Origin of the sequence: Streptomyces sp. NPDC001843, from assembly GCF_042891955.1 — a bacterium.
In the GTDB taxonomy this organism is placed as follows: domain Bacteria; phylum Actinomycetota; class Actinomycetes; order Streptomycetales; family Streptomycetaceae; genus Streptomyces.
The window spans coordinates 671,404-898,210 of record NZ_JBIATQ010000001.1; the positions used below are offsets into that span (position 1 = coordinate 671,404).

196 protein-coding genes, 3 tRNA genes and 7 pseudogenes (2 of these 206 running past the window's edge) are annotated in these 226,807 nt (G+C 71.1%); 105 read left to right on the forward strand and 101 right to left on the reverse strand.

What is annotated here, in order from left to right; all coding sequences use genetic code 11:
- The 6 genes from ACFYZQ_RS03200 to ACFYZQ_RS03225 all read left to right on the forward strand — a co-directional run.
- Positions 1-10, forward strand: the 3' end of a protein-coding gene (locus ACFYZQ_RS03200) for a hypothetical protein (protein ID WP_389141025.1). It extends 959 nt beyond the left edge of the window; the window shows 10 of its 969 coding nt (coding positions 960-969); the start codon falls outside the window, past its left edge; it ends in the stop codon at positions 8-10.
- Positions 11-99: 89 nt separating this feature from the next.
- Entirely contained in the window at positions 100-1,209 is a 1,110-nt protein-coding gene (chvE, locus tag ACFYZQ_RS03205) for a multiple monosaccharide ABC transporter substrate-binding protein (protein WP_389141027.1), read from the forward strand.
- Positions 1,210-1,251: 42 nt separating this feature from the next.
- Positions 1,252-2,802 (forward strand): multiple monosaccharide ABC transporter ATP-binding protein, encoded by a 1,551-nt coding sequence (mmsA, locus tag ACFYZQ_RS03210; RefSeq protein ID WP_388787685.1) that lies wholly within the window; start codon positions 1,252-1,254, stop codon positions 2,800-2,802.
- Positions 2,799-4,043: a multiple monosaccharide ABC transporter permease gene (gene mmsB, locus ACFYZQ_RS03215; RefSeq protein WP_389141029.1), complete on the forward strand. Its 1,245-nt coding sequence runs from the start codon at positions 2,799-2,801 to the stop codon at positions 4,041-4,043. The genes mmsA and mmsB overlap by 4 nt, the downstream gene beginning before the upstream one ends.
- Before the next feature lie 57 nt (positions 4,044-4,100).
- On the forward strand, positions 4,101-5,255 hold the full coding sequence (locus ACFYZQ_RS03220) for an aldose epimerase family protein (RefSeq protein WP_389141031.1): 1,155 nt from the start codon (positions 4,101-4,103) through the stop codon (positions 5,253-5,255).
- Between the two features lie 132 nt (positions 5,256-5,387).
- Positions 5,388-7,136 (forward strand): pyridoxal phosphate-dependent aminotransferase, encoded by a 1,749-nt coding sequence (locus ACFYZQ_RS03225; protein ID WP_389141033.1) that lies wholly within the window; start codon positions 5,388-5,390, stop codon positions 7,134-7,136.
- A gap of 9 nt (positions 7,137-7,145) precedes the next feature.
- Here the strand turns inward: ACFYZQ_RS03225 and ACFYZQ_RS03230 are convergent.
- Positions 7,146-7,324: pseudogene (locus tag ACFYZQ_RS03230) on the reverse strand (IS200/IS605 family accessory protein TnpB-related protein); the annotation flags it as partial.
- Positions 7,325-7,813: 489 nt separating this feature from the next.
- Here ACFYZQ_RS03230 and ACFYZQ_RS03235 point away from each other — a divergent pair.
- Positions 7,814-10,312 carry a chitobiase/beta-hexosaminidase C-terminal domain-containing protein gene (locus ACFYZQ_RS03235; RefSeq protein ID WP_389141035.1) on the forward strand — a complete coding sequence of 833 codons (2,499 nt, stop codon included), beginning with the start codon at positions 7,814-7,816 and terminating at the stop codon, positions 10,310-10,312.
- 79 nt (positions 10,313-10,391) lie between these two features.
- A complete protein-coding gene (locus tag ACFYZQ_RS03240) occupies positions 10,392-11,180 on the forward strand; it encodes an intradiol ring-cleavage dioxygenase (protein WP_389141037.1) in 789 nt (262 codons plus the stop codon).
- Positions 11,181-11,246: 66 nt separating this feature from the next.
- On the opposite strand, the gene ACFYZQ_RS03245 is transcribed toward ACFYZQ_RS03240, so the two are convergent.
- Together ACFYZQ_RS03245 and ACFYZQ_RS03250 are read right to left on the reverse strand one after the other, a co-directional pair.
- Positions 11,247-11,894: a DUF4360 domain-containing protein gene (locus ACFYZQ_RS03245; RefSeq protein WP_389141039.1), complete on the reverse strand. Its 648-nt coding sequence runs from the start codon at positions 11,892-11,894 to the stop codon at positions 11,247-11,249.
- 161 nt (positions 11,895-12,055) lie between these two features.
- The gene (locus ACFYZQ_RS03250) at positions 12,056-12,514 is read right to left on the reverse strand and encodes an RrF2 family transcriptional regulator (protein ID WP_389141041.1); all 459 of its coding nucleotides are present in this window, start codon (positions 12,512-12,514) and stop codon (positions 12,056-12,058) included.
- A 73-nt stretch (positions 12,515-12,587) separates the two neighbouring features.
- Here ACFYZQ_RS03250 and ACFYZQ_RS03255 point away from each other — a divergent pair, with 73 nt between their 5' ends.
- A complete protein-coding gene (locus tag ACFYZQ_RS03255) occupies positions 12,588-15,554 on the forward strand; it encodes a beta-galactosidase (protein WP_389141043.1) in 2,967 nt (988 codons plus the stop codon).
- 21 nt (positions 15,555-15,575) lie between these two features.
- On the opposite strand, the gene ACFYZQ_RS03260 is transcribed toward ACFYZQ_RS03255, so the two are convergent.
- Positions 15,576-17,096: an alpha-N-arabinofuranosidase gene (locus ACFYZQ_RS03260; protein ID WP_389141045.1), complete on the reverse strand. Its 1,521-nt coding sequence runs from the start codon at positions 17,094-17,096 to the stop codon at positions 15,576-15,578.
- 280 nt (positions 17,097-17,376) lie between these two features.
- Between ACFYZQ_RS03260 and ACFYZQ_RS03265 the strand changes: the two genes are divergently transcribed.
- From ACFYZQ_RS03265 to ACFYZQ_RS03275, 3 genes are read left to right on the forward strand one after another with little or no spacing between them, the layout of a single operon-like run.
- On the forward strand, positions 17,377-17,952 hold the full coding sequence (locus tag ACFYZQ_RS03265) for a toxin-antitoxin system, toxin component family protein (RefSeq protein WP_389141047.1): 576 nt from the start codon (positions 17,377-17,379) through the stop codon (positions 17,950-17,952).
- Positions 17,949-19,178: an MAB_1171c family putative transporter gene (locus tag ACFYZQ_RS03270; protein ID WP_389141049.1), complete on the forward strand. Its 1,230-nt coding sequence runs from the start codon at positions 17,949-17,951 to the stop codon at positions 19,176-19,178. The genes ACFYZQ_RS03265 and ACFYZQ_RS03270 overlap by 4 nt, the downstream gene beginning before the upstream one ends.
- Positions 19,171-20,568 carry an FAD-dependent oxidoreductase gene (locus ACFYZQ_RS03275; protein WP_389141051.1) on the forward strand — a complete coding sequence of 466 codons (1,398 nt, stop codon included), beginning with the start codon at positions 19,171-19,173 and terminating at the stop codon, positions 20,566-20,568. Before ACFYZQ_RS03270 ends, ACFYZQ_RS03275 begins: the two co-directional genes overlap by 8 nt.
- A 58-nt stretch (positions 20,569-20,626) precedes the next feature.
- Here ACFYZQ_RS03275 and ACFYZQ_RS03280 read toward each other — a convergent pair whose 3' ends face one another.
- Both ACFYZQ_RS03280 and ACFYZQ_RS03285 read right to left on the reverse strand, forming a co-directional pair.
- Positions 20,627-21,472 carry an SMP-30/gluconolactonase/LRE family protein gene (locus ACFYZQ_RS03280; protein ID WP_389141053.1) on the reverse strand — a complete coding sequence of 282 codons (846 nt, stop codon included), beginning with the start codon at positions 21,470-21,472 and terminating at the stop codon, positions 20,627-20,629.
- Complete coding sequence (locus ACFYZQ_RS03285; protein ID WP_389141055.1) at positions 21,469-22,242, reverse strand: IclR family transcriptional regulator; 774 nt, start codon at positions 22,240-22,242, stop codon at positions 21,469-21,471. Before ACFYZQ_RS03285 ends, ACFYZQ_RS03280 begins: the two co-directional genes overlap by 4 nt.
- Positions 22,243-22,373: 131 nt before the next feature.
- Here ACFYZQ_RS03285 and ACFYZQ_RS03290 point away from each other — a divergent pair, with 131 nt between their 5' ends.
- Positions 22,374-22,940, forward strand: a complete 567-nt coding sequence (locus tag ACFYZQ_RS03290; protein WP_389141057.1) for a hypothetical protein — start codon at positions 22,374-22,376, stop codon at positions 22,938-22,940.
- A 4-nt stretch (positions 22,941-22,944) separates the two neighbouring features.
- Here the strand turns inward: ACFYZQ_RS03290 and ACFYZQ_RS03295 are convergent, their stop codons facing one another.
- Positions 22,945-23,775, reverse strand: coding sequence for an oxidoreductase (locus ACFYZQ_RS03295; RefSeq protein WP_389141059.1), 831 nt, complete (start codon positions 23,773-23,775; stop codon positions 22,945-22,947).
- 105 nt (positions 23,776-23,880) lie between these two features.
- On the opposite strand from ACFYZQ_RS03295, the gene ACFYZQ_RS03300 reads away from it, so the two are divergent.
- Positions 23,881-24,783 (forward strand): LysR family transcriptional regulator, encoded by a 903-nt coding sequence (locus ACFYZQ_RS03300; protein WP_389141061.1) that lies wholly within the window; start codon positions 23,881-23,883, stop codon positions 24,781-24,783.
- A 139-nt stretch (positions 24,784-24,922) separates the two neighbouring features.
- Here the strand turns inward: ACFYZQ_RS03300 and ACFYZQ_RS03305 are convergent, their stop codons facing one another.
- On the reverse strand, positions 24,923-25,819 hold the full coding sequence (locus ACFYZQ_RS03305; RefSeq protein ID WP_389141063.1) for a RimK family alpha-L-glutamate ligase: 897 nt from the start codon (positions 25,817-25,819) through the stop codon (positions 24,923-24,925).
- A gap of 133 nt (positions 25,820-25,952) precedes the next feature.
- Here ACFYZQ_RS03305 and ACFYZQ_RS03310 point away from each other — a divergent pair, with 133 nt between their 5' ends.
- From ACFYZQ_RS03310 to ACFYZQ_RS03330, 5 genes are all read left to right on the forward strand, one after another.
- On the forward strand, positions 25,953-27,026 hold the full coding sequence (locus ACFYZQ_RS03310) for a MerR family transcriptional regulator (protein ID WP_389141877.1): 1,074 nt from the start codon (positions 25,953-25,955) through the stop codon (positions 27,024-27,026).
- Positions 27,027-27,075: 49 nt separating this feature from the next.
- The gene (locus ACFYZQ_RS03315; RefSeq protein WP_389141065.1) at positions 27,076-28,524 is read left to right on the forward strand and encodes an acyl-CoA synthetase; all 1,449 of its coding nucleotides are present in this window, start codon (positions 27,076-27,078) and stop codon (positions 28,522-28,524) included.
- Positions 28,517-29,974: a carboxyl transferase domain-containing protein gene (locus ACFYZQ_RS03320; RefSeq protein WP_389141067.1), complete on the forward strand. Its 1,458-nt coding sequence runs from the start codon at positions 28,517-28,519 to the stop codon at positions 29,972-29,974. The genes ACFYZQ_RS03315 and ACFYZQ_RS03320 overlap by 8 nt, the downstream gene beginning before the upstream one ends.
- A 76-nt stretch (positions 29,975-30,050) precedes the next feature.
- Positions 30,051-30,419 (forward strand): CU044_2847 family protein, encoded by a 369-nt coding sequence (locus ACFYZQ_RS03325; RefSeq protein ID WP_389141069.1) that lies wholly within the window; start codon positions 30,051-30,053, stop codon positions 30,417-30,419.
- A gap of 298 nt (positions 30,420-30,717) precedes the next feature.
- Positions 30,718-31,755, forward strand: coding sequence for a rod shape-determining protein (locus ACFYZQ_RS03330; protein ID WP_389141071.1), 1,038 nt, complete (start codon positions 30,718-30,720; stop codon positions 31,753-31,755).
- A gap of 10 nt (positions 31,756-31,765) precedes the next feature.
- Here the strand turns inward: ACFYZQ_RS03330 and ACFYZQ_RS03335 are convergent, their stop codons facing one another.
- Both ACFYZQ_RS03335 and ACFYZQ_RS03340 read right to left on the reverse strand, forming a co-directional pair.
- Positions 31,766-32,698 carry an anti-sigma factor RsbA family regulatory protein gene (locus tag ACFYZQ_RS03335; RefSeq protein WP_389141073.1) on the reverse strand — a complete coding sequence of 311 codons (933 nt, stop codon included), beginning with the start codon at positions 32,696-32,698 and terminating at the stop codon, positions 31,766-31,768.
- Complete coding sequence (locus tag ACFYZQ_RS03340) at positions 32,695-33,057, reverse strand: STAS domain-containing protein (RefSeq protein ID WP_389141879.1); 363 nt, start codon at positions 33,055-33,057, stop codon at positions 32,695-32,697. The genes ACFYZQ_RS03335 and ACFYZQ_RS03340 overlap by 4 nt, the downstream gene beginning before the upstream one ends.
- A 286-nt stretch (positions 33,058-33,343) precedes the next feature.
- Between ACFYZQ_RS03340 and ACFYZQ_RS03345 the strand changes: the two genes are divergently transcribed.
- Positions 33,344-34,039 carry an ANTAR domain-containing response regulator gene (locus ACFYZQ_RS03345; RefSeq protein ID WP_389141075.1) on the forward strand — a complete coding sequence of 232 codons (696 nt, stop codon included), beginning with the start codon at positions 33,344-33,346 and terminating at the stop codon, positions 34,037-34,039.
- A gap of 6 nt (positions 34,040-34,045) precedes the next feature.
- Here ACFYZQ_RS03345 and ACFYZQ_RS03350 read toward each other — a convergent pair whose 3' ends face one another.
- Both ACFYZQ_RS03350 and ACFYZQ_RS03355 read right to left on the reverse strand, forming a co-directional pair.
- Entirely contained in the window at positions 34,046-34,537 is a 492-nt protein-coding gene (locus ACFYZQ_RS03350; RefSeq protein ID WP_389141077.1) for a hypothetical protein, read from the reverse strand.
- Positions 34,534-37,008, reverse strand: coding sequence for a molybdopterin oxidoreductase family protein (locus ACFYZQ_RS03355; protein WP_389141079.1), 2,475 nt, complete (start codon positions 37,006-37,008; stop codon positions 34,534-34,536). The genes ACFYZQ_RS03350 and ACFYZQ_RS03355 overlap by 4 nt, the downstream gene beginning before the upstream one ends.
- Before the next feature lie 228 nt (positions 37,009-37,236).
- On the opposite strand from ACFYZQ_RS03355, the gene ACFYZQ_RS03360 reads away from it, so the two are divergent.
- From ACFYZQ_RS03360 to ACFYZQ_RS03400, 9 genes are all read left to right on the forward strand, one after another.
- The gene (locus tag ACFYZQ_RS03360) at positions 37,237-37,665 is read left to right on the forward strand and encodes a hypothetical protein (RefSeq protein ID WP_389141081.1); all 429 of its coding nucleotides are present in this window, start codon (positions 37,237-37,239) and stop codon (positions 37,663-37,665) included.
- A 273-nt stretch (positions 37,666-37,938) separates the two neighbouring features.
- Entirely contained in the window at positions 37,939-38,217 is a 279-nt protein-coding gene (locus tag ACFYZQ_RS03365; RefSeq protein WP_389141083.1) for an FmdB family zinc ribbon protein, read from the forward strand.
- A 44-nt stretch (positions 38,218-38,261) separates the two neighbouring features.
- A complete protein-coding gene (locus ACFYZQ_RS03370) occupies positions 38,262-38,912 on the forward strand; it encodes an AmiS/UreI family transporter (RefSeq protein WP_389141085.1) in 651 nt (216 codons plus the stop codon).
- A gap of 126 nt (positions 38,913-39,038) precedes the next feature.
- Positions 39,039-40,286 carry a formamidase gene (gene fmdA, locus ACFYZQ_RS03375; protein ID WP_389141087.1) on the forward strand — a complete coding sequence of 416 codons (1,248 nt, stop codon included), beginning with the start codon at positions 39,039-39,041 and terminating at the stop codon, positions 40,284-40,286.
- 93 nt (positions 40,287-40,379) lie between these two features.
- The gene (locus tag ACFYZQ_RS03380; RefSeq protein ID WP_389141089.1) at positions 40,380-44,993 is read left to right on the forward strand and encodes a cation-translocating P-type ATPase; all 4,614 of its coding nucleotides are present in this window, start codon (positions 40,380-40,382) and stop codon (positions 44,991-44,993) included.
- A 108-nt stretch (positions 44,994-45,101) separates the two neighbouring features.
- Entirely contained in the window at positions 45,102-45,233 is a 132-nt protein-coding gene (locus ACFYZQ_RS03385) for a hypothetical protein (protein ID WP_389141091.1), read from the forward strand.
- 287 nt (positions 45,234-45,520) lie between these two features.
- Positions 45,521-46,462, forward strand: coding sequence for an ABC transporter ATP-binding protein (locus ACFYZQ_RS03390; RefSeq protein ID WP_389141093.1), 942 nt, complete (start codon positions 45,521-45,523; stop codon positions 46,460-46,462).
- The gene (locus ACFYZQ_RS03395; RefSeq protein WP_389141095.1) at positions 46,459-47,808 is read left to right on the forward strand and encodes an ABC transporter permease; all 1,350 of its coding nucleotides are present in this window, start codon (positions 46,459-46,461) and stop codon (positions 47,806-47,808) included. Before ACFYZQ_RS03390 ends, ACFYZQ_RS03395 begins: the two co-directional genes overlap by 4 nt.
- A 44-nt stretch (positions 47,809-47,852) precedes the next feature.
- Entirely contained in the window at positions 47,853-50,609 is a 2,757-nt protein-coding gene (locus ACFYZQ_RS03400) for a bifunctional YncE family protein/alkaline phosphatase family protein (protein WP_389141097.1), read from the forward strand.
- A 53-nt stretch (positions 50,610-50,662) separates the two neighbouring features.
- On the opposite strand, the gene ACFYZQ_RS03405 is transcribed toward ACFYZQ_RS03400, so the two are convergent.
- The 3 genes from ACFYZQ_RS03405 to ACFYZQ_RS03415 form a co-directional block, all read right to left on the reverse strand.
- Complete coding sequence (locus ACFYZQ_RS03405; RefSeq protein ID WP_389141099.1) at positions 50,663-51,340, reverse strand: DUF5701 family protein; 678 nt, start codon at positions 51,338-51,340, stop codon at positions 50,663-50,665.
- Between the two features lie 93 nt (positions 51,341-51,433).
- Complete coding sequence (locus tag ACFYZQ_RS03410; RefSeq protein WP_389141101.1) at positions 51,434-53,311, reverse strand: protein kinase; 1,878 nt, start codon at positions 53,309-53,311, stop codon at positions 51,434-51,436.
- 141 nt (positions 53,312-53,452) lie between these two features.
- Positions 53,453-53,629: a hypothetical protein gene (locus ACFYZQ_RS03415; RefSeq protein ID WP_389141103.1), complete on the reverse strand. Its 177-nt coding sequence runs from the start codon at positions 53,627-53,629 to the stop codon at positions 53,453-53,455.
- 459 nt (positions 53,630-54,088) lie between these two features.
- On the opposite strand from ACFYZQ_RS03415, the gene ACFYZQ_RS03420 reads away from it, so the two are divergent.
- Positions 54,089-54,319, forward strand: a complete 231-nt coding sequence (locus tag ACFYZQ_RS03420; RefSeq protein ID WP_389141105.1) for a response regulator transcription factor — start codon at positions 54,089-54,091, stop codon at positions 54,317-54,319.
- Positions 54,320-54,379: 60 nt separating this feature from the next.
- Here the strand turns inward: ACFYZQ_RS03420 and ACFYZQ_RS03425 are convergent, their stop codons facing one another.
- From ACFYZQ_RS03425 to ACFYZQ_RS03440, 4 genes are all read right to left on the reverse strand, one after another.
- Complete coding sequence (locus tag ACFYZQ_RS03425) at positions 54,380-55,273, reverse strand: alpha/beta hydrolase (RefSeq protein WP_389141107.1); 894 nt, start codon at positions 55,271-55,273, stop codon at positions 54,380-54,382.
- 139 nt (positions 55,274-55,412) lie between these two features.
- Positions 55,413-58,052: a glycosyl hydrolase gene (locus tag ACFYZQ_RS03430; RefSeq protein WP_389141109.1), complete on the reverse strand. Its 2,640-nt coding sequence runs from the start codon at positions 58,050-58,052 to the stop codon at positions 55,413-55,415.
- 220 nt (positions 58,053-58,272) lie between these two features.
- Entirely contained in the window at positions 58,273-59,826 is a 1,554-nt protein-coding gene (locus ACFYZQ_RS03435; protein ID WP_389141111.1) for an alpha-L-arabinofuranosidase B, read from the reverse strand.
- Positions 59,827-59,867: 41 nt separating this feature from the next.
- The gene (locus ACFYZQ_RS03440; RefSeq protein WP_389141113.1) at positions 59,868-61,421 is read right to left on the reverse strand and encodes an alpha-L-arabinofuranosidase B; all 1,554 of its coding nucleotides are present in this window, start codon (positions 61,419-61,421) and stop codon (positions 59,868-59,870) included.
- Between the two features lie 511 nt (positions 61,422-61,932).
- Between ACFYZQ_RS03440 and ACFYZQ_RS03445 the strand changes: the two genes are divergently transcribed.
- Positions 61,933-63,039 (forward strand): sugar ABC transporter substrate-binding protein, encoded by a 1,107-nt coding sequence (locus tag ACFYZQ_RS03445; RefSeq protein WP_389141115.1) that lies wholly within the window; start codon positions 61,933-61,935, stop codon positions 63,037-63,039.
- A 269-nt stretch (positions 63,040-63,308) separates the two neighbouring features.
- Here the strand turns inward: ACFYZQ_RS03445 and ACFYZQ_RS03450 are convergent, their stop codons facing one another.
- On the reverse strand, positions 63,309-63,911 hold the full coding sequence (locus tag ACFYZQ_RS03450) for an NADPH-dependent FMN reductase (protein ID WP_389141117.1): 603 nt from the start codon (positions 63,909-63,911) through the stop codon (positions 63,309-63,311).
- Positions 63,912-64,024: 113 nt separating this feature from the next.
- Here ACFYZQ_RS03450 and ACFYZQ_RS03455 point away from each other — a divergent pair, with 113 nt between their 5' ends.
- A complete protein-coding gene (locus ACFYZQ_RS03455; RefSeq protein WP_389141119.1) occupies positions 64,025-64,864 on the forward strand; it encodes a helix-turn-helix domain-containing protein in 840 nt (279 codons plus the stop codon).
- A gap of 126 nt (positions 64,865-64,990) precedes the next feature.
- Here the strand turns inward: ACFYZQ_RS03455 and ACFYZQ_RS03460 are convergent, their stop codons facing one another.
- Positions 64,991-66,451, reverse strand: a complete 1,461-nt coding sequence (locus ACFYZQ_RS03460) for an arabinofuranosidase catalytic domain-containing protein (RefSeq protein WP_389141121.1) — start codon at positions 66,449-66,451, stop codon at positions 64,991-64,993.
- 613 nt (positions 66,452-67,064) lie between these two features.
- Between ACFYZQ_RS03460 and ACFYZQ_RS03465 the strand changes: the two genes are divergently transcribed.
- The 7 genes from ACFYZQ_RS03465 to araD all read left to right on the forward strand — a co-directional run bounded on the left by ACFYZQ_RS03465 (position 67,065) and on the right by araD (position 76,580).
- Positions 67,065-68,072, forward strand: coding sequence for a substrate-binding domain-containing protein (locus tag ACFYZQ_RS03465; RefSeq protein ID WP_389141881.1), 1,008 nt, complete (start codon positions 67,065-67,067; stop codon positions 68,070-68,072).
- A gap of 655 nt (positions 68,073-68,727) precedes the next feature.
- Positions 68,728-69,852, forward strand: a complete 1,125-nt coding sequence (locus ACFYZQ_RS03470; protein WP_389141123.1) for a substrate-binding domain-containing protein — start codon at positions 68,728-68,730, stop codon at positions 69,850-69,852.
- Positions 69,853-69,854: 2 nt separating this feature from the next.
- Positions 69,855-71,450: a sugar ABC transporter ATP-binding protein gene (locus ACFYZQ_RS03475; protein WP_389141125.1), complete on the forward strand. Its 1,596-nt coding sequence runs from the start codon at positions 69,855-69,857 to the stop codon at positions 71,448-71,450.
- A complete protein-coding gene (locus ACFYZQ_RS03480) occupies positions 71,447-72,466 on the forward strand; it encodes an ABC transporter permease (RefSeq protein ID WP_389141127.1) in 1,020 nt (339 codons plus the stop codon). The genes ACFYZQ_RS03475 and ACFYZQ_RS03480 overlap by 4 nt, the downstream gene beginning before the upstream one ends.
- Positions 72,467-72,587: 121 nt before the next feature.
- Positions 72,588-74,279 carry a ribulokinase gene (gene araB / locus ACFYZQ_RS03485; protein WP_389141129.1) on the forward strand — a complete coding sequence of 564 codons (1,692 nt, stop codon included), beginning with the start codon at positions 72,588-72,590 and terminating at the stop codon, positions 74,277-74,279.
- Between the two features lie 23 nt (positions 74,280-74,302).
- A complete protein-coding gene (gene araA / locus ACFYZQ_RS03490; RefSeq protein WP_389141131.1) occupies positions 74,303-75,820 on the forward strand; it encodes an L-arabinose isomerase in 1,518 nt (505 codons plus the stop codon).
- A 28-nt stretch (positions 75,821-75,848) separates the two neighbouring features.
- A complete protein-coding gene (gene araD, locus ACFYZQ_RS03495) occupies positions 75,849-76,580 on the forward strand; it encodes an L-ribulose-5-phosphate 4-epimerase AraD (RefSeq protein ID WP_389141133.1) in 732 nt (243 codons plus the stop codon).
- Between the two features lie 36 nt (positions 76,581-76,616).
- Here the strand turns inward: araD and ACFYZQ_RS03500 are convergent, their stop codons facing one another.
- The 7 genes and pseudogenes from ACFYZQ_RS03500 to ACFYZQ_RS03530 form a co-directional block, all read right to left on the reverse strand.
- Positions 76,617-78,458: an endo alpha-1,4 polygalactosaminidase gene (locus ACFYZQ_RS03500; protein ID WP_389141135.1), complete on the reverse strand. Its 1,842-nt coding sequence runs from the start codon at positions 78,456-78,458 to the stop codon at positions 76,617-76,619.
- A 72-nt stretch (positions 78,459-78,530) separates the two neighbouring features.
- Positions 78,531-79,412: a hypothetical protein gene (locus tag ACFYZQ_RS03505; protein ID WP_389141137.1), complete on the reverse strand. Its 882-nt coding sequence runs from the start codon at positions 79,410-79,412 to the stop codon at positions 78,531-78,533.
- 248 nt (positions 79,413-79,660) lie between these two features.
- Entirely contained in the window at positions 79,661-80,656 is a 996-nt protein-coding gene (locus ACFYZQ_RS03510) for a hypothetical protein (RefSeq protein WP_389141139.1), read from the reverse strand.
- 72 nt (positions 80,657-80,728) lie between these two features.
- Positions 80,729-81,274, reverse strand: a complete 546-nt coding sequence (locus tag ACFYZQ_RS03515) for a DNA/RNA non-specific endonuclease (protein ID WP_389141141.1) — start codon at positions 81,272-81,274, stop codon at positions 80,729-80,731.
- Positions 81,275-81,307: 33 nt separating this feature from the next.
- A pseudogene (locus ACFYZQ_RS03520) lies at positions 81,308-81,844 on the reverse strand (RHS repeat domain-containing protein); the annotation flags it as partial.
- Positions 81,805-84,006: pseudogene (locus tag ACFYZQ_RS03525) on the reverse strand (type IV secretion protein Rhs); the annotation flags it as partial. The pseudogenes ACFYZQ_RS03520 and ACFYZQ_RS03525, both read right to left, overlap by 40 nt.
- A gap of 30 nt (positions 84,007-84,036) precedes the next feature.
- Positions 84,037-85,464: a DUF6531 domain-containing protein gene (locus ACFYZQ_RS03530; protein ID WP_389141142.1), complete on the reverse strand. Its 1,428-nt coding sequence runs from the start codon at positions 85,462-85,464 to the stop codon at positions 84,037-84,039.
- Between the two features lie 87 nt (positions 85,465-85,551).
- Here ACFYZQ_RS03530 and ACFYZQ_RS03535 point away from each other — a divergent pair, with 87 nt between their 5' ends.
- Positions 85,552-86,058, forward strand: a complete 507-nt coding sequence (locus ACFYZQ_RS03535) for a DUF6518 family protein (RefSeq protein ID WP_389141883.1) — start codon at positions 85,552-85,554, stop codon at positions 86,056-86,058.
- A gap of 127 nt (positions 86,059-86,185) precedes the next feature.
- Here ACFYZQ_RS03535 and ACFYZQ_RS03540 read toward each other — a convergent pair whose 3' ends face one another.
- The 4 genes from ACFYZQ_RS03540 to ACFYZQ_RS03555 all read right to left on the reverse strand — a co-directional run bounded on the left by ACFYZQ_RS03540 (position 86,186) and on the right by ACFYZQ_RS03555 (position 91,370).
- Positions 86,186-87,772: a sigma-70 family RNA polymerase sigma factor gene (locus ACFYZQ_RS03540; protein ID WP_389141143.1), complete on the reverse strand. Its 1,587-nt coding sequence runs from the start codon at positions 87,770-87,772 to the stop codon at positions 86,186-86,188.
- A gap of 132 nt (positions 87,773-87,904) precedes the next feature.
- Positions 87,905-89,155, reverse strand: coding sequence for an erythromycin esterase family protein (locus ACFYZQ_RS03545; RefSeq protein WP_389141144.1), 1,251 nt, complete (start codon positions 89,153-89,155; stop codon positions 87,905-87,907).
- 598 nt (positions 89,156-89,753) lie between these two features.
- Positions 89,754-90,227 (reverse strand): hypothetical protein, encoded by a 474-nt coding sequence (locus ACFYZQ_RS03550; protein WP_389141145.1) that lies wholly within the window; start codon positions 90,225-90,227, stop codon positions 89,754-89,756.
- A gap of 123 nt (positions 90,228-90,350) precedes the next feature.
- Positions 90,351-91,370, reverse strand: coding sequence for a LacI family DNA-binding transcriptional regulator (locus tag ACFYZQ_RS03555; RefSeq protein ID WP_389141146.1), 1,020 nt, complete (start codon positions 91,368-91,370; stop codon positions 90,351-90,353).
- A gap of 291 nt (positions 91,371-91,661) precedes the next feature.
- On the opposite strand from ACFYZQ_RS03555, the gene ACFYZQ_RS03560 reads away from it, so the two are divergent.
- The 4 genes from ACFYZQ_RS03560 to ACFYZQ_RS03575 are packed head-to-tail and all read left to right on the forward strand — an operon-like array spanning position 91,662 to position 96,527.
- On the forward strand, positions 91,662-93,050 hold the full coding sequence (locus tag ACFYZQ_RS03560) for an ABC transporter substrate-binding protein (RefSeq protein WP_389141147.1): 1,389 nt from the start codon (positions 91,662-91,664) through the stop codon (positions 93,048-93,050).
- Between the two features lie 5 nt (positions 93,051-93,055).
- The gene (locus ACFYZQ_RS03565) at positions 93,056-93,976 is read left to right on the forward strand and encodes a carbohydrate ABC transporter permease (RefSeq protein WP_389141148.1); all 921 of its coding nucleotides are present in this window, start codon (positions 93,056-93,058) and stop codon (positions 93,974-93,976) included.
- A gap of 2 nt (positions 93,977-93,978) precedes the next feature.
- The gene (locus tag ACFYZQ_RS03570) at positions 93,979-94,821 is read left to right on the forward strand and encodes a carbohydrate ABC transporter permease (protein ID WP_389141149.1); all 843 of its coding nucleotides are present in this window, start codon (positions 93,979-93,981) and stop codon (positions 94,819-94,821) included.
- Positions 94,822-94,865: 44 nt separating this feature from the next.
- Positions 94,866-96,527: a glycoside hydrolase family 13 protein gene (locus ACFYZQ_RS03575; protein ID WP_389141151.1), complete on the forward strand. Its 1,662-nt coding sequence runs from the start codon at positions 94,866-94,868 to the stop codon at positions 96,525-96,527.
- Positions 96,528-96,944: 417 nt separating this feature from the next.
- Here the strand turns inward: ACFYZQ_RS03575 and ACFYZQ_RS03580 are convergent, their stop codons facing one another.
- Positions 96,945-97,847: a TIGR04222 domain-containing membrane protein gene (locus ACFYZQ_RS03580; protein ID WP_389141885.1), complete on the reverse strand. Its 903-nt coding sequence runs from the start codon at positions 97,845-97,847 to the stop codon at positions 96,945-96,947.
- A gap of 178 nt (positions 97,848-98,025) precedes the next feature.
- On the reverse strand, positions 98,026-98,175 hold the full coding sequence (locus tag ACFYZQ_RS03585; protein ID WP_389141153.1) for a nuclear transport factor 2 family protein: 150 nt from the start codon (positions 98,173-98,175) through the stop codon (positions 98,026-98,028).
- A 74-nt stretch (positions 98,176-98,249) separates the two neighbouring features.
- Here ACFYZQ_RS03585 and ACFYZQ_RS03590 point away from each other — a divergent pair, with 74 nt between their 5' ends.
- Positions 98,250-98,519, forward strand: coding sequence for a type II toxin-antitoxin system Phd/YefM family antitoxin (locus ACFYZQ_RS03590; protein WP_389141155.1), 270 nt, complete (start codon positions 98,250-98,252; stop codon positions 98,517-98,519).
- Entirely contained in the window at positions 98,509-98,982 is a 474-nt protein-coding gene (locus tag ACFYZQ_RS03595) for a type II toxin-antitoxin system VapC family toxin (RefSeq protein WP_389141157.1), read from the forward strand. The genes ACFYZQ_RS03590 and ACFYZQ_RS03595 overlap by 11 nt, the downstream gene beginning before the upstream one ends.
- A gap of 876 nt (positions 98,983-99,858) precedes the next feature.
- On the opposite strand, the gene ACFYZQ_RS03600 is transcribed toward ACFYZQ_RS03595, so the two are convergent.
- Positions 99,859-100,437, reverse strand: a complete 579-nt coding sequence (locus ACFYZQ_RS03600) for a TetR/AcrR family transcriptional regulator (protein ID WP_389141159.1) — start codon at positions 100,435-100,437, stop codon at positions 99,859-99,861.
- Positions 100,438-100,641: 204 nt separating this feature from the next.
- On the opposite strand from ACFYZQ_RS03600, the gene ACFYZQ_RS03605 reads away from it, so the two are divergent.
- The 8 genes and pseudogenes from ACFYZQ_RS03605 to ACFYZQ_RS03640 all read left to right on the forward strand — a co-directional run bounded on the left by ACFYZQ_RS03605 (position 100,642) and on the right by ACFYZQ_RS03640 (position 108,401).
- Positions 100,642-101,460: an oxidoreductase gene (locus ACFYZQ_RS03605; RefSeq protein ID WP_389141161.1), complete on the forward strand. Its 819-nt coding sequence runs from the start codon at positions 100,642-100,644 to the stop codon at positions 101,458-101,460.
- 48 nt (positions 101,461-101,508) lie between these two features.
- Positions 101,509-102,360, forward strand: coding sequence for an alpha/beta fold hydrolase (locus tag ACFYZQ_RS03610; protein ID WP_389141163.1), 852 nt, complete (start codon positions 101,509-101,511; stop codon positions 102,358-102,360).
- Positions 102,361-102,437: 77 nt separating this feature from the next.
- The gene (locus ACFYZQ_RS03615; protein WP_389141165.1) at positions 102,438-103,604 is read left to right on the forward strand and encodes a low temperature requirement protein A; all 1,167 of its coding nucleotides are present in this window, start codon (positions 102,438-102,440) and stop codon (positions 103,602-103,604) included.
- Between the two features lie 301 nt (positions 103,605-103,905).
- Positions 103,906-104,565, forward strand: a complete 660-nt coding sequence (locus ACFYZQ_RS03620; protein WP_389141167.1) for a response regulator — start codon at positions 103,906-103,908, stop codon at positions 104,563-104,565.
- A 319-nt stretch (positions 104,566-104,884) separates the two neighbouring features.
- Positions 104,885-105,718, forward strand: a complete 834-nt coding sequence (locus ACFYZQ_RS03625; RefSeq protein ID WP_389141169.1) for an enoyl-CoA hydratase/isomerase family protein — start codon at positions 104,885-104,887, stop codon at positions 105,716-105,718.
- Positions 105,719-106,033: 315 nt separating this feature from the next.
- Entirely contained in the window at positions 106,034-106,732 is a 699-nt protein-coding gene (locus tag ACFYZQ_RS03630) for an SDR family oxidoreductase (protein WP_389141171.1), read from the forward strand.
- A 69-nt stretch (positions 106,733-106,801) separates the two neighbouring features.
- Positions 106,802-107,028 (forward strand): annotated as a pseudogene (locus ACFYZQ_RS03635) (response regulator transcription factor); the annotation flags it as partial.
- A 365-nt stretch (positions 107,029-107,393) separates the two neighbouring features.
- Complete coding sequence (locus tag ACFYZQ_RS03640; RefSeq protein WP_389141173.1) at positions 107,394-108,401, forward strand: alpha/beta fold hydrolase; 1,008 nt, start codon at positions 107,394-107,396, stop codon at positions 108,399-108,401.
- A gap of 154 nt (positions 108,402-108,555) precedes the next feature.
- On the opposite strand, the gene ACFYZQ_RS03645 is transcribed toward ACFYZQ_RS03640, so the two are convergent.
- Positions 108,556-109,503 carry a GlxA family transcriptional regulator gene (locus ACFYZQ_RS03645; RefSeq protein ID WP_389141175.1) on the reverse strand — a complete coding sequence of 316 codons (948 nt, stop codon included), beginning with the start codon at positions 109,501-109,503 and terminating at the stop codon, positions 108,556-108,558.
- Positions 109,504-109,656: 153 nt separating this feature from the next.
- On the opposite strand from ACFYZQ_RS03645, the gene ACFYZQ_RS03650 reads away from it, so the two are divergent.
- Entirely contained in the window at positions 109,657-110,589 is a 933-nt protein-coding gene (locus ACFYZQ_RS03650) for an NADP-dependent oxidoreductase (RefSeq protein ID WP_389141887.1), read from the forward strand.
- A gap of 278 nt (positions 110,590-110,867) precedes the next feature.
- Here ACFYZQ_RS03650 and ACFYZQ_RS03655 read toward each other — a convergent pair whose 3' ends face one another.
- On the reverse strand, positions 110,868-111,650 hold the full coding sequence (locus ACFYZQ_RS03655; RefSeq protein ID WP_389141177.1) for an MBL fold metallo-hydrolase: 783 nt from the start codon (positions 111,648-111,650) through the stop codon (positions 110,868-110,870).
- 185 nt (positions 111,651-111,835) lie between these two features.
- Between ACFYZQ_RS03655 and ACFYZQ_RS03660 the strand changes: the two genes are divergently transcribed.
- Together ACFYZQ_RS03660 and ACFYZQ_RS03665 are read left to right on the forward strand one after the other, a co-directional pair.
- Positions 111,836-112,795: a helix-turn-helix domain-containing protein gene (locus ACFYZQ_RS03660; protein WP_389141889.1), complete on the forward strand. Its 960-nt coding sequence runs from the start codon at positions 111,836-111,838 to the stop codon at positions 112,793-112,795.
- A gap of 156 nt (positions 112,796-112,951) precedes the next feature.
- Complete coding sequence (locus ACFYZQ_RS03665; RefSeq protein ID WP_389141179.1) at positions 112,952-113,788, forward strand: hypothetical protein; 837 nt, start codon at positions 112,952-112,954, stop codon at positions 113,786-113,788.
- 540 nt (positions 113,789-114,328) lie between these two features.
- Here ACFYZQ_RS03665 and ACFYZQ_RS03670 read toward each other — a convergent pair.
- The 3 genes from ACFYZQ_RS03670 to ACFYZQ_RS03680 all read right to left on the reverse strand — a co-directional run bounded on the left by ACFYZQ_RS03670 (position 114,329) and on the right by ACFYZQ_RS03680 (position 114,731).
- Positions 114,329-114,402: transfer RNA gene (locus ACFYZQ_RS03670), tRNA-Ile, on the reverse strand.
- Between the two features lie 178 nt (positions 114,403-114,580).
- Positions 114,581-114,653 (reverse strand) — tRNA-Asn (locus tag ACFYZQ_RS03675).
- Between the two features lie 5 nt (positions 114,654-114,658).
- Positions 114,659-114,731 (reverse strand) — tRNA-Asn (locus ACFYZQ_RS03680).
- Positions 114,732-114,887: 156 nt separating this feature from the next.
- On the opposite strand from ACFYZQ_RS03680, the gene ACFYZQ_RS03685 reads away from it, so the two are divergent.
- The 4 genes from ACFYZQ_RS03685 (at position 114,888) to ACFYZQ_RS03700 (ending at position 120,615) form a co-directional block, all read left to right on the forward strand.
- Positions 114,888-115,196: a YtxH domain-containing protein gene (locus tag ACFYZQ_RS03685; RefSeq protein ID WP_389141181.1), complete on the forward strand. Its 309-nt coding sequence runs from the start codon at positions 114,888-114,890 to the stop codon at positions 115,194-115,196.
- A 161-nt stretch (positions 115,197-115,357) separates the two neighbouring features.
- A complete protein-coding gene (locus ACFYZQ_RS03690) occupies positions 115,358-116,812 on the forward strand; it encodes an FGGY-family carbohydrate kinase (protein ID WP_389141183.1) in 1,455 nt (484 codons plus the stop codon).
- A 141-nt stretch (positions 116,813-116,953) separates the two neighbouring features.
- Positions 116,954-118,687 (forward strand): ABC transporter ATP-binding protein, encoded by a 1,734-nt coding sequence (locus tag ACFYZQ_RS03695; protein WP_389141185.1) that lies wholly within the window; start codon positions 116,954-116,956, stop codon positions 118,685-118,687.
- Entirely contained in the window at positions 118,687-120,615 is a 1,929-nt protein-coding gene (locus ACFYZQ_RS03700; protein ID WP_389141187.1) for an ABC transporter ATP-binding protein, read from the forward strand. Before ACFYZQ_RS03695 ends, ACFYZQ_RS03700 begins: the two co-directional genes overlap by 1 nt.
- A 36-nt stretch (positions 120,616-120,651) precedes the next feature.
- Here the strand turns inward: ACFYZQ_RS03700 and ACFYZQ_RS03705 are convergent, their stop codons facing one another.
- Positions 120,652-121,890 (reverse strand): RNA polymerase sigma factor, encoded by a 1,239-nt coding sequence (locus tag ACFYZQ_RS03705; protein ID WP_389141891.1) that lies wholly within the window; start codon positions 121,888-121,890, stop codon positions 120,652-120,654.
- Between the two features lie 163 nt (positions 121,891-122,053).
- Here ACFYZQ_RS03705 and ACFYZQ_RS03710 point away from each other — a divergent pair, with 163 nt between their 5' ends.
- Positions 122,054-122,320, forward strand: coding sequence for a hypothetical protein (locus ACFYZQ_RS03710; RefSeq protein WP_389141190.1), 267 nt, complete (start codon positions 122,054-122,056; stop codon positions 122,318-122,320).
- Positions 122,321-122,333: 13 nt separating this feature from the next.
- Here ACFYZQ_RS03710 and dnaG read toward each other — a convergent pair whose 3' ends face one another.
- The 4 genes from dnaG to ACFYZQ_RS03730 form a co-directional block, all read right to left on the reverse strand.
- Complete coding sequence (dnaG, locus tag ACFYZQ_RS03715; protein ID WP_389141192.1) at positions 122,334-124,238, reverse strand: DNA primase; 1,905 nt, start codon at positions 124,236-124,238, stop codon at positions 122,334-122,336.
- 47 nt (positions 124,239-124,285) lie between these two features.
- The gene (locus tag ACFYZQ_RS03720) at positions 124,286-125,551 is read right to left on the reverse strand and encodes an NAD(P)/FAD-dependent oxidoreductase (protein WP_389141194.1); all 1,266 of its coding nucleotides are present in this window, start codon (positions 125,549-125,551) and stop codon (positions 124,286-124,288) included.
- Between the two features lie 104 nt (positions 125,552-125,655).
- On the reverse strand, positions 125,656-126,972 hold the full coding sequence (locus ACFYZQ_RS03725) for a deoxyguanosinetriphosphate triphosphohydrolase (protein ID WP_389141196.1): 1,317 nt from the start codon (positions 126,970-126,972) through the stop codon (positions 125,656-125,658).
- 264 nt (positions 126,973-127,236) lie between these two features.
- Complete coding sequence (locus ACFYZQ_RS03730) at positions 127,237-127,824, reverse strand: NADPH-dependent FMN reductase (protein ID WP_389141198.1); 588 nt, start codon at positions 127,822-127,824, stop codon at positions 127,237-127,239.
- An 88-nt stretch (positions 127,825-127,912) separates the two neighbouring features.
- On the opposite strand from ACFYZQ_RS03730, the gene ACFYZQ_RS03735 reads away from it, so the two are divergent.
- Positions 127,913-128,401, forward strand: coding sequence for a MarR family winged helix-turn-helix transcriptional regulator (locus ACFYZQ_RS03735; RefSeq protein WP_389141200.1), 489 nt, complete (start codon positions 127,913-127,915; stop codon positions 128,399-128,401).
- A 31-nt stretch (positions 128,402-128,432) separates the two neighbouring features.
- Here ACFYZQ_RS03735 and ACFYZQ_RS03740 read toward each other — a convergent pair whose 3' ends face one another.
- Positions 128,433-129,281, reverse strand: coding sequence for a sirohydrochlorin chelatase (locus tag ACFYZQ_RS03740; RefSeq protein WP_389141202.1), 849 nt, complete (start codon positions 129,279-129,281; stop codon positions 128,433-128,435).
- Positions 129,282-129,431: 150 nt separating this feature from the next.
- On the opposite strand from ACFYZQ_RS03740, the gene ACFYZQ_RS03745 reads away from it, so the two are divergent.
- Positions 129,432-130,109: a vancomycin high temperature exclusion protein gene (locus ACFYZQ_RS03745; protein ID WP_389141204.1), complete on the forward strand. Its 678-nt coding sequence runs from the start codon at positions 129,432-129,434 to the stop codon at positions 130,107-130,109.
- A gap of 100 nt (positions 130,110-130,209) precedes the next feature.
- Entirely contained in the window at positions 130,210-132,345 is a 2,136-nt protein-coding gene (locus ACFYZQ_RS03750; protein WP_389141206.1) for a molybdopterin oxidoreductase family protein, read from the forward strand.
- On the opposite strand, the gene ACFYZQ_RS03755 is transcribed toward ACFYZQ_RS03750, so the two are convergent.
- Together ACFYZQ_RS03755 and ACFYZQ_RS03760 are read right to left on the reverse strand one after the other, a co-directional pair.
- On the reverse strand, positions 132,305-132,670 hold the full coding sequence (locus ACFYZQ_RS03755) for a DUF6191 domain-containing protein (protein WP_389141208.1): 366 nt from the start codon (positions 132,668-132,670) through the stop codon (positions 132,305-132,307). The two genes, ACFYZQ_RS03750 and ACFYZQ_RS03755, sit on opposite strands and share 41 nt — an antisense overlap.
- 54 nt (positions 132,671-132,724) lie before the next feature.
- Positions 132,725-133,165, reverse strand: a complete 441-nt coding sequence (locus ACFYZQ_RS03760; RefSeq protein WP_389141210.1) for a gamma-glutamylcyclotransferase family protein — start codon at positions 133,163-133,165, stop codon at positions 132,725-132,727.
- A gap of 139 nt (positions 133,166-133,304) precedes the next feature.
- Between ACFYZQ_RS03760 and ACFYZQ_RS03765 the strand changes: the two genes are divergently transcribed.
- Positions 133,305-134,948, forward strand: a complete 1,644-nt coding sequence (locus tag ACFYZQ_RS03765; protein ID WP_389141212.1) for a M4 family metallopeptidase — start codon at positions 133,305-133,307, stop codon at positions 134,946-134,948.
- Positions 134,949-134,964: 16 nt separating this feature from the next.
- On the opposite strand, the pseudogene ACFYZQ_RS03770 reads toward ACFYZQ_RS03765, so the two are convergent.
- Positions 134,965-135,590, reverse strand: a pseudogene (locus ACFYZQ_RS03770) (transposase family protein); the annotation flags it as partial.
- 614 nt (positions 135,591-136,204) lie between these two features.
- Between ACFYZQ_RS03770 and ACFYZQ_RS03775 the strand changes: the two are divergent.
- Complete coding sequence (locus tag ACFYZQ_RS03775) at positions 136,205-136,606, forward strand: LamG-like jellyroll fold domain-containing protein (RefSeq protein WP_389141214.1); 402 nt, start codon at positions 136,205-136,207, stop codon at positions 136,604-136,606.
- Between the two features lie 118 nt (positions 136,607-136,724).
- Here ACFYZQ_RS03775 and ACFYZQ_RS03780 read toward each other — a convergent pair whose 3' ends face one another.
- Together ACFYZQ_RS03780 and ACFYZQ_RS03785 are read right to left on the reverse strand one after the other, a co-directional pair.
- On the reverse strand, positions 136,725-137,129 hold the full coding sequence (locus ACFYZQ_RS03780) for a PIN domain nuclease (RefSeq protein WP_389141216.1): 405 nt from the start codon (positions 137,127-137,129) through the stop codon (positions 136,725-136,727).
- Entirely contained in the window at positions 137,126-137,383 is a 258-nt protein-coding gene (locus tag ACFYZQ_RS03785) for a type II toxin-antitoxin system VapB family antitoxin (RefSeq protein ID WP_389141218.1), read from the reverse strand. Before ACFYZQ_RS03785 ends, ACFYZQ_RS03780 begins: the two co-directional genes overlap by 4 nt.
- A gap of 401 nt (positions 137,384-137,784) precedes the next feature.
- On the opposite strand from ACFYZQ_RS03785, the gene ACFYZQ_RS03790 reads away from it, so the two are divergent.
- Positions 137,785-138,762 carry a phosphotransferase gene (locus tag ACFYZQ_RS03790; RefSeq protein ID WP_389141220.1) on the forward strand — a complete coding sequence of 326 codons (978 nt, stop codon included), beginning with the start codon at positions 137,785-137,787 and terminating at the stop codon, positions 138,760-138,762.
- A gap of 63 nt (positions 138,763-138,825) precedes the next feature.
- Here the strand turns inward: ACFYZQ_RS03790 and ACFYZQ_RS03795 are convergent, their stop codons facing one another.
- A complete protein-coding gene (locus ACFYZQ_RS03795; RefSeq protein WP_389141222.1) occupies positions 138,826-139,062 on the reverse strand; it encodes a hypothetical protein in 237 nt (78 codons plus the stop codon).
- A 43-nt stretch (positions 139,063-139,105) separates the two neighbouring features.
- Here ACFYZQ_RS03795 and ACFYZQ_RS03800 point away from each other — a divergent pair, with 43 nt between their 5' ends.
- Positions 139,106-139,333 (forward strand): hypothetical protein, encoded by a 228-nt coding sequence (locus tag ACFYZQ_RS03800; protein WP_389141224.1) that lies wholly within the window; start codon positions 139,106-139,108, stop codon positions 139,331-139,333.
- 69 nt (positions 139,334-139,402) lie between these two features.
- Here ACFYZQ_RS03800 and ACFYZQ_RS03805 read toward each other — a convergent pair whose 3' ends face one another.
- A complete protein-coding gene (locus ACFYZQ_RS03805) occupies positions 139,403-141,088 on the reverse strand; it encodes a hypothetical protein (RefSeq protein WP_389141226.1) in 1,686 nt (561 codons plus the stop codon).
- Positions 141,089-142,043: 955 nt separating this feature from the next.
- On the opposite strand from ACFYZQ_RS03805, the gene ACFYZQ_RS03810 reads away from it, so the two are divergent.
- Positions 142,044-142,583 carry a hypothetical protein gene (locus ACFYZQ_RS03810; protein WP_389141228.1) on the forward strand — a complete coding sequence of 180 codons (540 nt, stop codon included), beginning with the start codon at positions 142,044-142,046 and terminating at the stop codon, positions 142,581-142,583.
- A gap of 144 nt (positions 142,584-142,727) precedes the next feature.
- Positions 142,728-143,354 (forward strand): class F sortase, encoded by a 627-nt coding sequence (locus tag ACFYZQ_RS03815; RefSeq protein WP_389141230.1) that lies wholly within the window; start codon positions 142,728-142,730, stop codon positions 143,352-143,354.
- Between the two features lie 74 nt (positions 143,355-143,428).
- On the opposite strand, the gene ACFYZQ_RS03820 is transcribed toward ACFYZQ_RS03815, so the two are convergent.
- Genes ACFYZQ_RS03820 through ACFYZQ_RS03830 form a run of 3 tightly spaced genes read right to left on the reverse strand, consistent with a single transcriptional unit; the run spans position 143,429 to position 145,963 of the window.
- Positions 143,429-144,100, reverse strand: coding sequence for a response regulator transcription factor (locus ACFYZQ_RS03820; protein ID WP_389141232.1), 672 nt, complete (start codon positions 144,098-144,100; stop codon positions 143,429-143,431).
- A 40-nt stretch (positions 144,101-144,140) separates the two neighbouring features.
- Positions 144,141-145,433 carry a sensor histidine kinase gene (locus ACFYZQ_RS03825; protein ID WP_389141234.1) on the reverse strand — a complete coding sequence of 431 codons (1,293 nt, stop codon included), beginning with the start codon at positions 145,431-145,433 and terminating at the stop codon, positions 144,141-144,143.
- A gap of 29 nt (positions 145,434-145,462) precedes the next feature.
- Positions 145,463-145,963, reverse strand: a complete 501-nt coding sequence (locus ACFYZQ_RS03830; RefSeq protein WP_389141236.1) for a hypothetical protein — start codon at positions 145,961-145,963, stop codon at positions 145,463-145,465.
- Positions 145,964-146,213: 250 nt separating this feature from the next.
- Between ACFYZQ_RS03830 and ACFYZQ_RS03835 the strand changes: the two genes are divergently transcribed.
- The 3 genes from ACFYZQ_RS03835 to nirD are packed head-to-tail and all read left to right on the forward strand — an operon-like array spanning position 146,214 to position 150,396.
- Positions 146,214-147,431, forward strand: coding sequence for an NAD(P)/FAD-dependent oxidoreductase (locus tag ACFYZQ_RS03835; RefSeq protein WP_389141238.1), 1,218 nt, complete (start codon positions 146,214-146,216; stop codon positions 147,429-147,431).
- Positions 147,431-150,040, forward strand: a complete 2,610-nt coding sequence (gene nirB, locus ACFYZQ_RS03840; protein ID WP_389141240.1) for a nitrite reductase large subunit NirB — start codon at positions 147,431-147,433, stop codon at positions 150,038-150,040. The genes ACFYZQ_RS03835 and nirB overlap by 1 nt, the downstream gene beginning before the upstream one ends.
- Entirely contained in the window at positions 150,037-150,396 is a 360-nt protein-coding gene (gene nirD, locus ACFYZQ_RS03845) for a nitrite reductase small subunit NirD (RefSeq protein ID WP_389141242.1), read from the forward strand. Before nirB ends, nirD begins: the two co-directional genes overlap by 4 nt.
- 9 nt (positions 150,397-150,405) lie before the next feature.
- Here the strand turns inward: nirD and ACFYZQ_RS03850 are convergent, their stop codons facing one another.
- Positions 150,406-151,401 carry a DMT family transporter gene (locus ACFYZQ_RS03850; RefSeq protein ID WP_389141244.1) on the reverse strand — a complete coding sequence of 332 codons (996 nt, stop codon included), beginning with the start codon at positions 151,399-151,401 and terminating at the stop codon, positions 150,406-150,408.
- A gap of 80 nt (positions 151,402-151,481) precedes the next feature.
- On the opposite strand from ACFYZQ_RS03850, the gene ACFYZQ_RS03855 reads away from it, so the two are divergent.
- Together ACFYZQ_RS03855 and ACFYZQ_RS03860 are read left to right on the forward strand one after the other, a co-directional pair.
- On the forward strand, positions 151,482-152,342 hold the full coding sequence (locus ACFYZQ_RS03855; protein WP_389141246.1) for an AraC family transcriptional regulator: 861 nt from the start codon (positions 151,482-151,484) through the stop codon (positions 152,340-152,342).
- 32 nt (positions 152,343-152,374) lie between these two features.
- Complete coding sequence (locus ACFYZQ_RS03860) at positions 152,375-152,959, forward strand: TetR/AcrR family transcriptional regulator (RefSeq protein WP_389141248.1); 585 nt, start codon at positions 152,375-152,377, stop codon at positions 152,957-152,959.
- 41 nt (positions 152,960-153,000) lie between these two features.
- On the opposite strand, the gene ACFYZQ_RS03865 is transcribed toward ACFYZQ_RS03860, so the two are convergent.
- Entirely contained in the window at positions 153,001-153,924 is a 924-nt protein-coding gene (locus ACFYZQ_RS03865; protein WP_389141249.1) for an oxidoreductase, read from the reverse strand.
- A gap of 97 nt (positions 153,925-154,021) precedes the next feature.
- On the opposite strand from ACFYZQ_RS03865, the gene ACFYZQ_RS03870 reads away from it, so the two are divergent.
- Entirely contained in the window at positions 154,022-154,489 is a 468-nt protein-coding gene (locus ACFYZQ_RS03870) for a hypothetical protein (RefSeq protein WP_389141251.1), read from the forward strand.
- A gap of 119 nt (positions 154,490-154,608) precedes the next feature.
- Positions 154,609-155,139: a DUF4232 domain-containing protein gene (locus ACFYZQ_RS03875; RefSeq protein ID WP_389141253.1), complete on the forward strand. Its 531-nt coding sequence runs from the start codon at positions 154,609-154,611 to the stop codon at positions 155,137-155,139.
- A 131-nt stretch (positions 155,140-155,270) separates the two neighbouring features.
- Here the strand turns inward: ACFYZQ_RS03875 and ppdK are convergent, their stop codons facing one another.
- Complete coding sequence (ppdK, locus tag ACFYZQ_RS03880; protein WP_389141255.1) at positions 155,271-157,991, reverse strand: pyruvate, phosphate dikinase; 2,721 nt, start codon at positions 157,989-157,991, stop codon at positions 155,271-155,273.
- A gap of 510 nt (positions 157,992-158,501) precedes the next feature.
- Positions 158,502-159,704 carry an ROK family protein gene (locus ACFYZQ_RS03885; RefSeq protein ID WP_389141257.1) on the reverse strand — a complete coding sequence of 401 codons (1,203 nt, stop codon included), beginning with the start codon at positions 159,702-159,704 and terminating at the stop codon, positions 158,502-158,504.
- Between the two features lie 120 nt (positions 159,705-159,824).
- On the opposite strand from ACFYZQ_RS03885, the gene ACFYZQ_RS03890 reads away from it, so the two are divergent.
- The 3 genes from ACFYZQ_RS03890 to ACFYZQ_RS03900 all read left to right on the forward strand — a co-directional run bounded on the left by ACFYZQ_RS03890 (position 159,825) and on the right by ACFYZQ_RS03900 (position 165,865).
- On the forward strand, positions 159,825-161,444 hold the full coding sequence (locus ACFYZQ_RS03890) for a hypothetical protein (RefSeq protein ID WP_389141259.1): 1,620 nt from the start codon (positions 159,825-159,827) through the stop codon (positions 161,442-161,444).
- 18 nt (positions 161,445-161,462) lie between these two features.
- Positions 161,463-163,400 (forward strand): glycogen debranching N-terminal domain-containing protein, encoded by a 1,938-nt coding sequence (locus ACFYZQ_RS03895; protein WP_389141260.1) that lies wholly within the window; start codon positions 161,463-161,465, stop codon positions 163,398-163,400.
- 848 nt (positions 163,401-164,248) lie between these two features.
- Complete coding sequence (locus tag ACFYZQ_RS03900) at positions 164,249-165,865, forward strand: sulfatase-like hydrolase/transferase (protein ID WP_389141893.1); 1,617 nt, start codon at positions 164,249-164,251, stop codon at positions 165,863-165,865.
- Positions 165,866-165,877: 12 nt separating this feature from the next.
- Here ACFYZQ_RS03900 and ACFYZQ_RS03905 read toward each other — a convergent pair whose 3' ends face one another.
- Together ACFYZQ_RS03905 and dusB are read right to left on the reverse strand one after the other, a co-directional pair.
- Positions 165,878-166,273 carry a hypothetical protein gene (locus ACFYZQ_RS03905; protein ID WP_389141262.1) on the reverse strand — a complete coding sequence of 132 codons (396 nt, stop codon included), beginning with the start codon at positions 166,271-166,273 and terminating at the stop codon, positions 165,878-165,880.
- A 175-nt stretch (positions 166,274-166,448) separates the two neighbouring features.
- Positions 166,449-167,591 carry a tRNA dihydrouridine synthase DusB gene (gene dusB, locus ACFYZQ_RS03910; RefSeq protein WP_389141264.1) on the reverse strand — a complete coding sequence of 381 codons (1,143 nt, stop codon included), beginning with the start codon at positions 167,589-167,591 and terminating at the stop codon, positions 166,449-166,451.
- Between the two features lie 82 nt (positions 167,592-167,673).
- Between dusB and ACFYZQ_RS03915 the strand changes: the two genes are divergently transcribed.
- Positions 167,674-169,116 carry an MFS transporter gene (locus ACFYZQ_RS03915; RefSeq protein ID WP_389141266.1) on the forward strand — a complete coding sequence of 481 codons (1,443 nt, stop codon included), beginning with the start codon at positions 167,674-167,676 and terminating at the stop codon, positions 169,114-169,116.
- On the opposite strand, the gene ACFYZQ_RS03920 is transcribed toward ACFYZQ_RS03915, so the two are convergent.
- A complete protein-coding gene (locus ACFYZQ_RS03920; protein WP_389141268.1) occupies positions 169,077-170,030 on the reverse strand; it encodes a helix-turn-helix transcriptional regulator in 954 nt (317 codons plus the stop codon). The genes ACFYZQ_RS03915 and ACFYZQ_RS03920 overlap by 40 nt on opposite strands.
- Positions 170,031-170,130: 100 nt before the next feature.
- Between ACFYZQ_RS03920 and ACFYZQ_RS03925 the strand changes: the two genes are divergently transcribed.
- Both ACFYZQ_RS03925 and ACFYZQ_RS03930 read left to right on the forward strand, forming a co-directional pair.
- Positions 170,131-171,558: an MFS transporter gene (locus tag ACFYZQ_RS03925; protein WP_389141270.1), complete on the forward strand. Its 1,428-nt coding sequence runs from the start codon at positions 170,131-170,133 to the stop codon at positions 171,556-171,558.
- Positions 171,559-171,639: 81 nt separating this feature from the next.
- Positions 171,640-171,852: a hypothetical protein gene (locus ACFYZQ_RS03930; RefSeq protein WP_389141272.1), complete on the forward strand. Its 213-nt coding sequence runs from the start codon at positions 171,640-171,642 to the stop codon at positions 171,850-171,852.
- Positions 171,853-172,438: 586 nt separating this feature from the next.
- On the opposite strand, the gene ACFYZQ_RS03935 is transcribed toward ACFYZQ_RS03930, so the two are convergent.
- Complete coding sequence (locus ACFYZQ_RS03935; protein ID WP_389141274.1) at positions 172,439-173,821, reverse strand: glycine--tRNA ligase; 1,383 nt, start codon at positions 173,819-173,821, stop codon at positions 172,439-172,441.
- Positions 173,822-173,970: 149 nt separating this feature from the next.
- Between ACFYZQ_RS03935 and ACFYZQ_RS03940 the strand changes: the two genes are divergently transcribed.
- From ACFYZQ_RS03940 to ACFYZQ_RS03955, 4 genes are read left to right on the forward strand one after another with little or no spacing between them, the layout of a single operon-like run.
- Positions 173,971-174,936 (forward strand): metal ABC transporter substrate-binding protein, encoded by a 966-nt coding sequence (locus ACFYZQ_RS03940; protein WP_389141276.1) that lies wholly within the window; start codon positions 173,971-173,973, stop codon positions 174,934-174,936.
- Between the two features lie 20 nt (positions 174,937-174,956).
- The gene (locus ACFYZQ_RS03945) at positions 174,957-175,724 is read left to right on the forward strand and encodes a metal ABC transporter ATP-binding protein (RefSeq protein ID WP_389141278.1); all 768 of its coding nucleotides are present in this window, start codon (positions 174,957-174,959) and stop codon (positions 175,722-175,724) included.
- The gene (locus tag ACFYZQ_RS03950) at positions 175,724-176,626 is read left to right on the forward strand and encodes a metal ABC transporter permease (RefSeq protein ID WP_389141280.1); all 903 of its coding nucleotides are present in this window, start codon (positions 175,724-175,726) and stop codon (positions 176,624-176,626) included. Before ACFYZQ_RS03945 ends, ACFYZQ_RS03950 begins: the two co-directional genes overlap by 1 nt.
- 59 nt (positions 176,627-176,685) lie before the next feature.
- Positions 176,686-177,096, forward strand: coding sequence for a Fur family transcriptional regulator (locus tag ACFYZQ_RS03955; protein WP_389141282.1), 411 nt, complete (start codon positions 176,686-176,688; stop codon positions 177,094-177,096).
- Positions 177,097-177,165: 69 nt separating this feature from the next.
- On the opposite strand, the gene ACFYZQ_RS03960 is transcribed toward ACFYZQ_RS03955, so the two are convergent.
- The 5 genes from ACFYZQ_RS03960 to ACFYZQ_RS03980 form a co-directional block, all read right to left on the reverse strand.
- The gene (locus ACFYZQ_RS03960) at positions 177,166-177,957 is read right to left on the reverse strand and encodes a glycosyltransferase family 2 protein (protein WP_389141284.1); all 792 of its coding nucleotides are present in this window, start codon (positions 177,955-177,957) and stop codon (positions 177,166-177,168) included.
- A gap of 127 nt (positions 177,958-178,084) precedes the next feature.
- The gene (locus ACFYZQ_RS03965; RefSeq protein ID WP_389141286.1) at positions 178,085-178,936 is read right to left on the reverse strand and encodes an isoprenyl transferase; all 852 of its coding nucleotides are present in this window, start codon (positions 178,934-178,936) and stop codon (positions 178,085-178,087) included.
- A 45-nt stretch (positions 178,937-178,981) separates the two neighbouring features.
- Complete coding sequence (gene recO / locus ACFYZQ_RS03970; RefSeq protein WP_389141288.1) at positions 178,982-179,728, reverse strand: DNA repair protein RecO; 747 nt, start codon at positions 179,726-179,728, stop codon at positions 178,982-178,984.
- Positions 179,676-179,993, reverse strand: a complete 318-nt coding sequence (locus ACFYZQ_RS03975) for a helix-turn-helix transcriptional regulator (RefSeq protein WP_389141290.1) — start codon at positions 179,991-179,993, stop codon at positions 179,676-179,678. Before ACFYZQ_RS03975 ends, recO begins: the two co-directional genes overlap by 53 nt.
- Positions 179,994-180,040: 47 nt before the next feature.
- The gene (locus ACFYZQ_RS03980) at positions 180,041-180,535 is read right to left on the reverse strand and encodes an AraC family ligand binding domain-containing protein (RefSeq protein ID WP_389141292.1); all 495 of its coding nucleotides are present in this window, start codon (positions 180,533-180,535) and stop codon (positions 180,041-180,043) included.
- A 56-nt stretch (positions 180,536-180,591) separates the two neighbouring features.
- Between ACFYZQ_RS03980 and ACFYZQ_RS03985 the strand changes: the two genes are divergently transcribed.
- On the forward strand, positions 180,592-180,732 hold the full coding sequence (locus tag ACFYZQ_RS03985; RefSeq protein ID WP_389141294.1) for a hypothetical protein: 141 nt from the start codon (positions 180,592-180,594) through the stop codon (positions 180,730-180,732).
- A 103-nt stretch (positions 180,733-180,835) separates the two neighbouring features.
- Positions 180,836-181,771: a dihydrodipicolinate synthase family protein gene (locus ACFYZQ_RS03990; RefSeq protein ID WP_389141296.1), complete on the forward strand. Its 936-nt coding sequence runs from the start codon at positions 180,836-180,838 to the stop codon at positions 181,769-181,771.
- Here the strand turns inward: ACFYZQ_RS03990 and ACFYZQ_RS03995 are convergent.
- From ACFYZQ_RS03995 to leuA, 3 genes are all read right to left on the reverse strand, one after another.
- Positions 181,768-182,961, reverse strand: a complete 1,194-nt coding sequence (locus ACFYZQ_RS03995) for an exo-alpha-sialidase (RefSeq protein ID WP_389141298.1) — start codon at positions 182,959-182,961, stop codon at positions 181,768-181,770. The two genes, ACFYZQ_RS03990 and ACFYZQ_RS03995, sit on opposite strands and share 4 nt — an antisense overlap.
- Positions 182,962-183,055: 94 nt before the next feature.
- A complete protein-coding gene (locus tag ACFYZQ_RS04000) occupies positions 183,056-183,751 on the reverse strand; it encodes a TerB family tellurite resistance protein (RefSeq protein WP_389141300.1) in 696 nt (231 codons plus the stop codon).
- Positions 183,752-183,936: 185 nt separating this feature from the next.
- Entirely contained in the window at positions 183,937-185,658 is a 1,722-nt protein-coding gene (leuA, locus tag ACFYZQ_RS04005; protein ID WP_389141302.1) for a 2-isopropylmalate synthase, read from the reverse strand.
- Positions 185,659-185,995: 337 nt separating this feature from the next.
- On the opposite strand from leuA, the gene ACFYZQ_RS04010 reads away from it, so the two are divergent.
- Entirely contained in the window at positions 185,996-187,066 is a 1,071-nt protein-coding gene (locus ACFYZQ_RS04010; protein WP_389141304.1) for a M4 family metallopeptidase, read from the forward strand.
- Positions 187,067-187,097: 31 nt separating this feature from the next.
- Positions 187,098-187,364 carry a protealysin inhibitor emfourin gene (locus ACFYZQ_RS04015; protein WP_389141306.1) on the forward strand — a complete coding sequence of 89 codons (267 nt, stop codon included), beginning with the start codon at positions 187,098-187,100 and terminating at the stop codon, positions 187,362-187,364.
- 43 nt (positions 187,365-187,407) lie between these two features.
- Here ACFYZQ_RS04015 and ACFYZQ_RS04020 read toward each other — a convergent pair whose 3' ends face one another.
- Positions 187,408-187,962, reverse strand: coding sequence for a GNAT family N-acetyltransferase (locus tag ACFYZQ_RS04020; RefSeq protein WP_389141308.1), 555 nt, complete (start codon positions 187,960-187,962; stop codon positions 187,408-187,410).
- Between the two features lie 69 nt (positions 187,963-188,031).
- Between ACFYZQ_RS04020 and ACFYZQ_RS04025 the strand changes: the two genes are divergently transcribed.
- Together ACFYZQ_RS04025 and ACFYZQ_RS04030 are read left to right on the forward strand one after the other, a co-directional pair.
- Positions 188,032-189,345, forward strand: coding sequence for a GH1 family beta-glucosidase (locus ACFYZQ_RS04025; protein WP_389141310.1), 1,314 nt, complete (start codon positions 188,032-188,034; stop codon positions 189,343-189,345).
- On the forward strand, positions 189,342-190,595 hold the full coding sequence (locus ACFYZQ_RS04030) for an MFS transporter (RefSeq protein ID WP_389141312.1): 1,254 nt from the start codon (positions 189,342-189,344) through the stop codon (positions 190,593-190,595). Before ACFYZQ_RS04025 ends, ACFYZQ_RS04030 begins: the two co-directional genes overlap by 4 nt.
- Positions 190,596-190,598: 3 nt before the next feature.
- Here the strand turns inward: ACFYZQ_RS04030 and ACFYZQ_RS04035 are convergent.
- The 3 genes and pseudogenes from ACFYZQ_RS04035 to era form a co-directional block, all read right to left on the reverse strand.
- Positions 190,599-191,101 (reverse strand): annotated as a pseudogene (locus ACFYZQ_RS04035) (NAD(P)-dependent oxidoreductase); the annotation flags it as partial.
- A 1-nt stretch (position 191,102) separates the two neighbouring features.
- A complete protein-coding gene (locus ACFYZQ_RS04040) occupies positions 191,103-191,582 on the reverse strand; it encodes a hypothetical protein (RefSeq protein ID WP_389141314.1) in 480 nt (159 codons plus the stop codon).
- Between the two features lie 226 nt (positions 191,583-191,808).
- Entirely contained in the window at positions 191,809-192,762 is a 954-nt protein-coding gene (era, locus tag ACFYZQ_RS04045; protein ID WP_389141316.1) for a GTPase Era, read from the reverse strand.
- A 174-nt stretch (positions 192,763-192,936) separates the two neighbouring features.
- On the opposite strand from era, the gene ACFYZQ_RS04050 reads away from it, so the two are divergent.
- Positions 192,937-194,253, forward strand: coding sequence for an ammonium transporter (locus tag ACFYZQ_RS04050; RefSeq protein WP_389141318.1), 1,317 nt, complete (start codon positions 192,937-192,939; stop codon positions 194,251-194,253).
- Positions 194,250-194,588 carry a P-II family nitrogen regulator gene (locus ACFYZQ_RS04055; protein ID WP_389141320.1) on the forward strand — a complete coding sequence of 113 codons (339 nt, stop codon included), beginning with the start codon at positions 194,250-194,252 and terminating at the stop codon, positions 194,586-194,588. Before ACFYZQ_RS04050 ends, ACFYZQ_RS04055 begins: the two co-directional genes overlap by 4 nt.
- Here ACFYZQ_RS04055 and ACFYZQ_RS04060 read toward each other — a convergent pair.
- The 4 genes from ACFYZQ_RS04060 to ACFYZQ_RS04075 form a co-directional block, all read right to left on the reverse strand.
- On the reverse strand, positions 194,482-195,537 hold the full coding sequence (locus ACFYZQ_RS04060) for a WxL protein peptidoglycan domain-containing protein (RefSeq protein WP_389141322.1): 1,056 nt from the start codon (positions 195,535-195,537) through the stop codon (positions 194,482-194,484). The genes ACFYZQ_RS04055 and ACFYZQ_RS04060 overlap by 107 nt on opposite strands.
- Positions 195,538-195,635: 98 nt before the next feature.
- The gene (locus ACFYZQ_RS04065; protein ID WP_389141324.1) at positions 195,636-196,967 is read right to left on the reverse strand and encodes a beta-xylosidase; all 1,332 of its coding nucleotides are present in this window, start codon (positions 196,965-196,967) and stop codon (positions 195,636-195,638) included.
- 155 nt (positions 196,968-197,122) lie between these two features.
- Positions 197,123-197,599: a hypothetical protein gene (locus ACFYZQ_RS04070; RefSeq protein WP_389141326.1), complete on the reverse strand. Its 477-nt coding sequence runs from the start codon at positions 197,597-197,599 to the stop codon at positions 197,123-197,125.
- A 265-nt stretch (positions 197,600-197,864) separates the two neighbouring features.
- Complete coding sequence (locus tag ACFYZQ_RS04075; RefSeq protein WP_389141328.1) at positions 197,865-198,035, reverse strand: hypothetical protein; 171 nt, start codon at positions 198,033-198,035, stop codon at positions 197,865-197,867.
- A 74-nt stretch (positions 198,036-198,109) separates the two neighbouring features.
- Here ACFYZQ_RS04075 and ACFYZQ_RS04080 point away from each other — a divergent pair.
- Positions 198,110-198,265 (forward strand): annotated as a pseudogene (locus tag ACFYZQ_RS04080) (carboxymuconolactone decarboxylase family protein); the annotation flags it as partial.
- Positions 198,266-198,338: 73 nt separating this feature from the next.
- Entirely contained in the window at positions 198,339-198,701 is a 363-nt protein-coding gene (locus ACFYZQ_RS04085) for a DoxX family protein (protein WP_389141330.1), read from the forward strand.
- A gap of 18 nt (positions 198,702-198,719) precedes the next feature.
- Here ACFYZQ_RS04085 and ACFYZQ_RS04090 read toward each other — a convergent pair whose 3' ends face one another.
- The 8 genes from ACFYZQ_RS04090 to ACFYZQ_RS04125 form a co-directional block, all read right to left on the reverse strand.
- Positions 198,720-199,073, reverse strand: a complete 354-nt coding sequence (locus ACFYZQ_RS04090; protein ID WP_389141332.1) for a cytidine deaminase — start codon at positions 199,071-199,073, stop codon at positions 198,720-198,722.
- A 31-nt stretch (positions 199,074-199,104) separates the two neighbouring features.
- Entirely contained in the window at positions 199,105-199,464 is a 360-nt protein-coding gene (locus ACFYZQ_RS04095) for an MmcQ/YjbR family DNA-binding protein (RefSeq protein WP_389141334.1), read from the reverse strand.
- Positions 199,461-200,771 carry a hemolysin family protein gene (locus tag ACFYZQ_RS04100; protein WP_389141336.1) on the reverse strand — a complete coding sequence of 437 codons (1,311 nt, stop codon included), beginning with the start codon at positions 200,769-200,771 and terminating at the stop codon, positions 199,461-199,463. The genes ACFYZQ_RS04095 and ACFYZQ_RS04100 overlap by 4 nt, the downstream gene beginning before the upstream one ends.
- 9 nt (positions 200,772-200,780) lie before the next feature.
- The gene (ybeY, locus tag ACFYZQ_RS04105) at positions 200,781-201,278 is read right to left on the reverse strand and encodes an rRNA maturation RNase YbeY (protein WP_388787287.1); all 498 of its coding nucleotides are present in this window, start codon (positions 201,276-201,278) and stop codon (positions 200,781-200,783) included.
- 13 nt (positions 201,279-201,291) lie between these two features.
- The gene (locus ACFYZQ_RS04110) at positions 201,292-202,350 is read right to left on the reverse strand and encodes a PhoH family protein (protein WP_389141338.1); all 1,059 of its coding nucleotides are present in this window, start codon (positions 202,348-202,350) and stop codon (positions 201,292-201,294) included.
- Between the two features lie 143 nt (positions 202,351-202,493).
- Entirely contained in the window at positions 202,494-203,636 is a 1,143-nt protein-coding gene (locus ACFYZQ_RS04115; protein WP_389141340.1) for a carbohydrate kinase family protein, read from the reverse strand.
- A gap of 224 nt (positions 203,637-203,860) precedes the next feature.
- Positions 203,861-205,156, reverse strand: a complete 1,296-nt coding sequence (locus ACFYZQ_RS04120) for a glucarate dehydratase family protein (protein WP_389141342.1) — start codon at positions 205,154-205,156, stop codon at positions 203,861-203,863.
- Positions 205,153-206,049 carry a 5-dehydro-4-deoxyglucarate dehydratase gene (locus ACFYZQ_RS04125; RefSeq protein WP_389141895.1) on the reverse strand — a complete coding sequence of 299 codons (897 nt, stop codon included), beginning with the start codon at positions 206,047-206,049 and terminating at the stop codon, positions 205,153-205,155. The genes ACFYZQ_RS04120 and ACFYZQ_RS04125 overlap by 4 nt, the downstream gene beginning before the upstream one ends.
- Positions 206,050-206,205: 156 nt before the next feature.
- Here ACFYZQ_RS04125 and ACFYZQ_RS04130 point away from each other — a divergent pair, with 156 nt between their 5' ends.
- Together ACFYZQ_RS04130 and ACFYZQ_RS04135 are read left to right on the forward strand one after the other, a co-directional pair.
- Positions 206,206-207,000 carry an IclR family transcriptional regulator gene (locus ACFYZQ_RS04130; RefSeq protein ID WP_389141344.1) on the forward strand — a complete coding sequence of 265 codons (795 nt, stop codon included), beginning with the start codon at positions 206,206-206,208 and terminating at the stop codon, positions 206,998-207,000.
- Between the two features lie 308 nt (positions 207,001-207,308).
- Positions 207,309-208,553, forward strand: a complete 1,245-nt coding sequence (locus ACFYZQ_RS04135) for an MFS transporter (protein WP_389141346.1) — start codon at positions 207,309-207,311, stop codon at positions 208,551-208,553.
- 15 nt (positions 208,554-208,568) lie between these two features.
- On the opposite strand, the gene ACFYZQ_RS04140 is transcribed toward ACFYZQ_RS04135, so the two are convergent.
- The gene (locus ACFYZQ_RS04140; RefSeq protein WP_389141348.1) at positions 208,569-209,483 is read right to left on the reverse strand and encodes a LysR family transcriptional regulator; all 915 of its coding nucleotides are present in this window, start codon (positions 209,481-209,483) and stop codon (positions 208,569-208,571) included.
- 102 nt (positions 209,484-209,585) lie between these two features.
- Here ACFYZQ_RS04140 and ACFYZQ_RS04145 point away from each other — a divergent pair, with 102 nt between their 5' ends.
- Positions 209,586-209,951: a YybH family protein gene (locus ACFYZQ_RS04145; protein WP_389141350.1), complete on the forward strand. Its 366-nt coding sequence runs from the start codon at positions 209,586-209,588 to the stop codon at positions 209,949-209,951.
- Between the two features lie 49 nt (positions 209,952-210,000).
- On the opposite strand, the gene ACFYZQ_RS04150 is transcribed toward ACFYZQ_RS04145, so the two are convergent.
- From ACFYZQ_RS04150 to ACFYZQ_RS04170, 5 genes are read right to left on the reverse strand one after another with little or no spacing between them, the layout of a single operon-like run.
- A complete protein-coding gene (locus ACFYZQ_RS04150; RefSeq protein WP_389141352.1) occupies positions 210,001-210,993 on the reverse strand; it encodes an adenosine deaminase in 993 nt (330 codons plus the stop codon).
- Positions 210,994-211,013: 20 nt separating this feature from the next.
- Entirely contained in the window at positions 211,014-211,919 is a 906-nt protein-coding gene (locus ACFYZQ_RS04155) for a ribonuclease Z (RefSeq protein ID WP_389141354.1), read from the reverse strand.
- A gap of 6 nt (positions 211,920-211,925) precedes the next feature.
- Positions 211,926-212,291: a histidine triad nucleotide-binding protein gene (locus ACFYZQ_RS04160; protein ID WP_389141356.1), complete on the reverse strand. Its 366-nt coding sequence runs from the start codon at positions 212,289-212,291 to the stop codon at positions 211,926-211,928.
- A 56-nt stretch (positions 212,292-212,347) separates the two neighbouring features.
- Positions 212,348-215,587, reverse strand: coding sequence for a S41 family peptidase (locus ACFYZQ_RS04165; RefSeq protein WP_389141358.1), 3,240 nt, complete (start codon positions 215,585-215,587; stop codon positions 212,348-212,350).
- Between the two features lie 49 nt (positions 215,588-215,636).
- Positions 215,637-216,206, reverse strand: a complete 570-nt coding sequence (locus tag ACFYZQ_RS04170) for a hypothetical protein (protein WP_389141360.1) — start codon at positions 216,204-216,206, stop codon at positions 215,637-215,639.
- A gap of 106 nt (positions 216,207-216,312) precedes the next feature.
- Between ACFYZQ_RS04170 and ACFYZQ_RS04175 the strand changes: the two genes are divergently transcribed.
- Positions 216,313-216,705, forward strand: a complete 393-nt coding sequence (locus ACFYZQ_RS04175; RefSeq protein ID WP_389141362.1) for a hypothetical protein — start codon at positions 216,313-216,315, stop codon at positions 216,703-216,705.
- Here ACFYZQ_RS04175 and ACFYZQ_RS04180 read toward each other — a convergent pair.
- The 4 genes from ACFYZQ_RS04180 to hrcA all read right to left on the reverse strand — a co-directional run bounded on the left by ACFYZQ_RS04180 (position 216,677) and on the right by hrcA (position 220,753).
- On the reverse strand, positions 216,677-217,426 hold the full coding sequence (locus tag ACFYZQ_RS04180; protein WP_389141364.1) for a 16S rRNA (uracil(1498)-N(3))-methyltransferase: 750 nt from the start codon (positions 217,424-217,426) through the stop codon (positions 216,677-216,679). The two genes, ACFYZQ_RS04175 and ACFYZQ_RS04180, sit on opposite strands and share 29 nt — an antisense overlap.
- Positions 217,423-218,499: a nitronate monooxygenase gene (locus ACFYZQ_RS04185; RefSeq protein WP_389141366.1), complete on the reverse strand. Its 1,077-nt coding sequence runs from the start codon at positions 218,497-218,499 to the stop codon at positions 217,423-217,425. Before ACFYZQ_RS04185 ends, ACFYZQ_RS04180 begins: the two co-directional genes overlap by 4 nt.
- A 100-nt stretch (positions 218,500-218,599) precedes the next feature.
- Positions 218,600-219,736 (reverse strand): molecular chaperone DnaJ, encoded by a 1,137-nt coding sequence (gene dnaJ / locus ACFYZQ_RS04190; RefSeq protein ID WP_389141368.1) that lies wholly within the window; start codon positions 219,734-219,736, stop codon positions 218,600-218,602.
- Positions 219,737-220,753, reverse strand: coding sequence for a heat-inducible transcriptional repressor HrcA (gene hrcA, locus ACFYZQ_RS04195; RefSeq protein ID WP_388787246.1), 1,017 nt, complete (start codon positions 220,751-220,753; stop codon positions 219,737-219,739). It abuts the gene before it with no gap.
- A 170-nt stretch (positions 220,754-220,923) separates the two neighbouring features.
- Here hrcA and ACFYZQ_RS04200 point away from each other — a divergent pair, with 170 nt between their 5' ends.
- Together ACFYZQ_RS04200 and ACFYZQ_RS04205 are read left to right on the forward strand one after the other, a co-directional pair.
- Positions 220,924-221,649: an MBL fold metallo-hydrolase gene (locus tag ACFYZQ_RS04200; protein WP_389141370.1), complete on the forward strand. Its 726-nt coding sequence runs from the start codon at positions 220,924-220,926 to the stop codon at positions 221,647-221,649.
- 31 nt (positions 221,650-221,680) lie between these two features.
- The gene (locus ACFYZQ_RS04205; protein ID WP_389141372.1) at positions 221,681-222,553 is read left to right on the forward strand and encodes a DUF3097 domain-containing protein; all 873 of its coding nucleotides are present in this window, start codon (positions 221,681-221,683) and stop codon (positions 222,551-222,553) included.
- Here ACFYZQ_RS04205 and ACFYZQ_RS04210 read toward each other — a convergent pair.
- The 3 genes from ACFYZQ_RS04210 to ACFYZQ_RS04220 all read right to left on the reverse strand — a co-directional run bounded on the left by ACFYZQ_RS04210 (position 222,531) and on the right by ACFYZQ_RS04220 (position 226,394).
- Positions 222,531-223,121, reverse strand: coding sequence for a Uma2 family endonuclease (locus ACFYZQ_RS04210; RefSeq protein ID WP_389141374.1), 591 nt, complete (start codon positions 223,119-223,121; stop codon positions 222,531-222,533). The two genes, ACFYZQ_RS04205 and ACFYZQ_RS04210, sit on opposite strands and share 23 nt — an antisense overlap.
- Before the next feature lie 104 nt (positions 223,122-223,225).
- Positions 223,226-224,458 carry a radical SAM family heme chaperone HemW gene (hemW, locus tag ACFYZQ_RS04215; RefSeq protein ID WP_389141376.1) on the reverse strand — a complete coding sequence of 411 codons (1,233 nt, stop codon included), beginning with the start codon at positions 224,456-224,458 and terminating at the stop codon, positions 223,226-223,228.
- A 46-nt stretch (positions 224,459-224,504) separates the two neighbouring features.
- Positions 224,505-226,394, reverse strand: coding sequence for a SpoIIE family protein phosphatase (locus ACFYZQ_RS04220; protein ID WP_389141378.1), 1,890 nt, complete (start codon positions 226,392-226,394; stop codon positions 224,505-224,507).
- A 113-nt stretch (positions 226,395-226,507) separates the two neighbouring features.
- On the opposite strand from ACFYZQ_RS04220, the gene ACFYZQ_RS04225 reads away from it, so the two are divergent.
- A protein-coding gene (locus ACFYZQ_RS04225; protein ID WP_389141380.1) for a HAMP domain-containing protein crosses the window boundary here: on the forward strand, positions 226,508-226,807 show its beginning. 3,831 nt of this gene lie beyond the right edge of the window; the window shows 300 of its 4,131 coding nt (coding positions 1-300); it begins with the start codon at positions 226,508-226,510; the stop codon falls past the right edge of the window.

Below are 226,807 nucleotides of genomic sequence, written 5' to 3' on the forward strand. Positions count from 1 at the left end.
TTCCGCATAACGTTCCGGACAACTGACTTCACAAAACAAGACACGACCGCACAGACTCCAACGCACCGAGCCGCACCCCACACATCAAGGATGATGACCATGCGCACTCGCAGAGCCGCCATAGCCGCCGTGGCCTCCGCCGCCTCCCTCGCCCTCACCCTGTCCGCCTGCGGCCAGAGCGGCGAGGGCGGCAGCAAGGAGAAGAAGGGCAGCGCCAAGGGCGGCACCATCGGCATCGCGATGCCGACCAAGTCCTCCGAGCGCTGGATCTACGACGGCAAGAACGTCGTCAAGGAGCTCCAGGCCAAGGGCTACAAGACCAAGCTCGTCTACGGCGAGGACAACCCGGACACTCAGGTCTCCCAGATCGAGAACCTGATCACGCAGGGCGTCAAGGGCCTGATCATCGCGGCCATCGACAACAAGTCCCTGAACAACGTGCTCCAGGAGGCCAAGGACGCCAACATCCCGGTCATCTCCTACGACCGGCTGATCCTCGGCACCAAGAACGTCGACTACTACGCCTCGTTCGACAACGAGAAGGTCGGCAAGCTCCAGGGCACGTACATCGTGCACAAGCTCGGCCTGGACAGCGGCAAGAAGGGCCCGTTCAACATCGAGCTGTTCGCCGGCTCCAACGACGACAACAACACCCGCTACTTCTTCAACGGCGCGATGGAAGTACTCAAGCCGTACATGGACAAGAAGCAGCTCGTCGTCAAGTCCGGGCAGACCGCGCTGAACAAGGTCACCACCCTGCGCTGGGACGGCGCCACCGCGCAGAGCCGCATGGAGGACATCCTCACCTCCACGTACACGAGCGGCAAGGTCGACGCCGTGCTCTCGCCCTACGACGGCATCTCCATCGGCATCCTCGCCGCGCTGAAGTCGGACGGCTACGGCTCCAAGAGCAAGCCGCTGCCGGTCATCACCGGCCAGGACGCCGAGGTCGCCTCGGTGAAGTCGATCATCGCGGGTCAGCAGACGCAGACGATCTACAAGGACCTCCGCAAGCTCGCCAAGGTCGCCGCGAACATGATCGACGACGACCTCAAGGGCAAGAAGCCGGAGGTCAACGACACCAAGTCGTACGACAACGGCACCAAGGTCGTCCCCGCCTACCTGCTGCAGCCGGTGAGCGTCGACAAGAGCAACTACGAGGACGTCCTCGTCAAGGGCGGCTACTACACCGACGCCCAGCTCAAGTAATCCCGCCAACCGACCGACCCACACTGATTGGAAGGCACAACCATGGCGGGACCCGTCCTGGAAATGCGCTCGATCGTCAAGACCTTTCCCGGTGTCAAGGCGCTGTCGGACGTCACACTGACGGTCCGGCAGGGCGAGGTCCACGCCATCTGCGGGGAGAACGGCGCCGGCAAGTCCACCCTGATGAAGGTGCTCTCCGGCGTCCATCCGCACGGCACCTACGAGGGCGACATCCTCTTCGAGGGTGAGGTCTGCGAGTTCAAGGACATCCGGGCCAGCGAGCAGCACGGCATCGTGATCATCCACCAGGAACTCGCGCTGGTGCCGTACCTCTCCATCGCGGAGAACATCTTCCTCGGCAACGAGCACGCCAAGGGCGGGCTCATCGACTGGAACGAGACGCTCAAGCACGCCACCGAACTGCTGCGCCGGGTCGGTCTGACCGACCACCCGGAGACCCGCGTCGCCGACATCGGCGTGGGCAAGCAGCAGCTCGTGGAGATCGCCAAGGCGCTGTCGAAGAAGGTGAAGCTGCTCATCCTGGATGAGCCGACGGCCGCGCTGAACGACGAGGACAGCGGCAAACTCCTGGACCTGATCCTGGAGTTGAAGCAGCAGGGCATCACCTCGATCATCATCTCCCACAAGCTGAACGAGATCCGCCACGTCGCCGACTCGGTGACGATCATCCGCGACGGGCGCTCCATCGAAACGCTCGACGTGAAGGCGGAGGAGACCACCGAGGACCGGATCATCAGCGGCATGGTCGGCCGCGACCTCGACCACCGGTTCCCCGAGCGCACCCCGCACGAGCCGGAGGAGGGCGCGGCGCCGGCCCTGGAGATCCGCGGCTGGACCGTGCACCACCCGATCGACCAGCAGCGCAAGGTGGTCGACGACGTGTCGATCCAGGTGCGGCGCGGGGAGATCGTCGGCATCGCGGGCCTCATGGGCGCCGGCCGTACCGAGCTCGCCATGAACGTCTTCGGGCGTTCCTACGGCCGGTACGCGGGCGGCACGGTCCTGAAGGACGGCAAGGAGATCCGTACCAAGACCGTCGCCGAGGCGGTCGGGCACGGCATCGCCTACGTCACCGAGGACCGCAAGCACTACGGGCTCAACCTCATCGACACCATCAACCGCAACATCTCGCTGACCGCGCTGAAGAAGGTCGCCAAGCGGGGCGTGGTGGACGAGCACGAGGAGCGGCAGGTCGCCGAGCGCTTCCGCAAGTCCATGAACATCAAGGCGCCGACCGTGTTCGAGCCGGTGGGCAAGCTGTCCGGCGGCAACCAGCAGAAGGTCGTCCTCAGCAAGTGGATCTTCGCCGGTCCCGATGTGCTGATCCTGGACGAGCCGACGCGCGGCATCGACGTCGGCGCCAAGTTCGAGATCTACACGGTCATCGACCAGCTGGCGGCCGAGGGCAAGGCGGTCGTCTTCATCTCCTCCGAGCTGCCGGAGCTGCTCGGTATGTGCGACCGCATCTACACCATGGCCGCGGGGCGGCTGACCGGCGAGTTCTCACGGGCCGAGGCCTCGCAGGAGTCGCTGATGCGCCAGATGACGAAGGACAAAGAGGTAACCCGATGAGCACGGATGTGACCGCCAAGACCCCGGCCCCCGCGCCGCCGGGCAAGAGCGGATCGGCCAGCGACGAGGGCCTGCTCCAGTTGATACTGGGCGGTCTGCGCCGCAACATGCGGCAGTACGGCATGCTGCTCGCGCTCGGTCTGATCGTCGTCCTCTTCCAGATCTGGACGGGCGGGGACCTGCTGCTGCCGCGCAACGTCTCCAACCTGGTCCTGCAGAACAGCTACATCCTGATCCTCGCGATCGGCATGATGCTCGTCATCATCGCGGGCCACATCGACCTGTCGGTCGGCTCGCTCACGGCGTTCGTCGGCGCGACGGCGGCCGTACTGACGGTGAACCACGGCATGGCCTGGCCCCTGGCCACGGCGGTCTGCCTGCTGACGGGCGCGGTCGCGGGCGCGGTGCAGGGCTATCTCATCGCCTACTTCGGCATACCGTCGTTCATCGTCACCCTCGCCGGGATGCTGCTCTTCCGCGGCCTCACGGAGATCGTGCTCAAGGGCCAGACCGTCGGTCCGTTCCCGGACGGTCTGCAGAAGCTCGGCAACGGCTTCCTGCCGGAGGTCGGCCCGAACACCAACTACCACAACCTCACGCTGCTCCTGGGTCTGGTCCTCCTCGCCTCCGTGGTGTGGCAGGAGGTGCGTGACCGGCGCCGGCAGCAGGAGTTCGCGCTCGACGTGCTGCCCATGAACGCGTTCGTGCTGAAGCTCGTCGCGCTGGCCGCCGCCGTCCTCTCCGTCACGCTGCTGCTGGCGAGCTACAAGGGCGCGCCGATCATCCTCATCGTGCTCGGCGTCCTGGTGGTCGGCTACGGCTACGTCATGCGCAACGCGGTCTTCGGCCGCCACATCTACGCGATCGGCGGCAACCTGCCGGCCGCGAAGCTGTCCGGCGTCAAGGACAAGCGCGTCACCTTCCAGGTGTTCCTGAACATGGGCGTGCTCGCGGCCCTGGCGGGTCTGGTGGTCGCCGCCCGTCTGAACGCGGCCTCGCCCAAGGCGGGCGTCAACTTCGAGCTCGAGGCGATCGCCTCGTCGTTCATCGGCGGTGCGTCGATGAGCGGCGGTGTCGGCACCGTCCTCGGCGCGATCGTCGGCGGTCTCGTCCTCGGCGTGCTGAACAACGGCATGAACCTCCTCAGTGTCGGCACCGACTGGCAGCAGGTCATCAAGGGCCTCGCCCTGTTGGCCGCGGTCGGCTTCGACGTGTGGAACAAGCGCAAGTCCGGTTCGTAAGTCAGCTCGGGCCCCGCCGGAAACGGCGGGGCCCTTCCTCTTGAAGGAGCCGCACATATGGAACTGAACAGACGCACGGTCATCGCAGGAGCCGCGGCCGCGGGCATCGCGGCGACCACGCTCGGCACGGGCACGGCACAGGCCGCTTCGGAAGGCAGGAAGCCGGTGAAGGAGCTCTTCGGCAAGCTCGCCGACGGCACGAAGGTCTACCGCTGGACGCTGGAGAACGGCGGCACGCGGCTGAAGGTCCTCTCCTGGGGCGGTATCGTCCAGTGCCTGGAGATACCGGACCGCCACGGTCGCCACGCCAACGTCGTCGCGGGCTTCGACAACATCGAGGACTACGTCGCCAAGTCCCCGTACTTCGGCGCCCTCATCGGCCGCTACGGCAACCGCATCGGCAAGGGCCAGTTCACCCTGGACGGCAAGAGCTACCAGCTCTCCGTCAACGACGGCGTGAACCACCTCCACGGCGGCGCGAAGGGCTTCGACAAGCACGTCTGGGACGTCGAGCCGTTCACCAAGGGCTCCGACGTCGGCCTGCACCTGTACTACGTCAGCGTCGACGGCGAGATGGGCTACCCGGGCACGCTCGGGACGAAGGTGACCTACACCCTCACCAAGCACGGCGACTGGCGCATCGACTACGAGGCCACCACCGACAAGGCCACCATCGTCAACCTCACCAGCCACGTCTACTGGAACCTGGCCGGCGAGGGCAGCGGCACCATCGAGAACCACGAGCTCACCATCGCCGCCTCCCGCTACACGCCCACCGACTCGGGCCTGATTCCCACCGGCGAGCTGGCCAAGGTGTCCGGCACCCCCTTCGACTTCCGCAAGACCAAGCCGATCGGCCGGGACATCCGGGCCGGCCACGTCCAGCAGGTGCAGGCCAAGGGCTTCGACCACAACTGGGTGCTGGACAAGGGCATCACGGCGAAGCCGGAGCACGTGGCGACGCTCCACGACCCGCACTCCGGCCGCACCCTGAAGATCTCCACCGACCAGCCCGGTCTGCAGTTCTACTCGGGCAACTTCCTCGACGGCACCCTGACCGGCACCGGCGGCCGCACCTACCGCCAGGGAGACGCGCTGTGCCTGGAGACGCAGCACTTCCCGGACTCGCCGAACCACCCGTCGTTCCCGTCGACCGTGCTGCGGCCGGGGCACACGTACCGGACGACGACGGTCCACAAGTTCAGCGCGTAAGCGTGTGAGCGTGTGAGGCTCGTGACATGAGGGCACACTTCTTCCTCACGCGTTGAACGGCGCCCCGCCGGCCTCCGTACCCATGGGTGGCCCGTGCTCCCCCGCACGGGCCACCCATAAACGGAGGTTTCCTTGGCTGACAAAGTCACCTCGTTGTTCCGCAACACGTCGGCGCACAGCCCCTCGATGGCAGCGCTGACCCGCGAGGGCGACGGGTCCGGCCCGGTGGACTTCTGTATTCCGTGCAACCCCTACTTCCCCACCCCCGCCATGTTCGAGGCGATGGCGGCCCGGTTGCGCGACATCATCACGTACTACCCCAGCAGCGCCGAGACCATCACGGCCGAACTGTGCGACCTCCTCCAACTGCCGCCGCAGTGCGTCGCCATGGGCAACGGGTCGACCGAGCTGATCACCTGGATCGACCACCTCCTCGTCCGCGAGTCCCTCGCCGTCCCGGTCCCCACCTTCGGCCGCTGGACCGACCAGCCGATGGAGACCGGCAAGCGGGTGGACATGTACCCGCTCCAGGAATCCAACGGCTTCGCCCTCGACCTCACCCAGTACGGGGACTTCATCCGGTCCCGCGGCACCCGGGTCGCGGTCATCTGCAACCCCAACAACCCCGACGGCGGCTATCTGCGCAAGCAGTCGGTGGTGCAGTTCATGGACGCGATGGCCGACCTGGACCTGGTGGTGATCGACGAGTCGTTCCTGGAGTTCGCCGACGCCGAGGCCGATCCGAGCGTGGTCCAGGAAGCCATGCTCCGCCCGAACGTCGTCGTCCTGCGCAGCCTGGGCAAGAACTTCGGCCTGCACGGCATACGCTTCGGCTACCTGGTCGCCAACCCGGCGCTCGCGACCAAGATCCGCACGATGCTGCCGAAGTGGAACCTCAACTCCTTCGCCGAGCATGTGGTGTTCATGCTCAAGGAGCACGGCGCCGAGTACGCGCAGAGCCTGCAGCAGGTCCGCCGCGACCGCCTCGACATGGCCAGCCAGCTCTCCGCGCTGCCCGGGCTGACCGTGTATCCCTCCCAGGGCAACTTCCTCTTCGTGCGCCTTCCCGTCGGCGCCGAAGGCACCGTGGTCCGGGACCGGATGCTCAGCGAGCACCGGATCCTGGTCCGCGAGTGCGGCAACAAGATCGGTTCGTCCAGCCGCTTCCTGCGGCTCGTGGTGCGCCCCCAGGTCGACGTGCGTCGCCTGGTATCCGGCCTGGAGTCGGTGCTCTACGGGACCAGGAGGGGAGCCGCCGTGCCCGAGCTGGGTGCAGGGACCAGCTACAGCTCGGGTACGGCGGCCGTGGACCGGCTGGTCAGCGAGACCAACGGGGCCGGAATGCTGGGGCTTGCCGCGCAGGCCGTCGGCGCCGGTCCCGTCCCGGGGCTGCCGGCCGCCCCCGCCGCCGCCGGCACCGGCATGCCGCTCCCCGCCGCCGCACCGTCGGTCGGCGGCGGGATGCCGATGCCGGCGGCAGCCCAGGCCGTCCCGCAGCAGATGCCCCAGCAGATGCCGCAGGTGCCCCAGCAGATGCCGCAGGTGCCTCAGCAGGTGCCCCAAGTGCCGCAGCAGGCCCCGCAACCGGCTGCGGCGGCGGCCGCTCCGGTGCCCGCGCCGGCACCGTTCCCCACACCGGCCCCTGCCCCGACCCCGGTCCCCATGCCGGTCCCCGCCCCTGTCCCGGCCCCGGTGCCCGCCCCCGCGGCCACCGGTCCCACCCCGCCGGGCGTCCCCGCCCGCGGCGGCCTCACCGCGGCCCAGGTACGGGGCATGACCGCCCCGGCCCCCGGCCCCCAGGGCCTGACCCCGGCCCCGGCGACCGGCTGGCCCAACGCACAGAGCTGGCCGAACGCGGCGGGCATGGGACAGGCGGGGTAACCGTTCCTGGAGACTGAGCGGGAGTGAGTCCTGGTGCCAGGACTCCTGCTCAGCCGCGTGTCCCGAACGGTTGTGGGCACGCTGGTCGCCCGCTTTCGCTCCGCGTCCGGCACGCACGGATCGTATCCGTGGTCCGGGGTCCGGGGTCCGGGGATGCGGGGGCGGGTTCCCTCACGCCCCGGAACCGCTGATGCGCCGGTGCAGACGGTCCCGCTGGGGCCCAACGACCACCACCCGCAAAGGTCACGCGTTCAAGGTCACGCATTCGACGCAAGAACTCCCGTTCCCCGCTCAGGCGCACCTGCATGATGCGTCCCGGACACTCGCTCATGCACACCAGGACGCGCCCAAACGCTGTCATGGGGCAGCAGTTCGCAACCCCTCGCCGGTCCGACTGCACTCTTGACGCAGCCCGCTTCCAGCACGGGTCAGAAGCGAGCGAACGGCCCGACGATCCTGCGCTCGGAGGGTTGTCAGCGCGTGAGCACAGTGCGAAACTCTGTGCGATCCAACACGGCCGCACATATTACAAACCTGCGCGCCGTTGCCAACTGATGAGAAGTGTGCGACCTCGTACTGCAAGAGCAACCGCAGGAGTAATCGCCGTTCGCTCGGCGCTACACGCTCACGGCGTGCACGCGACCTCACAGCTCGCCGCCGGAGCAGTGAGGATGACCATGTTACGAGCAGTCAGGACGCTTCCGCTTGTTGCGGTCGCCGCGTTGCTGGCGACCGTCGCCCCGCATGCGGCGACGGCCGAGAACAACGCAGTCGGCGGCTACCAGGCCATTCCCAACGGCCAGATGTACTACGACACCGCCGGGGACTCGATCCAGGCGCACGGTGGTGGGATCACCAAGGTCGGCGACACGTTCTACTGGTGGGGCGGCGACGCCAACGTCCACAACGACGAGTTCATCGGGCTGAGCATGTACAGCTCGAAGGACTTGAAGAACTGGAAGAAGCTCCCGGAGCTCCTGTCGCCCACCAGCAAGGACACCACCGGCAACGACCAGATCCTCAGCCACTCCAAGATCGAGCGGCCCAAGATCCTCTACAACGCCAGGACCAAGAAGTGGGTCCTCTGGGGCCACTGGGAGATGCACGCCGACTACTCGGCGTCCGAGGTCATCGTCGCCACCGCCGACACGATCACCGGCCCGTACACCATCGCCTCCAAGGGCCACTTCCGGCCCGGCGCAGGCAACGACGGCCCGGACGACATGGGCGAGCGGGTCGGTGCGCTGATCAAGGATCCGTACACCTCGGCCAAGGACCCGAACAATACCGTCCGGCCGGAAAAACCGGTGCGGGCCGACTACCCGCCGGTGATCGACCAGTACAAGGCCCCGAGCACGAAGGACCCCGAGAGCCTCGCCTACACCGCCGACTCCGACTACGGCACCAGCCAGGCCGGCAACTACTGGACGTACCAACTCAACGACATCCGTCACGACACCACCCTCAAGGCCGTGGCGGTGCGGATGACACCGTTCGACCGGACCCAGTACGACCGGTACGCCAAGGACTACAACGTCTCGGCGGCGGACTACATCGTCCGCTACCCGACCACCACCAAGTCCACGGTGGCCACTGCCCATTACCACATCGCCGACCCGGGCACCGCGCACGACGCCCTGGCCGCTCCGGTGATCCGCCCTGGCCTGGACGAGTCCTCCTCGAAGTCCGTGGTGTACGTCAAGGGCAAGGACGTCGCCTTCCTCACCAGTGCCACGGACGGAGCAGAGGTCTACTTCACCACCGACGGCTCCGACCCCTCGGACGCTTCCAACCCCCGCCGCCAGCGCTTCTCCGACGGCATGCAGATCGCCGTAGGCGGGGCCGCCGGCAAGCAGACCACCGTCAAGGCGGTCGCGGTCAAGAACGGCAGGACCAGTCCCGTCGCATCGGTCGTCTACCAGGTCGCCGACGACGAGTCGACCGTGCCGGTCTTCCAACCGGTCATCAACCGGGCCTCGGGCACGTACAACACCTTCGGCTACAAGGAACTGCGGGTCTTCGAGCCGTCCTACGGCGCCGAGGTGTACTACACGATGGACGGCAAGGACCCACAGCCGCCCGCCAGGGGCGACAACACCGGCTACGGCTCGCGCGACATGACCGTCTACCAGGACCCCAAGACCGGAACCGCCTACCTCATCACCGCCTCGGACGACCAGTACATGCGGGTGTGGCAGCTCACCGACGACTACACCGACGTGGCCCCCACCAAGGAGTACGACATCTACGTGGGCCGGCACCGCGAGGCACCCGCACTGATCCGCAACGGCGGCGCAGCCGGCAGATACGTCTACATGATCACCTCCTACCAGTCCGGGTGGCAGCCCAACCAGGGGCAGTACGCCCGCACCACGGAAATCGGCGCCGGCTTCTCCCTGCCGCGCGACAAGTACGGCTTCCGCGACGGTGACTCGGTCTGGAGCCCGCTGCAGCCGTTCGCCGACAACACCGACTACAACAGCCAGCCCACCTGCATCATGGACGTCGGCACCGCCGCCAAGCCGGCTTACGTCTATGTCGGAGACCGCCAGAACGCGGACATCTTCAACCGGGCGACGTACGTGTTCCTGCCCCTGACCATCGAGGACGACGGCAACAACGGCGACGGCAGTCTGCAGACCGCCTTCCAGCCGAGCCTTCGCGTCGACCTCGGAAAACACAGGGTCGTGCCGCCCGACGACCGGTTGCTGTCGCTGCACAAGCCGGTCACGGCCGACCCGTCGGTGTCCCTGACGGACGCGCAGAAGGCCTCCGGCACGGTCGACTACAGCCCCGAGGTCGCCGTCGACGGCAAGGCGTACGACATCGACGTGTACGACGGCGTCGAGCAGTACTACCAGCCACGGGCGATGCCCTTCCGGTGGATGGTCGACCTCGGCGCGGCGCACCGCCTGACCCGCGTCGGGCTTTCCTTCAAGACCGTCGGCGGTTCGGACGCCGTCAACCGGTACACCGTCGAGACCAGCAACGACAAGGTCCACTGGACCGAGCAGATCGACAACACCCAGAACAACATCGTCGGCTACCAGTCCCACGACCTCAGCGGCAAGTACCGCTACGTCAGGGTGACCGACTTCAGCACCTACGACATCGCCCACCACAAGGAGGCCGACTGGGAGACCGGCCTGTACGAGGTCTCCGTCTACGGCTTCTGACCGGCAACCCCCTTGACGCCCCGTCACTTTGCCGAACCCACAGCTCACCGATAGCCGGCGCGCCTAATCTGCCGTGCTCATGACAGACAACCCAATCATCCCAGAGGCCCGCTCCGACGACCGCTCGGTCGGGCGCCGCACCGTGCTGATCGCGACCGGGACCACGGCCGCCGCGCTGGCCGTGGGAGCCGCCGCCGCTCCCGGGACCGTCTCCGCCCCCACCGCCCAGGCACCGGACACCGCCCCGGCCGCCGCAGCGGTCTGCACCCTCACGAAGGAGATGACCCAAGGCCCCTACTACCTCGACGGAGCGCTCGTCCGCTCGGACGTCACCGAGGGCAAGCCGGGCGTGCCGCTCAAGCTCGCCCTGACCGTCGTCAACTCCGCCTGCACCCCGATCAGCAACGCCCTGGTGGAGATCTGGCACACCGACGCGCTCGGTGAGTACTCCGGTTACGTCGGCGCCAACGGCCACAACGAGTCGGACGACCGCACCTTCCTGCGCGGCGGCGTGCTCACGAACAGCAGCGGCGTCGCCAACCTCACGACGATCTACCCGGGCTGGTACCGCGGCCGGTGCATCCACGTCCACGTGAAGGTGCACACCGGTGTCACGGTCACCGCCGACGGGCACTTCACCGGCGGCAGGACCGTGCACACCGGTCAGCTGTTCTTCAACGAGACGATCACCGCCGCCGTGGCCAAGGTCTCGCCCTACTCGACCAACACGGTCACCCGCACCACCCTGTCCCAGGACTCCATCTACGACGGCGGGGGCGCCTCGTCCGGCCTCCTCACGCTCACCACCCTGGGCGGCTCGGCGTCCTCCGGCTACAGCGGGACCCTCACCCTCGGCGTCTCCGGCTGACCCGCTCGCGCGCAGCGATCCGGCCCGTCCGGTCCCACCGGGCGGGCCGGATCCTCGCCGTCAGGACTACGGGCAGGCCTTCCACGCCATGTGGTAGGTCGTGCTGATGTCCCCGTCGGTCGAGTCCATGGTCATGAAGCTGACCTTGCCGGGCGACGCCGTCCCCGCGTTGACGCGGAGCTCGGTGTTGATGTTGAAGTTGCGCAGCACGCCGCAGGGGGCGTACACCAGCTGGGCCACGTCGTTGCTGTCCGTGGCCTGCCAGTCGTCGTTCAACGGGCCGCTGAACGGGTGGGTCTTGGTCGTGACGTCCGGCTGGCCCTGGAAGTAGTACGTGGCCTTCTGCGTGGCGGTCGCACCGCGCTGGAGCGAGGCGAAGCCGCGGTAGTCGGCGCTGGCGATGGCGTAGGTGAAGCCCTGCGGGACGTGCACGATCAGGTTGAGCTGGCAGTTCCTGCGGAACGCCGTCGGGTCGGAGTTGCCGCCGGCCTGGGCGAGGTAGGAGCTGTAGGTGACCGTGAAGGCCGTGTTGTCCGGGGAGACGGCGACGGCCGCCGTGCCCTGGGGACAGCCGGAGCCGTTCACCGTGGCGACGTCGATGACGATCTTGTCCGGGGGCGGGTTGGTGACGACCGGGGACTCGGCGTGCGCGGCAGGTATCGCGCTGGTCAGGAGCGCGGCTACCGCGCCGCTCAGGAGCAGGCCTCGAGCCATGGTTTCTCCCAGTTCTCAGGGTGGGGGGTGGGTCGCCCCGGGCCTTGGAGAAACTGTGCGAGACCTGTGAAGGCCGGAGGCGTTGGCATCGTAGGAAGCCGCGCCCGGACCCGGCAGGGTCAACTCCGGCCATTCACAACCCGCAATTCACACGTGCGCTCTCACGGGTTCTCCCATGCCGCCGGCTCCGCCGCCAGCTGCCGCACGGGTTCCGGCAGGGCGTCCGCCGCGAGGTCGGCGATCGTGACGCCCTCCAGGATGCGGCGCACGTTGGCGCGCAGCGCGATCCACAGGGGCAGCAGCGGCTGGGCGGTGCCGGTGTAGGCGAGGCCGGTGGGCCGCTCGCCCCGGACCGACACGATCGGGCCGTCCACCGCGCGGATGACGTCCGCCACGGTGAGCTCCGAGGCCTCCCGGGCCAGCCGGTATCCGCCGCCCCCGCCGCGCCGGCTGCCGACGATCCCGGCGCGCCGGAGATCCCCGAGGATGCCCTCCAGGAACTTGTGCGGGATGTCCTGCACGGCGGCGATCTCCTCCGCCTTCACCGGTCCGTCGTCCTGTCGTACGGCGAGCTCCAGTACCGCTCGTACCGCGTAATCCGCCCGCGCCGAGATCCTCATGTGTCCATTGTGGGGCGTGGGGCCATGGAGAATGGCCGGACCCGGTCCCCGTACCATCGCCCGGGAGGATCCCTTGGCGCTCAGCAGACGTACCTTCAGTGCCCTCGCCGGCTCCGCGGCGCTCGGCTTCGCCCTGGGCGGCAGCGGCGGCCCCGGGGCGCCCTCGGCGTACGCGGCGCGCAGCGTGCCGACCGGCCCGGCGCCCGCGCCCCCGGGTGCGGACGGGAAACGGCACACCGTCGGCCACGACCACTACTCGCTCGTCGTGGACGGCAGGCGGCTGGTGCTGTGGTCCGGCGAGATGCATCCCTTCCGGCTGCCCAGCCCGTCCCTGTGGCGGGACGTGCTGCAGAAGATGCGGGCGCACGGCTACAACGCGGTCAGTGTCTACGTGGCCTGGAACTACCACTCCCCCGCGCCGGGGCAGTACGACTTCACGGGCGTGCGGGACCTGGACCTGTTCCTGCGCACGGCCACCGAGACCGGGCTGTACGTGATCCTGCGCCCTGGGCCGTACATCAACGCCGAGGTCGACGGCGGCGGCTTCCCCGGCTGGCTGACGGCGACCAAGGGCGTGGCCCGCACCGACGACCCGACGTACCTGGGTCACGTCGACGGGTGGCTGACCGCCGTGAACCGGATCGCGCGCCGGCACCTGTTCACCAAGGGCACCGGCACGGTCCTGCTGTACCAGATCGAGAACGAGTACGACGCCCACGTCGACGAGCCGACCGGCCGGAACTACATGTCCCACCTGTACCGGAAGGTGCGGGCGGACGGCATCGACGTACCCCTCTTCCACAACGACAAGGGGCGCAACGGCTACTGGACCCCGGGTTCGTTCGACACCGGTGGCGAGCGGGGCAGGTGGCTGTACGGGTTCGACGGGTATCCGTCGCCGTCCCAGGTGCCGCCGGACTGGGGGCACTACGGGCCCGGCGGGCCGAAGGGCGGGGCCACCGCCAGCCCGCGCACGCCCGGGTTCATGCCAGAGTTCGGCGGCGGCTGGTTCGACCCGTGGGGCGGGGCCTGGTTCGACGGCAAGGGGTACGCCGAGTCCCGGCGCACCCGGGACGCGGCCTACGAGCGGCGCTTCTACCTCACCAACCTCGCCAACGGCATCACCCTGCACAACGTCTACATGACCTTCGGCGGCACGTCCTGGGGCTGGCTGCCCGCGCCGGTGGTGTACACGTCGTACGACTACGGCGCCGCCCTCGACGAGGGCCGTAACGTCACCGGCAAGATCGCGCCGATGCACCAGATCGGGCACATGCTGCAGCGCGTGCCCGACTTCGCCAAGCTGGACCGGGCGAAGGACGTGAAGGCGGCCGGGCTGAAGGTGTACCACCTCACCAACCCGGACACCGGCGCCCATGTGTACGTGGCCCGCAACGACGGCGCCGAGGAGGTCACCTCCACCCTGCCGACCCACGCGGGCGACCTCAAGATCACCGTCCCGGCCCGGGACGCCCGGGTACTGACCACGGGACTGTCGCTCGGGCACCGGACGCTGAAGTACTGCACCGTCCAGCCGATGCTGCGCCTGACCGCCGGACGGCAGGACATCGCCCTGTTCACGGGCCGCCACGGCGAGATGGCGCACCTGGTCCTCGAGTGCCCGAGCGAGCCGTACGTCACCCGGCTGGACGCCGAGGCGGGCTGGACGTACGACCAGGGCGAGCTGCACGTGACGGTGCCCCTCGGCCTCGGCGGGCTGACCCGAGTGATGGTGGAGCGCGGCGAGAGCGACACGCCGTTGCTGCTGCTGTTCGCCGACGAGGCGACCGCGGTGCGCCTGTTCCCGTACGACACCCCGTCCGGCACGCTGCTGGTGTACGGCCCGGCGCTGGTGCGCCACGCCGAGCTGCGCGGTTCCACCGTGCACCTCACCGGCGACACCGTCCGGGAGACCGGCCTGGAGGTCTGGGGGCCGCGCGGGATCGAGAGCGTGACCTGGAACGGACGGCCGGTGACCACGCGGGTGGCGCAGGCCGGGAGCCTGGTGACCGAGGCGCTGCTGCCGGGCGTGCCCGCGGTGCGGCTGCCCGAGCTGGGCGGCTGGCGGACGCGGACGGAGAACCCGGAGGCCGACCCCGCCTTCGACGACTCGGGGTGGAAGGCCGCCGACCGGACCTCGTCGTTCAGCACCACGCCGGTGCCGAAGGGGCAGCCGGTCCTGTTCGCCGACGACTACGGTTTCCACTACGGCGACGTCTGGTACCGGGGCACCTTCACGGACTCCAGCGGCATCGAGGAGGTCTCGCTCGCCTACAGCACCGGCACGCAGGGCCTGCTGATGGCGTGGCTGGACGGCGAGCCGCTGGGCACGCACCGGATGCCGGTGCCCGACAAGAGCAGTGTCCGGCAGGGCAGTTGGACGGACACGGCCGTCCTCCCCGTGCGGGAGGAGCGGCGCGGGCCGGGCCGGCACGTGCTGTCGGTGCTGGTGCGGCGGATGCAGCACGACCAGGACGGCAAGGGGCTGGACACCCACAAGGTGGCGCGCGGGCTGACGGCGGTCACCTTCAAGGGTGATTCGCCGAAGGTGACCTGGCGCCTGCAGGGCGAGGCGGCGCCCGACCCGGTGCGCGGGCCGCTGAACAACGGCGGGCTGTTCGGGGAGCGCGAGGGCTGGCATCTGCCCGGCTTCGCCGACCGGGACTGGGAGCCGGTGCGCTTCCCGCGCGCCGAGCGGCGGCAGGGCGTGACCTGGTACCGGACCACGTTCAAGCTGGCCGTGCCCGCGGGCGTCGACGCCTCGGTGGGCCTGACCCTGGAGGACGACCCGTACCGGGCGTACCGCGTCCAATTGTTCCTCAACGGCTGGAACATGGGTCAGTACATCAACAACGTGGGCCCGCAGCACACCTTCGTCCTGCCGAACGGCATCCTGCGCACCCGGGGCACCAACACCCTGGCCCTGGCCGTGCTGTCCGAGTTCACCTCTCAGTCGGGCCCGGGGAAGGTGCGGCTGACGCTGCTGGGCAGCGCGGCCGGAGGAGCCCCGGTGACACCGGTGGCCTCCCCCGGCCGCTGAGGCCGACTGGGGCTACGGGGCCTACGCCAGCCGGATCACGTTCCAGGACAGCGGCTCCAGGACGGCGGTGAGCCTGCCGTCGACCAGGGCGGTGCCCTCGGCCGGGTGCGGGGCGACCCGCTCGGGCGCGTCGAGGGTGTTGCGGGCGTCGGGGTCGGCGTCCGCGAGCACGCTGTGTTCGACGACCGAGGTGAGGTCCAGGCCGTTCAGGGCGATGTCGAGGGGCAGGGATCGGGTGCGGTCGCGGTTGACGGCGAAGACGGTGACCGTGCCGTCGTCGGCGCGGACGGCGGTGGCGTGCAGCAGGTCCGCCTCGCCGTACTTCTTCGTCTCGTACGTCGGTGAGTCCACGCGGACGTCCAGCACCTGCCCGCGCCCGTGCTTCGCGGCCTGCGCGAACGGGAAGAACGTCGTCTGCCGCCAGGCCGGGCCGCCCGGCTCGGTCATGATCGGGGCGATGACGTTGACCAGCTGGGCGAGGCAGGCGACGGTGACCCGGTCGGCGTGCCGGAGCAGGGCGATGAGCAGCGAGCCGAAGACGACGGCGTCCGTGACGCTGTAGTTGTCCTCCAGCAGACGGGGGGCCTCGGGCCAGTCGTTCTGCTCGATCGTCTTCGAGTGCTTCTCCCACTCGGGCAGGTACCAGACGTTCCACTCGTCGAAGGAGAGGTTGATCTTCTTCTTCGACTTGAGCTTCGCGCCGACGTGGTCGGCGGTGGCGACGACGTTCTCGATGAAGGACTCCATGTCGACGGCGGAGGCCAGGAAGGAGTCGATGTCGCCGTTCTCGGGCCAGTAGTAGGCGTGCAGGGAGACGTAGTCGACGAGGTCGTAGGTCTCCTCCAGGACCGTCGCCTCCCACTCGGCGAAGGTGGGCATGGACTGGCTGGAGGAGCCGCAGGCCACGAGTTCGACCTTCGGGTCGATCTGGCGCATGGCGCGGGCCGTCTCGGCGGCGAGGCGGCCGTACTCCTCGGCGGTCTTGTGGCCGGTCTGCCAGGGGCCGTCCATCTCGTTGCCGAGGCACCAGAGCCGGATGCCGAAGGGGTCCTTGTCGCCGTGCGCGACACGGAGGTCGGACAGGGCGGTGCCCTCGGGGTGGTTGGCGTACTCCTGGAGTTCCAGGGCCTCGGCGACGCCGCGTGTGCCGAGGTTGACGGCCATCATGGGTTCGGCCTGCGGGCCGATCTTCCTGAGGAACGCCACGTACTCCGAGAGGCCGAAGCGGTTGGTCTCGGTGGAGTGCCAGGCGAGGTCGAGCCGGCGGGGGCGGTTCTCGACCGGGCCGACCGAGTCCTCCCACTTGTAGCCGGAGACGAAGTTGCCGCCGGGGTAGCGGATGGCGGTGACCCCGAGTTCGCGGACCAGGTCGAGGACGTCGGTACGGATGCCTTCGGCATCGGCCGCGGGGTGGTCCGGCTCGAAGATTCCGGTGTAGACGCAGCGGCCCAGGTGTTCGACGAAGGATCCGAAGAGACGGGGGTCGACCTCGGCGACGGTGAAGGCGGGGTCGAGGGTGAAACGGGCGGTGCGCTTGCTCATGGGGTCCTTTCGGGGAGGGGCGTTGTCCGGCGGTGGACCAGCGGCCCGATGCCGCCTGTTCGAGATTGCGGTTGTCGCCCGTAGCTTCGAACGGGACCGTAAGGTCGGAGCGCTTCCGCGTCAATGGGCGCCACAGGACGGAACGCCGGGATGGCTCGAACGGCTCCGGGTGGGAAATTGACGGTTTCTGTTTGAACCACGGGCGTGGGACCTCATGACGCGGACACATCCGGACGCGTAATCTCGGAGGGCCGCCGAACGACGGCCCGAAGGGGGAGCGATGGACATCGCGGGCGCGCTCCGGCGCTTACTGCCCGGTTCGGCGATGCGCGGGCTCGCCGCCGACCTCGCCCGCGCGGTCCGGGACCGACCACAAGCTCCCCATGGTGTACGGGAGTTGTGCCGGGCACTGTGCGAGGAGATGAGCGCACGGCGCTCCGGGCGGCCGGTCGAGCTGCGCTTCGAGCGCTTCCCCGACGAGATAGAGGTCACCGGCCTCTGTGTGGAGTTCCAGGACTTCGACCTGGTCATCGTGGAGGAGCGGGCCGAGGCGGTGCAGCAACTGGTCATCCTGGGCCACGAGTTGTGGCACCTGCACGCCGGCCACCGGCACCACCACCCGGCGGGGGCCGCGGCGGCCCGCGCCCTGGCCGACGGGCGCGGCTGGCGCGACCTCGCCCTGACGGTCGCCGCCCGCAACGGCTCCCGGGAGGCCGACGAGGCCGAGGCCGACGACTTCGGCCACCGGCTGGCGACCCTCTTCCGGCCGTACGTCCGCGCCGGCGGGCCCGAAGCCCCGCTCGGCCCCGCCCAGCGGGCCCTGGGCTACCGGGGCCGCGGAGGAAGGGCCCGGTGACCCTGGCGGCGGAGGACCCGTCCCGGTTCCTGGGCGAGTTGTACATCTCCTTCTGGATCCCCACCGCGGTGCTCACCGCCGCCCTGGTGATCAAGCTGCCCACCATCGTCCGGCTGTGGCGGGACCCGCTGCTGCGCGCGGTCGGCGGACTGCTGCTGCTCGCCTGCGCGGTCTTCGTGTTCTGCACCCCGTCGACGATCGCCCGGGTCAACCGGCTGGTGGGCGTGCCCAACGTCTCCGCGCCCTGGTGCTACTCGCTGATCACCGCGTTCTGCGGCTCCTGTCTGCTGCTGATCATCACCTGGCGCAACGGCCTGGCCGACCGTTCGGCGGCGACGCGCCGCGCGGTGCGCTGGGTCGTCGCCGTCTACGCCGGGGTGATCCTCGCCCTGTGGGTGCTGTTCGCGCTCGCCGACGCGCCCGTGGAGCGGCTGCGGGACCTGGACACGTACTACGCCAACACGCCCTTCATGCGCGAGGAGACCCTGCTCTACCTCGTCGCACACTGCGTGGCCTGTGTGATCACGTCGAGGCTGATCTGGAACTGGGCGCGCACCGACGGCCTGGACGGGTTGCTGCGCTGGGGGCTGAAGCTGCTGGGCGCCGGCTACGTGCTGAACCTCGCCTTCGACAGCTCCAAGCTGACCGCCGTCGCGGCCCGCTGGAGCGGTCACGACCTGGACTGGCTCAGCACCGATCTGGCCCCGCCCGTGGCCGCGCTGTCCGCCATCCTGATCGCGGCCGGCTTCATCCTGCCGCACGCCGGCCAGTACCTGCACGACCGCTGGCGGGTCCGGGCCGCCCACCGTGAACTACGGCCGCTGTACCAGCTGATGCGGACCGTGAGCGGCGAGGGCGTGCCCTTCGTGCTGCACGCCACCCCCGAGCTGCGGCTGACCCGCCGCGAGACCTTCATCCGGGACGCGCTGCTTCCGCTGGTCCGGCACGTCGACACCGGCCTGGGCAGGAGGTCCTACGACACCGCCCTCGCCCTCGGGCATCCACCGGACCGGGCGCGTGCGCTGGCCGCCGCGGTGGTGGTCCTGGACGCCGTCGAGGCCCGCGGCCGGACGTCCGAGCCGTCGCAACCGGCCGATTCCTCCGACACCGCGCAGCTGCTGCAGGAGATCGGGGCCGTCTCCCGCGCCCTGCGCCACCCGGAGGAGGTGGCGGCGGTCCGCGCCCGTGCCGCCGTCGCGGCGGAGAGTGTCTCCGTGCATGAGTGAGCGCACCACCGCCGTCGTCCTCGGCGGCTCCCTGACCGGTCTCCTCACCGCCCGCGCGCTGTCCGGCTTCGCCGACCGGGTCGTCGTCGTCGAGCGGGACGCGCTGCCCAACGGGCCGGCACCGCGCAAGGGTCTGCCGCAGGCCGGGCATGTGCACCAGCTCTGGTCCGGTGGGGCGCGGGCCCTGGAGCGGTTGGTGCCCGGCTTCACCGGACGGCTGCGGGCGGCCGGGGTGCGGCGGCTGCCGGTGACGACGGACATCGTGGCGCTGTCGCGGTACGGCTGGTTCCGGCGCTGGGACGAGTCGGCGTTCCTCCTGCCGTCCAGCCGGGACCTGCTGGACTGGGCGGTACGGCAGGAGGTGCTGGCCGACGAGCGGATCGAGCTGCTGGAGCGGGCGGAGGTGCTCGGGCCGGTCGGCTCGGACGCGGCGGTCACCGGCGTACGGATCGCGGCGGGCGACGGATCCGAGCGCACGCTGACCGCCGCCCTCGTGGTCGACGCCACGGGGCGCGCGTCCCGTACCCCGCGGTGGCTCGCCTCGCTCGGACTGCCCGCGCCCGAGCGGCGCGAGGTCGACTCCGGTGTCGCCTACGCCAGCCGGCTGTTCCGGGCGCCGGACCGGGCACGCGACGGCTTTCCCGTCGTCCACCTCCAGGCGGAGCCCCGGGACGGTCGGCCCGGGCGGGGCGGCGTCCTGCTGCCCGTCGAGGACGGCAAGTGGATGGTCACGCTGTACGGCAGCCGGGGCGGTGAGCCCACCGCCGACGAAGGGGGCTTCCTCCGGTACGCCCGCCAGGAGCTGAGCCATCCCCTCGTCGCCGACCTGCTGGCGCACGCGGAACCGCTCAGCGGCGTGGCGTTCACCAGGACGACCGCCAACCGCCGCTGGTTCTACGAGCGGATGCCGGCGTGGCCGGACGGTTTCGCGGTGCTCGGCGACGCGGTGTGCGCGCTGAACCCGGTGTACGGGCACGGGATGTCGGTGGCCGCGCAGTCGGCGCTGGCGCTGCGCGACACGGTAGGGCGGCACGGCCTGGGATCGCCCGGCCTGTCCCGGCGGATCCAGCGGGCGGTCGGCCGGACCGTCCGGGCCGCGTGGGGCCTGTCGACCGGGGTGGACGTCTTCTACCCCGGGGCGACGGAGGGCGGCCCCACGCTCCGGGAGCGGATGACGGACGCGTACGTACGACGCCTGCTCCACACCGCCACGGGGAACGGCCGCATCGCACGCCGGGTGACCGATGTGACGGCGCTGGAGCGGGGGGCGGCGGTGCTGGTCACGCCGAGCGTGCTGCTGGCGGCGGCGGTGGGGCCGCTGAAACCGCCGTTGAGCGGCCCGCCGCTGACCCGGGCGGAATGGAAGGCGGCGGGTCTTCGGCCCACCTAGCCGCGGGCCGTCGTGCCTCCCCCAGTGCCATAAGGGCCTGGGGGACCCCCGGGGCGGCTCAGCCGTTGAACGCCGGCTGCGCCAACCCCTTCCCCGCCCCCGGCACCACCAGCACCGACCCCGACAGCGGATGCGGCGCCGCCAGCCCCGTACGGGCGGTCGTGATGTACAGGTCGGTCAGGTCGGCGCCGCCGAAGGCGCAGGCAGTGGTACGAGGCGTCGGCACCGAGATCACCCGGTCCAGCTCACCCCCCGGCGTGTACCGCCGTACCGCCCCGCCGTCCCACAGCGCCACCCACACGCCCCCGTCGGCGTCCACGGTCAGCCCGTCGGGGAAGCCCGCGCCCTCCTCGATCTCCACGAGCGGCCGGCGCCCGGACACCCGATCGCCGTCGAAGTCGAAGACGTCCACCCGCCGGGTCGGAGAGTCGATGTAGTACATGAGGCGGCCGTCCGGGCTCCACCCGGTTCCGTTGCTCACGGCCACGTCCGGGAGCACGGTCGTCACACCGCCGTCCCCGGTGACCCGGGCCAGCGTGCCGCCCCCGGGCGCCTCGTCGTAGCGCATGGTCCCCGCCCAGAGGGAACCGTCGGGCGCCACCGCCGCGTCGTTCGCGCGCCGGCCGGGCACCGGCTCGTGGTGCAGCCAGCGGAAGGTGTCGTCCGGGTCGAGCAGGCCGATGCCGTCCCGGAGGTTGAGGACCAGGCCGCCGCCCGCCCGGGGCTTGACCGCGCCGACGTGCTGCGGTGCCGTACGGACCGTGCGCCGGCCGGACGACGGGTCGTAGGTGTGGACGCGGGACTGGAGGATGTCGATCCAGATCAGCCGGCCGGCGGCCGCGTCCCACGTCGGTCCTTCGCCGAGTTCCGCCTCGGCCCGTATCGCGACCTCGTACGCCGTCATGCCACGCTCCGGTGCCCGAGCCGCTCCGACAGCTCCGCCGCGCCCTTCGCCGCGAGCTGCTCCAGCTCGCCCCGGCGGTCCTCGCTCCAGCGGATCATGGGCACGGAGATGGACAGGGCCGCCACCACCTGGCCGGTGCGGTCGCGCACCGGCGCGGCCACGCAGGACACGTCCGGGTTGGACTCGCGGTTCTCCACCGCGATCCCCCGCTGCCGGATCTCGGCCAGGGCCTCGCGCAGGGCGCCCGGATCGGTGATGCTGTTGGGGGTCATCCCGGGCAGCTCGCTGCCGTCCGGGATCCGCGCGGCCAGCTCCGTCTCGTTCAGCGAGGCCAGCAGCATCTTGCCGACCGACGTGCAGTGGGCGGGCAGCCGGCGGCCGGCCGCCGACACCATGCGCACCGCGTGCGTGGAGTCGACCTTGGCGATGTAGATGACGTCGGTGTTCTCGAGGATCGCGACATGCACGGTCTCGTCGCAGGTCTCGGCGACCGAGCGGGCCACCTGCTGCCCCTCGGCGGCGAGATCGAGTTGCTCGGCGTATCTGCTGCCGAGCTGGTACGGACGTACACCGAGCCGGTAGCGTCCGGGCTGGCCGGTCACGGGGACGATGTACTGCCGGGCGGCGAGCGTCGTGACCAGCTCGTGCACGGTGGTCCGCGGCAGCTGGAGCTTGCGCACGATGTCGGGGGCGGAGAGCGTCCCGTCACCGTCGAGAAAGAGCTCGAGAATGTCGAGAGCCCGGGTCACGGCAGGTACGAGGCGTCCCATGTCCGGCCCCCTCCCTTGGGTTTCAGCGTCTGCGTTCGAGATTTCAACAGACGATCGGCATGACGAACACAGGCTAGTCATGGAGGGTGGCCTGGGCAATGGTCGGGAACGGCAGGGGCACCATGGGTGCCATGGATCTCGACTTCCAGCTGGTGCTGCTGCGCCGCATGGCCGACCACAATCCGGATCTGGTGGAGGAGGCCCGCCGGGAGCTGGGCGTCTCGGTCGCGCGGATGCGGGAGACCAACAAGCGCTGGCAGGCGATGGTCCGCTCGCCGCGGTCCCGCTCGGCGGCCTCGCGTTATCGCTCCGTCCTCGGCCCCCCGGAGCAGGAGGGCAAGCGCACCCTCGGCGACCTGGAGTGCCGGGTCTGGCAGTGGCCGCTCCCCCTCTGGCCCGATCTGCGCTTCGAGGTGATGGTCTCGTCCGAGGGCGCCGTCTGGAACGAGTGGCTGGTACGCGCCCCCGGCGCCGAGGGCCCCACCCTGCGCACCGTCGAGGACCTCGTCCCCTGGTCCTGCACGGTCGACGAGGCGGCCCGCGCCTTCGCCCCCGCCCGCCCCTTGGAAGGCACCGCCCCGACCCGCTGGGGCCTGGCCTTCACGGCCCCCGACGCGCGGGGCGTACGGCACGAGGTGGTCGCCGAGTTCACGTGGGGGCTGTTGCAGCGGACGGCCGTGGCCGACGGGGACCGCTGAGCGGTCAGGCGTCGAACGCCGTCGCCCTGGCCGGCTTCTCCCAGGCGGTGACGTCCTCCCGGACCTGCTCCAGGTGGCCCAGGACGGCGCTCACCGCGTCCTCGCCGAGCGGCAGCCGGAGGGGGGTCCGCCCGGCATCCAGCGCGGCGAGGACGACAGCCGCCGCTTTGGCCGGGTCGCCGGGCTGCGCACCGTCGCCGCCGGCGACGGCACCGCGGGTCTCGCTCACCCGGGCGTACACCCCGCTGTCCGCGCTCACCCCGGCCCGTCCGGTGCCGAACAGCGAGGTCCGGAACGCTCCCGGCTCCACGATCAGCACCTTGATGCCGAACTCCCGCACCTCGTCCGCGAGCGCCTCGGACATGCCCTCCAGCGCGAACTTGGTCGCGCTGTACGCCCCGAAGCCCGCGAAGGACATCTGGCCGCCCATGCTGCTCATCTGCACGATCGCGCCAGAGCGCCGCTCCCGCATGTGCGGCAGCACCGCCCGCACCAGGGCCGCCGGGCCGAAGACGTGCAGGTCGAACAGGTCACGCAGCTCCTGGTCGGTGGTCTCCTCGACGGCCCCGACATGGGTGCGCCCCGCGTTGTTGACCAGTACGTCGATCCGCCCGTGCCGCGCCATCACGTCCCGTACGGCCGTCTCGGCCGCGGCCGGCTCGGTCACGTCCAGGCGCAGCGCCTCCACCTGGTCCGGATGAGCGGCCACCAGGTCGTCCAGCGCCTCGGGCCGGCGGACGGCGCCGACCACCACGTCACCGGCGGCGACCGCCGCCTCGGCGATCGCCCGCCCGAACCCGCTGCTCGCCCCGGTCACCAGCCACACCTTGCTCACGGCGACTCCCCGTATGTCTCGTACGTCCGCTGTTCTCACTGACACGGTCCAGCCTGCCGTCGCACCCGGTTGCCCGTCCAAGACCCACCGTGATAGCCAACGGTTATGGCCATCGACGTCCACGCACGGGACCTGCGCTACTTCGTCACGGTCGCCGAGGAGCTGCACTTCACGCGCGCGGCGGAGCGGTTGTACGTCTCCCAGCCCGCGCTGAGCAAGCAGATCCGCGCGCTGGAACGGCAGCTGGGGGTGGAGCTGTTCGTACGCGACCGGCACGGGGTGGCGCTGACGGCGGCCGGCGAGGCGCTCGTGCCGCACGCCCGGCGGGTGCTGACCGCGTGGGCGGAGGGCGCGGCCGCGGTGGAGGCGGCCAAGGCGGCGCAACGCAGCACGCTCGTCGTGGGCATGAGCACGAGTCCGGGCCGGGGCGGGCTGCTGCCGGCCATCCGTTCCCGTTTCACCGCCGCGCACCCGGAGGCCACCACCCGGCTGCGGCAGGTGAGTTGGGAGGACCCTACGGCGGGTCTGGCGGACGGCGCCGCGGACGTCGCCTTCGTGTGGCTGCCGCTGCCCGACGAGGAGCGCTACGGCTGGACGGTGGTCGCCGAGGAGCCCCGGCTGCTCGCCCTGCCCGACACCCATCCGCTCGCCGCCCGGGCCGAGATCGACTTCGCCGACCTGATCGACGAGCCGTTCCTCGCCCTGCCCGCGGAAGCGGGCCCGCTGCGCGACCACTGGCTGGCCCTGGACGCCCGCGCGGGCCGTCCACCGCGCGTCGGCGCCGAGATCGCCGGAGTGGAGGAGACGTACGAAGCCCTGGTCGCGGGCCTCGGCGTGTGCCTGGTGGCCGAGGGCAACGCCCCTCTGATCAGCCTGGGCGGTGTCACCACCCGCCCGGTCCGGGGTATCGGCCCCAGCCGCTACGCCCTGGCCTGGCGCCGCGAGGACGGGCACCGGCCACTGGTCCGGGCGTACGCGACAGCGTGCCGGGGCACGGTCGCGGGCTAGGGCCCGTCCGGCGGATCAGGTCGCAGGAAACGGGCGGTGCCTCATCTGCGCCGGTCGACGCGGAGCGTCGGCGACCGACGACAACGCCGCAGATGGGCGTGCCAAGCCCCGCGTCTGCGGCATGATCCGCCGGACAGGCCTAGCGCTGTACGGAGTTCTCCCCGGCCGCCGCCAGGATCGCCTCGACCACCCTCGGCACGGATTCCGGATGCAGGAAGAGGAACAGGTTGGGCTCCACCAGTTCCAGTTCCATCACCCGGGGCTTCCCGTCCGCCCCGTCGGCCAGGTCCACGCGCGCGTACAGCAGCTCGTCCCCCTCCGGTACGGCGGCCAACGTGCTTTCGGCGACGGCGAGTTCGGCCGGAGTCGGGGTCCAGGGCTCCAGGTCGGGGTGGGCCACCTTGTCGGCGTCGTAGGCCGTGCCGGGCGCCAGCACCGCCCGTTTGCGGCTGGCGTGCAGCAGCCGGCCGCCGAAGAACTGCAGCGCACGCTCGCCGCTGACGTCGATGTGGGTCAGGTACGGCTGCACCATCGCGGTCAGCCCCTCCTCGTGCATCCGCTCGAGCTGCCGTACGGCCGTCTCCCGCTCGGCGGGCGTGTACCGGGCGGCGAACCGGGCGCCCGCGCCGAAGGTCGGCTTCACGACGAAGTCGTGGTCGTCGGGGAGGGCGTCCACGCCGACCGCGTCGCCGGGCGCCAGGTACCGGGTGGGGACCACGGGCACACCGGCCGCCGCGAGGTCGCCGAGGTAGCGCTTGTCGGTGTTCCAGCGCACCACGGCCACCGGATTGGCCAGCCTCGTCGTCTTCGCGCACCGCTCGGCCCACGCCATGAACTCCGCCGTCCGCCAGCTGTAGTCCCAGGTCGAGCGGAGGACGACCAGGTCGAAGCCGTCCCAGTCCGTGCCGGGGTCGTCCCAGGGCACGGCGACCGCGTCGGCCCCGGCCGCGCGCAGCGCCCGCACCAGCTCCGGCAGGTCGCGGTCCTTGCTCGGCTCCGCTCCGGGGTCGTAGGTGGCGAGTGCTAGGCGGGACACGGCGGGCTCCTTCGGGGTGGCGGCAGTCGGTTCGCAGGCTAACAACCGGGGCCGCAACCGAAACAGGCCGTTGACCTTCCCCCTCGGTGAAGCCCCAGCATCGGTGGCGGAACCGGAGGAGTTCGAGGTGCACATGGAGATGCTGACGATCGGCGCCTTCGCCAGGGCGTCCCGGCTGTCGCCCAAGGCGCTGCGGCTGTACGACGAGCTGGAGCTGCTGCGGCCCGCACGGGTCGACCCGGACACCGGGTACCGCTACTACGCGGTCGGCCAGTTGGAGCGGGCGCGGCTCGTCGCCTGGCTGCGGCGGCTGGGGATGCCGCTGGCCGGGATCCGTGAGGTGTGCGCCCTGCCGCCACAGGAGGCCGCTGCCGAGATCCGGGCCTACTGGGCCCGGGTCGAGGCGGCGACGGCCGTACGGCGGGACCTCGCCGCGTTCCTCGTCGACCACCTGTCGGCACAGTCGGGGAAGCCGAGAGAGGACACAACCATGCTGGAACTGCGCTACAGCGCCCGCACGGACACCGGGCACGTCCGGCCCGCCAACCAGGACACCGTGTACGCGGGCCGCCGGCTGCTCGCCGTGGCCGACGGCTTCGGCCCGGCGGGCGGGCCCGCGAGCGGTGCCGCCGTGGCGGCGCTGAAGTCCCTGGAGAGCGAGGACCTGTCGGCGGGCGGGGTGCTGAACCTGCTGGAGGACGCCGTGCAGGGCGCGAGCCGGGTGATCCGGGACCTCGGCGAGGACGTCGGTACGACCCTCACCGCGCTGCTGTGGACGGGGTCCCGGCTGGCCCTGGTGCACATCGGCGACTCCCGCGCCTATCTGCTGCGGGACGGGGAGCTCTTCCGGATCACCCACGACCACAGTGTGGTCCAGTCGCTGATCGACGAGGGCCGGCTGACCCCCGCGGAGGCCGCCGGCCACCCGCAGCGCACCCTGCTCCTGAAGGCCCTGACGGGCGACCCGTCCACCGCCCCGGACCTGCGGCTGCACGACGTCCGGCCCGGGGACCGGTATCTGCTGTGCTCCGACGGCCTGTCCCGGGTCGTGCCGGACGACGACATCCGGCGTCTGCTGGCCGCCGACCCGGACCCGGACCGCGCCGTCCACGCCCTGGTCGACGTGGCGAACGCCGGCGGCGGTCCGGACAACGTGAGCTGCGTGGTGGCCGACCTGGTCGAGGCGGGGACGAGGAGCCTGGTGTAGGAAGGGGGCGTTGGTGCCGTATGCCCCCCGACAGTAAGGAGTGCCCCGCGTGTCCTCCCTCTTTCCGGCCGTGACGGCAGGTTCGGGCGAACGAGTCGCCCTGCGGTTCGGCGACCGGTCGTTGACGTACGGGGAACTGGGCGCCGCGGCGGGAGCCGTGGCCGAGCGGGTCCGGGGCGCGGGTCGCCGGGTCGCGGTCTGGGCGACGCCGGAGCTGGAGACGGCGGTCGGGGTGGTGGGCGTGCTGCTCGCCGGGGCGGCCGCGGTGCCGCTGAACCCGAAGTCGGGCGAGAAGGAGCTCGCGCACATCCTCTCCGACAGCGCGCCCGCACTCGTCCTGGCCGCGCCGGGCGCGGAACTGCCGTCCGTCGCGGGCGGCTTGGAGCGGGTGAACATCGACGTGCACGGCGCCGGGACCGTCCCCGAGGACCGCGCCGCGGAGGGCGACCCGGCGCTGATCGTGTACACCTCCGGCACCACCGGCCCGCCCAAGGGCGCGGTCCTGCCCCGCCGGGCTCTCGCCACGACCCTGGACGCGCTGGCCGACGCCTGGCGGTGGACCGGGGACGACGTGCTGGTGCACGGGCTGCCGCTGTTCCACGTGCACGGGCTCGTGCTGGGCATCCTCGGCCCGCTCCGGCGCGGTGGCTCGGTGCGGCACCTGGGCCGGTTCACCACCGAGGGCGTGACCCGGGAACTGAACGAGGGCGCGACCATGCTGTTCGGGGTGCCGACCATGTACCACCGGATCGCCGAGGCCCTCCCGGCCGACCCGGAGCTGGCCAAGGCGCTGGGCCGGGCCCGGCTGCTGGTGTCGGGCTCGGCCGCGCTGCCGGTGCACGACCACGAGCGGATCCACAGCGCGACCGGGCGGCGCGTGATCGAGCGGTACGGCATGACCGAGACCCTCATGAACACCAGCGTGCGGGCCGACGGGGAGCCGCGCGCCGGGACGGTCGGCGTGCCGCTGCCGGGCGTGGAGCTGCGGCTGGTGGAGGAGGACGGCACGGAGGTGACGGCGTACGACGGGGAGACCGTCGGCGAGATCCAGGTGCGCGGCCCGAACCTGTTCACCGAGTACCTGAACCGGCCCGACGCCACCGCCGCCGCGTTCACCGCCGACGGCTGGTTCCGCACGGGCGACATGGCGGTGCGGGAGTCCGACGGGTATGTGCGGATCGTCGGCCGCAAGGCCACCGACCTGATCAAGAGCGGCGGTTACAAGATCGGGGCCGGAGAGATCGAGAACGCCCTCCTGGAGCATCCGGGGGTGCGCGAGGCGGCGGTCACCGGGGAGCCGGACGCGGATCTCGGCGAGCGGATCGTGGCGTGGATCGTACCGGCCGACCCCGGGCGGCCGCCGTCCACGGAGGAGTTGGCCGACCATGTGGCCCGTCGTCTGGCTCCGCACAAGCGGCCCCGGGTGGTCCGCCACCTGGACGCCCTCCCCCGCAACGACATGGGGAAGATCATGAAGCGGGCGCTGGGCGATGCCTGAGCGGCTTTCGGCACGGGCGACGCTCGACCTGGTCACCGACCCCGGCACGTTCACCGAACTCCCCTGTCCCGTACGGGACTCCAGGCCGGACGGCCCGCTGTCCTGGGAGGGGTACGACGCCTCCCGCGCCCGTGCCGCCGAACGCACCGGCGAGCGGGAGTCCGTGGTGTGCGGCACCGCGTGCGTCGAGGGCACCCGGGCCGTGCTGATCGCGTTCGAGTTCGGTTTCCTCGGCGGCTCGCTGGGCGAACGTACCGGTGACCGGCTGGAGGCGGCGTACACCCATGCCCGTGAGCGGCGGCTGCCGGTCGTGCCGCTGGTCGCCACGGGCGGCAGCCGGATGCAGGAGGGCATGCTCGCCCTCACCCAGCTCCAGCGGGTGGCCCGCCAGTCCGTGCTCACCCGGGAGGCGGGTCTGCCGCAGATCGCGGTGCTGCGGGACCCGACCACGGGCGGCGGCTGGGCCACCCTGGGTGCCGGCGCCGACGTGGTCCTGGCCCTGCCCGGCGCCCAGGTCGGCTTCGCCGGCTCCCGCGTCCGCCCGCCCGGGGCCGACCCGGCCGCGTACACGGCCGAGGCCCAGGTGGCGGCGGGCGCGGCGGACGCGGTGGTGCCTCCGGCGGAGCTGCGGGGGGTGCTGGGACTGTGGCTGCGGCTGCTGACCGGTGGGACGGCGGCCCAGGGGGCAGCGCCCGAACCGCCCGCGCCGCCAGCGCTCACCGGCGCACGTGGCGCTCCCGGCGCACGCGCGGCCGCTTCCCCCGCTACCGCGCTCCCCTCCCCGGCCCGCGTCGAGCCTGCCCCCGTCCCCGCCGCGCTCGGCGTCACGGACCTCCCCCGCACCGGCTGGACCGCCGTCCAGCGCGCCCGCTCCCCCGAACGCCCCCGCGCCGAGGCCTACCTGGACGCCTACTTCACCCGCCGGGCCGCCCTCTCCGGCGACCGCTGCGGCGGCGCCGACCCCCTCGGCATGCTGTGCGGCTTCGGCGAGCGGGACGGACGTACGGTCGGCTACGCCGCCCAGACCGGAGCGGCCACCCGGCCCGCCGGATACCGCACGGCCGCCCGGCTCATACGGCTGGCGGACCGGCTGGGCATCCCGGTGCTGACGCTGGTGGACACGCCGGGCGCGGCGAACGACGCCGAGGCAGAGCGGCAGGGCGCGGGCGCGGCGATCGCGGACCTGTTCGGCGCGGTGGCCGCCGCTCGCACGCCGGTCACCACGCTGGTCGTGGGCGAGGGCGGGTCGGGCGGCGCGCTCGCGCTGGCCGCGCCCGGCAACACCTGGGCCACGCCCGACAGTTATTTCTCCGTCATCGCCCCCGAGCTCGCGGCGGCGATCCTCAAACGCCCGCCTCAGGAGATCGAGTCGACGGCCGAGCAACTGCGCGTCCGGCCGCAGGACCTGGTCGAGCTGGGGGTGGTCCGGGGCATCGTGGACCGCCGTTGAGGCCTTGCGCGGCACGGATCCCGGCCGACAATGGAGTCCGTCGGGGAGCGTGCGTCACGGGGGAGGCGGGCAACGCATGAGCAGGCTGGTGGAGTTCACGACCGAGGACGGCGCGATCGTCGTCGTGGAGACCGCGGACAGCCCGGGCGGCTCCCGTCTCGTGTCGCGCGGCGAGGCGCCCGCGGAGCGGGTGACCGGCACCTTCGAGACCGCCCTCGACGGCGTCCGCTCGGCGGCCCAGTCCGCGCTGCGGGTCTTCCGCGACGGCACGCTGCGGCCCGACTCCGTGGAGCTGGAGTTCGGGGTGAAGCTGAGCGCGGAGGCCGGCGCGGTGATCGCCAAGGGCGCGGCGGAGGGGCAACTGGTGGTCCGGCTGAGCTGGGCGTCGGCAGGGTCGGCGGCCACACCGCCGACGGCCGGAGAAGAGCCCGCCGCTCGGCCATGACCGACGCCGCCCGGCAGGCCCACTGACCCACGGAACGCCTCCGGCCGCCGCGGGTCCGGCTGCTCCGGGGCGACTGACTGACCGCCGACCGGCGACTCCGCGTCCGCCGTGGCGGTCATGTGCAGGCACCCCTGTCACCTGCGACACGCCGGGACGGACGGACAAGCACCCGTTCGGCCGCACCCCGCCCGGCCCCCCACAAGGGGCGCCCGGTCCGGCGGCGCGCGCACCATGCACTAGAGGGCTGTCGTCCGCCGGCGCCCCGGCCCCCATGGTCCGCGCACTCGGAGGATCTGCCATGACCGTCAGCCTGGAGCAGTTGCGCCGCTGTCACTTCGCCGTCGACCTGGGGGCGGCCCGGACCCGGGTGTACGTCAGGGGCACGGGGATCGTCGTGGACGAGCCGTCCGTGGCCGCGGTGAACATGCGCACCGGCGGGCTGATCGCGGTGGGTGAGTTCGCCGCGCGGATGACGGGGCGGACCCCGGGTTACATCCGCGTCGTACGGCCCGTCTCCGGCGGCACGGTCGTCGACATCGAGATGGCCCAGCGCATGCTGCGCCACCTGCTGGGCGACAGGACGCGCCGCAGTCTTCGCCGCAGGCCCCGGCTGCGTGCGGCGGCCTGCACCCCGCACGACGCCGATCCGCTGGCCCAGCGGGCCACGGTAGAGACGCTGGTCGGGCTCGGTGCCCGGCGTGTCCAGCTGGTCGACACGCTCATCGCCGCGGCGGTGGGGTGCGGGCTGCCCGTGGAGCGGCCCGAGGCCACCATGATCATGGTGTGCGGGGCCGCCGCGACCCAGGTCGCCGTCCTCTCCCTGGGGTCGATCGTCACCGCCGAGCGGATCCCGGTGGGCGGCGAGGCCGTGGACCGGGCGATCGTGCACCTGCTGCGGCACGAGCACGAGCTGGTGCTGCCCAGCCAGTCCGTACGGCCGCTGCAGCTCGCCCTGTCCGGCACCGGGCTCTCCTCGCAGGCCCCACAGACCACCGAGATCCACGGGCGGGACGTGGTCACCGGCCTCGCCCGCAGTGTGCGGGTGAGCACCGCCGCCGTACGGGACGCCATCCGCACGCCGCTGACCGCCGTGCTGGACGGCATCGGCAAGGTGCTGCGGGACTGCCCGCCCGATCTGGTCGCCGACCTGGCCGACCGCGGGATCACGCTGGTCGGCGGCTCCGCGCTGCTCCCCGGCCTCGACCAGATGCTGATCCGGGCGACGGGCATGCCGGTGCACATCGCCGAACGGCCCGACGTGTGCGCCATCGAGGGCCTCGGCGCCATGCTGGAGGGCAGGATCGACCCGCTGGTGCTGGATCCGCTGGCCGCCTGAGCGGCGCCGTTCACCGGGCCAGGTAGCAGCGGACCGTGGTCCCATCCTCCCCCGTGTGCAGCCGTACCAGGTCGGAGACGAGGTTGACCAGCAGCAGACCGCGGCCGCCGCGCTGGTCGCGGCTCGCGGGCCGGCGGCCGGCCATCGGGTCGGTCAGCCGGCCCTTGTCACGGACCTCGCAGACCACGTACCCGTCCTCGGTCCACACCCGCAGGCGGCCCCAGCCGCCGCCGTGCACCACGCTGTTGGTGGTCAGCTCGGCCGTGATCAGCGCCAGGTCCTCCAGGCGTACCCCGGTGAGGCCGAGCCGGGCACCCTCCGCGGTCGCGATGTGCCGGGCTTCGGACAGGGTCTCCGCGCGGAAGTCGAAAGACAGTCCGTCGGGCACGGCCGGCAGCGGCTCGTTGTAGCGGGCGGCGACGGCTTCGGGTGCGTACGCGACGCTGGACTGTCCGTGCGTGGCTCCGGCCGGGATGACGGTCGGGTGGGTGGCGTACGCGTCCGTGAGCACCTGCTCGTCGAGGCGCACGGTGTCGTACGGGCACAGGATGGTGACCTCGCGGCCCTGGAACGCCGCGTTGATCAGTGCCTCGTGCTGGACGCAGGCGGGGTACTCGGTCGCGCTGCGGCCGGCCCAGATCGGCTCGCCGATGATCCGCACCCGCCGGCCGGGCGGCTGGGCGTCGGCGAAGGCGCGCAGCACGCCGGGGATGATGCGGCCGGGGTTGCGCCCGGCCTCACGCATGTCCAGGAAGCGCACGGACGCGCCGTCGGCGCCCAACTCGTCCTGGATGAGCCGCAGGTTCTCGCCGGGGACGGCCACCGCGACCGGTTCGCCGGCGGCGAGCGCGTCACGGACGAACGGCACGGTGCCGGCGAGGTACTCCCGCTCGTCCGCGTAGAACAGCGCGGGGTGCACGAAGGGTTCGGCCACGGCGGTCATGACTTCGACACCTCGATCGTCCGGAGGCCGGGCCAGAACAGTTCCAGGAGGCGTGGCACGGCGGGCGGCGGCCGGTCGACGACGAGCAGCCGGCCGGCGCGAAGCCGCTGTGCGGCGCCGACGAGTGCGTCGACGCCCGCGACGTCGACGAACGTCACGGCGGAGAGCTCCAAGTGGTACACATCCTCGTCCTCGCGCACGGCCTGCTCCAGCGCGCCTACCCAGATCCCGCGCGTGGCCAGGCTGACCTCGCCCACCGCTTGTATGCCGCTGCGCCCCGGCAACGGACGCAGGAGCAGTTGCGGCGCCTTCGCCGCCGACGCGGTGCCCGGCGGGGCGTGCCGCGCGGGCTCGGGGATGCTCACGCCGTCTCCTCGGTGCCAAGTGCCACGGGTGCCCAGTATGCGCCGTCGACAGCCGTCCGGTCCCGCGTGTCACCGGGAATTCCCGGTTCCGTCCGTTTTCACCGCCTGGTGCGGGGTGTACGTCGGGGCACGGGGGGCAGGCGAACGGCGAGCCATGCCGGGACCCCGCGGAGTTCGCCCACGGTATCCGTGCCCGGAGCCCGGCGGCTCGGCGCGGTGCACTCGCGGCGCACGCGCGCGCACCCGCGCGGACACTGTCGGGGACCAACAAGGCGGAGACATGACCTCAGTGCCACACGTACCTCTTTCCGGTCGGTTGAACACCCTGGTCATCGATTCCCTCGTGGAGGCGGACCGAGCGCTGCTCAGCCCCCGCGGCGAGCTCGTCCACGGCTGCGCGGACGCCCTCGCGAAGACGCTGGCGGCCCTGCCGGAGAGCGTCGGGCGGGTCGAGCTGGACATGTCGGGGGTCGTCTTCATGGACACGGCCGGGCTGGAGCTCCTGGACCTGCTGAGCGGGTACGGCCGGTACCGGGGCATCGCGGTCTCGGCCACCGCCTGGAACGACCAGCCGCGCCGGATCCTGGAACTGGCGGGCCTGGACGCCACCGACCCGCTGCACGGCCGGTCTCCGCAGCCGCCCGCCCCCGTGCCCACCGCGTCCGCGGTGGCGCTGGAGCGGGCGGAGAAACTGCGCGTGCTGCAGGAGGAGATAGGCCAGTTGCGCCGGGCGATCGCCTCCCGCCCGTTGATCGACCAGGCCCGGGGCGTCCTCATGGCCACCCACGCCTGCACCTCCGACCAGGCGTGGGACATCCTGCGGGAGACCTCCCAGCGCTCCAACACCAAGCTGCACACCGTCGCGGCGGCGGTCACCGCCAGCGCCACGGCCGGCGGCCCACCGCTCCCGGAGGACCTGCGCGACGCCCTGCGCACGGCGGTCAGCCGTCGGCCTGCAGGCGCCGCGCACTCGTGACCGCGCTCACAGGCTGGTGAGCAGCTGTGGGGAGAGGTCTTTGATCATAGTGTTGGCCCAGCGCATCTGCCGGAGCGTCTGTGGATGGCAGTCCGAGGCCAGTTCGAGGAGCCGGGTGTCCCTGCCGGCCTGTGCGGCCTGGGCGAGCATCTCCCAGTAGAGGGAGTTGCCGGAGGCGGCCAGGTAGAGGTCGTGCAGGTCGTGCAGGAGCAGCAGTCCGGTCTCGGGGCGGCGGGTGAGGGTGTCGGCGGCCACCTCGCGCAGGGCGGCCATGATGCCGGGCGACGGCTGGGCGTGCGGGCTCGCCAGGTCCAGGCCGTAGTGGTGGCCGGTCTCGGCGAGCCGGCCCCGGTGCTGGTGGGACCAGCCGGCCAGGTCGGTGGCGACGTGGTGGAACTCGTGCTCGGTGTGGTGCCGTTCGGCGGCGGCCAGCAGGTCCTTCTCCAGCTTGCGCTCGCCGTGGTGCAGCGCGCGCAGGGTGAGGGTGATGCCGTTCACGAGCGGTCCTCCGGCCGGTCCCCGGCGTGGGTGGCGTGCGCCTGGGGTCCGCCCTCGGTCGGCGGGACCGCGTCCGGGTGGACCGGTGCGGAGGCGGTGGTGGTGGGGGCGGGCGCGGGTACGCCGTCGCCGTGCGCGAACAGGCGGACGCGGGCGGCGGCCGTCTTGAAGAGCGGCTGCTTGGAGACCGGGTCCCAGTCGGTGATCGTCGTCTCGTTGGCGGCCCGGCCGGCCACCCGGGTCTGCGGCTGGTACCCGGCTGGGGTGTCCCAGTAGCCGTAGTGGAAGGGCAGGAACACCAGCCCGTCGCGGATGGCGGTGACACGCAGCCGGGCGCGGACCGCGCCGCGGGGTGTGGCCACCTCCACCAGGTCGCCTTCTGCGAGCCCCCGGGCGGCGGCCTCCGCGGCGGACAGTTCGGCCCACATCTCGGGCGCGGCGGCGTCGAGCTGGGGGACGCGGCCGGTCTTGGTGCGGGTGTGGAAGTGGTAGAGGGTGCGTCCGGTGGTGAGCTGGAGCGGGAAGTCGGGCGTGGTGTCCTCGTGCGGTGGCAGGTACTCGGCGGCCTTGATCAGCGCCTTGCCGTCGGGGTTGAGGGAGCGGTACTCCACCGGTTCGAGGGCGGCTCCGGTGACGAGGTCCTTGCCGTAGCTCTCGCACCCGTCCGGGTGCGCCCAGCCGATGCCGTCGGTGTACAGGCGCTCGGTGCCGTCGGGGGCGTCGGCGGTGCAGGGCCACTGGATGCCGGAGCCGCCGCGGAGCCGGTCGTAGCTCAGGCCGGTGTAGTCGCAGGGCCGCCCGGCGCTGCACCGCTGCCAGGCCCGGAACGCCGACTCCGGGTCGTGCCAGGTGATCAGCGGCCCGCCGTCCTTGTCGCGGAAGTCCATCCGCGTGGCGTAGTCGAGCAGGATGTCCAGGTCGGGGCGGGCCTCCCCGGGCGGCTCGACCGCCTTCTCCGACAGGTGGACGGTGCGGTCGGCGTTGGTGAAGGTGCCGGTCTTCTCCGCCCAGGTGGCCGCGGGCAGCACCACGTCGGCGAGCTGCGCCGTCTCGTTGAGGAACAGGTCCTGTACGACGGTGAACAGCCGCTCCTGGGAGAGCACGGCCCGGATGCGGGACAGCTCGGGCAGGGAGACGGCGGGGTTGCTGCCGGTGATCCACAGCATGCGGACCGAGCCCTGCTCGGCGTAGCGGAGGATCTGCATGGCGTGGGTGGGCGGGGCGTAGTGCGGGATGGTGTCGGGTGTGACGTTCCACAGCCGGGCGAGTTCGGCGACGTGTTCGTCGTTCTGCCAGTTCCTGAAGCCGGGCAGGTCTCCGTCGGCGCCGCACTCGCGGGTGTTCTCGGCGGAGGGCTGCCCGTTCATCTGGAGCAGGCCGGCGCCGGGGCGGCCGAGCATGCCGCGGATCAGGTGGAGGTTGTTGACCTGGACGGCCGCGGCGGTGGCCTGGTGGGACTGGTAGACGCCCTGCAGCACGGTGGACAGCAGTCGCTCGGCGTCGCCGATCACCGCGGCGGCCTCCTCGATCGCCGCCGCCGGTACGTCGCAGATCCGCGCGGCCCAATGCGGCGTGCACGTCTTCACCCGGGCGGCGAGTTCCTCGTAGCCGACGGTGTGGGCCTGTACGAAGTCGTGGTCGACCCGGTCGCCGCGGATGATCACGTGCAGCAGGGCGTTGAGCAGGGCCACGTTCGTCCCGAGCCGGGGCGCGAGGTGCACGGTGGCGCGGCGGGCCACGGGTGTGGGCCGCGGGTCCACGCAGACCAGCCGGGGCGGCTCGGGCCCGTCCAGCCGGTCCAGCATCCGCATCCACAGCACGGGCTGTGTCTCGGCCACGTTGTGCCCGAACAGGGCGATGACGTCGGCGTGGTCGACGTCCGTGTACGACCCGGGCTGCCCGTCGCAGGCGAAGGTCTCCTTCAGCGCCTCGGCGGCGGTCGCCGTGCACAGCCGGGTGTTGCCGTCGAGGTGGTGGGTGCCGATGCCCGCCCGGGCGATGACGGCGAGGGTGTAGTACTCCTCCAGGAAGAGCTGTCCGGTGGTGTAGAGGCCGACGGCCCCCGGCCCGCGTTCCTCGAGCAGCTCCTTGCTGCGGCTCACGATGCGCCCCATGGCGTGTTCCCAGTCGCTCTCGACCAGCCGCCCGCCCTCCCGGACCAGCGGCCGGGTGAGCCGGTCCCCGGAGCCGACGGCCTGCCACCCGAAGAGATCCTTGGGTCCGAGCCGTCCCCGGTTGACCCGGTCCACCGCCCGTCCCCGCACCCCGACGATCCGCCCCTCGCGCACCGCGACGTCCATGGCGTCCCCGTTGGAGTGCAGCAGCGAGGCGGTCTGCGCCCACCGCTCCACGTCGTCCTCGCCGATCCCGGCCGCCAGGTGCGTGTCGGTGCGCACGGGCCATCCGTCTCCCGGCCCGTACGGCGTGCGCACCCCCCAGGGCTCAGCGATCCGGTCCACCGAACCGTCCATCGGGCACCTCCCGCACCGGCCGTCCGCCGACCGAGTACCCCGGCGGCGTTCGACTCACCGAGCCGGCCGCGGGCACGCGTGGACGGCCCTCACCGTGACGTCGAGGAGCCCTGGCTCCGGCAGCACAAAACGTGCCGATGTGACCCTATTCACTGGTTGATAACTGGACCGGTGTGTATGACACGTTTAGTTTCCTTTGGTAAGCAATGCGAACCGGAAGGCGGACAGGTGAGTAACGACGCCGTGTGGACGAGGGGTGTGACGGGCATCCAGCTGCACCACGTCACCGACCTCCAGGACGCCCGACGGTTCCTGGGCAACGCCGTCATGGCACTGAGGGCAGCACACGTGAGGACCGGCGACACCCGGTTCTCCGGGCTCGCCGAGCAGCTCAAGGACGTGATCGCCGAAGCGCGCGACCTGGAGGGCGAGGCCCGGGCCAGCATGCAGCGACTGCACTCCGAGGATCCGGAGCGGTTCACACGCTGCCGGGACGGCGAGGAGCCGTGGCCGGACGAACTGCAGGCGGGCTTCGTTCCCCGCCACACCTGCCGGGACGAGTGCCTCTACCACGACCACGGGGTGCTGGGTGGGATCACGCAGTGCATCTGCGGCCGGCCCCCGTGCCGCGCGTGCGCGATAGCCGGCGCGCCCTGACGCTGCCAGCGGGCGGTAATCCGCGCCCGACCTCGCCCGAGAATTCACGGACACATCCGTGAGGCACCGTCGGACAGTCGCCCTGTATGGAATTCATACCTCCGGCGCCCGGCGGGCGGGCAGCCCGGCGAAGCCGATCGCCCCAGCTTGACACCTCGCCGTCCTGGGCGTTGCCTGGAATCAGACGCCACTTCTGCGGCGTTCATCGGCTCGACCGGTACGCACGCCTGGCTGAATAGTCGCGGGCGCGGCCGGTGGGAGGCGGGAGGCTTTATGGCGACGTATGAATATTCCTGCAGTCGCTGCGGATTGTTCGACGTAAGGCTTCCGATGGGGACGGCCCCGAGCAGATACGGGTGCCCGCGGTGCTCGGGTGCGGCGCGGCGGGTCTTCTCCTCTCGCGGGCTCGCCCTGACGGCGCCCGCCGTCGCCGGTCTGCGCGAGCAGGAAGCCAAGTCACGGGAGAACCCCGCGGTGGTGACTCGCGTGCCTGCCAAGGAAGCCGCACCGAGGCCGGTCCACCCGGCCGTCGCCCGGCTCCCCCGCCCCTGACGGCGGCTCGCTCGCGAGAGCGGAAATTAGGGAGGTGAGTTCCCTTGGCCAACGTCGGACTGCTCTTCGTGGGCGCAGTGCTGTTCCTGAACGGGCTGATGCTTCTGGGAAAGGTCGACAGCCGAGCAGCGGCTGTGTTCAACCTTTTCGTCGGCGGTCTCCAGGTTCTGACGCCCACATATCTCATCATCGCCGCCGGCGGTGACACGAAGCGAATTCTCCTGGCATCGGGCATCTTCCTCTTCGGTTTCACGTATCTGTATGTAGGAATCGGACTGCTTATGAACCTGGATACGACCGGAGTCGGGTACTACTCACTCTTCGTGTCCATTGTGGCTCTGGGCTACTCGTTCGTCAGCTTCCGGCTGTTCGGCGACCAGCCCTTCGGGGTCATATGGCTCTACTGGGCCTTCCTCTGGTTCTTCTTCTTCCTGTTGCTGGGACTGAAACTGGAGTCGCTCACCCCCTATGTCGGATGGGTGACCGCGATAGAGGGCTGGGTGACCGGTGTCATCCCGGCGTTCCTCCTGTTGTCCGGTTACTGGGTGGCCGAGAACTACTACGAGATCTCCATCGCGCTGGGCGCGTTCGGCGTGCTGGTGTTCGGCGCGCTGTGGTTCGTGCTTCACCGCAGGGGACCGGGCAGGCCCGCGGAGTACGGCGCGGCGGGACACCCGGCCGGCAGCACCGGCTAGGGCGCCGGGCGAGTCGGGTTGCTGGAGGTGGTCGACGAGCGGCAGAAGGCGCCATGAAGCGCACCGGGCAGCCCCGGGCGCATGCCACACCGGATCCACCCGTACGAAATCTCATGAGGAGCTGTCATGCCTGAGGTCGTCTTCAGCGTCGACCAGTCCCGGTCGATGCGTGACCAGGATGTTCCCGGACACAACAGGTGGCACCCGGATGTGCCGGTCGCCGCCATGGTCCGTCCCGGTGACGAGTTCCGCGTCGAGTGCCGCGAATGGACCGACGCGCAGATCGGCAACAACGACTCCGCCAATGACGTACGCGATGTCGAGCTGAACGCCACCCACATGCTCAGCGGCCCGATAGGCGTGGAAGGCGCGGAGCCGGGCGACCTGCTCGTCGTGGACATCCTCGACCTGGGGCCGGTGCCGCAGCAGGTCGGGGACGCGCCCGGTCAGGGCTGGGGATACACGGGCGTCTTCGCCAAGGCCAACGGCGGAGGCTTCCTGACGGACTACTTCCCGGACGCCTACAAGGCGATCTGGGACTTCCACGGGCAGACGGCGACGTCCAGGCACCTGCCCGGCGTCCGCTTCACCGGCATCACCCACCCCGGGCTCTTCGGCACGGCTCCCTCCACAGAGCTGCTGCAGAGCTGGAACCGGCGCGAGCAGGCCCTGATCGACACGGACCCCGAACGGGTCCCGCCGCTGGGGCTCGCTCCCGAACCCGACGCGGGCCTCGCCGGCAAGGCGACCGGATCGGAGGCCGAGAGCATTCTCCGGGACGGAGCTCGCACCGTTCCCGCGCGGGAGAACGGCGGCAACCACGACATCAAGAACTTCACCCGTGGGTCGCGGGTCTTCTACCCCGTCCACGTCAGTGGCGCCAAGCTGTCGGGCGGTGACCTGCACTTCAGCCAGGGAGACGGTGAGATCACCTTCTGCGGCGCCATCGAGATGGGCGGCTACATCGACTTCCACGTCGATCTGATCAAGGGCGGCATGGAGAAGTACGGTGTCACCACGAACCCCGTCTTCATGCCGGGCAACGTCGAGCCGCGCTACTCGGAGTTCCTCTCCTTCATCGGGATCTCCGTGGACCACGACACCGACACCAACTACTACCTGGACGCGACGGTCGCCTACCGCCGCGCCTGCCTCAACGCCGTCGAGTACCTGAAGAGGTTCGGCTACACCGGAGAGCAGGCCTACCTGATCCTCGGCGCGGCCCCCATCGAGGGACGCATCAGCGGGATCGTGGACATCCCCAACGCGTGCTGCTCCCTCTACCTCCCGACCGGGATCTTCGACTTCGACATCCGTCCCACGGCAGAGGGACCGAAGTCCGCCGACCGCGGTCAGTGCGCGGTGACCAGCTGACGGCAGCGCCCGACGGTGCCCCGCGGACTGCTGAGCAGGACGGGGGTGCCGGGGTGTGCGCATACTGAATTGCCGCCGATGGGTGGATGCCGCGTGATCTGGCCAGTGCTCTCCTCCGTGTCCTCCGGGTCCGCGCTGCCCACGTCCGTTCTTCCCTCGGCGGTGTCCACCGTCTCCTCCGCGGTGTCGTACGCCTCTTCCGCGGTGTCGTCCGCGTCCTCCGCGGTTCGCTCCGCCGCGGGACGGCTGACCGAGGTGCCGGCGGAGCTGCCCGTGGTCGGGCCCCTGCTGCGGCGCCACGCCCCCCGGCTCTGGCAGACCCCGGGGGGCGTGCAGATCGAGGTCCGGCGCCTGGGGCAGCCCCAGACGGCGCGTGCGACACGTGGGCTGGAGGCCGCGCTGCGCCAGGTGCGCGGGGTGAGCCGTGCCGAGGTGAACGGCGCCCTGGGCTGTGTGTACGTCGGTTGCGGCCCGCAGACCGACCTGGAGCGCGTCGCCGGCCTTGTCGCCGCCGCGGACGCCGCGCAGGAGGCGGATGCCGGGAGCGCCGACCGCTCCGGAGAGGCCGGCCGGTCGCGGCCCTCGGTCGGTTTCCCGGGGTCGGCGGGGGCGCTGATCGAGGCGGCTGCCCGGCTCGGCGCGGGCCTGGTCGGGGTGGGGGTGGCGTCGGTGGGCGACGCGCTGCGGCTCCGGGGCCTGCCGCCGGTGGTGCTCTCTGCGATCCAGTTCGTGGAGTCCGCGCCGCCGCTGCGTGAGGGCATCGCCCGCAGATTCGGTGAGACGGCCACGGAGCGGGGCTTCACCGCGGCGAACCTGGTGGTGACGACGCTGACGTTCCGGCCGCTGGGCGCCGCGGTGGCCACCGTCCTGGCCTGGGCCCGCTACGCGGAGGTGCAGGCCCACCGCAGGGCCTGGGGGGACTGGTCGCGTCGCCTGGCCGTGCACGAGGGGACCTACCGTCACGACGCGCTGCCGGGCTACGAGCGGCCCGCCCCGCTGCCGCCGGGGCCGGGCGACCGGTACGCGAACGTGGCGGCTCCGGTGTCCCTCGCTGCGTACGGGCTGGCCGGGGTCGGCACGCTCAGTCACGACCGGGGGCTGGCGCTGCTGATCGCGGGCACGCCGCGCGGCCCCCGGTTCGGCCGGGAGTCGTTCTCGTCCTCGGTGGCGCGGGCGCTCTCCGACCGCGGGGCGCTGGTGCTGCGGCCCGGGGCGGTGCGCCGCCTGGACCGGATCGACACCGTGGTCCTCGATGCCCGGGTGCTGGCCGGCGGCGGCTGGACGGTCGAGGCCGTGGCACCACTGGCCCCGCCGGGCGCCCCGGAGGCGAGCGCGGGCGGGCCGGACGATGACGAACTGCACGCGCGGATCCACGAGTTGACGGAGCCGGGCGGGCCGGGCCGGTGGCGGCCCCGGAACGGCGGCGCGCTGCCGGCGCGACGGCAGGGTGACTGGGAGCTGCGGCCGTGCACCGGCGCGGACACCGTCCCGGGCGGGACCCACGAGACGACCGCCCTGACCCGGCGGTGGGCCGAGGAGGGTGCGCAGGTCGTGCTCGTCCTGCGGGAGGGCAGACCAGTGGCCGTCGGCGCCCTGGCCCCGCAACTGCATCCGCTCGCCCACCACTTGGTGGACGCGGCCCGGGAGTGCGGCCGGGTGCGGCTGGTGGGCGGCCCGCCGGGGCTGCACCGCCGGTTCGGGCTTCCCGAGGCCGCGCCCACCGGACACCGGCGCACGGCCGCCCTGGTCCGCTCCCTGCAGGCGGACGGCCACGGGGTCGCGGTGGTGTCGGCGCGGACCCGGCGCGCACTGGCCCGCGCCGATCTGGGCGTCGGAGTGGTCACCGTCCCGCCACGGCACGTGCCCTGGGACGCCGATGTCGCCGCCCCGCCCGATGTCGTCCACCTGCTGCTGACGGCCCTGCCGGAGGCCCGGCGGGTCAGCCGGCTGTGCACCCGGCTGGAGGTCGGCGGCGCCGCGGCGGGCTCGGCCCTGGGGCTGCTCGTACCCCGTCCGCGGGCCTGGGCGCGGGCCCGTCTGGTGACCGACGCAGTGACCATCGCCGGGATCGCTACAGGGTTCTGGGCGGGATGGCGGCTGCACGGGCGTCCGGTGCCCGCCGCCGTCGAGCGCACCCCCTGGCACGCCATGACGGTACGTCAGGTGATGACCCGGCTCGGTACGTCGTCCCGGGGGCTGGACGAGACGGAGGCCACCCGGCGCCGGCAGCTCGCGGGCCATGACCGGCACGAGGGCGCCGTCACCCTGGTCGGCCGGGTCGCGGAGGAGCTGGCCAACCCGCTCACCCCCATCCTCGCGGTCGGCGGCGGCATCTCGGCGGCGCTCGGGTCGGTCCTGGACGCCGTGCTCATCGGCGGCGTACTCGGTGTCGACGCGCTGGTCGGCGGCGTGCAGCAGCAGAAGGCCGACCAGGAGGCGGAACGGCTGGTCGAGGCCACCTCGGCGCAGGTGCGGGTACGCCGGCCCGACCGGACGGAGGCGACCCCGGCGGCCGCCGAACACCTGGTGCGCGGTGACGTCGTCGAACTGCGGGCCGGGGACGCGGTCCCCGCGGACTGCCGGGTGGTGCGGGCGCGGGGACTGGAGGTGGACGAGTCCAGTCTGACCGGTGAGTCGCTGCCGGTGGTGAAGAGCGCCGCGCCGACCGCGGCCCGGGCGGTCGCGGACCGGACCTCGATGCTCTACCAGGGGACGACGGTGGCGGCCGGCGAGGCACTGGCCGTGGTCGTCGCCACGGGAACGGCCACCGAGGCGGGCAGCGCGGCCGAGGCGGCACCCGAGGGCCCGCCGGAGAGCGGTGTGGAGCGGCGGCTGAACGCGCTGGGCCACTGGTTCCTGCCGCTGTCCGTCGCGGCTGGTGTCGTCCTGTTCGCCATCGACCTGCTGCGCCGGCGGCCGCTGGGGGCCGCCCTGGGGTCGGCGGTCAGCCTGTGCGTCGCGGCCGTGCCCGAGGGGCTGCCGTTCATCGCCACGGTCGCGGAGCTGGCCGCGGCCCGCCGGCTGTCGACCCGCGACACCCTGGTCCGCAGCGCCTCCACCATCGAGGCCCTCGGGCGCACCGACGTCCTGTGCTTCGACAAGACGGGCACGCTCACCGAGGGCCGGATCAGCCTGCAGCAGGTGGCCGACGGCGTGGAGCGCCGGCCGCCCGACCGGCTCACCCCGGCGCTGCGGGGGGTCCTGGCCACGGCGAGCCTGGCCGGTCCGCCGGGACCGGCCGCGTCGCTCGCCCATCCCACCGACCGGGCCATCGCCGCCGGGGCCGAACTGCTCGGTGTCGCCGCGGCCCGGGCCGCCGGGCTCGGCTCGGACACCTGGGAGCGGCTGGCGGAGCTGCCGTTCGAGCCGGGACGCGGCTACCACGCCGTGCTGGGCCGGGCCGACTCCGACGTACGGATCGTCGTCAAGGGTGCCCCGGAGGTCGTGCTGGCCCGCTGCGACCGGATCCGCCGGGGCGGGACCACCGAGCCGTTCGACGAGCGGCGGCAGGCGGAGATCGAGGCGGAGATCGACCACCTCGCCCGGCGCGGTCTGAGGGTCCTCGCGGTCGCCGAGGGGGTCACGCCCGCCGGGGCGCCCGGCGCTCCGGCGGAACTCTGCGCCGAGAGCGTCGACGGGCTGTGTCTGCTGGGCCTGCTGGGGCTCGCGGACCCGGTGCGGGCCACCGCCGCCGAGAGCGTGGACCGGCTCTCGCGGGCCGGGGTGCGCATCGTCATGCTCACCGGGGACCACCCCAGTACCGCCGCCGCGATCGCCCGGGAGCTGCGGCCGGAGGAGGAGCCCCGGCTGATGACCGGGGCGGAGCTGGACGCCCTGGACGACGCCGCCCTGGCCCGGACGCTGCCCGACATCACGGTGTTCGCCCGGGTGACCCCCGCGCACAAGGTGCGGATCGTCACGGCCCTGCGTACGGCCGGGCGTGTCGTGGCGGTCACCGGCGACGGCGCCAACGACGCGCCCGCCATCCGTATCGCGGACGTCGGTATCGCGCTCGGCTCGCGGGCCACTCCGGCGGCCCGCGCCGCCGCCGACGTGGTGGTCACCGACGACCGTATCGAGACGATCGTCGACGCCTTCGTCGAGGGCCGGGCCATGTGGGCCTCGGTGCGCAAGGCGCTGGGCATCCTGCTCGGCGGCAACCTGGGCGAGATCGCCTTCGTCCTGGCGACCACGCTGCTCACCGGCCGCAGCGCGCTGAACGCACGCCAGCTGCTGCTGGTCAACCTGCTCACCGACATGCTGCCCGCCATGGCCATCGCCGCCCGGCCGCCCGCCGACCACGCCGACCGGCTGCTCGCGGAGGGACCCGAGGCCTCGCTGGGCAAGGCCCTGACCCGCCACCTCCAGCTGCGTGCCGGGGTCACCGCGGCCGCCGCCACCGTCGCCTGGGTGCTGGCCCGGGCCACCGGCACCCGGGCGCACGCGGACACCGTCGCCCTGGTCGCCCTGGTGTCCTCCCAGCTGCTCCAGACGCTGCAGGACGCGGGCCGGGATCCGGTGGTCGCAGCGGCCGCGGTGGGGTCCCTGGTGCTGCTGGGCGTGGTGGTGACCGTTCCGGGGCTCAGCCACTTCTTCGGCAACCGTCCCCTGGGCCCTGCGGGCTGGACGGTCGCGCTGACCGTCGCGGCGGGGTCGGTGCTGGTGCCCGTGGTGGTGCGACGCGTCGCCGGTCTGTCGGCGCATTGAGAAAAGTTCACCTGCAGTCCATCTGCGGGTGGCCTCCCGTATGACACCAAACCGGACAAAGGAGCGGTCCGCAGCACCAAGCACACCGCTCACGAAAGGCGGCTCACCGTGCCGCACATCTTCACCACGATCCTGACCCAGGTCGCCGTCGCCCTGATCGAGGCCGCCCTGGTACGACTGTCCGTGCAGCTCTGGAGGACGCTCACCGCGAACGGCCGTCCGGTGGCGGCCCACGCCTGACCCCACACATCCAGCCCCAGCCCAAGGCCGCTCCCCGCTCCCCAGCCCCAGGCCGCTCCCCGGACGCCGGCGGGACCCGAACGCACTCCACGGCGTTCCGTCCCGACCGGCGTTCCGCGCGTTCGGCGCCACCGTTGTAGTACCCGGATCCGGCTTCGTGCCGACCGGTCCGTACGCACGGACTTGCCGATGCCTTGACGATCCGTTCCATGTACGTTCAACCAGTCGCCCCTGCCCGGGTTGTGTGCCGAGCCTAAGTTCCTTCACCGTTGCGAAAGAAGGGACTCATGGACGAACTCCTCGCAATCCGGGCTCGCGGGATCACCAAGTGTTTCGGCGACGTCGTCGCACTCGACGGCATCGATCTGGATGTGACGCAGGGGCAGATCCACGGTCTGGTCGGCCCGAACGGCGCGGGCAAGACCACGCTGCTCGGTCTCCTGCTGGGTCTGGCCGTCGCCGACAGCGGCCGCCTCGAGATCCTCGGTACGCCGGTCGGGCGGGCGCTCGCCGCTCCCGACGGCGTCGCCGGCTTCGTGGACGGCCCCGGACTCTATCCCTCGCTCACCGCCCGGCAGAACCTCGCCGCGCTGGCCGCGCTTCGCGGAAGTGACGTACATACTGCGGGAATTGACGGTGTGCTGGCCGAGGTCGGACTCACCGACGTCGCGGACGACCGGACCCGCGGATTCTCCCTCGGTATGCGCCAGCGGCTCGGGCTCGCCGCCGCCCTGCTCACCAAGCCGCGGCTGCTCGTCCTCGACGAACCCGCCAACGGCCTGGACCCGGCCAGCAAGAAACACGTACACGGTGTCCTCACCCGGCTCGCGGCGGACGGGACCGCCGTGGTGCTCTCCAGCCACCGCATGGACGACCTCGAGGCGCTGTGCTCCGAAGTCACCATCCTCGCCGCCGGACGGGTCGTCTTCTCCGGCCCGATCGGAAAGCTGGCCGCCGAGAACCGTGAACTCGACTACCGGGTGGTGACGTCCGACCCGCGGGCCGCCCGCCGCTTGGCCGCCGACACGGCCGGGATCCGCGTCGTCGACGACACCGGCGCACGGCAGGACGCCGAACGGCTCGTCGTGCGCGCGCTGGTTCCCGCCCTCGACGCACTGGTGGCGGGGCTCGTGCACGCGGGCATCGCGGTGCGCGAGCTCACTCCCGTCGTCTCCCCCCTGGAGGCCGCGTTCCTCGCCCTCACCGAGCAGCAGGAGGACGGCAGATGACCGCGACCGTGGTCAACGACCGCGCCACCGGCGCCAGTCGCGTCACGGTGTGGCGCGGCTACCGCTTCGAACTGGTCAAACTCGTCTCGCAATGGCGGATCCGCCTGCTGGTCCTCGCCTGCTGGATCGCGCCGGCGCTCTTCGTCACCGGGGTGAGTCAGCAGAGCACCCTCCCTTCCGACACTCTCTTCGGTCGCTGGATGCTCGCCACGGGGTGGGCCGCGCCGCTGGTGATGCTCGGTTTCGCGGGCACCTGGGCGCTGCCGTTGCTGACCTCGGTGGTCGCCGGTGACGTGTTCGCCTCCGAGGACCGGCTCGGGACCTGGCGCCATCTGCTCGTCGCCGTCCGCTCGCCCCGGCGGATCTTCCTGGCCAAGTCACTGGCAAGCCTCTCCGTCATCCTGCTGCTGGTGACCGGACTGGCCTGTTCCAGCACGGTCGGCGGGCTGCTGGCGGTCGGCAACCGGCCGCTGGTCGGCCTCGACGGCCATCTGCTGGCGCCGTCCGACGCCGCCGGCAAGGTCCTTCTCGCGTGGGTCTGCGTGCTCGCCCCGACGCTGGCCCTCGCCGCGATCGGCCTGCTCGGGTCGGTGGCGCTGGGGCGGTCCCCGATGGGCCTGCTGCTGCCCGCGCTCGTCGCACTGGCGACGCAGCTCGCCCAGATGCTGCCGCTGCCCGTCGCCGTACGCCTCGCCCTGCCCAGTTACGCCTTCATCGCCTGGAACGGCCTGTTCACCAGCCCCGCGCAGCTCGGCCCGCTCCTCGTCGGCATCGTTGTCAGCCTGGCGTGGGCCGTGCTCGCGACCGCGCTGGCCTTCCTGCTCTTCCTGCGGCGCGACTTCACCGGCCTGACCTACGACGGCTCCGGGCGCCGCGCGATCACCACCGGGCTCCTGCCGCTGGCCGGGCTGGTCGCCCTCTCGGTCGCGGCCGTCGCCGTGGTGACCCCGTCCGTGGGTTCCGGAATCCAGCAGGAGAAGGTGCAGCGTTCGGTCGCCACGGTGTTCGCCCACCTCTACCGCCTGCAGACCGAGCAGCTCCACCGCCCCGACGTCACCGAGGCGCGGCTGCGAGCCAGTGCGGCGTGCAACAAGGGCGCCGGCCAGGTCGCCGCCGAGGGGCCGGGCAACGACTGGCGCTGCGTCGTCTCCTGGCACATCCCGGGCGTCCAGGTCACGGGCCAGGCCGTCTACCAGCTCGACGTCACGGCCGACGGGCGGTACATGGCCGACGGCGACGGTCCGAAGGAAGTGAACGGCTACTTCATGGTGCGGACTTCCGCCGGGGACGCGCCGAACCCCCTCTGGCAGTTCGACGGCAACGTCGAACTCACCTCGACCCCCTGAACTCCACCCCCCGACCTCCTCCCCTCCCCCGAAGGGACAGTTCCATGCAGGTAACACGGCAGCGTCGGAGCAGTGAGAAGGAGCAGATCAGCCTTCTCGGCAGACGCGTCGGACGCCGGACCTTGCTGGTGACGGCGGGCATCACGGTCGCCCTCGGTGTCACGGGCACCGCCGTCGCCTCGACGTACCAGTTCGGCACCCAGCAGGTCGGCCAGGTCACCAAGGACGGTCAGGTCGTCGCCGCCGACCAGTACATCAACCCGTACGGCGACCGCACCGTCATCAACGACGGCAAGATCATGTCGTCCACGGTCAGCCCGGACGGCACCCACCTCGCGGCCTCGGTCGCCGACGGAGACGCCGCGCTGGTCATCCTGGACCTGGCGACCGGACAGGTGAAGCAGAAGGTCGGCACCAACAAGGCGGACGACCTGCGCATCGGCAGCGCCTCCGTCGGCCAGGAGGGCCCGACGTACTCGCCCGACGGCAAGCAGCTGTGGCTGGGCCAGAGCGGCGGCTACACCAAGTTCACCGTGAATGCGGACGGCACCCTGTCCAACCCGACGGCCGTCTCCATCCCGGCCGACGGCTCCAAGCAGGCGCTGGTGGGCGGGGCGGTGTTCTCGGCCGACGGGTCCACCGTGTACTCCGCGGTCAACGGCCAGAACCGGGTGGTCGCCATCGACGCGGCCAGCGGAACCATCAAGCAGAGCTGGGCCGTCGGCAACGCCCCGCGCGGCCTCGCCCTGGTCGGCGGCAAGCTCTACGTCAGCAACGAGGGCGGACGTCCGGCCAAGGCCGGCGACACCACGATGAACTCCTACGGCACCCAGGTGCCGGCCGACGGGGACACCGGCGCCGCCACCACCGGCACGGTCAGCGTCATCAGCCTGACGGACCCCTCGGCGGCCGTCGGGAGCATCGACGTCGGTCTGCACCCGACCGCGGTGTACGCCAAGAAGGGCGCGGTGTTCGTCACCAACACCGCCGACAACAGCGTGTCGGTCGTCGACACCGCCAAGGACAAGGTCGTACAGACCATCGCCACCCAGCCGTGGCCGGAGGCGAAGGTCGGTTACGAGCCAAACGCGGTGACGCTCACCGACGACGGCCGTCTGCTGGTGACGCTCGGCCGCGCCAACGCGGTCGCCGTCTACCGCTACACCTCCCCGCAGCAGCCGGCCGGTTTCGTCGGGCTCCTCCCGACCGACTACTTCCCCTCGGAGATCACAGCCGTCGGCAAGAAGGTGGTCGTCTCCAACACCCGTGGTATCGACGCCCGTCGGCCCACCACCAACGCCGGGCACGGCACCCACGACACGACCTCCAGCCTGACGCAGTTCACGCTGCCGGACGACAGCGTCATCAGGTCCCAGACGGTCAAGGTCTTCAAGCAGAACGGCTGGACCCCCGGCTCGGTCAAGACGGCCCAGGGCAGCAGCTACGCGAAGCCGGTGCCGGTTCCGGCGCGGATCGGGGACCCCTCGACGATCAAGCACGTCTTCCTGCTGGTCAAGGAGAACCGGACCTACGACCAGGTCTTCGGCGACATCCCGAAGGGCAACGGCGACCCGACGGTCACGCAGTTCGGCGAGAACGTGACGCCGAACCAGCACGCTCTGGCCGAGCAGTTCGGGCTGTACGACAACTTCTACGACGTCGGCACGAACTCCGCCGAGGGCCACAACTGGCTGATGCAGTCGGACAACCCGGAGTACACCGAGTCATCGGCCGGCGAGTACACGCGTAGTTACGACACCGAGGACGACGTTCTCGGCCACCAGAAGACCGGCTTCATCTGGACCGGTGCCCAGGCGGCCGGCAAGTCCGTGAAGGACTACGGCGAGTTCCAGTCGATCGAGAGCAAGCCGGCCGACGCCACCTGGCAGAACCTGTACTGCGACGCCAAGAACATGGAGGCGACCGGGCAGCAGACCCAGTACCCCATTCAGACGGGCTCGGCGATCCCGTCGCTGAACAAGGTGTCGGTGCCCGGCTTCCCGCTGTTCGACCTGAACGTCCCGGACGTCTACAAGGAACAGATCTGGAAGCAGGACTTCGAGAAGAACGGCCCGGCGAACCTGAACATGTTCTGGTTCTCCAACGACCACACCGGTGGCCCGGCGAGCCCGGCCGCCGAGGTCGCGGACAACGACCTCGCGGTCGGCAAGATGGTCGACACGATCACGCACAGCAAGTACTGGAAGGACTCGGCGATCTTCGTCGTCGAGGACGACTCCCAGGCCGGCCTCGACCACGTCGACGGTCACCGTGCCCCGGTCCAGGTCATCAGCCCCTACGCCCAGCACGGCACCGTCGACAGCCACTACTACTCGCAGATCACGATGATCCGCACCATCGAGCAGATCCTCGGGATCCACCCGATGAACCAGATGGACAGCGCGGCCACCCCGATGTTCGGGGCGTTCACCTCGAAGCCGAACTACACGCCGTTCACGGCGCAGCCCAACCGGACCTCGCTGACCCTCGGCCTGAGCACCCAGCCCTCCTGCGGCTCGGACACCCCGGCACCGTCGGTCGCGGGCGCGGCGCCCGCGCAGACGTCTGTGACGGTGCCGGCGTCCGAGCGGAAGGTCGCGGCGCAGTGGAAGACGTGGGAGTCGCACCAGCGGCTGACCGGCACCAAGGCGGTGCCGGACTTCGCCAACCCGGAGCAGATGAACCGCCTCACCTGGTACGAGACGCACAACTGGACCAAGCCGTACCCCGGCGACAGCAAGATCTACACGCCGAACGACGTGCCCGGCGCCTACATCCCGTCGCCGGAGAACGACGGCTGACGTAACCGAACCCCGAAGGGCCCCTGACCGGCACAGCAGCCGGCCGGGGGCCCTTACCCGTCCAGGCCCCGGCGCTCCTGCGCGGAGGCGAAGCCCAGCCAGGTGTGCCGGTTCCCCGCCCAGCACCAGCCGACCTTCGGGGCGTCGCGGCGCTCACGGCCGTCCCGGCCGGTGCCGTTGCTGATCCAGATCGCCGGGGTGCGGGAGTCGAGGGTGCCGCCCGTCTTGCGCAGCCGGGAGCCGATCGTCATGAAGCAGTGGTTGCGTTCCAGGACGGCGGGCTGCTGCAGCACCCAGTGGATGCCCTCGGTGAGCAGCAACGGGGTACGGGCCTCGGCGGCGAGGGCGGGCAGCGCCTCGTTCGGGCTCCAGTCGGCCATCCGGTCGCCGCGGTCGAGGCCGGTGACGAGGTAGAGCGGGGTGTCAGGCAGCGCGATCGTGTCGAGCGGGGTGAAGAGGTCGACATCGGTCATGTCGGTGACGACGAAGCCCGGCTTGCCGGCGTGGCTGAGCAGCGGCGCGAGGGCGGAGGCAGGGGCACGGTCCGGGTGGACGGCGAGCAGGGCGCCGTCGCCGCCCGTACGGGCCTCGGCGGCCTCGGCGAAGGAACGGATCGCGGCGGCGGTCAGCCCGGCGATCTCATGGACTCCCGACTCGATCAGCCGCTCGGCCTGCGCGCCGAGGGCGGGTGGAACGGGGACGACGGTGGAGGTGGCCGTGGTTTCGGGCACGATGCTCCCAGGGACGGCGACATGGGCGGACCCCGGGGCAACGAGGCAGCCCATGGAAGCGTTCCCTCCGCATCTGGCGGGCGCGTCACCCACCTATCCCCCACCCGTGGCCGGTTGCACCGAACCTGGCGGTAGCTTGTCCCCCACTTGGGGCATCGAGAGCAGGCACATCACGAAGTGGAATCCTTGCCTCCAGGTGTCTTCGGCATGGTTCCAGGCGTACAGGTCACGGGTGGGGCTCTTCAAAGAGCCATAGCGTTTGACACACAGGCCGTAGAAGGCGTCCCAGGCATCGAACTTCATACCGGCAGGGGCCCGCACGTAACCCAAGCCTTGCAGATCATGTGGCTTTCCGCAGTCGGTCAGCAGGTGTGCGTAGTTGTGCTCCTCCAGCTTCTTCATGTCGTAGCAATCACTGATTGAGCTGTTCTCGACAAAAACCTGATCCCCTTTATGCCGGTAACGGCCCACTGGGCCGTACAGACCGACGGTCTTGCCGAAGAGCAAGCACGCTGTGGTCCGTACGCCGTGGTTCCACGCGGCGGCGCTGGGCACGAGCGCGTAGGACTGGACGTCGACCATGTCGCGCACGGTGTTGCGCAGGAGCCCGACACATATGCCGGGGCTGTCTGCCGTTGCCTCACTCAGGGAGGCGGTGTTGGTGTTCACGTCGAGCACTTGGCCGTCCGGATAGGTCTTGCAGTCGACGACCTTGAGCTTGGGTGGCTTCTGAAAGCGTTGTGCGGGCCATGAGGCGGCGACGCAGTCACCCGGGTGCAGTTCGCGGGTCAATCCGACATCGGTTCCATAGGGCATGGCCGAGTTTTCCTGACCGGTGTGGGCGGTCTGGCGGTTCAGCAGTTCGGACCCGGCCCACAAGCCGCCGCCGACCAGCAGCAGGACTCCGGCGATACGTCCGATCAGGGAAGGTGAGGGTGTCTTTCGTGCACGCGTCCGCGGCGGTTGCGGTGGTGGCCCGGCCCTGGAAGGGACTTCGTCGGTCGGTGGCGTGTCGGCTGCCGGAGACGAGACCGACTCTTCCGGTGACGGCAGGGGCATTGTCGTCGCGGCAGCGTGTTGGTACGGCGCTGACGTGGCCGCAGGCCGGACAGCGCATGCGGCGAGTTGACGCATCGCCTCCTCGGCGGTCATACGCTGGGCAGGATCCTTGGCCATCAGACCGAGCAGGACGGGTGTGAGGCCTCCTGCCAGTTCCGGTGGCGGGGGATCTTCGAAGAGCAGTGCCGTCAGAGTGGAGACATCGGAGAGCCGGTCGAAGGGGCCCGTTCCCTGCACGGCGTAGTACAACGTGGCGCCGAGGGAGAAGAGATCCGATGCCGGGGTGGGCGGCGCTCCACGGGCACGTTCGGGGGCCAGGAAGCCAGGGGTGCCGACAATCTCGGACGTCCCCGTCAACCGCGATTCCCCGGAGTCCGGCCGCAGTGAAATACCGTAGTCCACCAGCAGTACGCGCCCGCCGTTGTCATAGGGCGCCTCCTGCGGGCTTTTCCCGGCGAGGAGCACGTTGGCCGGTTTGACGTCTCGATGCAGGATGCCGATCCGGTGACCGGCCTCCAGGGCATCGAGTACAGCCAGGCCGATACGCGCGGTCTCCGCGACCGACAGCGGCCCGTGCTCCTGCACCCACTCCTTCAGGTCCGTCGCCCCTGGCAGGTACCCCATCACGATCCAGGGCAGGCCACCGTCCTCGACGACGTCGTGCACCGTGGCGACATGCGGGTGGTTGCGCAGTCTGGCGGCGTGTTGCGCCTCGTTCCGGGCCCGGGCGATACGACCGCTCAGTTCCTGCTCCGACAGGTCACCGGGCATGGCGATTTCCTTGATCGCTACGTCGCAGTCGAGCTTCTGATCATGAGCGAGCCACACCCGGCCCATGCCGCCGGCCCCGAGCCTGCGCAGCAGCCGATACCTCGCCGCAACCACACGCTCGCCGTCCTGGCCCTTCGTCATGGCGGACCTCCACACCGCCCGGCCCTACGAAAACCGTAAGATCGGATGCCTCAACATCACAAACGCACGGCCGGCCCGGTGCAGCCGGAAAATCCGGCTGGACGGATCATCGCCGTCCAGCCGGATTTCAGCAGCAGTTTTTCAGTTACTGGTACTCGTACTGGTGTTGGTGTTGGTGTTGGTGTTCGTGCTGGTATTGGTGTTGCTGCTGGTGCTCGTGCTACTGCTGTTACCGCCCTGGACGAAGATGTAGACGTCTCCCCGCCCGCGGTCCCTGCCGTAGTGGTGATGGTGATGGCGGTAATGGCTCTGCGCCATCGCGTGCACTCCCGCGGGTTCGGCCGCGAACGCGCTCCCCGGAACAAGAGCGGCGCCTCCGGCAACCAGAGCAGTGGACGCTGTCAGCAGTGCGATGCGCTTGGTGATCCTGTTGGTCATGAGAATCGGACTCCGATGAGAACGGTGGAATTGAAGCGCCGGAAGGTTCCGGCATTGGGACGAGCCATCCGTGTCCGTCCGGCTCATGACTCCATTACGACCGCGCGCTCCGACCTCGTCATGCCGCTGCATCTCGGGACTTGACAACACGACACCGACACACCCCTTGCCATATCTTCGGTGACGCTGTGACGCGGCTGTGACAGTTCACGGGTACGGCCATGACACGAAGCCGCCAAACTCCACATATCGACCAGATATGGACTTTCCGGTCATTCACTCTCTTGTTCGCCATGAAGCGGGCAGTGGTGACCGTGCCGAGCAGTCACAGGAAATCCCATGAGCTTCACCAACACCCCACCGCGTGTCGAGGAACCCGCTCCCGCACTGGCCCCTCGTGAGCGCGAGACCCTGCACCACATCGCCGCAGGGTGCACCCACCTGCAAGCAGCCCGCCGCATGGGCCTGTCCCGGCATACCGTCGATGCGTATCTGCGCAGGATTCGAGCCAAGCTGGACATCAACACCACGGCCGAACTCACCCGGTTCGCCGTCTCCCTGGGCCTGTGACAGGCGTTGGCGCGCCTCGGGGCCATCCGGCCGATCATGCGGCGCGGGCCCCGAAGCGCATCAGTCGCCGAGCGCGGTGCGCAGGGTGGTGGCCATGAGGTCGATGGCTTCTTTCCCGGCCGGCACCGGGCCGGTGTGGGTGAAGTAGTGGTCGACGCCCTCGAAGACACGGTGGGTGACGGGAACGCCGGCGGCTTCCAGGGCCTTGGCGTAGGCGTCGCCCTCATCCCGCAGGCGGTCGTGTTCGGCGGTGATGACCAGGGCGGGGGGAAGCCCTGCGAGGTCGTCGGCCAGTCCGGGCGAGACGAGGGGGTCCGCGCGGTCGGTAGGGTCCGGGAGGTAGGCGCCGGTGAAGATCCGCATGAGCCGGGGGCTGAGCAGCGGCTTGGCGATGAGGGACCGCTTGCCGGCGGGATCGGCGAGCTGGTCGAGCGGTGCCGAGTCGATGATCTGGAGCCGGGGCGAGAAGGTGCCGCGGTCCCGGGCCAGGCGACAGACAGCGGCGGTCAGGTTGGCGCCGGCGCTGTGTCCGCCCACGGCGATCCGGGAACCGTCCCAGCCGTTCGCACCGCCGTTCGCGGCGACCCAGGCGGTGACGTCGTAGGCCTGGGTGACGGGTACGGGGAACTGCTGCTGCGGCGCGACCGAGTAGTCCACGTTGACGACGACACAGCCGGCCTTGGCGGCTATGTAGCGGCAGATGTGGTCGTCCTGCTCCGGACGGGCGACCACGAAACCGCCGCCATGGAAGTTGACGTACACGGGGGCAGGGGTGCCGGCCGGCTCCGACGGACGGTAGACGGCGCAGGTCACCGCTCCGGCACCGGTCTCCACCCGGAGGGTCTCGGTGCTCCCGGGGAGATCGGTGAAGCGCAGACCCTCGTGCACGCGGGCCATCATGCGGCCCAGCACCAGCTGGATACCCATGGCCTGGACTCTTGAGCTGAACGGCATGATCCTCGCCCCACATCATTACAACCTTGAACTATCAGGAATCCTGATGATGGACGATCGTCCGGCGACACGCAATACGCACTACGCACGCGGCGGTGATCCCGGAATCCGGGATCACCGCCGCGTGCCGCTGCCTGGGTCAGTCGCAGTCGCGCACCCTGAGGGTGTAGATGCCGCGGCCGTGCGTCGCCGCGTACAGGGTCTTGCCGTCGGGGCTCAGCTTCAGCTGGAGCACGGCGACGGCCGGGAGGGAGCCGACGCGCTGCCACCTGGTGTGGCCGGGGGCGCGGTAGACGACGCCGAGGTCGGTGGCGACGGCGAGGCCGCCGTTCGGCGTGACGACCGCCGAGTCGGCCGGCACGTCGGGGAGGTTCGCCGAGACGTCCTTCCAGGTGGTGCCGCCGTCGGTGGACTCGAAGACGTGGCCGACACCGGCGCCGGGACCCTCGGTCCAGTGCCGGGAGAAGCCGTTGACCGCGAGGAAGACGTGGTCGGCGTTCCCGGGGTCGACGGCGAAGCCGCTCAGGTAGCGGTTGGGCACCGTCCCGTCGACCGGCAGCGCGATGTCGTGCCAGCCGGTGCCGTCCGCGTTGCCGACGGAGATACCGCGGGCGAAGCCCTCGTTGTTGCAGGGGCCGCACCAGGCCGCGTACACCTTGCCGCCCGAGGCGGCGACGGCGGTCGCGGTGCGGCCGGAGCCGAGGTCGTACACGCTCTTCCACTCGGCGCCGCTGCGGATGGCGTAGCCGTGGGTCTGCACCCAGATGTGGCGGCCGCCCGCGATCCATGTCGAGCTGTCCTTCGCGTCGGCCGCGAGCGGGGCGATGAAGCGGGCCTCACTGGTGGCGTTGTCGGCCGGGGCGACGTTGTACGACGTGGCCTTGCTCGGATCGGTGGTCCAACTTCCGTTGTTGACCGCGCAGTTCTGGGTCACCTGGATGGCGAGGTAGACGTACTCCTGGGCGATGTCACAACCGTTGGCCGGGTCGGTGAGGGTGTCGCCGCCGTCGCCGCCGAAGTTCGAGCCCATGACCTTGTCGCTGCCGCGCAGGATGGACTGACCGTTGTCCTGCAGGCCGCCGGTGACGGAGACGCCGCCGTGCTCCAGGTCCTTGCCGACGCCCACGGAGTAGTACTGCAGGGTGTCGATGGTGCCGTCGTTCAGGGACGTCCAGTCGGTCGCGTGGCCGGAGGAGTCCTGGGCGCCGTCGACCGGACGCCTGTAGGCACCGCCGTCGTTGCCCACGTACACGTAGCTCTTGCCGTGGTAGCGGCCGATCGCGACACCGTGCTGGTCGGAGTGCGTCGTCTGGCTGCACGAGCCGGTCTGCCTGGCCGGGTCGATGCTCCAGCAGGGGAAGGGGAAGTTCCAGTACGGGCCGACGGTCGACCAGGTGCCGCCGCCGTCCTTGGTCTCGTAGACCTCCTCCAGGCCCGCGTACACGTGCTCCGCGTTCGCCGGGTCGACGGCCAGGAACTGGTTGTACCAGGCCTGCACGCCCGGCATGTAACCGGCGGTGGTCAGCGCCGAGTTGTCCGCGGCCAGGCCCTTGTAGTCGGCGATCTTCGTCCACGGGCCCGTCGGGGAGCCCGACTTGGAGACGTAGATGCCCTCCAGACCGCTGTCCGGGTCGGTGTTCAGCTGCTCCGGGGACTGGTCGACGGCGTAGTAGCGGGAGCCGTCGGCGGAGCGGGCGAAGGTGACGTTGCCGACGTCGTCCGGGTCGGCCGGCAGGTCGCCCAGGCCGCTGGTGATCCGCGTCCAGGCGCCCTTCACCTTGGTGTAGAAGCCGTTGTAGTCGTCACCGCTGCGCCAGCCGACCGCGAGCACCACCTTCGAGGGGTCCTTCGGGTCGATCGCGATGTCGTTGGCGATGTTCTTGTACGCCGCGTCGGGGTCGTCGGCCTTGGAACCGCCCGGCAGGTAGTCGGGGTTGGGCGCGTACTCCAGCTTCCAGGCCCCGCCGAGCTTCCTGGTGGAGTGGCTCCACACGCCCTCGCTGGTCGCCGCCCACACCTTGCCGCCGCCGAAGCGCAGTTCGTGGATGGTGGTGGACTCCAGTTCGTCGCCGCCGACCCGACTGCGCGAGGAGAACGTGCCGTGGTGCGGGTCGGACAGGACGTAGACACCGCTGCCGAGGTAGGCGTCCGCATTGGTGGTGGCCTCGCCGGTGCCCAGCCACAGCCGTCCGGCGCGGTCGAGCGCGAGCGCGCCGGTGGACTGGGAGGGCAGCCGGTCGCTGATCGGCCGCCAGTGCCCGCCACCGCTGCGCGAGCGCCACACGCCGCCGCCCGCGCTGCCCGCGTACACGTACCCGGCGTCGTCGGCGGCCATCGCGGCCATGCGGCCGGTGACGTCGCCCGAGCCGCCACTGGAGTTGGAGTCGACGTCGCGGTAGCGCGGGTCGTCGGAGTTGTACGGCAGGTCGGTGATGTTGCGCCAGCTGCCTTTGGTTCTCGGAAGTTTGGTCAGACCGGCCCAGGCGGCGCCGTACGCGCCCGGTGCGACGATGCCCGGTGAGGTGCGGGCCTCGGCGTACTGGTCGGCACCCTCGGCGATCTCGTCGGCCTCGTTGCCGTCGTCGTCCCCGGCCTTCACCGAGGGGCGCATGGAACCCACCGACTGCTCGCGTTCGGCTGCCAGTTGCTTGAGGGTGCGGACCCCGAAGGGGCTGCTGTGGCCGCCGGGCGCGGCGCTCGCGGGTATCGCGAGGAGTCCGGCGGATGCGATGGTGGCGCAGATGGTGAGCCATCGTCTTCTACGGTTCGGTGCTGGCACCGGGTCCTCCCAAACGGGCGTCGACAGATCGTCGGAAGAGACCCGACCACGGGCGGGAGAAGGCGTTCGGCACCTGGGACATCTTTGACCAGAACCTGCCACTTCTTGAAGGGGCCGGGCCGGCAGAAGGCGGAGCGACGGCCCGCCGGGGAGGGCCGGCGGGCCGTCGATCGGTCGGTCGGGTTTCAGGTCGGGTCAGCTCACCGGGGCCGGTTGCTCGTCAGCTCCAGGGAGACGCCGTGAGCCAACTGGTGTCCTGGGCCCATGACGTCGTGGAGTCCCAGGTGTTGGTACCTCCGTTGCTGGCTATGTAGGCCGTGAAGTTGTAGTGGCGGATGTACTTCGTCGGGTAGTTGACGGACTGGAAGGAGTGGCCGACCCCGCTGTTGCCCGTGGTGGGGCAGAAGGTGGCGTCCTTCGAGAAGTTGCCACCGCCGTCGTCGGTGTTCAGGTAGAGCTCGTAGTTGTAGTGGCGCAGGTACTGGCCGGGGTTGTTGGCGGACTCGAAGGACAGGCAGGAGCTGTTGGCCAGGCCGGCGCGGACGATCCAGGTGGCGTCGGCCTTGTCGGTGGCCGAGCTGGAGGAGCTGATGTTGGAGATGACGACCTTGGTGTCGGCGTCGTCGTGGCGGAGGTAGTCGGAGGTGCAGCACGCTGTGGTGGCCTGCAGGGAGATCCGGGAGCCGGGCGTCAGCGAGCCGGTGCCGGTCGAGCCGCTGCTGTAACCGGCGGCGGTGATGTTGGCCTGCACGGCGTTCTCGGTGGCGTCCGAGGGGTAGCCCGAGGTCATGACGCCTTCGTAGAAGGTGCCCTGGGCGCTCTTGCTGTTGTCCCCGCCGATGCCCAGGATGATCGAACCTTCCTTGTGCATCGGGTTGTAGCCGGAGACGTTGGGACGTACGCCGCTGTAGTAGGTGGACAGGCCGCCCGACTGGGCGTCGCCGCCCCGGATGGCCCACTGGTTCGGCCCGCCCTTGACGATGGCGGTCAGGAATCGGTTGGTGACGGTGGGGTCGCCTGAGTTGAGGTGCTGGTTCACGCCGGAGAACAGACCGTTCTCCAGGTCGGCCATGATCCAGGGGCCGTTGCCGCTGCCAGAGCCCCAGAAATTGCTGTTGCCGAAGTAGATGGCCTCCATGTGGCCGTTGCCGGTGTCGTGGTCGTTGGTCTCGGCGTTGCCGTAGTCGAAGCAGCAGCCACCGTTGAAGTGGGTGCCGTCGAAGATCGCGTACATGCCCTCGGGCTGGTCACCGGTGGCGATGCCGTTGGTGTGGTCGTTGCGGTAACCGGTGCCGGGGGCGACATAGACGCCGTACGCCTCGTGCCCGCCGACGGTGACCGGCGCCTCGAAGGCGTTGGCGAGGTTGTCCGGCCCGCCGGCGGCTCCGCCCGCGGGTGCCTGGGTGAGGTTGTTGCCCTTGCCGGACTGGTCGTAGATGACGGTGATGACGCAGCTGGTGCCCGCGCAGAAGGAGTCCTGCGCGGCGGCGTTGGCGTATCCGCCGGCGCTCAGCACGCCGATGTTCAGGGTGGTGTTGTCGGAGGCGCGGCGTACCTGGTACAGCGGGCCGTTGTACGCGGCGTACAGGGCGCGGGTGGTGCTGTGTGCGGCGACGCAGGGGGTGCCGCCCGCGGCGTAGATGTCGCACGGGCCCTGGGTGGCGGCCTGCGAGGTGGTGGCCGAGGCGGTGAGCAGGCCGGCGGCGAGTGCGGCGGTGGCACCGGCCGCGAGGAGCGCGCGTCTGACCCGGCGTATCCACGGTGGTTTGATCACGGAGTACTCCTTCACAGGGGGTTGTGATGTGGTGGTGCTCGTCAGCTCCAGGGGGAGGCGGCGAGCCAGCTGGTGTCCTGGGCCCACATGGAGGTGTTGTCCCAGGCGTTGGTGCCGCCGTCGCTCGCGATGTAGCCGGTGAAGCTGTAGTGGCGGATGTACTTGGCCGGATAGTTGAAGGACTGCAGTGAGTAACCCGTGCCGCTGTTCCCCGGCTTGGAACAGAAGGTGGCGTCGGCGGCGAACTGACCGGTGCCGTCGTTGGGCTGGAGGTGGAGCTGGAAGGCGTAGTGCCTGAGGTAGCTGCCCGGTGTGTTGGCCGACTCGAAGGAGACGCAGTTGCTGTTGGCCAGCCCGGCGCGGACGATCCAGGTGGCGTCGCCCTTGACGGTGGCGGAACTGCTGGAGGTCACCGGCGCGATCACGACCTTGTCGTCGCTGGTGTCGTGCTGCAGGTAGTCGCCGGTGCAGCAGGAGGTGGTGGCCTGCAGCGACACCCTCGCGCCCGGGGTGAAGGGGGTGGTGGTGCTGTAGCCGGCCGCGGCGATGTCGGCCTGGACCGCGGCGTCGGTGGCGTCGGAGGGGTAGCCCTTGACCATGGCGCCCTCGTAGAAGGTGCCCGCGCTCGCGTTGGTGTTGGTCTGGCAGCAGTCACCGCCACTGCCGAGGATGATCGCGCCCTGCTTGTGCATCGGGCTCCATCCGCTGGGCAGTGCCCCGCTGTAGAGCTGGGTCAGGCTCCCGGACTGGGCGCCCGCACCCTTGAGCGCCATCTGGGTGGTGCCGTCGTTCTTCAGCATCGCGGTGACGAAGCGGCTGGTCTGGGAGACCTGGTTGGGGTTCCATGTCTTGCTGCCACCGGAGAACAGGCCGTTCTCGATGTCGGCCTGCACCCACGGCCCGGTTCCGCTGCAGCCGCCGAACCAGCATTCCGTGCCGAAGTTGATCGCGTCCATGGCGCCGTTGCCGTCGGCGTGGTGGTCGGTCTCGGTGTTGCCGTAGTCGAAGCAGCATTTGTTGTTGACGTGGGTGCCGCTGGTGACCATGTACTCGCCCTCGGGTGAGCTGCCGGTCGGCACGCCCCCGGTGGAGTTGTAGGCGAAGTAGCTGTTGCCGGGGTTGATGTACAGCGCGTAGGCCTTCTGGCCGCCCACGCTGAGCGCTTCGGTGGTCGCGGCGGCCGCCGTATCGGCGCCGCCGGTCCCGCCGGGCCCCTGGTAGACCAGGGTGTTGCCGTCGCCGGTCTGATCGTACAGGCGGGTGATGGTGCAGGTGGTGCCCGCGCAGAACGCGTCCTGCGCCGCGGCGTCGGCGACACCTCCGGCGGACAGCACCCCGATGTCCCGCAACGCGCTGTCCGACGCCCGCTGCACCTGGTAGAGCGGACCGTTGTAGGAGGCGAACAGCGCGCGGGTGGTGCTGTGCGCCGCGACGCACGGCGTGCCGCCCGCCGTGTAGATGTCACAGGGCCCTTGTGCGGCGGCCTGTGAGACGCCGCTGAAGGCGACGAGGCCGCCGAAGGCGAGCGCCACCGCGGCCAAGGAGACGACCAGTCTCCGGCGCAGTCGGCGGAACATGATCAGCGCAGGCACCATGAACTCCCTTGTTCATCGACAGCGGGACAGCAAGCCGCGTCCCCAACGGGTTCGCGGCGGACAGAGGGTGGGCTGACGGGGGGGTGAGGGCGGGTGGACACGTCCGGGCCGGCCGGTCCGCCGACGGGCCACCCGCGGATTGTTAGCGCTAACAATCCGCGGCCGGAGCAGCCGTCGCTCGGCCGCTCGGATCAAGCCATGACTATCGGGGAACTCCATAGGCGCGTCAAGACGTCGAACCGCACGTTCCGGAAAGTTGGAAATCGGCGGGCTCTCCCGCGCGACGCCGAGCCACCCCGACCGCCTTGCGTATCGCGGACCGGAGCAGCTCCACCCGCCCTGCCGCGGCGCCACCTTCCGCCAAGTCCCCGTCCGCCACGCGGAGCTCGGCTTTGTCATCTCATTGCAGTGGTTCCGCTTGACGCCGGTGGCCGCGTCCGCGTTGGCTTTTCCGTCACCTGGGGCGCAATGCTGCACCCTCGTCCGGAAGGCACCATAAGTGAGCACCCGAATGCGTCATATCGCCATAGCCGTGGCCGCACCCACACTGGCTCTCTCGCTGACCGCCTGCGGGACGTTCGGCGGGGCGGGGAGCGGCGCCGAGGTGGGTCCCACCAAGGGCAACGACGTGACCGTGGGGTTGCTGCTGCCGGACACCTCGACGAGCCGGTACGACAGGTTCGACTACCCCATCGTCAAGAACAAGGTGGCGGAGCTGACACACCATCAGGGCAAGGTGGAGTACGCCAACGCGGAAGCGAGCGCGGACAAACAGTACGCCCAGATGCAGCAGATGATCGACGACAAGGTCGACGTGATCCTGCTCGACGCCGTCGACTCGCACGCCATCGCCTACGAGGTGAAGAAGGCCAAGGCGGCGGGCATCCCGGTCATCGCCTACGACCGGCTCGCCGAGGGGCCGATCGACGCGGCCATCTCCTTCGACAACGAACTGGTCGGAGAGGTGCAGGCCCGCTCGCTGCTGCAGGCGCTGGGCCCGGGTGCCGGCGCCTCCACCAAGATCGTCATGATCAACGGCTCGCCCCTGGACCCGAACGCCAAGCAGTTCAAGGAGGGTGCTCTCTCCCAGCTGGGCGGAACCGTGACCGTCGCCAAGTCCTACGACACCGCGGACTGGGACCCGAAGTTCGCCCAGACCAACATGACGGACGCGATCAACGCCATCGGCAAGAACAACATCGCCGGTGTCCTCTCCGCCAACGACGACATGGCGGGCGGCGTCATCAAGGCCCTCAGGGCAGCGGGCGTCACCAAGCTGCCCCCGATCACCGGCCAGGACGCCACGCTCGACGCCGTGCAGCGGATCGTCTCCGGTGAGCAGTACATGAGCGTGTACAAGTCCTACGCGGCAGAGGCGGAGGGTGCCGCCGAAATGGCCATCGCCAAGGTCCAGGGCAAGGACATCGAGTTCGACGCCCTCACCCAGGGCAGCGTCAGCAGCCCCACGAACAAGGACATCCCGAGCCAGCTCGTCCCCGTGGTCGCACTGACCAAGGACAACATCAAGGACACGGTCATCGCCGACGGCCTGTACAAGCCGTCCGACATCTGCACCGTCAAGTACAAGTCGGAGTGCGCGGCGATCGGCCTCGAGTAGAGCCCCCGTCGGGCATCCCCCCTGGGTGTCAGAACCCTGTCGGCCGACGCGGCGTGCCAGGGCCCTCCAGCGTCTCGATCTCCGCATCGGTGAGCGTTACGTGGAGGGCGGCGACGGCGTCGTCGAGGTGTTGCGGGTCGGTCGCTCCGACGGTGGGGGCGGCGACCACGGGCTGCCGAGCACCCCTGCGAGCGCGACGTGTGCCATGGGGATGCCCCGCCCGGTCGGCACGCGGTGGACGGCGTCGATGATGGGCGTCGGCTCCCCTGTCAGGCCGGGTAGGGGGTCGCGTCGCGGGCCGCGCTCAGGGCGCCGGCCCACCAGGCGAGCTGGTCCAGCAGCGTCTTGGCGTAACCGGCCGCCTCGGGGTCCAGCGGCTGCCCGTCCTGCCACGTGGTGAAGTAGTTCGGGAACGCCAGACCGTCGCGGATGGTCACCGCGTGCAGTTCGGTGAGCACGTTCTCCAGGTGGAGGACGGCATGACGGCCTCCGGCCGCGCCGCCGTAGCTGACGAAGGCCACGGGCTTGGCCGTCCACTGGGTGAAGTGCCAGTCGATGGCGGCCTTCAAGGAAGCGGGATAGCTGTGGTTGTACTCCGGCGTGACCAGGATGAACGCCTCCGCCTCTTCCAGGCGGGACGTCAGGGGCTTCATTGCCGCGGGGCGCGGGTAGGAGTCGCCGGCGAACTTCGGCGGCGCCGCCGGCAACGACAAGGGAATCTCGACGTCTGCGAGGTCGACGACTTCGACGTCGAACCCACCGTGTACGCGCGTCTGCTCGGCGACCCAGGAGGCGACGACGGGCCCGAACCGGCCCTCGCGGACGCTCCCGACGATGATGACCAGCTTGTGCTTCTTCTGCTTCTCGCTCATGTGCTCAACAGTCCACTGCTGCGGGAGCGGCAACCAGACCGGGCGCAGGCTGGCCCCCACAGGGCCACCCTGCGCTCTTCGAGCGAACCGTCCGCCGTCACTAAACTGCGGCCATGAGTACTCCGTTGGGTGACTTCGTCCGGGCCAAGCGCGACAGCATCCAGCCCGAGTCGTTCGGGCTCCCCGACCGCGGCCGCCGTCGTTCGCCGGGGCTGCGCCGCTCAGATCTCGCGACGCGCGCCGGGATCAGCGTCGAGTACCTCACCCGCATCGAACAGGGACGGGACCGCAACCCGTCCCCCGCGGTGCTCAACGCCCTCGCCGACGCCTTGAGCCTGGATGCCGCCGAACGCGACCACCTGCGCTACCTCGCCAAAATCACCGGCGGGGCCTGCGCCGGGCACCGGCGGCCGGCGCCGCCCAGCCGCCAGGTCCGCCCCACGGTGCTGGCGACCCTCCAACTCCTGGAGCCTGCCGCCGCGTTCGTCACCAACCGGTTGGGTGACGTGCTCGCGCACACCGACGGGTTCGAGCTGGTGATGGGCGGAAGCGGGCTGCTGGAGACCGAGGAGCCGAATCTGACCCGCTATGTGTTCACCGATCCGCGGGCCCGGACGTTCTTCACCGATTGGGACCAGGTGGCCGACGAACAGGCTTTTGACATCTGGCTCGGGCCGTCCGCGGAGATCTCCGAGTGGTTCACCGCCGAACTCGCCCCGCTGGCCGGGCAGGAGTTCACCCGGCGGCTCAACCGCCACCTGCCTCCACCACAGGTCCCGCTTCGGTGCAACCACCCCACTGCGCACGAGCTGCGGTGGCAGCGAGAACGGTTGGAGCTGCCCCTCACCGACGCGCAGCAGCTGGTCGTCCTCCTGCCCGCCGACGAGACGACGGCGCAGGCCGTGGAGCGCTTGCGTCGCGGGCCCGGCGGCTTCCTCCGCGCGATCGGCTGACGCGGATCAGCACGGCGAGATCGGCGGCATGGCTTTTGGTGTCTGCCCCGGCTCCGGTCCGCTCGGGGCGCCCCGGTGCCCCGCCGGTGGGAGAGCCGACGGGGCACCGGGAGTCGGTCGGTTCGGTCAGGGGGCGATGTTCCACCGCTGGCAGGTGTTGTCGAGCTGCTGCCACTGGCGTACGACGGTCCCGTTGGCCGTTCCGCAGTTCGCGACGTCCAGCGTCATACCGGTGTTGACGTTGGTGATGGTGTAGCTGCTGCCGACCTTGGTGACGTCCCACTGCTGGCAGGTGTTGCCGAGTGAGGCCCACAGCTGGACGGCCGTGCCGTTGGACTGCCCGCAGTTCTTGTCGTCCAGGACCGTGCCGCTGTTGACGTTGGTGATGGTGTAGTGGCCGTTGCCGGCGCTGGCGAACTTCCACTGCTGGCAGGTGTTGCCGAGCGAGGCCCAGATGTCGATCGCAGTCCCGTTGGCGGTGCCGCAGTTCACCGCGTCCAGGACCTTGCCGGAGTTGGTGTTGGTCAGGCGGTAGGCGGTGCCGGCGACGGGGAAGGTGGCGGCCGGGGTGGTGTAGCCGACGGAGGTGATGTTGGCCTGCACCGCGTTGTCGGCGGCGTCGGTCGGGTAGCCGGACGTCATGACGCCTTCGAAGAAGGAGCCGTCGGATCCGTTGCTGTTGTCACCGCCGGTGCCGAGGACGATGGCGCCCTCCAGGTGCATCGGGGTGTAGCCGCCGAGGTTGGGCAGGGCCCCGTTGTACCAGGTGGTCAGGGAGCCGGACTGGGCGTTGCCGCCCTTGATCGCGTAGGTGGTCGTGCCGTTGTTCTTCTCCATGGCGGTGACGTACGCGCTGGAGATGCCGGTGTTGTTCGAGTTGGCTCCGTTGCCTCCGAAGAAGAGCCCGTTCTCCAGGTCCGCCTCGACCCAGGGTCCCGATCCGGTGCCGGAGCACGAGAACCAGCACTCGGTGCCGAAGTTGATCGCGTCCATGTGACCGTTTCCGGTGTCGTTGCCGGACGTCTCGGCGTTGCCGTAGTCGAAGCAGCAGCGGTTGTTGACGTGGTGCCCGCTGGTCACCATATAGGCGCCCTCCGGGTTGCCGCCGGTGGCGATGCCCGTGGTGCTGTTGTCGCGGTAGCCGACGCCGGCCGACACGAAGACGCCGTAGGCGGCGTGGCCGCCGACCGTGACCGGCAGGGCGTCGGCGATCGCACCGACGTCCTGTCCGCCGTTGCCACCCGGCCCCTCGATGGTCAGGTCGTTGTGGTGCGAGGTCTGGTCGTAGATCTTGGTGATGATGCAGGTCGTGCCGGAGCAGAAGGAGTCCTGCGCCGCGGCGTTGGCGTAGCCGCCGGCGCTGAGCAGTCCGATGTCGGTGGTGGCGCCGTCCGAGGCTCGCTTGACCTGGTAGAGAGGGCCGTTGTACGAGGCGAAGAGCGCTCTCGTGGTGCTGTGCGCCGCGGCGCAGGGGGTCCCCGCGGAGGCGTAGATGTCGCACGGCAGGGAGCCGGCGGCCTGGGCCGTGCCCGCGGTGCCGATGGCCGCGGCCAGGAGGCCGGCGAGCAGTGCGAGGACAGCGCCCACCACTCTCAGCCGGAACCCACTCAGATGTCTGACTGTCACTGTGAACCTCTTCCGTCGTGCGGGCACTGCCGCCGGGCCACGGGGTCGACGTCGCACGCGACTCGCCACGCACTCGGCGGGGGCGTTGTGAGCGTTAACAATCAAGATCCTCGGATGTCGCCACTCATCCGGGCTCCAGGGGGACGGGCAACGGCCGCGCTCCGCGCTGTTGGCTTCCAGCACTGCTTCCGAACTGCGCCGTTCTCGCACCGCCGGTGGTGATCGGCCGGTCTGGCGACTCCATCTTTTACGCCACGGTCAACAGCGGGCGACACCGCTTGAACGGTCAAGAATGCGGAAACTAGGGTCACGCGCTTCTCAGGATTCGGCGCTCGGCAGCAGCGCAGCGATGGCGTTCGCGGTGATGTGCGGGCAGGTCAGAGCGACTGAGCGCACATGACAGCGCTGTTAAGGGTTCCGCAAGAGACCGGTCGGAACGTATTGACCCCTTGAGATTGTGTGCGCTAACAATTCGTCCACAGCGCGTCGGCTCCAGCCGGGAAACGCGCCGACCGAAACGTGATGGCGCGTTTGGAGCAGGGGGTGGAACGTGGACGGGGAACGAGCACCGGTGATGGCGGACGTGGCCCGGGTCGCGGGCGTCTCGCACCAGACCGTCTCGCGAGTCCTCAACGACCACCCCAACGTGCGGCCCACCACCCGGGACCGGGTGCTCGCGGCCGTCCGTGAACTCGGCTACCGCCCCAACGCCGCCGCCCGCACCCTGGCGACCCGCCGGACCCGGACCCTGGGTGTCATCAGCTACAACACCACGCTGTACGGCCCCGCCTCCATGCTCTACGGCATCGAGCAGGCGGCCAGACAGCACGAGTACTTCGTCACCGTGGCCGCGGTCGGCGCGCTGGACCGGCGGTCGGTGCTGGACGCCGTCGACCGGCTACGGGACCAGGGTGTGGAGGGAATCATCGTGATAGCGCCGCAGACCGCCGCGGTCTCCGCGCTTGCGAACGCGCCGTCCGATGTGGCCCTGGTCGCGGTCGGCTGCGGCACCCACACCACGTTGGCCTCGGTCGCCGTGGACAACGAGAGGGGTGCCGAGCTCGCCACCTCGTACCTGCTCGACCTCGGCCATCGCACGGTGCACCACCTGATGGGGCCGCGTTCCTGGCTCGACGCCCAGGAGCGCGGCGCCGGATGGCGGAGCGCCCTGGAAAAACGGGGCGCTCCTGTGCCGGCACCGCTGGCCGGCGGTGACTGGACGGCCCGCACCGGGTTCGAGCAGGGCCGGCGGATCGCGGCCGACCCCGACGTCACCGCGGTGTTCTGCGCCAACGACCACATGGCCCTCGGTCTGCTGCGGGCCCTGCAGCAGGCCGGGCACCGGGTGCCGGAGGACATCAGTGTCATCGGTTTCGACGACATCCCGGAGGCCGAGTTCTTCGGTCCGCCCCTGACCACCGTGCGCCAGGACTTCGACGAACTCGGCCGGCGCGCGCTGCGCGCGCTGATCGAGATCATCGGCGATCCCGACGCGGCACTTCCGGCGTCCTCCGAGACGCCACACGTCATCATCCAGCCCAGTCTGGTGGTGCGAGCCTCGGCGGCCCGCCCCCGCGACTGAGCGGCGCCCCGGTCACGGACGCCGTCGGCGCCTCGTCCGCCGGCCTCCGTGACCCACCACCGGCCTGCCCACAGGAGAGGAACACCGAAATGGGCCGCATGAAGTTAGCGTGATCGTCGACGATCCGGCTGCCGGACCACGTCCAGGTCATCCACCTACGCGATGACCTCAGGCCGCCGCCGGTAACACACCCGTGCCGGATGACCGCCCCGCACTGACCCCTGGGGACGCGAAATCGGCGAAGTGAGGCGCCGGCGGCGGGTTCCGCCGTGGCGCTCACCGGCCGTCGGCAGCTCCGCCCCGGCCACGTTCCCGGCCTCGAGCCGTCAACTCCTCATCCTCCGCGGGCGGTTCGGCCACCGCCGCCTTGTCCCGCGGCCGCTGCGACCGGCTCCCGTCCGGCGCCTGCCCCCCGCCACGTGCCGGTCCACCCATGCCGCCGCCACAGGCCCACCACTCGTCCGCCAAGGCCCGCGAGTGAACCACCAACCATCCGTCCCGCCCGACTTCGGGGCACCGCCGTGCCCGGCCGGCGGACGGGACCACGATCCAGCCAACCCGTTGTGCCCACATCCGTACCCGACCGTGGGCCCGCCCGTACCCCGACAGTAGAAGGGCGCTGATCACAATGATCGGTACCAGAGGATCCCGCACCGTGGCCGTTGCGACCGCGGTGCTCATCTCGCTCACCGCCGCCGGCTGCTCCAAGAACGCCTCCGGCTCCTCCCCCTCCAGCTCGGCGGGCGCCGGCTCGGCCGCCGCCGCGGCCCCCGTCGCACTGTCCGGTTCCGTCACCTTCAACCAGGCGAACCTCGCCAAGCTCGACAAGGCGCTGAAGTCCGCGCTGGCCGGCAAGGACCTGTCCAAGGTCGACATCGCGATGGTGGTGAACGTGGCCGCCGACTACTGGAAGGCCGGCCAGGTCGGGTTCCTCAAGGGCTGCTCCGACCTCGGCATCCCGAAGAGCAAGTGCACGTACTTCGCCCCGCCCAACGGCAAGCTGACGGAGCAGAACTCGGAGCTGGAGACCCTGCGCTCGCAGGGCGTCACCGGGTACTCGATCTCGGCGATCGACCCGACCTCGGCCGCGGGCACCATCCACAAGGACGTCCAGAAGGGCATCAGCGTCCTCGCGATCGACTCGCCGCTGCCGGGAACCGACGCCGCCTCGCTGTACCTGGGCACCCCGAACTACACCGCGGGCTACCAGGCGGGCACCGCGATGAAGCAGGTCCTGGGCGGCAAGGGCAAGGTGGCGATCCTGGTCGGCTCGCTCACCGCGTCGAACGCCACCCAGCGCATCGCGGGCTTCGAGGCGGCACTCAAGGGCACGAAGATCACGGTCGCGCAGAAGGTCAACGACAACCTCTCGGCCAGCACCGCGACCTCCGACGCCGAGACCATCCTCGCCAACAACCCGGACGTCAACGGCCTGTACGGCGTGTACTCCTACGACGGTCCGGCGCTGGCCCAGGCGGTGACCTCGGCCGGCAAGACCTCGTCGGTGCACATCGTGTCGGACGACTCCGACGCCCAGACCCTGAAGTTCATCAAGTCCGGCGTCATCTCCGGCACCGTGGTGCAGATGCCGTACCAGCAGGGCTACACCGGGGCGTACATCCTGGCCGCGGAGAAGGTGCTGGGCAAGGCGAAGACGATGGCGCTCGTCAAGCCCTACCTGGAGAAGGACGGCTCGACCCTGAGCTCCGGCGTGGGTCTGGTCACCAAGTCCGACCTGAGCGCCTACCAGTCCCTCGAGTCCAAGCTCGGGATCAGCTGAGCATGACGGCCACGAAGAACGCCCCGGGCCGCGCGATCACCGCGCGGCTGCGGGGAGTACACAAGTCCTACGGGCCCGTGCGCGTCCTCGATCTGCCGGAGCTCGACCTCTACGCCGGGCAGGTGGTCGGCGTGGTCGGCGAGAACGGGGCCGGGAAGTCCACGCTGATGGGCACGCTCGCCGGATCGGTGCACCGGGACGGCGGCGAGATCCTCATCGACGGCGAGCCTCTCGTCGCGGGGTCGACCGAGGCGGCGGGACAACTCGGTGTCGCCATGGTCTCCCAGGAGTTCCCCCTGGTCGGCCAGCTCTCGGTGGCCGAGAACCTGCTGCTGGGCCGCCGGCCGCGGCAGTCGAGGCGGCGGTTCCTGGTGGACCGCGGTGCCCAGCGGGCCGAGGCCGAGGCGATGCTGGCGGAGATCGGGCTGTCCCCCGCACGGATCCGGGTGGGCCGGGAGGTGCGTACCCTTCCGGTGCCGACCCGGCAGATGATCGAGATCGCCAAGGCCTGGGGCCGTGAGCCCAAGCTGCTGATCCTGGACGAGCCGACCTCCTCGCTGGGTCCGGTCGAGGCCGAGATGGTGCTGGGGCTGGCCCGGCAACTGGCCGAGCGCGGCGGCACCGTGCTGTTCATCGGGCACCGGCTCGACGAGGTGCGGGAGATCAGCGACCGGGTGCTGGTGCTGCGCAACGGCAGGCTGGTCGCCGACCTGCAACCGGCTGAGGCCTCCGAGGAGCGGCTGATCCGGGAGATGGTCGGCGGTGAGGTCGCCCAGGGCGAGCCGAAGGCGCCGCCGGCGACGAGCCCGATCCTGCTGCAGGTGCAGGACCTGACCGCGGACGGTCTGGGTCCCGTCGATCTGGAGGTGCGCGAGGGCGAGATCCTGGGCGTGGCCGGGCTGATGGGTTCGGGCCGCAGCCGCCTCGTCCACACGATCGCGGGCGCGCAGCCCTCGACGGGCGGCCGGATGCTGCTGGGCGGTGAGCCCTACCGGCCGCGGGGCGCGGGCGACGGTGTGGCGGCCGGCATCGCGCTGATCCCGGAGGACCGCAAGGAGCAGTCGCTGGTGCTGTTCGCGTCGATCCGGTCCAACGTCGTCGTCTCGGTGCTCAAGCGGATCAGCACCCGGGGCCTGCTCGGCCCGCGCCGGGAACGTGCCGAGGCGCGGAAGATCACCGAGAACGTCAACGTGCGGATGCAGTCGGTCGAGCAGCCGATCGGTTCGCTGTCCGGCGGCAACCAGCAGCGCGCCATCTTCGGCCGTGCCTTCGCCGCCGGACCGCGCCTGCTGCTGCTGGACGAGCCGACCCGCGGCGTGGACGTGGGTGCCAAGGCGGAGATCTACAAGCTGATCGACCGGGCCGCCGAGCAGGGCATGGCGCTGGTCGTCGCCTCCTCCGAACTGGAGGAACTGCTGTGGATCTGCCACCGCATCGCGGTGATGAACCACGGACGGGTGGTCGCGGTCCTCGACCGGGCCGACGCCACCAAGGAACGGATCATGACGGCCGCGGCCGGAACGTCCCCCCTCCATCAGGAAGAGCCCGGACGGGAAATGCCGGGCCAGTCCCCACTCGCGAACGGAGCCCCAGCATGAGCGCGCAGAGCACGCTCGTTCCCGACGAGATCGCACCGCCTGCCCGCCCGGCCGTGTCGAACCTCCTCCGCAAGCTCGCCGCCTCCCCCGAGGCAGGTGTGATCATCGCCTGCGTCCTGGTGTTCGTCGGGATCGCCGCGAACGCGGAGACGTACACCGCGGTGGGCAACCTCCAGGTGATGGGACGCGACCTGTCACAGGTGGGCATCCTGGCGATCGGCGAGTCCCTGGTCATCCTGACCGGTGGCATCGACCTGTCGGTGGGCGCGCTGGCGGGTCTGGCCGGCATCCTGGCCGGCTGGCTGAACGTCAACGAGGGCCTTCCGGCACCGGTGGCGATCCTGATCACGCTGGTGATCTGCGCCGCGGTGGGGCTCTGGCACGGCACCATGGTCACCCGGCTGAACGTGCCGCCCTTCGTGATCACCCTGGTCACCTACACGGTGGCCCAGGGCACGGCGCTCGCGATCACCAGCGGCTCGCCGATCAACAACCTCGATCCCCTGTTCAGCAACCTGAGCCAGTACTACATCGGCCAGGTGCCGGTCCCGGCGCTCTTCTTCGTGGCAGCGGCCGCCGTCGCCTGGTTCGTGCTGGAGCGCACCTACGTGGGCCGTCAGATCTACGCGGTCGGCGGCAACAGGGAGGCCGCCCGGCTGGCCGGTATCCCGACCGCCCGCCGGATCACCTCCGCCTATGTCGCCAGCGCGGCGCTGGCCGGTGTGGTCGGCATCCTGGTGATCGGCAGGATGAACGTGGCCGACCCCTCGGTCGGCGCGGGCTGGGAGCTGACGGCGATCGCCGCCGCGGTGGTCGGCGGGATGTCGCTCTCCGGCGGCGAGGGCCGCATCGCCGGCATCGCGGCCGGCGCGATCCTGCTGGAGTTCATCACCAACGGCCTGCTCGCGCTCAAGGTCAGCCCGTACGACCAGCAGGTCGTCCAGGGAGCGGTACTCGGTGTCGCCATCCTGCTGGACCGGGTGCGTGCCCGCTACTTCGGGAGAAGCCGGGGTTAGCCCCCCCGAGAACGCCAGTGCCCTGAGAAGACCAGTGCCCCGATGACGCCGGTGCGCCACCATCGACCGAAAACCGGACAATGATCGACATATCGAACCCATTCGGTGAAGGAGACCGCTTGTGAACTCCGAGCAGAAGGCAGCCCGGGACCTGGAACCCTGCGTCGTCGGAGTCGACTTCGGAACGCTGTCCGGGCGGGCCGTCGTCGTCCGGGTGCGCGACGGTGCGGAGTTGGGGACGGCCGAGCACGCGTACCGGCACGCGGTCCTGGACGGGGCACTGCCGGACGGCACGCGGCTGCCGCCCGACTGGGCCCTGCAGGTGCCCTCGGACTACATCGACGTCCTGCGCACCGCCGTACCCGAGGCCCTCACCCGCGCCGGTGTGCGCCCGGAGCAGGTGATCGGCATCGGGACGGACTTCACCGCCTGCACGGTGCTGCCGGTGCTCGCCGACGGCACCCCCCTGTGCGAGCTGCCCGAGTACGCCGCCCGCCCGCACGCCTACGTCAAGCTGTGGCGCCACCACGCCGCCCAGGGGCAGGCAGACCGGATCAACGCGCTGGCCGCCGAGCGGAAGGAGCCGTGGCTGGAGCGGTACGGCGGGAAGATCTCCTCGGAGTGGGAGTTCGCCAAGGCGCTGCAGGTGCTGGAGGAGGACCCGGAGGTCTACCGGCGCACCGAGAGGTGGGTGGAGGCGGCCGACTGGATCGTGTGGCGGCTGTGCGGGACGTACGTACGCAACGCCTGCACCGCCGGTTACAAGGGGCAGTACCAGGACGGAAGTTACCCGTCCTCCGGCTACCTCGCGGCGCTGAACCCGGACTTCGCCTCCTTCGTCGTCGACAAGCTGGACCACCCGATCGGCCGACTCGGGGACGCGGCCGGGCGGTTGACCGCCGAGGCGGCGGCCTGGACAGGGCTGCCGGAGGGCGTCACGGTGTGCGTCGGCAACGTCGACGCGCATGTCACGGCCCCGGCGGCAGCGGCCGTGGAGCCGGGCCAGATGGTCGCCATCATGGGCACCTCCACCTGCCATGTGATGAGCTCCGACCAGCACGGTGTGGTGCCCGGCATGTGCGGGGTCGTGGACGGCGGCATCCTGCCCGGGCTGTGGGGTTACGAGGCCGGGCAGAGCGGCGTCGGTGACATCTTCGCCTGGTTCATCCGCTCCGGCCTGCCCGCCGAGTACGCCGAACAGGCCGCCGCGCTCGGCCGTGACCCGCACGAGCATCTGACGGCGCTCGCGGCCGGGCAGCGGGTGGGCGAGCACGGTCTGATCGCGTTGGACTGGCACAGCGGCAACCGGTCCGTACTGGTCGACCACGATCTCAGTGGGGTGGTGGTGGGGCTGACGCTGTCCACCCGTCCCGAGGACGTCTACCGGGCGCTGCTGGAGGCCACCGCCTTCGGTACCCGCACCATCATCGACGCCTTCGAGGCGGCCGGGGTGCCGGTGGACGAGCTGATCATCGCGGGCGGGCTGACCAAGAACGCCCTGCTGATGCAGATCTACGCCGACGTCACCCGCCGCCCGCTCGGCGTCATCGGCTCCGCCCAGGGCCCGGCGCTGGGGGCGGCGATGCACGCCGCGGTGGCGGCCGGGGCGTACGCCGACATCCAGAGTGCCGCCCGGTCCATGGGCAAGGCCGAGCGGGGCGTGTACCGGCCGGACCCCGGACGTGCCGCCGCCTACGACCGCCTGTACGCCGAGTACCGGTTGCTGCACGACTACTTCGGCCGCGGCACCAACGAGGTCATGCACCGTCTGCGCCGGCTGCGCGCAGAGGCCTCCGCCGCCCCCTCCTCGTGACGTGATGTGAAAGGACCCCTGCCATGACGACCCCCGAAACCCCCTACCGCGGCCAGGAGATCTGGTTTCTCACCGGCAGCCAGGGCCTGTACGGCGAGGACACCCTGCGCCAGGTCGCCTTCCAGTCCCAGCAGATCGCCGAGCGTCTGGACGCCACCCCGGACATCCCGCTGCCGATCGTGTGGAAGCCGGTCCTCACCGACGCCGACTCCATCCACCGCCTGTGCCGGGAAGCGAGCGTCTCCGACACCTGTGTCGGTGTGATCGTATGGATGCACACCTTCTCCCCGGCCAAGATGTGGATCGCCGGCCTCAGCGCGCTGGACCGGCCGGTGCTGCACCTGCACACCCAGTACAACCTGTCGCTGCCCTGGTCGAGCATCGACATGGACTTCATGAACCTCAACCAGGCCGCCCACGGCGACCGCGAGTTCGCCCACATCGAGTCCCGCATCGGCGTCCACCGCAAGATCGTCGCCGGACACGCCACCGACCCGCGTGTCGTACGGCGCGTCGCCACCTGGTCCAGAGCCGCCGCCGGCCGGCACGCCGCGCGCACCCTGCGCCTGGCCCGCTTCGGCGACAACATGCGCGACGTCGCCGTCACCGAGGGCGACAAGGTCGAGGCGCAGATGCGGTTCGGCTTCTCCGTCAACACCTACGCGGTGAACGACCTGGTCGCCGTCGTCGACGCCGTCGAGGACAAGGAGGCCGCCGAACTCGCCGCCGAATACTGCGAGTCGTACGACGTGGTGCCCTCCCTGCGACCGGACGGCATCCGGCACGACGCCCTGCTCTACGCCGCCCGCCTGGAGATCGGCCTGCGCACCTTCCTCGACGACGGCGGCTTCACCGCCTTCACCACCAACTTCGAGGACCTCGGCGGCCTGCGCCAGCTCCCCGGCATCGCCGTGCAGCGCCTGATGGCCGACGGCTACGGCTTCGGCGGCGAAGGCGACTGGAAGACGTCGGCCCTGCTGCGCACGATGAAGGTCATGGGCCAAGGAGCCCCGGGCGGCACCACCTTCATGGAGGACTACACCTACCACCTCGGCCCCGGCACCCCCCGCATCCTCGGCGCCCACATGCTGGAGGTCTGCCCCTCCGTGGCCGCCTCCCGCCCCAGCTGCGAACTGCACGCCCTGTCCATCGGCGACCGCGAGGACCCCGTCCGCCTCGTCTTCGACGCCGCCCCCGGCCCCGCCCTGGTCGTCGGCCTGGCCGACCTGGGCGAGCGGTTCCGGCTGACCGCCAACGCCGTCGACGTCGTACCCCCCAGCCAGCCGCTGCCCCAGCTGCCCGTGGCCCGGGCCGTGTGGGAACCGCGTCCCTCCCTCGCGGAGTCGGCCGAGAGCTGGCTGCTGGCCGGCGCTCCCCACCACACCGTCCTCAGCTCCGCGGTCGGCATCGAGACCCTCACCGACTTCGCCGCCATGACCGACGTCGAACTGCTCACGATCGACGAGCACACCTCCGTCGAGCAGCTCGCCAAGGAAATCCGCTGGAACGCCGCCTACCACCGCCTCGCCCAGCCCCTCTGACGAGATGGAGACCCCCGACGTGACCGCCATGACCGCACCAGTCCGGGCCGGCCTGCGGCAAGAGGTGCTGGACGCGAACCTCGCCATCCCGCAGGTCGGCCTGGCGACCCTGACCTGGGGAAACGTCAGCGGCGTCGACCGGGAGGCCGGGGTGTTCGTCATCAAGCCCTCCGGCGTCCCCTACGAACGCCTCACCATCGACCACCTGGTCACCGTCCGCCTGGCCGACGGCACCGTCGCCGACGGCGATCTGCGCCCCTCCACCGACACCGAGACCCACCGCTGCCTGTATCTGGCCTTCCCCTCCATCGGCGGCGTCACCCACACCCACTCCACCCACGCCGTGGCCTTCGCCCAGGCCCGCCGGGACATCCCCGTCCTGGGCACCACCCACGCCGACACCTTCAACGGCCCCATACCCTGCACCCCCGACCTCACCGCCGAGCAGTGCGAGAAGGACTACGAGTACAACACCGGCCGCGTCATCGTGGACATGCTGGAGGAGGACGACCGGAAGGCCGTCGAGGTCCCCGGCGCCCTCGTCGCCAACCACGGCCCCTTCACCTGGGGCTCGACCGCCCGCAAGTCCCTGGAGCACGCCATCATCTGCGAAGCGGTCGCCGACATCGCGCTGCACACCCTGGCCCTGTCCCCCGCCGCCCCGCCGCCCCCGCACCTTCTCAACCGCCACTACACCCGCAAACACGGCCCCGACGCCTACTACGGCAACCCGGGCATGCCGGCGTCCCCCGGAACGTGAAGAGGGGCGCCGCCCGGAGCGGCGCCCCTGCGGGTGTCAGCAAGTGCGATGGACGTAGCCGGTCGCGCCCTTGGGCACGACCTGCTCGTCGCGGCGGACGATGCTCAGGGTGCCGCCCCAGCCGGAGCACGCCCGCGCCATGCCCTTCGCCGTGTACTCGACCACGAGCACATTGCCGTCGAAGGCCTCGGCGAACTCCCCGCACTCGTCCCACTCGGCGCATTCCTCCGCCACGGCGAAGTCCAGGCCCACGGACCTACGGTCGGCCAGGAGTTCCGCGGTGTTCTTCTGGGCGACGGCCAGGCCCTTCTCGTGGGCGTGCGCCGACAGCAGCTTCATGAGCGCCTCGGCCTGGGCGGCCTCGAGGTATTTCGGGAAGCGGGTGAAGACGTCGTAGTTGTCGGGCTCGACCGCCTTGTACCCCCTGGCCGCGCACTCGTCGATCCAGGTGTCCAGCTCGGCGGCGATGCGCCGGCGCTTGGCCGCCGTGCGGATGTCCAGGACCGCCTCGCCCCAGCCCTTGTCGTAGACGACATGCCCCTCGGCGTCGCGCAGCAGCAGGCCGGAGTCCCAGTCGCGCCTCTCGTCCTGCTGCACCTGAAACGCGTTGATGTTGCAGATGCTGTAGACACCCGGCGCCGGCTCGCTCCCATGGTCGCGGCTGACCACCCGCACACCGGCCGACGGAGCGTACGCGCCGCCGATCTGGTAGTCCCAGCGCACATGCTTCGGCGGCAGCGTCACCTTGGCGGCCGGCACGGGCGCCGACGCGGACGGCGAGAGCACGGCGGCCCCGGGCGCGGCTGACGACGAGGAGGAGGCGCCGTCCCGGAGCGATCCGAGGCCCACCGCGGCGATGCTCACGCCGGTGACCGCCAGGGCCGCCGCGAGGCCGACGAGGACGTGTCGCCGCCGGCGTCCGTGACCGGTTCGCGTGTCGTCCGTTTCCGCCTTCCTCCCGTCGGCGGCCGGACCTGGTGCGGCCGGGCGTCCAGGGGAACCCCGACGGCCGGCTTCCAGGGCGTCGGGCACATCCGCCGCCATCGGAGCAACCGCCGCGACCGGCACCGCGGACTTCGGCAACTCCCGCAGCATACGGCGCAGTTCGTCGAGCCCGGGGCGGGCGGCCGGGTCCTTGTCCAGGCAGCGTTCGGCGATGCTCCGGAGCGGCTCGTCGACTCCACTCAGATCCGGCGCCTCGTACATCACCTGATAGCCCGTCAGGTACGGGCTGGCCCCGTCGAACGGGCGGTTGCCGGTGGCCGCGTAGACCAGCAGCGACCCCAGTGAGAAGACGTCCGAGGCCCCGGTGACCTCGCGTGGCGCGGCGAACTGCTCGGGAGACATGAAGGGCGGGGTACCGATCAGCCGGCCGGTCACCGTGAGGGCCTCGTTGTCGACGGCGTACGAGATGCCGAAGTCGATGACGCGCGGCCCGTCCTCGGCCATCAGGACGTTGCTCGGCTTCAGATCCCGGTGCACCACACCCACCCGGTGGATGTCCCTCAGCGCCTCGACCAGACCCAGCGCGAGCACGCGCAGCTCGGTGCCACGCAGCGGTCCCTCCTTGGCCACGACGTCCGACAGCGTGCGGCCCGGGACGTACAGCGTCGCCATCCACGGCTGCGGGGCGTCGGGATCGGCGTCCACCACCGGGGCGGTGAACGCCCCGCTCACCCGCCGGGCCGCCGCGACCTCCTGCCTGAAGCGGATCCGGAACTCCTTGTCCTGCGCGTACGGCGCGTGCACGACCTTGACCGCGACCCGCCGCCCCGATTCCGAGCGGCCCAGATAGACGACACCCATACCGCCGCTGCCGAGCCGGTCGACCAACGTGTAGCCGCCCATGGACTCCGGATCGCCGGGGCTCAGCGACATCGCGGGTCACCTTTCCAAAGTGCCTGCTCCGAAAAGCCGTTCAGGCGCCTCAGCCTAATATGGCGGTCGCGCTCACTGAGCGACGAGGCCGATCGGGTGGCCGGCGTCGCGGGGGCACACGGCGATGGTCAGGCGGCCGCGGCCCGGTGAGACCCCTGTGGGGTCGTTGGCCCACAGGGCGTCTGCGTCCTGCTGGTCCTCATAAGGAATCCAGCTGGTGGTGCTGGGATCCCATTCGCTTTCCTCCGCCGTGAGGAGCGGGGCGACTTCCGTGCCGCAGACGGAACAGACCAGCGGCGGTGGCCCCGTGAGCGGCCAGGCAACGTACCCGCCGACCTTCCAGCCAGGAGCCGTGGACAGGTCCGAGATGTACCGATCGCCCTCGTCCTCCGGCCCTCCCCACGCAGCGATGCGCTCCCGCAGGGCAGGGTCAAGGGTCATGAAGTAGGGATGCTCGACGATCTCCTCGGGGTGCAGCACGCAGGGGGACGGTACAAGTTCTTCACGGCCGACGACTTCGGGCACCGGCTGCTCCGCCGGCACGGCGGCCACGTCCTCGGCCCGCCGCCACCGCACCTGGACATACGGCTGGTGACGGCTCTCACCGTGCCTCTCGAAGCCGCACCAGAACACCTGGAGCACGTCCCCCTCCTCCGTATCGGGCAGACCGGGGACATCGCGTCGGTACAACTGTGCGACGGCCAGCAGCGGGATGGGGTCCGTGTCGGCAAGGTGCGGGGCATGCCGACCGCGCTTGAACTGGGCGAGGATGCCGGCTTCCTCGGCGTTGGGCCCGGACCGCGGATCACGCCGCCAGGCCCGCTCCAGGATCTCCCGCTCGCGCACCACCTCCGAGTACCGGTAGCCGCTGCCGCGCTTGTGCGGGATCGTGCAGACCGGCCAGGGTTCGTCGGCGGGCCACAGCAACGGACCACCGACCGAACTGTCATGCATCGTGGGAGCACCGCGCCGCGGGTGCAGCCGCGTGGCAGTCCGGCGCATCGCGACCAGCTCGGGGAAGATCTCTTCGACATCGACGGGGCGGGGCGGGGTGGTACGCGGCGCACGCCGACCGGGGCGGCAGGGTGCCGTCATGTCAACCGGGGGCTGAGAAACGGGCGTAGTACAAAGACAGCGCGCAGGCCGGTGCGACCATCCACCTCGGCGGCCGGTTCCTCGAACCGGCCGCCGCCAGAGCTCGCTCACTGAGTGACGAGGCCGATCGGGTGGCCGGCGTCGCGGGGGCACACGGCGATGGTCAGGCGGCCGCGGCCCGGTGAGACGCGGGTGGGGATGTTGGACCCCCTGACACCGGCATTCTGCCGGTCTTCCGTCGGGATCCAACTGGCGGTGCCGGGTGTCCATTCATGCTGGTCCGCTGTGAGGAGCGGAGTGAGTTCCGTGCCGCAGGTGGAGCAGTCCAGGGGCCCGGGCCCGGTGAGGTTCCAGGCGATGTAGCCGCCGATCTTCCAGCCGGGGGCCGTGGACAGGTCATAGATGTACTGCGGGCCTTCGTCTTCCTCCGGCCCCTCCCATACCTCGATGCGGTCCTGCAGTTCGGGAGGCAGGTCTTCGAGGTACGGGTGCTCGACGATCTCCTCGGGATGGAGCACACACGGCGACGGGACGAGTTCCTCACGGCCGACGACCTCGGGGACCGGCGGTTCGGTCAGCAGCGTGCCGACATCTTCGGAGTGCCGCCAGCGTAGGTGTACGTGGAGGTCGTAACGACTCTCGCCGTGCCGTTCGAAGCCGCACCAGAAAACCTGGAGCAGGTCTCCGTCCCCGACGTCGGGCAGGCCGGGGACGTCGCGCCGGTACAGCTGGGCCACGGCGATCAGCGGGATGGGGTCCGTGTCGGAGAGGTGCGGGGCATGCCGACCGCGTTTGAAGCCGTCGATGATCTCGATCTCTTCGGCGGTCGGTCCGGAGTCCGGTTCGCGCCGCCCGGCCGCCTCCAGAATCTCCCGCTTACGCACCACCTCGGTGTAGCGAAAGCCGCTGGAGCGCTTGTGCGGAATGGTGCACATCGGCCAGGGCTCGTCGGCGGGCCACAGCATCGGTCCACCGACCGAGCTGTCGTGAGCGGTGGGGGTGCCGCGCCGCGGGTGCAGCCGAGTGGCGGTCCGGCGCAGCCCGGCCAGTTCGGGGAAGGCCGCTTCTACGTCGGCGGGGCGGGGTGGGGTGGTACGCGGCATGAGCCAGGACTCCCGGGGCTTGAGGTGGATGCGGCGTGGTTCGGTGTCGGGGGCCGAACGGGGAATCTGCGCTCAGGAACCCCACCCTGGCACGGCGGTGCGTACCCCGGCTGCGGGATTGTCGAGCCAGCCATTCAGTTCGAATCCCTTGTTGCCGTAAGCGGAGTACTCGAGGCGGATGGGTATCGGATTGGTTCCCTCATAGATCGGGGTGATGTCGTACTGGACGACCTCTTTCCTGTCGGACACGGCCTGGTAAATCTTGTCCTCGATCATGTCGCGCTGGTACGGGGAGTTGGTGGGGTTCTGCGTCTGGGTCACGAGGTTGTGTTTGGCATTGTGCTTCACCCCTGCGCCGCCGAGACGGTTGGCCAGGAGGTGGCCGCGGGCCTCGTTGAACGCATTCCCGTTACCGCGCCAGCCCGGCGGCTTGGACGCGCCTGCCGGGTCGCCCGTATCGAGCATCTCGGGCCGGATGCAGGCGGAGACGCCGGTCGGGCGGCCGAGGTGGTCCAGAGGCTTGTAGCGAATGCTGCCGCCCCGCCCGTTGCTGCCCTGGGTCCACTCGTAGTGGTCCTTCCGGCACGGCGCCAGGCCGAGGGGGTCGTAGAGGTCCAAGGGGTTGTCGACGTAGGCGACCGGGTTGGGCGCCGGCGTCAGGCCCAGCGGGTCGGGGCTGACGTACCGTGCGGTCTCCGGGTCGTAGTGGCGGAAGTAGTTGTAGTGGAGACCGGTCTCGGGGTCCGCGTACTGGCCGGGGTGGCGCAGCGGTGTGTGGGCGGTGGCGTCCGGGTTGACGGCTGTGGTGCCCCAGACCGTCGAGCGGGTGCGCCAGGCGATCGTGCCGCTCTCGTCGACGAGTTCCGTCGGGGTGCCGACGAGGTCGGAGACGATGGCGAAGAAGCGTGAGTCGACCTCGTCGTCGGACAGGGGCTTGCGCTCGTACTGAAGCAGCGGCCGGAACCCGTCGTGGTCCCAGGTGAGCGTTGTGCCGGTGGCCGCGGTCGTCTGCTCGACCAGGCGCGGACCGTCCCACGTGAAGCGGGTCTCGTCGACGACCTGACCGGCCTCGTCCAGACGGTACTTGGCGGTGCGGCGGCCCAGCGGGTCGTACGGTAGTGCCAGGTGGCGCCGTCGGGCGTGGTGCAGGAGGTGAGGCGGTTCTCGGCGTCCCAGGAGTAGCGCCAGACGTCGGGCTTGCGGGAGAGGCGCTTCTTGACTCGCTCGACGAGGCGTCCGGCGTCGTCGTAGCGGTAGTGGGTCTGTCCGGCACGGACGACGCGGGTGCCGGTGTAGTCGCGCTCACCACGAGCTGCCGGGTCCGCGGCGCGGTCCGGCCACTCGGCGGTGAGCTGGTTGCCGGACGCGTCGTAGGCGTACCTCTCCGGTCCGGCGGGCCCCGTGGCGCCGAGCGGCCTGCCGACGGGGTCGAGGGCGTAGGTCGTGCCCCGCCCGGTGACCTTCTCGTGGACGGCGGTGAGGTGGTCGTCGGCCCGGTAGGTGTAGCTGCGGGCGCGTATTCGCCGGCCCTGCTGTGCGGTGAGGCTCTGCTGTGTGAGCCGCCCCACCGTGTCCCAGTCGGAGGCGAAGCGCAGGCCGGTGCCAACGGTGCGCTCGATCTCGCGGCCGAGGAGGTCGTGGGTGAAGCCGAGGGTGTGCCGGCCGTCGACGGTGAGGGCGATGCGGTTGCCGACCTCGTCCCAACCCGACTCGGTCCGTGCGCCGGTGGGTGTGGTGCGCGAGACGCGCCGCCCCGCCGAGTCGTAGCCGAGGCGGAGGGTGGCGCCGTCCACGGTCTGGGTCAGCAGCCGTCCCGCCACGTCGTAGGTGAACTCCAGGATGCACTGCGGATCTTCGGCCGTCGTCAGGCGGGACGCGCTGTCGTAGGAGAACGTGGTGCGGGTGCTCCCGGCCGTCTTCGCGGTGAGCCGGCCGTTCTCGTCGAACTCGAACCCGACGTCCTGCCCCGCCGGGTTGGTGCGCAGGACGAGCCGACCGGCCGGGTCGTAGGCACAGCGGCTGACGCGACCGTCGAAGTCGGTCTCGGTGAGCACCCGGCCGACGGGATCGTACGCGTAGCTCCACGTCAGTCCGGCCGGGTTGACGACCTGGACCAGGCGCTGTTCGGTGTCGTGGAGGAAGGTGTGTGTGCGGCCGTCGGGCGTCGTCCGCGAGGTGAGCAGGTCGAACGGGCCGAAGGTGCTGCTGGTGACGCCGCCGAGCGGGTCGGTGTGGCGGACGCAGTTGCCCTCGCCGTCCCATTCCCATGTCTCACGGCTGCCGTCGGGGGCCGTGCGCGTGCGCAGTCTTCCCTCGGCGTCCCACTCGAACCTGGAGGTCGCGCCGAGCGCGTCGGTCAGTTCGACGGGTTGCCCGAGGGCGTCCCGGCGGCACACGGTGCGCGCGCCGCGGGCGTCCTCCACGGCCACCGGGAGACCGGCCGCGTCGGCTTCCAGCCGCAGGGTCGCTCCCAGCGGGTCGGTGACGCTCTCCGGGGCGCCGGTGCGGTGGTGGGTGAAGCGGTGGGTGGCTCCGTCCGGGCCGACGACCGCGGTGCGGTTGCCCCGCTCGTCGTACTCCAGTCGGGTCTCGGCGCCGTCCGGGCCGGTGAGGGAGACCGGCAGATGCAGGGCGTTGTAGCCGATGCGGGTGACGGTCCCGTCGGGGGCGGTGACTAATGTCAGGTTCCCGTCCTCGTCCCATTCCCAGCGGGTGGTGCGCCCGAGCGGGTCGGTGTGGGACAGGAGGTGGTCGTGGCGGTCCCACTGCTGGGTGGTGGTGTGCCCGAGCGGAGCGGTGATCGCGATGATCTGGCCGTGCCGGTTGGCTCGGTAGACCGTGGCGTGTCCTAGCGAGTCGGTGTACGTGACGGTGCTGGAGCCGTCCTCGAGTGGATCGCCGTACGTCACAGTGGAGTCGAGGAAACCGTCGGTGCCGCGGGTCTCGACCACCCGGCCGACGGCGTCGTAGGCGTAGGTGAACTCGGTGTCGTTGGCGTCCCGCCAGCCCGTGACGCGGTGGGCGTCGTCGTAGGTGAAACGCGTCGCGGCGTCGACGGCGTCGCGCACCTCGATCAGGTCCGCAGCGTCGTCGTAACGGAAGGAACGTATCGCCACCGGCTCCCCGGCGGTGCCGACCGACAGCCTTGTGACAAGGCCCCGTGCGGCGTCGGAGTCGACCAGGACGCGGTAGCCGCCGCTGTGGGTGACGGTGAGCGGGACATCGTGCTCGTCGCGTTCCACGGTGACGCTGTTGCCGTTGCGGTCCTCGACACCGACCAGCCACCACACACCGTCCCGCGATGCCGCGGGCTCGAAGTGGCGCACGAGCCCGCTGTGCGGATCCTGCACCGTCAGTACGTAGCTGCTGCCACGCGTGACCTAGGTGAGGGGCAGCCGTACGCCTTCGGCCGGGCCGACCCGGTCGCCGGGCAGGTCGGGCAGGCGCGGATAGGCCAGGGCCGAGCCGTCCTCCCGGTACCACCAGAACCCGCCCAACCCGTCGTCCTTCTCCAGGCGTTCGTCCAGCGTGCAAGCCCATGACGGGCCGAAGGAGCGTCCTGCGGCATAGCCGGACAGGTGGGTGCGGCGCAGGGCCAGCGGCAGCACACCGGGCAGCTGTACGTCGGTCTGGGCGAGGATCATCTGGCCGCTGGCCATGTCGATCGGGTCGCCGCACGTCTCCTTGACGTCCAATTCACGGGCCTGCCGGGACAGCTCCGACGAGTCGATCTTCAGGCCGTCGTCCGGATCGCGGCCGGACGACGGGGCACCGCCGTGGCCGCCCCGGCCTCCGCCCCCGTCGCCCTTGCCGCCGACACGGATGCCGTGCACCCGGTCCCGTACGTCGAGGTCGATGCCCTTGTGCAGCCTGGAAGTGGCCTTCACCCGCTCCGGGACGGTCTCCGTGACGTGCTTGGCTATCTTGCCGAGGGCCTTCTCCGAGCCCTTCAGCGCGCCGTGCAGCACGCTGTCGAAAGCCTGCGTGAACGGATCGCGGCCCTTGCTCCGTCCGAAGGCTCCCCTGGCCCTGGACAGCGGCGAGGATGCGGCCAGATGCAGCTCGCTGCCGTGCCGCGACACCTTGCCCGCGCCGTCCTCGAACTCGATGTGATCGATCCTGGTGGTCTTCGGGGCGCCCCCGTCACCACTGTCGCCGGAGCCGCCGGCCGAGGCGAGTCGCAGCCCCCCGTGCCCTCCGTGCCCACCACTCTTTCCGTCGGCGGGCGGCAGCGAGAACGCCCCCTCGGCCAGGTCGAGCACGACGTCCTCGATCATCGCCTCCAGCTTGGCGTTGACCGGCTCGGTGACCTTGGCCAGGACCTCGTCGACGATCCGGTCGACGGCCTCGTCGATGATCCTCTTGACCAGCTGTCGCATCGCCGTGACCTCGGCCGCGCCGAGCACCGCGGACAGACCGCCGGTGACGAAGGAGAGCCCGACGGATAGACCCACCGAGCCTGCCATGACGGCGAGTTCGTCCTCCGCCTTGGTCTTCATCCCGAAGACGATGTCCGCGAGGACGTCGCAGGCGTCCGCGAACAGGCGGGCAAGTTCCGGGAGTTTCTCGAGGTGACTGGCCTTGGCCTCGTTCCAGTGCTTCTCCATCGCGTCGACGGCCCAGCCCTCGGAGGAGGACAGGATCCGAGAGACCGCCTTGTGGGCGTCGCCGCCGTGGCCCTCGAACTGCTCAGCGAACTCCCGCATGGCGTCGGCCATTTCGCGGTAGTCGTCCTCGTCGACATTCGGGAAGTTGATCCCGATGAAGTCCAGAACCTCGTCCAGCCAGCCCGGGATCGTGTAACCCATCCCCGTAACTCCCCCGTTGCCCTGCGCTTGCTCGCGCTTCCCGGGTCCGCGCGTCGCGGTCGAGAACCTTAGTAAATATCAGCACGCCTGTGCGAGTCGCGAACGGTCACGGCACCGACCGGGCTCCGCCCAGGCGGATGGAACTGGCCTCGGGCCGCGGCGGCGCCGGCGCCGGCGCCGGCGCCGGCCGGGATCGTGCTGGGGGTTCTCACCAACCTCGCTCAGGGCCGGCTGCCCGATCGCTGGAGCCAGATCGCCGATTCCGGCGCCGTCAGGTCGGTTGTGGCCTTTGCAGCCGGCGCAGTGCCGGCCGACCGGGTGTCGTCCGTCACGGCCGCCGTCAGTGGTCTGTGCGCCGAAGCCGGGCTGGTCGTCGGCTACTACGCCTGTGCCGAGTTCGGCCGGGACGGCATGGGTGCCCTGTCCTGGCCATTGGTCTGGCTTGTGATGGCGTTCGTCGCGGGGCCTCTCTTCGGGGTCGCGGGCGTCTGGTGGCGGCACGGGACGGCGGCCTGGCAGCGTGTTGCCGCCATCGGGGCTCTGACGGGTGTCTTCGGGCGGGAGGGCATTCATTACGCCTGGACGCTGAACTAGGAGCGGGCGCTGTCCGTTCTGGCCGCCGTCCTTCTGTCGCTCCTGGCCTATGCCGCCATCCAACTTCCGCTGGGGGGCCTGAGCGCTGCCGCGTGAGTGCCGTCACCGCCGAACACCCCGTTCGGTGTCAGGTCCAGGGCGCCGTGAGAAGGAAGGAACGGCCGGCCCGGTACGCGGCCGTGTTCTCGGAAGGGTCGAGCCACAGCTGGAGGTCGTCCCGGTGGCGGAGGTAGCGGCCGGGGTAGTTGTACGACTCCAGGGAGACCGAACCGGCCGTGGCACCGGAACGGGGGCAGAAGGTGGCGTCCTTCTGGAAGATGGCGGACCGGTCGTCGGCGTCCAGCCGGATACGGAAGGCGTAGTGCCGCACATACCTGCCCGTGGCGTCCCTGAGCGAGTAGCAGCGGGGGTCCGCCAGGCCGGGAACGAAGGTGAAGGTGGCCGCCTGCCGGGCGGCGGCGGAGCTGGTGGCGCCGACCGGGGCCAGGATGCCGAGCCGGCCGGACTGGCTCACGTAGTCGCCGGGGTCGTCGACCGACCGTAGGGCATGCCGCCCCGAGAACCGCGCCTCAGCCGTCGTCGCCGGGGCCGCTGTCGGCGTCGGTGTGGGCGACGGCGTAGCCCTCGGTGTCGGCGTCGGTGTCGGCGAGGCGAGCGTTCTCGGGGCCGGCGGCACGGACGGGGCGGGCGACAGCGGGGCCGCTTCGGCGGGCCGCGCGGCCGGCTCGTGCGAACCTGTGACGGTGTACCACGCCACTCCGGCAGCCGCGAGCGTGACGGCACCGGCGGCTGCCACCGCCGCGGGCTTGGCGGCCAGCCTGCCGATCGTCCGCGCCGTACGGCCCGCACCGCCCGCCGTACGCGTGCCCGCGCCGACGGTCGCCCCCGCCCCGGCCGAGCCCGCCCCCAGCGCCCTGACCAGTACCAGGCCGGCCAGGCCGACCGGCACCGGCACCAGCGCAAGGCCGGCCAGCAGCCCCTCCGCCGGTACCAGGTCGGACGAGCTCGACAGGCACTGCGGACAGTCGCGGACATGGCGTGCCAGCCGCTTGCGCCACAGCGCCGACGGCCGCCCGTCCCACGAGGCGAGTACGGGCGCCAGGTCCGGGCAGCGCGGCGAGGCCGTCACGGCTCGTACGACGGTGCGCGCCGTCTCCAGCCGTTCCTTGACCCGCTGGACGCGGACCGCGGCATGCTGCGGTGTGAGGTGGCAGGCCGCCGCGAGCTCGCCGCGGGTCAGTTCACCGGCACTCTCCATCCACCACAGCGCGAGTAGCTCGCGATCCTCCTCCTCCAGCCAGCGGGTCGCCTCCACCGCTTCACGCCGCTGGCCCGACAGCGCGATCCGAAGAATCGCCAGGTCGGAGAAGTCGGCCTGAGGGTCTGCGTCCTGGGCGTTCTCTTCCAGGGGTTCCGCGGTGAGCCAGGGTCTCCCTCTGCGCCACCGGTCACGGATCTGTCGCACGGTGATGGCGACGAGCCAGGACCGGAACCGATCCGGTCGCTCCAGGCCGGGCAACCCGTTCAGGACGCGGATCATCGTCTCCTGGACCACGTCGTCGACGTCGCTGTGCCCGTCCAGCGCGCGCCCGACGATGTTGTAGACCAACGGCAGGCAGTCCCGTATCAGCTGCTCCGAGGCCTGCCGGTCCCCGGCCCGCGCCGCCATGACGACGGCGACATCGGGCTGTTCCTGCGTGTTCCGCGAGCGCACCGCGCCCCACCTGTCCCGTCGCCTTGCCGATGTGTCGAGGCGACAGTGTGTCAGGGGCGAATCCGGGGGATCCGGGTGGGTCGCTCGTCAGGTGCCGCCCCACCGCGAACGACGGGGCCGCCGTGTCCGAGATCAGCCGAGCGGCTCCGAAGGCGTCGAGCGTGCCACGTACGCCAGCCCGTCGTACTCACGGGCGAGCACCGTCGGCGCCATGTGGAACCGGTAGGTCACCCGCGGTACCGCTGCGCCGAAGGACCGTACGAACTGTCGGCTTTCCAGCCACTGGGCGACGGCGGGCCGGGTCCGGCCGGCGCGCAGGTCGATGATGTGGTCCCCGGGGATGACCGACGCCAGTCGGGCCTCCACGGAGCGCGGGCCCGCCGCACTGACGGTGTGCTTCCTGGGCGGTCGTGTCGCGGAGTTCCCCGGGCGGGCGCGGAAGGCGCCCTCGCCGAATAGCAGGCCCAGGGCGTAGTAGGCCGCGCCGTAGTGGTTCCTGAGGTGGTGCCCCATGGCGGGTACGTCGCCGGCGTAGCGGTCGGTGGAAATGTGCCCGTTGTGCGCCCATACGGCGACCCCTCCGGCGGTCCGCTCCTCCAGGGAGATCACCGCCTGGGCCATGTGGCGGTCCCGCGCGGCCAGCGCGCCGGTCTCCTCACCGTCACCGCGCAACGGCCGGGCGGCCACGTCGGCCGCCGCAAGGATCGTGCGCGCGTGCCGGAGGGCGTCCTCCACGGGTGTGGCTCCGGCCCGCTCGGCAAGCCGGCACCGTTCCTCCTCGAGGAACCGGACGAGGTCGCGGGCCACGGCGAGGAGGCGGGGTCCCCGGTCCGCCAGGGAGCCCGGCCTGGCATCCGCCAGGGTGCCGAGCAGGCCGCCGGTGATGTCCGCCCGTTCGGGTGCCAGTGTGCGCAGTGCGGCGGCGAGTGCTGCCAGGGAGGGGCCGCACCTCTGGGGGTCGATGCCCACGAACCGCACGGCGCTCTCCTTGGGGACCGTCCGGTTGTGATCGCGCATCCACTCGATGACGTCGAGCATCTCGCGGGTCCGCCACGTCCAGAATCCGAGGCCGGTCAGTGCGCCGACGGCATCACCGGTTCCGTGCAGCACATGGTCGTCGATCGCCTGGGCGGCCGAGGCACTGGCCTCCATGGCCAGGGCGGTGAAGCCCATCTCCCGGACCAGGAAGCGCAGCAGCAGGTGTTTGAGCCGGAAGAACTCGGCGGTCCCGTGCGTCGCCTCGCCCATCCCCAGGACACGGACCTCGCCCAGCACCTCGCGCAGTGGCTCCAGGTCACCGTGAGCCGGTCGCGATGCCCCGGCGTTCAGGCTCTCCAGCGGTAAGGCGTTCTCCTTCAGCCACTGTTGTACTTCCTCGGTCATCGCCCTTCCCTTATGGTGGGCGGCCGCCCCGCGGACCATCTGGCAGCTGTGGCCCTCGATGACCGGAGCACTTCCCTGCCACGGCCCAGCCATGCGGAGGGTGCACGGCCGACGCAGGTGAGAACGTTCCTGCGGCGATCCACTTCGGTGGGGCGGGTGGGACTCGAACCCACGGCCGACGGATTATGAGTCCTTCGAGGATCTTGGCGGCCCTTGCGTTTCTACGCCGATTCTTAGCGCTTTTCCAGGTCAGACGGGGTGAGCCGTGTCGGCGACTCTTCGTCTTTGTCGGTCTGTTCCCATCCTTGTGTCCTCAACGCGTCCTCAACTCCGTCGCACAGCAGGAATGGTCCTGGGCCATCCGGCGATCGCGCCAGCTCAGACGGGGCTTCCGAACATGCCGCAGCGGACTCCCTTTCCAACGCGCTCAAGCTCCGCCCGCCCAGGTACTGGGGCAGCGGTGCCTCTGCGAGCAGAGCCGCCCTCCAGGCGTATGCTGCACCGCCTCGCCACCCGTGGACACGTCGGCTGCCGACTCGATGCGCTGAGCCCCAGACTCTGCCCGCCACCAGCGAGGCGACGATCCGGTGGTCGATGGTCACGCGGATGAGCTGGCATCTGGGACGGCCACGGGCCGCCGGCCGGCACTGAATGCCCCGGACACCTCCAAGAAGAGCCACCCGCACTCCGCCAGGCGCCGGGCTTTCGACCGCACCCCCTCGACCTTCGCCGGCGTCGCGTCAAGCCCCAGCTCCACCGCGATCTCCTTGGCTCGAAGAGGCCCGTGCCCCGTGGATCGCCGCTGTTCCAGCACACCCAGAATGCGCTGATAGTCCGGCACCAGAACCGTCACCGGCGCCCCTTCCCGCCAGGGCGGCACCGTCGAGCCCGGCACCGGCGCGAGCGACGGCGCCGCTTGCTCCTGGGCCTCGGTCACGGCGGTGGTCTCGGCAGCCGAGGTTGCCAGGGCCTCGGCCAGCTCTTCCCGCGCGATCAGCCGCCGGTCCAGATCGATCTCGGCGGCCTCCAACACCTCAGCCAACCGGGCGACTTCCTCCCACAGCCCTTCCACCCGCACACGGGCCGCTGTCTTCCGCTCTTCCCAGCACCGACGCCATCGCGCACCCTTCGCTCACGGGGCGGAAACAAGATGCCGGATGCCTCTCTGAGATCGTGCTGGTTGCCACCGTGCCGCTCAGGACCGTGGCGGTGCAGTGCTGCCACGGATGACGAGTTGCGTCGGTACGACCACGTCGTGTTCAGTCTCTTCCCCGCCCAGGATGCTCAGCAGCATCCGCCCAGCCAACTCCCCTTGCTCCCGCACCGGTTGCCGGACCGTCGTCAGGTCGGTCAGCTCGGCCACGGGGTGGTCGTCGATGCCGATGACGGAAAGATCGTCGGGGATGCGCAGGCCCGCCCGGCGCAGCGTGCGCATCGCGCCGAGGGCGACCTCGTCCGAGTGGGCGTAGACGGCGGTCGGTGGCTCCGGCTGGCTGAGGAGTTTGGCCATGGCGTCGGCACCTTGGTCGCCACCCCAGTCGACGGTGACGACGAGGCGTTCGTCGAGGGGGATGCCCGCATCGCGCAGGGCGGCGTAGTAGGCGTTGGAGCGACCCGAGGGCTGCACCTCGTCCGGCTGGTCCGGGTCGACCGCCGCGATCATCGCGATCCGGCGGTGGCCGAGAAAGAGCAGGTGGTCCATGGCCTGGCGACCGGCCGTCTCGTCGTCGATGGAGACGTTCGGATAGGGCGCGTGCTGGCCGCCCGCCGCGATGATCGTGACGCCCATCAGCTCAAGGCGCCGTTGCTCCTCCTCGCCCACCGGGAAGGCCAGGACTACCACCGCGTCGACCTTCCGGCGAGCCGGAAGGCGGTGGAAGAAGTCGTGACGGTCCTCGATGCCGTCCACGTGGTAGAGCAGAACGTCCAGGTCGGCCGCGCGCAGCACCGACTCCAGCCCCTCCAGCAGCGCCGCGAAGAACCAGCGGGAGATGTGCGGCACGACCACCGCGACCCGGCCCGTGTCGCCGCCCGCCAGGCGGGACGCCTCGGGCGAGACGACGTACGAGAGCTCCTCGGCGACCGCGAGGACGCGCCGTCGCGTGGCCTCGGCGACGCCGCTTTCATTGTTGAGCGCGCGTGAGGCGGTGGCCATCGACACGCCGGCCGCACGGGCCACATCCGCCATGTTGATCTTCTGGGAGCTCTGCGCCATGCCGGAAGGCTAACCCACTTTCGGAAACGCTTCCACAATTTTGGAAGGGCTTCCGAGGATACCGGTCGGCGTCGACCGTGAATCCACACGGCCATCTGATCGTTTTTGCATGTCAAATGCGTGTTGCGTTTTCGTTACTTGACAGACGCAGTCGACCCCCTCACTCTTTCGGCAACGGAAACGCTTCCGAAAAGACCTTCACGCTCCCCTGCGGCCCGGTCCGGGAAGCACGCCGACCTCTGACTGCCGACCATGAGTGGAGCGGCAGCCGCATGGATGCGAGGAGGCATTATGCCCAAGCAGCAGCACCCCACCTCCCCCGCCAGAACCGCCGGCCGCAGCCTGCGCGCCCCGCTGGCGGCCGTCGCCGCGGCCTCCGCCCTGGCCACACTCGCCGCGTGCAGCGGCCCCGACTCGGACTCGGGTTCCGGCTCGGCGGCGGATGCGTCGCCGACCGCCGTGAACACCGCCGTCGCCGAAACCCCGGCAACGCTGACCCTGTTCTCCGCGGCCGGCCTGCAGACCTACGAGCAAGGCCTGGCCGACGCCTTCATGGCCAAGTACCCGAAGATCAAGGTCAAGCTGCGGGTCGAGGCGGACAACAACTACAACACCGTGCTGCCGAGGCTGCTCGCCTCCGACTCCGCCCCCGACATCGCCGCGCCCTCCGACCTCCTCGGCGGGGTGAAGGACGGCCTGCTCACCAACCTCGACGCCTACGACAAGGCGTACGACTGGAGCACGAAGGTCCCCGCCTCCGCGCTCGCCCCGGGCCGGGTGTCCAACGGCGTGATCGGCTCCGGCTCGCTGTACCAGGCCGGCGGCTCGGCCGGCCCCCTGGTCGGCGTCTTCTACAACAAGGAGCTGGCCGCCAAGGTCGGCATGGCGAGCGTGCCCTCGTCCGTCTCCGAGCTCGAAGCCGTCATGGCCAAGGCGAAGAAGTCCGGCATCACCCCGATCGTCGCCTCCAACCAGGACGGCCTGATCGGCCATCTCTACAACCTGCTCCTCGGCGACTACATGGGCGCCCAGGCGCTCAGCGACTTCGTCAACCACAAGCCGGGCGCCACCCTGGACACCCCGGCGGCCGTCCAGGCCACCAAGACCCTGCAGAAGTGGATCAAGGCAGGCTACTTCGCCTCCGACGTCAACGCCATCAACCAAGAGGCGTCGTACGGCCGGTTCACCGGCGGCAAGGGCCTGTTCTTCTTCCAGGGCAGCTGGATCACGCAGACCATCGACAAGACATTCAAGGGCAAGTACGGCGTCTTCCCGATGCCGCCGGCCGAGAAGGGCGGCAAGTACGCGGGCATGACCAGCAACACGCTCGCCTACTCGATCGCCGCGCACTCCAAGAACAAGGACGCCGCCGCCCTGTTCCTGAACTTCCTCACCACGCCCGAGGCCGCGAAGGTCGCCGTCGACAACGGCTACGCCGCGGTGACCTCGGACTCCGCCAAGACGCCGTCCCTGTCCGGCACCGCATCCGAGCAGATCCAGACCGGCTACGCCGCCATCGCCGCCGACAACGGCTTCGACAGCTGGATCCAGAACGCCGCCCCGGCCGTCAACACCAAGCTGACCCAGCAGCTCCAGCTCCTGGTCTCCGGCAAGGTCGAGCCCGCCGCGGTGGTCAAGACCCTCCAGAGCGCCTACGCCGACGCACTCAAGAGCAGCTGAGCACCATGTCCTCCACCCCCCGACCGACGAGGAAGGGCGCCGCCGCCCGGGGCCGCCGCAGGCTCCGGGCGAGGCGGTGGGCCGGCTGGCTCTTCGCCCTCCCTGCCCTCGCCTTCTACGGCGTCTTCAACTTCTACCCGGTGCTCCTGTCGATCCAGTACTCCTTCTACGACTGGGACGGCATCGGCGCTTCCACCTGGGTGGGCCTGAAGAACTACACGGCGGTCTTCACCGACTCGGAGCAGTTCTCCTCCCTGCTCCACGCCTTCTACCTGATCCTGTTCTTCACCGTCCTGCCGGTGACGCTGGCCCTGATCACGGCTTCTGTCCTACGGCAGTTGCAGGGCCGCTTCACCGGCGGCCTGGCCCGCACACTTCTCTTCCTGCCGCAGATCATCCCAGGCGCCGCCGCAGGTGTGGCCTGGACGTGGATGTACTCGGACAACGGCGTGGTCAACCAGCTCCTGCGCGCCGTCGGCCTGGGCGGCCTCGCCCGTGCCTGGCTCGCCGACTTCACCTGGGCTCTGACCGCCGTGGGCTTCATCGGAACCTGGCTGTCCACAGGTCTGTGCACGATGCTGCTCCTGGCCGGTATCGGAAAGATCGACAACAGCCTCTACGAGGCAGCCCGCATCGACGGCGCCGGACCGATCCGCCAGTTCCGGGCGGTCACCCTGCCCGGCCTGCGCAACGAGATCGGGGTCTGCGTCACCATCACGGTCATCGCCGCCCTCGCCAGCTTCGACGTCGTCTACCTCGCCACCCAGGGCGGCCCCGGCACCCAGACCATGGTCCCCGGCGTCGCCGTCTACAACCTGGCCTTCAGCGACAGCCGCCTCGGCGCGGCCTCCGCACTCGCCGTCGTCCTCGCCCTGATCGTCATCGCGGTCGTCGCCCCGCTCCAGCGCCTGTTCCGGGAGAAGTGACCATGCCCGAACGCACACAGACGCTGCGGACCCTGCGTCGCCGCGCCCCTGGCTTCACCCTCATCGCGGCCGCCGCGCTTTACTCCGTCGTCCCGCTGCTGAGCATGGTCAGCGCGGCCCTCGCGCCCCAGGGATCCTTCCCCTCCGGCCTGAGCTGGCCGGCCGATCCGCACTGGCACAACTTCGTCGACGCCTGGAACATCGCCAACATCACGACCCTGCTGAAGTCCAGCACGCTCATCGTGCTCGGCGTGGTCCCGGTGGCGGTGCTGATCTCGACGATGGCCGCCTATGCGATCGCCGTACTGGAGATCCCGCTCGGCAAGATCTTCTACACGATCCTCGTCCTCACCCTGACGCTCCCGTACGAGATCGTCATCGTCCCGCTCTACGAACAGACCAAGGCCATGGGCCTGTTGGGCAGCCAGTGGGCGCTGATCCTCCCACTCATCGGGATGAACATGCCCTTCGCGGTGTTCTGGATGCGGGCGCACTTCGCCGGCGTACCCAGGGAACTGAACGAGGCAGCGGGCATGGACGGCGCGGGGCCCTGGCGCGCTCTCTTCCACATCCACCTGCCTCTCGCCCGCCCGGCGATCGCGTCCCTGGCGCTGCTGATGTTCCTGTCCACCTGGAACCAGTTCCTGCTGGCGCTGGTGCTGATCGACGATCCCAACAAGCGGACGATGGCGGGCGCGTTGCAGGCGTTCACCACGAAATACAGCACCGATCAGGTTCTGTTGAACGCCGGCGCCCTGCTCATCATGGCCCCCACGATCCTCGTGTTCCTGGTCCTGCAACGCCACTTCGTCAAGGCGCTGCTCCAGGGCTCGGTCAAGGGCTGACCCCAACCCCCACCTTCTTCTTCACACAGTCAGGACCGAGCACCATGACCAACCCGACCCCCACCGGGCTTCCCGTCGGAACCGATGCCGACTGGTGGCGCAGGGCCGCGATCTACCAGGTTTACATCAGGAGCTTCGCGGACGGTGACGGCGACGGCACCGGTGACATCGCCGGCCTCCGCTCCCGCCTGCAGTACCTGGTCTACCTGGGCATTGACGCGATCTGGATCAACCCCTGGTACCCGTCCCCGCTGGCCGACGGCGGCTACGACGTCTCCGACTACCGCGACATCCACCCCGCCTACGGCACCCTCGACGAGGCCAAGCAGCTGATCACCGAGGCCCACGCCCTTGGCCTGCGCATCATCCTGGACATCGTCCCGAACCACACCTCCGACCAACACGCCTGGTTCCAGCAGGCGCTGGCGGCCGGGCCCGGCTCCGCAGAACGCGACCGCTTCATCTTCCGCGACGGCAAGGGCGACGACGGCTCCCTGCCCCCCAACGACTGGCAGGCAGCCTTCGGCGGCCCCACCTGGACCCGCACCGACGACGGCCAGTGGTACCTCCACCTCTTCGCCCCCGAGCAACCGGATCTCAACTGGGACAACCCGGAGGTGCGGGCAGAGTTCGAGTCGATCCTGCGCTTCTGGTTCGACCTGGGTGTCGACGGCTTCCGCATCGACGTCGCCCACGGCATGGTCAAGGACCCGGCCCTACCTGATCTTGGTCTCACCGAGTTCTCGGTCCTGAGGGGCGACGGCCAGGAGGACCACCCGCACTGGGACCGTGACGGCCTGCACGACATATTCCGCAGCTGGCGGGCGATCGCCGACAGCTACCCGAACCCCCGCGTCTTCGTCGCCGAGGCCCACGTACGCCCCCACCGCCTGCCGGAGTACCTCCGCCCCGACCAGCTCCACACCGCCTTCAACTTCGACTTCCTCAAGTGCCCCCTGGACGCGGGCAGGCTGCGCGAGGTCATCGACCGCAGCATCACCAGCCTCGCCGCAGTCGGCGCGCCCGCCACCTGGGTCCTGTCCAACCACGACGAGACCCGCCACGTCACCCGCTACGGCCGCGCCGACACCGGAGTCCAGGCCCTGTTCCGGGACAAGCCCATCCCCACCGACCTCGCCCTCGGCACCCGTCGCGCCCGCGCTGCGGCCCTGCTGATGCTGTCCCTGCCGGGAGGGGCGTACATCTACCAGGGCGAGGAACTCGGCCTCTACGAGGTCGAGGACATCCCGGAGTCGATGTTGCAGGACCCCATCTGGGAACGCTCCGGCCACACCCTCCGAGGCCGCGACGGCTGCCGCGTCCCCCTCCCCTGGACCGGCGACACCCCGCCCTTCGGCTTCAGCGCCTCCGTACTCGCCACTCCTTGGCTTCCCCAGCCGGCCGACTGGAAGTCCTACACCGCCGAAGCCAACCAGGCAGACCCCGCCTCCATGCTCCAGCTCTACCGCTGCGCCCTCCGCCTGCGCCGCACCCATCCCGGCCTGCGCGGCGAGGAGTTCCACTGGCTGGACAGCCCGGCCAACACGCTCCTCTTCGAGCGGGGCGACGGGCTCCTGTGCGCGGTCAACCTCTCCGACCAGCCCACCCCCCTTCCCGACAGTTGCAGCCCCCTCCTCGCATCCGGACCGCTGAGCAAGTACGGGCTACTTCCGCCGGACACCACAGCCCTGCTGCACCGGGACTGACACAAGTCGCCGCGGTAGCCCCCTCCCCGCCGCTACCGCGGAATGCCGGTTCCGCCCCTGCGAGCGCAAAGGCGGGACCGGCACATCACTCCACCCAACCGGCCTTGGTCAAGGTCCAGCCGCCTTCAGGCATGACCCCCTGTACGCTCCAGGCGCCCTGCTCGTCCATCACCCTGTCGACCGCGCCCGTCACGGTCGGAACTGGGTGGCCAGATGGTCTGCAGAGGGCCGAACCGCCACGGCCGCCGGACACCACGAACAGGCAGCGGGGATGCGGCCGGGACAGCGACGACGTCGACCCCGGAAGCCGGGTCCGGCACCGGTCCGCCGTCGGTCTCTCCGGCTCCCACGCCCGCGACGGACCCCGCGCGAAGCGGCCCAGATCCGCCGCGCAGGCACAGGCGTTGATCCGGAAGGTCAAGCCCGGGCCCGAGTTGTTCGGGGCGGACGTGGTGGACGTTCACCGTCACGGTTCCGGCCCTGGACCATGAACCGGCGCCCCGCCTCGGTCACGCCGGGATCCCACGTCTCGCAGTGCCGCTGGACGAGGAAACCACCGGCCGGCACAGGCACGGCGGCGGCGAGGGCGATCAGGGCCACACGGTCGCCCAAACCGGCGAACACCGCGGCGACCAGGGCGAAGGCCACGGCGCACCACAGCCAGACGCGCAGATTGGTCAAGGCCGCGTCGGCGGCGCGACACCGGGTGGGACTGCCCACCAGCCCCTGCCCGGCCAGACGGTCGCGGACTGCGTCGACGCTCGCGCTCTCGCTGAGCCGGTGCACGCGGTCCCACACGCCCCAGCGTGGTGCCAGGCCGATGACCTTGACATCGACCTCGACCTCGTCACGTGGGGCAGGGTCGGTGACGGTCACCTGCTTGCCGTACACGGTCAACCGCCCGCCGAGCATCATGGCGGACAGGACCGTGAGCACGACGCGCTGGCCCTGTCCGTGGAGGAACGCCACCTTGTACAGGCTCACGCCAGCGCCCGGTCGGGCGCCGCGGCTTCGGGGGGCGAGCCGGTGTCGTGGAGGGCCTGTTCCCGGGCGGAAGGGTGGCTGGTCAGGGCGTTGCGTTGGCTGGGGCGAGAGCCACGTTGCCGCGGACCAACGGCTGACAGTCGCCCATGACCGGCAAGCCGGCCGGGCTCGCCCGCGTACGGCACAGAGCGCGGTCGGGGTCGTGGACGCGGGTGGGGAAGGTACCCGGGTACAGGTGTGGGTCGCGGCGGGCGATGATGCGGCGTCGCCGCAACTCGTCGGTGATGGCCTGACCGTCGAAGAACTCGGCGCGTCACGCTTCGGCCCCGGCGCCAGCCGGCCTGGCCTGCGTCAGCCGGTCGGTGTCTTCATGGCGTCTCCTCACTACGGCCAGTACCTGCGCACAGGGGCCCGGCTCATTCCCTGCGCGGCGGAGAGTCCACCAGGCCCTCCTGCTCAGGTGGTCGGTCGATGAGCGGCTGGAGAAGACCGCAGTCGTCGATGAGCGGCTCGGTCAGGCGCCCTTGTTCAGCCGCAGCACTTCGCCGTCGCGCCCGCCCTCGGTCGCGGTGGCGTAGACGGCACCGGGATGGAAGACCTGGCCGAGCAGGTCCGTGTCCCCGTAGTAGAGGCCGTCGAAGTACTGCCGGAGCACCTTGTCCATCAACACCGTGCCGTACCACATAGGCGTGTGCCACCAAGTAGCACAGGGTGCCACTGCACGTCTATTGTGGATACATGCCTGCCCAACCCGAGATCACCCAGCGCGACCTGCGCACCAAATCCAAAGAGATCATGGACGCGGTCCAGAGCGGCCAGTCCTTCACCGTCACCCGCGACGGCCACCGCATCGGCGAGCTCATCCCCCTGCGCCGCCGACGACGCTTCGTCCCCCGTGGCGAGTTCGCCGCCATGTCCCGCAGCGCCCCCGACATCTCCCTGGACGCCTTCCGCGCCGACCAGGACGCCACCGCCGAGCAGGACATGGACGACCCCTATGCCCGGTGAGCAGCAGCCCGTCGAGCACCAGCAGGGCCTTCTCGACACCAACATCATGATCCTGCGCAAGTGGATCAACCCAGAGGAACTGCCCGCCGAGATGGCCATCACCGCCATCACCCTCGCCGAGCTCTCCGCCGGCCCCCACCAGGTGCGCAGCAACGCCGAACAGGACGACTACGACGAACACGCCGAACGCGCTCGGCGCACCGACATCCTCCAGCGCGCGGAGAACGAGTTCGACCCCATCCCCTTCGACGCCGAAGCCGCCCGCATCTACGGCCGCGTCTGCGCCGCCGTCATCAGCACCGGCCGCCAACCCCGCCGCCGCATCGCCGACCTGATGATCGCCTCAATCGCCATCGCCGAAGATCTCCCCCTGTTCACCACCAACCCTGACGACTTCAAGGGCCTGGACGACCTCCTCACCGTCGTCCCCGTCACCCGACCCAAGGTGCTCCACGACCGGTAGCGGCAGACGGGAACCGTGCCTTCGCCCCGACCACCACGACCAGCGCAACCACCGCTCTCGCAGGTTGAGGTGAGCGCCGCAGGCATGCCCAAGGCCCACCAGAGGACTCCTCGCTCCGGCCGACCACAGCCTGATGGAATCGGCCGAGGCGGCCCCGCAGCCACCCTTCGCGACACCTGCGTCCTCACAGCGTCCTCAACATCGCCCCTGGCCCCTCACTGAGGCCGCTGCTGGGCCTCTTCCGCACCATGCCCCGGCACATTTACGCAGGTCGGCGCAGCACGTACCGCCACCCGCCGACTCGCCGCCGAACTTGCGAGCAGCGGATTCGGTCCGTTCAGCCCAAGTTGACGTTCCAACACCTCAGAAGAGACGTTTCCGCAGGTCACAGCCCTGCACTGGTGGGGCGGGTGGGACTCGAACCCACGGCCGACGGATTATGAGTCCTTTGAGGATCTTGGCGACCCTTGCCGCTCAATTATCATCTGTGACGTTCTTGCAGGTCAGGCAAGGTAAACCTTGATGGCGCCGTCACCTGTTTGTCGGTCTGTTCCTGTGCTTGCGTCCCCACCGCGTCCCCACCTCGCCCTCCCCGGAGCCGGATCGCAGGCAGCGCAGAGGGTCGACCCAGTTCGACAGCGGGTTTTTGAACCCAGGCGCAGCGGATTCCCTTTCCAGCGCACAGTAGCTACGCCGCCCTGTCGCAGCGGTAGGGCTCCATGCGGGGACCAAGCGCGCAGCCGCGGGAAGGGGTGCCGGGGCGCTCTCACGGCGAGTCCGAGTGGCTGCCCAGGCCCCCAGGCATGAGCACCGCCGACGGGCTTCGATGACGCCGGGCCGATCGATGGTTTCCGCGCCCTGTCGAGCCGTTGCGACTCAGGCGCGCGGCCCCGCGCCGTGCAGGAGCGTGTCGATGACGAGCGTTGCCAATGCGTCCGGGTCCTGTGCGGCAGGGTCCTGCTCCGCGCCGGGCCTGTTGATGGCTTCGCCGAGGAGGGCGTAGTACACCTGCCGCGTCCACGCCAGGTCTGCATGCGGGGCGAGGAGCCCCTCGCGCTGCGCCCGGTTCATGAGTTCGACGGTGCGGGTGTCGATCTCGTCCCAGAGGGCGGCTGCGGCAGGGGTATGAGCCGTGGCGTGACTGAGGGTGAACCGCCAGGTGTTCTTGACCCGCAGGACGTTCGCGGTCACTCGGTGCAGCGCCACGAGCGCGGGAGCGGCGTCCGGCCGGGCTTCCTCGATGGCGTCGATGAGCTGCTGCTTCGCGGAGACGGCGAGCGCCTCCAGCAGTGCCTGCCGGTTCGCGAACCGGCGGTGAACGGTGATCCTGGTCAGTCCCGCCGCCTCCGCGACCTGCTCCATCGAGGCGCCGGCGTCCCGGGCGAAGACCTGCTCGGCCGCCTCGAGAATCGCGCGCACACTGCGCTCGGCATCTGCCCGCAGTGCTCGGCCCATGTCTGTCTCCTGTCTGGTTCGCTTCCCGGCCCCTTGTAGAGGATACGTGAATGCTACCGCTACTTGACTAATTGATTCCTCGCTGTTGCTAATAACCTGTGATCTGATACATTGATGAAACCGATTGAGGATCGCTCGCCACCGGCCTCGCGATCCCTCACTCACCGCAAACGACAACACCAACCCCTGCACAAGGAGCCCACAATGGCCACGACACGACCGGTAGCCCTCGTGACGGGCGCGTCCTCCGGCATCGGCAAGGCAGCCGCCCTCGCGCTGGCCGCGGCGGGCCACGAGGTGATCGGCACCAGCCGCAACACGGCGCACGTCACCCCGATCAAGGGCGTGACCTTCCTCGACCTCGACGTGACCAGTGACGAGTCGGTGACCGCTGCGGTCGGCGAGGTGATCGACCGGTTCGGACGCATCGACGTCCTCGTCAACAACGCCGGCATCGGCTCGGCGGGCGCCGCCGAGGAAAGCTCCGCCGCGCAGGCGCAGGGCCTCTTCGACATCAACGTCCTCGGCGTCATCCGCATGACCAACGCCGTCCTGCCCCACATGCGCGCGGCGCGCAGCGGACGCATCATCAACATCTCGTCCATCGTCGGGTTCATGCCGCAGCCCTACATGGCGGTCTACGCCGCCTCCAAGCACGCCGTCGAGGGCTACTCCGAGTCCGTCGACCACGAGGTCCGCGAGCACGGTGTACGGGTCCTGCTCGTCGAACCCGCCTGGACCAGCACCGCGTTCGACGCCGCCAGCGTCCGCCCCGACCAGCCCCTGGACGTCTACGCCCACCAGCGGCACGTCTTCGAGGAGTACATGGCCCAGGCGGTCAGGGACGGCGACGACCCCGCCGTCGTCGCCAAGGAGATCGTCGCGGCGGCGACCGATGCCAAGCCCAAGCTGCGCTACACCGCCGGCGCCATCACCGGCCGCGTCCGCACGATGCGCCGCGTGGTCCCCTCCCGCATGTTCGACCAGCAGCTGCGCAAGCTCAACCGCCTGCCCGCCGCCTGACGTTCAGCCCCGCCTCCAGACAACGACGACAGGAAAGCGAAGCTCGACATGAGCACCTATCTGGCAGATACGGCCGAAGACCTCACCGTCGACGGTCCCTCCGCGACCTTCACCTACCGGCGCCTCGGCCCGACCGGCGGCACCCCGCTGGTCCTGCTGAACCGGGTCCGGGGCACCCTCGACTGGTGGGACCCGGAGTTCCTGGACCATCTGGCCGCCGGGCACGACGTGATCGTGTTCGACAACGTGGGCACCGGCTACACCACCGGCACTCCGCGCGACTCCGTCGAGTCACTCGCCGACGGCACCGTCGAGTTCATCGAGGCCCTCGGCCTCACGCAGGTCGACCTGCTCGGCTGGACGCTGGGCGGCACCGTCGCCCAGCACATCGCCCGCCGACGGCCCGACCTGGTCCGCAGGCTGGTCGTGGCAGCCGCCAGTCCCGGCGGCACGGTGCCCGGCGCACCCGACCCGAATCCGAAGGTGCGGGCCACCATGACCAAACCCGAGGTCACCGGGGACGACCTGGTGTTCCTGTTCTTCCCGGAGACGGACACCGGCCGCGCCGCCGGGCACGCCCACCTCGCCCGGGTGGCCACCCGGCTGGCCACCGGGCTTCCGGAAGTGTCCGAGGCGGCGGCCATGGGCCAGATCACCGCGATCGCGAAGGACGCGGCGATTCCCTTCGATCAGGTGCGAGCGGACCTGGCCGCCATCCGGCAGCCCGTCCTCTACGCCACCGGCATGCAGGACGCGATGATCACCCCCCTGGCCTCCTACACCGCCGTCCAGCACCTGCCCAGCGCCACCCTCATCGCCTACAGCGACGCCGGCCACGCCTTTCTCTTCCAGCACGCGAAGCACTTCGCCGCCCAGGTGACGGCCTTCCTCTCCGACTGAACCGCGGAACGCGGAACTGCTGAACAACGCCCGACAACACGGGAGTCGGAACGCCTCCCCGACCGAGGAGCCCCATCGTGGAGTTGCCCAGCGATCCGGCGCGCCGCGAGGTCACGCCGCTGGAACTGTTCTTCGACCTGGTCTACGTCTTCGCGATCGGCCAGCTGTCGCATCAACTGCTGGCGCACCCGACATGGACCGGCGCCGCCCAGACCCTCGTGCTCTACCTCGCGGTCTACGCGGCCTGGGCGTACACCACCTGGGCGGTCACCCTCGTGCCGGCCGAGGATCCGCGGACCCGGCGGATGCTGCTGGCGGTCATGCTCGTCGGGCTGTTCATGAACGCCGCGATCCCGCGAGCCTTCGACGACGCCGGGTGGGTGTTCGTCGCCACCTTCCTGCTGATCCACATAGGCCGGACGGTATGGCTGCTCACCGTCGGCCTCGATGAGGTCAACCAGGAGCATTTCATCCGCGTTCTGGTCTGGTTCGTCGCGGCCGCACCTCTGTGGCTGATCGGTGCGGCGGCCGACGGCGGCGCGCGGCTGGCGTGGTGGGCCGCGGCGCTGCTGATCGAGTTGGCGGGCACGTGGACGGCGCACCCGCTGCCCGGCCGCAGGCTGGAGTCCAGACAGGTCGGCTTCGCCGGCGGGCACCTGCTGGAACGCGGCCGCCTGTTCGTGATCATCGCGTTGGGTGAGACGGTCATGACCACCGGCACGGCGCTCACCGCGGCCCCGTACGAGCCGATGACCCTGCTCACCGGCGGTGTCGCGCTCAGCGGCACGGTCGCACTGTTCTGGCTGTTCTTCAGCCGCTCCGAGCGCGTCGTGCGCCATTTCCAGCGGACCGAGGACCCCATGCGGGCCGGGCGCAGCGGCGTCATTAGCCTCATGGCCTCCGTCGCCGGGTTGATCGCCGTCGCCGTCGCCGATGAACGTGTCATCGTCCACCCCGTGGAGCACGCCGGCATCACCACGAACCTGCTGCTGTTCGGCGGGCCGGCTCTCTACCTCGTCCCACAGGTGTGGCACGGGGCAACCCTGTTAGACGACCTGCTCTCGTCACGGCTGCTCGCGCTGTTGGCTCTGGCCATCGCAGGCGCGGTCACATTGAGGGCGCCTGCATACCTGGCTGCGGTCGTCGCCGCCGCGATCGTTGTCGCACCGGCCGTGTTCGAAGAACGCCGTCCGACCGGCGATGCGCATCCAAAGCCGAGCCCCTCAGGCCGCCCGCACAACTGACCCGATCGCCTGTCCCCGGCACACGCGGCCCGCATGCCGGTCGGCGCCCCGTCCGGTGAGACCGGTATGCCGTTCCCTTCACCTCATGTGACCAGGAGAATTTCATGAGCTCGCCCACCAGTACCGCTCTTGCCGCCGGAGCCGACCGCGGCCTTGCCCGGACATCTGCTGTCGAGCCGTTCGGCCCCGGCGCCGCCGTCCACGCCGCTGCCGGCGACTCCGACCATCCGCATCCGGTGTCCGGGCTCAGGCTGACCGGCGCGTCACGGGAGCGGGGGGCCTTGTCAGGGGGCGGGGCGCCATGACAGAGGCCGGCGTACTGATCTGCGACGCCCAGGAGTTGATGCGGGCCGGCCTGCGCGGCGTAGTGGACAGCCAGGCGGACCTCACGGTGGTCGGCGAGGCCGGGGACGGTGAGACGGCTGTGTCGCAGGCGCTCGCGCTGCGCCCGGACCTCGTCGTGATGGGGGTGCGGATGCCGTGTCTGGACGGCATCTCGGCGACCGTGCAGGTACGCGCGAAGCTGCCCGGGACATACGTACTGGTTCTCAGCGGCTGTGACCGCGACGAGTATGCGTACGCGGCGCTGCGTGCCGGAGCCAGTGGCTTTCTCGTCAAGGACACCTCGGCCGCCGAGATGCTCGTCGCCCTCCGCGGCGTGCTGCGCGGCGACACGATGATCGCCCCGTCGGTGGCACGGCGGCTGATCGACCGGTACGTCACGGGCGCCGTCGCCCCACTCGCCGACGCACGCCTCGACGCGCTGACCGAGCGTGAGCGGGAGGTGCTGTGTCTGGTCGGCCGCGGGCTGAACAACGCGGAGATCGCCGAGAAGCTGTTCGTCGGCGAGACCACGGTCAAGACCCACGTAGCCCGGATCCTCTCAAAACTGCACATCCGTGACCGCATACAGGCCGTCGTCGTGGCCTACGAGAGCGGGCTGGTTCGTCCTGGTGGATGACCCGGTCGGGCGCTGGGGTGGACGCCCGACGACACACCCGGTACCTAGGTTCGGGGCGTGTCGATCATGCGGGAGTTCCTTCGCCGCCCCCGACTCACCGGTGCGGTCGTTCCGAGTTCTCCCGCTCTCGCTCAGGCCATGACCTGCGGACTCGCACTGGACCGCGCCGAAGTCGTCGTGGAGCTTGGGCCCGGCACCGGCGCGATCACCGGGGCGATCGTGAGGCAGCCGGCTCCGCGAGCCGGCCGCGTGCGCCTCCCTGATTTCTCCCTTCCCCATTTCGTCCTCAGGACTTCAGATTTCACCACTGGAGCACACCATGACGCAGCACAGCATGTTCAGCATCGAGACCGTGACACCGGAGATCCGCAAGGTCACCTTCTCCAATCCGCCGGTGAACGTCGTCGGCGCGGACACCGTCACCCAACTGGTCTATGTCGTCAATGAGTTGAGCCGGGACGAGCAGGTTCAGGTCGTCATTTTCGACAGCGGCACGCCCGGATACTTCTACAACCACGCCGATCTCGGCCAGGTGCCGGAACTCCTGGCGCTGAACAGCACCGCCGGGACCCCGACGTGGGTCGACCTGGTCACGAGCCTGACCAGCGCCCCGTTCATCAGCATCGCCTCCATCCGCGGGCGCACGCGGGGCGGCGGGGACGAGATCACGCTGGCCTTCGACCTGCGCTACGCCAGCCGCGAGGAGGCGTTCTTCTGCCAGCCAGAGGTCGCGATCGGCATCGTCCCCGGCGGTGGCGGCAGCGACCGTCTGGCCAGGCTGCTGGGGCGGGACCGCGCGCTCGAAGCGATCCTCACCAGCCAGGACTTCGACGCCGACACTGCCGAGCGGTACGGATGGGTGACCCGGACCGTCGCCGACGCCGAACTCGACGACCTCGTGAGCGGCGTGGCAGCGCGCATCGCCTCCTTCGACAAACAGTCCGTCCTGGCCGCCAAGGCACAGATCAACCGGTCGACCCTGCCGCCGGCGGCCGATCTGCGAGCGTCCTGGGCGGAGTTCGCGGAATCGGTCAACTGGCCGGGATTCCAGGCACGCGTACCGCAGCTCGGAAAGGCCATCGCCGAGATCGGCCTGAAGGAGATCGAGCGAAACCTGGGCCACTACGCCGGCCTGATCAACGACCAGGCATAAGCACCTTTCCACTGCTCGCGATGACGCCCGCTTCGCGTCGCCCTCCCTGCGCACGGAAACCGGCGAGAAGCACGCCGATCACTCCTGCGCCGAAACTGACTCGACACGCGATGAGGGGGGTGACTCGCCGACTCGGCCGACCTGTCGTGCGTCGTGACTTCGTGCAATGAGGAATCGTCCCTTTGCCTGAGCCACGGCGGCTTCTCGTCAGCGGCCGATCGGCGGCCGCCAGCCGGCACATACCGGTCAGCGCGCCGCCCGGGGCGCCCACCCGACCGCCTGACCTTCCCCCACTCAACGCACCAGGGACTTCTCATGGACCTCTCCACCAGCACCGTCCTCGTGACCGGCGCCAACCGCGGCCTGGGCCGCGCACTCGCCGCCGAACTGCTCAGCCGCGGTGCCACCGTCTACGCTGGCGCCCGCAACCCCGACAAGGTCGACCTGCCGGGCGTCAGGCGGATCGCGCTCGACATCACCGACCCCGCCTCCGTCGCCGCCGCAGCCCAGGCTACGGGCGACGTGACAGTCCTGATAAACAACGCCGGTATAGGCACCACCACCGACCTGCTCACCGGCGACCTGGACAACGTCCGCCTGGAGATGGACACCCACTACCTCGGCACCCTGTCGGTGGTCCGCGGCTTCGTGCCCCAGATCGTGGCCAACGGCGGAGGTGCGATCCTGAACATCCTGTCCGTCCTGTCCTGGTTCAGCTTCCCGCAGTCCGGCGCCTACTGTGCCGCCAAGTCCGCGGAGTGGTCGCTCACCAACGCCCTACGCGTGCAACTCGCCGACCAGGGCATCCGGGTAGCCGGACTGCACGTCGGCCCCATGGACACCGACATGATGCGCGAGGTCGACGGGCCCAAGACCGCCCCCGTCGACGTCGCCCGGCTCGCCGTCGACGGCATCGCCGAGGGCTCGTACGAGATCCTCGCAGACGACATCAGCCGCCAGGTCCAGGCCGGACTGGCCGGAGGCGTCGCCGCGCTCTACCCGGAGCTGCCCTGACGGCCAGTCGCCCAGTACTCCACGCCCAGCACGTGCATGCCTGACCGGTATGTCACGGGCGCCGTCGCTCCCGTTGCCGATGCACGCCTCGACGTACTGACCGATAGCGAACGGGAGGTGCTGGGTCTGGTCGGCCTCGGGGCTGAACAACGGGCAGATCGCCGGGAAGTCATTCCTCGGCGAGACCACGGTTCAAGACCCACGTGGCCCGCATCCTCGCCAAACTGCACATCCGCGACCGGCTCCAGGCCGTCGTCCTGGCATACGAGAGCGGACTGGTTCGCGCCCCGGCGGGTGACTCGGTGTCGGCCTGGCGGATGACCGTAACGGGCGCTCAGGATGACGCCCGACGACACGGCCACTCCCTAGTTTCTGGGCATGTCGATCTTGCGGGAGTTCCTTCGCCGCCCCCGGACTACCGGCGTCGTCGCTCCCAGGTCCCGGCTCCCCCGCAGTCGCGCAGGCCATGACCTCCGGTCCGCACCTTGACCGCTCACAGGACCCATCGGACCTCCGGGCTCTACGGCGACGGGCCCGGCCTGCCGAGGTCGCCGGGTCGGCAACGGCTCCACGATCCGCGCGCCCCGCAGACACGCGTACGCGGAGCGCACGACAAGTTCAACGCGCCGGGGGAACCTCCGGCCCGACTCAAGGAATTCGCATGTCCTCAACCAGACGCACCCGTATCTCCCGGCGCACCGCGATGGCGCTGGCCACCATGTCGGTCGTCGCGGCCGTCGCCGCCACGGCACCGAGCATGGCCAACGCCGTGAGCGCAAACTACAGCAGCACCCGGCACGCGGTCACCCAGACGCAGAACGCAGTAAGCGCCAGCACCGCCCCCAACCTGCGCGTCAAGGCCGCAACCGGCGTCACCTACCAGTACCGCCGCTTCGGCCACCCCAGCGCGGGCAGCGTGCCCCTGGTCTTCCTCCAGCACTTCCGCGGCAACCTCGACGGCTGGGACCCCAAGCTCATCGACACCATCGCCGCCAAGCGCGAGGTCATCCTCCTGGACAACGTCGGTGTCGGCGGCTCCACCGGCACCACCCCCAGCACCGACCAGCAGATGGCCCTGGACGCCATCGACTTCATCGACGCCCTCAAGCTGCCCCGCTACGACCTGTTCGGCTTCTCCCTCGGCGGCGAGGTGGCCCAGGAGGTCGCCCTGCGCCGCCCCTGGCAGGTCCGCCGCGTCGTCCTGGCCGCCACCGGCCCCCAGGGCGGAGTGAACCAGCGCGCGTCCGACCCCAACATCCTGCAGCACTCCCTGAAGGACAACCCCGGCCCCGAGGACTACCTCTTCCTGTTCTTCAAGAACACCCCCACCAGCCAGGCCGCGGGAACGGAGTTCCTGCAGCGCCTGGGGCAGCGCACATCCGACCCCGACGCCCCCACCAGCCTCGCCACCCGCGATCACCAGCTCACCGCGTGGTCCGAGTGGGGCATCACCGACAAGTCCAAGCTGGTCCGCCTAAAGTCCCTCTTCCAGCCGGTCCTGGTCGCCGACGGCGAGAGCGACATCCTGATGCCCGCCGAGAACTCCCACCTGCTGGCCAAGTACCTCCCCAACGCCCAGTTGCACATCTACCCGGACGCCGGCCACGGGTTCCTCTACCAGTACGCCGTCAAGTTCGGCACCGAGGTGAACACCTTCCTCGACCGCTGACCGCACATCCGCCGCGAGACCGTCGCCGACGCCTACGCCGACAGGCACGGTGACCGCCGAGCGGCAGCCGTACCCCGCCGGCACGGAGTCCGGCGGGGTACGGCCACACGGCGGCGCGTTGACGCCACCGAGCAGCTCCGTTTCGGGGCCTGACTCATAGGGGACCCGGGCCCGTCGACGCCGTACGGAACGTACGCCGGTATGCCAGCGGGGACACCCCGATCGTCGCGTGCAGATGCTGCCGCAGCGAGGCTCCCGTCGCGAAGCCCACCTCGCCGGCGATCTGGTCCACGGACAGATCGCTGGACTCGAGCAACTGCCGTGCGCGGTGGACCCGTTGCTGGATGAACCAGCGTCCGGGGCTGGTGCCGGTCTCCTCCTGGAAGCGGCGCGCGAAGGTCCGTGCGCTCATCCGCGCGTGCCCGGCCAGATCCGCGAGCGTCAGCGGCTCGTCGAGGCGCTCCAGGGCCCACTGCCGGGTCGCCGCCGTTCCCGCCGAGGACGGGTCGGGGACGGGCTGCTCGATGTACTGCGCCTGCCCGCCCTCCCGCCACGGCGGTACGACGCAGCGCCGCGCCACCCGGTTGGCGAGCTCGCTGCCGTGGTCCTTGCGTACGACGTGGAGGCAGACGTCCAGGCCGGACGCGGCCCCGGCCGAGGTGAGGATGTCGCCGTCGTCCACGAACAGCACCTCGGCGTCCAGCGCGACCTTCGGAAAGAGCCGGCGGAAGGCGTCGGCCAGCACCCAGTGGGTGGTCGCGGGCCGCCCGTCGAGCAGCCCGGCGGCCGCGAGCAGGAAGGCGCCGGTGCAAATGGACACGATCCGCGTGCCCGGCCGGATCCGGGCGACCGCCGCCGCCAGGGGTTCCGGCAGCCGGTCCGAGACGATGGTGTGGTCGAACGGTGGGATGACCACTGTGTCGGCGCTCTCCAGCGCCTCGGGGCCGTGCTCGACGGTCACCGTGAAGTCGGCGCTGGTGCGCACCGGGCGCCCGTCGACGGTGCAGGTGCGCACGTCGTACCGCCCGTCGGCGTAGGCGAAGACCCGGTTCGGGATGCCGAGTTCGAAGGGGTAGACGCCTTCGAGTGCCAGCACGGCCACGCGATGCGGGCGGTGCCCCGGAAGCTGAACAGGATGACGTCGATGAACTTCCTCATGCCCCATGGCCAGATTCTATCGAATACTGGCAATCTTGCCATTGCGGGGTGGTGATCGCTGCCGCAGCCTTGACCCATGACTGATTCGAACGCATCGATGCGCGCGATGGGCCAGGACGTCCACGGCGGCCCCGAAGTACTGAAGGAGATCGAAGTTCCACGGCCGGCGCCCGGCGTCAGCGAGATCCTCGTCGCCGTCCACGCGGCAGGTGTCAACCCCACCGACTGGAAGCACCGGGCCGGCGGCGCATTCATCGGCGAGCCGCCGTTCGTCCTCGGCTGGGACGTCTCCGGAGTCGTCGAGGCGGTCGGCTTCGGCGTCACCCTGTTCAAGCCGGGCGACGAGGTCCTGGGCATGCTGCCCTACCCGCACGGCGCGGGCTCCCACGCCGAGTACGTCACCGCCCCCACCCGGTGCTTCGTGCCCAAGCCCCCCTCCGTCGACCACGTCCAGGCGGCCGCCCTCCCGCTCGCCGCACTCACCGCCTGGCAGGCCCTCGTCGACACCGCCGACGTCCGCCCGGGACAGCGCGTCCTGATCCACGCGGCCGCGGGCGGGGTCGGCCATCTCGCCGTACAGATCGCCAAGGCCCGTGGCGCGTACGTCATCGGCACGGCGAGCGCGGGCAAGCACGCGTTCCTGCGTGAGCTGGGCGCCGACGAAGTGATCGACTACCGGAGCGTCGACTTCACCGAGGCCGTCAGCGACGTGGACGTGGTCCTCGACCCCCTCGCGGGCGAAACCCGTACCCGCTCTCTGGACGTACTGCGCAAGGGCGGAACCCTGGTGTCGCTCCTCGGCGGTGGCACGCCGGAGGAGGCCGAGAAGGCCGCGCAACTCGGTGTGCGGCTCGAGGTGCTGCTCGTGGAGGCTGACCACGCGGGTATGCGCGCCATCGCCGACCTGGCCGGCTCGGGCAGGCTCCGGGCCCACATCGAGGCCACGTTCCCCCTCGCCCGGGCCGCCGAGGCACACGCGCTGGGTGAGACGGGACGTACGACGGGCAAGATCGTCCTCACCGTCCGCTGACCCGGTGACCTCGTCTCCGGCACGGGCGGTGATCCCCTCAAGGGCGCGGTGACGCGGTCGCCGTGGAGACGGGGGGCGTCGTGTCGTTCGAGGGAGATGGCCGACGACGCCATGGCCGCGGCTGGACGAGACCGTGGCCCCCACCGCGCGCCTGGACCTGAGGGGCACCGCCGCCGTCCGTTTCCTGTCGGCCGACAGGAGGTGCGTGGCAGCGACGAAGCCTCTCCTGTGGCGCCGCCGGCCGGCGCGGACCGGGGCGTCGCGGCCCGGGAGACGCGTCAGCTCTTGGGGCCGAACATGTAGGCGTTGGCGACGTCGATGAGGGCGGCGCCCTGGTAGGCGGGGTAGCGCTCGGTGATGGCCTTCTTGTAGGCGTCGCCGTCGTCGCCGAGCAGTTCGCGGCCGGCGTCGACGTACTCCGTGAGCTCGGCCCAGATGGCCGGGGTGGTCGGCTCACCGTGGCCGGGCAGGATGGTGTCGTACTCGGACTGGGCGGCGAAGCGGTCGATGTTGGCCTGCCAGCCGTCGAAGTCCTTGTCCAGGAACCACAGGTGGGTGCGGTTGTAGACGACGTCCTGGGCGACCAGGACCCCCTGCTCGGGCAGCTTGATCACGAGGGTGGTGTGGATCTCGCCGCCGGTGACCTTCTCGAACTCGAAGGGGATGCCGTCGATGACCTCGGTGCCGGGAGTGATGTCCACGGTCGGGGTCATGTCGGCGAGCGGGATCGGGGCGCCGGTGGGCAGGTCGGTCTTGGCGCCCGTGGCGACGATCTCCGCGGTGGTCTCCGGCAGCGCGTGCACGGGAACGCCGAAGCGGGCCGCGCCCTGGTAGTGGTCGGGGTGCGCATGGCTGACCACAAGGCGGTCGAGCGGCTTGCCGAGGCTCTTGGCGTAGGCGACGACCTCGTCGGCATAGGCGAGGACGAACTGCGCGTCGACCGCGATGATCCGCGACGGCGTCTCGATCAGCTGGGTGGTGACGTCCAGCCCGTCCTCGGGCGCGCTGTAGCTGTGGATACGGATCGGTCCCTTGTCGATGACGGTGAGGGTTCCGTGCATGGCTCTGCTCCTGTCGACGTGGGTGAGGAGATGGCGAAAGGAGCGGATCGTGGGTGGTCGGCTCACGACCGACCATGGACCGCAACGGACAACGGCTGACTTCCGCGCCTTGGGCTTGCCGCCCCTGGAACGACTCCATACTGCGACGGAACCCGACAGTCGGCGAGGTACGCTGCGGTCTCGTGATGGTCCACAGGCGACAAGCGCCGCAGCAGCCCGGTCGGCGGGAGACGGGACTGCCGAAGGTGGTCTTCCAGCCCCCGGCCGGAACCCCGGCGGGCCTGGAGGTGATGACCCTGGCCGACTTCCGCGACCGCACCCGTGACTGGCCCTGGCACATCGCCACACCGCACCGACAGGACTTCCACGCCCTGCTGCTGGTCGCCTCCGGCACCCTGCGCCACCGGGTCGACTTCACGGGATACGTACTGCCGCCCGGCTCCTGGCTGTGGATCCGGCCCGGCCAGGTGCACCAGTGGCAGAATCCCGACCAGGCCGAAGCCATCATGATCCTCTTCCAGGAGGACTTCGTGGCCCCCGAGACCGCCGAACTGGCCGGCCTCGGCGTCACCACTGCCCCGATGCCCTTGTGCAGCCCCGATCCTTCGGAGGCCCCCGTTCTGGCGGCTGCGGCCGAACAACTGGCCGCGGAATTCGCCCAGTCGGACCGCCATCCGCCGCCGGTGCACACCGCGCTGCTGCACCGCCTGCTCGACGTCGTACTCCTGCGCCTCGCCCACCTGCAGCAGCACGGCCAGGGCGCGGAATCCGCCCCCGAGCCCTTCCTCCGCTTCCGCGACGCCGTCGAACGAGACCTCTCCCGCACCCATCGCATCGACGACTACGCCCGCGCACTCGGCTACTCCACCCGCACCCTCACCCGCGCCACCCAGACCGCGGCGGGCCTCAGCGCCAAGGACTACCTCGACCAGCGCCTCACCCTGGAGGCCAAGCGCCTCCTCGCCCACGGCACCGAACCCGCCGCCACCATCGCAGCCCACCTCGGCTTCACCAGCGCCACCCACTTCGGCAAGTTCTTCCAACGCCACACCGGCCGCACCCCCCTCGCCTTCCGCGCCTCCCAACGCGCGTTGCCGCCGAGCCGTCGTCCTGACACGTTGCCCGGTCCGGTGGCGGGAGCGTGAGGCGGGGATCGTCTTCGACGCCGCCGGTGCCGCCGAAGGTCTCGACCGCGGCCGACTCGGCTAGTGAGAGTGATTGGCTGTTGGCGGGGCCACCCGGCGCCGGGGGGTGTTCGGCGGTTTGGGTAGGTTGGTGGCCACCGCCCCAGGAGATGCCCCGTGCCCGACCGCCCCAGCGTTCTGTTCGTGACCGATCTCGCCTACGAGGCCCGGGGACGGCGCTACTGCGACGAGGACATCTTCCTGTCGTCGCGGCTGCGGAACGACTTCGACGTCGCCTTGTGCCATCCGCTGGACGCCGCCGCTCTGATGGATGCCTTTGACGCGGTCGTGGTCCGTAACAGCGGCCCGGTGCTGCACTACCAGAAGGAGTACGACGCCTTCCGCGACCAGGCCGCAGCGCGCGGCGCCCGGGTCTACAACCCGCTGTCCGGCCGGGCCGACATGGCCGGCAAGCAATACCTGCTGGACCTGACCGCGGCCGAATACCCGGTCATCCCCACTGTCGACCGGCCCCAGGACCTCAACCGCCTGCCCGAGGTCGACCAGTATGCGGTCAAGCCGAAGGCCGGGGCGGACTCCATCGGCCTCAGCTTCGTGCCTCGGGAGCAACTGGCCGGCCTCGCCTATGGGGACATCCTGGTCCAGCCTCGGATCGATTTCCGCTACGAGGTGTCGTTCTACTACGTCGACGATGCCTTCCAGTACGCCCTGCACGCCCCCGACCCCGAACGGCGCTGGGTCCTTGAGCCCTACCAGCCCACCGAAGCCGATCTCGACTTCGCCCGCCGCTTCATCGACTGGAACACCCTCGACCACGGCATCCAGCGCGTGGACGCCTGCCGCACCCAGGAGGGTGACCTGCTCTTGGTCGAGCTGGAAGACCTCAACCCCTACCTGTCACTCGACCACCTCGACGACCCGACCCGCGACATGTTCGTCACCAGCATGACGACCTCCCTCCACCGGTTCCTGGGAACCCCACCCCGCCCCTGAACCGGCAGGCCGCCGGTCACCTCGGAGCCGTGAGCCCGACGACGTTCCGCTGTCCGCCCCTGGCACGGCGATCACTCGGAGCCGTACCAGCGAAGCGGATGCGCTGACCGGGTGCCCGGCGGCGGCTGCCGCGTTCATCAGATGCTGGTCGGCACGGCTCGGTGCGGTTCGTGGCATGAGGGAACGCCACGGATCCAGGCGGCCACGACTCGGCGGAAGACGCGGGGGTCGAGTGACCCGGTAACGCGGCCAGCCCGGAGAGCACCTGTGTTCCAGCCGCTCGGCGCCCATTCGTGCACTGCGGCATGGCCGGGATCGTTGACCGGTGCCGTCGCGGTGACCGCACAGAGACGCTGCCAACTCGTCGGCACCAACCCTGATCACCAGCATCGCCGCAGGTCAGCGCGGCGTCTGATCGGCGAGGGAGTAGGTGTCTCATCCGCTTCGAAGTCGCGAGCAGCGGATTGGGTCCGTGCAGGCAAAGTTGACGATCCGACAGGACAAAATGAACGTTTCCGCAGGTCGGGGACCTGCACTGGGTGGGGCGGGTGGGACTCGAACCCACGGCCGACGGATTATGAGTCCGCTGCTCTAACCGGCTGAGCTACCGCCCCATAGCGGCGTGTCGCGTACATGTGTGCGCGCCGTCTGCCGCAGCATAGCCGGTCATACGATCTCCTGCTTCGGCTGGTCGGCTTGCCGCGGCCCTTCATGACCTTGAGGACTCAGGCGTGGCCGCCGCGGTTCCCCCGGACATGAAAAAGGACCCCACAGGGGTCCTCGTTCAGCATGCTCCCCCGACTGGACTCGAACCAGTAACCTGCCGGTTAACAGCCGGCTGCTCTGCCAATTGAGCTACGGAGGACCGAGCTCCCCCGACTGGACTCGAACCAGTAACCTGCCGGTTAACAGCCGGCTGCTCTGCCAATTGAGCTACGGAGGAATGCCTCGTTGCATCGAACGTACCTCCCTGGGTATTCGCCAGGGGGCGCCCGCTCGCTGCGACACATACATTAGCGCAAGCAGGGGGGTGCTCCGCCAATCGGTACTCCCGGCGCCGAAGCCGCACGAGAAGCTACGCATCGGAAGGGTGGTCGTCATGCGCTACCGGCTGACGTTCGTCGCCGGCCTCGCCCTGGGTTACGTCCTGGGCACGAGGGCCGGACGCGAGCGCTACGAGACGCTGAAGAAGTCCGCCAGGCAGATCGCCCAGAACCCCGCCGTCCGCAACACCGCGGAGACCGCCGCGCAGCAGGGACGGCAGTTCGCGGGCAAGGCCCTGCACACGGTCAGCGACAAGGTCGGCGACCGCGTCCCGGAGTCGGTCGCCCACCGCGTCCGCTCCCTCCGCCACCACAACGGCCACGGCGGCGGCGAGGACGACTGGGGCACCAGCGGCAACCCGTAGCACGACGCACTTTTCGGCGCCGCTGATCCCCGCCCCGCCAGGGGAGCGGGGAACCGCGCGATCAACCACAGACGGCCCGCACCCGCGGAACCACAGCGGCCCCCACGGCGATAACGCGCCCACGGCCAAAGCAAGCGCCGCGCTACGGCAGAATTTGAGGCATGGGGATAGTCGCCGGGTTGGACAGCTCGCCCGATTTCACTCGCATCGTCGTCTGTGACACGGACACGGGGGCCGTGCTGAGGCAGGGCTACGCGCCGCACCCGGTGGACGCGCCGGAAGGCGGCCCCCGGCCGAGTGACGTCGATCCGCAGGCCTGGCTGCTGTCCCTGGGAGAGGCCGCGGGCGGTGGGCTGCTCGAGGGCGTGCAGGCCATCGGCGTGTCCGCCCAGCAGAACGCGCTGGTCCCCCTGGACGCCCAGGGGGCCACCGTGCGCCCGGCGCTGGTCGGCGGTGACAAGCGGGCGCAGGTCGCGGCGGCCGATCTGGTCGACGCGCTCGGCGGGCGCGAGGCGTGGGCGCAGGCGGTGGGGTGCGTTCCGCAGGCCGCGCAGCCCGTGACCAAGCTCCGCTGGCTCGCCAAGACGGAGCCGGAGAACGCCCGGCGGACCGCCGTACTGCTGCAGGCGCACGACTGGCTGGTGTGGCAGCTGCTCGGGCGGCCTGTGAGGAGGACCACCGACCGGGGCGGGGCCTCGGGCACCGGGTACTGGTCCGCGGCCACCGGCGGCTACCGTCCCGACCTGGTCGAGCTGGCGCTCGGCCACCAGGCGATGCTGCCGGAGGTGATCGGCCCGTCCTCCGCGGCCGGTACGACCCCGGAGGGGCTGCTGATCTCGGCCGGGACCGGCGAGACGATGGCCGCCGCCTTCGGGCTGGGCCTGGGTCTCGGGGACGCCGTGGTCTCCCTCGGGGCCTCCGGTTCGGTGATGGCCGTGCACCCCGAGGCGCTCGTCGACCAGAGCGGGATGATCACCGCGCTCGCCGACGCCACCGGTATGCACCTGCCGGTCGTCACCACCCTGAACGCGGTGCGGACCCTGCGCGGCACCGCGGAACTCCTCGGTCTGTCCGATCTGGAGAGCCTGTCCGACCTGGCGATGAAGTCGACACCGGGATCCCACGGGCTGGTGCTCCTGCCCTATCTGGAGGGCGAGCGGACTCCCAACCTCCCCCACACCGCCGGCACGCTGGCCGGGCTGCGGCGGGAGTCGATGAAGCCCGAGCACCTGGCGCGGGCCGCGTTCGAGGGCATGCTGTGCGGGCTGGCGGACGCGCTGGACGTGCTGCGCGGCCGGGGCGTGGACGTACGGCGGGTCTTCCTGCTCGGATCGGCCGCCGATCTGCCCGCCGTGCAGGCCGCCGCGCCCTCCCTGTTCGGCGCGCAGGTCGTCGTACCGCAGCCCGCCGACTACGCGGCGATCGGCGCCGCCCGGCAGGCCGCCTGGGCGCTCGGCGTCTCGCAGGGCACCCTCGACCCGCGCACCCCGCCGGCCTGGCAGGGCGCGGCGGCGCAGGTGCTGGAGCCCGGTGAGGAGCTGGCGGTGGGACAGGCCGTGCGGCAGCAGTTCGTGTCGGTGCGGGAGCAGACCCATCCCGGGGCGTTTCGCCCGTAACTAACCGAAAACCAGACAGATCTGTAAGGCAGCCAGAGCCCCGCCGATGGCTTAATCGGTTGAGGTAACGCGGGTGGAGTGTTCGACGATAGGGGCCAAGGGCAACCGAACGCCCCCTTCGCCGACTCCGAGAGACCTAGCGTGCTCATACGACTTCTTCGGGCCTGTCTCAGGCCTTACAAGAAACCCATAGCCGTACTGGTGCTGCTGCAGTTCCTGCAGACCTGCGCCACCCTCTACCTGCCCACCCTGAACGCCGACATCATCGACAAGGGTGTCGTGAAGGGCGACACCGGTTACATCCTCTCCTTCGGCGCCCTGATGGTCGGCATCTCGCTGGCGCAGGTCGTGTGCAACACGGGGGCCGTGTACTACGGTGCCCGGACCGCGGCGGCGCTCGGCCGGGACGTACGGGCCGCCGTCTTCGACCGTGTGCAGTCGTTCTCCGCCCGTGAGGTGGGCCACTTCGGCGCCCCCTCCCTCATCACCCGTACGACGAACGACGTACAGCAGGTCCAGATGCTGGTCCTGATGACGTTCACCCTGATGGTGTCGGCGCCCATCATGTGTGTCGGCGGCATCGTGCTCGCGCTCGGGCTGGACGTTCCGCTGTCCGGGGTGCTGGTGGCGGTCGTCCCGGTGCTGGGCATCAGCGTCACGCTGATCGTGCGGCGGCTGCGCCCGCTGTTCCGGTCCATGCAGGTGCGGCTGGACACGGTGAACCGGGTGCTGCGCGAGCAGATCACCGGCAACCGGGTGATCCGTGCGTTCGTCCGGGACGAGTACGAGGAAGGCCGCTTCCGGAAGGCGAACGGCGATCTCACCGAGATGCAGCTCGCCACCGGTCGGATGCTCGCCCTGATGTTCCCGATCGTGATGACGGTCGTCAACGTGTCGTCGATCGCGGTCGTGTGGTTCGGCGCGCACCGCATCGACAGCGGCGAAATGGCGATCGGCGACCTGACGGCGTTCCTCGCCTATCTGATGCAGATCGTCATGTCCGTGATGATGGCCACCTTCATGTTCATGATGGTGCCGCGCGCGGAGGTGTGCGCCGAGCGCATCCAGGAGGTCCTGGACACCGACTCCAGCCTGGTTCCGCCGTCGGCGCCCGTCGTGGAGCTGCGCCGGCACGGGCACCTGGAGATCCGTGGGGCGGGCTTCCGCTATCCGGGTGCCGAGGAGCCGGTGCTGAAGGCGGTCGGGCTGGTGGCCCGCCCGGGCGAGGTCACCGCCGTGATCGGCTCCACCGGCAGCGGCAAGTCGACGCTGCTCGGGCTGGTCCCGCGGCTGTTCGACGCCACCGAGGGCGAGGTGCTCGTGGACGGTGTGAGCGTTCAGGAACTCGACCCGAAGCTGCTGGCGAGGACGGTGGGCATGGTGCCGCAGAAGCCGTATCTCTTCGCGGGCACGGTGGCCACCAACCTGCGCTACGGCAACCCGGACGCCACCGACGAGGAACTGTGGCACGCGCTGGAGGTCGCGCAGGCCAAGGATTTCGTGTCGAAGCTGGAGGGCGGGCTGAACGCGCCCATCGCGCAGGGCGGTACGAACGTCTCCGGCGGCCAGCGCCAGCGCCTCGCCATCGCCCGCACCCTCGTGCAGCGCCCGGAGATCTACCTCTTCGACGACTCCTTCTCCGCGCTCGACTACGCCACCGACGCGGCGCTGCGCAAGGCGCTGTCCCGGGAGACCGCCGAGGCGACCGTGGTGATCGTCGCCCAGCGCGTGGCGACCATCCGGGACGCCGACCGGATCGTGGTCCTGGACGAGGGCCGGGTGGTCGGCACGGGCCGGCACCACGAGCTCATGGCGGACAACGACACCTACCGGGAGATCGTGCTCTCCCAGCTGACGGAAGCGGAGGCCGCCTGATGGCAGGGCCCATGGGACGCATGATGGCCGGGGGCGGACCCGACCAGCGCTCGATGGACTTCAAGGGGTCGGGCAAACGGCTCGTCGCCCGGTTCCGGCCCGAACGGCTCACCATCTACGCGCTGCTGCTGTGCGTCGTCGTCAGCGTCGGGCTCAGCGTGGTCGGCCCCAAGATCCTCGGCAGGGCCACCGACCTGGTCTTCGCGGGCATCATCGGACGGCAGATGCCGGCCGGGGCCACCAAGGAGCAGGTGCTCGACTCCATGCGCGCGCGGGGCCAGGGCTCCGTCGCGGACATGCTGAAGGGCACCGACTTCACCCCGGGCAAGGGCATCGACTTCGACGCCGTCGGGAACGTCCTGCTGCTCGCGCTCGGTACGTTCCTCGTCGCCGGTCTGCTGATGGCGGTGGCGACCCGGCTGGTGAACCGGGCCGTCAACCGCACGATGTACCGGATGCGCGAGGACGTGCAGACGAAGCTGTCCCGGCTGCCGCTGTCGTACTTCGACAAGCGGCAGCGCGGCGAGGTGCTCTCCCGCGCCACCAACGACATCGACAACATCGGCCAGACGCTCCAGCAGTCGATGGGCCAGCTCATCAACTCGCTGCTGACCATCATCGGCGTGCTCGTGATGATGTTCTGGGTGTCCTGGCTGCTCGCGCTCGTCGCGCTGGTCACCGTGCCGCTGTCGTTCCTCGTCGCCACCCGGGTCGGCAAGCGGTCGCAGCCGCACTTCGTGCAGCAGTGGCGCTCCACCGGCAAGCTGAACGCGCACATCGAGGAGATGTACACCGGGCACACCCTGGTGAAGGTGTTCGGGCGGCAGGACGAGTCGGCGCAGCAGTTCGCCGAGCACAACGAGGCGCTGTACGAGGCCTCGTTCAAGGCGCAGTTCAACAGCGGCGTCATGCAGCCGCTGATGATGTTCGTGTCGAACCTGAACTACGTGCTGGTGGCGGTCGTCGGCGGTCTGCGGGTCGCGTCCGGCGCGCTGTCCATCGGTGACGTGCAGGCCTTCATCCAGTACTCCCGGCAGTTCTCGATGCCGCTGACCCAGGTCGCCTCGATGGCCAACCTGGTGCAGTCGGGTGTCGCCTCGGCCGAGCGGATCTTCGAACTCCTGGACGCGGAGGAGCAGGAGCCGGATCCGGTGGCGGTGGAGAAGCCCGAGGAGCTGCGGGGGCGGGTGGCGCTGGAGAACGTGTCGTTCCGGTACGACCCCGAGAAGCCGCTGATCGAGGACCTGTCCCTGAAGGTGGAGCCCGGGCAGACGGTCGCGATCGTCGGCCCGACCGGAGCGGGCAAGACCACCCTGGTCAACCTGCTCATGCGGTTCTACGACGTCACCGGCGGGCGCATCACCCTGGACGGTGTGGACATCCGGAAGATGTCCCGGGACGACCTGCGGGCCGGGATCGGCATGGTGCTGCAGGACACCTGGCTGTTCGGCGGCACCATCGCGGAGAACATCGCGTACGGGGCCGCGCGGGAGGTCACCCGCGGGGAGATCGAGGAGGCGGCGCGGGCGGCCCACGCGGACCGGTTCATCCGTACCCTCCCCGACGGCTACGACACCGTGATCGACGACGAGGGCAGCGGGGTCAGCGCCGGTGAGAAGCAGCTCATCACCATCGCGCGGGCGTTCCTGTCCGACCCGGTGATCCTGGTGCTCGACGAGGCGACGAGCTCCGTCGACACCCGCACCGAGGTGCTGATCCAGAAGGCCATGGCCAAGCTGGCGCACGGCAGGACGTCCTTCGTGATCGCGCACCGGCTGTCGACCATCCGGGACGCGGACACGATCCTCGTGATGGAGAACGGCTCGATCGTCGAACAGGGCGCGCACACGGAGCTGCTCGCCGCGGACGGTGCCTACGCGCGGCTGTACAAGGCGCAGTTCGCACAGGCGGTGGCCGAGGTCGACTGAGTGCTCCGGGGGCCGCCCGCACGGGCGGCCCCCTCTTCAGTCGAGGTAGCCCCGCAGCTGGTCGGCGAAGGCGTGGTCCCGCAGCTTGTTGAGGGTCTTGGACTCGATCTGCCGGATCCGTTCCCGCGTCACCCCGAAGATGCGGCCGATCTCCTCGAGGGTGCGGGGGCGGCCGTCGGCGAGACCGTAGCGCAGCTGTACGACCTTGCGCTCGCGCTCGCCGAGCGTCGACAGGACGGCCTCCAGGTGCTCCTTGAGCAGCAGGAACGCGGCCGACTCGACCGGGCTGGCGGCGTCGCCGTCCTCGATCAGGTCACCGAGCGCCACGTCGTCCTCCTCGCCCACCGGGGCGTGCAGGGAGACCGGCTCCTGGGCGAGGCGGAGCACCTCGCCGACCCGCTCGGGCGGCAGGTCGAGGTGGGCGGCGACCTCTTCGCAGGTCGGCTCGTACCCGCGTTCCTGGAGCATCCGCCGCTGCACCCTGACGACCCGGTTGATGAGCTCGACGACGTGCACGGGGACGCGGATGGTGCGGGCCTGGTCCGCGAGGGCGCGGGACATGGCCTGGCGGATCCACCAGGTGGCGTACGTGGAGAACTTGTAGCCGCGGGCGTAGTCGAACTTCTCCACGGCCCGGATCAGTCCGAGGTTGCCCTCCTGGACCAGGTCGAGCATGGTCAGTCCGCGTCCGACGTACCGCTTGGCGACGGACACGACGAGCCGCAGGTTGGCCTCGATGAGCCGGCGCTTGGCCATCCGGCCCATCACGACCAGCCGGTCCAGGTCGCCGGCGAGCCGGCTGTCCAGGTCAGGGGTGCTGCTCAGCTTCTCCTCCGCGAACAGTCCGGCCTCCACCCGGCGGGCCAGCTCGACCTCCTCGGCGGCGGTGAGCAGCGGGATCCGGCCGATTTCGCGCAGGTACTGGCGGAACAGGTCCGAGGACGGGCCGGAGGTGTCGGCGCGGGCGGCTGCCGCCGGGGCTCCGACGGGCTCGGCGGCTTCGACCGGATCGGCGGCTTCGACCGGATCGGCGGCTTCGGCGGTGAGTGCCTCGACGGGCGGCTCCGCAGGCTCGGCCGCGTCCTCCGGCTCCGTCTCCGGATGGCGCGCGGCACGACTCTGCGACGGGACGACCGCGAACACCCCGCTCTCGGCGTCCGGCTCGTCCGTCATGGTGCTGTCGGTCTGTGTGAGGGTCTGGGTCTGCACGGGGGCGACCTCCAGGGTGATCGCTGCTGAGCGGAACCGCGGGGGTGCGACCCGTGGGGGACGGATCGGCCGCGCTCCGAGGACTCAGGCACCGCACCCCAGTGTGGGGGAAGACACATCGCCGCCACGAGGGGCTTGCGGTGACTTTTTGCGTTCACGTCGTGACCGGCCGGTTATCCAGGTCGTTTCCCCGGTGAGTGCACGGGCGCGGTGAGCCGGGAGGGGCGGCATGGGCGAGCCCAAAGAGCTGCGACAGCGGGTGGACGCACTGGAGGCGTTGGTCGACCAGGTGGACAAGCAGCAGGCGGTCACCCGGCACCTCGCCGAGACCGCGGAGATCGACGGGGCGGCGCTACGGGACCACCGGCGCCATGACATGGATTTCATGCGGGTGATGCGCGAGACCCGGCTCCGGCACAGCGAACTGCTTCGCGCCCTCGTCGCGGGCCGGCGGCGGTTGCTGGAGCACTTCGGGATCACGCAGCCCGAGCAGTGACCCGGAGCCGGCCTTACAGCGCCGCCGCCCCCTGCACGCGCAGCGCCTGCCCGTACTGCTGCAATACCCACAACTCGTTCTGCACGGCAGCGAGGTGGGCCGGGTCGCCGCCTGTGCTCAGGCGGGCCAGGGTGCTCTGGATGTCCTGGATGCGGCGGTCCACGGCGCGGCGGCGGACCCAGACCAGCTGCTCGCCGGCGTAGGCCTCGTCGACCGTGCGACGCATGATCGCTTCCACGGCCAGCTCGGTGACCATCGCGCGGACCGTGTCGTCCGGGGCCGCCTCCCGGACGCGGACCAGGTACTCCTGGGGATCCTGCGTGCCGTACTCGGCGCCGCCCGCCTCCATGATCGCCTGGCGTACGGCCGCGTAGGGCGCGGCGGTGAACTCGTCGATCCCGTACGCGTCGAAGGCCGGGGAGACCAGCTCCGGGCGCTGGAGGGCGAGTTTCAGCAGCTCGCGCTCCGTGGCGTACACCGGGTTGCGGAGGTTCAGTGCGGGGCCCGAGGTCGTGGGGCGGGGAGCCGCCGCCTGGTACTGCTGCTGGGGGCCGCGCGCCGGTGCCGGGCCCCTGCCGCCCCGGTCGCGGGCCCAACGGGCCAGCTGGGCCACCCGCTTGACCACGAACTGGGTGTCGAGGATGCCCAGCATCCCGGCGAGCTCCACGGCGACCTCGTGCTGGGCGCCGCTGTTCTTGATGCGGGCGACGATCGGGGCGGCCTCGTCCAGGGCGGCGGCCCGCCCCGCCGGGGTGTTCAGGTCGTAGCGGCTCACGATCTGGCGCAGCGCGAACTCGAAGAGCGGGGTGCGCGGTTCGACCAGGTCCGCGACCGCCTCGTCGCCCTTGGCCAGGCGCAGGTCGCAGGGGTCCATGCCGTCCGGCGCGATCGCGATGTACGTCTCGGCGGCGAACTTCTGGTCGTCCTCGAAGGCGCGCAGGGCCGCCTTCTGCCCGGCCGCGTCACCGTCGAAGGTGAAGATCACCCGGGCGGAGCCGTTGTCCATCAGCAGGCGCCGCAGGATCTTGATGTGGTCGCCGCCGAAGGCCGTGCCGCACGTGGCGATCGCCGTCGTGACCCCGGCCAGATGGCAGGCCATGACGTCGGTGTAGCCCTCGACGACCACGGCTCGGGAGGTCTTGGCGATCTCCTTCTTCGCCAGGTCGATGCCGTACAGCACCTGTGACTTCTTGTAGATCGCCGTGTCGGGCGTGTTCAGGTACTTGGGCCCGTTGTCCGCCTCGTACAGCTTGCGGGCGCCGAAGCCGACCACTTCGCCGCCGATGTCCCGGATGGGCCACATCAGGCGGCCCCGGAAGCGGTCGATGGGGCCGCGGCGGCCCTCCTGGGAGAGGCCGGAGAGGAGCAGCTCCTTGTCGGTGAAGCCCTTGCCGCGCAGATAGCGGGTGAGGTGGTCCCAGCCCTGGGGGCTGTAGCCGACGCCGAAGTGGACGGCGGCGGCCTGGTCGAAGCCGCGCTCGGCCAGGAAGACGCGGCCGGTCTCGGCCTCGGGGCTGGTGGCGAGCTGCTCCGCGTACCACTGGGCGGCGATCTTGTGGGCCTCGACCAGGCGGATCCGCTCGCCGCGCTGGTGGGACGGGTTGTACCCGCCCTCCTCGTAGCGCAGGGTGATGCCGGCCTGGGCGGCGAGCCGCTCCACCGCCTCCGAGAAGGACAGGTGGTCGACCTTCATCACGAACGTGATGGTGTCGCCGCCCTCCTGGCAGCCGAAGCAGTGGAAGAGTCCCTTGCTGGGGCTGACCTGGAAGGACGGCGACTTCTCGTCGTGGAACGGGCACAGGCCCTTGAGGTTTCCGCCCCCCGCGCCCCGAAGCTGGAGGTACTCGGACACGACGGAGTCGATCGGGACGGCGTCCCGTACCGCTTTCACGTCCTCGTCGTTGATCCGTCCTGCCACGCGTGAATTCTACGGGGGCGCGGTGACGGTTCTGGCTCCAGGAGGAGTCAGTGGACGAGGCTGTCGAGTGGTACGTGCGGGTCGGCCAGCGCCTCTGTGTCCACCGGCGCCGCGGAGCGGATCAGGTTCTGGATCGGCTCTGTGACATCCCACACGTTCACGTTCATCCCGGCGAGCACCCGGCCCTGCTTCACCCAGAACGCGATGAACTCCCGCTTGCCGGCGTCGCCCCGGATGACCACCTGGTCGTACGTCCCCGGCGGGGCCCATCCGCTGTACTCCATGCCCAGGTCGTACTGGTCGGTGAAGAAGTAGGGCACGCGCTCGTAGGTGACGTCCTGGCCGAGCATCGACCGGGCCGCGGCCGGGCCGCCGTTCAGGGCGTTGGCCCAGTGCTCCACCCGGAGTCTGGTGTCGAAGAGGGCCAGCGGGAAGGCCGCGACGTCACCGGCCGCGAAGATGTCGGGGTCGGAGGTGCGCAGCCGTGCGTCCACCACGACACCGCCGCCGTGCGCCCGGTCGACCAGCTCCAGGCCCGCCGCCTCCGCCAGGCCCGTGCGCGGAGCCGCGCCGATGGCCGCGAGGACGTCGTGCGCCGGGTGCTCCTCGCCGTCGTCGGTACGGGCGGCCAGCACCATGCCGTCCTGGCCGACGATCTCGGTGAGCCGGGCCCCGAAGTGGAAGCGGACCCCGTGCTCGCGGTGCAGCTCGGCGAAGACGTTGCCGAGCTCGGGGCCGAGGACGTTGTGCAGCGGGGTCGGGTTGTGCTCGATGACGGTGACCTCGGCGCCGTACTGACGGGCGGCCGCCGCCACCTCCAGGCCGATCCAGCCTGCGCCCGCGATCACGATGTGCCCGTTGTCCCGGCCGAGCGCGGTCAGCACGCCCTTGAGCCGTTCGGCGTGGGCGAGACGGCGCAGATGGTGGACGCCCGCGAGGTCGGTGCCGGGGATGTCGAGGCGGCGGGGCTCCGCGCCGGTGGCGAGAAGCAGCTTGTCGTAGTGCACGAGGGTGCCGTCGTCACCGAAGCGGACCGTCTTCGCGACCCGGTCGATCCGGTCGACGGTCTGGCCGAGGTGCAGCTCGATGTCGTTCTGCGCGTACCAGGCGGGTTCCTGCACGAAGACGCTGTCGCGTTCCTCTCTGCCGAGCAGGTAGCCCTTGGACAGCGGCGGGCGTTCGTACGGGTGGTCGCGTTCGTCGCAGATCAGTATCACCCGGCCGGTGAAGCCCTCCGCCCGGAGCGTTTCGGCCGCCTTGGCGCCGGCCAGTCCTCCTCCGACGATGACGAACGTCTGGTCCGCGTCGACCACTTGATGCCTCCTCGTAAAGGTGCCGCCACATGGGAGCGTCCCGCACTGTGCGTGATGCGGGAAGGGGGAGTGACCCGATCAGGCCACGGAGGGTCACATTTTCTTCACCCCTGCCCCTTCAGTCTCGCGTGCAACGAGCGGGCGGAGGCGTCGGTGAGCGAAGCGATCTGGTCGACGATCACCCGCTTGCGGGCATGGTCGTCGCCTGCCGCGTCGAACAGTGAGCGGAACTGCGGGTCCAGGCCGTCGGGGGCGCGGGCGGTGAGCGCCTCGGCGAGCTCGGCGACGACGATCCGCTGGTCGGCGCGGAGCCGCTCCTGTTCGGCGCGCCGCATCACGTACTGGTCGGCGACCGCCTTGAGGACCGCGCACTCCATGCGGGTGGCGCGCGGTACGACGAGTTCGGCGTCGTACCGGGTGAGGCGGCCGCCGCCGTACGCCTCCCGGGTGGCGGTCTCGGCGGCCAGGCAGAACCGGCCGATGAGCTGGCTGGTGGCGTCCTTCAGCCGGGCCTGGGCGACCGCCGTGCCGTCGTATCCGTGCGGCCACCACTCCTGGTCCAGGAGCCGGTCGAGGGCCTCGTCGAGTTCGGCGGGGTCGGTGCCGAGGGGAACGTACCGGCCGATGGCGACCGCGAAGACCGCCTGCCGTTCCGGTCCGGCGTGCAGACAGGCCGGGTCGATGTGGCCGGCGTGCAGTCCGTCCTCGACGTCGTGCACCGAGTACGCCACGTCGTCCGCCCAGTCCATGACCTGGGCCTCGAAGCAGGTGCGTGTTCCGGGGGCGTCCTTGCGTGCCCAGTCGAAGACGGGCCGGTCGTCCTCGTACACCCCGAACTTGCCGGACGCCGGGTCGGTGGGGTGGGCGCCGCGCGGCCAGGGGTACTTGGTGGCGGCGTCCAGAGCGGCGCGGGTCAGGTTCAGGCCGACCGAGCCCTGCGCGGTGAAGCGCTTGGGCTCGATGCGGGTGAGGAGCCTGAGGGACTGGGCGTTGCCCTCGAAGCCGCCGCAGTCCTCGGCGAACTCGTTGAGGGCCTGTTCGCCGTTGTGGCCGAAGGGCGGGTGGCCGAGGTCGTGGGAGAGACAGGCGGCTTCGACGAGGTCGGGGTCGCAGCCGAGGGCGGCGCCGAGTTCCCGGCCGACCTGGGCGCACTCCAGGGAGTGGGTGAGCCGGGTCCGGGGACTGGCGTCCCAGGCGGCCTGGTTGGGCTCGCCCGGGGTGACCACCTGGGTCTTGCCGGCGAGGCGGCGGAGCGCCGCGCTGTGCAGGATGCGGGCGCGGTCTCGCTGGAAGGCGGTGCGGCCGGGGCGTTTGTCGGGCTCGGGGGCCCAGCGGTCGACTGACGTCGGGTCGTAGCCGGGTACTGTGCCTTTGCCTGCGGTGCCTTTGCCTGCGGTGCCTTTGCCTGCGGTGCCTTCCATGGTTCGACAGTACGGGGCGGCAGTGACAATCCGGAGTTGCGGGGCGCCTACTTGTCTGCCGAGTTTCGTTGGATGGCGGATGCGGTTGCCTTGTGGCTTGTCGGGCCCACGCGGCGGAGCCGTACATCGGGCACAGCCCCGCGCCCCTGGGCCGTCTCCGGCGATCGTTCCTGAAGGTCGGTGATCTGCCACCGCCTCTGCCGCGGCGCCGGCGATCGGTGAGGACGACAGCCAGGGGCAAGCCCCGGCCGTCGCAGGCGAGTTTCACGCAGCCATGGCGGTACGCGCCTTGGCCTCGCGCACCCCGCGCAGCGCGCCGGACCAGGTGATCACCTGATCGAGCATGTCCGCCACGGCAGTGTCGAGGCCCTCCTGGGGGACGAAGGTGCCGGTGTGGAACGAGGGGCGTATCGAAATGGTGGGCTGGGCGCGGACTGTGGCCACCTGGAGTTCGGCGAGTACGAGCCGCAGCGCCTCGGCGGCCCGGGCCCCGGCGACCCAGCCGCCGTAGCTGATGATCCCGGCGGCCTTGTCGTTCCACTCCCGGTAGACGTAGTCCAGGGCGTTCTTCAGGGCTCCGGGGTAGGAGCGGTTGTACTCGGGGACGAGGAACACGTAGCCGTCGAAGCTGTCGATGAGTGCGCCCCAGGCGCGGGTGTGCTCGTGCTGGTACTGCTGGAAGTTCGGGTTGCCGGGCTCGTCGAGGTTGCCGAGGTCGTGGTCGGCGAGGTCGATGAGTTCGAAGTCGGCGCCGCCGTGGGCGCGGGCGGCCTCCAGCGCCCAGGCGGCGATCTGGTCGCCGCGGCGTCCGGGGCGGGTGCTGCCGAGGATGAGAGCGATGCGAAGCACCATGGTCTTCCTTCCGGGAGAGTTGATGCGTCAACTCTAGGCCGATAGCAGTTGATGTGACAACTCTGCTGGTCGCGGTATCCTCGGCGACATGACGGAGACTCGATCGCTGGAACCCGAGGAGTGGGAGTTCTGGGACACCTGGATGCGCGCGCAGCGTCTGCTCACCAGGGAGCTGGAGCGTGGTCTGCAGCGTGACTGCGACATCTCGAAGGCCGAGTTCAGCGTGCTGGTGACGCTGTGGCAGGCCGGGGGCCGCGAGATGCGTGTCGGCGAGCTCTCCGAGTCGCTCGACTGGGACAAGAGCCGGGTCTCACACCAGCTGACGCGCATGGAGAAACGCGGCTTCGTCAAACGCACTCAGTACGGGGCCGATGGCCGCCGCGCTGGGATCGGGCTGACCGCCGAGGGGCGCCGCGCCGCCCAGAGCGCCATCCTCGTGCACGGCGGCAACATCCGCCGCCACTTCCTCGACTCACTGACCCCCGAGCAGACATCGGTCATCCGGGCATGGAGCGAGCAAGCAGTCGATCGTCTCGAGCCGCACCGCGGCGCGGCTGCCGGCGACGGCACCTCCTAGACCGCGTCACCAACCTGTCCGGACAGCACACCTAGGCGGCTGTCGTCACCGGGGTTGCCAGCGCTTCGGTGTAGCGGTGCAGGACCAGGTGGGCCATCGCTTCGTGGGCGCCCAACGGGGCCGAGGCCATCCAGGGGGCGGCGTCGGCGCACTGGGTGGCGAAGCGGCCGGGGGCCGTGAAGCAGGAGGCGACCGCGACGCGGTGGCGGCCCCGGGCGGCGAGGGCCCGTACGGCCGTCTCGACGGTCGGCGTCGCGGCGGAGGCGTACGCGGGGACCACCGGGACGCCGAGGCGCTCGGCGAGCATCCGGGCCGTGCGGCGGGTGTCGGCCGCGGAGTCCGGGTCGCGGGAACCGGCGGCGGCGAGGACGACGCCGCTGGTCCGACGGGTGGCCTCGTCGATGTCCGTGGGCCAGCCGGCCTCCACCAGACGGTCGTACAAGGTCCGCGCGAGGAGCGGGTGCGGGCCGAGCGGTGCGGCCACGCGCGTACGGGCGGTGGCCGCGGCGGCCATCTCCGGGATGTCCTGCTTGACGTGGTAGCCGCGGCTGAGCAGCAGCGGCACGAGCACGGCCGGCGTGTCGCCGAGCGCGGCGAGGGTGTCGGTGAGCAGGGGCTCGTTCAGCTCGATGTGGCCGAGGCGCACGGACAGTCCGGGACGCAGCTCCCGTACCCGTTCCATCAGGGCGCGGACGGTCTCCAGCGCGCGCGGGTCACGGCTGCCGTGCCCCACGAGGACGAGGGCGGGCGGGCCGGGGCGACGCCTGCCGTCCAGGGTGACCAGGCCGAGCCGGCCGGCGAGGCGGCTGCTGATGCCCGCCATGATGTCCGCCGTGCTGCCGACACGGAACTCGTCGCGGGGAGGGTTCGAGGCCGTCATGGAAGGATCCTGACGGCAGGACGTTGCGCCCTCGTTGCACGGCCGTCACGGGTATTTTCCGGCGCTTCACCTTGCGGGTCCGCGCGGTGTGAGCGAACCGGATCACACCGCGCCGCGTCCTCCTCGACGGGAACGGAGAAGGGGGACCCCGTGAGACTGCGTCGACCGCGCCTGCCGCGCACCCGTGCCGGGTGGCGGCGGCTGGTGCAGGCCGTGGTGGCCGGATGGGTGCTGGCGCTGCTTCCGGCGACCTGGCTGTTCGTGTCGACGGCCGACCGGTTGCGCACCACGGCGGACGTGCCGCGCACCGATGTCGCCGTCGTGTTCGGGGCGGGGCTGTGGGACGGCGAGCCGTCGCCGTACCTCGCGCACCGGCTGGACGCGGCGGTGCGGCTGTACCGCGCGGGTCGGGTGAAGGTCGTGCTCGTCACCGGCGACAACAGCCGGAAGGAGTACGACGAACCGGACGCCATGCGCGCCTACCTCACGAAGCGGGGCGTACCCCGCTCCCGTGTGGTCAGCGACTACGCCGGCTTCGACACCTGGGACTCCTGCGTGCGCGCCAGGAAGATCTTCGGCGTCGACCGGGCCGTCCTGATCAGCCAGGGCTTCCACATCCGCCGCGCCGTCGCCCTCTGCGAGGCGGCCGGCATCGACTCCTACGGCGTCGGCGTCGACGCCAAGCACGACGCCACCTGGTACTACGGCGGCACCCGCGAGGTGTTCGCCGCGGGCAAGGCGGCCCTGGACGCGGTGTTCAAGCCGGATCCACGGTTCCTGGGGCCGAAGGAGCAGGGGGTGGATCGGGCGCTGGCCGCCGGGCGGTGAGGGCCTCACCGCGGTCCGGCCGCGGCGGGGAGGTCACCGTCCCGGCCGTGTAACAGGGAGCCGTCACGGCACGTAACACGTGCGCAGCACGCTGGGCGGTATGGAGACCACCTCGACGCCCACCCACTGCCCGTACTGCGCCCTGCAGTGCGGGATGAACGTGTCGCCCACGCCGGGAGGGGGCGTCGAGGTGCTTGAACGCCCGGACTTCCCGGTCAACCGGGGTGCGTTGTGCGGCAAGGGACGGACGGCGCCGGTACTGCTGTCCTCCGCGGTGCGGTTGACCTCGCCGTTGGTGCGGTCCGGCGGTGAACTGGTGCCGGCCTCCTGGGAGGAGGCGCTGGACCGGGTCAGCGCGGGCCTGTCCGCGGCGCGTACCGCGTACGGTCCCGACGCGTGCGGGGTGTTCGGCGGCGGCGGCCTCACGAACGAGAAGGCGTACGCGCTCGGCAAGTTCGCGCGGGTCGTGCTGGGCACCTCGCAGATCGACTACAACGGCCGCTTCTGCATGTCGTCGGCCGCCGCGGCCGGGACCAAGGCGTTCGGCCTGGACCGCGGGCTGCCGTTCCCCCTCGAGGACATCCCGAGGACGGGCTGCGTGATCCTGGTCGGCTCCAACCTCGCGGAGACCATGCCGCCGTCGCTGCGCTTCTTCAGCGAACTGCGCGACAACGGCGGCACGCTGATCGTCGTCGACCCGCGCCGCACCAGGACCGCCGAGCAGGCCGACCTGCACCTCGCGCCCCGCCCCGGCACCGATCTCGCGCTGGCGCTCGGCCTGCTGCACCTGGTGGTGGCCGAGGGCCGCACGGACGAGGAGTACATCCGGGAGCGCACGGCCGGCTGGGAGGAGGCCCGCGCGTCCGCGATGGCGCACTGGCCGGAGCACGTGGAACGGATCACGGGGGTGTCCGTTCCCCAACTCCGCGAGGCGGTACGGCTGTTCTGTGAGCCCGAAGCCGCGATGGTACTGACCGCGCGCGGGCCCGAGCAGCAGTCCAAGGGCACCGACACGGTGGGCGCGTGGATCAACCTGTGCCTGGCGACCGGCCGCGTGGGCCGCCCGCTGTCCGGGTACGGCTGTCTGACCGGGCAGGGCAACGGGCAGGGCGGGCGCGAACACGGCCAGAAGGCCGACCAGTTGCCGGGCTACCGCAAGCTGACCGACCCCGCCGCCCGGCGGCACGTGGCCGAGGTGTGGGGCGTGGACGCCGACAGTCTGCCGGGCCCGGGCCGCAGCGCGTACGAGCTGCTGGACGCGCTGGGGACGGACATCAGGGCGCTGCTGCTGATGGGTTCCAACCCGGTGGTGTCCGCGCCGCACGCCGGGCACGTGGAGGAGCGGCTGCGGTCGCTGGACTTCCTCGCGGTCGCGGACGTCGTCCTGTCGGAGACCGCCGCGCTCGCGGACGTCGTGCTGCCGGTCACCCAGTGGGCCGAGGAGACCGGTACGACCACGAATCTGGAGGGCCGGGTGCTGCTGCGGCGGCAGGCGGTCACCCCGCCCGACGGGGTCCGCAGCGACCTGGAGGTGCTGCACGGGCTCGCCGCCCGGCTGGGCGTGGAGAAGGGTTTCCCGACCGACCCGGAAGAGGTCTTCGGGGAGCTGCGCCGGGCGAGCGCGGGCGGGCTCGCGGACTACTCGGGGATCACCTACCGCCGGCTGGCGGAGGAGAACGGGGTGTTCTGGCCGTGCCCGGAGGTGGTGGAGGGGGCGACGAGCGTCGGCTCGGTGGACGACGGTCCAGCGGACCCCGGGGAGGCCGCCGTGCACCCCGGCACGCCGCGCCTCTTCCTCGACCGGTTCCCCACCGAGGACGGCCGCGCCCGGTTCGTCGCCGTCACGCACCGGGGGCTGGCCGAGGAGCCGGACGAGGAGTACCCGTTGCTGCTGACGACCGGCCGGGTGGTGTCCCAGTACCAGTCGGGCGCCCAGACCCGGCGCGTGCCGGAGCTGAACACCGCCGCCCCCGGCCCGTTCGTGGAGCTGCACCCGCGACTGGCGGCGCGGCTCGGCGCGGCCGAGGGCGACCCGGTGGCCGTGGTGTCGCGGCGGGGCCGTGCGGTGGCGCCGGCCCGCATCACCACCGGTATCCGTCCCGACACCGTGTTCATGCCCTTCCACTGGCCGGGCGAGGGCCGCGCCAACACCCTCACCAACCCGGCGCTCGACCCGACCTCGCGAATGCCGGAGTTCAAGGCGTGTGCGGTACGGGTGGAGGCGGTGCGGTCCTAGGGCGGGCATGCCCGGAGCGTGACATCCGTACGACCGCTGTCCCTGCGGCCAGGTCCACCGTCGTCCTGTTCGGCGGGGCACCGTCATCCTCGTTGTCCGGTATGACCAGTGACGACTGCCGCTCCTTGAGCTCGTTCTGCTTGCCCGGGGAAAGGCTCGCATGCAACTGTTCGAATCCGGTCGCTGATATCTGGCCCTGACGTGCGCTGTTCCGCCACGGCAGCACGCCGGCCCGCCCCGCGCGCAATAGCAGCTGGTCGACGAAGGCCAGCAGGGTCAGCACGATGACCAGCCCGGGCAGGGTCATGAAGAAGACGAAGGGCATGTCCGGAGTATCTGGGCCGAGCCCGCGCGATGTCACCCCTGCGGTGAACGGTCGTCAGCCGGGGCTGCTCCCCTGGCGCCCGGCGAGCCAGTCCCCGCCCTCGATCCGCGTCCCCCGCTCGCGCAGCCGCGCCGCGACGGGGGGCGCGGCGACGTACACCCACGCGCGCACCGAGGTGCCGTCGGCCTCGCGGACGACCCGCCGCTCGACCCGCTCATACAGGTTCCGGCCATTCCCGGGCGCGTACTCCTCCAGCCGGTCCAGCGCGGCGAGCAGCCCGGCGTACGCCTCCGGCAGCGCGGTCACCAGCTCACCTTGCACCGTCGCGCCCGGCTCCTCCACGGCGTACGGGTAGCCGGGTCCCGCGTACAACACCGCACTCGGCAGCCGCGCCGGCTCCGCGGAGCGGGTGCGGCCGCGCAGGAAGACGTGGTGGTTGGGTTCGCCGGGGCGGAGGGTTCCGTAGACGAAGAAGGGCAAGGTCGGCACGGTCACAGAAACGATTCTGCATCCCCTCCGAGTCCGCACACATCTCCTCGTAGGCGCTATGGACATGACATGTCCGGGGCCCTTAAATCTCAGGGACATCAGCGCGCCACCCCCACGCCTTCAGGGCGCCTTCCCTAGGAGACCGATGAGTCGGACACGGCACAACCGAGGATCCCGTCTCGCGACGGCCGGCATCGCCGCCACGACCGCCACGCTGCTGGCCGCAGCACTCTCCCCCGCCGCGCACGCCGACGGCAGACCGACCAGGGCCACCGCGATCGAGAACGCGGCGTCGGCACTCCTGGCCCACGCCACCGGCCTGGGTCTCACCTCCACCCAGGACACCAGCGTCCGGGACGTGATCGTCGACAAGGACGGCACCCAGCACGTCCGCTACGACCGCACCTACCGCCAACTCCCGGTCCTGGGTGGCGACTTCGTCGTCCACCTGGCCCCGAACGGCACGTACCGCAGCGCCGACCGCGCCACGAGAAGCGCGATATCCCTGACCTCGATCACCCCGAAGATCTCCGCCCCCAAAGCCGCCGACCTCGCGGCGAACGCCCTGCGCGCCGCCAACCTGGGCGATGCCCTCAGGCAGTTGAAGGCCAAGCCCGAGCTGGTGGTCGACGCCCTGCACGGCAAGCCGCAGCTCTCCTGGCGCACCAACGCCGTCGCCAAGGACTCCCTCGGCAACCCGGTCGCCCGCACCGTCCTGACGAACGCCCTCACCGGCGCGCAGATCGACGCCTGGGACAGCATCGAGACGGCGACCGGCGACGGGCAGTCGCTGTACAGCGGGACAGTACCGCTGGAGACGACGCAGTCCGGGTCCTCGTACCAGCTGACCGACCCCACCCGCGGCAACACCTACACCGGCGACGCCGCGAACAAGACCGACCTGTGCATCTTCGGCATCTGCATCAGCCGCGCCCCCTCCACGGTCTTCACCGACACCGACAACCACTGGGGCACGGGGACTGCGAGCGACCGCTCCTCGGCTGCGGTGGACGCCCAGTACGGCACCAACGAGACCTGGGACTACTACAAGAACGTCCACGGCCGCAACGGCATCGCGGGCGACGGCAAGGGCTCGTACAACCGCGTCCACTACGGCAACGCCTACAACAACGCCTTCTGGGACGACAGTTGCTTCTGCATGACGTACGGCGACGGTGACGGCACGACCTTCGGCCCGCTGGTCGCCCTGGACGTCGCCGGCCACGAGATGACGCACGGCGTCACCTCCAAGACGGCCGCCCTGACCTACTCGGGCGAGTCCGGCGGCCTGAACGAGGCCACGTCCGACATCCTCGGCACGATGGTGGAGTGGTACGCCAACAACTCCTCCGACAAGGGCGACTACCTGATCGGCGAGCGCATCGTCCGCCCAGGCTTCGGCAAGGCGGCCCTCCGCTTCATGGACAAGCCGTCCAAGGACGGCAGTTCGGCCGACTACTGGTCCTCGTCGGTCAAGAACCTCGACGTCCACTACTCCTCCGGCGTCGCCAACCACTTCGCGTACCTCCTCGCGGAGGGCAGCGGCGCCAAGACCATCAACGGCGTCAGCTACGACTCCCCCACGTCCAACGGCAAGACGGTCACCGGCATCGGCCGCGACAAGCTCGGCAAGATCTGGTACCGCGCCCTGACCGTCTACATGACGTCCTCCACCAACTACGCGGGCGCCCGCACGGCGACCCTCAACGCGGCGAAGGACCTCTACGGCGCGGGCAGCACGGAGTACAACGCGGTGGCGGCGGCTTGGAGCGCGGTCAACGTGAACTGAGGGCGGTGAGGCCGGCGCTCTGGCGGGGCGCCGGCCTTCCGCACACAAGGTGGCGGTGAGTCTCCCACCGCCCCCAGCAAGGGGTACGGACCGTGCCGTCGGCACCCCGGTAGCCCTTGTCGGCCCAGCACGTGATGCCGGCCTCGGCGAGAGCGTCGACGATGCCGTGCTCGCGAGCTGCGCGGATGTCGTGGACGGCACCGGGCAAGGCAGGTGAAGCCCATAACAGTCGGCCGAAGGGATCGGCCAGGACCTGCACGTTCACCCCACGCCTCTTATGCCTCCCCGAGTAGTAGGGCCGGTCCGCAGCAATCCGGTCGATCGGCAGCAGGGTCCCGTCCAGTAGCACGAACGCCTTGGGCGATGCTGTCCGGACCGCCTCCGCAAGAGTCGGCGCGAGAGCGGCCAGGACCTCGACGGCCTCGGTGATGTACCGGTACGCGGTCGTGGTCCCGATACCGAACCCGGCCGCGAGCTGCGCATACGGGTGGCCGTTGCGGAGATGGGCCAGCGTGAGCAGGGTCTGTCGGCCGGCACTCAGGCGCCGCCAGCGGGTACCGAGCTCCCGGCGGCGCTGACGGAGCTTGGTGGACAGGAAGCGCGAGAACTGGACAAATCAACACCGGACGGGTAGACAAGCACAGGAAGCCTCTGGCGGAGACAGATTTCTTGGTCGAAAACCCATCTACCAGGCGCTTCACCTGTCTGTCAGTCCAACTGCTCTGCCGGTCTGGCAAGTTGGCAAGACCTCAGTGCGCCCCCTGCGTGTGACGCGCCATAGAATCCCAGCATGCCTTCCCCGAAAGCCCGCCGCACCTTGCTGGTTACCCTGCTGGTCGTGGGACTGGCCGCATTCGGCTCCTACGCTCTGCAGCCCGTACGGGAAGCTTGCACGCTTACCTCCGGACCGTATGGCTCCACCTTTACCCCAAACAGCTCCCACACCTTCGGCAGCGGCCGGTGCGGCGAAGAGCGCACGCGCTTCATGGCCTGGCTTGGGGGATAGGCGCACCCAACCGGATGAGATCGACCACCTCGGAATGCCGATGCAAGTTGGGCCTGGCAGCCGCGCTGGCAGGCGGAGCCTCCTGGGCCACCGACACTGGCCGCGGGACAGCGCTGAACCTCAACGGCACGTCCGCCTACGCGTCGACGAACGCTCCCGGCGTCGACACCAGCGGCAGCTTCACCGTCTCGGCACGGGTCAAGCTCAACTCCCTTTCCGGGGGCAACTCCACCTTCGTCTCGCAGTTCGGATGCGCCATCGTCGGCGCCGCCAACGGATTCCAGCTCTACTACTCGTCCGGCGCCCAGGTCCGGGCCTTCGGCCGTCACACGACAGCACCGGCTCCTCTTTCACCGCCGCGTACGGCTCGAAGGCCGTGGCCGGCAAGTGGACCCACCTCGTCGCGGTCTACGACGCGGACACCGGGCAACTTCTGCTCTACGTCAACGGTCACCTGTCTGCCGTGAAGACGTACACCGGCACCGTCTGGGACGCGGGCGGGGCAGTTCAGTTCGGGCGTCGGCTCTCTCAGGGCACCTACGGGGAGTACGCGAACGGCCGTCTCGGTGACGTCCGCCTCTACGGAACGGACCTACCCCCGGCGGACGCGGCGGCGCCGGGCGGCGGTGCGGTCCTGTTGCAGCTCGGCTGAGTGCACGTGGTGCGGGAGGGCCGGCGCCCGTTCAGGCACCTGCCCTCTCGTGTGGCGTCCCAGTCAGCCGAGGCATCCCGTGGGGGCGCCGTCTTGTCGTGCGGGTTGCTCGTACGACTCAGTCGACAATGCGGCGTACCGGCTGCCCGGTGACGCGGGCAATGGTCTCGAAATCGGAGTCTTCGTGCAGCACGGTCAGCTTGTGGTGTTGTGCAGTGACGGACACCAGAAGATCGACCGGGCTCGCGCACTGATGCCAGCCACGGTCGGCGAGGTCCTGCTGGAGCGCGGCCGAGTCCTCCCAGGCGGAGTCGCGCATCGGGTAGTACGGAAAGGTCTCCCGCAGCAGCCCGTCCGCCTCGATGTACGCCGGTCGCCCGCCGACCGCTCGCAGGAACTCCTGGCGCACCGGTTCACACAGGCCCACCAGACCGGAACCGACGAGCTGGTCCCACTCAGGGCCGGTCTGCCCCCGATAGAACCGGATCAGTGCGCTGGTGTCGACGAGAAAGGACTCACTCACGCCGCGTGGTGCTCCGAGCCGGCTGCGGCTTCAGGCCCGGCAGCATGCGTCTTCGCGGGTTCCTCGATGACCGAGAAGTCGATCTCCCCCGCCGCGACCATCTGCCGCATCCGCTCCACAGCCGCCGCGCGCCGACGCCGGTCCACGATCTCCCGAAGCGCGGCGTTGACCGTGTCCTTCTTGGTGGTCGTGCCGAGGTGACGGGCGGCTTCGGCGAGCGCTTCGTCGTCGAGGTCTATCACAGTACGGGACACGGCGCCTCACCTCACTTGTATATACGATTCAGAAAGAAGATATCACAGGCCCGGGACGGCTCAGCCCCAGCGTGGCCCTTGCCTGCATCACGAGGTCGCCCTTTCGGCACGCGAAAGGGCCTGTCCAGGCGCCGCCCCTCTTGGGTGACGCTCCTCCGGTCAGGCGACGAGTTCCGGTTCCTGCTGGGGGCTTCGGCCCGTCGACCCCCCGTCGGCGCTTGAGGCCACACAGCGGTGGAGCCCGAAGAACACGCGTGGCGGAATGCTCGCGCTGAGGCCGCCTGCCCGGCGGGTCGTCGGCCCCTGTCGGCCACCGAAGCTCATCGAATAATGAGTTGCTGCACCCCGAGGCCAGCGTGCAATGGTCACGGTCGGCCATCAGCATCCGGAGAGGTATCTGAATGCACGACGCAGTCGACTTCATAGCGGAGACCTACGAACTCGGCAGCGGGCCGTGGACCATGGCACCCGTCGCCCGGGGCGCGTTGGGGCAGATCTGGAAGCTGTCCGGGAACGGCTCCTCGTGGGCGGTGAAGGAACTCCTCTTCGGCTGCGACGAGGAACAGGTCCGCAGGGAGGCCGCATTACGGAATGCCATGGAGGGCCTGGGTGTCGCGTCGCCACGGCTCATCCCCAATTGCCACGGCACACATGTCTCACAGCTCACCGCCTCTTCGGGCGGGTCCTACGTGAAGCTGTACGACTGGGTCGACGGCACGGCGGCGGATGCAGCCGACCCGGGCATCCTGGACTGGTTCGGCCGCACCATGGCACTGCTGCACACCGCGGGAGAGGGCGCGAGCCAGACACCGGACTCCTGGTACGAGCAGTGCCCACAGGACACCGACTGGAAAGACCTGCACCAGAGGGTGCGTCAGGCCGGCGTGCCGTGGTCGGGCGCGCTGGGCCGGTTCATCGGCACGTCCGCGGCGGAGCTGGCGCGGTGGGTGACCGCGTCCGGTCCCGGTGATCTGGTGACGTCGCATCTCGACCTGCAGCCCCAGAACGTTCTGGTCGGCCCCGACGGGCCGGTCCTCCTCGACTGGGACAACACCGGGCCCATCTCGGCGGAACGGGAGTTCGCACGTGCCGTCTACGTATGGTCGGGTGGCCATCGGGCGAACCTGGATGCAGCCCGGCGACTGGCGCGGGCCTATCGCAGCGCCGGAGGCCGCGCCACCATCACGGGACCGGAGTCCTTCTCGATGCTTTTCGCGACGGCCCTCAACTACATCCGTGTCCAGGCCGAGTGCGCCATCGACCCGACCGTGACCGCCGCGCAGCGCGAGTTCGCGAGCAAGCAGGTCGTCGCCTCCTTGGGCAGTGCGCCGGACCTGACGGCCGTCTCCCGGTTGGCCGCCGCGCTTGAGGAGGCGTAAGCGTGCACCTGAGAGGGCCGGTGCCTGGTCGGGCACCGGCCCTCTCAGGTGACGCTCCCCCGGTCAGGCGACCAGTTCCGGCTCCCGGGCGAGGGGCTCGGCCGGCTGCTCCGGCTTGGCGTCGCGCATCACCAGGGTGGCCAGGACCGCCGCCGCGAGCACGCCCGCCGCGCTGAGGGTGAAGGTGGTCGACACCGAGGCGGTGAAGGCCTCGCGGGCCGTGTGCAGGAGGGCAGGGTCGGCCGTCATGGACGCGCCGGCCATGGACTGGCGGGCCGCGGCGGGGGCGTCGGCGGGCATCCGGTTCGCGTAGCCGCTAGAGAGCAGGGAGCCGAGGATCGCGATGCCGAGGGCGGTGCCGGCCTGCGGCCCGTTCCGGGGAGACCGAGGCCGCCTTCGTCGCGCGGCTGCTGCCGCCGCCCAGCAGGCCGCGGCCGGACATGACCACCTCGCCGACTCCTCCGCCGCCGACGCCGCCTCGGCCCAGGATCCCGCCGAGATCCGCGAGGCCAAGTTCCGGTACGGGCTGGAGGTCGTCCTCGACGGGCTGGCGCTGCGGTTGCCGCGGTAGGGTCCGGATGCCGCCGCCCTCGTCACCGTCCTGTGCCTGGAGTCGTACGCGGAACCGTGGCAGCCGTGATCACGAACGCCACTCAGCGAGATCGCTCATGGCGGGAGTCCCACCGTCCGTGGCGGTGAACGACACATCCGGCGGCGTGAGCCCGGCGACATCCATCTCGTGCTCGCCCAGGAAGCCGACGACTGCCGCATGCACCTGCCGGAGCACCGGTGAGGCACCTCGCAGAATGTCGTCGGCGAAGGAGCCTTGAGTGAAGGGATGCTGGGCGGCCGCAGATCGCAGGCCGAAGGGCTCGGGCAGGACGAGGCGGCCTCCCAGCCAGTCCAGTAGACGCGCTGAGAGCAAGGAGAAGGGCGCGCGGGCCAGCAAGCGGACGAGTTCGGCGTCGTCAATGGGTGATTCCGTCTGCCAGTGGCGGGCAGCACGCAAGACCTGGCCCCAGACTCGCCGAGGGCTGCGATTGAGGACCGCGGAAAGCGGACCCAGCGCATACGCCCGGACGATCACGTGCAGCGTCGCCCCTTCGAGGACCGAGGAGACCAGGAACGTCGACAGGATCTGGCCGTCATGCAGGAACTGCTGGACACAGACGGCATGTCGAGGATCGCCGGGCACATGCCCCACCCCACAGATCGACCGCAGCGCGGATGCCGAGATCCCGTATCCGTCGTACTCGGGGCCGGTGGGGCGGGTGAGCGGACGCCCCTGAGGCGTTCCGGGAAACACCGCGACGTGCCGCACCACGGCCTCGGGCGCATCGCCGCCGCGGTCCTGCGGCGTTCCGAAGGACCGCTCCAAGGCCTCCGCGAAATCAAAGTTATGGAAAGCCATGCCAGACCGGCCTGGTGCAGGGACCAGTGGTGTCACCATCGTCCACTGGCCCCATTTGCGCCCGATCCCGAAAACCTGCTCCCTGCTGTCATCGCTCGCGAAGAGCATGTTGCCCCGCTGCTGGGCTTGCAGTTCGGCAATCCGACGGGAGCCGACCTGCTCGTGTCCGGCATCACCCGGGTTCAAAGCCCCAGGGTGATCGCCGAGAGCGGCTAGCGCCGAGGACCGGAGAGCATCTGCTGTACGGAGCGCAACATGCCTGCTCAGCAGCCAGCCGACGGCGGGAACCACGAGAGCGGCTGCGGCGTACCAGCAGACTGGTCCGGTTCGCCGAGTGGGGGCAGCGACGAGTAGGCAGGCCGCCGCAGCGACGAGGGTGAAGGGCAGCAGACGGCCCGCGATGGTGGCCCCCGCCCGGGAGAGGGCGCCGCGCAGGACGAGCCCGACGATCCAGACGAGCGCTCCGGGGAGGAAGGCCCAGCCGGTGATGAGCGCGAAGGCGGTCAGAATCCGGTCGCGTCGGCGGCGCAGGGCCGCGGCGTGGAGACTGTGATCGATGACGTCGTCGAGCCGCACACCGAACGACGGCACCAAAGGAGCCGCTTGTTCGGAGAAGATCCTGGTGAGAAACGCGCGGGTAAGAGCCTCCCCGAAGTCCGGTCGGAACAGGGTGAGTTTTCCCTGCGTTCGGACGGCCGACGGGAATGTCTCGTCGAGGCAGGTGAAGGGCAGCACGCGGTACGCACCCGAGGACAAGGCCGACGTCGCCGAAGGCAGTTCGTTCCTGACTTCGGTGTCCAGGCCCGCCACGTCTCCGACGGCGCCCGACATCTGGTGGCCGATGGCCCTGCTGCGTAAGGCCTTGTAGTCGTACACGGCGCGCAGGTACCGGTGGAACAGGCCGTCAGAGGACATCAGCCGTCCCACCGTCGGCTGGTCTCTGCGGGGGTGGGCTCAACGGCGGGGAGGACGCCGGAACCTGACTGCCGGTACCTGCGGCATGGGGGAAAGCGACTGGCGGGCTATTCAGCCCGGGAGTCGTGACTTGGGCGCCCGGTGCGTCGGACGGGGGCGCACCGGGGGGCACGCCATTGACGAGCTGCAACAGCAGGCTCGGGGCCGTGATGCCGACCACGAGGACAGCGTAAGTGCCGTCGACCTGTCCCGACCCGCCGAACAGTACTCCGGCAACGGCGCCGAGCATCACCTGCTGAACGGCTACCAGGAGATCGGACCGCTGGTACGACCCCCCGAGGAAGGCGGGCGGCGGCGAGGAGCCGGGGTCGACTGCGTGCGCCCTGCAGGCCTCGCGCCACGCCACGGTCTGCCGGTAGAGGTCGATGAGTGTCGCCAGTCCTCCGCCTGCAGCACCAAGGGTGGCGGCATGCCATAAATTCACCCGGCTCCCCCCGGACGGTGCCCATACCCACGACACGACGCCGATCAGTATTCCAATCTCGCGCGGAGGAATGAAAGTAGGCCCGAGCTGAGAAGGCCGCCGCCGGGCTTGCCGAAGTGATGTCGCAGATCGCGACTGCTGTGCGGCGTGCATCGGGGAGTCCCGCGGCGGCAGGTGTCGGGCGCCTGCCGCGTGCAGACGGGCCCGGCAGGAGGTGGAGTCGATGCCCACCGCACTCCGGTGCCGCCCCGCCCCTGACCGAGGAAGAACGTTCACCCGGCCCGCCCGGCCGTTCGGGTGCTCTTCCGCCGGGCCACTCGCCCGGCCTTGACCTGGTCGAACACCGTCTGACGGGCCGGGCGGGGACACCCGTTCATCCCATCCCCGGCATCCGCTCGACAAGCGCGCGCGGCGATGTGCCACTTACCTCGGAAGAGCACGTCAACGAGTCGGACGAGCTCGAGGAGCACCATGCGTCGCACCGCCCGTCTGCTGACCGGTACCGCGCTCGCCGTCACCGCCGCCGGTCTGGCCACCGCGCCCGCGCGCGCGGACGGCAGCGGCAGCGGCGGCCTGCAGGTGTCCCCGGCCGGCGTGGTACCCGGTGACACGGTCACGGTGAAGACGGCGGTCTGCCCGGGCAGGGGCACGGCGGCCGGTGACGCCACCGCGGTGGGCGCCGGGACGTTCACGCTGGCGCCCGGCGCGCACCAGGGTGAGGCATCCGGGGAGTTCCGGGTGCCGCCGAGCGCGCAGCCGGGGACGTACGAGATCGTCGCGCGGTGCGCGGAGGGCGACAAGCGGGTGACGGGCGACCTGGTGGTGACGTTGACGACGGCGGGGGCGGCGGCGCGCGAGCAGGTGGAGCCGCGCGGAAGTGTGAAGACGGGGGTCGGTGGCGCACTCGGGCCCGACCCCGTGCATACCACGGCGGGTGTGGCGGCTCTGGCCGTCGCCGCCGCGGGCGGTACCTGGCTCCTGCATCGCCGGGCGAGAGGCGACGGGATCTGACGGACACCCTCCGCTGTCCGTCCACTGGTACCGCAACTCCCGTCCCCTCCGGGTCCGATGCCCCTCGCGGCCCGGAGGGGAACGGGTTCAGCTCCACGAAGGGGCCCGGCCTTGGGAAGGGGCCCCGCTCCGGGAAGGGTTCGCATGCGCAGGATCGGTGACACCGCCATAGCCGCCGTCACCGTGGTCGCCCTGGGCTCCGGAGTGTGGCTGCTGGGCGGCGGCTCCGCGACGCACGCCCCGCCGCAGCCGTCCGCCGCCGAGGGCCGCCCCGAGCCGGCCGAGGAGCGGCTCGAGTCACCCGCGCTGGCGCCCTCGCCGCCCACCCGGATCCGTATCCCCGCGATCCGTGTGAACGCCCCGCTGATGGGGCTGGGCCTGACGAGTTCGGGCAGCCTGGACGTGCCGCCCGCGGGGAACAAGAACCTCGCCGGCTGGTACGAGGCGGGCATCACCCCGGGCGAGCGGGGCACCGCCATCGTCGCCGGGCACGTCGACAACACGGAGGGCCCCGCCGTCTTCTACGATCTCGGCGGTCTCCGGCGCGGCGCCGCGATCGAGGTCGACCGGCAGGACGGGAGCGTGGCGGTGTTCACCGTGGACGCGGTGGAGGTCTACTCGGCGCGCGACTTCCCCGACAAGAAGGTGTACGGCCCGGCGAAGCGCCCCGAACTACGGGTGATCACCTGCGGCGGGGGCTACTCCAAGCTGACCGGGTACCAGGGCAACGTGGTCGTGTTCGCCCATCTGACGGGGAGCCGGCAGGCGTGACGCCCGTCCGGCCGCCGGACGTGACGGACAGCTGTCAGTTCGCGGTGCGTATCGGTCAGGGCCTCGGGGAGCCGTCAGGACCGGGGCGTGGGCCCAGGCCCCCGTGCGCTCTCCAGATGACGCAGCACCGCCAGCACCCGCCGGTGTCCGGTCTCCGAGGGGGGCAGGCCGAGCTTGGCGAAGATGTTGGCGATGTGCTTCTCGACGGCGCGGTCGGAGACGGTGAAGGCGGCGGCGATGGCCTGGTTGGTGCGGCCCTCGGCCATCAGGGCGAGCACCTCGCGTTCGCGGCGCGTGAGCGTGTCGAGGGCCGTGGTCCGGCGGCTCGCGCCGAAGAGCTGGGCGACCACTTCGGGGTCGAGCGCGGTGCCACCGCCCGCGACCCGTTCCAGCGCGCCGACGAACTCGTCGATGTCGACGACTCGTTCCTTGAGCAGGTAGCCGAAACCCGCCGGATCGCCGAGCAGCCGGGTCGCGTACGTCGTCTCCACGTACTGGGAGAAGAGCAGGATGCCGGTGCCCGGGTGCTCGGCGCGCAGCCGGAGGGCGGCCCGAACCCCCTCGTCGGTCTGGGTGGGCGGCAGCCGGATGTCGATGACGGCGACGTCCGGGGCGTGCTCGGCGACGGCCGTCAGCAGCGCCTCGGCGTCCCTGACGGCCGCGGCGACCTCCACCTGGCGCAACCCGAGCAGTTGTACGAGCCCGTCACGCAGCAGGGCCGAGTCCTCGGCGATGACGACGCGCATGCCCCTCCTCTGGACCGGCCCCGGCGAAACGGTGTCGCCGTCACATGGGCAGTTCGACGGTGACCACCGTAGGCCCTCCGGGCGGGCTGTCACTGGTCAGCGCACCGTCGACGGTGCGGACGCGGGCCAGCAGACCGGTGAGGCCGGAGCCGCCGCCGATCACGGCGCCGCCGCGGCCGTCGTCGGTGACCCGCAGGCGGAGCAGCCTTCCGCGGGTGGTGACGTCGACGGTGACACCGCTCGCCCCGCTGTGCTTGACGGCGTTGGCGAGGAGTTCGGCGGCGCAGAAGTAGGCGATGGACTCGAGGGCGGGGCTGGGCCGGTCGTCGACGGCGGTGGTGAGGGTGACGGGCAGGACGCTGTCGGCGGCGAGGGTGGCGAGGGCAGCGGGCAGACCCTTGTCGAGCACGGGCGGGTGGATGCCCTTGACCAGGTGGCGGAGGTCGGCGATGGCCTGGGTGGCGTTGCCCTGTGCGGTGTCGACGACGGCCAGGACCCGGTCGGGGGCGGCGCCGGCGGCGATCAGTTCACGGATCACGGTGAGGTGCATGGCGAGGCCGACCAGACGGGCCTGGGTGCCGTCGTGCAGGTCGCGTTCGATACGGCGCAGGGTGGCGGCGGCGTCCTCGACGGCGTGTGCGCGGGTCTCCTCCAGAGTGCGGATGCGGCGGTCGGCGGCGTCGGGACCTAGCAGCGCGGCCAGCACGGCGCGGTGGGGTCGCAGGGCGTGCCGCAGGAGGTACGGGGCGACGGCCAGCAACAGCAGTCCCGCTGTGAACGGGATCAACCACAGCGGCCAGGTGTCGAGCTGGTGGCCGAAGAACTCCAGTGACACATGGCGTACCGTGCCGTCGGGCTCGTGAACCGTGTGCTGGTTCCAGCGGGCGACCAGCGGGTGCAGGGCGAACAGGGTGCCGTAGACGTATCCGACGCAGGCGGCCACGTACGCCAGAACCGCTGTGAAGGGAGTCAACACGGCACAGCCGACGGCCCGCCACCCCGCCCGGTCCCGCAGTACGGCCCGCCGCCACGCCGGCGCCCCTTCCCCCGCGGGCAGCACCGGCGCCTCGATCTCCACCGCCAGCAGCCACCGGGCCAGCGTCCGTTGCAGCGCTCCCAGTGCCAGAGCCCCGCGCACCGTCCCCGCCACCAGCCACAGTCCGAGCGTCGTCACCGACAGCAGCCCGCCGAACAGCAGCCCGACCAGGGTCAGCCAGCACCCGACGAGCGCGAGCGGGAAGGAGAGGATCGCGTACAGCAGCGCGGCCAGGGCGCGCGGGCCGAAGGTGGCGACGGCGCGGGAACGGAGGCGCTCGGGCATCGGCTCGGGCATGGGGCCAACCTAGGGGAGGAGTGACTTGCCTAGGGGAGGAGCGACTTGGCGACGCGGATCTGGAGAGCGGCCAGGCCCCGCCCCAGCCACGGCATCAGCAGCCCGAACCCGACACCCCCGATGACCGCGTGGAACGCCCACGCCCCGGCGAAGGTCGGTCCGCCCCAGGCGTCGGAGTAGTCCGAGCCGGCGCGCAGCGGCCAGCCGAGGTTCATGGGGACCAGCGACCAGCCGTACACCGTGACGAACGCGGCGAGGAGGTTGAGCGGTGTCGCGGCCAGCGCGTGCAGCAGCCCGCCGGTCCGGGTGGCCGGGGGCAGGTCGGTGCCCAGGAAGCGCCGCACCAGCGCCCGCTGCCACCGTCCCGTCGGGGCTCCCAGCAGCGCCAGCGGGACGCACACCACACCGACCGGCGGGGCGAGCAGCGCGTAGCCGGCCCGCCGCCAGGTGCCGGCCGTGAAGGGCTCGCGGACGATCCGCCGGACCAGTACGGCCGTGTCCCGGCTGATGAGGGTCGAGGTGCTGTCCATGTGCTTCCCCCTGACGGTGAGCTGCGGTGATCCGGTCCCTCCAGGCTGCCGCCCGCGTCCGTCGTGCACGATGGTGCCTGCACGGAACCCGACGGTTCGGTCAGCCCCACCTTCCGCCCCACCTCACAATCCCTCCCCGGGCCTCCGCCAAGGCCCTCACACCCCCTCCCCGCCCTCGCTGAGGGCAGCGTTCCTCACGGGAAACAGGTGCGATGCGGCCGGGTAACGTCCACACCGCACGCTCGACCACATGACCTCGAATACGCGTGTGGTGGTGATCGGCGCCGGCCTCGCGGGCGTACGGCTCGCCCGGCGGCTCGGTGAGCTCGGCACGCCCGCGCTGCTGGTCGGCGAGGAGGAGCACCGCCCGTACAACCGGGTGCTGCTCGCCGAGGTGCTGGCCGGCCGTTACGCCCCCGAGGTGATCGCGCTCCCGGCGCCCGACGGCATGGTGCGCACCCGGGTCGTCGGCATCGACCGCGCGGCGCGTCGGCTGCGGTGCGCGGACGGCTCGGTGATCGCCTACGGCACGCTGGTCCTGGCCACCGGCTCCAACCCCGTACTCCCGCCGCTGCGCGGCCTGTTCACCCCGGACCACGAACCCCCCGAGGGCGTGCACGCGTTCCGCACCATGGACGACTGCCTGGCCCTGTCCAAGGCGGTCCGGCCGGGTGTGCGGGCGGTCGTCGTCGGGGGCGGGCTGCTCGGGGTGTCCGCCGCGCGGGCCCTGGCGGTGCGCGGCGCGCAGGTCGTCCTCGCCCAGCAGGGCGAGCGGCTGATGGAGCGCCAGCTCGACCCGACCGCCTCCAAGCTCGTCCGGCGCCATCTGGAGGACCTTGGTGTCGAGGTGCACACCGAGTGCCGGGTGCGGGACGTGCGCTCGGTCGCCGGCGCGGTCCGCTCGGTGGAGATGGCCGACGGCTACGCCCTCGGCGCCGACCTCGTGGTCCTGGCCTGCGGGGTGCACCCGCGCACCGGTCTCGCCGAGGACGCCGGACTCGCCGTCCACAAGGGCATCCTGGTCGACGACGAACTGCGCACCTCGGACCCGCACATCCACGCGGTCGGCGACTGCGCGCAGCACGACGGCACGGTGTACGGCCTCGCCACGCCCGCCCTGGAACAGGCCGAGGCGCTGGCCGAGTTGCTCGCCGGGCGCACCGACGCCCGCTACACCGGCACCCGTTCCCTGACCCGGCTGACCCTGACCGGCCCGGACTCCCCCTTCGACCTCGCCGCCTTCGGGGAGCCCGAGCCGCTCCCCGGCGACGACGTCGTGCAGCTCGCCGACGCGACCCGGGGCACCTACCGCAAGGTCGTCGTCCGCGACGACCGCCTGGTCGGCGGGGTCCTGGTCGGCGAACTCGGCACCGTCGGCGCGCTCGCCCGCGCCTGGGAGGGAGCAGAGCCGCTCCCCACGGACGGCGGCCCCCTGCTCCACCTGCTCACCAACGATGGAGGCTCCTGATGACCGCCACCCCGGGGGCGAACCCCACGATCGTGCTCGTCGGCCACGGCATGGTCGGCCAGCGCTTCCTCGAAGCGCTCGCCGAGCGCGGCCTGACCGCCACGCACCGAGTGGTAGTGCTCTGCGAGGAGCCCCGTCCGGCGTACGACCGCGTACAGCTCACCTCGTACTTCTCGGGGAAGACGCCCGAGGAACTGTCCATGACGGACATGGAGTTCATCAACGACCACGGTATCGAGCTGTACGTGGGCGACCCCGCGGAGTCCATCGACCGGGAGGCGATGAAGGTCACGGCCAGGTCCGGTCGGGTCTTCGCGTACGACACCCTAGTGCTCGCCACCGGCTCCTACCCCTTCGTGCCGCCGGTCCCGAACAAGGACGCCGAGGGCTGTTTCGTCTACCGCACGATCGAGGACCTGCTCGCGATCGAGGCGTACGCGAAGAAGAGGGCCCAGGTGGGCGCCGTGGTCGGCGGTGGTCTGCTCGGTCTCGAGGCGGCCGGTGCGCTGAAGGGTCTCGGACTCACCTCCCACATCGTGGAGTTCGCGCCGCGCCTGATGCCCGTCCAGGTCGACGACGGCGGTGGCGCCGCGCTGCTGCGCACCATCGAGGACATGGGCCTGACCGTGCACACCGGGGTGGGCACGCAGGAGATCGTCGTCGACGACTCCGGTGCGGTCACCGGCATGAAGCTGTCCGACGGTTCCGAACTCGCTGCCGACATGGTGGTGTTCAGCGCCGGAGTCCGCCCCCGCGACCAGCTGGCCCGCGACTGCGGACTGGCGGTCGGCGAGCGTGGCGGCATCACGGTGGACGAGCAGTGCCGTACGGTCTCCGACCCGCACGTGTTCGCGATCGGCGAGTGCGCGCTGGCCTCCGACGGCCGGGTGTACGGCCTGGTGGCGCCGGGGTACGAGCAGGCCGAGACGGCTGCTGCGACCATCGCCGAGGACGAGGCGGCGTTCACCGGCGCCGACCTGTCCACCAAGCTGAAGCTGCTCGGTGTGGACGTGGCCTCCTTCGGTGACGCGCACGGCAGCACCGAGGACTGCCTGGACGTCGTCTACTCCGACTCCCGGGCCGGCCTGTACAAGAAGCTGGTCATCGGCCGGGACGGCACGCTGCTCGGCGGCATCCTGGTCGGTGACGCGGACGCGTACGGCACGCTGCGCGCGCTGACCGGATCGGTGCCGCCGATCGCGCCGGAGTCCCTGGTACTGCCCGCCGGCTCAGGCGGCGGCGCCCAACTCGGCCCGTCCGCCCTCCCGGACGAGGCGGTCGTCTGCTCCTGCCACAACGTCAGCAAGGGCACGATCCGCGGCGCGGTCACCGAGCACCGGTGCACCACCGTGCCCGAGGTGAAGAAGTGCACCAAGGCCGGCACAGGCTGCGGCAGTTGCGTGAAGGTGCTGGGCCAGCTCGTCACCGCCGAGCTGGAGGCGAGCGGCGTCGAGGTCGACAAGGGCCTGTGCGGCTGCTTCTCCCAGACCCGCGAGGAGCTGTACGAGATCGTCCTCGCCCTGCGCGTCACCTCGTACCAGGACCTGCTCGACCGGTACGGCCGTGACGGCGCCCGCGGCGGTGACGGCTGCGAGGTGTGCAAGCCGGCGGTGGCCTCGATCATCGCCTCCCTCGCCCCGGCGATCGGCGCGAGCGGCTACGTCCTGGACGGCGAGCAGGCGGCCCTGCAGGACAGCAACGACCACTTCCTCGCCAACCTGCAGAAGAACGGCTCGTACTCGGTCGTGCCGCGCATCCCCGGCGGTGAGATCGCCCCGGAGAAGCTGATCGTGATCGGTGAGATCGCGCGGGACTTCGGCCTCTACACGAAGATCACCGGCGGTCAGCGGATCGACATGTTCGGCGCCCGCGTCGAGCAGCTCCCGCTGATCTGGGCGCGGCTGGTGGACGCCGGTTTCGAGTCGGGCCACGCCTACGGCAAGTCACTGCGCACGGTGAAGTCCTGCGTGGGGCAGACCTGGTGCCGCTACGGCGTGCAGGACTCGGTCCGGATGGCGATCGACCTGGAGCTGCGCTACCGGGGGCTGCGCTCCCCGCACAAGCTGAAGTCCGCCGTGTCGGGTTGCGCCCGCGAGTGCGCGGAGGCCCAGTCGAAGGACTTCGGCGTGATCGCCACCTCCAACGGCTGGAACCTGTACGTCGGCGGCAACGGCGGCGCGACCCCGCGCCACGCGGACCTGCTGGCCCAGGACCTGTCCGACGCCGAACTGGTCCGTCTGATCGACCGGTTCCTGATGTTCTACATCCGCACCGCCGACCGCCTGGAACGCACCTCGACCTGGCTGGAGCGGATCCCGGGCGGCCTGGACCACGTACGGGACGTGGTGGTGCACGACTCGCTCGGCATCTGCGCGGAACTGGAGGCGCTGATGGCCGCGCACGTCGGCAACTACCGCGACGAGTGGGCCGAGACCATCAACGACCCCGAGAAGCTGGCCCGGTTCGTGTCCTTCGTGAACGCCCCGGACACCCCCGACCCGGTCGTCGGCTTCGTCCCCGAACGTGACCAGATGAAGCCCGACCTGCCGCTGCTCTCCATCGGCATGCGCCCCACCGAAGACATTCTGGAAGGAAGCGCCCAGCGATGACCCTGGCACCCGAGACCACCGACCTGAAGGTCCAGCTCCAGCTCGACGCCGAGACCGACGAGTGGTTCACGGTCTGCGACCTCAACACGCTGACCCCCGGCCGCGGTGTGGCAGCGCTGCTGCCGGACGGCCGCCAGGTCGCCCTGTTCCGTGACCGGAACGGCCAGTTGTACGGCATCGACAACCGCGACCCGTTCGTCGGCGCGGCGGTCCTCTCCCGCGGGCTGACCGGCACCGACCGGGGCCGGCCGTTCGTCGCCTCGCCCCTGCTGAAGCAGCGGTTCGACCTGATCACCGGGCAGTGCCTGGACGACGAGTCGGTGACGGTCGCCGCGTACGAGGTGCGTGCCCACTGACGTTCACGCTCATGTCCTGGCCGTCGCGCGCCGCCCGCGCGCGGCGGCCAGGGCCGCTCCCGCCACCAGGATCCCGGCGCCCGCCGACTGGGTGCCCGTGAAGGACTCCCCGAGGAAGACGGCGGCGCACAGCGTGCCGACGGCGGGTACGAGGAACATCATCAGCGAGGCGGACGCCGGGCCGACCGCCTTGACGCCCCGGTAGTAGAGCAGGTTGGCGAGGGCCGCCGGGCCGAGGGCCAGCAAGACGACGTTCAGCCATGTGCCGGGGCCGGTCGCGGACCAGTGGGTGCCGGCCCAGTCGGGGGCGGAGTACACCCCGAGCAGCAGCGCACCGGACACGGTCGCGTACGTGGTCGCCCGCAGCGGCTCGATGCCCGCCAGGACCCGCGGCCCCAGCAGGGTGAACGCCGCCCAGCAGGCCGCCGCCGCGAGGAACAGCAGGTCACCGGCGAGCCGGCCCGATCCGCCGCCTGCCGCGCCGCCCGCGCCTCCCGCGCCGAGGAAGAACACCGCCGCGCCCGCGAGCCCCAGCGCGAGTCCGGCCACCCGTCCCGCGGACGCCGTCTCCCGTCCGGTCAGCAGCACGACGGCCGAGGTGAGCACCGGGCTCAGCACGGGGATGATCAGGCTGCCGTCCATGGCGGGCGCCAGGGACAGGCCCCAGAAGAAGCAGATGTTGTAGAGGAAGACGCCGAGCACCCCGGCGAGCGCGGCCCGCCCGCGCTCCCGCCATCCTGGCCGCGTCCGCCGGTCGCCGGACAGCCTGAGGGCGACCAGCAGGGCCAGCGCGCCGCCGCCGAACCGGAGGAACGCGGCGACGGAGTGCGGGACCTGGCCGACGACGACCTTGGAGGAGGCGAAGGCACAGCCCCACAGCACCATGGTGACGGTGAGCAGGAGATGCGCCGGGGGGCCGTCGGAGCCGGCCCGTGCCGCCACGTCGGATGCCGCTGCGGTGGACCCGTACTCGGACTCGTACTCGGACTCGGACTCGGTGCTCATGGGCCGAGCCTGCCGACCGCCCCGGACGCCGGTCTTGAACGCTCGTGCGGGCCCCGGACACGGCGTCGCACAATGGGCGCATGCACGGCGAGGCATGGACCCGGTACTGGCGTGATCCCGAGCGTCCGCTGGAGGCGATGCACGCCCACTTCTACGAGCACGTCTACGCCCCGCACCGCCATGACACGTACTCCTTCGGCTTCACCGAGGAGGGCGCCCAGCGCTTCCACTGCCGGGGGGCCTCACACGTCAGCGGCGCCGGCATGGTGATGGCGTTCAACCCGGACGAGCCGCACGACGGGCGGTCCTCCTCCGACCTCGGCTACCAGTACCGGATCGTGCACATCGGCCCCGGCCTGGTCCGCGCGGTCCTCGCCGACGCGGCGGCCGGCGGCGGGCGGCCCGCGCCGCTGCCCCTCTTCGCCGAGCCGGCCTTCCACGACCAGGTGCTCAGCCGCGCCCTGACCCGGCTGCACGCCGCCCTCACCTGCGGCGCGGAGGAGCTGGTGCGCGAGGAGCGCCTGATCGCGGCGGTCACGGCGATGGCGGCCCGGGGCGCGACCCGCCCGCCCCGCGTCCGTACGCTGCCCGGCGGGGGCGGACAGAACCGGGCCGTGCTCCGGGCCCGGGACGTGCTGCGGGAGCGCTTCGCCGAGCAGGTGACCGCGCGGGACCTGGCGGACGCGGCCGGTGTGAGCCGTTTCGCGCTGTACCGGGCGTTCCGCGAGGAGTACGGCATGGCACCCAGCGACTACCAGCGGCACCTGCGACTCAGCCGGGCCCGGCAGCTGCTCGCGTCCGGCCGTCCGGCCGCCCTGGCCGCGGCGGAGGCGGGCTTCGCGGACCAGAGTCATCTGCACCGCTGGTTCGTGCGCAGCTACGGGGTGACGCCGGGGGTGTTCCAGCGGGCGGGCCGCATCGGGCGGGCCGACGCTGATTGACCGGTCGTTCTGGAAACCCTAGGGTGCGCTGCATGGCGAGGACCAAGGAGTTCGATCCGGACACCGCGCTGCAGTCGGCCCTGGAGCTGTTCTGGCAGCGGGGGTACGAGGCGACGTCGATGTCCGACCTGGTGGAGCACCTGGGCATCGGACGGGCCAGTATCTACGCGACCTTCGGCAACAAGCACGAGCTGTATCTGAAGGCGCTGGAGCGCTATCAGCAGGGCTGTGACGGACCACTGCTGCGGGAGCTGTCGCAGCCGGGCCCGGCGCTGCCCGCCGTGCGGACCGTCGTACGGCGTTTCGCGGCGGAGGCGGCTGCCGAGGAGCGACGGCTGCGCGGCTGCTTCGTCACCAACACGGCGGCCGAACTGGCCCCGCACGACCCGGCGGCGGCCCGCCGGGTGGAGCACGGCTGGGACCAGCTGGAGACCCTGTTGCGCTCGGCGCTGGTGCGCGCCCAGGCGCAGGGCGAACTGGCCGCCGACCGCGATCCGCTCGCCCTCTCCCGGATGCTGCTGGTGCTGATGCAGGGCCTGCGGGTGGTCGGCAAGGCGTCGGCGGACCCGGCCCGGGTCCGGGACGCGGCTGAGCAGGCGCTGACCCTGCTCGACTGAGACGCCGGTACTGGACCGATCGGTCAGGAAAAGGAGTGTCGCTACTTCAGCGCGTCGTACGTGACACCCGTCAGCCGCTCGGACTCCGTCCAGAGCCGCTCCCCCATCGCGTCGTTGAGCGTCCACGGCGCTCGCCATGACAGTGCCGGTGCGCCCCGCCACATCGCGAAGGACGGGCCGAGGAAGGCGTCGGGCGGTACGTCGGGGGCGGTCGCCGCGTACAGCGTCGGCAGGGCCCCCGCCTCGGCCGACTGGGCGACGACCCGGTTGCCGAGCTCCACGAGCCGCTCGGCGGCCCGGCGGCCCTCGGCCCGGACACCGGCGGTCTGGAGGTTGGTGGCGGCGTAGCCGGGATGGGCCGCGACGGCCACCACATGCGCCCGGCGGACCGAAAGCCGGCGGGCCAGCTCGTGGGTGAAGAGCAGGTTGGCGGTCTTGGACCGGGCGTAGGCGATCCAACGCCGGTACCGGCGCTCACCGTTCAGGTCCGAGGGGTCGATGTTGGCCAGTGCGTGCATTCCGCTGGACACGGTCACGATCCGGGCGCCGGGCGTGGCGAGCAGGGTGGGCAGCAGCAGGCCGGTGAGGGCGAAGTGGCCCAGATGGTTGACGCCGAACTGGGTCTCGAAGCCGTCGGCCGTCGTCCCGTACGGGAGCGCCATCACGCCGGCGTTGTTGACGAGCAGGTCGATCCGCTCGTACGGCAGCCGGTCAGCGAACTCCCGCACGGACGCCAGGTCGCCGAGGTCGAGCCGCACGAACTCGGCGTGCGCCTGCGGCACCTCGGCCACGATCCGGTCGGCCGCCGCGTTCCCCCGCGCCTCGCTCCGGCAGGCGAGCACCACCCGCGCGCCCCGGCGCGCAAGCTCCCGCGCGGTGACGTACCCGATGCCGCTGTTGGCGCCGGTGACGACGGCGGTGCGGCCGGTCTGGTCGGGGATACGGTCGGCAGTCCAGGCGGGCATGATCGGGTCCTTACGTGGTGCGGAGTGCCGGAAACCTCTGGCCCCAAGCATGTCCCCTCGGGGATCATGCGGTCCATGACCACACTCCGAAAGGCCGGTGCCGCGTAACCGCCCCGGCGCCCTGCGCGCCGCCCTCCGGTCCCAGCGCCCCCGCTACCGGGACGAGCCCCCACCGCCCCGCATCCACGGCCTGTCGGCCCGCACCAGCCTCGCCGTCCACCACGCTGAGCGCCACTCCCCGGACTACTGGTACGGGCGCGGCTCGACCGACACCGCCCTGCGGAACTACCGGGCGTTCCTCCACTCACCGGGCCCCCGGCCCCGCTACCCCCGCAATTCCTTCTGCCCCGCCTGCCCCGGCTGTGCCCTGGACGACGTACGAGAGGCCCGCGACGCCCTGGCGGACATCCTGCCCCGACTCCCTCCCCGAGCCCGGGCCGAACTACGGCGCACGGTGACCCCACTGGACCGCCGCTACCTGCTGCTCACCCTCCCCGATCCGCTGGCGGAACGGGAAACACCCTGGTGGCACCGGCGTCTGGCCGACGGGGTGGAGGGGTGGTGACCCCGGGCATCAGGGAGCGGGGTGCGGTGCTCCGCGGCGAGGTACAACCATTTCCGCCGCAGCCGCGTCCAACATACCGACCCAATCCACCCATTCGCCCAGATGGAGGCGGATGCGCCATGGCTCTGCACTCTTCCCACCTCTCCCGGCGCGGCATCGCCGTCTCTCTGACCACTGTCCTCGCGGCCGCGGGGGTCACATGGGGCGTGACGACGGCGGCTCAGGCGCAGCAGGCGTCGAGCAGCACGCGTACCTGCACCGTGAGCGACCTGTACCTCTCGATGGGCCGCAAGGAGGGCGCGGCGGGCTCGCTCTACTGGCCGGTTCGGTTCACCAACACCAGCACCACCAGTTGCGCCCTCCGCGGCTACCCGGGCGTCAGTGTCCTCGACTCCGCGCACCGGCAGATCGGGCCGGCCGCCACCCACAGCGGCTCGTCGTACTCCACGGTCACCCTCGCCCCCGCCCACTCCGCGTCGGCGGTCGTCCGCACCACCAACGGTCCCGTCGGCGGGCCGTGCCTGCGTACCGGCAGTTATCTCAGGGTCTATCCGCCGGCCTCGACCAAGGCGGTCCTCGTTCCGGCCGGCTGGAAGACCTGTTCCGGCGTCTTCCAGGTGGGGCCGGTCAACACCGCCGGCACGTTCTGACGCCTTCTGGGCGGACCGAAGGGACGGCACCCCCGCACAGGGTGCCGTCCCTTCGGTTTTTCGTGCTCCGGAGCCGCCGCCGATCGGTGAGGGTCGGGTGACAAGCGGCGGCTCCGGGGTCTTCGCGGGGGTCAGCGGTGGTCGCTGCCCGCCGACTGGGTGGCCGCGCGGCCCGCCTCGAGGCGGGCGACCGGGATGCGGAACGGAGAGCAGGAGACGTAGTCGAGCCCGGCCTCGTGGAAGAAGTGGACGGACTCGGGGTCGCCGCCGTGCTCACCGCAGACGCCGAGCTTCAGGTCGGGTCGGGTCTCGCGGCCGGCCTTCGCCGCGGCCTTGACCAGGGAGCCGACGCCGTCCTTGTCGATCGTCTCGAACGGCGACACCCCGAAGATGCCCTTCTCCAGGTAAGCCGTGAAGAACGAGGCCTCGACGTCGTCCCGGCTGAAGCCCCACACCGTCTGGGTGAGGTCGTTCGTGCCGAAGGAGAAGAACTCCGCCGCCTCGGCGATCTGGCCGGCGGTCAGCGCGGCCCGCGGCAGCTCGATCATCGTGCCGATCGCCAGCTTCAGCCGGGTGCCCGTGGCGGCCTCGACCTCGGCGACGACCCGGTCGGCCTCCTCCCGGACGATCTCCAGCTCTTGGACGGTGCCGACGAGCGGAATCATGATCTCTGCGCGTGGGTCGCCCTTGGCGTTCATGCGCTCGGCCGCGGCCTCGGCGATCGCCCGGACCTGCATCGTGAACAGGCCCGGGATGACCAGGCCGAGCCGGACACCGCGCAGACCCAGCATCGGGTTCTGCTCGTGCAGCCGGTGGACAGCCTGGAGCAGGCGCAGCTCGTTCTCGTGCGGCTCCTGCCGGGACTCGGCGAGGGCCACGCGGACCGAGAGCTCCGTGATGTCGGGGAGGAACTCGTGCAGCGGCGGGTCCAGGAGGCGGATCGTCACCGGCAGGCCGTCCATCGCCGAGAACAGCTCCACGAAGTCCTGCTTCTGCATCGGGAGCAGCGCCTTCAGGCTCTCCTCGCGCTCTTCCTGCGTGTCGGCCAGGATGAGGCGCTCGACCAGCTCCCGGCGGTCACCGAGGAACATGTGCTCCGTACGGCACAGGCCGATGCCCTGCGCTCCGAAGCGACGGGCGCGCAGCGCGTCCTCGGCGTTGTCCGCGTTGGCGCGCACCCGCAGCCGGCGCTTGCGGTCGGCGAAGGCCATGATCCGGTGCACGGCCTCGACGAGTTCGTCGGCGTCGTGGGCGCCCGCGTGCATCCGGCCCTCGAAGTACTCCACGACCGGGGAGGGCACCACCGGGACCTCGCCCAGGTAGACCTTGCCGCTGGAGCCGTCGATGGAGATCACGTCGCCCTCCTCGACGACGTGCCCGCCCGGTACCGTCATCCGGCGCCGCTTGGTGTCGACCTCCAGGTCCTCTGCGCCGCAGACACAGGTCTTGCCCATGCCGCGCGCGACGACGGCCGCGTGGGAGGTCTTGCCGCCGCGGGAGGTGAGGATGCCCTCGGCCGCGATCATGCCGTCGAGGTCGTCGGGGTTGGTCTCGCGGCGGACCAGGATGACCTTCTCCCCGGAGCGGGACCACTTGACGGCGGTGTAGGAGTCGAAGACCGCCTTGCCGACCGCCGCGCCCGGCGAGGCGGCGATGCCCCGGCCGACCTGCTCGGCCTTGGCGTGCTCGTCGAAGCGGGGGAACATCAGCTGGGCGAGCTGGGCGCCGTTGACCCGCTGCAGCGCCTCGGTCTCGTCGATCAGGCCCTGGTCCACCAACTGGGTGGCGATGCGGAAGGCGGCACCGGCGGTGCGCTTGCCGACGCGGGTCTGCAGCATCCACAGCTGGCCGCGCTCGATGGTGAACTCGATGTCGCAGAGATCCTTGTAGTGGTTCTCCAGGGTCTCCATGATCTGCATGAGCTGGTCGTACGACTTCTTGTCGATCTGCTCCAGCTCGGCCAGCGGGACCGTGTTGCGGATGCCCGCGACCACGTCCTCGCCCTGCGCGTTCTGCAGGTAGTCGCCGTAGACGCCCTGGTGGCCGGAGGCCGGGTCGCGGGTGAAGGCGACGCCGGTGCCGGAGTCGGGGCCCAGGTTGCCGAAGACCATGGAGCAGACGTTGACGGCCGTGCCGAGGTCGTGCGGGATGCGCTCCTGGCGGCGGTAGAGCTTGGCGCGGTCGCCGTTCCAGGAGTCGAAGACCGCCTTGATGGCGAGGTCCATCTGCTCGCGCGGGTCCTGCGGGAAGTCCCGGTCGGCCTCCTTCTTGACGATCTTCTTGAAGGTGGTGACCAGCTTCTTCAGGTCCGCGGCCTCCAGTTCGGTGTCGACCGTGACCTTCTTGGCGGCCTTGGCCTTGTCGAGGGCCTCCTCGAAGAGGTCGCCGTCGACTCCGAGGACGGTCTTGCCGAACATCTGGATGAGGCGGCGGTAGGAGTCCCAGGCGAAGCGCTCGTCGCCGGCCTGCTTGGCCAGGCCCTGCACCGACTTGTCGGACAGGCCGATGTTCAGGACGGTGTCCATCATGCCGGGCATGGAGAACTTGGCGCCGGAGCGGACGGAGACTAGGAGGGGGTCGTCGGCCTGGCCGAGCTTCTTGCCCATCTTCTGCTCGAGGGCGTCGAGGTGCGCACTCACCTCGTCACGCAGGTCCGCCGGCTCCTCGCCGCTGTCGAGGTAGACCTTGCAGGCCTCGGTGGTGATGGTGAAGCCGGGCGGGACGGGAAGACCCAGGTTGGTCATCTCGGCGAGGTTCGCGCCCTTGCCACCGAGCAGGTCCTTGAGGTCCTTGTTGCCCTCGGTGAAGTCGTAGACGAACTTCGCTACGCGGGGTTCTTTGTTTTCCGACACGGGTCTCGACTCCTTGAGGCCGCGGTGGCTGCCCTGACGGCGAGGAACATACCCAGATCGAAGGTGCCTGGGTACGTCCACTTGCGTGTCATGCGCCCGTAACCAGTCGTCCGCCAGCGGATCGAAAGTCAAAGCTTGGCAAGTGGTGACGGGCCCGTGTTTTCACTTCTTGAACACGCAAGTGGCCAGAGGTGCGGTTTGCCGCTCAGATGAGCAGGTCGCGCCACGTCTGATTTCGATCGATGAACGATCAAGAGATGGCACCGAGTGCCACCCCTTGAGGAAGTGCAGCCGTGCAAGATCCGCTCATCTGAGCACCACCCCTATCAAGGGTGGCGAGAATCACGCTGCCACAGCGGAGCGGATTTCACCATGCGGACGAGTGTCCGAACGACAAACGCGGACAAAGAGCCGACCGGCGGGCGGGCACGAACGAGGGGCGCGGGCAGGGAGGGGCGCGGGCGAGAGAGGGACGCGGGCGAGAGAGGGACGCGGGCGAGAGAGCGGGCGTCACACGCCCAGCGCCAGCAGCCGCTCCTCCACCCGCTCCGGCGCGTACAGGTGCTCCACGACCAACGCTCCTGCCCCCACCAGCCCGGCCCGCTCCCCGAGCCGTGAGGTGACGACGTCCAAGTGGGCGGTGGAGCGCGGCAGCGCCCGCTGGTAGAGCAGCTCCCGCACGCCGGTGAGGAAGGGCGTGCCCGCGAGGTCCCCGGCGATCATCAGCACACCCGGGTTGAGCAGGGTCACCACGGTCGCCAGGACGTCCCCGACCCGGCGCCCGGCCTCCCGGGCGAGCGCCGCCGCCTCCGGGTGCCCGGCCGCCAGCAGGTCCCGTACGTCCGAGCCGCTGGCGGCCGGCACGCCCGCCTCGGCGAGCCGCCGGGCCACCGCGCCACCGCTGGCGACGGCGGCCAGACAGCCGTACGCGCCGCACCGGCACAGCGCCCCTGCGCCCTCCGGCACCCTGATGTGCCCGATGTCCCCGGCCCCGCCGTCGACGCCCCGGTAGATGGAGCCGCCGACCACGACGCCCGCGCCGATGCCCGTCGACACCTTGACCAGTGCGAACGCCGAGCAGTCCGGGTACCCGGCGCGCTGTTCCCCGTACGCCATGAGGTTGGCGTCGTTGTCGACCAGCACGGGGACGGGCGGGGCGCCCGTGTGCTCGGTGAGGGCGCGGGCCAGGCGGCCTCTTATGTCGTAGCCGTCCCAGCCGGGCATGATCGGCGGCTGGACGACCCGGCCGGTCTCGCTGTCGACCGGCCCGGGGACCGCGAGTCCGATGCCGCAGGCCTCCTCCGCCCGGTGCCCTGCCTTCTCCAGCAGCTCGGCGAACCACCGGCCCAGCTCGCCGAGCACGGTGTCCGGGCCGTCCTCGACGGCCAGCGCGCCGGAGTGCTCGGCGAGTATCTCGCCGGTCAGCGTGAGGACGGCCGCGCGCGCGTGCCGGGTGTCGAGGTCGGCGGCGAGGACGACGGCGTGCGCGTCGTCGAACTCCAAGGTGATCGAGGGGCGGCCGCCCAGCGGTGAGTCGACCGGGCCCCCGGCGCCCTCCCGCAGCCAGCCGGCCCGGAACAGGCGGTCCAGGCGCTGGCCGACGGTCGCCCGGGACAGACCGGTGACCTGCTGGAGGGCACCGCGCGTGGTGGCACGCCCGGTACGCACCAGTGCGAGCAGATCGCCGGCGCTCGCCTGACTTCGACCGCTCATGCGCACCCCCTTGTGCTTCTCAAGCCTGCATTACATAGTGGGTTTTGCGTGTTAAATAGACGTAACTCTACGGTAGCCACGGTCGAACTGGTCGGCCGGACGTCTTTCGGGGAGCCCCGAGTGGATCGCACTGCCCAGCTCGCCACCGGCCGCACCGAGGGTGCGATCGCATACGGTCTCCCGCCGACGGTGGGATCGGACGGGCCGCCGCCGGATCCCGCCGTCGGCGCCGCGCGCGTGCTGGAGCGCAACTGGACGGGCAGGTCGACGGTGCCCTCGCGCAGCCTGTATCCGCACCAGTGGTCCTGGGACTCCGCCTTCATCGCGATCGGCCTGCGCCACATCTCGCCGTTACGGGCGCAAGCCGAGCTGGAGACGCTACTGGCCGCACAGTGGGGCGACGGGCGCGTCCCGCACATCGTCTTCAACCCCTCCGTACCGCTCGACGCGTACTTCCCGAGCCCCGACTTCTGGCGCTCCTCGACCGCGGGGCGCGCTGCGGGCGCCCCGCGCACCGTACAGACCTCCGGGATCGTGCAGCCACCGGTGCACGCGCTGGCGGCCTGGTTGGTGCACCGCGCCGACCCGGGGCTCTCCCGCGCGCGCGGCTTCCTCGCCCGGGTGTACCCGCGGCTGGCCGCCTGGCACCGCTATCTGCTGCACCGGCGGGATCTGGGCGGCGGCGGGCTGGCGTCCGTGGTCCACCCCTGGGAGCAGGGCATGGACAACAGCCCGTGCTGGGACGCGCCGCTCTCCCGGGTCACGCCCGCCCCGAGCCGCTCCTTCCACCGCGCCGACCTCGCCCACGGCTCGCCCGAGGACCGACCGACGGACCTGGACTACGGGCGGTACGTGCGGCTGGCGGCGGACTACCGGGACCGGGGGTACAGGGACGGGTGGGGCGGGAACGAAGAGGACGGGTGGGGCGGGAACGAAGAGGACGGGTGGGGCGGGAACGAAGGGGACGGCGCAGGGGGGTTCGCCGTCGAGGACCCCGCCTTCAACGCCCTGCTCATCGCCTCCGAGCACGCGCTGGCCCGGATCGCCGGGGAGCTGGGCGCGGCCGCCACGGCCCGGCACGCGCGCGCGGAGCGCCTCACGGCGGCGCTGGTGGAGCGGCTGTGGGATCCGGCGCGGGGGATGTTCTTCTGCCGGGACCTGCGGGGCGGTGGTCTGATCCCCGAGCGCGGTGTCTCCGGGCTGGTCCCGCTCCTGCTGCCCGGCCTGCCCGGCGAGGTCGCCGCCGCGCTGGTCGGCACGCTCACCGGACCGCACTTCGGCCTGGGCGGCGCCACCCGGCTGGTGCCCAGCTACGACCTGCTCGGCGAGGCCTTCGACCCGCACCGCTACTGGCGGGGCCCGGCCTGGTTCAACACCGGCTGGCTGGTCGAGCGGGGCCTGCGGGCGCACGGCGAGCGGGAGCGGGCCGACGCCCTGCGGGAGGCGCTCGTCCGGACGGCCGGGGCGACCGGTTTCGCCGAGTACGTCGACCCGTACACCGGCGAGGCCTGCGGCGCGCTCGGCTTCAGCTGGACCGCCGCGCTCACGCTCGATCTGCTGCACGACTCCCCCGGGCACGTCGTGTCCCCCGACAGGGTCACCGCGTTCGCCGGGAGTGGCTTGGCCGGGAACGGCTTCGGCAGGGACGACTTCGGCACGGACCGCCTCGGCCGGGACGGCTGCGGCAGGAACGCCTCCGGCCGGGACGGCTTCGGCACGGACGGCTTCGATCAGGGGTGACAAGGGAGGGGACCGGAGATGACCGACCGGCATCATCTGCTCGTGCACGGCGCGACGTTCGCCGCCGTGGGTGACCGGGGCGACATCAGCGGCGTCCGGGGCGGCGGCTTACCGGACGGGTTGTTCGTCCGCGACGCCCGGCACCTCAGCCGCTGGCAGCTCACCGTCGACGGCGCGGTGCCCGAGGTGCTCACGCCGGTCGCGGACGGGGACGGCGCGCGCTGCGTCCTGGTCCCGCGCGGCGGCCGGCAGGAGCCGCCCGCGCACACTATCTTCCGTGAACAGGCGGTCGGGGACGGCTCGTTCGTGGAGCTGCTGCGGGTGACCAGCAACCGCCCGGTGCCCACCACGGTCCGCCTGGCGATCACCGCCGACGCCGACTTCACCGACCAGTTCGAGCTGCGCTCCGACCACCGCACCTACGCCAAGACCGGCGCCGTGCGTTCCCGCGAGGTCCTGGACGACGGGCTGGAGTTCGGCTACCGGCGCGGTGAGTGGCGGTCTCGTACGACCATCACGGCCGATCCCGCGCCGGACGGCGTGGAGGAGACCGGCACGGGGGCCCGCCGACTTGTCTGGAGCCTCGCTCTGGAGCCGCACGGCACGGTCGAGTTGGTGCTGCGCGTGATCGCCCGGCCGCACGGCGACAAGCGGGCCCTCAGGGTGCCGCGCTCCCCCGCCGCCCTGAACGAACGGCTCCTCGCGCTGGAGGGCGAGTTCCTCGAGGGGGTGGCCTTCCCGACCGGCTGGCCGGAGCTGGCGGCGGCCTGCGCGCGGGGTCTGACCGACCTGGCCTCGCTCCAGGTCCCGGCGACCGGACCGGACGGGGAGGAGCTGCGCGTACCGGCGGCGGGCGCGCCCTGGTTCCTCACGCTGCTGGGCCGCGACGCCCTGCTGACCTCGCTGTTCACCCTCCCCTACCGGCCCCGGCCGGCCGCCGACACGCTGGCCGCGCTCGCCGCCGCCCAGGCGACGGGGACCGCCGTGGACTCGGTCGCCCAGCCCGGCAAGATCGTGCACGAGGTGCGGCACGGGGAGCTGGCGTACTTCGGGCAGGTGCCGTACGGGCGGTACTACGGCTCGGTCGACGCCACTCCACTGTTCCTCGTGCTGCTCGGCGCGTACGTCGAACAGACCGGGGACACGGCCCTCGCCCGGCGGCTGGAGCCCCACGCGCGCGCGGCGGTCGGCTGGATGCTCGACCACGGCGGGCTGACCTCACGCGGCTATCTCGTCTACCGCGCCGACCGGGGCGGTCTCGCCAATCAGAACTGGAAGGACTCCCCCGGTGCCATCTGCTCGGCCGACGGCACCCGTCCGCACGGGCCGGTGACGGCGGCGGGGGCCCAGGGGTACGCCTACGACGCGCTGCGCCGCACCGCGTGGCTGGCGCGCACGGTGTGGGACGACAAGACCTACGCCGCCCTGCTGGAACAGACCGCCGCCGACCTGCGCGACCGCTTCCAGCGGGACTTCTGGATGGCGGAGCACTGCTTCCCGGCGCTCGCGCTGGACGGGGAGGGCCACCAGGTCGACGCGCTGGCCTCGGACGCGGGGCATCTGCTGTGGTCGGGGCTGCTGGACAAGGAGTACGGGGAGGCGGTCGGCCGCAGGCTCCTGGAGCCGGACTTCTTCTCGGGCTGGGGCGTGCGCACACTGGCGGCCGGGCAGCCGGCGTACCACCCGCTGTCGTACCACCGCGGTTCGGTCTGGCCGCACGACAACGCGCTGCTCGCGCTCGGTCTGGCCCGCTACGGTCTGCACGACGAGGCCCGCACGGTCGCCCACGCCCTGGTCGACGCGGCGACGGCGACCGGCCACCGGCTGCCGGAGGTGCTCGCCGGGTACAGCCGAGGCACCCACGCCGAGCCGGTACCCTACCCGCACGCCTGCATCCGCGAGTCCCGCTCCGCGGCGGCCCCGTTGGCGCTGCTCACGGCGGTCGGGGGCGCCTAGGGCTTGTCCTGCTGAGTGTTGACGAGCCGTTTGCCGGGTGTTTGCAAAGGGCCCTGAACAGGCACCGGGGACGAACCGTACGGAATGGCGGCGGGCCCCTGCCTCCCCGCGTGGCCCGCCGCCGCCGTCCACGGGCCCCGCACGGAAGGACCTCCGGGTTGCCTCAGCACACGAGCACCAGCCAGTCACCGGAAACGGAGGGCTCCGCCGTCCGCCCGGAATCCGAGGAACCCGGGGCCGAGACCGAGGCCGGGTCGGCGCCGCGCGTTCCGGCGCAGGCGGGCCCCGCCGACGGCGAGGCGGCCGCCGGCCACGAGGGCACCACCGCGGAGGTGGCGCCCCCGGAAACCGAAGCCGCTTCCGAACCCGGCGATCCGGAGCCCACCCCAGCAGCCACCACCGAAGCCGACGCCCCGGAGGCCGAACACCCGTCCACTCCCCCGGCCGACGGGCCGAAGTCCGCGCCCGAGAAGGCAACTGAAGACACGGCCACCGCCCAGGGCGCCGCACCCGCGGACACTCCCGGAACCGACGCCCGTGATGGCGGCGCCGACGGTGCCGGGTCCGAGCCCCGGCGGGAAGCCGTCACCGACCCGGGGACCGCTCCCGCGGACGCTCCGGCAGCCGAGACCCGTGAAGGCGGCCCCGAAGCCGCCGAGCCGGAGTCCGGGCAGGTAGCCGCGCCCGAAGGCACCGGCCCGGCCCCCGTGGACGGCCGTGCCCAGGAGATCGCGTCGCCTCCGCGGCCGGCCCGGCGCAACTGGCCCGGCTGGAGCGGTCGGGCCCGGTTGCGTCGGCGGCGGGAGGCGTGGCGGGCGGCGCATCCCGGCGCCGCCGCCGTGCTGTCGGTGACCGTCACCGTGCTGGCCGCCGCGCTGGTGGTGGCCGCGCTGCTGCTGCCGAACAACGTGGTCGGGCTCAAGCCGATGAAGTTCGCGCGGATACCCGCGGAGGCGATCATCGGGGCCGCCGTGATGCTGGCGCTGCCGCGCCGGCCCCGGATCGTGCTGGCCGCCGTCTCCGGGGTCGCTCTCGGGGCGATGACCTTGCTGAACTTCCTCGACATGGGCTTCAACCAGTACCTCGGCCGCAGCTTCAACCCCATCCTCGACTGGAGCCTGCTCGGCGACGCGCAGTCGTATCTGAACGACTCCCTCGGCAGGACGGTCACGCTGGCCGCGACGATCGGCGTCATCGTCCTCGTGCTGCTGCTGTTCGTCCTGCTGGCGCTGTCCACGGTCCGCCTGAGCAACCTGCTCGCCCGGAACACCGGCACGGCCACCCGGGGCACGCTCATCGCCGGCGTCGCCTGGATCACCTGTTCCTCCCTCGGTATCCAGATCTCCGGCGTGCCGATCGCCTCCGACCGCACCGCGTCCGCCGTGAAGATCCAGGCGCACCAGGTCGTGAACACCCTGCACGACGAGGCGGAGTTCGCGAAGGTCGCCAAGGTCGACGCGTTCGGCAACACGCCGGCCGACGAGCTGGTGCCCGACCTGCGCGGCAAGGACATGATCTTCACGTTCATCGAGAGCTACGGGCGCAGCGCCATCGAGGACCCGATCATGGCGCCCGGAGTGGACAAGACGCTGGACGTCCGGACCAAGGCCCTGGCCAAGGCGGGCTTCCACGCCAAGAGCGGCTGGCTGACCTCGGCGACCTACGGCGGCAGCAGCTGGCTCGGCCACTCCACCACCATGTCGGGCCTGTGGATCAGCAACCAGCAGCGCTACCGCACCGTCATGGCCAGCGACCACATGAGCCTCACCGACGCCTTCAAGAAGACCGGCGCGTTCGACACGGTCGGCGTGATGCCGGGCGTGCAGAAGGGCTGGCCGGAGCAGCAGTGGTACGGCCTCGACAAGGTCTACAACGCCTTCCAGCTGGGCTACAAGGGCCCGAAGTTCAGCTGGTCGACGATGCCCGACCAGTACGCGCTCCAGCAGTACCAGGAGCGGGTGCACAGCAAGCAGCCGGCTGACGGCAAGTCGCGGATGTCGCTGCTGATCCTGACCTCCAGCCACCAGCCCTGGGCGCCGATTCCGAAGATGGTCGGCTGGGACCAGCTCGGCGACGGCTCGGTCTTCAAGGACATCGAGGCGGCGGGCAACAAGCCGGAGGACGTCATCGCCGACACCACGAAGTCCCGCGAGGAGTACGGCAAGTCCATCCAGTACTCGGTGACCGCCCTCACCCAGTGGCTGGAGCGCTACGGCAACAAGAACACGGTCCTGGTCTTCCTGGGCGACCACCAGCCCATCGCCCGGGTCAGCGGCAACCACGCCAGCCGTGACGTGCCGGTCTCCATCGTCGCCAAGGATCCGGAGCTCCTGGACAAGATCTCCGACTGGAACTGGACGGACGGCCTGCGTCCCGCCCACGACGCCCCGGTGTGGAAGATGAGCTCCTTCCGCGACAGGTTCCTGACGGCGTACGGCTCGACCCCGCATCCCAAGACACGTTGAGCACCGCCCTGTTCAGGGCGCTTCCATCGCCGCGCGCGCCGTTTCGACGAACCGTTCCAGCCAGCGGGTGAAGCCGCTGTTGGCCTCGTCGAAACGTGCGCGCGCGTCGTTCTCCTCGAGGGACGTGAGCCACAGCGCCCGGTTCGTCTCCCGCGCCGCCTCCAGGACGGCCTCGGCCGCCGCGGAGGTGGCGGACGGTCCCTCCAACGCGATGACCCGCACACTTCGCATCAGGGAGGCGTACGCCTCGCGCAGCTCCATACGGAGTTCATGGATCCGTGCCAGGAGAGGTTCGCGCTCGGTCAGCTGAAACCGGGCGTCGAGGACCCGTCGGTAGAGCTGTCCCGTGACGTGCGCCTGCTCCATCAGTTCCAGATAGGCCGCCCACCGCAACTCGCGTATGCGCACGCCCGTTGGGCGCGCGCTGCCGCCTCCGTCTGGACCCTGGCCGCCCGCACGTTCCCGAGGTTGGTCACCCGGCTCGCGAGCACCGCCGTACCGCCGGTGAGGGCCGCGACCCGTACCGCGCTGTCCGCCACGCGGATCAGTGTCGGCGCGGCCCGCCGCCCGTGCCGAGACCGCCTCAGCCCCCGGAGGTGTCCAGTTCCGCGTCCTCGCTCACGCCCGCGCAGTCGTACGGGTCCTTCAGCCAGCCGTCCGGGAGGACCACCCGGTTGTTGCCGGACGTGCGGCCGCGGGGGCCCTCGGCGCCGGTGGGCCAGGGCTGGTCGAGGTCCAGTTCGTCCAGGCCCGCCCGCAGCTCCTCCAGGGACGACGTGATCGCGAGGCGCTTACGCATCTCCGAGCCGACCGCGAAGCCCTTCAGGTACCAGGCGACGTGCTTGCGGAAGTCGACCACGCCCTTGGACTCGTCGCCGATCCACTCGCCGAGCAGGGTGGCGTGGCGGACCATGACGTCGGCGACCTCGCGGAGGGCCGGCCGCGCGACGTTCTGCTCACGTCCCTCGAAGGCGGCCACCAGGTCCGCGAACAGCCACGGCCGCCCCAGGCAGCCGCGCCCCACGACCACCCCGTCGCAGCCGGTCTCCCGGACCATCCGCAGCGCGTCCTCGGCGGACCAGATGTCGCCGTTGCCGAGCACGGGGATCTCCGGGACGTGCTCCTTCAGCCGGGCGATGGCGTCCCAGTCCGCGGTGCCGCCGTAGTGCTGGGCGGCCGTGCGGCCGTGCAGGGCGATGGCCGTGACGCCCTCCTCGACGGCGATGCGTCCGGCGTCGAGGTAGGTGATGTGGTCGTCGTCGATGCCCTTGCGCATCTTCATCGTGACCGGCAGGTCACCGGCGCCCGACACCGCCTCGCGCAGGATCGCGCGGAGCAGGTTCCGCTTGTAGGGGAGGGCGGAGCCGCCGCCCTTCCGGGTCACCTTCGGGACCGGGCAGCCGAAGTTCAGGTCGATGTGGTCGGCGAGGTCCTCCTCCGCGATCATGCGGACGGCCTTGCCGACGGTCGCCGGGTCGACGCCGTACAACTGGATCGAGCGCGGCCTCTCCGTCGCGTCGAAGCGGATCAGCTGCATGGTCTTCTCGTTGCGCTCGACCAGCGCCCGGGTCGTGATCATCTCGCTGACGAACAGGCCCTTGCCGCCGCTGAACTCCCTGCACAGGGTGCGGAAGGGCGCGTTGGTGATGCCCGCCATGGGGGCGAGCACGACGGGCGGCTGGACGGTGTGCGGGCCGATCGGCAGGGGCGGCGTGGGCGTGGGCATTGCCCCATTGTCACCCATCGGGACCGGACCTGGAGTAATAATTAGTTAGACGCACTATCGAAACCGGCGTACGATGGAACGCATGCCCGAGCTCAGCCATCGCCGACGTCTGCTCGTGCTCGCGATCTGCTGTATGAGCCTGCTGATCGTCAGCCTCGACGTCACCGCCCTGAACGTCGCCCTCCCCTCCATGCAGCGCGACCTGCACGCCACCACCTCCGGCCTGCAGTGGACGATCGACGCCTACACCCTGGTGCTGGCCTCGCTGCTGATGCTCGCGGGCTCCACCGCCGACCGGGTCGGCCGCAAGAAGGTCTTCATCACCGGCCTGACCGTGTTCGTGGCCGGCTCGCTGCTGTGCTCCCTCGCGCCCAGCCTCGACGCGCTGGTCGCCTTCCGCATGATCCAGGCGGTCGGCGGCTCCATGCTCAACCCGGTCGCCATGTCGATCATCACCAACACCTTCACCGACCCCCGCGAACGCGCCCGCGCGATCGGCGTCTGGGGCGCGGTCGTCGGCATATCCATGGCCGCCGGCCCGCTGGTCGGCGGCCTGCTGGTGGAGTCGGTCGGCTGGCGCTCGATCTTCTGGGTCAACCTCCCGGTCGGCCTCGCCGCGCTCCTGCTCACCCTGCGTTTCGTCCCCGAGTCCCGCGCCCCGAAGGCACGCCGCCCCGACCCGGTCGGCCAACTGCTGGTGATCGCCCTGTTCGGCTCGCTGACGTACGCCATCATCGAGGCGCCCGACTCGGACACCGCCGCGGTGCTGCCCTTCGCGCTGATCGCCCTCGTCGCCCTGCTCGGACTGCTGTGGTACGAGCCCCGGCGCACCGAACCCCTCATCGACCCGCGGTTCTTCCGCTCGGCGCCGTTCAGCGGGGCCACAGTGATCGCCATCAGCGCGTTCGCGGCGCTGGGCGGCTTCCTGTTCCTGTCCACCCTGTACCTGCAGAACGTGCGCGGCCTCGACGCCCTGCACGCCGGCCTGTGGATGCTGCCGATGGCCACCCCGATGTTCCTGTGCGCGCCGCTGTCCGGACGGCTGATCGGCAACCGCGGGCCGCGAGTGCCGCTGCTGGTCGCCGGGTTCGCCATCACCGTCAGCGGGGTGCTGTTCGCCGCGTTCGAGGCGGAGACGTCGAACGTCACACTGGTCCTCGGATACGTGCTGTTCGGCATCGGGTTCGGCTTCGTGAACGCGCCGATCACCAACACGGCCGTGTCGGGGATGCCCCGAGCGCAGGCCGGGGTCGCCGCGGCCGTCGCCTCCACCAGCAGGCAGCTCGGGCAGACCCTGGGGGTCGCCGTGGTCGGGGCGGTACTGGCGTCCGGGGTCGGCTCGTCCCCGTACCGGACGGCGTTCGTCTCGGCGGCCCGGCCGGGGTGGTGGATTATCACGGCCTGCGGGCTCGCGATCCTGGCCCTCGGCGCGCTCACCAGCGGCCGCTGGGCCCGCGGCACGGCCGAGCGGACCGCCCGGCGGCTTCAGTCCAACGAGGTCCGGGAGGCGGCCGGCGTCCGCTGAGCCCGCTGTTCGAGGGCGAACGCGTACAGCTTCTCCACGCGCTCCCTGCTCTCCTCGTTCGTCGGGACGTAGGTGACCATCCGCGCCCCGAGCTCCGGGCTCAGCCACAGGTCCGTGTGGTCCAGGGTGAGCAGGCCGACGTACGGGTTCAGGAACTGCTTGGTCTTGCTGCGGGCGGCGACGACCTCGTACCGGTCCCAGTGCTCGCGGAACTCCGGGGACGCGGCTTCCAGACGCTTGAGCAGCATCTTCCAGGCGGGCTCACCGAGGTGGCCGGCCATGGAGGCGCGCAGCTTGGCGGCCATCAGGCGCCTGGTCTCCTCCAGGTGGACCATCGCGGCCCGCCACTCCTCGTTGGTGTAGACGAGCAGCATGCAGTTGCGGTCCTCGGGCGGGACCGCGTCCAGGTCGCCCATCAGGCGGGCGTAGGTGCGGTTGTAGGCGAGGATGTCGTACCGGCTGTTCTGGATGCAGGCCGGGACGGGCTCCAGCCGGCGCAGCAGCTCCAGTTGGGCGGGGGTGACTCCCGAGCAGTGCGAGGCGGGCGTGGGGTCGGCGGCGCCGGCCAGCTGGAAGAGGTGGGCGCGTTCGCTGCCGTCCAGCATGAGGGTGCGGGCCAGGGCGTCGAGGACCTGCACGGAGACCTGGATGTCCCGCGCCTGTTCGAGCCAGGTGTACCAGGTGACGCCGACCGCGGAGAGCTGGGCCACCTCCTCGCGGCGCAGTCCGGGAGTGCGGCGGCGGAGCCCGCGGGGCAGCCCCACCTGCTCGGGGGTGATCCGCTCGCGGCGGCTGCGCAGGAAGGCTGCCAGCTCGTGGCGGCGGATGTCCCCGCCCCTGTCCGGACCGCTGCCCGGACCTGTGTCCAGACCTGTGTCCGGCCGGGTCGTGGTTTCCTGGGCTGTGGTCGTCATGTCACCAGCCTGCCGTGTTCCGGATCCTGTTGCCAGGTAGTACTGGTACCAGGATGAGAAGACTCTGGTACCCGTCTCGGGGCGGGCGCAGGCTCGCACCATGACCGAAACCGTCACCACGCCCACCGTCCGCGCACCGGCGGCGCCACCCGCGCTCGGCCCGCTCGGACTGCTCACCGTCCTGCTGGGCGCGTCCCTGCCCCTCGTCGACTTCTTCATCGTGAACGTGGCCCTGCCCACCATCGGCACCGACCTGCACGCGGGCGAGGCCGTCCTGGAACTGGTCGTCGCCGGGTACGGGGTGGCGTACGCCGTCCTGCTCGTCCTCGGCGGACGGCTCGGCGACCTCTTCGGCCGCCGCCGGCTCTTCCTGGGCGGCATGGCCGCCTTCGGCCTGACCTCGCTGGCCTGCGGGCTCGCGCCGGACGCCTGGAGCCTGGTCGCGGCGCGGGTCGCGCAGGGCGCGTCGGCGGCCGCCATGCTGCCGCAGGTGCTCGCCACCATCCAGGCGGCCACCGAGGGCCCCCGGCGGGCCCGTGCCATGAGCCTGTACGGCGCGACCGCCGGCCTGTCCATGGTGGCCGGCCAGATCCTCGGCGGCGTCCTGGTCGCCGCCGACATCGCCGGCAGCGGCTGGCGCTCGGTGTTCCTGGTGAACGTGCCCGTCGTGGTCGTCGGCCTGGTGCTGGCCGCCCGCGCCGTCCCGGAGACCCGCTCGGCGCGGCCCGAACCGGTCGACGGCGCCGGCACGGTCCTGCTCGCGCTGTCCCTGCTCACCCTGCTCGTCCCGCTCACCGAGGGCCGGGCGGCGGGCTGGCCGCTGTGGACGTGGCTGTCGCTGGCGGCCTTCCCGGGTGTCGCCTCGGCGTTCTACGCGGTGGAACGGCGGGCGGACCGGCAGGGCCGCACGCCGCTGGTGCCGCCGAGCCTGTTCGCGCTGCGGTCGCTGCGCCGCGGGCTGGTGCTGATGGTGCCGTTCTCCATCGGCTTCAGCGGGTTCATGTTCGTCATCGCGGTCGCGTTGCAGCGCGGCGCGGGCCTCGGCCCGGTCCCGGCGGGGCTCGCGCTCGCCCCGATGGCGGTGGCGTTCCTCTTCGTCTCGCTCGCCGGGCCCCGTCTGGTCGCCCGCCACGGCACCCGTGTCGTCACCTTCGGCTCGCTGGTCCAGGGGGTCGGCCTGGTGCTGATCGTGCTGGCCGCCTGGCGGGACTGGCCGGACCTGGGCCTCGTCGAACTCCTCCCCGGGGCGGCGGTCGCCGGCGCGGGTCAGGCGCTGCAACTGCCCGTCGTCATGCGGATCGTGCTGTCCGAGGTGCCGTCCGTCCGGGCCGGTGTCGGCGGCGGTGTGATGGTCACCACCCAGCAGTCCGCCCTCGCGCTCGGCGTCGCCACCCTGGGCACCCTGTTCCTGTCCCTCGTCCCCGGCCACGGCATGCGGGACGCCCTCGTGACGACCCTGCTGGTGCAGTTGGCCGGGGTGGTCCTGACCGGCCTGCTCAGCCTGCGGCTGCCGCGCCGCGTCGGGTGATGACGGCCACCGGGCGGTGAAGTCCACCCTTCCGGCATGCTGTTGGCCGGCAGGGGGCGGGACGCCGGCAGGGGAGGGCACATGCCGCGGGGCAGCAGGAGCGAGATCAGCCGCTGGGACCAGCACGGCCGACGGCACGTCGTCAGGGTGCGGCGCGCGGGCGTGCAGCGCACGCTCAGGTGTGACACCTGCGGCTGGCGGAAGGGGGCAGCGCCGTTCCTGTCCTGGTCCAGGGCCGCGGAGCACCTGGCCGAGGCGCACCAGGCGACGGTGGACCCGACCGCGGCGGCCTGAGCGGCCCGATGGCGCCGGGCCGGCCCCGCTTGCCCCGCACCGGCGGCGGACCGTCGACCAGGGACAGAAGCCGGGTGACGTCGCCTGCGGTGTCCGCCGGTCAGCGACGCCCGCAGCGGGATGCCGCGCGCGTCGTCACAGCTGTCCGGCCGGATGAGAGCGCGGGCCGCAGCCCACGGCGCTTGCGGCCGGCCGGACATCACCACGGGGACGCCGTGCGGGCGAAAGGCCCGTAGGAGCAGGCTCGACGCGTCGGCGATGTGCTGCGCGTCGGCGATGTGCTGCGGCATGCGCTCGATGCCGTCGACCACCAGCGCGATGGGCATGTGGCGGGCTGCTGCCGCCAGTGCGTCGGAGAACGCGGACAGCCCGCTCACCCCGCTCTCCCGCGCCGCGGCACCCAGTCGTGCTCGCACGGCGGTGGGCAGACGAAGCAGACAGGTGTCGGGGGCGGCGAGGACCGGGCCGCATCCGGCGAACACCCTCCCTCATCCGTCATCTGTCCGCCGTTCCCGGAACGGCCCGTGAACGCAACGGTGCCGGGCCCCCCGTAAGGGGACCCGGCACCGGGTGGGTCAAGCGGGTGTCAGCAGCCGATCAGGCGGCTCGCGAGGTAGCCCTCGATCTGGTCCAGCGACACGCGCTCCTGCTTCATCGAGTCGCGCTCACGGACGGTCACCGCGTTGTCCTCGAGGGTGTCGAAGTCGACGGTGACGCAGTACGGGGTGCCGATCTCGTCCTGGCGGCGGTAGCGGCGGCCGATGGCGCCGGCGTCGTCGAACTCGATGTTCCAGTGCTGACGCAGCGCCTGGGCGAGCCCCTTCGCCTTGGGCGACAGCTCGGCGTTGCGGGACAGCGGAAGCACCGCGACCTTCACCGGGGCCAGGCGGTGGTCCAGGCGCAGGACCGTGCGCTTCTCCATCTTGCCCTTGGCGTTGGGCGCTTCGTCCTCGACGTAGGCGTCGAGAAGGAAGGCCAGCATGGTGCGGCCGACACCGGCCGCGGGCTCGATGACGTACGGCGTCCAGCGCTCCTGGGCCTCCTGGTCGAAGTAGGAGAGGTCCTGGCCGGAGGCCTTGGCGTGGGCGCCGAGGTCGTAGTCGGTGCGGTTGGCGACGCCCTCGAGCTCGCCCCACTCGCTGCCGCCGAACTGGAAGCGGTACTCGATGTCAGCGGTGCGCTTGGAGTAGTGGGAGAGCTTCTCCTTCGGGTGCTCGTACCACCGCATGTTCTCCTCGCGCAGGCCCAGGCCGGTGTACCAGTTCCAGCGCTGCTCCATCCAGTACTCCTGCCACTTCTCGTCCTCGCCCGGCTTGACGAAGAACTCCATCTCCATCTGCTCGAACTCGCGGGTGCGGAAGATGAAGTTGCCGGGCGTGATCTCGTTGCGGAAGGACTTGCCCATCTGCGCGATGCCGAACGGCGGCTTGCGGCGCGAGGTGGTCTGCACCTGGGCGAAGTTGGTGAAGATGCCCTGGGCGGTCTCGGGGCGCAGGTAGGCGACGGAGCCGGAGTCCTGGGTCGGGCCGAGGTGGGTGGAGAGGAGGCCGGAGAACTGCTTGGGCTCGGTGAACTGGCCCTTGTTGCCGCAGTTCGGGCAGTTGACGTCGGCCAGGCCGTTCGCCGGGGCGTGGCCCTTCTTCTCCTCGTACCACTCTTCCAGGTGGTCGGCACGGAACCGCTTGTGACACGAGGTGCACTCGGTCAACGGGTCCGTGAAGGTGGCGACGTGACCGGAGGCGACCCAGACCTCGGGGGCCAGGATGACGGACGAGTCGATACCGACCACGTCCTCGCGCGACGTCACCATGTAGCGCCACCACTGGCGCTTGATGTTCTCCTTGAGCTCGACACCCAGCGGCCCGTAGTCCCAGGCGGCACGCTGTCCGCCGTAGATCTCACTGCAGGGGAATACGAAGCCACGGCGCTTGCTCAGGCTGACGATGGTGTCGATCTTGTCGGCGGCCACGGTGCTCTCTTCATTACGACGACGGGCGACGAAGCGAGTTGCTTCCAGCGAATGCTTCAGGGTACCGGCGGGGGCTCCCCCTCAACCAAATCGGTGACCCCTCAACCCGTTGTTGACAATGGTTTCCATTGTAGTTGAAAATGACTGTCATGAACGTAAGACGGCGCCTCATACGGAACTCGGCGGTGCCCGCGGTCACCGCACTCACTCTCTCCGCCCTCTCCTCCCTCTCCGCCTGCTCCGGCGCGAGCGCCGCGGGCAACACGGACAAGTTCGACGTCGTCGCGTCCTTCTACCCGATGGCCTTCCTCGCCGAGCGGATCGGCGGGAGCCACGTCCACGTCACCAGTCTCACCCGGCCCGGCCAGGAGCCGCACGACCTGGAGATCAGCGCCCGGGAGACCGTGCGGCTCCAGGAGTCCGACGCCGTCCTCTACCTGAAGAACCTCCAGCCCTCCGTCGACAAGGCGGTAGCCGAGTCCGAGGTGAGGACGAAGATCGACGCCGCCTCCTTCACGTCGATGGAGAAGCACGGCAACGAGGTCGGCGGCCACGCGGCCGAGCACGACACCTCCGAGAACGAGGAACTCGCCGGCCTCGACCCGCACATCTGGCTCGACCCCGTGCGCTACGCCCAGGTCGCCCAGGGAGTCGGCAAGGCCTTCGAGAAGGCCGACCCCGGCCACGCGGCCGACTACAGGAAGAACACCGCGGCCCTGGTCGGAAAGCTCGACGCCCTCGACGAACAGTTCAAGAAGGGCCTGGCGAACACCAAGACCAAGGTCTTCATCACCACCCACGCCGCCTTCGGCTACCTCGCCGAGCGCTACGGCCTCACCGAGGAGGCCATCAACGGCCTCGACCCCGACTCCGAGCCCAGCGCCGCCCGCGTCAGGAGCCTGGAGAAGATGGCCGAGGCGGACGGGGTCACCACCGTGTTCTACGAAACGCTGGTCAGCGACAAGACCGCGAAGACCATCGCCGCCGACGCCGGACTGAGGACGGACGTCCTCGACCCGATCGAGGGCATCACCGGCAAGTCCCGCGGCACCGACTACTTCTCGGTCCAGGAAGCCAACCTCAAGGCCCTGCGGAAGGCCCTGGGAACCAAGTGACAGCCACGGAGGACGACGCCATGACCGACCCCGTCATACGCCTGCGCGGCGTACGCGCCGAGCTGGGCTCACGCCCCGTGCTGCGCGGCATCGACCTCACCGTGCGCCGCGGGGAGGTCGTCGCGCTGCTCGGTGCCAACGGCTCCGGCAAGTCGACCGCGATCCGCACGATCATCGGCCAGGTACCGGTCACCGCCGGTGAGATCGAGCTGTTCGGCACCCCGCGCCCGGCCTTCAGGGACTGGGCGCGCGTGGGCTACGTACCGCAGCGCATCACGGCGGCGGGCGGCGTCCCGGCGACCGTCACCGAGATCGTCTCCTCGGGCCGGCTCGCCCGCACCCGCTTCGGCCCCTTCCGCAAGGCCGACCGCCAGGCCGTACGCCGGGCCCTGGACCTGGTCGGCATGGCGGACCGGGCCGGGGACAGCGTCACCGCCCTCTCCGGCGGCCAGCACCAGCGGGTGCTGATCGCCCGCGCCCTGGTCGCCGAACCCGAGCTGCTGATCATGGACGAGCCAATGGCCGGCGTGGACCTGGCCAGCCAGGAGGTGCTCGCCCGGACCCTGCGGGAGCAGGTCGAGGCCGGTACGACCGTCCTGCTCGTCCTGCACGAACTGGGCCCCCTCGAGCCCCTGATCGACCGGGCGGTCGTCCTGCGCGACGGCTGCGTCACCCACGACGGTCCGCCGCCCCGCGCCGTCGGCCAGCACGCCCTGCCCGGCCACGACCACGTCCACCCGCACGCCTCCGCGGGCACCCACCCCCTGCGCACGGGACTGCTGAGCTGATGGAACTCCTCGACTACGCCTTCATGCAACGGGCGCTCCTCGCCGCCGTCCTCGTCGGCGTCACCGCCCCCGCCATCGGCATCTACCTCGTACAGCGCCGCCAGCCGCTCATGGGCGACGGCATCGGACACGTGGCGATGACCGGCGTCGGCCTCGGCTTCCTGCTGAACACCTCACCGGTGTGGATGGCGACCGCCGTCTCCGCGCTCGGCTCGGTCCTCATGGAGCTGATCCGCTGGTACGGGAAGACCCGCGGCGACATCGCGCTCGCCATGCTCTTCTACGGCGGCATGGCCGGCGGCGTCATGTTCGTCAACCTCGCCCCTACCGGCTCCAACGCCAACCTGAACTCGTACCTCTTCGGCTCCCTGTCGACGGTCTCCGCGTCGGACGTGACCGCCATCTCGCTGCTCGCCGGATTCGTGGTCCTGGTGACCCTGGCACTGCGCCGCCAGCTCTTCGCGGTCAGCCAGGACGAGGAGTTCGCCCGGGTCACGGGGCTCCCCGTCCGCGCCCTGAACCTGCTCACCGCGGTCACCGCGGCCGTCACGGTCACCGTCGCCATGCGAGTGGTCGGACTGATCCTGGTCTCCGCGCTGATGGTCGTCCCGGTCGCCGCCGCGCAACAGCTCACCCGGAGCTTCGCGGCCACCTTCGCGATCGCCGTCGCCATCGGCGTGACCGTGACCATCGGCGGGACCGTCACCTCCTACTACCACGACGTCCCGCCCGGCGCGACGATCGTCCTGCTGACCATCGCCGCGTTCGTCGCACTGACCGCGCTGGCCACCCCGCTGGCCCGGCGCCGCGCCCGGACGGCCGCCGCCGGTCAACCCGCCGCGGACCCCGCGGAATGCACGATTCCGGCCACCCGGGGAGCCACCGACGAGATCGGCGTCTGACCGCTCACAGCCCCGGCTGGCACAATGGCCGGATCAGCGTGCCGACAGAGGAGGAACCGGTGACGACCGCTGGACCGCCCGTGAAGGGCCGCGCCACCCGGCAGCGCGCCGCCGTGGCGGCAGCCCTCGACGAGGTCGACGAGTTCCGCAGCGCGCAGGAGCTCCACGACATGCTCAAGCACAAGGGCGACTCGGTCGGCCTGACCACGGTGTACCGCACCCTGCAGTCCCTCGCCGACGCCGGCGAGGTCGACGTCCTGCGGACCTCCGACGGCGAGTCCGTCTACCGCCGCTGCTCCAGCGGCGAACACCACCACCACCTCGTCTGCCGCGTCTGCGGCAAGGCCGTCGAGGTGGAGGGCCCCGCCGTGGAGAAGTGGGCGGACGCCATCGCGGCGGAACACGGCTACGTCGACGTGGACCACACGGTGGAAATCTTCGGCACCTGCGCGGAGTGCGCCGCGAAATGATCCCAGCGGCCGGATCCACCCCCGCGGGTCTCCGGCTCCCGGCCGTCGCGGCCGCGAACGGCCACTTCCTCAGAGCCTGCTCGGCATCGGCCTGCGGACGGTGCTGAACAGCCGGGCCAGGACGGCGGAGCGGCCCTGGTCCGCCGTGTTCGGCGCTATGGCGGCCACTCCCTCCCTCAGCCACTGATCCCACTCCGGCCGGTCGACCGGATCGAGGCGCCCGTGGGCCTCGGCCAGGTCCAGGATCCTGGTGCCTATCTCGGTCGCCATCGAACCCCCGTGGAATCGGTAGCGACTGCCGATGACACCGAGATGACAGACGTTCACCTGCCCGCCCGCCAGGGCGACGGAGATGTTGAGGAAGGTCTCCACACCGAAGTCCGGCGGCAGTTCGACGCCGCGCAGGTAACGGGTGCGCACGGCACGGAAGCCGCTGAGCGCGTGCGCCCCGTGGTGACCGACCTCCGGAAAGAACCGGGAGGTCAGCGGCTCGTAGATGGTGAAGGTGGACGCCAGGATGGTGCCCGGGTGGTCGTACTCGAAGTCGCCGACCACCTGGTCTGCCGTGCCGTCGGCCGCGGTCTCGCGCAGCAGCGCGGCGATGTTGTGTTCCGACGTGACGACGTCGGAGTCGAGGAAGCAGGTCCACTCGGTGTCGACCGTGGACACGGCCAGTTGCATGGCCGCGCCCTTGCCGAGCGGTCCGCTGAGCACCTCCGCACCGGCCTCGCGTGCCCGCCGGGCGGTGTCGTCGGTCGACCCGCTGTCGACGACCAGCACCCGGTCGCCGGGCCGCGCGGCGGCCAGGGCCTGGGCGATCATGGTGGCGACCGTGGCCTCTTCATTGTGTGCGGGAATCACAAAAGCGAACAGCGGAACCAGCCCCCGTTGCGATCGAGCAGTCGCTCATGATCTTAAATCGCACACGCGCACGGGCTGTTCCGGGGACTCGGAGGGGCCGTCGTCGACGGCCCCTGGGCTTCCGGTGCTACGAGGTGGCCGGGCGGCCCTGCATGTCCCGTTCCATGGCGAGGAGTTGCTCGTTGGGCACGGCCCCGCCGAAGCGGCGGTCGCGGGAGGCGAACTCGAGGCAGGCGCGCCACAGGTCGCGGCGGTCGAAGTCCGGCCACAGCACGTCCTGGAAGACCATCTCGGCGTACGCGCTCTGCCAGAGCAGGTAGTTGGAGGTGCGCTGCTCACCGCTGGGCCGCAGGAAGAGGTCCACGTCCGGCATGTCCGGGTAGTAGAGGTACTTCTGGACGGTCTTCTCAGTGACCTTGTCCGGGTCGAGGCGTCCGGCCCGTACGTCCTCGGCCAGGGCCTTCGCGGCGTCCGCGAGTTCGGCCCGGCCGCCGTAGTTCATGCAGAAGTACAGCGTGAGCCGGTCGTTGCCCTTGGTCTGTTCCTGCGCGACCTGGAGTTCCTTGGCGACCGACTTCCACAACCTGGGCATCCGGCCCACCCAGCGCACCCGGATGCCCAGCGCGTCGAGCTGGTCGCGGGTCTTGCGGATGAAGTCCCGGTTGAAGTTCATCAGGAAGCGGACCTCGTCGGGCGAGCGCTTCCAGTTCTCGGTGGAGAAGGCGTACAGGGAGATGCTGCCGACGCCGACCTCGATGGCGCCCTGGAGGACGTCCAGCACGCGCTCGGCGCCGACCTTGTGCCCCTCCGTCCTCGGCAGCCCGCGCTCCTTGGCCCAGCGGCCGTTCCCGTCCATGACGATCGCCACGTGGTTCGGGACGAGCTCCCCGGGGAGCTTGGGCGCGACGGCTCCCGACGGGTGCGGCTCCGGCGTGCTGTACTCGCGGCGCTGGCGCCCCAGGATCCCGCGTACGACCATGTGCTTCTCGTCTCCCTCGATGTTTCCGGTCGGGTTGTGCCGGTTCTACTTCTCGACGTACCTGAGCGAGCGCAGCCCGCGCTCCAGATGCCAGTGCAGGTAGGCGGACACCAGTCCGCTGCCCTCCCGGACGTGCCGCGGCTCGCACGCGTCCGCGGTCTCCCAGTCTCCCGTAAGCAGTGCGCCGAGCAGTTCGAGGGTCGCCGGCGACGGTACGACACTGCCGGGCACCCGGCAGTCCACGCACAGGGAACCGCCGGACGCCACGGAGAAGAACCGGTTCGGGCCGGGCAGCCCGCACTTCGCGCAGTCGCTGAAGCTGGGGGCGTACCCGTTGACGGCGAGGGAGCGCAGCAGGAAGGCGTCGAGGACGAGGTGGGGTGCGTGCTCGCCGCGGGCGAGGGTGCGCAGCCCCCCGACGAGGAGCAGGTACTGCTGCACCGCCGGCTCGCCCTCGTGGTCGGTGAACCGCTCGGCGGTCTCCAGCATGGCGGTCCCCGCGGTGTAGCGGGCGTAGTCCGTGACGATGCCGCCGCCGTAGGGGGCGATGGTCTCGCTCTGCGTGCACAGCGGCAGCCCGCGCCCGACCAGCTCGCTGCCGCGCGCGAAGAACTGCACGTCCACGTGCGAGAAGGGCTCGAGCCGGGCCCCGAACTTCGACTTCGTCCGCCGCACGCCCCGGGCCACCGCCCGCACCCGCCCGTGCCCTCGGGTGAGCAGCGTGATGATCCGGTCCGCCTCACCGAGCTTCTGGGTGCGCAGCACGATGCCGTCGTCGCGGAACAGACTCATGGGGTCCATTCTCGCCTACGGGCGGCGGTGCGGTGTCGGGCCCCGGGAAGTAGGCCCGCGGGGTGATTCCCACCACCCGCCGGAACGCCGCCGTGAAGGAGCTGGCGGAGGCGTAGCCCACCTTGCGGGCCACCGCCTCCACGGGGAGTCCGGCCGCGAGGTACGGCATGGCGGACTGCATGCGTGACCGTTCCCGCCACTGGCCGAAGGTCAGGCCCGTCTCGGCGGTGAACAGGCGGGCCAGGGTCCGGGCGCCGGCGCCCACCTCGGTGCCCCAGGCGGCCAGCGGGCGCGGGTCGGTGGGATCGCGCGTCAGGGCGTCGGCGACGTACGGGCGCGGGGGTCGCGGGGCCGGGGGACGTGGAGGCTGGTCACCGGCAGGGGGCGCAGTTCGTCGAGGAGCACCTGCTCCGCGCGGGAGCGGGCGTCCGCCGTCAGGTCCGCGCGGGTCAGGTGGTCGACCAGTGCGCGCAGTAGCGGGGTGGCGCTCACCACTGTCGGTTCCCGCCAGGCGATGCCCGGGCAGCCGGCCGGGTCGACGTAGGCGCTGCGCATCACCGCGTCGCCGGCCGACTCGGTGGTGTGCGGGACCTGTGCGGGGATCCACAGCGCCCGGGACGGCGGCAGCAGCCAGACTCCGCGCTCGGTCCGCACCCGTACCAGGCCCCGGGTCGGGCAGGCGAGCTGGTGCACCGGGTGCCGGTGTTCGAGGTAGGCGGTGCCCCGGGGCATCACGAAATGGCCGACCAGGATGGCCGTACCGTGCGCCGCCGCGTCGTACGGGCGCAGTCGGCCGTTTCGCGACATGGCACGGCAGCCTAGCCCGTGGTGGACAGCGGAGGAGCGCGCCTAGCGTCTGGGGCATGCCGATGAACCGAGCACATCGCAGGATCCTGGATCCGGCCGGGCTCCCGGTCCGGCTGGAGCGGGCCGGTTTCACGGACGTGTCGGTGGACGTGCACCGGGAGGGCGGCAGCGTCCGTTTCCGCGGCCGCCGTCCCTGACGTCCCGCCGGGGCTCCCGGCCGCGTCGGAGCCCGGGCGCCGCCGCTCCTGCCGCCATCCTGTGGGGAGGGCCGCCCGGCCCGCGACCTCGTAGGGAGCCTTCATGACCTTGCCCGCCCCGCTGTCCGGTGTCGTACCGCCCGTCTGCACTCCCCTGACACCGGACGGCGAGGTGGACGTCCCCTCGCTCCTCAGGCTGGTGGACCACCTGGTGGCGGGCGGGGTGCACGGTCTGTTCCTGCTGGGCTCGACCTCCGAGGCCGCGTATCTCACGGATCTGCAGCGCCGGCTGGTGGTGGAGGCGGTCGTGGGCCATGTCGGCGGTCAGTTGCCGGTGCTGGCCGGGGCGATCGACATGACCACACCCCGGGTGCTGGACAACGTCCGCGAGGTCACCACGGCGGGCGCCCTGGCGGTCGTCGTCACCGCCCCCTTCTACACCCGCACCCACCCGGCGGAGATCGGCCGCCACTACCGCCGGGTCGCCGCCGTCTGCCCGGTCCCGGTGCTCGCCTACGACATCCCGGTGTCCGTGCACACCAAGCTGCCCGCCGAACTCGTCCTGGAGCTGGCCGCCGACGGGGTGCTGGCCGGTCTGAAGGACTCCAGCGGTGACCTGGGTGGTTTCCGGGAGGTGGTCACGGGTGTCCGCGGCCGTCCGGACCTCGGCGGCTTCAGCGTGCTCACCGGTTCCGAGGTCGTCGTCGACGCCGCCCTGGCCCTGGGCGCCGACGGTGCCGTGCCCGGCCTCGCCAACGTCGACCCGCACGGTTACGTCCGGCTCGACCGGCTGTTCCGGGCGGGTGACCGGGACGCCGCCCGTGGCGAACAGGAGCGGCTGTGCGCCCTGTTCCGGATGGTGGGCGTCGGGGACCCGGCGCGGATGGGCCGGAACTCCTCGGCCATCGGCGCCTTCAAGGCGGCGCTGCACCTGCGGGGCGTGATCGACTGCCCGCTGACCGCCGAGCCGCAGATCCCCTTGTCGGCGGAGGAGGTCGAGCGGGTGGGGAAGTTCCTGGCGGCGGCGGGTCTGCTCTAGGAGGGCCCGCTCCGGGAGAGGTCCAGTCGGCGGAACTCGATCGTGTCGTACGGCCCCGTCGTACCGGTCTCGTACAGGACGCCCACGGTTTCGCGGTCGACCTGCACCAGGTCGGAGTATGCGGCCCGCCGCTCGGACAGTGTCAGCGCCTTGGTGAAGGTGGCCCCGCCGTCTGTGCTGCGCCAGATCGCCATGGCGCGGCGGGCGGTGGGCACGGACGGCGCCGAGAACAGCAAGGGGGCCCGGCGGCCGGGCAGTTGGAGGACGCTGCCCTCGACCATCGGCACGTCGGCGAGGGTGGGCTGGACGCGGTAGGGCCGGTCGAGGGTGCGTCCGCCGTCGCTGGAGTGGCTGTCGAGGCGGTTGCCGGGGCTGGTGCCGTTCTGGTCGCGGGCGCTGAAGTACAGGCGGCCGTCGGGGAGCTGGGCCGCGGTGGACTCGTTGGGGTGGGTGACGCCGTCGTGGGAGTCGTCGACGAAGCCCAGCCGCCAGTGGCGCCCGCCGTCGTCGCTGTAGAGGGCGTGGGCGCCGTAGTACTTCGTCTCCTGTCCGGTGTCGGGGGAACCGGCGGGCGGGGCCACGGAGTGGTCGGCGGGTACGACCAGCCGTCCCGCCCACCGGCCGCGCGTCAGCGTCACCGCGTGCCCGGGCCCGGTGGCGTACCAGCGCCAGCCGCGTGGCTTGACCTGGGCCGTGATGTCCCGGGGGCGGGTGAAGTGCCGGCCGTCGTCCCGGCTGCGCTGCACGAACACCCGGCGGCTCTGTTCCGGGGTGACCTCACCGCGCATGATCTCCGCCTCGCTCACGGCTCCGCTGTTACCGGAGGTCAGCAGCACGACGTCCCCGGTGCGCGGGTCCACCACCGGTGCCGGGTTGCCGCGGGTGTCCCCGTGCCCGGCGGCGACCACCTGCAAGGGGCCCCAGGTGCAGCCGCCGTCGGTGGACCGGCGCAGCACGACATCGATGTCACCGGTGTCGTCCGCACTGTCGTGCCGTCCTTCGGCGAAGGCGAGGAGGGTGCCGGTGCCGGTGGCGACCGTGGCCGGGACGCGGTAGGTGTCGTAGCCGCCCTGCCCCGAGACGTACGGCACGGAGGACGTACATCCGACGGTGGCGTGCGCGGGGGCGGTGGCGGTGAGCGGGGTGAGGGCTGCGGCCATGGCGAGCAGGGCGCGGCTCAGGGTGGTCATGTTGTCGCCTGACGAGTCGTCGGGAGCCTGTCCGCCCCATGGTCTCGTGCGCGGCGCCGGGGGTACGTGACCCCGCCGGGACCGGCGGCCGGTCTCAGGACGGCGTCCGCGCAGCCGCCAGCAGCCGGGTCACGTCGTCGGCGCCGATGGTGAGGGCGGCGCCCACGGTGAGCAGGGCGTCCTGCTCGGCCGGGGTGTAGGGGCCGTCGGCGAGGGCGATGCGGGCGGCCTGCAGGAGGATCGCCTCACGGCCGGCCGGGGCGAGGTGGGGGGCGAGCGGGTCGAGGGACTCGTGCAGCTCTATGGCCAGGCTCGCGCCGCCCGGCTGCTCGAACACCCGGCCGGTGTCCAGGTGGAGCGCCTCGACGAGTGCGGCGAGTTGCTCCTCGGTGCAGTCGTGCAGGCCGGCGGCGCGCACCGTGCTCGCCGCGGTCTCCAGGGACGTGCGGGCGCAGGTACCGCCCGCCGCGAGTACGGCGAGGGCCACGGTGTGCACGGCGTCGCGGAGCATGACGGAGAGACGCGAGGTGGTGGGGTGGTCGAGGACGTCGGTGCCGAAGTGGCGGCGGCAGGACGCGCACTCCACGACCGGTCCGGTGGCCCCGCGGGGCAGTACGGGCACGCCGAGGAGGGTGAAGCGGCGGCGGCCGGTGAGGCGCTCGTAGTTGCGGTCGCCTCCGCAGCCCGGGCAGAAGAACTCCCCGTCACCGACGGGTGTCCACGCCACGCGGGTGCCAAGGATGCGGGCAAGCCTGTTGTCACGGCCGTCTCGTCCCCGTACTGGCAGCACCGTCGCACCTCCTTGACGACGCGGCAACATCGCCGCGCTGGCGTGATGTTAGCCACATCGGAGAGGTGGAGTCAGTACCCCGTACGAGACCTTTCCGTGACCTCCACGAACAGATGGCCGATATACGACGGGCCCCGACCGCCGCAAAAGGCGATCGGGGTCGCGAAACCGCTGGTCGGAGCGGGTCAGCGGGCCGCGCGGTTCACCGCGGACACGACCGCCTTGAGTGACGCACGAGTCGTGTTCGCGTCGATGCCGATTCCCCACAGGACCTTGTCGTCGATCGCGCATTCGATGTACGAGGCGGCCTGCGCGGAGGCACCCTCGCTCATCGTGTGCTCCTGGTAGTCCAGCAGGCGTACGTCGACGCCGACGGACTGCAGGGCGTCGAAGAAGGCCGAGATCGGACCGTTGCCGGAGCCGGTCAGGACGGTGTCCTCGCCGTCGACCGTGGCCTCGACGGTCAGGGTGTCCACGCCGTCGGTGTCGGTGGTCGACTGGCCGGTGCGGACCTGGATACGGCCCCAGGGGTTGTCCGGGTTCGGCAGGTACTCGTCCTGGAAGACCGCCCAGATGTCCTTCGGGGTGATCTCGCCGCCCTCGGCGTCCGTCTTCGCCTGGATGATTTTCGAGAACTCGATCTGCATCCGGCGCGGCAGGTCCAGCTTGTGGTCGTTCTTCAGGACGTAGGAGATGCCGCCCTTGCCGGACTGCGAGTTGACGCGGATGACGGCCTCGTAGGAGCGGCCGACGTCCTTGGGGTCGATCGGCAGGTACGGGACCGCCCACTCGATGTCGTCGACGGTGACGCCCTTGGCGGCCGCGTCGGCCTCCATCGCGTCGAAGCCCTTCTTGATGGCGTCCTGGTGGGAGCCGGAGAAGGACGTGTAGACCAGGTCGCCCACGTACGGGTGGCGCGGGTGGACCTCCATCTGGTTGCAGTACTCCCACGTACGACGGATCTCGTCGATGTCGGAGAAGTCGATCTGCGGGTCGACGCCCTGGGAGAAGAGGTTCATGCCCAGGGTGACCAGGTCGACGTTGCCGGTGCGCTCGCCCTGCCCGAACAGGCAGCCCTCGACGCGGTCCGCGCCGGCCATCAGGGCCAGCTCGGCGGCGGCGACGGCGGTGCCGCGGTCGTTGTGCGGGTGGATCGACAGGCAGACGTGCTCGCGGCGGGACAGGTTGCGGCCCATCCACTCGAAGCGGTCCGCGTGCGTCGACGGGGTCGAACGCTCCACGGTGGCGGGCAGGTTGAGGATGATCTCGCGGCCCGGGCCGGGCTGCCAGACATCCATGACCGCCTCGCAGACCTCCAGCGCGAAGTCCAGCTCGGTGTCGGTGAAGATCTCCGGGCTGTACTGGTAGCCGAACTCGGTCTCGGGGCCCAGCAGCTTCTCGGCGTACTCCATCACCAGACGGGTGCCGTCGACGGCGATCTGCTTGATGTCGTCCTTGGAGCCGCGGAAGACGACCCGGCGGAAGACCGGGGCGGTGGCGTTGTACAGGTGGACGGTGGCGCGGCGGGCGCCCTTGAGGGACTCCACGGTCCGCTCGATCAGGTCCTCACGGGCCTGGGTCAGGACGGAGATCGTCACGTCCTCGGGGATCGCGCCCTCTTCCTCGATGATCGAGCGTACGAAGTCGAAGTCGGTCTGGCCGGAGGCCGGGAAGCCGACCTCGATCTCCTTGTAGCCCATCTTGACCAGCTGGTCGAACATCCGGCGCTTGCGCTCGGGCGACATCGGGTCGATCAGGGCCTGGTTGCCGTCGCGCAGGTCGGTGGAGAGCCAGCGGGGGGCGACGGTGATGCGCTTGTCGGGCCAGGTGCGGTCGGGGATGTCCACCTGGTCGTACCGGCCGTACTTGTGGACGGGCATGGAGGTGGGCTGCTGGCGGTTCGCCATGATTGCGTGGGCTCCTCGAGAAGTCCGGTGTGTCCGGTGTCCGGAAGGACGGCCGACGACGCAACACCAAGCTCCGCGGGGAGGGAGTCGGCCTTTTGCTACAGGCCCTCGCCGCGGCAGCTAAGGAGAAGCAGCCCGAAACGCATGATGCTGCGCAGCCTAGCCGAGGCCCGCCGGACGCGCGGGACCGTTCCAGTATGCGGGACCGTGAGGGCGAACCGGACAAAAAGTGCGCCATACCACTCCGTGACGCTGAGCGACGCCTAATGTCCGCGTATTTCACCAATCATGGTCGCGAGTAGTGACACGGACGTCACCCAGTGCAAGGGTGCCCGACATGACGACCAACGGGGGCTTCCAGCCCGTCTTCTGCACGATCGTGCCGCCGCACGTCCTCGACAGGCTCGCCCGGCACGAGGACCCCGCGCTGTCCGGACCGGCCCGCCGGTCCCTGGAGCACGACTCCTACCAGCGCACCCACCGCCGGCTGACCACGGTCATCGGTGCCCCGGCCGTCGCCCCGCCCGCCGGGGCCGCCGCCGACCAGCCGCACCGCACCATCTACGACGCCCGGCACACCCAGGACCTGCCGGGCCACAAGGTCCGCAAGGAGGGCTCGGAGCCCGGCAAGGACGCCACCGTCAACCGCGCCTACGCGGGCCTCGGCGCCACCTTCGAGCTGTACCTGAAGGCGTACGGCCGCCACTCCATCGACGACGCCGGGCTGCCGCTGGACGCCACCGTGCACTTCGGCGAGGGCTACGACAACGCCTTCTGGAACGGCGAGCAGATGGTCTTCGGCGACGGGGACAACGAGATCTTCCTCGACTTCACCATCCCGGTCGACGTCATCGGCCACGAACTCACCCACGGCGTCACCCAGCACACCGCGAACCTGGAGTACTACGGCCAGTCCGGCGCGCTGAACGAGTCGCTGTCCGACGTCTTCGGCTCGCTGATCAAGCAGTACAGCCTCGGCCAGACCGCCGCCGAGGCGGACTGGCTGATCGGCGCCGGGCTGCTCGCCCCGCGCGTCACCGGCACCGCGCTGCGCTCGATGAAGGCCCCGGGCACGGCGTACGACGACGACGTGCTCGGCAAGGACCCGCAGCCCGCGACCATGGACGACTACGTCCGCACGGGCCGTGACAACGGCGGCGTCCACATCAACTCCGGCATCCCCAACCACGCCTTCTACCTGGTCGCCACGGCCCTCGCCGGCCACGCCTGGGAGAAGGCCGGGCAGATCTGGTACGACGTGCTGACCGGCGGCGAGCTGCGCCAGGACGCCCTGTTCGCGGACTTCGCCACGCTGACCGTGAAAGCCGCGCGCGAGCGGTACGGCGCCGGTGACGAACTCACGGCCGTACAGAAGGCGTGGGAACAGGTCGGGGTGCGGACGCTGTGATTCCGCGCGGGCCCGTACTAGACAGGGACCCATGCGGATTCAGGTGAGGCGCACAGGAGGTTTCGCGGGCATCGAGCGGCAGGCCGAGGTGGACACCTCGGGGCGGCCCGACGCCGACGAGTGGCAGGCCCTGGCCGAGCGCGTGCTCGCGTCCGGTCAGGGCGGTCCGCCACCGGGGGTGCCCGACGGCTTCCGGTACGAGATCACGGTGGACGGCAGGACGGTGTACGCGGCCGATCCCCGGCTCACCGAGGAGCAGCGGGAGTTGGTCTCGCGGGTACTGAAGGAGGGTGCCTGACCGGTAGGTGCCTGACCGATGGGCGCCTGACCGGCGGGTGTCGCTAACGGTTGCGGGACGCGGCCCACTCCTCGGCGAGCATGCCGAACTGCACGCCGTCGTACCAGGTGTCTCCCACCCGTACGGCGGCCCTGCGGCGCCCCTCCTCGACGAATCCGAGGCGGCGGAAGGCCCGGACGGCACGCTCGTTGCCGCTCCAGGTGTCCAGTTCGACCCGCCGCAGCCGGCACGTCCCGAACAGGTGGCCGAGCAGCAGCCGCAGCGCCTCGGAGCCGTAGCCGCCGCCCCAGCGGTCGGGTTCGCCGATGGTGACACCGACGGTGGCCCGGCCCGCGAACGGGTCGAGGTCGCGGTAGTCGGCCATGCCGATCGGACGTCCGCCCTCCCGTTCCTCGACCGTGAAGGTGGCTCCGTCGCGCGGGTCCTCGCGGAGCCGCGCCTCGTGGAAGCGCTGCATCGCCTCCCGGGTGACCGGGCCGAAGCCCGGATGGCCTCCGGTGGCCCAGTGCACCACCTCGGGGTCGTTGCGCCAGCGCAGCTGGGCGTCCACGTCCTCTGCGCGCAGTGCCCGGAGTCGTACGAGTTGGCCATCGATCATCAGGTGATCATAAGTACCTTCAGGCTTGGGCGTTGACTTCTGTTACCGGCGGTAAGGATGATCGCGCCCATGGCGACTGATGCAGGCAACCCGATACCCCGGTTCCCGTCCGGCTTCCTGTGGGGCGTGTCGACCTCGGCCCACCAGATCGAGGGAGCCGTGGAGACGCGCGAACCCTCCGTGTGGGACGTGTTCACGGCCGGGCCGGGGCGGGTCAAGGACGGTTCGACGGCGGCGGTGGCCTGCGACCACTACCACCGCTACCGGGAGGACGTGGCGCTCCTGGCCGGCCTGGGCGTGGACGCGTACCGCTTCTCCGTCTCCTGGCCCCGGGTGAACTCCCCCGGCGGCCTGGACTTCTACGACCGTCTGGTGGACGAGCTGTGCGCGGCGGGCGTACGGCCCGTCCCCACCCTCTTCCACTGGGACCTGCCGGCCACGCTGGACTGGCTGCAGCGGGACACGGCGTCCCGGTTCGCCGAGTACGTGTCGGTGGTCGCCGACCGGCTCGGCGACCGCGTGACCAGATGGATCACCCTCAACGAGCCCGCCGAGCACACCCTGCTCGGCCACGCCCTCGGCGTCCACGCGCCCGGCAGGAGGCTCCTGTTCGACGCGCTGCCGGTGGCCCACCACCAACTGCTCGCCCACGGCCTCGCGGTACGGGCGCTGCGCGCGGCCGGCGACGCCGACATCGGGATCGCCAACTCGCACGGGCCGGTCTGGCCCGCCTCCGGGGAGCAGGCCGACGTGGAGGCGGCGGACTTCTACGACGTGCTGCTGAACCGGCTGTTCGCGGACCCGCTGATCATCGGCGAATACCCGGCCGGAATCGGCGAGTTGATGCCCGGCGACGTCGCCGCGGACCTGAAGGTGATCGCGGAGCCGGTCGACTGGTACGGCATCAACTACTACGCTCCGACGAAGGTCGGCGCCCCGCAGGGCACCGAGATCGAGTTCGGCGGTGTCACGATGCCCGCCGAACTCCCCTTCTCGGTAAGGGAGATCGAGGACCGCCCGGTGACGGACTTCGGCTGGCCGGTCGTCCCGGAGGGGCTGACGGAGCTGCTGACCGGTTTCCGGGACCGCTACGGCGACCGCCTCCCGCCGGTCCTCATCACCGAGAACGGCTGCTCCTACGAGGGCGTCGACGACCAGGACCGGATCGCCTACCTGGACGACCATGTCCGCGCCCTGCACAAGGCGGTCGAGGCGGGCGTCGACGTCCGCGGCTACTTCGTCTGGTCCCTGCTGGACAACTTCGAGTGGGCGGAGGGCTACGCGCGCCGCTTCGGGCTGGTCCACGTCGACTTCGCGACGCAGGAGCGCACCCCCAAGGCGTCGTACGGCTGGTTCCAGGAGCTGCTGCGGGCGCAGAGATGAGAGCCGTCCGCCCGCCGGGTGCCCTCACCGAGCCCGTCGAACGGGTCGGCCGCGGCTGGACGGCGTCCCTCTCGCTCGCCAACGGGGCGATCTGGGTGGGCTGGTACGGCCCGCTGCAGATCCTGCTCGCCTCGCAGGCGAAGGACTTCGCGCCCGGCTCCGGCATGTCGAAGGAGACGATGCTGGCGTGGGTGACGGGCGCCGGCGCGGTGGTGTCGCTGGTGGCGAACCCGCTCTTCGGCGCGCTGTCGGACCGTACGACGTCCCGCCGGGGCCGCCGCACGCCGTGGATCGTGGCCGGCGCGGCGGGCGGCGCGCTGTCCCTGCTCCTCCTCGCGGGCGCGGGCGGGATGGCCACGATGACGCTGGGCTGGTGCCTGGTCCAGCTGACGCTCAACGCGGCCTTCGCCGCGGTGACCGCGGCGGTCCCCGACCGGGTGCCCCGGCTCCAGCGGGGCTCGGTCGGCGGCTGGCTGGGGGCGGCGCAGATCCTGGGCGTGGTCGGCGGGACGGGACTGGCCACGGCCGCCGGGGGCGTCGGGGCGGGCTACGCGGCCTGCGCGGTGTTCACGGCGGTGGGCGTGCTGCCGTACGTGTGGCGCTACGCGGATCTGCGGCTGGCCGTCGAGGACCGTCCGCCGTGGTCCTGGCGGGGCTTCCTCGCGGGTTTCTGGCTGAGCCCGCGCCGGTATCCGGATCTGGGCTGGGCGTGGCTGACCCGGTTCCTGATCAATCTGAGCAACGCGCTGGTGCTGCTGTACCTCCTGTACTACCTGCGTGACCGCCTCCACTACCACGACCCCGACGAGGGCGTGCTGATTTTGACCGCGGTGAACGGGGTCACCCTGCTGGCCACGGTGGTGGTCGGGGGTGTCTGGTCGGACCGGGTGGGCCGGCGCAAGCCGTTCGTGGTGTGGTCGGGCGTGCTGATGGCGGTGGCGACGGCGGCGCTCGCCGGCTGGCAGACCTGGCCCGGCGCGATCGTGGCGGCGGCGGTGCTGGGTGTCGGCTTCGGCGTGTTCACCTCCGTTGACTTCGCACTGATGACGGACGTCCTGCCGAAGGCGCTGGACCGCGGCAAGGACCTGGGCGTGATCAACGTGGCCAACGCCCTCCCCCAGGTCGCCGCCCCCGCCCTCGCCGCCCCGATCGTGACGTATCTCGGCGGCTACCGGGTGCTGTACCTGGTGTCGGCCGTGATCGGACTGGCGGGGGCGGTGCTGGTGAACCGGATCAGGGGCGTGGAGTGACCGTCACAGAGCGCCGGCGTCCCGGGCCGTCCAGGCGCTCGGGCAGATGGGCCGGCAGCCGAGTTCGCGGCGGATCGGCTGGCTGGACATGATTCCGCACCAGGGGGCGGGGTCCGTGAGCTCGTGGAGCCCGGCGGGCACCCCCACGCCGTTGAGGTGCTACAGCTCGACCGTCGTGACAGGGGCGTCGTCGACGATGTTGTAGATCCGGCCCGCGATGCCCGGCGCGTACAGCAGACCCGTCGGGCCCTGGGCAACGTCCGGGTGATGGGCCGTCCGCAGGCGCTGGTGCGGGGCCCGTTCTTCGCCCAGTGCAGGGAGTCGGCGAGGTGCGGGTCGCCTTCGCCGTAGACGAGGGGCAGTTGACCGATCCGTACGTCCGGGCCGTCCAGCGCAAGCAGCTGCCACTCAGCCTCGACCTCGGACTCGCCGTAGGCGCCCCACATCTCGCCGCCCGGCCGGATCCCGTCCTCCTCGGTCAGCGGGCGGCCCCGTCCGACGCCGTGGTCAGTGGTAGACAACGATGAGCGAGGCCAGGAGCAGTGCGGCCGAGGCGGACAGCCCCAGGATTCGGTAGGGCCGCCATGCCGTCAGAGCCACGGCGGCGGCCCATACGGCTCCCACCACGACGGCCGGCCACTTGCCGACTGTGCTCAGCGCGGCACTGAGCGGGAACGGCGCCAGCAGGAGCGTCGGCGGGATGACCGTCAGCCCGGGGCGGATACCCAGGACCCTGTACGCCACGATCAGCCCGACGAGCGCGATGGCGAACGAGGCGGGGAACGAGAGGACCGGCCACGGCGTCAGGCACACGCTGTCGTCATCGGCGCACACGCGGGCGTCGTAGGCGTACGCCTCCTGGACAAGATGGAGCGACAGGTAGGTGAGAGCGGCACCGGTTGCGGCAGCGCCCGGGATGCGTACAGCCAGGGCCCCACCGGATGGCACCGCAGGTTCGTCGCGCCGCTGTACCGAAGTAGCGTCCATGACAGAAGCATCTCTGGTCGTGACAGCCAGGGCCTGAGTACGGGTACTCAGTACTCAATTAGACGCACCGCCCCAACCCCCGGCACCGGTGCCCATCCACCACCCTTGCCTGTTCGACTGGGAGGCGCGGCACCCCTCTCAGCCCATCCGGCGTTTGAGGACGAGGCCGTTCAGGCCGAAGCGGGGTTCTGGGGGCGCCGCCCCCAGCGGGGGCGAGAACCCTTCCTCAGAAGCCCAGGCGGCGCAGCTGCTTCGGGTCCCGCTGCCAGTCCTTGGCCACCTTCACATGGAGATCGAGGAAGACCGGCGTCCCCAGCAACGCCTCGATATGCTTGCGGGACTTGATGCCGACCTCCTTCAGCCGCTTGCCCTTGGGGCCGATGATGATGCCCTTCTGGCTGGGGCGCTCGATGTAGACGTTTGCGTGGATGTCGAGGAGGGGCTTGTCGGCCGGACGGTCCTCGCGGGGCAGCATCTCCTCGACGACCACCGCGATGGAGTGCGGCAGCTCGTCGCGGACGCCCTCCAGCGCGGCCTCGCGGATGAGTTCCGCGATCATGACCTGCTCGGGCTCGTCCGTGAGGTCGCCTTCGGGGTAGAGCGCCGGGCCCTCGGGCAGAAGCGGGACCAGGAGGTCCGCCAGCAGGTCCACCTGCTTCGCGCCCACCGCCGACACCGGGACGATCTCCGCCCACTCGAAGCCCAGCTCCTTGCCCAGCTGGTCGATCGCGATCAGCTGCTCGGCGAGGGTCTTGGAGTCGACCAGGTCGGTCTTGGTGACGACCGCGATCTTCGGGGTCTTCCGGATCCCGGCCAGCTCCTTGGCGATGAAACGGTCGCCGGGGCCGATCTTCTCGTTCGCGGGAAGGCAGAAGCCGATCACGTCGACCTCGGCCCAGGTGGTGCGCACCACGTCGTTCAGCCGCTCGCCGAGCAGTGTGCGCGGCTTGTGGAGACCCGGGGTGTCCACCAGGATGAGCTGGGCGTCGGGACGGTGCACGATGCCGCGTACCGTGTGCCGCGTCGTCTGCGGCTGGTTCGCGGTGATCGCCACCTTCTGCCCGACCAGAGCGTTCGTGAGGGTGGACTTGCCCGCGTTGGGGCGGCCCACGAAGCAGGCGAAGCCGGCGCGGTGGACGGTCTCGCCCGACTCTTCGGATGACTGGGTACGAACGCTCATGTCGTTCATTCTCCCTGATCCACAAAGCCCTGCCGTACCACCGCCCGCCCGGATCCGGGCCGGTGAGGTTCATGAAACCCCCACGCAACGAAACGTCACGGAAACACACCTGTACGCAACCGGAAACGCACGCCGGTGACCCTCTGACGAGCCCCCGCACCGTTGGAGACACCCGTGACCCTCGCCGCAGCGCACGCAGCGCACGTCGACACCGGCGACACCGCCTGGCTGCTCGCCGCCACCGCCCTCGTCCTGCTGATGACCCCGGGCCTCGCCCTCTTCTACGGCGGCATGGTCCGCACGAAGAGCGTCCTCAACATGCTGATGATGAGCTTCGTGTCGATCGCCCTGGTGACGGTGGTGTGGCTGGCGGGAGGTTACTCGCTCGCCTTCGGCGACGACATCGGTGGCGGGATCATCGGGGGGTTGCGGCACGCCGGGATGGCCGGTCTCGGCCCGGACAGCGTCCAGGGGACGGTCCCCACCCTGCTCTTCGCCACGTTCCAGCTCACCTTCGCGATCATCACGGCCGCCCTGATCAGCGGCGCGATCGCCGACCGGGCGAAGTTCTCCGCGTGGCTGGTCTTCGTCCCCCTGTGGGCGCTGCTCGTATACGTTCCGGTCGCCCACTGGGTGTGGGGCCCCGGCGGCTGGATCGTGGACAAGCTCGGCGCCCTGGACTTCGCGGGCGGTCTGCCGGTCGAGATCACCTCCGGTGCGTCGGGTCTCGCCCTGTGCCTGGTCCTCGGCCCGCGGCTGGGCTTCAAGAAGGACGCGATGCGCCCGCACAACCTGCCCATGGTGGTGCTCGGCGCCGGTCTGCTCTGGTTCGGCTGGTTCGGCTTCAACGCGGGCTCCGCGCTCGGCGCCAACGGTCTCGCCGCCGCCGTGTTCCTCAACACCCTCGCCGCCGGCTGCACCGGCCTGCTCGGCTGGCTCTTCGTCGAGCACAAGCGCGACGGCCACCCCACCACCCTGGGCGCCGCCTCGGGCGCGGTGGCCGGCCTGGTCGCCATCACCCCCTCCTGCGGCTCCGTCTCCCTGCTCGGCGCCCTCGTGGTCGGCCTCGCCGCCGGTGTCCTGTGCAGTTACGCCGTGGGCTGGAAGTTCAAGCTGGACTACGACGACTCCCTCGACGTCGTCGGCGTCCACCTGGTCGGCGGAATCGTCGGCACCGTCCTCATCGGTCTCTTCGCCGAGAAGGCGATGACCGGCGGTGCGGAGGGCCTGTTCTACGGCGGTGGCCTCGGCCAGCTCGGCAAGCAGCTCCTCGCCGTCGTGGTCGTCGCCGCGTACGCCTTCGGCATGACGTACGGCATCGGCAAGCTGCTCGACAAGACGATGGGCTTCCGCGCGAGCGAGGAGCAGGAGTACACCGGTCTGGACCTTACGGTGCACGCCGAGACGGCTTACGATCACGGGGTCCTGGGCCACGGCGCCCCGGTGTCCTCGTCCGTCCCCTCCGCCCAGAAGGTCCAGACCCAGGCATGAAGCTCATCACCGCCATCGTCAAGCCGTACCGCCTCGACGAGGTCAAGACCGCCCTGCAGGAGCTCGGCGTGCACGGCCTGACCGTGACCGAGGCCAGCGGGTACGGCAGGCAGCGCGGCCACACCGAGGTGTACCGCGGCGCCGAGTACCGGGTCGACCTGGTGCCCAAGGTCCGTATCGAGGTCGTCGTCGAGGACGCCGTCGCCGACGACGTGATCGACGCGATCGTCAGGGCCGCGCAGACGGGGAAGATCGGGGACGGGAAGGTGTGGGCCCTGCCCGTCGAGACGGTCGTACGGGTACGGACGGGCGAACGCGGCCCCGACGCGCTCTGAGCAGGGCTCCGGCCGCCACCCCGGCGACGAACACCGTCGCCGCCGCCAGCCAGGGCAGGGCGAAGAAGGAGGCGCTCGCGGATTCGCGGGTGCCCGTGGCCCTGGCGGTCAGGGTGACGTCCCCCCAGTCGAGCTGGGGTGCGCCCCGCCACGGTTCGGTGAGCCGGACCCGCTGTCCGGGCAGCAGCTCGGAGGGGATCTTCGTCAGGTCGCGGGTCAGCAGCGTGCGGCCGAACACGCCCTTCGCCTTCAGTTCCACCTTGGGGTCGAGGGTGACGTTGCCGGTGTTGTGCAGGGTGTAGGAGACGGTGGCCGTGCTGTCGCCGAGGCCGGGGACGAGCGGCTGGTGGTGGGCGATGTGGACGTTCTCCACGGCGACGGCGGGCAGCGTGGGGCCGCCCACCCGCAGGTAGACGCGGGCGCCGACGGCCCGCTGCACACCGAGGGCGAGAGAGCCGGCGCCCTTGGCGCCCTTGTCCCCCTTTTCGACACGCTCGTCCAGCGCGACGATCGCGCCCGGGTGGTCGCCCGGTTCGGCGCCGTCGGGAACGCGCAGGGTGAAGGGCACGGTCACCGTCTTGTGGCCGGGGACGGTGACCCGGGACTTCGCGGGCCTCGCCCAGGCGCCGACGCCCCGCATCCGCTCCTTGACCGTGCGCACGGCGAAACCGCCGTCGCGGGCGGTGTTGTAGGCGTCGGCCGCGTACAGCCGGAAGGTCAGGGGAGCGCTCATCTTGTTGGCGACGACCACCTTGTCGGTGATGGTCTGGCCCGGGTCGGCGGAGAGGTAGAAGTAGGGCCGGGCGGCGATGCGGGAGGAGACGGGGTAGACGGACCAGCTGCCGTTGTCGGCGGCGTGCGCCGGGCCCGTCCCCGCGGCCAGGAACAGACCGAGGAGCAGGCCCAGGAGCACACCGGGGCGCAGGAGGAGGACGTACGGCTTGCGCATGGGTGCGGACCCCCGCGGCGTTGAGTCGGGTCGGCGGTCGGGCGGGTGCGGCCCCGGTGCGGTCGGGCGCCCGGCCACCGGCTGGGTGACACGTACGCTCAGGTGAGCGTGAGGGTGAGGACGCCGGAGTACGAGCCCGGGGGCGTGAACGCCGGTACGTCCAGGGAGAGTCCGGCGTCCACGGTGAACTCACCGCCGGTGAGCGTGCCGTCCGGGGTCGACGCCAGGGTCGCTCCGGAACCGCCCACCGTGCCCGCCGAACCGGCCTTGCAGGTGCTGAGGCTGCCCGCCTTGGTCGCGCAGGCGGGGGTCCAGCTCAGCTTCCCGGCGTCGATCTTGGCGCCGGGGCCGGTGAAGTCGGTGACCTTGCCGGTCAGGGACCAGCCCGCGGGCCCGCCGCGGAAGTCCTTGACGGTCACCTTGTTGAGGGAGCCGGTCGACGCCCCGCCCTTGCCGAACTCGACCGCCGACAGCGAGACGGCGTCCCCGGCCTGGGACATGGACAGCGTCCCCGCCTTCACGGTCGTCGTCAGCTTCTGGCTGCCGTCGGGTACGGGCGTGGTGTCGTTCACGACGTAGGACGCTGGCGGGCTGCCCTTCTGAGTGGTCCAGGAGGCGCCCTCGTAGGCCACGATCGCGGTCGTCGTCTTGTCGTTGACGACGAGCGCGCCGTTGAAGGAGCCGTCGGAGCCGGCGGTCACCGTCGCGGTGTCCCCGGTCTGCTTGTCCCCGGCGCGTCCGGCCAGGGTGACGGTCGCGCCGGGCGTGAAGCCGCTGCCCTTGACGGTGACACTGGCACCGGGGTTCCCGGAGGCCGAACCCAGTGTGATGGCACGGTTGTTGACCGGGGTCGTGTCATCCGTCGCGGTGATCGTCTGGGAGACCGGCGCGGGCGGATCGGTCACCGTGCACGGGGTGTCCAGCTCCATGATGTAGCTGGTGTGGATGTTGTAGTCGCCTGGCGAGAGTTTGATGTCGCCGGACTTGGTGACCTTGAACGTGCCGGTCATGGAGAACGACGGGAAGGCGCCCTTCCCGGGCACCGGGTCGTTCTTCTTCGGTCCCGCCACCGTCACGTCCCCGGTCTGCACGCCACTCAGGGTGACCTTGCCGGTCGGGGTCATGATGTCGGCCGGCAGGGCCAGTTCGGTGGGGTTGCTGGCGGCCGGGGTGACCACCGTGTACGTCACGGTGACCGTGTCGCCGACCTTGGGGCTGGTCTTGTCCACCGAGATGTTCCCGGTGGTGGTGCCGTCGATCGGCGGGAGGCCCGCGATGGCGGGCGGGATGCAGTGCGTCGCGTAGTCCACGTTGGTGCCCGCCGCGCCGGCCGGGCAGGCCAGCGCTCCGCCCGCGGTGACCGCGACCACGGTCACCGCGAGCAGCGACGCCCAGCGGCGCCGGCGCGGTCTTCGGAGTGTCGGACCCATGCTTGCCCCCTCCTGAGGGATGCGGGCGCAGCGGCTCGTCTGCGCCGACAGGGGGCCATTGATGTGGAGCCGGCCTGAGAAGTCAATGCAGATGCCGCAGAAAGCTGACGGATCATCAGTTTCTGCGGCATCCGGAACAGATCACTCATCCGATCTCAGTCGAACACGAACGGGCCGGGCGACTGCTTGGCGGTCGAGGTACAGGTGACGTTGATCCCGAAGATGGTCATCACCAGCGAGCCGCCGTAGAACTCCAGGCTGTCGCCGGACGCCACGGTGCCGCTGAGCGGGCCGACCGTGACAGGGTCACCGGCGGCCATGGCCGGGTTCTTCTTCCCGCTGAAGACCGTGGTGCCGCCGCTCGCCTTCACCATGGTGAGCTTCGACGTGATGGAGTCCTTCGCCAGCGCGAGCGGGGTCTTGATGGCGCTGGACGAAAGGGTGATGGTGGCCGAGGTGCCGTCCTGCGTGGCGGTGAGCGTGGCCGCCCCGCCGCCGAACAGTCCGCAGGTGGCGTTGATCGTCGCCGTCGTCGGGGTGACGGCGGCCGCGGTGGGCGCGAAGGCCAGTCCGGTGACCGCGAGGGCCCCGACCAGTACTGCCGCACCCGTGGTTGCGCGCTTGCCTCTCATGGGGGTGAGCTCCCTTCCCGTTTGTCTGGGAGTGCGCGTCGACGGCCGTCGGCTTTGACAGGTGGGTGCGGTCAGCTGCGCGGCTCGAATCTGACGGCCCGTCGGGAGTTGACGTCTTCATTGATGCGCCGGAAACAAGCGCTTGCAAGGTTGAATTCCGGCCTATTCACTCTGCGACACCGGCCTCGACGCCGGCCGGCACACTCAGCCGGAGGACGAGTGCGAGAGATCAGCCGCGCGCGGCCATCGCTCCCTGGGCTACGGGTCAGCGGTGCAAGGAGGTCTCCTGCTCCAGGCGTGACAGCTTCTCGGGGTTGCGCACGAAGTACAGCCCGGTGATCAGGCCGTCCTCGGTCCGCACCGACAGGACGCCCTCGACCTGGCCGCCGATCCGCATGATCAGTGCCGGGTGCCCGTTGATCTGCGCCGACTGCACCCCTGCGGTACCCGCGATCCTGCCCAGCCCCGCTGCCAACAGGGCTGCGACCGGGTCGGCGCCGACGACGGGCTTCCTGGGCCAAGGTGCGCGAGCACTACGACGACGACCAGATCGCCGCGCTGGTCTCCCTGATCGCCATGATCAACGCCGACAACCGGCTCAACGTGATCGTGCGCAACCCCGGAGGCTCCTACCAGCCCGGCAAGTTCGCCGGCATGGCCGACTGACCAGCAAGCCGACCACCGCCCGGCCCGGGGTCACCCCCGGGCCGGCATCGACGACTGCATCGCAGAAGGAGTCATGAACACCGCACTCTGGATCGCCGCCGGCCTGCTCGCCCTGGTCGCGCTCACCGGGGGCCTCACGAAGTCCTTCGTCCCGAAGGCGAAGCTCGCCACCATCCACGGCGCCGAATGGACCACGGGATTCGGTGCCAACGCCATCAGGACCCTGGGAGCCCTCGAACTCCTCGCCGCGACCGGCCTGGTCCTGCCCAAGGCGCTCGGCGTGGCACCGGTCATGGTCCCGGTGACCGCCGCCTGCTGGATCGCCCTGATGCTCGGCGCGATGGTCACCCACGGCCGCCTCGGCCAGTACAAGCTCGTGGCGGTCAACGTCATCTACCTCGCGGTCGCGCTCTTCATCGCGGTGGGACGGTTCTAGGCCCGGGACCCCGGGCCCTCAGCCCGCGGAGACAGTGAGCCGCACGCTCCCGTCCGGCCCGGCCACCAGCACCGGCGTCCCCGTCCCGCCGAGATCCCGCACGGCGGCCAGATCCTCCGCCGGCACCCCCTCCGCCTCCGTCACCACAGCCGCCGCCTCCAAGGACTTCGCCCCGGACGCCACCGCCATGGCGACAGCCGTCCGCAGGGCGCTCAGCCGAAGGGAGTCGAGGGCCACGGTCCCCGCGACATACGTACGGCCGGTCTCGTCCCGCACGGCCGCCCCCTCCGGCACACCGTTGCGGGCCCGGGCGGAACGGGCCAGGGTGACGATCTTGCGGTCCTCGGGGTCGAGCGCGTTGCTGTCGGTCATGCCCCGAGCATACGAAGAACCCGCGCGGGACTCAGGACCGGTCCAGGCGGAGCCGCTCGGCGCGCGGAAGCCCGGCGACGACCAGGTCGTAGGAGTCCTCGATGAGCTCCCGGACCAGACGGTCCGGAAGACCGCCGTCCACCGTGACGGTGTTCCAGTGCCGCTTGTTCATGTGGTAGCCGGGCACGATCAGGCCCTCGTGCTCGCCGCGCAGCCGCACCGCGTCCTCCGGGTCGCACTTGAGGTTGACGGTCAGCGGCCGCCCGTCCAGGTACGACAGGGCGAACATCTTGCCCAGCACCTTGAAGACCGAGGTCTCCGGGTTGAACGGGAAGTCCTCCACGGCCGCGTTGAACGAGAGGCAGCAGGCCCTCAGTTCCTCGGGTGTCACTCCGGCTTCGTCTCCTCGTCCTCGGGCAGCTCCTCGGGGGCCACCGGCTCCACCAGCACCGTCACGATCTTGTTCCGCCGCCCGGCCGCGGCCTCCGCCGTCAGGCGCAGCTTCCGCCCGTCCGGCAGCTCCACCTCGGCGGAGGCACCGGCGATGGGCACCCGGCCCAGCGCCTTGGCGAGCAGGCCGCCGACGGTCTCCACGTCCTCGTCGTCGTACTCCTCCAGGCCGTACAGCTCGCCGAGGTCGGTGATGTCGAGGCGGGCGGTGACCCGGTGGCGGCCGTCGCCGAGGTCCTCGACGGGCGGGAGTTCGCGGTCGTACTCGTCGGTGATCTCGCCGACGATCTCCTCGAGGATGTCCTCGATGGTGACGATGCCCGCGGTGCCGCCGTACTCGTCGATGGCGACGGCGACGTGGTTGCGCTGCTTCTGCATGTCGCGCAGCAGGTCGCCGGCGTTCTTGGTGTCGGGTACGAAGAACGCCGGTCGCATCGCCGTGGACACCAGGTCGTTCTCGGCGTCGCGGCTGATGTGCGTCTTGCGGACCAGGTCCTTCAGGTAGACGATCCCGACGATGTCGTCCTCGCTCTCCCCGGTGACCGGGATGCGGGAGAAGCCGGACCTGAGGGCGAGGGTGAGGGCCTGGCGGATGGTCTTGTACCGCTCGATGACGACCAGGTCGGTGCGCGGGACCATGACCTCGCGGACGAGGGTGTCGCCGAGCTCGAAGACGGAGTGCACCATGCGGCGCTCGTCGTCCTCGATGAGGGACTCCTGCTCGGCCAGGTCGACCAGCGCGCGCAGCTCCGCCTCGGAGGCGAAGGGGCCGCGGCGGAAGCCCTTGCCGGGGGTGAGCGCGTTGCCGATGAGGATCAGCAGGTTCGGGATCGGGCCCATGATCCGGGCCAGCGGCAGCAGGACGTACGCCGAGGCGGTCGCCGTGTTCAGCGGGTGCTGGCGGCCGATGGTGCGCGGGGAGACGCCGACGGCGACGTACGACACCAGGACCATGACGCCGATCGCGGCGAGCAGGGCCTGGGCGGTGCCGTGGATCTCCTGCAGGCAGGCGTACGTGACGAGGGCCGCGGCGGCCATCTCGCAGGCGACGCGGACCAGCAGGGCGACGTTGAGGTAGCGGGTGGGGTCGGCGGTGATCTGGGCGAGCTTGGCGCTGCCGCGCCGCCCGGACTTCACCGCTTCCTCCGCCCGGAAGCTGGAGACCCGGGCGAGGCCCGCCTCCGCGCAGGCGGCGAGCCAGGCCACGACGACCAGGGCGATCGCGCCGAGAACGATCTGAGGACTCATCGGCCGCGCTTACGAGACGGTCGGCGCCGGGGACGGCCCGGTCATGCCCCGCTCGGCACGCCAGCCGTCCACGATGGCGGCCTGGAGCCCGAACATCTCGGCCTTCTCGTCGGGCTCCTCGTGGTCGTACCCGAGCAGGTGCAGCACACCGTGGACGGTGAGCAGCTGCAGCTCCTCGTCCATGGAGTGCTGCGTCGGCGCTTCCGCGCCCTGCTTGGCGGCGACCTCCGGGCAGAGCACGATGTCGCCGAGGAGCCCCTGCGGGGGCTCCTCGTCGTCCTTGCCCGGTGGCCGGAGTTCGTCCATCGGGAAGGACATGACATCGGTCGGTCCGGGCAGGTCCATCCACTGGATGTGGAGCTGCTCCATGGCGCCGGTGTCCACGACGATCACCGAGAGTTCGGAGAGCGGGTGGATGCGCATCCGTGCGAGCGCGTAGCGGGCGATGTCGAGGATCGCCTGCTCGTCGACCTCGGTTCCGGACTCGTTGTTGACGTCGATCGACATGGTGCTGGCGTGTCTACTTCCGTTTGGTGCGGCCGCCCTTGGGCGTGCCGTTCTCCGTACCGTTCTGGCTGTCGTACTGTTCGTACGCGTCGACGATACGGCCCACCAACTTGTGCCGTACGACATCGTGGGACGACAGCCGGGAGAAGTGGACGTCCTCGACGCCCTCCAGGATCTCCTGCACCTGCCGCAGACCGGACTTGGTGCCGCCCGGCAGGTCGACCTGCGTCACGTCACCCGTGATCACGATCTTCGAGTCGAAGCCGAGGCGGGTGAGGAACATCTTCATCTGCTCGGGGCTCGTGTTCTGGGCCTCGTCCAGGATGATGAAGGCGTCGTTGAGCGTACGGCCGCGCATGTAGGCGAGCGGCGCGACCTCGATGGTCCCGGCGGCCATCAACCTGGGGATGGAGTCCGGGTCGATCATGTCGTGCAGCGCGTCGTAGAGCGGGCGCAGATAGGGGTCGATCTTCTCGTAGAGCGTGCCGGGCAGGAAGCCGAGCCGCTCACCGGCCTCGACCGCGGGGCGGGTCAGGATGATGCGGTTGACCTGCTTGGACTGCAGGGCCTGCACCGCCTTGGCCATGGCCAGGTAGGTCTTGCCGGTGCCGGCGGGGCCGATGCCGAAGACGATGGTGTGCTTGTCGATGGCGTCGACGTACCGCTTCTGGTTCAGCGTCTTGGGACGAATCGTGCGGCCGCGCGAGGACAGGATGTTCTGCGTCAGTACCTGCGCCGGGGTCTCCTGCCCGTCGTTCGTCCCGGCATCGCTCGCCTTGAGCATGGCGATCGAGCGTTCCACCGCGTCCTCCGTCATCGGCTGCCCGGTGCGGAGCACGAGCATCATCTCGTCGAACACGCGCTGGATGAGGGCGACGTCCGCCGGGTCGCCGACCGCGCTGATCTCATTGCCCCGGACGTGGATGTCGGCCGCCGGGAAGGCCGTCTCGATCACGCGCAGCAGGGTGTCGCCGGACCCCAGTACGGTGACCATGGGGTGCTGGGCGGGGACGGTGATCTGTGCCTTCGCCTGGTCCTGCGCGCGGGTGTGAGCTGTGGGTGTCTGAGTCATGGGCCGGCGCTTAAGGCCTGCGATTCCTCCTCGTCACGGCCGCGTAGCTGAGGGCGGCCTCGCGCTATCAAGAGTACGACGGGGGGATGACAAGGCCGTAGGGCTTTTCGTACAAGCGGGTGTCAGGGGGGTGGCGCCCGCCGTCACGTCGACCGGCCGAACCCGATCGTCGGCACCGCCCTGCGTCGCGGCCACGCGGTGAGCGGTTCCTCGGGGACCAGCCCGGCCAGGAACGCGTACCGGCGCAGGGCCGCCGGGTCCTGGCCGTCCACCGACTGCACCCGGCGCCACCACGCGCCGATCTCCGCCCAGCCGGGGGCCGACAGGGAGCCGCCGAACTCCTGTACGGACAGGGCGGCGGTCAGACCCGCGAAGGCGAGGCGGTCGGCGAGGGGCCAGCCGGCCAGGGTGCCGGTGACGAAACCGGCGACGAAGACGTCACCGGCGCCGGTGGGGTCGAGGGCCTCGACGGCGATCGCGGGGACCTCGGCGCTCTCGCCGGTGCGCCGGTCGACCGCGTAGGCGCCCTCCGAGCCGAGGGTGACCACCGCCAGCGGTACGTACTCGGTGAGGGCGTGGGCCGCGGCGCGCGGGCAGTCGGCGCCCGTGTAGCGCATGGCCTCCTCGGCGTTGGGCAGGAACGCCTCGCAGTGCTCCAGGTCGGCCAGTCCGGACAGCTCCCAGGCCCCGGTGTCGTCCCAGCCCACGTCGGCGAAGATCCGGGTGCCCTCGCTCGCGGCCTGCGCGATCCAGGGCGCCCGCTTGCCCGGGGTCAGCGAGGCCACGGCCGCCCGCGCGCGGGGCGGGCAGTCCGGGGCGGGCTCCTCGGGGGGCGGTTCGTGGCCGTGGGAGACCATCGTGCGCTCGCCCTCGTAGGCCATGGAGACGGTGACCGGGGAGTGCCAGCCGGGGACGGTGCGGGAGGGCGAGAGGTCGATGCCCTCGCCCTGTTCGAGCGCGTCCCAGCAGTACTCGCCGTAGTGGTCGTCGCCGAAGGCCGCCGCGAGGGAGGTCCTGAGGCCCAGGCGGGCCAGTGCGGTGGCCATGTTGGCGACGCCGCCGGGGCTCGAGCCCATGCCGCGCGCCCATGACTCGGTGCCGCGCACCGGGGCGGTGTCGAGCCCGGTGAAGACGATGTCCAGGAAGACCGTGCCGGTGAGGTAGACGTCCCAGGGCGGATCGGTCGGCGTGCGCGTGTCGGCGAGGGGGTCGACGTGGGCGTGGGCGTGCGGGGGCTCCCCGAGGTGCTCCCGTTCCTCTCCGGCGAACGTGTTGGACGCGGTCACGATGGCGCTCCCTGACGTGGTGCGGGTCTGGCCAGTGTGCACCACATCACCGACGGCGGGCCCTGACGCACCCCTGGCCCCGTCACCTCACCTGGTCCCGCGCACCGGGCCGTGCCTCGCACGCGCCGCCGGAAGCCGCCTCCGGCGTGCGGGCGGCGGGCCCGGCACCGGCCGGGTCCGGACCGCCGGTCCCGTCACGGGAAGGGGAAGGGGATGGGGAAGTCTCACCAGCGGGGAACGGCCGGGGTGACCCAGCCCGGCTCGGCGACGCGCATCGCCGCCGCGTCGTCGCGCTCGCGCAGCGCACCGTCGTCGTCGAGCCAGCGCCGGTGCAGGAACGCCAGCCTGTCGCGGTCGAGTTCCACGCCGAGGCCGGGGGCGTCGGAGACGGTGACCTTGCCGCCGTCGAACGTCAGCCGCTCGGTGAGCACGTCCTCCGACTGCCACGGGTAGTGCGAGTCGCAGGCGTGGTGGAGGTTCGGGACGGTGGCCGCGACATGGGTCATCGCGGCCAGGCTGATCCCCAGGTGGGTGTTGGAGTGCATGGACACCCCGACGCCGAAGGTGCGGCAGATCGCGGCGAGCTGCTGGGTGTTGCGCAGACCGCCCCAGTAGTGGTGGTCGGACAGGACGACCTGGACGGCGTCCTTGGTGAACGCCTCCTTGATCTCGGCGAAGGTCGTCACGCACATGTTGGTGGCCAGCGGCACGTCGGTCCCGGCGGACACCTCGGCCATGGCGGGTGTGCCGAGGGCCGGGTCCTCCAGGTACTCCAGGACGTCCCCGAGCTCCTTCGCCACCTTCAGCGAGGTCTCCACGGACCAGGCGCCGTTGGGGTCCAGGCGCAACGGATGCCCGGGGAACGCCTCGGCCAGCGCCCGTACGGCCGCGATCTCCTCGTCCGGCGGGAAGACACCGCCCTTGAGCTTGAAGGAGGTGAACCCGTAGCGCTCCTTGAACCTGCGGGCCTGTTCGACGACTCCGGCCGGGTCGATGGCGGCGCCCCAGTCGTCCTTCTCGCAGGCCACGACCTGCGGATGGTCGGCCCACCTGTAGAACAGGTAGGCGCTGTACTCGACGGCGTCCCGCACCTTGCCGCCGAGCAGCGCGTGCACGGGCAGGCCGAGGGCCTTGCCGAGGGCGTCGAGGCAGGCGACCTCGAAGCCGGAGACGACGGACAGCCGCAGCTTGTCGGCGGTCTGCACACCACGCAGCCCGCCGACGTCGACCTGGCCGGAGACCCGTGACCCGTCGACGGCGACCTCCTCGGCCACCGTGAACAGCCCGTTCAGGTCAGTCACCTGGCGGCCGACCAGCTTGTCGGCGAAGGGTCGGGCGAGTTCCAGGTACTTGGTGTCGCCGTAGGTCTCACCGACGCCCGTGACGCCCTCGGCCGTCACCACCTCCACGATGAGCCGGGGGGTGTACGGCTGGTGCACGCCCTGCGTGTTGAGCAGGGGCGGGTCGGCGACCAGGATGGGCGTCAGCCGTACCTCGGCGATGGTCAGGTCACGGGTCACAGGGCGGCTCCTACGAGGTCGAGTCCGGTGGTCAGCAGGGTCCTGAGGTCGGCCAGGTCGGCGGCCGACGGGTCGGTGAGCGGGGCGCGCACGGGTCCCACCGGGCGGCCGCGCAGCCGGGCCGCCGCCTTCACCAGCGACACGGCGTACCCGGGCACCCGGTCGCGGAGTTCGACGAGCGGGACGTAGAACTCGCGCAGCAGCTTGTCGGTCGTGCCGTCGTCGCCGTCGTGCAGGGCGGTGAAGAAGGCGTTCGCGATCTCGGGGGCGAAGGCGTGCACGGCGGAGGAGTAGGCGGGGACGCCGACGGTGGCGTAGGCGCGGGCCTGGACCTCGGCGGTGGCGGCCCCGTTGAAGAACAGGAAGCACTCGGAGGCGGCCAGGGTGAGCCGCTGCAGGCGGTCGAGGTCGCTGTGGCCGTCCTTGAGGCCGATGACGCCGGGGATCGCCGTGATCCGCCGGAAGGCGTCCGCGCCGAAGGTGACCTGGCCGCGCTGGTAGGCGATGAGCGGCAGCCGGGTGCGGGCCGCGATGTGTGCGAGCTGGGCGACGAGTCCGTCCTGCGGGGCGGCGACGAGGTAGTGCGGCAGGACGAGGAGCGCGTCGGCGCCGGCCTCCTCGGCGATGCGCGCGAACCGCACGGCCTGCGCCCAACCGTAGCCGACACCGGCCACGACGGGTACGCGGCCCGCGGCCTCCTCGACCGCGATTCCGACGACCCGGCGGTACTCGTCCTCGTCGAGCGAGAAGAACTCGCCCGTGCCGCAGGCCGGGAAGACGGCCCCCGGGGCGGTGGCGATCTGGGCCGCGACATGGGCGCGGAAGCCGTCGGGGTCGAGCGAGCCGTCCGGGTGGAAGCTCGTGAGCGGGAACGACAGCACGCCGTTCGCCATCCCGGCCCGCAGCCTGCTCGCCGGGCTCTCCGTGTCCGTACCGTCAGCCACCCTCAGTCATCTCCCCATGTAGACGTCATCCACGTATGAAGATGGAGATTAGATAGGCGAACCGTGACCGTCAATGGTCCGGGCGCCCCCGATTACCATCGGCACATGTCCGAGACAGGGGGCGTCCGCGAGGTGAAGTCCGCGGCGCGGACGGTCGAGCTGCTGGAACTGCTCGCCGCGCGCGGCGACCGTCCGGCGCGGCTGCAGGAGCTGGCGGACGAACTCGGCGTGCCGCGCAGCTCGATGTACGCGCTGCTCCAGACCCTCATCAGCAGGGGCTGGGTACGTACGGACGTCACCGGGTCCCTGTACGGCATCGGTATCCACGCGCTGCTCACCGGCACCGGCTACCTGGACTCCGACCCGCGCGTCCGCGCCGCACGCCCCTACCTCGACGAGGCGTCGGAGGAGCTCGGCGAGACCATCCACCTGGGGCGGCTGGACGGCCGGGACGTGGCGTACCTGGCGACCCGGGAGTCCCACGAGTACCTGCGGACCATCAGCCGGGTCGGACGGCGGCTGCCCGCCCACGTCGGCGCGCTCGGCAAGGCGCTGCTCGCCGAACGCCCGGACACCGAACTGCCCGAGGGCCCCTACGAGGCGCTGACCCCCAACACCCGCACCAGCAGGGAGTCATTGGGCGCCGACCTCGCCCGGACCCGGAGCCGCGGCTACGCGGTCGACCGCGAGGAGGGCGTGCTCGGCATCGTCGGCTTCGGCTTCGCCCTGCGTTACGACTCCCCCGCCCAGGACGCGATCAGCTGTTCGGTGCCGGTGGCCCGGCTGACGCCCGGGCGCGAGGAGCGGATCGTGGCGGTCATGCGGGAGATCAGGGCGAAGATCGAGGCGGTGTCGCCTGCGGGGTCGCCTGCGGCGGGCGGGGCGGTGCAGTGGCGTTGAGGGGTGTTGGGCAGGCACCCGGCGCTGGTGCGGGCCTCGCTGGGGGCTGCCGCCCCCAGGCCCCCGCTGCGGCCTGAACGGCCTCGCCTCAAACGCCGGACGGCCCGAATCATGCACGCCGGGGCCACAAAGAGCGACTTCTTCTACCCGAGCAGGATCACGACAAACACAATGTGATCCACATCATGCCTCCCGCGCTTCTTCCGTAACCGCTTGCTTGATACAACTAGCTCGCGCGTTCCTGTCCGTCGACGGCCTGCGCCAATCCCCCTTCTGAGCCGCTCCTTTCGCATGCCCTGGGAACGCCCGTGTCCTCCCCCCGCACCACGCCCTGGCCCCTCGTCGCCCTTTTCACGGCCGGGTACCTCGCCCCGTACCTCCTGCCCACCACCGTCGGCAGGCTCGACTCGGGGCTTCCCCTCTCCTCCACCCAGGCCGGGGCCATCGGCAGCGCGCTGCTGCTGAGTTCGGCGACGGCGGGTTTCCTGCTGGCGTCCCGGGTGGAGCGGATCGGGGCACGTACCCTCGCCCGCATCGGGCTCGTGCTGGCAGTCCTGGGCTACGGCGGGGCCGCGCTCACCGGCGCGGTGCCGGCCGTCGTCGCGGGCGCGGTGCTCGGCGGGTTCGGCTCGGGTACGGTCACCGCGGTCGCCGCCGTGGGCATCGCCGCACAGAGGGATCCGCACCGGGTCACCACGCTCGGCCTGCTCGGTGTCTCCGCCCTCGCGGGCGTCGTCTATCTGACGGTTCCGCACCTCGGCCCGGGGCACGGACAGCCGCTGGCCGCGATCGCGCTCGCCGCGCTGGCGGTGTCGCCGCTCACCGGCCGCCTGTCCGCCGGTACCGCCGCCGCACGTGACCGTGTCGAGCGGGGCCGTCTGCCGCACCCGCGCTCCGGACTGCTCCTGGCGGCCGCGATGCCGTGCTGGTCGCTGGCCCAGAACTCCCTGTGGGGCGTCAGCGGCCGGATCGGCCTGTCCCAGGCGCACCTGACCGAGGTGACCGTCGGCGCGGTGTTCGCGATCGCGCTCGGCGCCGGGCTGCTGGGCGTCGTCGGGGCCAGCGCGCTCGGGCCGCGGCTCGGCCGGGCGCTGCCGATCGGCGCGGGTACGGCGCTCATCGCGGCCTGTATCGCGCTCAGCGCGTCCGCGCGGGACCTGTCGACCTTCGCGGCGGGCGAGATCGCCTGGAACCTGCTCTACCCGGTCGTGCTGTCGTACCTGATCGGCCTCGCCGCCTCCCTCGACCCGCGGGGCCGCTGGGCGGTCCTGGTCGGCTCCGCCGGCTCACTGGGCACGGCGGCGGGCCCACTGGCCGGCAGCCTGCTGTCCGCGCACGCCGGCTTCCCGGCCATGGGCGTGGTGCTCGCCGTCGGCCTGCTGGTGATCTCGGTCCCGATGACGGCGGTGGCCCTCCGCACGACCAGCCACCCGGTGCCGGTCACCGAGACGGTCGAGGTGGTGGAGATCCCGGTGGACGCCCCGGCCGCCGCCGCCCGCCAGGCCTACGACACCGCGTCGCCGGACTCGTACACCGCCACGTCCGCGTACTAGGCGGTCCAGTCTGCGCTACGCCCCACTCATCGAGGCGACGGGCTGGTCCGCGGTGGTGTCGCCGAAGGAGCGGCGGCAGTGCAGCAGCAGCTCGCGCAGCGCCGGGCTCCTGGTCGGCGCGGAGACCAGGGCGAGCACCGCGGGCACGTCGGCGTCGGTGATGCCGATGGTCCGCAGCCCCGGCTGCCCCACGGTCATGGACTTGGAGAGCACCGCCACGCCGAGGCCGCGCTCCGCCAGGTTCATCACCGCCCCGGGGGCGCTCGCCTGGAGGGCGATGGCCGGGGTCAGACCGAGCGAAGCGGTCACCTGGTCGAGCGTCGCCCGGATGCCGGTGCCCTCGGGCAGGCAGATGATCGGGTAGGTGCTGAGTTCGGCGAGGGTGACACCGTCCTTGTCGGCCAGAGGATGACCGACCGGCACCGCGGCGACGATCGGCTCGCTGAGCACCTGCCAGCCGTCCAGGTCCTCCGGTGCCCGTTGTGCCGCCCCGATCAGCGCGAGGTCGACGCTGCCCTCGCGGACGTAGTCGACCAGCTTGCCGGAGTCCTCCTCGAGCAGGCTGACCTCGACACCCGGATGGGCGAGATGGAAGCTCGACAGGGCGTCGAACAGCGGCTGGACCGTGCAGGCCGTGACCATGCCGACGACGAGCTTGCCGCGCACGAGGCCGTTCATCTCGTCCACCGCCTGCTTGAGCGAGTCCACCGAGGACAGCACGGCCTTCGCGTGGGCCAGCACCACCTCGCCCACCGCGGTGAGGGCGACATTGCGCCCGGAGCGGTCGATCAGCGTGGCACCGAGATCGTTTTCGAGCTGGCGGATCTGCGCGCTGATGCCAGGTTGACTGATGTGGACCAGCTCCGCGGCCCGCGTGAAACTCGCTTCCTGGGCCACGGCGACGAAGTACCTCAGCTGCCTGATCTCCATAACCCACAATTATAACGACGATCGGAACGATTGATTGGACTTATTGTCGGCCGCCGACGGAAAATTACGACGCCGGTAACCGGACCACAGGAAAGGACGATCGTGTCCGAGAACGAGAAGGCCATGAAGCCCGAGGACATCACCCGTCTCTTCGTGGAGCGCGCCAACGCGGGTGACGCCACCGGCCTCGCCGCGCTGTACGAGGAGGAGGCGGTGATGGCCTACCCGCCGGGCAGCGTCACGGTGGGCCGGGAAGCCATCCGCCGGCTGTGGGAGAAGGTGCTGGCCAACGCCCCGCGCTTCGAGCCGGAGGAGTCCCTTCCGACCTTGGTCTGCGGTGACATCGCACTGACCGCCACGCCACCGAAGGACGGCGCCGGTGCCCGCGCGCAGGTGGTCAGGCGGCAGCCCGACGGCAGTTGGCAGCGCATCATCGACCAGCCGGAGTTCCGTCCGTCCGCCGGCTGAGAAACGGTCGGTTCCGGCCGGTCGGTGCGGGCACCTTCACGCGCGGCACTCAGCCGAACTCGTACGCCTCGACCTCGGCGAGGTAACGGGCCCTGAGTTCCTCGTCGTCCTCCAGGAAGGAGGCGAGGAAGGAGTTGCGGGCCAGTTCGCGCAGGCGGTCGTCGGTCAGGCCCAGCGTCTGACGGACGGCGTGGAAGTTGTCGCCGACGTAGCCGCCGAAGTAGGCCGGGTCGTCGGAGTTGACCGTGCACAGCAGGCCCGCGTCGAGCATCGCGGGCAGCGGGTGGTCGGCGAGGGCGTCGACGGCGCGGAGGCGGACGTTGGACAGCGGGCACAGGGTCAGCGGGATCCGGTCCCGGACCAGGCGGGCGACCAGCGCCGGGTCCTCCACGCAGCGCAGACCGTGGTCGACACGCTCGACGCCGAGCACGTCCAGCGCCTCGGTGATGTACTCCGGCGGCCCCTCCTCACCGGCGTGCGCCACCCGGCGCAGCCCGAGCGCGGCGGCGGCCGCGTACACCTCGCGGAACTTCACCGGCGGGTGCCCGACCTCGGCGGAGTCGAGACCGACGCCGGTGATCCGGTCGAGGTAGGGCCTCGCGGCGTCCAGGGTCGCCAGGGCCGACTCGGCGGACTCGTCCCGCAGGAAGCACATGATCAGCTTGGTGGAGACGCCGTGGTTCTCCTGGCTCCGGCCGAGCGCTCGCCACAGCCCCTCCACGACCGTCCCCATGCCGACGCCCCGGGAGAGGTGCGCCTGCGGGTCGAAGAAGATCTCCGCGTGCCGCACTCCCTGGGCGGCGGCGCGGGCGAGGTAGGCGTCGGCCAGGTCCGCGAAGTCCTGCTCGGTACGCAGCACGGCCATGAGTTCGTAGTACAGGTTCAGGAAGGACTGCAGATCCTCGAACTGGTACGCCTCGCGCAGCGCGTCGGTGTCCGCGTACGGAAGCGTGACGCCGTTGCGCTCGGCGAGCCGGAACGCCAGCTCCGGTTCGAGGGTGCCTTCGATGTGGAGGTGCAGTTCTGCTTTGGGGAGGGACATCAAAGCATCGTACGGCCGTTTTATCGCCGTTTCGGAACCGGCACCCGCTGCAGGTCGTGTGCCACGGTCAGCTCCCCCTCGAACCCGGCCGCCCGCGCCTGCCGCTCGAACTCGTCCGGCTCGGAGTAGCGCTGGCTGAAGTGGGTCAGGACGAGATGGCGCACACCGGCGTCCCGGGCCACGCGGGCAGCCTGACCCGCCGTCAGGTGTCCGTGCTCCGCGGCGAGATCCTCGTCCTCGTCGAGGAAGGTGGACTCGATGACCAGCATGTCGCACCCCTCGGCGAGCGCGTGCACGCCGTCGCACAGCCGGGTGTCCATGATGAACGCGAACCGCTGCCCGCGCCGAACCTCGCTGACGTCCTCCAGGGCGACGCCGTCGATCGCCCCCTCCCGCTGGAGGCGGCCCACGTCCGGTCCCTTGATGCCGTGCGCGGCGAGCCGCTCGGGCAGCATGCGGCGCCCGTCGGGTTCGATCAGCCGGTAGCCGAAGGACTCCACGGGGTGGGAGAGCCTGCGGGCCTGCAGGGTGTACGAGGCGGTCACCGCGAGGTCCCCGTCGGTGTCGACCGGCGCCTCGGTGAGGTCGACCGTCTCACGGTACGCCGTCGCGTAGCGCAGCCGGTCGAAGAAGCGCTGCCCGGAGCGCGGGTAGTGGGCGGTGACCGGGTGCGGGACCTTGTCCAGGTTGATGCGCTGGATGACCCCGGCGAGCCCCAGCGAGTGGTCGCCGTGGAAGTGCGTGACGCAGATCCGGTTCAGGTCGTGCGCGGCGACCCCGGCGCGCAGCATCTGCCGCTGTGTGCCCTCGCCGGGGTCGAACAGGATGCCCTCGCTGTCCCAGCGCAGCAGGTAGCCGTTGTGGTTGCGGTGCCGGGTCGGGACCTGGCTGGCGGTGCCGAGGACGACCAACTCGCGTACGGACATGGCTGCTTATCCGGGGGGCCACTCGAGGCCGCGGCCGCCGAGGATGTGGGCGTGGGCGTGCCAGACGGTCTGGCCGGCGCCGCTGCCGGTGTTGAAGACGATGCGGTAGCTCTCCAGCTTCTCGTCGTCGGCGACCGCCTGGGTCTCGGCCAGGACGTCCGCCGCGAGTTGGGGGGCGCCGGCGGCGAGCGCGGCGGCGTCCCGGTAGTGCGCCTTGGGGATCACCAGGACGTGGGTGGGCGCCTGCGGGTTGATGTCGCGGAAGGCGACGGTCGTCTCGGTCTCACGGACGATGGTCGCCGGGACCTGCCCCGCGACGATCTTGCAGAACAGGCAGTCGTCCTGCGGCGCGCCGCCCTCTTGCCCTGCCATGCGTGTGCCTCCTCAGCCGGTGATCCGGTACGGGAGCATCGTATCGACACCGGGTGTCAGTCCAGGTCCGGCAGCGACGGCGGGGTCTTCGCCGGGTTGTCCTCCAGTGCGGCCAGCGCCATCCGTACCGCCTCGTCCAGCTGGGGGTCCCTGCCCGCCGCCCAGTCCTGCGGGCTCTGGACCACCTCCACGTCGGGGTCGACCCCGTGGTTCTCCACGTCCCAGCCGTAACCCTCCAGCCAGAAGGCGTACTTGGGCTGGGTGACCAGTGTGCCGTCGACCAGGTGGTAGCGGCTGTCGATGCCGATGACGCCGCCCCAGGTGCGGGTGCCGACCACGGGGCCGATCCCGAGCGCCTTGATCGCCGCGTTGACGATGTCGCCGTCGGAGCCGGAGAACTCGTTGGCGACCACGACGACCGGGCCGCGGGGCGCGTCCTGCGGGTAGCTGTAGGGGCGCAGGCCGCGCGGCAGGTCCCAGCCGACGATCCGCCGGGCCAGCTTCTCGACGACCAGCTGGGAGGTGTGGCCGCCGCGGTTCTCCCGGACGTCGACGACGAGTCCCTCGCGGGCCACCTCCACCCGCAGGTCGCGGTGGATCTGGGCCCAGCCGGGGGCCTGCATGTCGGGCACGTGGAGGTAGCCGAGCCGGCCGCCGGAGAGCTCGTGGACGTGGGCGCGCCGGTCGGCGACCCAGGCGTGGTAGCGCAGCGGTTCCTCGTCGGCGAGCGGGATCACCACGGCGTGCCGCGGCTCGCCGCCGCCCGCCGGTGAGATGGTCAGCTCGACGGCCTTGCCGGCCGTGCCGACGAGCAGGGGAGCGGGGCCGGTGACCGGGTCGACGGGGTGGCCGCCGACCGCGACGATCGCGTCCCCGGCACGCACCGCGACGCCGGGCGCGGCGAGCGGGGCCCGGGCGTTCGGGTCGGAGGTCTCCGAGGGCAGGATGCGGTCGATGCGCCAGCTGCCGTCCTCGTGCCGGGAGATGTCGGCGCCGAGCAGCCCCTGGCGGGCGCCGCCGCCGTACGCGCCGTACGGGGTGACGTACGCGTGCGAGGTGCCGAGTTCGCCGTGCACCTCCCAGAGCAGGTCGACGAGGTCGTCGTGGGTGGCGACGCGTTCCAGCACCGGGCGGTAGCGGTCGAGGACGCCGTCCCAGTCGATGCCGCCCAGGTCCGGCCGCCAGAAGTGGTCGCGCATGATGCGGCCGGTCTCGTCGTACATCTGCCGCCACTCGGCCGCCGGGTCGACGGTCTGCCGCACCCGTGTGAGGTCGACGGTGACGGAGGTGTCGCCGTCGTCGTCGGTGGAGGCGCGCCGGTCGCTGGGCACGACCCGGAGCCGGCCGTCGGTCCACAGCAGGACGCGTTTGCCGTCGCCGCTGACCTCGAAGTGGTCGGCGTCGCCGGCGAGGTGCTCGATGCGCTGCTGGGCGAGGTCGTACCGCTCCAGCTCGGTCTTCGGGTCGGGGTCGTCGGGGGTGGCCCGGGAGGCGCCGAGGACGCCGCGCACCGGGTGCCGCAGCCAGAGCACCCCGTCCTTGGCGGCGCGCAGGTTGGAGTAGCGGGCGGCCTCCACCGGGAAGGGCACTATGCGGTCGGCGAGCCCGTCCAGGTCGATCCGGGTGGTCGGGGTGCCCTCGCTGTCGGGGGTCTCGTCCTTGTCGGGCGCGTCGAAGGGCCGGCCGTGCCGTTGCGGGCCGAAGGGCGAGGGGGTGGTGGCGGCGAGGGTGATCAGGTGCGGGCGGGCGCCGACCACGAAGGCCAGGTCGAAGACGTGCTCGTCGTAGACCGGGTCGAAGGAGCGGGTGGAGAGGAAGGCGAGGTGCTTGCCGTCGAGGGTGAAGGCGGGCGCGTAGTCCTGGAAGCGCAGCGGGGTCGCCTCGGTGACCGACAGGTCGGTGGTGTGGGCGAGCCGCAGCTGGCACAGGGGGCGCGGGCCGGGGTGGGACCAGGCGAGCCAGGCCGAGTCGGGTGAGAAGGCGAGCCCGGAGACGTCGCCGTCCTCGCTGCGGTCGACCTCGCGGACCTCGCCGGTCTCCCGCTCGACGAGCAGCAGCCGTCCGTCGTGCGAGGCGACGGCGGCCCGGCTGCCGTCGGGGGCCATGGCCAGTTCCAGGACCCGGCCGAGCTGTCCGGCGGCGATGCGCCTGGGGGTGGCGCCGGGGGTGAGTCCGGTGGCGGGGGCGAACTCCAGGGCGTCGTCGCCCTCGGCGTCGGTCACCCACACCACCCAGTCCTCGCCCTCGGCGCGGAACGCGCGGGGCAGCCGTGCCCGGACGCCCGGCTGTGCGGCGAGCGCGCGGGCGGGGCCGGAGCGGTGGGTGACCCAGTGGACGCCGCCGCGCACCTCGACGGCGCTGCCGCGCGCGGTGTGGTCGGGGGCGGCGGAGTCGAACCAGCGGCCCGCGTTCACCGGATACGGCTGGAGGTCCACGCGCGGCCCGCCGAGCCGGATGTCGAGCCTGCGCGGTTCGGCGCCGTCCAGGTCGTCCAGGATCCACAGTTCACCGGCGGCGGTGTAGACGACGCGGGTGCCGTCGCCCGATGCGTGCCGGGCGTAGAAGCCGTCGAGGGGGGTGTGCCGGCGCAGGTCGGAGCCGTCGGCGAGGGAGGAGTACAGCGCCCCGGTGCCCTCGTGGTCGGACAGGAAGGCGATGCGCTCCCCCGCCCACACCGGGTACTCGATGTTCCCGTCGAGCTCCTCGTGCAGCCGTACGAACTCGCCGGCCCCTTCTTCGCCTTCGGCCGCGCGGTCGATCCACAACTTGCCCGCCGTACCGCCCCGGTAGCGCTTCCACCAGGCGGCCTCGCGTCCCATCGGCGCGGACAGCAGCACGGTGGCCGGCCCGTACGCCACGGCCCCGACCGGCCCGTACGGCAGGGTGGTGGCGGGGCCGCCGTCGAGCGGGACCGCGTGGGCCCAGCTGCGGCGCAGGCTGGCCTGGCCCTGGGTGCTGAGCGCCAGGACCTGCCCGTCGGGGGTCCAGCCGCGCACCTGGGTGCGCCAACTCCCCCAGTGGGTCAGCCGCTTGGCCGGGCCGCCGGCGACGGGGGCGATGTGCACCTCGGGGGCGCCGTCGCGGGTGGAGGTCCAGGCGACGGTCGTGCCGTCCGGGGAGATACGGGGGTGGTTCACCGGTACGTTGTCCGCGCTGACCCGCCAGGCCCGCCCGCCGTCCAGCGGGGCGAGCCACACGTCGTCCTCGGCGGTGAAGGCGACCGACTCACCCCGCAGATGCGGGAATCGGAGGTATGACGGGGTTGCCGGTGTCGTGGTGGATGCGCCCTGGGTCACCCGATCACCCTACGCAGCGCGCGGCGTCCGCGGGACCCGGTTTCGGCGATCACTTGCCCTCGACCGGCCAGCAGGTGGGGTCACCCTTGCACCAGATGGTCCTGGTGACCGTGACGGTGACGGTGGGACCGGGCTGCTGCCCGCCCGGGGGCCGGTGGGTGGCGGGCGGCGTGTACGCCGGTCCCGGCTTGGCGTCGCAGTTGCCCAGCCCGTCGACGTGGAACCACCGCTTGCCGCCGACCTTCGCGGTGAGGTCGCCCCGCACGCACGCGCCGTCGACGGCCTTGGTGACCCGGCCGGTGACGGTGATCTTCCGTCCGTCGTCCGTCTGCCCCCGGCAGTCGACTTCGACCACGGTGGTCTCGCTCGGCGACGGCGACTTCCCCGCGGCGCGGCCCTTGCTTCCGTAGTCGCCCGTGCAGGTGAGCCAGCGCACGTGCACGTGCTGCCGCTCCAACTCCGCGGTCGCCGTCTTGTCCGTGGTGTACGCGACCGACGCCGAACTCAAGTCACCCGGTTCACACGCCACGACCGCGCCCACGGCCACCACCGCCAGCCCCGCCACGGCCACCGCCCGCGTCCGGCGGGGCCGTTGCCGCAAGTGCCTCGATACCCCCATGGAGGGGAGCGTGCCACCGCCGCGGACGGGGCGGTAGGGCACATACGGCCACTCGGGTGTTCGAGCGTCTCACCATCGGGTGCCGCTTGGGTCCTAGGCTGGCCGGATGCGCAGCGAACGCAGGGTCAGACGGCTCGTGGACGGCGAGGGGACGGCCCACCGGTGGACCGTGCGGCACCGGCACGCGGCCGGTGCGGGCTGCCGGGAGGTGCTCACGCTGTACCGGGAGGGTGTCCGGACGCGGATCGTCTTCCGGTCCGGCGCGGGCCGGTTGCTGCCCGACGGGCTGCTGCACTCCGGGTGCGTCGGCGACGGCGGCGGAGAGCTGCTGAACCTGCACCGGCCGGATGTCGTCCGTGCGTTCGTCGACGAGGCACGGGAGCGCGGGCTGCTCGACGGCTCCGGGGAGGTGGACGGCTGGGAGCTCTTCCCGGCGGTCGTCGTCAGACGCGCGCGGGCTTCCTCCGCGGTCAGGACCAGCGGCCGGTCCGGCCCATGAGCAGGGACACGGCCGCGGTGCCGGCGGTCGAGGAGCGCAGTACGGTGCGCCCGAGCCGGTACGCCTTCGCACCGGCCGCGGCGAACAGCTCCAACTCCTCGGGGGCGACGCCTCCTTCGGGACCCACGACCAGCACGATCTCACCCTCGGCGGGGAGTTCGGCGGTGGCCAGGGGCTCGCTGGGGTAGTCGCGGTCCTCGTGCAGGACGGCGGCGAAGTCGGCTTTGGCGAGAAGCTGGGCAACCTGCTTTCCCGTCGCCGCGTCCGCGACGTCCGGGAAGCGGACCCGGCGGGACTGCTTGCCGGCCTCGCGGGCGGTGCTCCGCCACTTGCCGAGCGCCTTCAGTCCGCGGTCGCCCTTCCACTGGGTGATGCAGCGGGCGGCCTGCCAGGGCACGATCGCGTCGACACCGGCCTCGGTCATGGTCTCGACGGCCAGCTCGCCCCGGTCACCCTTGGGCAGAGCCTGGACGACGGTGATGCGCGGCTGTGCCAGGGGTTCCTCCATGACCGACTCCAGGTCCATGACGACCAGGCGGTCCTTGCCCTCGGCGGCCTTCACCACGCCCTCGATCCAGTGCCCGCGACCGTCCGTGAGCACCACGTCCTCGCCGGGGCGCAGCCGCTTCACGGAGACCGCGTGCCGGCCCTCGGGCCCGTCGAGCACGTACTCGGGCCCGACTCCGTCGAGTTGCTCGACCACGAACACCGGAGCCGTCATCGCAGCCCACCCCCGGAGGACAAGGCCGTGCGGGCCTCCTCCAGCTCCGCCGCCAATACCTCCACCAGCTGCCCGGCCGGCAGGTCCCGTGCCATCCGGTGCCCCTGCCCCGCCCACAGCGCCATGCCCTGCGGGTCACCGGCCTTGGCGGCGGCCTTGCGCAGCGGCGCGGTCAGGTGGTGGATCTCCGGGTAGGCGGCGGGCGCGTAGGGGCCGTGCTCACGCACGAAGCGGTTGACCAGGCCACGGGCCGGGCGGCCGGAGAAGGCGCGGGTCAGCTCGGTACGGGCGTACAGCGGATCGGTCAGCGCCTGCTTGTGCAGGGCGTGCGCGCCGGACTCGGGGGTGGCGAGGAACGCGGTGCCGAGCTGGGCCGCGCTCGCGCCCGCCGCCATGACCGCCGCGATCTGGCTGCCGCGCATGATGCCTCCGGCGGCGACGATCGGGATGCCCACGGTCTCGCGGACCTGGGCGATCAGCGAGAGGAGGCCGGTGCCGCTGCCGTCCGCCTCCGGGATGTCCCGGTGGGTGCCCTGGTGGCCGCCGGCCTCCACGCCCTGCGCGATGACCGCGTCGGCCCCGGCCCGCTCCACCGCGAGGGCCTCCTCCGCGGTGGTCGCGGTGACGAGGGTGAGGGTTCCGGCACGGCGCAGCGAGTCGAGCACGTCCCGGCTCGGCACGCCGAAGTGGAAGGAGACCACGGGCACCGGGTTGTCGAGCAGCACCGTGAGCTTGGTCTCGTAGCCGTCGTCCCGGCCGCTGTCCGGATCGCCGAGCTCGGTCTCGTACCAGGCGGCCTCGCCGGCCAGCTGGTGGGCGTACATCTCGAGGGCGCCGGACTCGGCATGCTCCGGCTGCGGCATGAAGAGGTTCACACCGAAGGGGCCGCCCGTCAGGCTCCGCAGCTGCTTGATCTCCTGGTACATGCCGTCGGCGGTCTTGTACCCGGCGGCGAGGAACCCGAGCCCACCGGCCTCGCACACGGCAGCGGCGAGCTGGGGTACGGAGACACCGCCCGCCATGGGGGCCTGCACGATCGGGTGAGGGAAGAGATCGGTCAGTGCGGAGGACATGACCCGCATGTTGTCACGTCCTCCGAACAAGTCCGAAACCGGGCTTCCCCTGGCATATGCCAGGGGAATGGTCAGCGGTCAGGGACCCTGACACCAGGCGTCACCGCCCGTTGAACGCATCCTTCAACCGCGAGAACAGCCCCTGCTGCCCCGGCTGGAACTGCCCCTGGGGGCGTTCCTCGCCGCGGAGTTTGGCCAGCTCGCGCAGCAGCCGTTCCTGCTCGGGGTCGAGCTTGGTCGGGGTCTGGACCTCGACGTGGACGATGAGGTCGCCGCGGCCGCCGCCGCGCAGGTGGGTGACACCCCGGTTGTGCAGCGGGATCGACTGGCCGGACTGGGTGCCCGGGCGGATGTCGACCTCCTCCATGCCGTCCAGCGTCTCCAGCGGCACCTTGGTGCCGAGGGCCGCCGCGGTCATCGGGATGGTGACCGTGCAGTGCAGGTCGTCACCGCGCCGCTGGAAGGTGGAGTGCGGCAGCTCGTGGATCTCGACGTACAGGTCACCGGCGGGACCGCCACCGGGGCCGACCTCGCCCTCGCCCGCGAGCTGGATGCGGGTGCCGTTGTCGACACCGGCCGGGATCTTCACCGTCAGGGTGCGGCGCGAGCGGACCCGGCCGTCGCCGGCGCACTCGGGGCACGGGGTCGGCACGACGGTGCCGAAGCCCTGGCACTGCGGGCAGGGCCGGGAGGTCATGACCTGGCCCAGGAAGGACCGGGTGACCTGGGAGACCTCACCGCGGCCGCGGCACATGTCGCAGGTCTGGGCGGTCGTGCCGGGCGCGGCGCCCTCACCGTTGCAGGTGTTGCAGACGACCGCCGTGTCGACCTGGATGTCCTTGGTCGTGCCGAAGGCCGCCTCGTCCAGCTCCACCTCGATCCGGATCATCGCGTCCTGACCGCGCCGGGTGCGCGAGCGCGGGCCGCGCTGGGACGCCGTACCGAAGAAGGCGTCCATGATGTCGGAGAAGTTGCCGAAGCCACCGGCCCCGAAGCCGCCCGCGCCGGCGCCGCCGGACTGCGAGAGCGGGTCGCCGCCGAGGTCGTAGACCTGCTTCTTCTGCGGGTCCGACAACACCTCGTAGGCGGCGTTGATCTCCTTGAACCGCTCCTGGGTCTTCGGATCCGGGTTCACGTCCGGGTGCAGCTCGCGCGCGAGCCGCCGGAAGGCCTTCTTGATCTCTTCCTGCGACGCGTCGCGGCGCACGCCGAGAACGGCGTAGTAGTCCGTGGCCACCTACGACTCCGCCAGGATCTGTCCGACGTACCGTGCCACCGCTCGTACCGCTCCCATCGTTCCCGGATAGTCCATGCGGGTCGGTCCGACCACGCCGAGCTTGGCGACTGCCTCGCCGCCCGAACCGTAACCGACCGACACCACGGACGTGGAGTTGAGTCCCTCGTGGGCGTTCTCGTGGCCGATGCGCACGGTCACGCCCGAATCCTTCGCCTCGCCGAGGAGCTTGAGCAGCACGACCTGCTCCTCCAGCGCCTCGAGCACCGGCCGGATGGTGAGGGGAAAGTCATGTCCGAAGCGGGTGAGATTGGCGGTACCGCCGATCATCAGCCGCTCTTCGTTCTCCTCGACCAGCGTCTCCAGCAGAGTGGAGAGCACTGTCGAGACCGTACCCCGGTCTTCCGTGTCGAAGCCCTCGGGGAGGTCTTCCACCAGCCGCGGCACGTCGGTGAACCGGCGGCCCGCGACCCGGCTGTTGAGCCGTGCGCGCAGGTCCGCCAGCGACGTCTCCCCGAAGGGCGCCGGGCAGTCGACCATCCGCTGCTCGACCCGGCCGGTGTCCGTGATGAGCACGAGCATCAGGCGCGCCGGGGCGAGCGAGAGCAGCTCCACGTGCCGCACGGTCGAGCGGGTCAGCGAGGGGTACTGCACGACCGCGACCTGCCGGGTGAGCTGCGCGAGCAGCCGCACCGTGCGGGCCACGACGTCGTCGAGGTCGACGGCGCCGTCGAGGAAGTTCTGGATCGCCCGCCGCTCGGGGGCGGTCATCGGCTTGACGCCCGCGAGCTTGTCGACGAAGAGCCGGTAGCCCTTGTCGGTGGGGATGCGCCCCGCGCTGGTGTGCGGTTGCGCGATGTACCCCTCGTCCTCCAGGGCCGACATGTCGTTGCGGACGGTGGCCGGCGAGACCCCGAGGTTGTGCCGCTCGGTGAGCGCCTTGGAGCCGACGGGCTCCTCGGTGCCGACGTAGTCCTGGACGATGGCACGCAGCACCTGAAGCCTGCGTTCACTCAGCACCGCGCACACCTCCAGAAAATCGTCCCCTGCGGCCTTCGGGCCCTTTGTCTGGCACTCTGCGCTCGCGAGTGCCAGCACCCCGGCCCAGTGTACGGCCGTGGGGTACACCCCGGGCAAGGCCGGTCCGCGCCGCCGTGCCCGGGTACGGCCGTCCCCGTTAGCGTCGCGGTATGACGGTGACTTGGGAAGAGCTGGGTTGGGAGCGGGTGGCCGCCGGGGTCGGGCGGTGCCGGCTGCCCCGCTGGGACTGCACGGTGGGACTGGTCCTCGGCGAGGGTACGGCGCTCGTGGTGGACTCCGGGTCGAGTCTCGCCGAGGGCGCACGGCTGCGCGCGCAGGCGCAGGAGCTGGCCGGCCGCCGTGTGACTCATCTCGCGCTCACCCACCCCCACTTCGACCACGTGTTCGGCGCGGCGGCCTTCGCGGGCGCGGAGATGTACGCGGCGGTGGGGTTGGACGCGGTGTTCGCGTACGAGCGGGAGGAACTGCGCCTGGACGCCGTGCGGGGCGGCCTTCCGGAGGCGGAGGCGGAACAGGCGGTGGACGCGCTTCCCGTCCCCCGCCACCTGGTGTCCGGCGAGTGGACCCTCGACCTGGGCGGCGGCCGGCAGGCGCTGCTGGCCAACGTGGGCCCGGGGCACACCGCCCACGACCTGGCCGTGCTGGTCCCCGGGGATCCGGAGGTGGTCTTCTGCGGCGACCTGGTCGAGGAGTCCGGCGAACCGCAGGCCGGCCCCGACGCCGTGCCGTCCCACTGGCCCGCCGCCCTCGACCGGCTCCTCGACCTCGGCGGCGCGGACGCGCTGTACGTGCCCGGTCACGGAGCGGTGGTGGACGCCGCGTTCGTACGGCGGCAGCGCGACGAGCTGGCAGCGCGTTTCGGCGTGTCGCCCTGATGGCGGTACGGGTTCTCCTATCGTCATCGGAATGCGCCCACCCGTCTCCCGCCACCGCCCTTCCAACGAGGGCCCTTCGGGCCCGCGCCCTCGTGTGTACTCCGCCGATCTGACCCCTCCCTGGAAGAAGCCCAAGCCCGTACCCGAGGTCCCGGCGGAGCCCGGCCTAGTGGTGGAGGAGCCCGGCACCGGGTTCTGCGGCGCGGTGATCCGCTGCGAGGCGGGCACGGTGACCCTGGAGGACCGCTTCGGCAAGCACCGGGTGTTCCCGCTGGAGCCGGGCGGGTTCCTGCTGGAGGGCAGGGTGGTCACGCTGGTGCGGCCGTCGTCCTCGGCGCCGGTACGTCCCACCCGTACGGCCTCCGGTTCGGTCGCCGTTCCCGGCGCACGCGCGCGTGTGGCCCGCGCCGGGCGCATCTACGTCGAGGGCCGGCACGACGCGGAACTGGTCGAGAAGGTGTGGGGCGACGACCTGCGCATCGAGGGCGTGGTCGTGGAGTACCTGGAGGGTGTGGACGACCTGCCGGCGATCGTGGAGGAGTTCGGGCCGGGGCCGGACGCCCGTCTGGGGGTGCTGGTGGACCATCTGGTGCCGGGCACGAAGGAGTGGCGGATCGCCGAGTCGGTGACGAGCGAGCACGCGTTGGTCGTGGGCCACCCGTACATCGACATCTGGGAGGCCGTGAAGCCGTCCTCCCTCGGCATCGAGGCGTGGCCCCGGGTTCCGCACGGTCAGGACTGGAAGACCGGCGTGTGCCGGGCGCTGGGCTGGCCGTCGGAGAACACCGGGGCGGTGTGGCAGGCGATCCTGAAGCGGGTGACGTCCTACAAGGACCTGCAGCCGGAGTTGCTGGGGAGGGTGGAGGAGCTGATCGACTTCGTCACGGGTAGCGGTGGGGCCTGACGTTCTCATACGGGACGAATTCACTGGTGTCCAGATCGACGCCGATGGGCTCCAGCGGTGTGAGATCGCCGAACTTCGTGATGCGTTGCCTACGGTAATCCGCGCTCTCCCCGTACCCTGTCGGCTCGGTGAGCAGTACGCACTGGGCCATGACAGGATCGATGATCAAGTAGGCTGGCACCTTTGCCGCCGCGTAGATCGAGCGCTTGACTCCGTAATCACGACCCACGCTCGTCTTGGAGACGACCTCCACGAGCATCGTGATGACTTCGGACGGCATCAGCCTTCCTTGCCCCGGCCCGACACCTCGTTCAAGCACCACGAGGTCGGGCTGCGGCTGGCTCGTCTCTTCAAGGATGGCGATGTCCTGAGTCTGGAGCCGTCGCCAGTCCCGACGGGGGATCTGGTCGACAACCGCTTCCACGATGTCGTTGTGGGCTACGTCCGGCCCCGCCATCATCACGATTTCCCCCCGGAGGAGCTCGACCTTGAATTCCTCGGGAAACTCAAAGTTCTCGAAGAACGTCACGATTCCGGTGGTCATCGGTCGGTCTTCCACAGCGGTCATCTCCGCAGTCCTCCGGTTTCCGCCACCGTGCAATTACGGCGGCAGCCTACGAACCAGGTTAGGGACCGAACCGGCGTTCCGAGGGGATTCACTCGCCGGAGTGATCAGTCCACCAGGTCCCGCACCACCGCGTCCGCCAGCAGCCGCCCCCGCAGGGTGAGCACCGCCCGCCCCTCCTCGTACGGTCCCGCCTCCAGCAGCCCCTCCCCCAGCGCCCGCCGAGAAGCCGCCAGCCCCTCCTCCTTCAGCAGCGCCAGCGGCACCCCCTCCCGCAGCCTCAGCTCCAGCAGGATGCGCTCCACCCGCCGGTCCTCGTCCGACAGCAGCTCGCGCCCCGCACCCGGCGACCGCCCCGACGCCAGCGCCGCCGCGTACGCCCCCGGGTGCTTCACGTTCCACCAGCGGACGCCCCCCACGTGCGAGTGCGCCCCCGGTCCCGCGCCCCACCAGTCGGCGCCCCGCCAGTACAGCTCGTTGTGCAGGCAGCGGGCCGACTCGGAGGTGGCCCAGTTCGACACCTCGTACCAGTCATAGCCCGCCGCCGTCAGCCGCTCCTCCGCGATCAGGTACCGGTCCGCGTGCACGTCGTCGTCGGTCATCGGCACCTCGCCCCGCCGGATGCGGCGGGCGAGCTGCGTGCCCTCCTCGACGATCAGGGCGTACGCGGAGACGTGGTCCGGACCGGCCCCCAGCGCCGCGTCCAGCGACGCCCGCCAGTCGTCGTCCGACTCCCCCGGCGTGCCGTAGATCAGGTCGAGGTTGACGTGCTCGAAGCCCGCCGCGCGGGCCTCCGCGACGCAGGCCTCCGGGCGGCCCGGGGTGTGGGTGCGGTCCAGCACCTTCAGCACGTGCTGCCGCGCGCTCTGCATGCCGAAGGAGACCCGGTTGAAGCCGCCCTCCCGCAGCCGCGCCAGGTACGCCGGGTCCACCGACTCCGGGTTCGCCTCGGTCGTGATCTCCGCGTCGGGCGCGAGGCCGAACTCGTCGCGGATCGCGGCCAGCATCCGTACGAGGTCGTCGGCGGCCAGCAGCGTCGGCGTACCGCCGCCGACGAACACGGTGCGGACCTCGCGCGGGTCGTCGCCGAGCACCTTGCGGGCCAGGCGGATCTCGTCGGTCAGGGTGTCCGCGTAGTTGTCGCGGGAAGCGAGCACACCGCCGGTGCCGCGCAGCTCGGTGGCGGTGTAGGTGTTGAAGTCGCAGTAGCCGCAGCGGGTCGCGCAGTACGGGACGTGCAGATAGAACCCGAGGGGGCGGTCGGTGGCCCCGGCGAGCGCGGACGCGGGCAGTGCGCCGTCGGCGGGTACGGGCTCGCCGTCGGGGAGTGCGGAAGGCATGTCCCCCATTGTCCCGCACCGCCACGGGTCACTGCGGTCACTCCGGTCACTCCGCCCGCAGCACCAGCAGCGCCAGGTCGTCCTCCGGCTGCCCGCCGCCGAACTCGTGCACCAGCCGGCGGATGCGTTCCGCTGTCCGTTCGGCGCTCAGCCCCGCGCATCCGGCGAGGGCCACGGCGAGCCCGTCGCCGTCGTCGAACTGGCGGGAGCCGGAGCGCCGCTCGGTGACCCCGTCCGTGACGCACAGCAGCGTGTCGCCGGAAGTCAGCTCGAAGGTCTCGCTGGTGTACGTCTCGTCCTCGATGACCCCGAGGAGCGTCTGCGGCCTCGCGACGGTTCGGACCCCGCCGTCGGGCCCGAGGAGCAGCGGAAGGGGGTGCCCGGCGGAGGCGAGGGTGCAGCGGACGCCGCCGTCGAAGGGGGCGAGCTCACCGTAGAGCAGGGAGAGGAAACGGGTCTGCGGGCCTTCCCCGGGGGCGACCGGGCGGCCGCCGGCGGCGACCAGGGCGCGGGCGGCTGCGTCGGCGGCCTCGGTGGCGTCGTCGAGGAGGAGCTGGTTGAGACGGTCGAGGACGTCGGCGACGCGGTAGCCCTCGCGGGCGAGGAGACGCAGCCAGGGGCGGGCCAGGCCGATCACCACCGCGGCCTCCGGTCCCTTGCCCTGCACGTCGCCGACCGCGAAGCAGAAGCGGCCGTCGCCCGCCGGGAACAGGTCGTAGAAGTCCCCGCTGGGGCCGCCCTTGTCGCAGGGTTCGTAGACGAGTGCGCTGCTCACACCGGGGATCTCGGCGACCGCGCCGGGCAGCAGACCACGCTGGAGGACGGCGCTGATGGTGGCCTGGCGGGCGTACTGGCGGGCCGCGCCGATGGCCAGCGCCACCCGGCGGCTGAGGTCCTCGACCAGGCCGGTGATCTCGTCGGGGAAGTACGGCTCCCCGCACCGCCCGATCACCAGCGTGCCCAGCGGGCGGCCGCCCGCGACCAGCCGGTACGCCAGCGCGGAGCCGTCCGTGCCGTGCGGGCCGAGGGCCTCGCCGGGCCAGGGGTAGGGCTCGGGGCCGGACAGCGCGCCGTCCCGGGGGCACGGCGGGTCCTTCTCCAGGGCCCGGCGCAGCTCCTCGATGCGGTTCTCGCTGCCGTGCCAGACCCGGGCGAGGCGCGGCCCGGCCGCCCCGGTCCCGTCGGCCCAGCCGCCGCGTACCGTCGACTCGTCCTCCAGCCACACCGCGCACCAGTCGGCGAGCCGGGGCACGATCAGCTGTCCGGCGAGCGCGGCGACGAGGTTCTCGTCGAGCTGTCCGGCGAGCAGGTCGGAGGCCTCGGCGAGGAAGGACAGGGCGCCGCGGCCGAGCCATTCCCGGTCGCGTTCGGGCCGCCGGGGCTCGGGGGCGAGGATCTCGGCGACCTCCAGTCCGCGTTCCCCGGCGTAGGCCTCGGGCTCCTCCGCGCCCGGGCTGCCCTCGGCGGGCAGGCGTGCCCAGACCGTCTTGGCGCCGGTGCGGTAGGTGACGCCCCAGGCCTCGGCGAGCGTGGCGACCAGGCGCAGGCCGCGCCCGTACTCGGGTGTCCCGTACGGCGTTTCGGTGCCGTCCTGGCGGAGGGCGCGGGAGGGGTGGTGGTCGCAGGCCTCGATGACGAGCGCGCCGCTCTCCTCCAGGCGGCAGATCAGTTCGACGTCGGTGCCCGCGTGGACGACGGCGTTGGTGACGAGTTCGCTGACGACCACCACGGCGTCGTCGGCGAGCTGTGGCGAGGGCGCGAGCCCGAGGCCGGTCCACTCGGCGAGCGCCGCGCGCAGCAGTGCGCGGGCGGATCCGGCCGCGAGGGGGCTTGAGGGAAGGGTCGCGCGCACGGCCGCGCGCTCCGCCGCGTTCCTGTGCGCAGGCACATCAGAGGCACGGGACACGGTCTCCCGTTGCGTCGGTATGGCGCCCATGGCCGACTCCCCGAGCAGATCGGACGAACTTCAGACGAATGCGTCTCGGTCACTGCCGACAGGGTGACAGACTGACTGCGCCCATAAGCGCCGAGTTACCGAAGTGGGCCGCCATGAGTGAGAACAACGCCACGCGTGTGCTCGAAGACGGACAGAAGTCGGAACAAGTCCGCCCATCCGATCTTCGCCCGCTGCTGGCCGCGATGACCGCCGCCCGGGACGGCGACTTCACGAAGGTCCCGGAGGCCGGGCACGGTGTGGTCGCCGAACTCACCGCGGTCTTCAACCAGATCATGGACCGCAGTGTGCACTTCAACTCGGAGGTGCAGCGGGTGAAGCGGGAGCTGGTGCGGCACGGGCGGCTCGACGAGCGGGTCTCGGCGAGCCCCGGGCAGGGCGCCTGGACGTCCCGG

Excerpts from the sequence above, each read along its gene's own strand:
- ACFYZQ_RS03820 (WP_389141232.1), bottom strand. The coding sequence starts at position 144,100 with ATGCGCGTCGTCATCGCCGAGGACTCGGCCCTGCTGCGTGACGGGCTC.
- hemW (WP_389141376.1), bottom strand. The coding sequence starts at position 224,458 with ATGCCTTCCGCACTCCCCGACGGCGAGCCCGTACCCGCCGACGGCGCA.
- ACFYZQ_RS03545 (WP_389141144.1), bottom strand. The coding sequence starts at position 89,155 with ATGACCGAGGAAGTACAACAGTGGCTGAAGGAGAACGCCTTACCGCTG.
- ACFYZQ_RS04185 (WP_389141366.1), bottom strand. The coding sequence starts at position 218,499 with ATGTCCTCCGCACTGACCGATCTCTTCCCTCACCCGATCGTGCAGGCC.
- ybeY (WP_388787287.1), bottom strand. The coding sequence starts at position 201,278 with ATGTCGATCGACGTCAACAACGAGTCCGGAACCGAGGTCGACGAGCAG.
- ACFYZQ_RS04100 (WP_389141336.1), bottom strand. The coding sequence starts at position 200,771 with ATGAGTCCTCAGATCGTTCTCGGCGCGATCGCCCTGGTCGTCGTGGCC.
- ACFYZQ_RS04140 (WP_389141348.1), bottom strand. The coding sequence starts at position 209,483 with ATGGAGATCAGGCAGCTGAGGTACTTCGTCGCCGTGGCCCAGGAAGCG.
- ACFYZQ_RS03475 (WP_389141125.1), top strand. The coding sequence starts at position 69,855 with ATGACGGCCACGAAGAACGCCCCGGGCCGCGCGATCACCGCGCGGCTG.
- ACFYZQ_RS03775 (WP_389141214.1), top strand. The coding sequence starts at position 136,205 with ATGCGCCATCGTCGGCGCCGCCAACGGATTCCAGCTCTACTACTCGTC.
- ACFYZQ_RS03810 (WP_389141228.1), top strand. The coding sequence starts at position 142,044 with ATGCGTCGCACCGCCCGTCTGCTGACCGGTACCGCGCTCGCCGTCACC.
- ACFYZQ_RS04125 (WP_389141895.1), bottom strand. The coding sequence starts at position 206,049 with ATGGCGAACGGCGTGCTGTCGTTCCCGCTCACGAGCTTCCACCCGGAC.
- ACFYZQ_RS03700 (WP_389141187.1), top strand. The coding sequence starts at position 118,687 with ATGGCAGGGCCCATGGGACGCATGATGGCCGGGGGCGGACCCGACCAG.
- ACFYZQ_RS03330 (WP_389141071.1), top strand. The coding sequence starts at position 30,718 with ATGACCGTCAGCCTGGAGCAGTTGCGCCGCTGTCACTTCGCCGTCGAC.
- ACFYZQ_RS04210 (WP_389141374.1), bottom strand. The coding sequence starts at position 223,121 with ATGACCGCTGTGGAAGACCGACCGATGACCACCGGAATCGTGACGTTC.
- ACFYZQ_RS03740 (WP_389141202.1), bottom strand. The coding sequence starts at position 129,281 with ATGACGGCCTCGAACCCTCCCCGCGACGAGTTCCGTGTCGGCAGCACG.
- ACFYZQ_RS03985 (WP_389141294.1), top strand. The coding sequence starts at position 180,592 with ATGCCGATGAACCGAGCACATCGCAGGATCCTGGATCCGGCCGGGCTC.
- nirB (WP_389141240.1), top strand. The coding sequence starts at position 147,431 with ATGACCGCCACCCCGGGGGCGAACCCCACGATCGTGCTCGTCGGCCAC.
- ACFYZQ_RS04155 (WP_389141354.1), bottom strand. The coding sequence starts at position 211,919 with ATGTCCGTACGCGAGTTGGTCGTCCTCGGCACCGCCAGCCAGGTCCCG.
- ACFYZQ_RS04130 (WP_389141344.1), top strand. The coding sequence starts at position 206,206 with ATGTCCGAGACAGGGGGCGTCCGCGAGGTGAAGTCCGCGGCGCGGACG.
- ACFYZQ_RS03585 (WP_389141153.1), bottom strand. The coding sequence starts at position 98,175 with ATGGACAAGGTGCTCCGGCAGTACTTCGACGGCCTCTACTACGGGGAC.
- ACFYZQ_RS03630 (WP_389141171.1), top strand. The coding sequence starts at position 106,034 with ATGGACCTCTCCACCAGCACCGTCCTCGTGACCGGCGCCAACCGCGGC.
- ACFYZQ_RS03445 (WP_389141115.1), top strand. The coding sequence starts at position 61,933 with ATGCGTCATATCGCCATAGCCGTGGCCGCACCCACACTGGCTCTCTCG.
- ACFYZQ_RS03830 (WP_389141236.1), bottom strand. The coding sequence starts at position 145,963 with ATGGACAGCACCTCGACCCTCATCAGCCGGGACACGGCCGTACTGGTC.
- ACFYZQ_RS03355 (WP_389141079.1), bottom strand. The coding sequence starts at position 37,008 with ATGGACGGTTCGGTGGACCGGATCGCTGAGCCCTGGGGGGTGCGCACG.
- ACFYZQ_RS03450 (WP_389141117.1), bottom strand. The coding sequence starts at position 63,911 with ATGAGCGAGAAGCAGAAGAAGCACAAGCTGGTCATCATCGTCGGGAGC.
- ACFYZQ_RS04055 (WP_389141320.1), top strand. The coding sequence starts at position 194,250 with ATGAAGCTCATCACCGCCATCGTCAAGCCGTACCGCCTCGACGAGGTC.
- ACFYZQ_RS03855 (WP_389141246.1), top strand. The coding sequence starts at position 151,482 with ATGCACGGCGAGGCATGGACCCGGTACTGGCGTGATCCCGAGCGTCCG.
- ACFYZQ_RS03815 (WP_389141230.1), top strand. The coding sequence starts at position 142,728 with ATGCGCAGGATCGGTGACACCGCCATAGCCGCCGTCACCGTGGTCGCC.
- ACFYZQ_RS03725 (WP_389141196.1), bottom strand. The coding sequence starts at position 126,972 with ATGGAAGGCACCGCAGGCAAAGGCACCGCAGGCAAAGGCACCGCAGGC.
- ACFYZQ_RS03860 (WP_389141248.1), top strand. The coding sequence starts at position 152,375 with ATGGCGAGGACCAAGGAGTTCGATCCGGACACCGCGCTGCAGTCGGCC.
- chvE (WP_389141027.1), top strand. The coding sequence starts at position 100 with ATGCGCACTCGCAGAGCCGCCATAGCCGCCGTGGCCTCCGCCGCCTCC.
- ACFYZQ_RS03755 (WP_389141208.1), bottom strand. The coding sequence starts at position 132,670 with ATGCCCTTCGTCTTCTTCATGACCCTGCCCGGGCTGGTCATCGTGCTG.
- ACFYZQ_RS04060 (WP_389141322.1), bottom strand. The coding sequence starts at position 195,537 with ATGCGCAAGCCGTACGTCCTCCTCCTGCGCCCCGGTGTGCTCCTGGGC.
- ACFYZQ_RS04065 (WP_389141324.1), bottom strand. The coding sequence starts at position 196,967 with ATGGGTCCGACACTCCGAAGACCGCGCCGGCGCCGCTGGGCGTCGCTG.
- ACFYZQ_RS03320 (WP_389141067.1), top strand. The coding sequence starts at position 28,517 with ATGCCTGAGCGGCTTTCGGCACGGGCGACGCTCGACCTGGTCACCGAC.
- ACFYZQ_RS03690 (WP_389141183.1), top strand. The coding sequence starts at position 115,358 with ATGGGGATAGTCGCCGGGTTGGACAGCTCGCCCGATTTCACTCGCATC.
- ACFYZQ_RS03750 (WP_389141206.1), top strand. The coding sequence starts at position 130,210 with ATGGAGACCACCTCGACGCCCACCCACTGCCCGTACTGCGCCCTGCAG.
- ACFYZQ_RS03595 (WP_389141157.1), top strand. The coding sequence starts at position 98,509 with ATGCCCGGTGAGCAGCAGCCCGTCGAGCACCAGCAGGGCCTTCTCGAC.
- ACFYZQ_RS03730 (WP_389141198.1), bottom strand. The coding sequence starts at position 127,824 with ATGGTGCTTCGCATCGCTCTCATCCTCGGCAGCACCCGCCCCGGACGC.
- era (WP_389141316.1), bottom strand. The coding sequence starts at position 192,762 with ATGAGCGTTCGTACCCAGTCATCCGAAGAGTCGGGCGAGACCGTCCAC.
- leuA (WP_389141302.1), bottom strand. The coding sequence starts at position 185,658 with ATGGCGAACCGCCAGCAGCCCACCTCCATGCCCGTCCACAAGTACGGC.
- ACFYZQ_RS04160 (WP_389141356.1), bottom strand. The coding sequence starts at position 212,291 with ATGGCAGGGCAAGAGGGCGGCGCGCCGCAGGACGACTGCCTGTTCTGC.
- ACFYZQ_RS04010 (WP_389141304.1), top strand. The coding sequence starts at position 185,996 with ATGACGACCAACGGGGGCTTCCAGCCCGTCTTCTGCACGATCGTGCCG.
- ACFYZQ_RS03465 (WP_389141881.1), top strand. The coding sequence starts at position 67,065 with ATGGCGGACGTGGCCCGGGTCGCGGGCGTCTCGCACCAGACCGTCTCG.
- ACFYZQ_RS03590 (WP_389141155.1), top strand. The coding sequence starts at position 98,250 with ATGCCTGCCCAACCCGAGATCACCCAGCGCGACCTGCGCACCAAATCC.
- ACFYZQ_RS03930 (WP_389141272.1), top strand. The coding sequence starts at position 171,640 with ATGCCGCGGGGCAGCAGGAGCGAGATCAGCCGCTGGGACCAGCACGGC.
- ACFYZQ_RS03505 (WP_389141137.1), bottom strand. The coding sequence starts at position 79,412 with ATGCATGACAGTTCGGTCGGTGGTCCGTTGCTGTGGCCCGCCGACGAA.
- ACFYZQ_RS04175 (WP_389141362.1), top strand. The coding sequence starts at position 216,313 with ATGCGCAGCGAACGCAGGGTCAGACGGCTCGTGGACGGCGAGGGGACG.
- ACFYZQ_RS03650 (WP_389141887.1), top strand. The coding sequence starts at position 109,657 with ATGCGCGCGATGGGCCAGGACGTCCACGGCGGCCCCGAAGTACTGAAG.
- ACFYZQ_RS03950 (WP_389141280.1), top strand. The coding sequence starts at position 175,724 with ATGGAACTCCTCGACTACGCCTTCATGCAACGGGCGCTCCTCGCCGCC.
- ACFYZQ_RS03575 (WP_389141151.1), top strand. The coding sequence starts at position 94,866 with ATGACCAACCCGACCCCCACCGGGCTTCCCGTCGGAACCGATGCCGAC.
- ACFYZQ_RS03885 (WP_389141257.1), bottom strand. The coding sequence starts at position 159,704 with ATGAGCGGTCGAAGTCAGGCGAGCGCCGGCGATCTGCTCGCACTGGTG.
- ACFYZQ_RS03220 (WP_389141031.1), top strand. The coding sequence starts at position 4,101 with ATGGAACTGAACAGACGCACGGTCATCGCAGGAGCCGCGGCCGCGGGC.
- ACFYZQ_RS04030 (WP_389141312.1), top strand. The coding sequence starts at position 189,342 with ATGAGAGCCGTCCGCCCGCCGGGTGCCCTCACCGAGCCCGTCGAACGG.
- ACFYZQ_RS03995 (WP_389141298.1), bottom strand. The coding sequence starts at position 182,961 with ATGACCACCCTGAGCCGCGCCCTGCTCGCCATGGCCGCAGCCCTCACC.
- ACFYZQ_RS03980 (WP_389141292.1), bottom strand. The coding sequence starts at position 180,535 with ATGTCGCGAAACGGCCGACTGCGCCCGTACGACGCGGCGGCGCACGGT.
- ACFYZQ_RS03825 (WP_389141234.1), bottom strand. The coding sequence starts at position 145,433 with ATGCCCGAGCCGATGCCCGAGCGCCTCCGTTCCCGCGCCGTCGCCACC.
- recO (WP_389141288.1), bottom strand. The coding sequence starts at position 179,728 with ATGAGTCTGTTCCGCGACGACGGCATCGTGCTGCGCACCCAGAAGCTC.
- ACFYZQ_RS03965 (WP_389141286.1), bottom strand. The coding sequence starts at position 178,936 with ATGGTCGTACGCGGGATCCTGGGGCGCCAGCGCCGCGAGTACAGCACG.
- ACFYZQ_RS03300 (WP_389141061.1), top strand. The coding sequence starts at position 23,881 with ATGGCCATCGACGTCCACGCACGGGACCTGCGCTACTTCGTCACGGTC.
- ACFYZQ_RS03940 (WP_389141276.1), top strand. The coding sequence starts at position 173,971 with ATGAACGTAAGACGGCGCCTCATACGGAACTCGGCGGTGCCCGCGGTC.
- ACFYZQ_RS03600 (WP_389141159.1), bottom strand. The coding sequence starts at position 100,437 with ATGGGCCGAGCACTGCGGGCAGATGCCGAGCGCAGTGTGCGCGCGATT.
- ACFYZQ_RS03570 (WP_389141149.1), top strand. The coding sequence starts at position 93,979 with ATGCCCGAACGCACACAGACGCTGCGGACCCTGCGTCGCCGCGCCCCT.
- ACFYZQ_RS03875 (WP_389141253.1), top strand. The coding sequence starts at position 154,609 with ATGGCTCTGCACTCTTCCCACCTCTCCCGGCGCGGCATCGCCGTCTCT.
- ACFYZQ_RS03850 (WP_389141244.1), bottom strand. The coding sequence starts at position 151,401 with ATGAGCACCGAGTCCGAGTCCGAGTACGAGTCCGAGTACGGGTCCACC.
- ACFYZQ_RS04015 (WP_389141306.1), top strand. The coding sequence starts at position 187,098 with ATGCGGATTCAGGTGAGGCGCACAGGAGGTTTCGCGGGCATCGAGCGG.
- ACFYZQ_RS04025 (WP_389141310.1), top strand. The coding sequence starts at position 188,032 with ATGGCGACTGATGCAGGCAACCCGATACCCCGGTTCCCGTCCGGCTTC.
- ACFYZQ_RS04090 (WP_389141332.1), bottom strand. The coding sequence starts at position 199,073 with ATGACCGACAGCAACGCGCTCGACCCCGAGGACCGCAAGATCGTCACC.
- ACFYZQ_RS03640 (WP_389141173.1), top strand. The coding sequence starts at position 107,394 with ATGTCCTCAACCAGACGCACCCGTATCTCCCGGCGCACCGCGATGGCG.
- ACFYZQ_RS04020 (WP_389141308.1), bottom strand. The coding sequence starts at position 187,962 with ATGATCGATGGCCAACTCGTACGACTCCGGGCACTGCGCGCAGAGGAC.
- ACFYZQ_RS03455 (WP_389141119.1), top strand. The coding sequence starts at position 64,025 with ATGAGTACTCCGTTGGGTGACTTCGTCCGGGCCAAGCGCGACAGCATC.
- ACFYZQ_RS03605 (WP_389141161.1), top strand. The coding sequence starts at position 100,642 with ATGGCCACGACACGACCGGTAGCCCTCGTGACGGGCGCGTCCTCCGGC.
- ACFYZQ_RS04180 (WP_389141364.1), bottom strand. The coding sequence starts at position 217,426 with ATGACGGCTCCGGTGTTCGTGGTCGAGCAACTCGACGGAGTCGGGCCC.
- ACFYZQ_RS03805 (WP_389141226.1), bottom strand. The coding sequence starts at position 141,088 with ATGTCCTCTGACGGCCTGTTCCACCGGTACCTGCGCGCCGTGTACGAC.
- ACFYZQ_RS03335 (WP_389141073.1), bottom strand. The coding sequence starts at position 32,698 with ATGACCGCCGTGGCCGAACCCTTCGTGCACCCCGCGCTGTTCTACGCG.
- ACFYZQ_RS03660 (WP_389141889.1), top strand. The coding sequence starts at position 111,836 with ATGGTCCACAGGCGACAAGCGCCGCAGCAGCCCGGTCGGCGGGAGACG.
- ACFYZQ_RS03235 (WP_389141035.1), top strand. The coding sequence starts at position 7,814 with ATGTTACGAGCAGTCAGGACGCTTCCGCTTGTTGCGGTCGCCGCGTTG.
- ACFYZQ_RS03655 (WP_389141177.1), bottom strand. The coding sequence starts at position 111,650 with ATGCACGGAACCCTCACCGTCATCGACAAGGGACCGATCCGTATCCAC.
- ACFYZQ_RS03415 (WP_389141103.1), bottom strand. The coding sequence starts at position 53,629 with ATGGCGCAGAGCCATTACCGCCATCACCATCACCACTACGGCAGGGAC.
- ACFYZQ_RS03795 (WP_389141222.1), bottom strand. The coding sequence starts at position 139,062 with ATGCCCGCCGACGCCCCCGCCGCGGCCCGCCAGTCCATGGCCGGCGCG.
- ACFYZQ_RS03325 (WP_389141069.1), top strand. The coding sequence starts at position 30,051 with ATGAGCAGGCTGGTGGAGTTCACGACCGAGGACGGCGCGATCGTCGTC.
- ACFYZQ_RS03865 (WP_389141249.1), bottom strand. The coding sequence starts at position 153,924 with ATGCCCGCCTGGACTGCCGACCGTATCCCCGACCAGACCGGCCGCACC.
- mmsB (WP_389141029.1), top strand. The coding sequence starts at position 2,799 with ATGAGCACGGATGTGACCGCCAAGACCCCGGCCCCCGCGCCGCCGGGC.
- ACFYZQ_RS03390 (WP_389141093.1), top strand. The coding sequence starts at position 45,521 with ATGGACGAACTCCTCGCAATCCGGGCTCGCGGGATCACCAAGTGTTTC.
- ACFYZQ_RS03500 (WP_389141135.1), bottom strand. The coding sequence starts at position 78,458 with ATGTCGCTGAGCCCCGGCGATCCGGAGTCCATGGGCGGCTACACGTTG.
- ACFYZQ_RS03735 (WP_389141200.1), top strand. The coding sequence starts at position 127,913 with ATGACGGAGACTCGATCGCTGGAACCCGAGGAGTGGGAGTTCTGGGAC.
- ACFYZQ_RS04220 (WP_389141378.1), bottom strand. The coding sequence starts at position 226,394 with ATGGGCGCCATACCGACGCAACGGGAGACCGTGTCCCGTGCCTCTGAT.
- ACFYZQ_RS03765 (WP_389141212.1), top strand. The coding sequence starts at position 133,305 with ATGAGTCGGACACGGCACAACCGAGGATCCCGTCTCGCGACGGCCGGC.
- ACFYZQ_RS03685 (WP_389141181.1), top strand. The coding sequence starts at position 114,888 with ATGCGCTACCGGCTGACGTTCGTCGCCGGCCTCGCCCTGGGTTACGTC.
- ACFYZQ_RS03625 (WP_389141169.1), top strand. The coding sequence starts at position 104,885 with ATGACGCAGCACAGCATGTTCAGCATCGAGACCGTGACACCGGAGATC.
- ACFYZQ_RS03530 (WP_389141142.1), bottom strand. The coding sequence starts at position 85,464 with ATGGGTTACACGATCCCGGGCTGGCTGGACGAGGTTCTGGACTTCATC.
- ACFYZQ_RS03565 (WP_389141148.1), top strand. The coding sequence starts at position 93,056 with ATGTCCTCCACCCCCCGACCGACGAGGAAGGGCGCCGCCGCCCGGGGC.
- ACFYZQ_RS03895 (WP_389141260.1), top strand. The coding sequence starts at position 161,463 with ATGACCGACCGGCATCATCTGCTCGTGCACGGCGCGACGTTCGCCGCC.
- ACFYZQ_RS03510 (WP_389141139.1), bottom strand. The coding sequence starts at position 80,656 with ATGCCGCGTACCACCCCACCCCGCCCCGCCGACGTAGAAGCGGCCTTC.
- nirD (WP_389141242.1), top strand. The coding sequence starts at position 150,037 with ATGACCCTGGCACCCGAGACCACCGACCTGAAGGTCCAGCTCCAGCTC.
- ACFYZQ_RS03365 (WP_389141083.1), top strand. The coding sequence starts at position 37,939 with ATGGCGACGTATGAATATTCCTGCAGTCGCTGCGGATTGTTCGACGTA.
- ACFYZQ_RS03925 (WP_389141270.1), top strand. The coding sequence starts at position 170,131 with ATGACCGAAACCGTCACCACGCCCACCGTCCGCGCACCGGCGGCGCCA.
- ACFYZQ_RS03555 (WP_389141146.1), bottom strand. The coding sequence starts at position 91,370 with ATGGCGCAGAGCTCCCAGAAGATCAACATGGCGGATGTGGCCCGTGCG.
- ACFYZQ_RS03480 (WP_389141127.1), top strand. The coding sequence starts at position 71,447 with ATGAGCGCGCAGAGCACGCTCGTTCCCGACGAGATCGCACCGCCTGCC.
- ACFYZQ_RS03420 (WP_389141105.1), top strand. The coding sequence starts at position 54,089 with ATGAGCTTCACCAACACCCCACCGCGTGTCGAGGAACCCGCTCCCGCA.
- ACFYZQ_RS03790 (WP_389141220.1), top strand. The coding sequence starts at position 137,785 with ATGCACGACGCAGTCGACTTCATAGCGGAGACCTACGAACTCGGCAGC.
- ACFYZQ_RS04110 (WP_389141338.1), bottom strand. The coding sequence starts at position 202,350 with ATGACTCAGACACCCACAGCTCACACCCGCGCGCAGGACCAGGCGAAG.
- ACFYZQ_RS04040 (WP_389141314.1), bottom strand. The coding sequence starts at position 191,582 with ATGGACGCTACTTCGGTACAGCGGCGCGACGAACCTGCGGTGCCATCC.
- araD (WP_389141133.1), top strand. The coding sequence starts at position 75,849 with ATGACCGCACCAGTCCGGGCCGGCCTGCGGCAAGAGGTGCTGGACGCG.
- ACFYZQ_RS03260 (WP_389141045.1), bottom strand. The coding sequence starts at position 17,096 with ATGAGCAAGCGCACCGCCCGTTTCACCCTCGACCCCGCCTTCACCGTC.
- ACFYZQ_RS03560 (WP_389141147.1), top strand. The coding sequence starts at position 91,662 with ATGCCCAAGCAGCAGCACCCCACCTCCCCCGCCAGAACCGCCGGCCGC.
- ACFYZQ_RS03395 (WP_389141095.1), top strand. The coding sequence starts at position 46,459 with ATGACCGCGACCGTGGTCAACGACCGCGCCACCGGCGCCAGTCGCGTC.
- araA (WP_389141131.1), top strand. The coding sequence starts at position 74,303 with ATGACGACCCCCGAAACCCCCTACCGCGGCCAGGAGATCTGGTTTCTC.
- ACFYZQ_RS03290 (WP_389141057.1), top strand. The coding sequence starts at position 22,374 with ATGGATCTCGACTTCCAGCTGGTGCTGCTGCGCCGCATGGCCGACCAC.
- ACFYZQ_RS03240 (WP_389141037.1), top strand. The coding sequence starts at position 10,392 with ATGACAGACAACCCAATCATCCCAGAGGCCCGCTCCGACGACCGCTCG.
- ACFYZQ_RS03400 (WP_389141097.1), top strand. The coding sequence starts at position 47,853 with ATGCAGGTAACACGGCAGCGTCGGAGCAGTGAGAAGGAGCAGATCAGC.
- ACFYZQ_RS03440 (WP_389141113.1), bottom strand. The coding sequence starts at position 61,421 with ATGGTGCCTGCGCTGATCATGTTCCGCCGACTGCGCCGGAGACTGGTC.
- ACFYZQ_RS04205 (WP_389141372.1), top strand. The coding sequence starts at position 221,681 with ATGCGCCCACCCGTCTCCCGCCACCGCCCTTCCAACGAGGGCCCTTCG.
- ACFYZQ_RS03345 (WP_389141075.1), top strand. The coding sequence starts at position 33,344 with ATGACCTCAGTGCCACACGTACCTCTTTCCGGTCGGTTGAACACCCTG.
- ACFYZQ_RS03710 (WP_389141190.1), top strand. The coding sequence starts at position 122,054 with ATGGGCGAGCCCAAAGAGCTGCGACAGCGGGTGGACGCACTGGAGGCG.
- ACFYZQ_RS04070 (WP_389141326.1), bottom strand. The coding sequence starts at position 197,599 with ATGAGAGGCAAGCGCGCAACCACGGGTGCGGCAGTACTGGTCGGGGCC.
- ACFYZQ_RS03310 (WP_389141877.1), top strand. The coding sequence starts at position 25,953 with ATGGAGATGCTGACGATCGGCGCCTTCGCCAGGGCGTCCCGGCTGTCG.
- ACFYZQ_RS03410 (WP_389141101.1), bottom strand. The coding sequence starts at position 53,311 with ATGACGAAGGGCCAGGACGGCGAGCGTGTGGTTGCGGCGAGGTATCGG.
- ACFYZQ_RS04150 (WP_389141352.1), bottom strand. The coding sequence starts at position 210,993 with ATGTCCCTCCCCAAAGCAGAACTGCACCTCCACATCGAAGGCACCCTC.
- ACFYZQ_RS03800 (WP_389141224.1), top strand. The coding sequence starts at position 139,106 with ATGCCGAGGGCGGTGCCGGCCTGCGGCCCGTTCCGGGGAGACCGAGGC.
- ACFYZQ_RS03610 (WP_389141163.1), top strand. The coding sequence starts at position 101,509 with ATGAGCACCTATCTGGCAGATACGGCCGAAGACCTCACCGTCGACGGT.
- ACFYZQ_RS03920 (WP_389141268.1), bottom strand. The coding sequence starts at position 170,030 with ATGACGACCACAGCCCAGGAAACCACGACCCGGCCGGACACAGGTCTG.
- ACFYZQ_RS03280 (WP_389141053.1), bottom strand. The coding sequence starts at position 21,472 with ATGACGGCGTACGAGGTCGCGATACGGGCCGAGGCGGAACTCGGCGAA.
- ACFYZQ_RS03915 (WP_389141266.1), top strand. The coding sequence starts at position 167,674 with ATGCCCGAGCTCAGCCATCGCCGACGTCTGCTCGTGCTCGCGATCTGC.
- ACFYZQ_RS03265 (WP_389141047.1), top strand. The coding sequence starts at position 17,377 with ATGGACATCGCGGGCGCGCTCCGGCGCTTACTGCCCGGTTCGGCGATG.
- ACFYZQ_RS03285 (WP_389141055.1), bottom strand. The coding sequence starts at position 22,242 with ATGGGACGCCTCGTACCTGCCGTGACCCGGGCTCTCGACATTCTCGAG.
- ACFYZQ_RS03245 (WP_389141039.1), bottom strand. The coding sequence starts at position 11,894 with ATGGCTCGAGGCCTGCTCCTGAGCGGCGCGGTAGCCGCGCTCCTGACC.
- mmsA (WP_388787685.1), top strand. The coding sequence starts at position 1,252 with ATGGCGGGACCCGTCCTGGAAATGCGCTCGATCGTCAAGACCTTTCCC.
- dusB (WP_389141264.1), bottom strand. The coding sequence starts at position 167,591 with ATGCCCACGCCCACGCCGCCCCTGCCGATCGGCCCGCACACCGTCCAG.
- ACFYZQ_RS03945 (WP_389141278.1), top strand. The coding sequence starts at position 174,957 with ATGACCGACCCCGTCATACGCCTGCGCGGCGTACGCGCCGAGCTGGGC.
- ACFYZQ_RS03990 (WP_389141296.1), top strand. The coding sequence starts at position 180,836 with ATGACCTTGCCCGCCCCGCTGTCCGGTGTCGTACCGCCCGTCTGCACT.
- ACFYZQ_RS04085 (WP_389141330.1), top strand. The coding sequence starts at position 198,339 with ATGAACACCGCACTCTGGATCGCCGCCGGCCTGCTCGCCCTGGTCGCG.
- ACFYZQ_RS03250 (WP_389141041.1), bottom strand. The coding sequence starts at position 12,514 with ATGAGGATCTCGGCGCGGGCGGATTACGCGGTACGAGCGGTACTGGAG.
- ACFYZQ_RS04170 (WP_389141360.1), bottom strand. The coding sequence starts at position 216,206 with ATGGGGGTATCGAGGCACTTGCGGCAACGGCCCCGCCGGACGCGGGCG.
- ACFYZQ_RS03275 (WP_389141051.1), top strand. The coding sequence starts at position 19,171 with ATGAGTGAGCGCACCACCGCCGTCGTCCTCGGCGGCTCCCTGACCGGT.
- ACFYZQ_RS03425 (WP_389141107.1), bottom strand. The coding sequence starts at position 55,273 with ATGCCGTTCAGCTCAAGAGTCCAGGCCATGGGTATCCAGCTGGTGCTG.
- ACFYZQ_RS04200 (WP_389141370.1), top strand. The coding sequence starts at position 220,924 with ATGACGGTGACTTGGGAAGAGCTGGGTTGGGAGCGGGTGGCCGCCGGG.
- fmdA (WP_389141087.1), top strand. The coding sequence starts at position 39,039 with ATGCCTGAGGTCGTCTTCAGCGTCGACCAGTCCCGGTCGATGCGTGAC.
- ACFYZQ_RS03835 (WP_389141238.1), top strand. The coding sequence starts at position 146,214 with ATGACCTCGAATACGCGTGTGGTGGTGATCGGCGCCGGCCTCGCGGGC.
- ACFYZQ_RS03620 (WP_389141167.1), top strand. The coding sequence starts at position 103,906 with ATGACAGAGGCCGGCGTACTGATCTGCGACGCCCAGGAGTTGATGCGG.